This is a genomic window from Mesorhizobium sp. GbtcB19, from assembly GCF_019091085.1.
Classification (GTDB): Bacteria; Pseudomonadota; Alphaproteobacteria; order Rhizobiales; family Rhizobiaceae; genus Mesorhizobium.
The window spans coordinates 115,344-344,645 of record NZ_JAGXJY010000003.1 but is presented as its reverse complement, the minus strand read 5'-3'; the positions used below and the strand labels follow the sequence as shown (position 1 = coordinate 344,645).

The following is a 229,302-nucleotide window of genomic DNA, read 5'->3' as shown; positions in this document are numbered from 1 at the left end:
ATCGGCGAAGGCGCCCATCCAGTTGGTCAGCTTGTCGCTACCCCAGAGGCTGAAGAATATCTTCTGAGAATGCGTCGGCAGCTCGTCGGGGTTGGTGACCTCGTGGACGAGCTTGCCGTTGACGTACCAGCGCAACCGGTCCTTCTCCCAGACGAAGCCGTAATCGTTGAAGCCCTTGTCGGCGCCGCCTTCGACGTCGACCAGCTTGCCGTTTTTCGGCTTGCCCTGGATGTAGCTGTTGACCTGCACTTTCGAAGGATCCTTGGTGAGGACCTCGAAGTCGATCTCGTCCCAGGGCTGTTTGTCCTGCGGGCCGATATAGGAGAAGAAGGCGGCGTTGAGTCCGGAGCCGGTACCGGTCTTCATCCGCGCCTCGTAGACGCCGTAACCGTAGCGCTGCTTGGTCTGGATCTCGGCGCAGGCGAAGTCGCGGTCTTTCAGCTTGCGCTTTTCAAAGCCCAGCGACAGCACGCCGTCGGAAAGCCGCACGAGATCCTTCGACCAGGTGCAGTTCTGATGGGCGCCATTGGTCCAGCCGTCCGAAACGAACCAGCGGGACCGGTCGAAATTCGAGAAATTGTCGACGAAGGACGGCGCGCTTTGCACGTCCTGTTGCGCCCCTTCCGCGCGCGCGGGATGCAAGCTCGCCGTCAGTGTTGCCGCGATCGCAAACAGGACGCCGAACACACCGAGCCGCAGGCTATTCAATCCATTGCGTGGCGTATGCGACAACGCGCAAGCCGCCACGTTGGAGGTGTTGCTGGGATCTGCGTTCATAACAAACTCACCTTTGTGTTGTCCGCCCAACCCAAAGTCATCCTTGGCCCGCGTCAGCGAGCCGATTCTGATCCTGCGCCCTCTTGAACTCCTCTAGTGTCTCGTACCTGTGACCGCACCTGAAGGTGCCGTCAGCCTCTTGCCGCGGACTGCGCGGCAGACCGATCGGAACCGTCCTCGACAATCGCGTCGAGCGAATGACGCAGTTCCTTCATCAGACCTTTCTGGCGAGCCAGCTCCGCAATGCGCCGCTCGCAGTTCAGAATCGAGTTGGTCATGACGCTGACATCCGATCCCTTGCTGGTCGACGCCGAACCATTCTCCATCGCCTCGACCAGAAAGGCCGCGTTGGCGGCCGTCGACTTGTAACGGTTCTCCAGTCCGGTTTTCTCCGCCTCGATCTCGGCCGCGACCTGATCGAACAGCTTCGCCAACCGGTCGAAACGCTGAAGATCGGTGGTCCGGTCGCGAGCCGGATCCCGGGATCTGAAGCCAAAAATCGAAGCCATCCTATCGGCCTTTCGAAATTGCTGCATTGCAACATAGACTGCCACTACCGCGGCGACTAGGCAACATCATAGTTTTGCGAATGCGGATTTTTTGAGGGCCGGCGGCTTCGGGACGATGCGGCATCACTCGTTTGCGGCACTGGTTGCCGCCATCAGAAAGCGCATCGGCGGTATCTGCTGCTTTGCAGCAATCCCGGTGCGGCGGAACAGCGCGTCGAGTTTGTCGGTGGCGACGCCGCGAACGATCGGGATCAGATTCGACTGGCTGGCGAAGGCGTAAGCCGCCGCCGACGCCAGGCCGCGCTCGGCCTTGACGTCGAGGAAGTTGCGCAGCCGGTATTTGTCGCGGACATGACGCTCGTGGCGCCGCAACGCGGCCTTCGAGCGCTCGGGAAGGCTGTCGATCTGAAGCAGCGCCAGATCGGCATCGGCAAGACGCTCCAGATCCTGCGTCCTGTGGCGGCCGCTCAGCGAATCGGCACGCACGATCGCGCCATAGCCGCAGGATTTGATGATCTTGAACCGCGCCCCGCAGGCGACGGCACGTGCATAGAGCTCGTAATCTTCGCCAAGGCGCAGGTTTTCATCGTAAGTCAGCCCATGCCGATCGAGAAAGGCCCGGCTGATCACCGGCTTGAGGAAACCGAGCTCGCCGCGCAGGACGCGGCGGCGCGAGATGTTGCCGTCGATGAAGCGCTCGAAATCGAGAAATTCCGGATCGGCGGCGAAAGGGGGCGCGGCGACCTTGGCGAGGTCGGTCGCGGCATCGTCGCGGATCAGCATGATGTTGTCGGCGGCAAAATCCCAGTCGGTGCCGGCGAAAAGCCTGCGAAAGCGGCCCTCGAGGAAGAAATCGTCGGCGTCGAGAATGCTGATGAAGGATGACCTGGAAGCCTGGATGGCGATGTTGCGGGCGGAAGACGGACCGCGATTGACATCGAGGCGGATGACGGAAAGCCGGCCGCTGCCGTCGTCGGCGGCCAAAGCCACGTCGCGGGTGTCGTCGGTGGAAGCGTCGTCGACCACGACGACTTCGGCGACTTCCGGCTCGCGCAGCGCCGAAGCGATGGCGACAGGGATCGTGCGCGCCGCATTGCGCGCGGCGATGATGACGCAGACCTCCCGGCTCGTCATGGGCGTCGTCACGGGCATGGGTTCACCTTTCGCTTGCATGAGTGGCTGCCCCGCGCGTGATCTTGATAATGTCGCCTCGCGCCGGCTCGACAGCGGCAGAGCGCTCGAAGATGCGCCGGCTGAGGTCGGCGGAGGCCGCCCACCCGGCTTCGGCCAGATACCGGACGGGCTCGCGGCCGCACAGTTCCCACAGCACATGGCGGCGCTGCGGCCAGCGCAACGAGGAAAGCCAGGGCGCGAGCACCATATGAAAGAGATCGGCATTGTCGATACGCGCCAGAATGCGGGCGGCGCGCTCTGAAAGCAGCGTGCCGCCGGCGCCGAGCAGCACGTCGGCGGCGCGCAATCCCAAGAGCAGCGTGTCGGTCAGACCCTGCCCGGCGGCGTGGTCGAGCACCATCTGCTGCTCGGCTTCGCTCAGGCGGCTGGCGCTGGCCCTGACATCGCAGACATAGCCGGCACAAGGTTCGCGATTGAAAAAGGCCTTGGCGACACTGATCGAGGACAAAAGCAAGGTGTCGGCCGCCGAGGTGATCGGCAGGGCGGCGCCGGCGACCTCGACCACGCGCTTGCGGCGCAGGAAGCCGTCGGTGTCGCGCGGGCTCGGCGAACCCGGCTGCTGCAGACGGTGGTGGAGGTCGACCGTCGAGGCCCTCGTGCCATCGTCGCGAACTATGTGCTGCTCGCCGAGAAAGCGCACCCACCAGACCGAGCGCGACTTGCCGGCAATTTCGTAGCCGATCGTGCGCAGCGCCTCGCGGGCCGCGGCGAAGCTCGCCGGCGAAACCAGTATGTCGACATCGCCGGAAGGCTTCATGAAGTGGTCGCCATAGAGCAAATGCTGCTGAAGCGGCCCCTTGAGGAAGACGAAATCGAGCTGCCTGTCGCGCAGCACTCGGTCAATCGCTATCGAATCGCCAAGGCAGGCGACATTCATCGCCATGGTGCGCCGACGGTAGCCGTCGAGCCAGCCAGGCAAACCGGGAGGCGCCGCGCCGGCGGACGTCCGCTGGAGCGCCTTGAGCAGGAAGACGCCGACTTTGTTCAATCTGGCGATGTCGGCGACATTCTCTGCCGAGATTGCCGGCACAGGTGTATCGGTCCGACCGGCGACGGCGTCGGCGCTGGCACCGGGCGCGAAAAACAGCCTCAGGCAGGCCTGCACATAGGCGACTTCATCGGCACAGCCGGCGGCACGCAGCCTTTCATACGAGCCATCCTGCATCGCCATGCCCGATGTCGTTCTCCGCAAAATGCCGCCCGAGGGCGTTTATATCGCAACTGCGAAGAAAAGCACCGGAAAAATTGACACGATCGCCCAGGACCCGGCCGGGATCGCTGAATATCTGCAACTCCTGCGTTTAAAATCGCCTGACGCTCAATCACTTTTGAAGACACCTCCGAAGATGCGTCGGTGAGCTGTAAGGAAGCAATTTTTTGCAACAATTTCCTCGCAGGTGCGGAACGGGCTTCCCGCTTGCAAAATTATCATAAATAAATCAGATGCTTATTTAAACGGCGAGGACCTGCGGTTGAATTCCAGGATGGTTGAGGTCTACGATGGCGCTCCTCATGGCTTGATCGCCAACGAAAACGAGCGCAACCAAGAATTGATTAATGCTTGGTAAATCAAACTTGACTCATGAATGTTGCCGTGCAGCAATCGCATTGCAGCATAGCGATATGCTGGCGGCATTCTGCAGCCGCTTCCAGTCCTTAAGTGGAGAGTAAAATGGAACAGAATGTTGAAAAGCATGAGTACGAGACCCCCAGCCTGACGGTTCACGGTTCGATCGAAACGATCACGCAGGGCGGTGCCGGCTCGACGGCACTCGACGCGAGCTTTCCCGCGCACACGCCGGTCGGCGAGCTGACTTTCTCTTAAGCTTACAGGCGCATCCGGGTGTCGAAGTCGGGGCTCCGGATGTCCTCCAAAAGGTGAGCCGGGGGGCGGCGCCCCCCGGTTTCCTGCCCCCCGGGATCGCGGCAACCGATCCAGGGTGAAAGCATAAGGGCGCGGCGGACCCAGCAACGAGGTTTTAGGATGCACTGGAACCCTTCGGACCATGAACGCGTGGTCGCGACCAGCGAGGCGGTGGCTTGCGAATTCGGCGCCGGACTGGCGCTGCTCCACCTCAAATCCAACGTTTATTATAGCCTGAACAGCGTCGGCGCCTTCATCTGGGAGCAGATCCAGGAGCCGCGATCGGTCCTCGATGTCCGGAGCGCCGTGCTTGCGCGCTACAATGTCGATGCCGAGCGCTGCAAGGCCGATGTCGAGGGCTTGCTGAGGGGGCTGACCGAAGCAGGGCTTGCGAGGCTCCACAGTGAGGAACTGGTCTAGGTTCCGCTCGCTGAGCGGCCGGGAAATGCTGTTTCTGGCGCGCTGCCTGACGGTGGTGAGCGTCGTGCGGCTTGCGCTGACGCTTTCCTCCTACAACCGTGTCCGCAGCCTGGTGACAAGGCTGGACGCCAGGCGCGACGCCGGCGTCGCCGACCTGCGGCGTGTCGCCTGGGGCGTTGCCGCCGCGGCGCGGCTCGTGCCGGGCGCCACTTGCCTGACCCAGGCGCTGGCCGGGCAATATCTGCTCGCCCGCCAGGGCAGCGCCTCGAAGATCAGCATCGGCATCGAAAAGGGAACGGGCAGCGAGCTCAAGGCGCACGCCTGGCTGATGAGCGGCAACCACATCGTGCTGGGCGGCTCGATCAACGGATTTGCCCATCTGGTCGACCATGGGTCGTGACCGATGAGCGGCGTCGCCGGAATTGTGCATAACGACAACGGGCGGCCCGCCGCGGCCGGCGATATCCAAGAGATGCTTTCGCGCATGCGCCACCGCGCCCGCGACGGCAGCTCATGGTGGACGGACGGCAGCGTGGCGCTCGGCCACGCCTGGCTCGACACGACCGGCGAGGATGGCCCCGGCCCGCTGACCATGGCCGGCGGCAAGCTCGCCATCACCGCCGATTGCCGGCTGGACAATCGCGACGAGCTTCTGGCGCGGCTCGGCCAGCGCGACCGGTCGATCGTCGACGCGGTGCTCATCATGCGCGCCTACCTCAAATGGGGCGAGGCCTGCCCGACCTATCTGCAGGGCGATTTCGCCTTCGCGATATGGGATGGCGAGCGCCAGGCGCTGTTTTGCGCGCGCGACCATTTCGGCGTCAAACCCTTCTACTATCATTCGACCGGCAAGCGCTTCGCGTTTGCCTCGGAGATCGGGCCGATCCTGGCGCTGGTCGGCGTCGGCAGGCGCCTCAGCGAGCACCAGATCTCAGGCTTCCTCGCCGGCTTGCCGGATGATCCGCAGGCGACGCCCTACGCCGAAATCTTCCGGCTGCCGGCGCGGCACGGCATGATGGTGGCGGACCGCCAGGTGGTGCTGCGGCGCTACTGGCAGATCGAGCCGTCGCAACGGCCGCTGCGCAGGGACGCGGCGGAAGAATTCAGGCATCTGTTCGCGCAATCGGTGGAGAACCGGATGCGCGGCACGCCGGCCGTCGGCGCCATGCTGAGCGGCGGGCTCGATTCATCCTCGATCGCCTGCGTTGCGGGTCTTCGCGCGGCGGCCAAGCGCAATCCGAAGCTCAAGACCTTTTCGCTGGTCTTCGACAAGGGCTCATCGATGGACGAGAAGCCGTTCATCGACGCGGTGCTCCACGACAATCCGCTCGACGCCACGCTGATTGCCGTCGGCAATTATGCGCCCTTCGCCGAGTTCGAACGCATCCTGGAGGAGCAGGAAGGCACGTTCCTGGCGCCCGGCCTGTCGTTGACGCGCGACCTTTACCGCATAGCGGGCGCCAAGGGCGTCAAAGTGCTTCTCGACGGGCATGGCGGCGACGAGGTCGTCTCGCAGGGCCATGGGCATCTGCACGAGCTCGCCAATGCCGGCAGATGGCTGGAACTGTGGCGCGAGTTGCACAGCGCCGCCAACACCTATGGCGAGGGCATGCTTTCCCTCTATTTCAAGTTCCTGACCATCTATGGGCCGGCCTGGCGGATCGCCAGGATGAGGGCAATTGCCAAACGTCTTGTCGGGAGGATGAGGCGCGGATCGGAGCCAGTGCGGCGCACTGCCTGGGCGGGCCTGGTCAATCCGGACCTTGCCAGGCGAACCGATCTTGCCGAGCGCTTTGATCGCAGTGGTTCCATGCCGACCGCCGTCAGCGCCAGCGAGGCGCTGACGCATCGCTGGCTGCTCTCCAGCGGGCTGGTGCCGCACGCCTTCGAAGTGCTCGACAAGGCCGCCGCCAATTTTGGGGTCGAGCCCCGCTATCCGTTCTGGGACAAGCCGCTCATCGAATTCTGCCTGTCGCTGCCGGGCGAGGAAAAACTCAAGGACGGCTTCGGCCGCCACGTCCTGCGCCGGGCCATGCAAGGCATTCTGCCGCCGGCGGTGCAATGGCGGCGCGACAAGATCGATTTCACCGCCAACCTGGTCAACGGCATGCTCGGCAATCACCGCGAACTCCTGGACAGGCTGCTGATATCGGACAGCGAGCGGATCGCGCCCTATGTCAACCTGCGTGAAGTGAACGCGGTCTATGAGCGCCTGCTCAGCCAGCCCGAGCAGGCGACGTTGCCGGACGTCCAGCATGTCTGGCGTTCTGTGTCGCTGTCGCTGTGGCTGCGGCAAGTCCAGGGAAGCCCGGCATGAATCTTCCGACCGCTTCCCTTGCGCGGCCAAAACCCGCCACCGAGACGATGGCGCCGAGTGGACGCGTCCGCCATTTCTACAAGGCCTACGGGCTGATCGTTAGCTCGCAAGTGGCCTTGCCGGAACTGGAACCGACGCCGCCGGCGACGCCAGACCTTGAGATCGCGGTCGGGCCTATCTACTTTCCCGACGCCGCGTCGCAGGGCGCCACGGCGTTCCGCTTCGAGCCGGCGCGCCAGTATCTTTCATGGCAGGCGGTCGGCACCTTCATGATCAGTGGCTCCAGGCGCCGGATCGACGTCGATCCGGCGCCTGGTATCGACGATCCGCTGCTCGCCTTCCCGCTGCTCGGACCGGTGATGGCGCTTGCCCTGCATCAGCGCGGGCTGCTCGTGCTGCATGCCAGCGCCATTGCCGTCGATGGCAAGAGCGTGATCTTCATGGGCGACAAGGGGGCCGGCAAGTCGACGACGGCGGGTGCGATGATCCGCGCCGGCCATCGGCTCTTGACCGACGATGTCGTGGCGCTGGATTTGTCCGATCCGGACCGGCCGATGATCCTGCCCGGATTTCCACAGCTCAAGCTCGCCGCCGATGCCGCCGGCGCCATCCACCTCGAGCAGGCGGAGGTGCGGCCGCAAGTGCACCCGCAAATCGACAAGGCGCAGCACAGGCTGCGCGACGGGTTTGCCGCCGAGGCGGTGCCGGTCTCGCGCCTCTATGTGCTGGAGCGCGGCGGACAGGCGGCAATCTCACCGCTGACAGGCGCCGCCGCGCTGCCGGCGGTCCTCAAATTCTCCTATGTCACGCGGTTCGGCCGGGAGGCGCTGGCGGACGATTTCGCCGCCGCGCATCTCAGCCAATGCGCGCTGATCGCCGGTCGGATCGGCGTCAGCCGCCTGGAAGTCCCGGCCGGGCTTGACCGGATCGATGAGGCGGTCGTCGCGATCGAAGCCGATCTGGCGTCCGGGGCAAGGTGAGCCACGGTATGGGCTGGTCCTCCAAGCTTCGCCTGTCGCTGTTTCGGGACATCGCCGGCTTCGGCGCAATGATGGCGCATGTCGGCGGGCGGCGCACGGCAACAGCGCTGGCCTTCCTGGTCCTGGGGAGTCTCACCGAAGGCATCTCGATCCTGCTGCTCGTTCCGTTGCTGCGCCTGATCGGCAAGCCCGACCAGGATTACGCGGTGCGGGTGCCGGAGGCCCTGCACTGGCTGGTGCCTGGCGGAACGCTGTCGCTGGCGGCCGTGCTCTCGCTGCTCGTCGCGCTGGTGGCGCTGCAAGCGACGTTCAACCGCTTCAAGTCGGTCTACATGGCGCGGCTGCTCTATGATTTCGTCAACCGCGTGCGCATGAACCTGTTCGAGAGCGTCGGCAGGGCGCGCTGGGGCGTCTTCACCCGCATCCGCAGCTCCGATCTCGACCATGCGCTGAACGGCGACGTCGACCGTGTGCAGGTGGCGGCCTTCTCGCTGCTGATGCTGACCCAGGCGACGCTGCTCCTGACCGGCTATCTCGTGGTCTCGCTGTTCATCTCGCCGGTGATGACGTCCTTCGCCATGCTCATCGGTCTCGTGCTTCTGGTTGCGCTGCAACCGTTCCGGGCACGCGCCAGCGCCTATGGCCGCACGCTGACCGGCAATCGCCAGGACCAGTACCGCACGGTCTCCGAGTTTCTCGGCGGCATCAAGGTGGCGAAAAGCCTGAATGTCGAGGCAAGCTATTTCGCCGAGCTCGGCACGACGTTGGACAGGATGAAGGCCGACAATATCGCCTTTGTGCGCAACTCCTCGCTCGGCACCGCACTGTTCCAGGTGGCGAGCGTGATCGGGCTCAGCCTGTTCATCTATATCGCGCTGGTCCGCTTCCATCTGTCGCTGGCCGAGATCGTCGTGCTGCTCCTGGTGTTCATGCGGGTCGCGCCGCGCTTCATGGACATGCAACTTCAGACCCAGCAGGTGCTGATCAACCTGCCGGCCTACGCGTCGATGCAAAGCCTCCAGGCCCGCTTCGATGCCGAGCGCGAGCCGGAGCAAAGCATGGCCGAACAAGGCGCAAGACTGTCGCTCGAAACCGGCCTCAACATCCGCGATGTGTCTTTCGCCTATGGCGAAGGCGACGGAAAACCGGTGGTCGGCGATATCACCTTCGGCCTGCCGGCCGGGAAGGTGACGGCGCTGATCGGCCCTTCCGGCTCCGGCAAGAGCACGATCGCCGACATGTTGCTCGGCCTGCTCGAGCCTACCAACGGCAGGATCCTGGCCGACGGCGTCGAGATCACGGCGCAAAATCGCAGAGCCTGGCGGGATCAGGTCGCCTATGTGCCGCAGGATGTGTTCCTGCTGCACGACACGATCGCCGCCAATCTGCGCCTTGCCGCGCCTCAGGCCGGCGACGATGCGCTTTGGGCGGCGCTGCGCAACGCCCAAGCGGCCGATTTCGTCGAGCGGCTGGCACTGCGGCTGGAAACGGTGGTCGGCGACCGCGGCGTGCGGCTTTCCGGCGGCGAGCGGCAGCGAATCGCCCTGGCGCGGGCGCTGCTGCGCAAACCGTCGCTGCTTATCCTCGACGAGGCGACGAGCGCGCTCGACTGGCAGAATCAATCGCTGATCGCCCAATCGATCGAGGCGCTGCGCGGCCAGATGACGATTTTGACCATCGCTCACCGGCCCTCGATGATCGCCTTTGCCGACTGGGTCGTGGCCATCGAGAACGGACGCATCGTCGAGGTCGGACAATATCGGCGGCTCAAGGCAAAAGCCGGCAGCCGCCTTGCGAGGATGCTGTCCGGCGAGCAGGCCGAACGCGAAGCCGCGCCATCGGCGGAGCCGGAACTGATCCCGGCCCAAATCGAGCGATCAGTGGAGGCTGCGTCTGGCGCTTAGTTTCTCGCCCTCGGCGACCTTGTTCAGGATCGTGCCGCGGTCGGCTTCGCGGGCCTTGTCGGCCGATGTCGGCGTGGCCCTGCCGATCATGGCGAAGACCAGAAGGAAATAGCCCGCCTGGATGATGACGGCGCAGATGATGGCGCGCAGGAGGATGGTGCCCGGCGACGCGCCGTCGAAATACGACCAGCCGATGACGATCGCGAGAGCGAACATCATCCCGACGATGAATTTTGGCAGAGACATGTTCGCCGGCCCCTCAACCGAGACGAGCATGCAGAAGCTGCGACTTACCCACCCGCGTAACTCCCCGTTGCGCCAAGAGCCTTTTTGGCTGCCCAATCCGGCCGGTTGCTTCCGGCCTTCCTTACCCATGCAGACTATGACAGGAACAATTTGCGACTCTATTAAGGCGGAGGGTCTGCGGCAAGGCCCGACAGGTATGGTTTCCAAGGTTTTTACGAGATCGACTCTGGCATGGTGCGCCGCACACTGCGACGCCACCAGCTATTCAGCAAGGCGACTGCCGCCTCAGTAAAACCCGCGCCTTTGATTAGTATTTTACCCGAATAACTTACCAATGCGAGTGCTTCCAGCGGCATGCAACCGCGTTTCTTCTGCAGCAAAGAATGCACTGTCCAAAAATGGCCCAAAAGGTAGACTACATTTTCCTGGTTTTCTCTCACCTTGTCACAAACGCGCCACAAAGGTGAAAATTTGGGCAAGCCAGGTTTAATATTTAGTCAATTCATGACGTGAACATTTCAGCGAGATGGGAAATTGTGTGTTGCGCTGCAGCATTTTTTTGATATCTTGCCGTAAACCATCCGTTCAACGTATGGAGCTTCTGCATGAGGGACGTCGCCAAGTCGGCTAATGCGGGTTTTGCGCAGGTCGGCGTTGATTTTCCACCCCCAATCGGCGGTCTGCTCAAACGCAGCTTCGATATCGTCGGTTCCGTCGCGGGCCTGGTTCTGCTCAGCCCGCTCTTCCTGATGGTCGCGCTGCTGGTCAAGCTTTCGGACAACGGTCCGATCTTCTATGGCCACAAGCGTATCGGCCGCGGCGGCAGGATTTTCTCCTGCCTCAAATTCCGCACCATGGTGACGGATGGCGAGCGCGTGCTCAACGCCTATCTGGCCGCCAATCCGGAAGCCAATGCCGAATGGATTGCGACGCGCAAGCTGAAGAACGATCCGCGCGTCACCCGCGTCGGCCAGGTGTTACGCAAGCTCAGCCTCGACGAGCTGCCGCAGATCCTCAACATCCTGCAGGGCGATATGAGCCTTGTCGGCCCACGTCCGGTCGTGCGCGACGAGCTGGAGATCTATGGCAGCGCCGCGGTCTATTACCTGAAGTCGCGCCCGGGTCTCACCGGGCTGTGGCAGGTGAGCGGGCGCAACGACGTGTCTTATGACACGCGCGTCGCCTTCGACCGCCACTATGTCGAGAACTGGTCGATGTTCCAGGACATTCGCATCATCTTCAAGACCGTTCCTGCCGTGTGGATGTCGCGCGGCAGCTATTGACCGACGGGCCTGCCCCGCGAAGGCGGGGCGGGCATCCGGCAGTGATCTCATCGGGCGGATGGGGCCAAAGCGGATCGGAAACGTTCATTTGACAAAACACCTCTTCGGACTGCCACTCGCCTGCGGTCTCATATCCAGAACCCCTGCCCGCTTCGCGGGCATCTTGCTTGCAGCGTCGCTGGCCATGCCGCATCTGGCGGCCGCCGGCGATTACCAGCTTGGCCCGCAGGACAAGCTCAATATCCGTGTCGCCGAATGGCAGACGGTCGACGGCACCTTCCGCGACTGGTCGGCCATCAATGGCGAATATTCGGTCGGCCCGGGCGGAACGGTCTCGGTGCCGTTCGTCGGCAGCCTGCAGGCCGCCGGCAAGACGACGGCCGAGGTCGCTTCGGCGATCGGACTTGCCCTGCAGCGTAAGCTGGCGCTGCCCGACAAGCCGGAAGCCTCCGTCGAGATGGCGCAGTTCCGGCCGTTCTACATTTCAGGCGAAGTCCAGAACCCCGGCCAGTTTCCCTTCGTGCCCGACCTGACCGTGCTCAAGGCAGTCAGCATTGCCGGCGGCATCCGGCGCAACGCCGACTATGGTCCGCAGCTCGGCAAGGATCTGATTACCGCCAAGGGCAGCTTCGATATCTATGACGACCAGCGCATCCGCCTGCTCGTCAAGCGCGCCAGGATCGATGCCGACCTCGCCGGGAAAACGACCTTCGAGGTGCCCAAGGAAATCGAGGGCGATTCGAGGCTGGCGACCATCGTAGCCGATGAAACCGCGATCCTGGTCTCCGACCAGACGTCGCTGAAGCTGAAGCTCGATAAGCTCGACGATCTGAAGGGTGTCCTGCAGTCCGAAATCGAATCGCTGCAGAAAAAGATCACGAATCAGCAGAAGCAGGTCGATCTGGCCGAGAAGCAGGCCGAAAGTATCGGTCCGCTGGCGCAGAAAGGCCTGGTCGCCAACGCACGGTTGCTGTCCTCGCAGCAGTCGGTCACTGACCTGCAGGGCAAGATCCTGGACTACGAGACGGCCATCCTCACCGCCAAGCAGTCGATCAGCAAGGCCGAGCAGGACGCCATCGACGCGAGGAACTCGCTGAGTTCCACGCTGACAGCCAATCGTCAGCAGGCCGAGGCCGACCTGAACGAGGCGACGTTGAAGGCCGGCATGCAGAAGGGCCTGATCGCGCAGGCATCGGACCCGGCGACGGCGGCCTCTCTCACCAGCGACCAGGAACCGACCCTGCTCTATTCACTGGTGCGGGTTGCCGACGGCAAGACCAGCGAGGTCGAAGCCAAGGAAGACACGCCCGTCCTGCCGGGCGACGTGATCAAGGTGAAGCTGGCGCCGACGGCCAGCCAGTAGCGTCGCCGGACCGGATTACGCGAAGCGAATCGAGGAACGGAGGCGGGAGGAACACATCGGGCTCGCTCGCGCCGCGGCGCGGGCGGGCGATCTGTTTTGGACCGCTTGAAGGCATAACATGCAGCCCGCAGCCCCGCGTCATGTGTATCTGAACCTCGACGCCATTCGCGGCGTGGCGGCGATCAGCGTCATGCTCTACCACTTCTCGCCGTTCCTGGCGGACGGCAAGGTGTTGCCGTCGAGCTATCTCGCGGTCGACCTGTTCTTCCTGCTGAGCGGCTTCGTCATCGCGCATGCCTATGACCGCAAGATCGAGAACGGCATGGGCTTCGGCACCTTCGTGGCCATCCGCCTGATCCGGCTTTATCCGCTCTATCTCGCCGGCACGCTGCTCGGCTTCTTCTACCTGCTGGTTAAGAACAGGCTGATGCCGGCCGAATACATGCCGCTGTCCGAAATCGGCATGCAACTGACGACGGGCATGCTCTTCATCCCGCTGGTCAGCGAGGCCTATCACACGATCTTTCCGCTCAATCCGGCCTCCTGGTCGCTGTTCTTCGAGCTCATCGTCAACATCGCCTATGTCGCGGCCTTCTTCCTGCTGTCGCGGCGCGTGCTGACGGGGATCGTTGCCGTCAGCCTGGCGCTGCTCGTCGTCGCCTCGATCTTCGCCGGCACGCTCGACTTCGGCATGACCGGCAACACGATCCTCAGCGGGCTGCCGCGCGTGACCTTCTCGTTCTTCCTCGGCGTGCTGCTCTGCCGCTCGATGGCGCGCTGGCAGGGCAGCCTCGGCTTCCTGCGGCGCGGCCTCTGGGTCGAAGGCGCGATCCTGCTCACGCTTATCGTCTTCGCCATCGCTCCGGCCGGCGGCGCGCGCGTTCTCTACGACCTTGCCGCGATCGTCATCATCTTCCCGATCATGGTGGTGACCGGCGCGGTGGCGCCGACCGCGCCGCTTCTGTCGGGCTTCTATGGCTGGCTGGGGCGGATCTCCTACCCGATCTACATCATCCACACGCCAATGCTGATGATCATCGCCGGGGCCGGCAAGGCCTTCTCGATCGATCCGTTCGCGCATCATCCCTGGTTCGGAATCGTGATGGCGGCTCTGGTCATCGTCATCGCCGACATCGCCACGCGCATCTATGACGAGCCGGTACGGCGCTTCCTGCAGCGGCAGATGCAGCGCGCCCGAGCCATGGCTTAGAGAAGGGTTCAACGGACAAACATCCGGTATGAAGATTCCGAAATCCATCCTGATCGATCCCGATCGCAACGAGACCTACGGCACCTTCGCCGTCGCGGTTTCGATGATCGCGTTCGCCTACTCGCCCAATTTCGGCCAGATCCTGATCCTGGCCTATTACGCCGTCTGGCTGCCGCTGCTCTTCGTCGATTACCGGCGCTTCACCTGGAAGCTCTCCAGCGCCTGGCTGCCAATATTGCTCGCAACCTATGTCTGCTTCTCGGTCTTCTGGTCGCAGGCGGCGGGGATCAGCGCGCGCGCGGCGGTGCAATATTCCTCACACATCGTCTGCGCCTATGTCGCGGCGCGCACCATCAATGTGCGCACGCTGGTTGTCGGCTCGCTGATCGGCATCTTCTTCGTTCTGCTCTATTCACTGGGAGTCGGCGGTTACGCGCTCGACACGCTCGACGGCACAGTCAATTTCGTCGGCGCCTTCGGCTCCAAGAACCAGATCGGCTTCTTCTCCTCGCTCGGCATCTTCTTCTGCTTTGCCTTCCTGATCTTCTACCGGCGCAACTGGCTGGGCTTCGTCTGGACCGCGCCGATCATGCTCTTGTCGGCCTACATGTTGGCAATCGCCCATTCGGCGACGTCGGTGGCCTCGCTGCCGGCGGTGATCGGCATCGTGGCGCTGCTCAGCATGACCAAGGTGCTGTCGCTGCGTTATCGCCGCGTGCTGTTCATCGTCGGCGCCGGGGCGCTGGTGACGGGCGTGGCGGCGGCGCTCAATCTCGGCCTGCTGGATGTCGTGCTTGGCATCTTCGGCAAGGATTCGACGCTCACCGGCCGCACCTATCTCTGGGAGCAGGGCTGGGAAGCGGCGCAGCAGCGCCCGCTGCTCGGCTATGGCTATGCCGCCTATTGGGTGCAGGGCTTTGCCGATCCGGAGCGGCTGTGGGCGGAATTCTACATCTCGACCCGCTCCGGCTTCCACTTCCACAACACCTATGTCGAGACGCTGGTCGAGATCGGCTTCATCGGCGTCACCCTTTTGGCGCTGGTCATCCTGCGAGCTTTCTACGGCCATGTGTCGAAGGTGGTGTTCGGCGACTGGAGCGCCGATTCGGTGGTGCTTGCCGGCGCGATCGGGCTGATGCTGATCCGCTCCTTCTTCGAGGTCGAGATGCTCGGCCCTTACTTCATGGCGTCCTTCATCGTCTATTACGGCCTGTTCACGCTGAGCCCGTTGCCGGCGTTCCGGCGCCGCAGGGTGGCTATTCCCGCCGAGGACGAGAGGCATGCCAATGGCCGCATGCCGGCGCCGGTCTGATTAGTTCGAGGCAGCAGCCGAACGCGCGACGGCGGCCTGGATGAGCCTGTCAGCCAGGATCGCCAGGAAGGCAATCGACAGGCCGGCGATGAGGCCCATGCCGGCATCGGCCTTGCCGAGCGCGACATAGACCGCCTGGCCAAGATCGCGCGTGCCGACAAGGGCGGCGATCGCCAGCATCGACAGCGCCGCCATGATCGTCTGGTTGAGGCCGAGCATGACGACCGGCAGAGCGAGCGGCAGCTTGGCCTGCAGCAGCGTCTGCAACGGCGTTGCGCCCATCTGCTCGACCGCCTCGACGACGTCAGCGCGCACATGCCGCAACCCATGCTCGACATAACGGATCGGCGGCACGATGGCGTAGAGCATGATGGCGATCAGTGCAGTGAACTCGCCGACCTTGAAGAACATCAGCGCCGGGATGAGGAAGACGAATTGCGGCATGGTCTGCAAGGCGTCGCAGATCGGCTTCAGAATGTGCGAGACGCGGTCGCTGTGCGCCGCCCAGACGCCGAGCATGCCGCCGATCAACAGGCAGAGCAGCACTGCCAGCGTGCAGAGATAAAGCGACTGCACCAGTTGCGGCCACAACCCGTTGACGAGAATGAGCGCGAAACCGGCAAGGGCGAACAGCCCAAGGCGATAGTCCGCCACCTGCCCGGCAAGCAGCGCGACGGCGAGGATGAAGACAGGCCAGGGCAGGCCGAGAAAGCCGGTGTAGAGAATGACGCCGGCGGCCAGCATCGCCGAGGCGCCTCGCCATCCAAAACGGCGCATCGCCAGCCAGGCCAAGGCCAGGACCAAGACGACATAGACCGCCGTCGCCGTTGGCGACAGCGCAAAGCCCCAGATGGCGGGCGTCGCCGCGCCGGAAATGCCGACCCGCATTGGCAACAGCAGGCAATAGAGGACGGCGTTGCGGACACCATCGAAGAACCAGGCATAGTCGCGGACAATCCCGAGCAGCCATTGATTGACGCCGCCCATTTCAGTGCGCAGCGCGGTTTGCGGCAGGAATGTCGCGTCCAGCGCGGCAAAGCGGATGGCGATGGCGAAGGCAAGCGCAACCGCCAGCGACAATACCAGCCGGCGCGGCGTCATCCAGCGCATGGCGCGCGTCGGCCCGGTCTCCGGCGGCTTGGCGAAACCGATGGTGAGGCGGTCGATGAGGATGGCGAGCAATGCGATCACCAGGCCGGAGAGGATGCTCTGGCCGAATTCGGCCTTGCGCATGGAGGACAGAACCTCCCAGCCGATATCCTCGAAGCCGCCGATGATGGCGGCGACGATGACCATCGACAGCGCGGCCATCGTCGTCTGGTTGAAGCCGACGAGAAGCTGCGGAAGCGCCGTCGGCACCTCGACCTGCCAGAATTGCTGGCGGCGCGTGCAGCCGCTCATCAGACCCGCCTCGCTGATTGCCGCCGGTACCCGGTCGAGCCCGAGCATGGTGTTGCGCACCATCGGCGGCGTCGCGTAGATCGCCGAGGCGATCAGTCCGACCACCGGCCCGAAGCCGAACAGCAAGAGCAGCGGGATGAGATAGGCAAAGGCCGGTACCGTCTGCATCAGGTCGAGCGCGCCGTTGAGAACGGGGCGCAGGCGCGGACGGGCGTAGCCAAGCACGCCGAGCAGGAAGCCGAGCACAGTAGAGATCGGCACCGCCAGCAGCACCAGCGCCAGCGTGTTCATGCTCTGCGGCCAGTAGCCGGCGAGCAGGATATAGGCGAGCGTGGCGAGCGCGAAGATCGCCAGCCTCTCGCCGCTCGACTTCAGCGCGAGAGCGGCGACGGCCAGCATCACCGCCGGCCAAGGCAGCCAGGCGAGCGCCAGCCGCGCGCCGCGCATCGGCGCCTCGAGCAAAGCGGACAGCGCCCGGAACCCGGGCTGGATGACGGCGACGACCACGTCGGTCATGGCGTCGATGTAAGAGGCAAGCGGCAGCGTCCATTCCTTGGGGAAATTGACCAGCCAGGGAAGCTCGGTTTTGAGAAGCAGGCAAAGCATCGTCAGCACGCCCAAGCCGCACCAGGGCAGAAGGGCCGGCCCGATGGCGGGCCTTCGCGGGGATCGTGCGATCGCGGCCGGCGCGGTCATTCGCTCGTGCGCCTTGCCCGCTCGCGCTCCAGCACAGCGAGCACCGCGCCGGCGCTGAGCACCGCCGGCGCACTGCCGCCGGCGCCGGGGACGGTGAAGGCGCCGACGCCGGAGGCGAGTTGCGGGATCAGCGCTTCGAGGCTGGTGTCTGCGGCGATACTGCGCTCCGGGAGGGCCGCTCCATTGGCGGGCGTGGCGATGTCGCCTGCCGTGATGACGCGCAGCAGCGGCATGTCCTCGGTGAACTGCGCGACATAGTCGTCGGCCGGATTGAGCACGATGTCGGCCGGACGGCCGATCTGGACGATCTTTCCCGCCCGCATGATCGCCAGCCGGTCGGCCAGGCGGAAGGCCTCGGCGATATCATGGGTGATGAAGATGATGGTCTTCTTCAGCATGCGCTGCAGGCGCAGGAATTCGTCCTGCATCTGCTTGCGGATCAGCGGATCGAGCGCCGAGAACGGCTCGTCGAGGAACCAGAGCTCTGGACCAACCGCGAGCGAGCGGGCGATGCCGACGCGCTGCTGCTGGCCGCCGGAGAGCTGGTGCGGGAAGGACGCCTCGCGGCCTTCGAGCCCCACCAGTGCAACCATCTCACGGGCGCGGGCTTCGCGCTCCTTCACCGGCTTGCCCTGGATCTTCAACGGGAAGGCGACATTGTCGAGGACGCTCAGATGCGGCAGCAGGCCGAAATTCTGAAACACCATGCCCATGGCATGGCGGCGCAGCTCGATCAGCTCCTTGCCGTTGGCAGCGAGCAGGTTCCTGCCGTCGAGCAGGATTTCTCCGGCGCTCGGCTCGACGAGGCGCGACAGGCAGCGCACCAAGGTCGACTTGCCGGAGCCGGACAGGCCCATGATGACGAAGATCTCGCCGGTCGCCACCTCGAAACTGGCATCGACCACGGCCGGCAGATGCGCTTCGGCGCGCAGACGCTCGGCCAGCGCATCGGGATCGATGACATAGCCGCGCGAGTCGAAATAATAGGCCGGCCGCCGGCCATAGACCTTCCAGACATTTCGGCAGGCAAGCTTTATCGGACGTGAGGCGGCGTTCATCGGATGCCATCCATGCGAATTGCTCGCCCGACTCCGAGCGCTGGGGCCGGGCATCGATTGCTTTCAGCCTCTTCCAGGCATGGCGGCCGATCAGCCCTTGGCGCCGTCGACCCAGGGCTTCCAGACCGCCTCGTTCTTCTCGACCCAGGCCTTGACCACCGCATCGAGGTCCTCGCCCTTCTTGTCGACGGCGAGCATCATCTTCTCCTGCTCGCCGGCGTCCATCTTGAGAGCCTTGAGCAAGGCATAGGCCGCCGGCCATTTGGCGCCGAAGCCCGACCAGACGATCTTGTCGACGTCCGGCGGGGTGATGCAGTGGTCGTTGGTCTGCTGCTTGCAGGGCGGCATGGTCACCCAGCCGACGTCGTTTTCGGCGAGCGCATAATGCGGTCCCCAGAACATCATCACGAGCGGCGTCTTGGCGGCTTCGGCGGCTTCGAGCTCGGCCACCAGCGCACCCTCGGAACCGGAGGGAACAGCGGTGTATTGCATGTTGTTGTCGGCCAGGATCGTGGCGGCGCGCGAGCCCCAATCGGCCGGATAATCGAGGAAGCGCGCATTGGGCGCGGTCTCCGGCGTCGACAGCGCCTTGATGCAGTCGGGCTTGTTGAGCGCCGTCCAGTCGGGCAGGCCGGGGCAGACCGTCTCCATATATTTCGGATAGATCCAGCCCTCACGCGTCTTCAGATCGAGCTTGCCGATGTCCTCGATCTGCTTGGCGGCAAGCGTCTTCGGATAGATGTCGCCGACATTGTTCATCCATACCTCGACCGAGGCGCTCAGTGAGCCGTCGGCGAGACCGGAAAACTGCGGGAAGTTGCCCGCGGTCACATATTCGACGTGATAGCCGAGCTTCTCCAGAAGCTGTCCGGCGATGTGGGTGGAGACATGCGCGCCGGTCCATTCCAGCATTGCGAGTTTGATCGGCTCGTCCTTGGCGCCGAGTTCGGCGCTCAGGCCGGGCGTCGTGGCGGCAAGCGCCAGCGCCAGGCCAATTCCTGCATTTCTCAGTCCGTTGGTTCCATTCGGCATGATCGTTCCCCTGTCTGGATGTTATGGTTCAGGTTTCATCCTTGATAGCGAGGCCGCCGCTAACCTCTCCCGCGTTCCGCGCGCCACTCCCCTGGCCGCCGAAACAGTGCGTTACCGCGCAAAGCTGATGACGTACCTCCCTTTCGACTGGCCCCGCTCGAGAGAGACAAGTGCTGCCGACACGTCTTCCAGCCCGATGACTTCGACCGTCGTTTCGAGCGGCTTATCCGCATGCATGGCGACCAGCTCGCGCATCACCTGCCGGGTGCCGACGCTTGTGCCGGTGATGACGACGCCGGTGGCGGTCAGCCATTCCTGGATGAGCGGCACCGGCTGGAAGACCATGGCGGCGGCAATGATCCTGCCGCGTGGGCGGATGCCGGCGACCATCGCGTCCCAGGTTGCGGTGGTCGGCGCGAAGTTGATGCAGGCGTGGTATTTCTCGCCCTTCGCCGCCAGCCGCGAGGGTAGACCGCCGTCGGCGATTTCGGTTTCCGCCGCGCCGTAGCGGCGGGCGATGTCGAGCTTTACCGGATCGCGGTCGACCGCGAGCACATCGACGCCGAGCCGGCTGGCGATCTGCACCGCGTAGAGGCCGAGGCCGCCGCAGCCGAAGACGATGCATTTTTCGCCGGCTTTCACCCCGGCCCGCTTCACCGCCCCATAGGCGGTGATGCCCGCGCACATCACCGGAGCGGTGGTTACCGGGTCGATGGTATCGGGAAGCGCCACCGCGAAGCTGGCGTCGCAGACGACATATTCGGCAAAGGCGCCAGGCACATTCAAGCCGTGCGCGCGATGGTGCTGGCAGAAGGACTCGTAGCCGTCCAGGCATTCGTCGCAGCGGCGGCAGGTATCGTGGATCCAGGGCACGCCGGCCAGGTCGCCGAGTGACCAGCCGCCGACGCCCTCGCCGATCGCCTCGACCCGGCCGATGCCCTCGTGGCCCATGACGAAGGGCGAAGGCGCATGTGGCGGAACGCTCTCGCCCCGCCAGATGTGCACGTCGGTGTGGCAAACGCCGCAGGCCTGCAGCCGCACCAGGATCTGGCCGGGGCCGGCAATTGGGCGCGGCACGCTGGTGACGTCGAGCGGCTCACCATAGCCGCCAAGGACCGCGGCCCGCATGGTTTGTGTGTGCGACGTCATCGAAAGTCCGTGAGGCATCTGCTTGCGTTCGGAGCCTATGCCTGCCAAAATTATATGACAATAGAAAAATTTGTTAGAGCGTACAAAATTTTCGTCGGATATACGAAACCCATGGCAGCCAAGGCAAGAAAGCAACGAACGCGCATCGAGGACATCAGGCGCGTCGAGTTGATCGAAGCGGCGCACCGCATCTTCCTGCGCGATGGGTTGAAGGGCCTGACGACCACCCGCATCTGCCACGAAGCCGGCATGTCGCAAGGCATCCTGACCTATTATTTCAAGGACAAGGACCAGGTGCTGTTCGAGATGGTGCGCTACGCCAACCGTGTCCTGATGGACGCGGTGGTGATCAATCTGCGCCAGGCCGAGACGAGATGGGATCGCCTTACGGCAATCGTCGACGGCAACTTCCCGGAAGAGAAATTCGAGCGCAACACAGCCAATGCCTGGGTGTCGTTCTACGCGGAAGCCGCGCACAATCCACGCTATGCCCGGCTGCAGGAGCTGTTCTACAAGCGCCTGCGCTCGAACATCGGCTCGGCACTGTCGCCGCTGTGGTCGAGAGAGGAAATCGACCATTTCGTGCGCGGCTTTGCCGCCATGCTGGACGGTTTTTGGCTGCGGCGCGGCCATTCGGACGAGGCGATTTCGCATCTGGAAGCGCGGGCGCTGCTGGTCGAATATTCGGAAAAGATGCTTGGCGCGGCCATGGTGTCGAAGCTGAAAAGGCTTCAGCTGCAGGCGGCGTGAACGCCTTTGGCGATCAACGGGGCGCGGGGACGACATCGCCGGATCTGCTAGGACGGCTCGTTCTTCAGCTCCCGCAGGTCATGTCCGCATGAACGCCAACGCCGCTCTCGTCACCGCAGGATCGCCGTCGCGCGACTTGCATCCCTGCCTCTGCACGGGCAGTATCCAGGAGGCCCGCGACGTCGTCACCCTGATGTTCAACAGGGTCGATGGCCGGCGGTTTGATTTCCTCGCTGGCCAGTTCGTCACCATCCGTTTCTCCTGGGCCGGCCAGACGTACTCCCGGGTATTCACCATCGCCTCGCCGCCAACCCGGCCGGATCGCATTGCCCTGACGATCAAAGCGGCGGCCGACGGCAATGCGACGCGCATCCTGCACGACCATTTCGGTGAAGGCAGTATTGTCGAAATCAGTGGCGCCACCGGCGACTTCACACTGGAGGGCCGCGCCGTCGAGAAGGCACTGTTCCTCTGCGCCGGCAGTGGCATCACGCCGCTTATGTCCATGATGCGCGCGCTGCATGATGCCGCTAGCGATCTGGACGTTGCGTTCATCCAATGCGCCCGCAGCCCGGATGACGTCCTGTTCGGCCCGGAACTTCAGATGTTTCGCGAGAACATGCATGGGTTGACCGTCGAGGCGGTATGTAGCCGGCCGTCCGATTCCGGCGATAGTGGCAACACCGCCCGGCTCGACATGGCACGACTGGCGCGGCTTGTTCCCGACGTGGGATCACGGACGGTTTTCCTCTGCGGGCCGGCAGGTTTCATGCAGGCCATGCGCGGCCACCTGATCGACCTTGGCGTTCCGGCCGAGCGAGTCTTCGAGGAAGCCTTTGGCCCGGCATCGCCGTCCGAAAGCAAGGCGCCTTCAGACATGAAGATCATCGTCGCCTTCGAGCGCTCTGGGATCCGCCGCGAGGCCGGTGAGAGTGCCACGATCCTGGAGCTGGCCGAGGCCGCCGGCATTTATCTCGATACGTCGTGCCGTATGGGTGTGTGCGGCACCTGCAAGGTCAGGCTGATCGAGGGTGAAGTCGACTTGAACGACATGGGCGGCCTGTCGGAGGTGGAGCGGCAGGGCGGCTTCATCCTCGCCTGCTGCAGCACGCCGAGAGGTGACGTCACCGTTGATCTTTAGCTCAGGGTCTTATCATGCGCATGTCGTTGTCCCAAAAACCGCCGCGCAGTTTTGTGCGACGGCATCAGGCTGACATCAGTTTGAGCGCCTTGAGCAGGCGAATATGGGTGTGGGAATGATGGTGCCTGACATGGACGGCCGAGTAGATGGGATGTGAGATTTTCGGCGCGTCGGCGACGAGCTGCGCCACGCCTTCCTGGCGCAATTTCGTTGCTACCGTCTCGGTGACGAAGGCGGTGCCGCCCCGGCTGCGCAGGAGATAGGTGACAGCGCCGCCATTTCCGATCGAGACCGGGCTGTTTTCCAGTTCCGGCAACATCTGCTTGTGGGCGCGGTTGAAGTAGGCCGAATAATTGGCCCGGATATAGTCCGCCGCCGTGACCTCGCCGAAGGCAAGGCCGCGCGTCGAAACCATGACGAAATTCTCCTCGGCGATTTGTTCGTAGTGCATGTCCGGCAGGTGCTGCGGCGAATAGAGCACCGCCAGATCGAGGCTGCCGGTGGTGAGGTCGAGGATCATCTGGTTCGAGTAATCGATCTCAACATAGAGCGCGAGCTTCGGCATCGTCGCCCGCACCCATTCCAACCACCCTTCCAGCACCCGCTCGTAAAGCTCGAACTGGATACCGATGCGGATCAGCCGGTCGAACTTGCCGACCGACTGGATTTCGCGGCGGGCGTCAAGCCAGCGCAGCCTGACCGCGCGCGCATGCTCCTCGAACCGCAGGCCGGCGACGGTCGGTTCGGTGCCGCTCTTGCCGCGGATGAAGAGTTGCTTGTCCAACAGCGTCTCGAGCGTGCGGACGCGGCTGGAAACGGTCGACTGGGTGATGCCGAGCCGCTCCGCCGTCCTGTTGAAGTTTCGGGTTTCGATCAGATCAAGGAACGTATCCAGGAGTTCGATCTGCATGTCGGCCATCCAGCGGAAAAATCCCGCAACGGCTATCGCTTTTTAACCGCGCCCCGCAACAGGTAATCGGATTCTTCGATTAACATCCTGCCCCGGCTGCGTTGCCGAGACGTGCCGACGAAGCGCACGGTTGCATCATCCATCCCACCCCATGGCAGGCAAGACATCCATGTTCATCGTCGACACCGACGTTCACAATTACTGGTCCAGCGCCGAGGTTCTGCTCCCCTATCTCGAGCCCTACTGGCGCGATTTTCTGGTGCGCGGTGAAAAGCCCGGCCCGACGGGAAGCTTCCCGCATGGCCACCGCCCCTGGCTGCATCCGGAAGGGTTTTCGCGGCACGACATCCGCCCGCAGACCGAGGAAGACAACTACCTGATCATGAAGGAGAAGCACCTCGATCTCTACGGCATCGACGTGGCGATCCTCACCGCCGACGAGCCCCTGGAGGCTTCGACGCTGGCCAACTATCACTACGCCAACGCGCTGGTGAAGGCCTATAACGACTACATGATCGACTGGTGGCTGCCGAAGGACAGGCGCTTCAAAGGATCGATCATCATTTCGCCGACCGATCCGCATGGCGCCGCGGCCGAGATCCGGCGCCTCGGGGGCCACAAGGACATTGTCCAGGTCCTGGCGAGCCACGGCTCGCAGCGCCCCTATGGCGACCCCTTCTATCATCCGATCTACGAGGCCTGCGCCGAGGTCGGGCTGCCCTTCGCCATCCATTTCGGCGGCCAGGGTGGCGTCAACCACAATGCCGTCGCGAGCGGCCCGACCGCCTACTATTGGGAAACGCACGCTCTGCTCAGCCAGCCGGCCATGACCCACGTGGTCAGCATGATCTCCAACGGCGTGTTCGAGAAATTTCCCGACCTCTATTTCGTCGTCATCGAATGCGGGGTGTCGTGGGTGCCGTCGCTGATGTGGCGGCTCGACGCCAACTTCAAGGCGCTGCGCAAGGAGACACCGTGGCTGAAGATGCTGCCGTCGGAATATTGCCGCCGCAACATCCGCTTCAGCACCCAGCCACTCGAGCAGCCGCAGAATGTCAGGCATCTGTGGGAGACGCTGGAGCACATGGACGGGCAGAACACGCTGCTCTTCGCCTCCGACTATCCGCACTGGGATTTCGACGCGCCGACCAATCTACACATCCCGCCCGCCTGGCGCGACAAGGTCATGGGGCTGAATGCTCTGGAGGTCTACAAGCGCATCGAGGCTCCGGCCGCCACCGCGAGGGTCGCCTGATGACCGCCGCTGCCACCGCCTCCGCGCTGACCTTCGCCTGCAAGACCGCGGACGTCGCGGTCGGCAAACCAAGGATCGTCACCATCGGCCGCATCAACGTTGGCATATTCCAGCTCGAGGATGGCTATGCCGCCCTGCTCAATATCTGCCCGCATCGCGCCGGCCAGCTTTGCGAGGGACCGATATCCGGCACCACCAGGCAGACAGACAAGGCGGAATTCGTCTACGAGCGCGCCGGCGAACTCATACGCTGCGCCTGGCATGGATGGGAGTTCGACATCCGGTCCGGCAAATGCCTGGTCGACGACAGGCTGAAGGCGCGCACCTTCCCCGTGCATGTCGAAGGCGACGACATCTATCTCGAAATGGGCCGCTGACCGCCACCGGCATTTGGAGTTTCGACAATGGAAACCGTGAAGTTCACCCAGATGAAGGATGGCGACCGCGAGGACTATGCCTTCCTGACCGAGCACGAAACCGAATATGCCGCCGGCACGGCCGACAGGCTCCTGGCGGCGATGGTCGAACTCGACAAATCGCTGTCAGGCTACAAGGTGACGCGGCTCGGCCATTCGCTGCAGGCCGCCACGCGCGCCTGGAACGCCGGCGCCGACATCGACTGGGTGGTATCGGCGCTGCTGCACGACATCGGCGACATCTATGCGCCCTACAACCACGACGAATACGCGGCCGCCATCCTGCGCCCCTTCGTGCGCGAGCAATGCGCCTGGGTGGTTGAGAAGCATGGCGATTTCCAGCTGCTTTACTATGGCGAGCATGTCGGCGCGAATCCGCACAAAAGGGATGCGTTCAAGGGTAACGCCTATTTCGACGACTGCGCCGAGTTCTGCGAGAGGTGGGACCAGTCGAGCTTCGATCCGGACTACCCGACCCGGCCGCTGGATTTCTTCGCGCCGCTGGTGCGCGAGGTCTTCGCCCGCAAGACCTATGACCCCGTCGTGGTCCGCGCCGGCCAGCGCGAAGCCCTGTCCAATGCCGCACGTGCAGCAGCACGTTCGGCGACCTAGAGAGCGCTCTCCGGCCCAGTCGGTTTCCGGTGGCGCGCCGGCATTACCACAAAGCTCCGCCGGTGATCTGGATGTTTTCCATGGTGATCCCCTTGGCGAGATCCGAGCAGAGGAAAACTGCAAGCGCCGCAATCTCCTCCGGCTGCATCATGCGGCCTTGCGGATTGCCTTTCCGGAATTCGTCCATCAGTTCCTCGGCGCTGCGGCCCCTGCCTTCACGCTCGACGACCTGCGCCACGTTGCGGCGCATCAGTTCGGTCTCGACCCAGGTCGGGCTGATCATGACGCAGGTGACGCCGTGTGCCGCGCCTTCGAGCGCGACGCAGCGGGTGAGCCCGAGCAGTCCTGCCTTGGAGGCGCAGTAAGCAGGATTGTCCTTCCAGCCGACGGATGCGGCGGTCGAGCCGATGTTGACGATGCGGCCCCAGCCGCGCTCGATCATGCCCGGCAGCACCGCGCGCGTGGTGCGGAAAGCGCCGGTGAGATTGGTGTCGACGATCTTCTCCCAAAGCTCGTCCGAATGGCCGCAGACCGGCTGCTCGGCGGTCGTGCCGGCGGCGTTGACGAGGATGTCGATCGGCCCGAGCACCTCTTCTGCTTCGGCGACGAAGTGGTTGGTGAGAAAACTGTCACGCACATCGAGATGCGCGGCGTGCACCTTGGTGCCGTGCGCCGCAAGCGCCGACCTCACGCGCTCGATCTCGTCGGCGCCGGGATAGTAGGCGGCGTCCACCCTGCCCGCCTGCGGCGGCGCCACATAAGAGCCGACGGCGACATTGGCGCCGGCCTTGGCAAGCGCTGTTGCAATGGCAAAGCCCATGCCGGAAAAGCCGCCGGTGACGATGGCGCTGCGGCCGGTGAGGTTGGTCATCGCGAGCGGTCTCCGTATTCACACTGCAAGATAGCCTCCGTCGACGACCATTTCGGACCCTGTGACGAATTTCGACTCATCTGAGGCGAGATAGAGGACCATGTAGGCGATGTCGTTGGGCTCGCCGAGGAAGCCGATCGGATGGCGCGACAGCGCCTTGGCCTTCTCCTGCTCGAGTTTGCCGAGGTCGCGCAGATAGTTCTCGGTCTGCGGCGTCCAGATATAGCCGGGGTGGATGGAATTGCAGCGGATGCCGTAGCGCTGCCCGGCGCAATGCACGGCGACTGCCTTGGTCAAGGTGCGCACGCCGCCCTTGGAGGCGCAGTAGGCAGCAAGCTCGGCCTCGCCGATGATGCCGTCAATGGAGGAAAGATTGATGATCGATCCGCCGCCGGATTGCTTCATCAGCGCGATGCCATGTTGGCAGCCGAGGAAGACGCCGTCGAGATTGACCGCCATGGTGCGCCGCCACTCTTCAAGCGTCGTGTCTTCGATGTTTTTGGCGATAGCGATGCCGGCATTGTTGACCAGCACGTCGAGCCGGCCGAAGCGCTGCTCGATCGCCGCCATGACGGCGGACCAATCCTCCGGCTTCGCGACATCGTGACGAAGCGCCAGTGCCTCGCCGCCGGCCTTGACGATCTCCGCCGCTGTATTGCCTGCAAGGCTATCATCGATGTCGCTGACAACCAGCCTGGCGCCTTCCGCCGCCAGCAGAAGCGAGGACGCCCGTCCGAGGCCAAGTCCGGCCCCGGTAACGAGCGCTACCTTGCCTGCGACGCGGCCCATTCCGGCATCAGCCTCCCTTGTTCAGTGGCTCCAGCGGCTTACCCAGCCAGTCGCGATAAAAGCCTTCGAGGTCCGGTTCGAAATCATGCACGATCGGATAGCCGGGAGCCGCAGCTTCCACCTCATGCAGCGTGCCGCATTTCGGGCAGATGAGTTCGCGAATCTCCATCCAGTCCGGGTCCGGCAGGTCGCTGTTCGGATAGATCTCGCGCAGCGATTCCTCTGTGTCGCGCACGATGATCGAGGCCTTCAGCTTCCAGTTCTTGCGATAGTCGCCGAAGGAATGGCCGCATTCGCATTTGGTCACCCGCTCGTCGCCGCTCTGGCAGATGAAAAGATGGTCGCCGACCGGCAGCAGGATCGGATCGCTCCAGCCGACGCGGTCCTGCAGCACCGCGACATATTTGAAGAAGCGATCGTCGTCCTTGTAGGCGCTCATGATGCGGCGCGTCTGCGGCCAGGGCAGCGTGCCGCCAACCAGATCGGCAATGACTTCCTTGCTGTATGAGGTCATGGTCCCTTACTCCACGCCGAAAGTCGATTTGGCATCGACATCCCAGAAGGCCGAAAAATCCTTGGTGAAACGTGCCGAAAGCCTGATCGCGCTGGCATACATCTTCCTCACCTCGGGCACGAAACCGGCCGCCTTGACCCGCTCGCGCTCCTTGGCCACCCATTCCGAGACCGGCTTTGCCCGCGCCAGCCGTTGCGCCCGCATCTCGGCGCGGTGGCGCTTGGTGGCTTCGAGATTGGCGACCGGGAAACCCTCCTCATCCTCGTCGAGGACGATACCGAAGATGCCTTGCGCCGCTTCCCTGGTGAGGAAGCCGTTCTCGACGTCCCAGGCGGTCTTGACCGGGTCGCGCTCCAGCACGTCGCCGTAACCGCCGCCGCCATTGTAGGAATGGGTGAAGACGTCGCCGGTCTTGTGCGGCGCGGTGATGTAGGGCCCTTCCATCGTCACGTGCTGGCCTTCGAGCCGCACCTCCAGTTCCGAGCGGTACGGGTTGGTGCCGGTGTGGTGGGCGAGCGGAGCGCCCTTTTCGGCGAGCTCGAAGATGTTCGAGTCACGCACGGCGCGGTGCTTCTGGCAGGTCGGCGCCGGATAACCGCCGCACAGCCCGCCATTGTCGAAGACACGCGAGGAATGCTCGGAGGTCACAAGCCTGAGATGGTCGGTTTTGCTGACCAGCCAGGTCGACAGGAAGGAACAGCCGCCGCGATATTTGCCGGCCCCGCCGGAATTGGGAACGATGGACCGGCCGATATAGAGCATCGGCATGTTCTGTTCCCATATCTCGATGTTGCCCATATCGGATTCCGGGTTCCAGCCGACATAGGCGGTGTCGAGCCCGTCCTTGATGGCCAGCGCGCCGGAGCCGGCAGCGGCGCATTCGAAATGCGCCATGCCGAAGGGCGTGCCGTACTGGCTGGTGCCGCCCATCTCGATCATCGGGCTGTTGACCTGGCCGACGAAGGCTTCCTCAACGAAACCGCGGGCGATAAAGGAACGCGAGAGCAGCCGCTGGAAGACACCGTAAGCGGGGAGCAGCAGCGCCCAGGAGGTGGCGGTCGCCACCATCTCGTTGTCGGGGTTGGTCCAGGTGCCGGGGGGCAGTTTCAGCTCGGTCGCCATCCAGGCGCCGTCATTGACCAGGCCCTCGAAATTCATGTGCTGGGTCAGCGTGACGAACATGCCGCCATCCATGCCGGCCGGCGTGCAGTTCATCGAATGGTAGCCCCAGGGCTGCGTGCCCTCGAAGTCCATGATGATCTTGCCGTCGCTGGTGATCTCCATCTCGATCGGCATGTTGTAGAGCCAGTCGGGATCGCCGAGCGGCTGGTAGCCGGGCTTGCCCTTGGTGACGTGGCCGTAAAAAGTGTGGCCACGATAGATGCCGGGAACGGTGAGCTGGCGGGTGCGGGCGAGCTGGGCGCGGCGGCCCTCCTCGATGAACTCCTTCGACACCTGCATCCAATAGTCGAGGCCGATCTCGTCGATCAGCGCCTTGACGCTTTCGCGCATGTCGATGCAGGAGGCGACCTTGGCCTTTTCGTCGAGCACCCAGTAGATCGGCATGCGCAGATTGCGCTCGCAGCGGATGACGTAGTCGCGCCGCAGTTCGTCATTCTCGCCGACCTTCTCGGCGCAGACGAACAGGCCCTCGGTGAAGCGCTCCTGGGCAAGCGCCACGTCGCCGCCGGGCGTGATGCCGCCGGCTTCGAGCTCGTGGCAGACGGCGCCGGCCCAGCCGACCAGCTTGCCGGAATGGAAGATCGGCACCACGTCCATCACGTCCGGCACCTGCACGGTGCCGATGAAGGCGTCGTTGTTGGCGAAGATGTCGCCGTCGCGGATCCGCGGGTTTTCCTCGTAGCCGTTGCGGATCATCCATTTGATGAAGCGGCTCATCGTGTGCACATGCACCATGATGCCGTTGGAAAGCGCGATCGCGTCGCCCTCCGGCGTGTAGATGGCGACGACCATCTCGCCGACCTCGCGCACGCCGGGCGAGGCTGAGATGCGGCGCGCCATCTCACGCGCCGACACGCAGTAAGCGCGCAGCTTGGTATGCAGCGTCTCGAACTTCAGCGGGTCCTCGTTGCGCAAATGGAGTTCGGTGATGCCGTCATAGCAGCCGGTCTCTTCCATCAGCCGTTCGGATTCGATCAGCCGCTCACGGATGCGCAGGGCGGAGGCGGGTTTGTCCAGCATGGCGTTCGCCCTTCTCAAGCGTGGGTGTAGTGCAGCAGCGTCCATTCATCGACATGGACGCGGTCTTGCGGGTGGACGACGAGCGTGGTCGCCGGGTGTTCGATGATGGCCGGGCCGATAACCTCATGCCCGGGCTGCAGAAGGTCCATCTCGTAGAGATCGGCCTTGTGCCAGCGGCCGCCGATATAGGCCTCGCGCACGCCTTTGTGGGCGGAAGCCGGATCGGATTTGCCGAGCGGGCGCTTGACCAGCATCGGCTTCACCTTGTCGGCGGTGGCGATCAGCCCGAGCTCGGTGATGGAGAAGCCGGCCTCGCCATAGCGCGAGACGCGGTGGTTGACCTTGGCGTAGACCGCCTCGAATTCGGCGATGACCTTGCGCATGTCGTCGGCCGAGTGAAGTGCCGACAGCGGCGCCATCACCTCGACGTCCTCCAACTGGCCGGTGTAGCGCATCATCAGGAACGGCACGGTCTTGATCTTGTCCAGCGCATGACCGTCAGCGATCATCTCGTCGACCGCCGCCTTGGTCAGATCGTCCCAGACCGCGGTGACCTTGGCGCCGAAGGCCTGCAGCTCGCCGTCGCTCGCCCGCGCGCCGATGTCGATCTGCGTCGAGACCGAATGCCGGCGCATGAAGTCAGCGGTGGTGCAGCCGAAGGCCGAGAAGGCGGCGGCGAACTGGAAGGTGATGATGTCCTTGAAGCCGATGTCCCTGGAACAGCCGGCGAGGTGCAGCGGCCCGGAGCCGCCATAGGACAGCAGCGTGAATTCCGACGGGTGGATGCCTTGCCCGGAGATGACGCGGCGCAGCGCGTTGTTGGCGTCGGCCTCGAGCATGTCGATCATGCCTTCGGCCGCCTCCTCGACGCCGACGCCGAGCAGGCGCGAGCATTTCTCCTCGAAGGCTTTGCGCGCTTTCTCGACCTGCAGCACGACCTTGCCGCCGAGGAAGTAATGCGGGTTGAGGCGGCCGAGAATGGCGTCGCAATCGGCGATGGTCGGCTCGGTGCCGCCCTTGGCGAAGCAGATCGGGCCGGGATCGGACCCAGCGCTTTCCGGTCCGAGCGAAACCTTGCGGGTCAGCGGGTCGACCTTCAGGATCATGCCAGCACCGGCGCCGATCGTGTCGAGATGCAGCGTCGGGACATTCAGCTTGAAGCGGTCCATCAGCGGCTCGTTCTCGATACGCGTCTGGCCGCGGGTGATGACACCCATGTCGAAGGAGGTGCCACCCATATCCGAGCAGATCAGCGAGTCGTTGCCGATCAGTTTGCCGACATAGGCGGCGCCCAGGATGCCGCCGATGGGGCCGGAGATCATCGTCTCGTGTAGGCGCGGATGGTTGATCGAGGTGAGGCCGCCGAAGGAGAGCAGCGTCTGCACACCATATTTGAAGCCGTACTTCTTCGAGACGTCCTCGATGCCCTTCAACTGCTTGCGGCCGCGCGAAGTGGCGTAGGCCTCGATCAGCACCGAGTTCAGGCGCGACTGCTCGCGGATGACCGGGCGCACTTCATGGCTGGTGTAGACCAGGATGTCGGCGCCGGCAGCGGCGATCTCCTCGCGGCAGATCTCGGCGATGCGCTTCTCATGCGCCGGATTGACATGCGAGAAGACGGTCATGATGCAGATCGCCTCGACCTTGTCAGCGATCAGCTTCTTTGCCGCCGCATGCACCTCGTGCTCGTAGAGCGGCAGGATGACGTCGCCGAACTGGTCGATGCGCTCGGTGACGCCGTGGGTGCGGCGGCGCGGCACCAGCGGGTCCGGATGATGGTGGGTGACCGCATGCAGGCGGTCGGCATAGGAATAGTCCGCCCAGGCCTGCAGGCCGCGGCCCATCAGGATCATGTCCTCGAGGCCCTTGGTGGTGATCAGCCCGAGCTTGCGGCCGGTGCGCGACAAAAGCGTGTTGAGCATGCCGGTGCCGGAATAGAGCACGACGTTGACGCCGGAAAACAGGTCCTGCAACGAGATGCCCCAGGCATCCGCCGCATCCTCCGCCGAGGCGAGAAAGCCTTCGGCCTCGTTCCTCGGCGTGGTTGCCGACTTGCCGATCTTGAAGTGACCGTCCTGATCGACAAGGATCGTGTCGGTCATGGTGCCGCCGGCGTCGATGCCGATGACGATTGGGTTGGTGGTGATCTGGTCCACTGGTCGCTTTCCCTTGCCGAGAATGACCGCAGGCTAGATTCGACTGGCCGGATCGCGCCATATGCCTAAAGACACAATGACGCTTGGGCCGGGTTCGCCGAGAAAAGGGCATGCGCATGGGCACTATCTGGGCGCCGCTGGCCAAGGCGATCGCCGCCACCGGCACCGACCGGCATGTCGACTGCCTGATCGACCTGATCGGGGCCGACATCGCGCATGATTTGGTGACGGTGACGCGCTATTCGGCGACCAGGACGCCGGAGTTCGTCAAGCACCGGCGCTTCTCCGACGAGATGGTGCGGCGCTATCTCGACAATTACTATGTCTTCGATCCCTTCTATGCCTCCTGGCGGCGCGAGCGCCGGCTCGGCATCATGCCGCTAAAGGGGCTTGCCGACGAGGAAGCCAAGCGCGGCCAGTACATAGCCGGCTTCCTGGCCCAGTCGGAAATCTGCGACGAGGTCGGCATCATGCTGGCCGACGGCGGCGACTGGTGCCTTGGCATCTTCCTCGACCGCTCGAAAGTCTCGTTCAAAGACAGCGAGATCGCGCTGCTGACCGAACGGCTGCCGGTGTTCGAGGCGCTGCATGCGCTGGACATCAAGGCGCGCGGCTCAGACTTCTCCCGCACCTCCGCGCCCAGCGGTCCCGGTGCCTCGCCACAGCAGAAGCCGAGCATTCCGGAGAGCCTGTGGCCGGAGCTGTCGCTGCGCGAGCGCGAGCTGGTGCAGCTGATCCTCGCCGGCCACCCGACCGCCAACATCGCCGACCGGCTCGGCATTACCGTCGGCACGGTCAAGAACCACCGCCGACGCATCTATGAGAAGCTCGACATCACCACCGAGCGCGAATTGTTCCTGCAGTTCTTCCAGCACCGATCCGGAGAATAGCCCTGGCCAGCGTCGCGGCCTCACGCTACCGGAATGGCGAGCGGCACGCTCTGCGCATGGTGGAACAGATCGGTCGGATCATATTGCTGCTTCACCGCGACCAGGCGGGCGAGATTGTTGCCCCAATAGGCCCTCGCATAATCAGGCAGGTCGAGATCGCAGTAATTGACGTAGGACGCATCCGGCATGAACGGCCGCATCGCGTTATAAACCTTGGCGATCTGCGCCAGACGCGCCGGGGTATCGGCCGCGCGGCTCCAGCTTGAAAAATACTGGATGCAATATTGCGTGCCGGCGCGGCGCGGAAACGCGGTGGCGTCGGCGGCCACATCGGCGATCTTGCCGCCATAGGAGTCGCACAACAGCACGATGCCGTCGGGCGCGATCGGCGCGACCGCCGCCATCATGGTGGCAATGCCCCTGGCGGAAAGCGGCGACAGCACATAGTCCGACTTCGCCTTCATCAGCTCCGATTGATAGGTCAGAGTCCCGGCGAAGTGATTGACCGCATCGAGGAATGCCAGCGAGTGTACCGTCAGCGCCGATGACGGGGCTTGCGATGTCGTCAACCGTTTCAACTCGGCGCGCAGCTCCGCCTCGCTGCCGACCGACTGGCCGATGCAGCGCATCTTGATCTGGCCGCCACCGGCGGGGCCGATCTTCATGATGGAGGTGATGTTGGACGGCGCCTTCGGCGCCCAGTCCTGCCATACCGCGAACAGTTTCGCGGCTTTGGCCTGCGACAATTTCCACGAGACCCCGAACACCAGCGCGCTCTTCAGCGGGAAAACGCCGATCTGGAATTGCGTGGCGATGCCGAAGCTGCCGCCACCGCCGCCGCGGCAGGCCCAGAACAGATCGGGTTGCGACGTCGCATTCGCCTGCAGCACGCGCGCCTGCGCGTCGACGAGAGTGGCCTGCCGCAGGCCATCGCAGGTCAAACCATGCGATCGCGCCAGAAAGCCGTGGCCGCCGCCGGTGAGATGACCGGCAATGCCCACGGTCGGACAACTGCCGGCCTGCAGCGCAAGGCCTTGTGCAGCCAGCGCCGAATAGAGCTGAAACAGCGACACGCCGGAGCCGACGGTGACGAGGTTCGACACCTTGTCGACGGTGATTTGCGTCAGCCCGCGGACATCGATCGCAACCCCGGTCGTTTGCGAAAGGCCTTCATAGGAATGGCCGCCGCTGCGCATGGCAAAATTCAGCCTGTTGCCGCGAACCCAGTCGACCATCACGGCGACGGCATGCTCGGTCTTGCAGATCGCGCGCAATGCGGGCGCCAGTTGCTTGCGCTTGCTCGAAGCGGGCAGGAAATCCGCGTAATGCGGATCCGACGGGCGCAGGAACTGCACCTCGCTCGCCGGAAGGTTCGGCAGCGGCGGCAATGGCGCCGGGGCCGCTTCGGCCGCCGGAGCGGCAAGCGGCTTGTCCTCGACGGGCGCCGCGTCGCTCGAGGGCACGAACTCGTCGACGCGAAACGGATGTTCCATGAGATAGCCTTCCAGTGATTTCGATGATCGTCACGGCAACTCGGCCGGCAATCCGTGCGGCTCGATCTGTGCGACGATGACGGCGGGTCCGTCGAACCCCTTGACCGCCGCCAGCGCCGCGTCAAAGGCAGCGGCTGTGTTCACCGTCTGGGCGAACTGCACGCCGAGCGCGGCGGCGAACTTGGCAAAGTCCCACTGGTTGAGCACGACATAGGAGCGCGGCTGCCTGGCCGGGTTCTGGAAGTAGCTCGCGTCGACCAGGAATTGCTCGTAGCCATAGATGCCGTTGGCGAGGATGACGACGACCGGTTTGCTGCCATACTGGACCATCGTCGACAGCGTCTGCGCAGTCATATGGAAACCACCATCGCCGCAGATGACGAGCGGTCGCCGGGCCGAGCCGAACGAGGCGCCGACGGCGGCGGCGACCGAATGACCGATCGAAGCCCAAACGCCGCTGCACAGGAATGCGTTGCGGTCTTTGACCGGCGCGTTGGCGGCCGAGTATATCCCCAGGAAGGTGTCGGGGATGACGAGCCAGCTGGAATCGAGTGCTGCGCCGACGCGCTCGAAGACCTGCTTGTAGGTGAGCGGCCCGGAAGCCGGGCCGGGAACCGCCGGCACAGCGCCGGCCGGTGCTGCCATCGGCGGCTTCTTCGCTGCCTCGGCAACGAGTGCCGAGACCAGCACGCCGAGCTCGGCATTCTGCTTGGCCGCCGTCTTGATGCGCACCTTGCCGTCATAGACCTGGACCATGCGCCCGAAGGAATTCTGCACCAGGCCACCATAGCCGTTGGGGAAGACGCATCCGAGCGTGACGAGAAGATCCGCCTGCTCGACGGCCTGTTTCACCGCGGCAAGAGAGTGTGGGGGATTGTAGACGCCAACCCATCCGCTGCCCTGTTCGGCGAGCACCGATTTGGCAAGCAGCGCGGTGGCCCAGCGCACGCCCAGCTTGGCGATGAGATCGGCAACCTTATCGGCGAAGCCATAGCGCTGGATTTCGGTGCCGACCAGGATCAGCGGCGCCTGCGCGGCGCGGATCAGGCCGACGATCGACGTCGCCAATAGGGTTTCGGTGCCGGCGGCTGGATTGGCCACCGGCAGCGGCCCGCCCGGCATCGGGCAGGTGGCACCCCAGATCGCCATGTTGATCTCGATATAGACCGGGCGCTGCGTCCTGATCGCCGCCGAGATCGCCTGGTCGACGACCTTGGGCACGTCGGCGACGGTCGCCGCGCGCGCCGCCTGGGTGGTCACGAGCTTGTAGGCGCTGAGATCGGTCGCCTCCTGACCGGTGGAGTGAGAGAACACGATATCGAATTTCTTCAGATTGGCGATCGCGGCCGGGGTCGGCCCGCCATTGATGACGACCACCGGGCTGCGTTCGACATAGGCGCCGGCGATCGCGTTGATCATGCTCAATGTGCCGACCCCATAGGCGACCGATACGGCGCCCAGCCCCTTGGTGCGGGCATAGCCGTCGGCGGCATAGCCGGCCTCCAGGTCGCTCGCCGCCACCACCGACTTGATGCCATGCGCCGGCGCGGCGTCGAACAGCGGCGCGCAATAGGCGGCGGGCACGCCGAACAGCCGGTCGACATGCTGCTCGGCGAGGCGCTTCAGAATGTAGTCGGCGACGGTGAAGGCCACGTTTCTGCTCCGGAAAGGCCTGCCCGAATCCCCTGCCTAAACCGAAGGAATGGCTGGATTGACGATCGGCGCGTGATCGGGGTGGTGGATGTGGATGTCGGACAGCGGCTTCGCGGCGGCCTTGCCGAACAGCGACGCGATGTGATCGACGAGGTCCTGGCAAACGGCCTGGTCCGCGGTTTCGTTGTTGACGTGCTCGAAGGTGCCGCCGATCACGACATGATCGCTGCGCGGGAACATGTAGCCGTTCTGGCCATAGAGATATTGCAGCCCCGGTTGCGGCGGCAGCATCGCCAGCTGGCCCTTGATCGGCATCATGTTGTTGTCGCTCCACAACGTCTTCGAGCCGAGCCCGGTGCAATTGACGATGATCGGCTGCGGCACGCTGGCCAGGATATCCGAGCGGCTGACGAACGACTTCGACACGAAGGTGACACCGCGCTGGTCGAGATCGGCCTTGAGCTTTGCGAGCAGAACGTGTGGCTCGATGAGCAGGGTCTGGTAGACGAAGCCCGGCTTGGTGTGGTGCTCGAACGGCAGTCGCTTCAGTGACTTTCGCGGCGGGATCAGTCCGGGCGCAAGCTGGATCACGATATCGAGGTTATGCGACGGCGTTGCAGTATAGTTCGGGCGCTCATACACGCCGAATCCCTGCCCGATCCTGCTCTTGAACTCACGGTATGCCGTCTTCACGATTTCGGCGAGCTCGCGTTCCTTGCCGGCGAATTCCACCACCGAGACGGCCCACTGGCCGCCGGCCTTGGCGGAGGTGGTCTGCAACGGCGCGCGATCGGCGTAGACCGTGACCTTCAGCCCGAGATCGAGCAGCAGCGTCGCGGCCGTCAGCCCCATGACGCCGGCGCCGAGCACGGCGACTTCCGTCGCGCCGGAACTTGCCGCCAGATGGCCCCCGACGATGTCGCGGACCTTGGCCGCGCAGCCGAAGCTGAGCGTAATGCCGGCGCCGCCATGGCCGTAATTGTGCACGATGAATTTTTGCGAGATGGTCTCGGCATCGAGCCGGTAGGATCCTTTGCGGTACGGCCGCACGCCGGCGATGCAGGCCCCGGGCTGGCTGGGGTCGAAGGTGAAATCAGGTGTCGGTAGATTGGACGTGGCCAAGGCTAACCCCCCAGTGCGTTTCACCGTTTCACGGAAACGGTGAAACGGCCCTATCTCCTTGTTTTTTACGAAATTCCGGACGGAAAACCGCTCACACTTTCCTGGAATTGCTCTAGTCTTTCGCCGCATTCGCGGTCGTCGATTTTGTGAAATCATCCTATCGCGGCCTATCCGCCTGACTGTGTTCGACTTCACAGAGGCGGGAATAGGCCGGTAGGCAAATTGCGCGGGCTGGGGGATCCGGAGCCAGGCGCGGGTTCGCGCCAATTGACGGGAACCGACTTAGCAAGTCGGCAATCGCTTGACGAACAGGCCGTTGGCTAACGAAGATCGTGCCGTGGGTTCGATGCGGGGGGCTGGCGCATGCAGCCTGAGATGCTGACCGACTATGCCGTCAAGCTGCTGGAGCGCGGCTACATATGCCTGCCGCTGCGTGCCGGCGGCAAGCATCTCGATCTCGCGGCCATGGAGTATGATCCGCTGCATCTGCGGACGTTGCGCAAAGACCTGAAGGAACTGGCCTTCACCTCGATCACCTTCCAGCTGGCGCAGAAGCCGCCGGGCAGCGGCGACATCGCACGTTGGTTTCGCGGCTTTGACGGCAATGTCGGCATAGTGGGAGGGTTTTCCAACCTGATGATCCTTGATTTCGACGACGCCGCCGGCTACCGCGCCTGGCTGGCCGATCACAGGGCGATCGCCAGCGCCACGCCGACAGCGAAATCGCCGAGCGGGTTTCATGTCTATCTGAGAACGAGGGAGCCTATGGTCTCTTCCAGCCTGCATTTCGGCTCGCGCCGGGTCGGTCACGTCAAGGCGCTCGGCGGCTATATTGTCGGCTCACCCTCGGTGCTCAGGGACGGCTCCCGCTACAGCTGGGTCGAAAACCGGTCGCCATTCGAGACCGAGCCGCAGTTGGTCGACGATCTTGCCAGTCTTTCGCTGCGCCCGGTGTCGATGCTCAAGCATCATTACGACCGCCTGCTCAAGCGCGGCTTCTTCGAACCGCGATGAACGGCTCGGCATATGACTGCTGACATCAGTGTGGTTATCCCGGCACGAAACGCGGCTGCGACGATCGAGGCGGCGCTGAGCGGCCTCCTATCCGACAAGCCTGTCATCCGCGAGATTTTCCTGATCGACGACGGATCGGATGACGGCACCGCGAACATCGCTCTGGAGACCGCCCGACGCCTCGGCCTGCCGGTGGATGTCGTAAGCGTGCGGTTGGGCAGCGCGGGCGCGGCGCGCAACGCCGGGATTGCCCGGGCCGGAGGCGATTTCATCTTCTTTCTCGATGCCGACGATGAGGCGATGCCCGGCAGTCTCTCGGCGCTCAGGTCCGCCCTTGTCCGGAGTGGCGCCGGGCTGGCGGTCGGCGCGAGCATTAGGCGGACGCAAGGCCGCCCGGACAAGGTCAAGGCGCCGCACGGCTACGGCCGGGACAGGCGCCGGAACACAAGCCGGTATCTGCGCAACGAGCTGTGGCCGATCGCCATGGGCAGCGCGCTGGTCGCCCGTGGCGCGATGGCCGGCATCCGCTTTCCGGAGGCGATCGGCCTCGATGAGGACACCTGCTACTGGGCGGCAGTGCTCGCACGTGCCGAAATCGCCACGATCGATACGCCGGTGCTTCTCTACCACCATGACGAGGAGAGGATGGCGCGGCGCTTCATCACGGCGCCGCGCAACACGTTCCTCGCGATAACGCGCGAACTCAACGGCCTCGCAGCCTCCGGTGTCGAGCGGGACGCCCTGCAATGGCGAAAGGCCTGGATAGCGCAGCGCATTGCCCGCCAGCTCATCAGGCACCGGATGTTCGCCGACGCCGCCAGCATGATGCGCGCCGTCCTGGCGCACAGGGAACTCGGCCAAAGCTGGAAGGCGCTGCAATATCGAGCCAGAATCCTTATCGGGCGGTTGGCGAGGAACAAGCCCTCCTTGCCCGATCCGGCGGCGCCTCGGCGCACCCTGATCATCAGCGTTGATCCCGCCTACCCGCCCGTCTCCGGCGCCGATCTCAGGATCTTCGGCAATGCCGCGGCAGCGGCGGAATTCGGACCCGTCCGCCTGGCCTCGCTGAAGCCTTCCGCCAGTCAGGAGCAGCCACACGGCATCCGGACGATCTCACTGACCGCGCGTTCCGACAAGCGTTCGCGGTCGCTGGGCTGGGGCAGGATCAGGGGCGAGGTCCGGATCCCGCGACTTGCGCTGGCCCGCCTCAAGGCCCTGGTGCGCGCGTTCCGCCCGGACACGATCGTGGTCGATGGCATTCCATTGTTCAAATTGCTGCGGCCGCTGCGGTCGCTTACCGGACAGCTCATTCTCGACATGCAAAATGTCGAGTCCGACCTTGCGGCCCAGACGCTGCACGGCAAGGATCCGCTTGCCGTCTCACCGGACATCAGACGGCTGGAACGAGAGGCGGCTCAAATCGTCGACCGTATCTGGGTCTGTTCAGGCATGGATCGGGATCGGCTCGAGCCTATCGTTGCGAAGACGATGCCGGTCGATATCGTGCCGAACGGCATTCCACGGGCCGAAACCCTGCCCCGGACACTACCGCCGCCGCCTGTCATGTCCGACGGCTTCCCGGCGATCCTGCTTGTCGGGCATCTCGGCTATGGACCGAATGTCGATGCAGCCGAGCGGCTGGCCCGCATCATCCTGCCGCGCATCCGGATGGCCTTGCCGGGCGCGAGACTGATCCTGGCCGGTCGCTCGCCCAATGCGGCGACACAGGCGCTGTCGGCGCTCGACGGCGTCACATTGGTTGCCGATCCCCCCGATGTGCGCCCCCTTCTGTCGGCCGCGCATCTTTGCATCATCCCGCTGCGGATGGGGGGCGGCACGCGCATCAAGATCCTCGAGGCGATGGCTCTGGGCGTTCCGGTCATCGCAACACCGCTGGCGGCCGAGGGGCTAGACCTTAGCGACGGCGAGGACTTGCTGTTGTCCGATACCGACGAGGGTCTCGCCGACCTTGCGATCGAACTTTGCTCCAATCCCGAGCGCATGGCCGGGTTGCGCGTCCGCGCCTACGAGACGGCCTGGTCCCGGTTCGGGCCGCAGGCGATCCGTGACGCGGTGCGGCGTGGCCTGGGGCTGGACACAGCCAGCCGGTGACGTCCTTGTGGCAATCAGCGCGCACGGAACTTTCCCCGCCAGCGGCGCAACCGCGTCGACAGGAATCTCTCGAAGCCGAATGGCAGGTAAGACCGACCGGTCGGCGGGTTTGTGCGGAGAGACAGGCGCTGGCTCACCAACTCGGCGAGACGGCATTTTGGCGGCGCGGCGTTCCGTTCCAGCTGTCTTGTCAGGCGCTCCGGCAGCGGCTTCGAGCGCCAGTCGAAGTAGGTTTCATAGTCGCGCCGCGTGTCGGTCAGATAGCGCAGATAAGCAGCGAGGTCGGCCGGCGTACCGAAGGACGCGGCGTCGATATAGCAGCCGTCCGGAACGAACGCCGCGGCGTTGGGCGCGCCGAGATAGACGGGCACGGTTCCGGCGGCGAGCGGATCGAACATCTTCTCGGTGACGTAATCCGGCGCGATCGAATTCTCCAGCGCCAGGCAGAAGGGGTACCGGCCTATGGTTTCGAGCTTCGTCTGCCGACCGAGATCGGGGCCTATGATTTGACGGTTGGGCCGATAACGGCCGTAGCAATCGACCGCGATGTGCCGGGACAGCTCGGCGATGAAGGTGTCGCGACCGCTCTTGTTGAAGCTCGAGGACTGGAAATGCACCGCAGGCGCGCTCTCGACCTTGGGCGGCACGGGCTTATGGCGCGCAGTCTCCCACCAGTCCGCATCCGGCAGATAAGGCGTCCAGACGTCCGACCCGGTTTCATAGGTCATGACGATGTCGAAGTGCCGCATGAAGGACGCATCGGCCATGATGGGATAGTTGACGAGGCTCTCCATCGACCAGGCGACCCAGAGCTGGCCGGGATATTTGCGGGCGTCACCGATCTCGGGAAAATTCGGCAGATGGAAGACCACCGCGTCGGCCTCGGCAAGCCGTCGCCGGTCATTGGTCCATTCGACGGGAACCGCGCATTGCGGTATGGCCGCGAGGTCGACAGGCTTGTCGAAGTAGCGCGTCCAGAAAAGGATCAGCGGAGCGTTTGACGGCATCTGGCCCTTCGGTCAGGCGATCCGTCGTCTTACGCCTTTCCCGGCAATTGCGGAAGAACGGCCGGCTTTACCGGCTCAGTCGTGCAGGTCCCGCGAAATCGGCGGCCCGATCGTAAAGCCCGAAAATGTCGCCTCGAACCCCTCGCGCTGCGGCGAGCAGCACATCATGCCGACATCGACCGATTTCGAGACCGGGAAATAGGCCAGCCGCACCGGCTTCCAGTGGCCGTCCGAAGCGTCCAGATATTGGATGCGGATCGCCTCGGCGTGACGGGTCAGGCGGATCCTGACGCCGTGCTTGCCGGCGGCAATGGCGACAAGCGACCAGTCGGAGGTGTCGTTGGTGACGACGACTGAGAAGTAGGCCAGCCCGTCGGTGTACTCGATGCCGGCCTTGATCCAGTGCGTTTCGCTGAGGCGCAGCATCAGCCCCGCCTGATCGTAGAGCACCTTGTAGTCGCCCTTGACGGTGACCTCGGCGCTGAAATCACCCTCGACGGGCCGGTAGAAAAAATGGCCGTTGTCGCGCCAGAAGCCGTAAAAAGTCTCGCGCCAGAAATCCGTGTCCTTGCCGGTGCGAACGGTGAGCGTCCCGTCGCCGAACACGTGGTGCGGCGGCGGGTTGAGCCATGTCATGTCGGCCACGCTCATCGATCGCCTCCCGGATTGAGTCAGCCGGCGAATGTATAGGCGGTCTTGACCGTGGTGTAGAACTCCATCGCGTAGCGGCCCTGCTCGCGCGGACCGTAGCTCGAGCCCTTGCGGCCGCCGAACGGCACGTGGAAGTCGACGCCCGCCGTCGGCAGGTTGACCATCACCATGCCGGCTTCGGAATTGCGCTTGAAATGCGTCGCGTGCTTCAGGCTGGTGGTGCAGATGCCAGAGGTCAGGCCGAACGGCGTGTCGTTGGCGACTGCCAGCGCCTCGTCATAATCCTTGACGCGGATGACATTGGCGACAGGGCCGAAGATCTCCTCGCGTGAGATGCGCATGGCATTGGTGGAGCCGACAAACAGCGCCGGCTGCAGATAGAAGCCCGGCGTGCCGCGCTCCAGCCGGTCGCCGCCGAAGGCGAGTTCGGCGCCTTCCTGGCGGCCGATAGCGATGTAATCTTCGTCCTGCTTGAGCTGGGTCTGGTCGACGACCGGTCCGATCTGCGTCTTGGCATCGAGCGCGTCGCCGATGACGAGCTTGTCCAGCCGCTCCTTGATGGCGTCGACGAAGCGGTCGTGGATGCCGTCGGTGACGATCAGGCGCGAGGACGCCGTGCAGCGCTGGCCGGTCGAGAAATAGGCGCCGTTGACCGCGCAATCGACGGCGACGGCCAGGTCGGCGTCGTCGAGTACGACGAGCGGGTTCTTGCCGCCCATTTCGAGCTGGAACTTGCGCATATGCTCGACACTTGCCGCGGCAACGCGCTTGCCCGTGCCGACCGAGCCGGTGAAGGAGATGGCGTTGACGTCGGGGCTGTCGAGCATCGCCTGGCCGACCACCGAGCCCTTGCCCATGACGAGGTTGAGCACGCCCTTGGGCAGGCCGGCGCGATGCAGGATATCGACGATGGTCCAGGCGCTTTCGGGCACCAGTTCTGCCGGCTTGAAGACGATCGTGTTGCCGTAGGCCAAGGCCGGCGCGATCTTCCAGGCGGGGATGGCGATCGGGAAATTCCACGGCGTGATGATGCCGACGACGCCGACGCCTTCGCGTGTCATCTCGACGCCGACGCCCGGCCGCACGCTCGGCACCATCTCGCCCGACAGGCGCAGCGTCTCGCCGGCGAAGAAATCGAAGATCTGCGCGGCGCGGATCGTCTCGCCGACGCCCTCGGCCAGCGTCTTGCCTTCCTCACGGGCGAGCGAGCGGCCGATCTCGTCCTTGCGCGCCATGATCTCGTCCGAGGTCTTCTTGAGCACCGCATGGCGGGCCAGCGGGCCTGAACGCGACCAGGCCGGGAAGGCCGCCTTGGCGGCGGCTATGGCCTGCTCTGCCTGCTCCGGCCCGGCCGAGGCGTATTCGCCGACGACATCGTTGGTGTTCGACGGGTTGATGTTGCGCGAGCCGGCCTCGCCAAGCCACTCGCCGTCGATCAGGTTCTTACGCAGCACGGTCATCTTTTTTCCTTGAGTTTGGTCGCGGCAGCCATCGGCCCGGGTCAATTGTCAGACAAATGATATAGTCACTGTCCGGCGATAGGTCTACCCGCGATCTTCGGCAATCATAGGGCCGTCAGGTCGAGAACGACCAGAACAGGCAGGCGAGCGTGACCGCGCCGAAGATGACGAAGAACAGGCTTCTGATCAGGATGTTGCGGCGAAGCTCGTTCATGGTGAGATGCGCCGCAACGATCGCCGCGACGAACAGGAAGCGCCAGTTGAAAAGCGCCCAGAGCACCTCATGCTGGCCGAAGGCCCATCTGGCGAGCAACGAGCCGACGATCGTCGCGAAGAGCATGACCGTCGTCCAGAAGAGCGCGTCGGCGGCATGGGTCAGCACGACGCCGGCGGCGCGGATGGGCAGGATCATCATCAGCATGGCGCCGAAGAAGTAGACAGCGGCGATGGCCAGGAAGGAGCCGGCGTCGGCAATGCCGTCGAGACGCTTCACGCCGTATGCGCCATAGGGATAGCCGTGCCTCGCCACGGCCAATGACAGCGCCATCAGCAAGGCGCTCAGAACCGTGATCAGTGCGAATGTGCCGAGGGCCTTGCTCATGCGATTTCCTGTCGAGACGAATCAACAGGAGTGTATTTTGTTTTGACGCAATTCCGGACGGAAAACCGCTTCGCACTTTTCCTGGAATTGCTTTAGCAGAGCCCGAGCCTCACAAGCCGCAATTCACCGCTCTACATTCTCGAAGGCGCCGACCCCTTGAGCGATCAGATTGGTGGCCATGACCAGCGAGACGATTGCGCCCGAGTTGAAGACCACCACCCACCATTTGCCGCCGGTGAGGAAGCCATAGCCCTCCGCCACCGCCAGACCCCAGTCCGCGGAAGGCGGCTGGATGCCGAGGCCGAGAAAGCTCAGCGTCGCGATTGAGAAGAAGGCGTAACCCAGTCTGGTGACCAGCTCAATCAGGATCGTCTCCCTGATGTTGGGCAGGATCTCCAGCACCATGATGGCGAAGGCGTTCTCGCCGCCGAGGCGGGCCGCGCTGACGTATTCGCGTTCCTTCTGCTCGCGGACCGCGGCGCGCACGGTTCTCGCCACCAGCGGCGCATAGGCGATGGCGATCACCAGGATAACGGTGAGGTTCGAGGGCCCGAGCGCCACCAGCGTCATGGTGACCAGGACGATGAAAGGAAAGGCCATGAGCGTGTCGAGCAGCCGCGCGCCGATCGCATCGACCAGGCCGTCGAAATAGCCGAGCACCAGGCCGATGACGGTGCCGGCGGCGACACCGCCGAGCGTGGCCAGCGGCGCCACCAGAAGAATGTCGCGCGATCCGACGATGATGCGGGACAGCACGTCACGGCCGAGATGATCGGTGCCGAACCAATGGGCGGCGTCCGGCGGCGTCAGCGTGGCGAGGAAATCCTCGGCATAGGGATCGTAAGGGACAAGGCGGTCGCCGAACAAAGCGCAGGCGATCCAGAAGACGAGGATGAGCGATCCGATGACGACCGCCGGAGACAGTGCGAGCAGAGCGCGGCCGAACCTGCCAGCGACCGTTAAGACCGAGAAGACGCGTTGCGGCGCCGGAAACTCCATCAGCTCCATCATGACGGGGCTCGCCGCCTTTGCCGCGGATCTAGCAGCGCCTGCGCGAGATCGCCCAGCGCCGCGGACAGCACGAAAATCGTCGCCATGACAAGCACGCCTGCCTCCAGCATCGGGAAATCGCGCGACTTGGCGGCATTCAGCACCAGGTTGCCGAGGCCCTGGATGCCGAACAACGCCTCGATCACCACCAGCCCGCCGAGCATGTAGCCGCTCTGCGTGGCAAGCACCGCGATCGTCGGCGTCAGCGCGTTGGGCAGCACGTGCCGAACGATGACCTGCCGGCGGTCAAGCCCTTTCAGCGTGGCGGTGCGCGTATAGTCGGCGGCCAGCGCCTCGATGACACCGGCCCGCGTCATGCGCGCCAGATAGCCGGCAAGGTTGAGCACGAGCGGCAGCGCCGGGAGGATGAGATAATAGCCGCTCGTCCAGAAGCCCGCGCCCTGCGGCGCCGCGCCGGTGATCGGCAGCCAGTTCAGCCACAGGCCGAAGACCAGGAGCAGGAGCAGCCCCGAGACGAAGTCCGGCACGATGCCGAAGGAGACACCGGCGAGCACGATCAGCCGGTCGGCGAGCCGGCCCCGGTTGAGGCCGGCGACGATGCCCGCGCCGACACCCAACGGCACAAGGAACAGCAGGATGATCCCGGCAAGCGCGGCCGAGCGACCGAGGCTCTCCAGCACGAAGGGCGCGACCGGCGCCCGCATCGCCAGCGACGTGCCGAAATCGCCCGTGAGCGCCGCGCTGAACCAGCGCCAGTATTGGACAAGCACGGGCTGGTCGGCGCCGAGTTGTTTGTTCAACGCGGCGACCGCTTGCGCATCGGCGAAGGGACCCAGCATGACGCGCGCGACATCGCCGGGCAGGACCTGCCCGGCAAGGAAGACCAGCGCGCTGACCAGCCACAAAGTGAGGAGCAGCGAAGCCAGGCGCGCCGACAAGGTGCGGCCGGTCAGCATCCGGTGTCCCAACTGGTTTGACGTTTCCGCATCATGCCTGGACGAAGGAAATGCGATCGAGCAGCAGATGCGAGATCGCGGTGAAGCGCACGCCCTCGACTTTCGCGCTGGCGATGCGGCTGTATTGCGAGAAGTAGCTGATGATCTCCGGCGTCTCGTCGAGCAGAAGGTTTTGGATTTTGCCGGCGGCGACGCGTTGCGCCTGCAGGTCGCGCGCCTTGCCGTAGTCGACCAGCAATGCGTCATAGTCCGCATTCTTGAAATGCGCGGCGTTCCAGGCTCCGGTGCTTTTCAGCGTCGCGTTGAGGAAGATGTCGGGCGTGCCGCGATGGCCGAAATCGGTGATGCCGAGATTGGAATCCAGCCAGGGCGAGCTGCCAAATGTCGCGGAACCGTAATAGGCATCCTGCGGCAGGACGTTGAGCTTGATGTCGATGCCGGCCTTCCTGGCGAAGTTCTGGATGATCACGGCGTAGTCGGGAATGTCGTAGGCGCGTTCGGTGGTCAGCGTCACCTCGAAGCCGTTGGGCACGCCGGCCTCGGCCAGCAGCCGCTTGGCCTCGGCGATGTCCTGCTTGCGCTGCGGCACCGACGGATCGGCCGAGGGGAAGATCGGCGCGAACGGCGTGTCGTTGCCGGCGATGGCGCGACCCTTGAGCAGGCCCTTCACGATGGCCTCGCGATCGAGGGTGAGCGCCAGGGCGCGGCGGACGCGCTTGTCGGTGAACGGCGCCTGGTCAGTCCTGAGATGCACGGCATCATGCGAGCTCGCCTGCACGCTGAGCAGCTTGAAGTTGGCATTGCCCTCGATCGCCAGTTCCAGGCGCGTGGTGCTCGGGATGACGTCGAGCTGACCGGCCTGCAGCGCCACGACCTGCGCCTGCTCGTCGTCGAAGAATTTTATCTCGACCCGGTCGGGCAGCGCCTTGTCGCCCCAATAATCGGGATTGCGCACGAAGCTGGCGCCCTGCTTGGGGCGGAAGGATTCGAGCTTGAACGGCCCGGTGCCGTTGAAATTCTTTTCGAAGTCGCCGGCATAGTCGGCCGGCAGGATCACCGCATTGTAGACGTCGGAAGAGACATAGAAGGGGAAATTCGAGTTCGACTGGTCGAGATCGAAAGCGACCGTCTCGTCGTCGACGATCTTGGCGCCGCCCTTGGACAGGATGCCCTTATAGGCGGAGAGCGCCGACGACCCGCTGTTCGGATCGACGAGACGCTCGAAGCTTGCCACCACGTCCTTGGCGGTGACGGTGCGGCCATCATGGAACTTCACGCCGGGCCGCAATTTGAACGTCCAGCGCTTGGCCGTCTCATCGGCTTCCCAGGACACGGCAAGCTTCGGCTGCAGCCCGTCCTTGGGATCGTCGAGGATCAAATATTCGCCGACCTGGCTGAGAACGCCGATGCTAGCAGGATCGGTAACCGTCACCGGATCGATCGCCTTGGTCGGCTGGCCGAGCCCGACGCGAACGGTGCCGCCGGCGGCCGCAGCGCGCGCTGTGCCGGAAAAGCCCAAGCCTTGCGAAGCGGCAAAGCCGGTCAGGCCAATCAAGGCTGCATATTTCAACAGGTCGCGGCGCTTGAGGTAGCCCTGGGCGTATTCGTCGACGGCGACGTTCCAGATGTCGCCGGACAGGTTGCGAAGTGCGTCGATGTCGTTGCGTTTGGTCATTTTTGCCTCTGTGAAAATCGTGGTTTTGAAATGAAGTGGAAAACGACAGACCGGGTCAGACCGGCTGGCCGTCGAGATGGATGCGATCCACCGCTTGCGGATAGAAGGCGATCAGCCCCTTGATCTTCGGCATCTCGGCGATCGGATCGCGGTAGCTCCAGGCGATGTCTTCGCGCAGCGATCCGTCCTTGAGCACGCCCGACCAGTAGGAGGCGATGCCCTTGTAGGGACATCGGGTCCTCGTCAAAGAGGCCCTCAGCCGGTCGAGGCGGACATCCTCAGGCGGAAGATAGAAACGCGTCGGCAGATGCGTCTCGAACAGCAGCACCGGGCGGCGGCTATCGGCGACCAACTCGCCGTCGAACCAGATCTCGACATGGCTGGAGCTCTGCAGCACGTCGATGCGGGCATAGGGATCGCGGGCATGGACGAAGACCTCTTCGTCCTCCTCGAACCACTGGTCGACGAGGTTCCAGGAGAAGGCGATGCGGCCGGCGAGCGGCGCGAGGTTCTCGTCCGGCGGCGCCGTGAACGACCAGGCGGCATCGGCGGCGCGCCGGTCGCCGGCCTCGATATCCCAGTATTTCGTTTCGCCACCGACGGCATGCTGCTGGCCGTGCTTGGACGGCTTCAGCAGCGACTGGTCGACCGCCGCCAGCGGGAAGAAATAGATCGGCAAAAAGTGATTGGAGCGCAGCACCAGCACGCTGCGGCTGTCGGCGATGACGCGGCCGCCGAATTTGACGCGGATGCGCTTGGGGCTGTGCAGGACATTGATCAGCTGCGGCGCGGTCGCTTCGCGCGGCTGCAATCTCGGCGCGACGGTCATGGCGGCTCTCCTCAGGATACGGCGCGCGCGTTATCGCGCTGCTCGGCGAAGCGGTTGGCGGGGCGGGCAAGCCCGAAGCGGTCGCGCAGCGTTCCGGGCGCGTATTCGGTCGGGAAGACGCCGCGGCGCTGCAATTCGGGCACGACCTGTTCGGCGAAGTTCACCCAGTCCTCGGGCAGCAGCGGGAACATCAGGTTGAAGCCGTCGGCGGCACCCGCCTCGAACCAGTCCTGCAACTGGTCGGCGATCTGCTTCGGCGTGCCGGCGACCGTCGGCACCGAGCCGCTGTTGGCGAGTTTGCGCGCGATCTCGCGCAGAGTCAGGTTCTGCGAGGCCCAGTGCTTGACGCGGTTAAGCGAGGTGCGCCCGCCATTGAAGGTGCTTTCGTCGGGAAGCTGCGGCAGCGGACCGTCCGGCGGATAGGCCGAGAGATCGATGCCGCTCCAGCTCGACAGGAGATCGATGCCGACGCGATCGGGGAGCAGCGTCTGCAGGTAGTCCTGCCTGTCGCGCGCCTCGGCCTCGGAAGCCGCCACGATCGGCAAAATGCCCGGCAGGATCTTGAAGCTCTCGGGCCGCCTGCCGTGACGGGCAAGCCGATCGTTGATGTCCTGGCGGTATCTGATGCCGTCTTCCCGGGTGCTGTAGATGGCGAAATGGGCGTCGGCGTGGGCGGTGGCAAAATTCTTGCCGTCCTCGGACGAGCCGGCCTGGACGATCAGCGGATGGCCCTGCGGCGGCCGCGAGACGTTGAGCGGACCGCGCACCTTGAAATGCGCGCCGCGATGGTCGAGCACGTGGACCTTGTCCGGATCGGCGAAATAGCCGCTGTCCTTGTCGAACAGCAGGGCTTCGTCTTCCCAGCTGTCCCACAGCCCCTTGACGATATCGAGGAACTCAGCCGCGCGCTGGTAGCGGAAGGCATGCTCGATGTTGCCGTCGCGGCCGAAATTGCGCGCCTCCTCGTCCATGGCCGAGGTAACGACATTCCACGACGCCCTGCCGCCGCTGATATGGTCGAGAGAGGCGAACAGGCGCGCCACATTGTAAGGCTCGCTGTAGGAGCTCGAGGCGGTGGTGATCAGGCCGATATGCTTCGTCACGCCGGCGAGCGCCGACAACAGCGTCAGCGGCTCGAGGCGGGCATTGGCGTAATGCGCGACGCCGCTTTTCACCGAATCCCAGATCGACACGTGGTCGGCGACGAAGATGGTGTCGATCCTGGCGCGCTCGGCCGCCTGGACCAGCTCACGATAGTAGTCGAAGCCGAGCACCTCCCGGCCGGGCGCGCGCGGGTGCCGCCACGACATGCGATGGTCGCCCTGCGGGTTGAAGAAGAATGCGCTCAGGATCAAGTGGTCTCGCGCCATGCCGGCCTCCTTGCAAATCCGCTTGGAGAGGCGGGGGCGCCGCATCGACCGGTGCGACCCGCAATCTCCAATTTGCAAAAGGCTAGATTGCGCTCGGCTTTAATTCGAGTAATTTTATAGAGATAATATACTAAATAAGCGGAAGCGATTGCCCTTGATCAGGGCACCGACAGAAAGCAATTTCGAGGTCCCGTATGTCCCCTTCAGTGCTGAATGTGGAAAAACTTTCCATCGCCTATGGCGGGAAAAGAGGATGGCAATCCGCAGTCAACGGCATTTCGCTGCGCGTGGGCCAGGGCGAAGCGTTGGGGCTGGTCGGCGAGTCAGGCTCGGGCAAGAGCTCCGTGGCTTTGGCCATATTGCGCTATTTGCCGGGCAATGCCCGCGTGGCGGCCTCGGCTTTGGAATTCCAGGGCCGCGAATTGCGCGAGCTTGCCGGCGAAGAGCTGCGCGGCCTGAGAGGCGATCGCATCGCCGCCGTCTACCAGCATCCGGGAGCCGCGCTCAGTCCGGCAATGACCATCGGCCGGCAGATCGGGGAAACGATCATGCGCCATCGCCCGGTGCGTCACGAGGAAGCGCGCTGGCGCTCGGCCGAGTTGCTGAAGCGTGTGCGGGTCGCCAATCCGGAGCGGGTGCTCGAACTCTACCCGCATGAGCTGTCAGGCGGCATGCAGCAGCGCGCCAACATTGCGATCGCCATCGCGCTCGACCCGGCGCTGCTGGTGATGGACGAGCCGACCACGGCGCTCGACGCCAGCGTGCAGTCGGAGGTGATCGCCATCCTCGACGACCTGCGCCGCGAGCACAAAACCAGCATCCTTTTGATCAGCCACGACATCAACCTGATCCGCCGTTCCTGCGACCGCGTCGCGGTCATGCAGTCGGGAGCGGTAGTCGAGAGCGGCGGCGCCGAGGATGTCTTCGAGAACCCCTCCCATGCCTATACCAAGGCGCTGATCGCCTCGATCCCGGCGCTCAATTTCACCAAGCGCGACGGCCGGCTGGCCGAGACCAGCGCGACCGTTGGCGATCGCCCCGGGGCGATAACCGCTCCTGCCGCTCAAGGAGGTTCCGATCAAAGCGACCGACAGGTCGCCATAGCCTGCAAGGGGATCAGCCATTCCTTCGGCGACCAGGCGGTGCTGCATCATGTCGACCTCAGCATCGGCCAGGGCGAGACCTTCGGCCTGATCGGCGAATCCGGCTCCGGCAAATCGACGCTGGCGCGGATCGTCACCGGCCTGCAGACACCGAGCCAAGGGTCGGTCGAGTTGTTCGGCAGGACGGTCGCGCCGCGCGCCGAACGGCGCGCCCAGAGCGAGCGCCGCGACGTGCAGATGGTTTTCCAGTCGCCGGACCGTACGCTCAATCCGCGCCACCGGATCGGGCGGATCATCAGCCGGCCATTGCGGCGGCTTGCCGGCCTTGGCCGGAGCGACGCGAGGAACCGTGTCGCCGACCTTCTTCGCTCCGTCCGGCTGGCCGACACGACCGCCGAGCAGAAGCCGCGCTCATTGTCCGGTGGCCAGCGGCAGAGGGCGGCGATCGCGCGGGCCTTCGCCGGCGCGCCGAAAGTCGTGGTGCTGGACGAGCCGACCTCGGCGCTCGACGTGTCGGTGCAGGCGACGGTGCTCAACCTGCTCAACGACCTGCAGCGCGACAAGGACACGACCTATCTGTTCATCAGCCACGACCTCAGGGTGGTGCGCTACATGGCCGACAGGATCGGCGTGCTCTATCGCGGCCGGCTGGTCGAGACCGGCACATCCGAACAGGTCTTTCGCGGACCCAACCACCCCTACACCAAGCTCCTGCTGGCGGCGTCTTCAGACGAAACCGCGCCGGAGATTGCAGCTCAGGCAGGCACTGTGGCGGACGCGCTTCCAAACCAGGGATGCGCCTTCGCCGATCGCTGCCCGATGGCTCTCGCCGACTGCCGTAATGCGGAGCCGGCCTTCAGGCCGTACGGCGACGGCCACCTCATAGCCTGCTGGCGTACCAGCGAATTCTAGAAACTACGAAAGCGAAACCATTCGGACTGGTCTCGTAGCCTGTGCCCGGGCCGGCAAGAACTCGTCCGGCGATGTTTGCCGGATTTTTCGGGCAGAAGCAGAACAAACCATATACAAATCGCTTCCTAAGAAAAGGAAAAGGCCCTATCCTTTCGTTAGATAAAAGCTAACGAAAGGATCCCTGCCCAATGCCCGACCAGGACACCCGCCTTGGCCTTTGGGTTGAGACGTCGGTCGCGGGCGAGAAAGTGCGTGCATTCATACCGCCACCGCTGCCGCCGATACCTCCCGTCGATCTTGGCACGTTTTCCGAACTTATAGAGCGCGCGAACCTCGCTCTGGGCCGTTTGGATGGCGTTACGTCCATTCTTCCGGCTCCCCCTTTGTTCATCTTCATGTACGTGCGCAAAGAGGCTCTACTATCGTCCCAGATCGAGGGAACCCAATCCTCGCTCTCCGACCTGTTGCTGTTTGAGGCGGACGAATTGCCAATGGTGCCTCTGGACGATGTCGAGGAGGTCTCCAACTACATCGCCGCTCTTGAATATGGCCTTGACCGTATGCGGAAAGGATTTCCGCTGTCGCTCAGACTCATCCGCGAAATCCACGGCATCCTTCTCAAAGCGGGGCGTGGGGCCTCATCCCAGGCTGGCGAATTTAGGCACTCGCAGAACTGGATCGGCGGCACACGGCCAGGCAATGCCGTGTTCGTCCCTCCACCTCCTGACCAACTGATGCAATGTCTCGATGGCTTCGAGAAATTCTTGCACAACGACGACCGCATGCCGAATATTGTCAAGGCGGCCCTGGCACATGTCCAATTCGAAACGATTCTCCCGTTTCTCGATGGCAATGGTCGCCTGGGACGGCTTCTAATCACGCTGTTCCTCTGCGCCAACAACGTGCTCAGGGAGCCCACGCTCTATCTCAGCCTGTATTTCAAGACCCACCGCAGCGCCTACTACGACCTGCTGCAGCGTGTGCGAATGACCGGCGACTGGGAAGGCTGGCTGTCGTTCTTCCTTGAAGGGGTTACAGAGACCGCCGACCAGGCAGCCAGAACTGCCCAGGATTTGCTACGCCTGTTCGAGACAGACGCCCGTAGGATTCAGGACTTGGGCAGGGCTGCCGCGTCCGCCGGCATGGTGCACGGCCTTCTCCAACGCCGCGCCCTCGTAACTATCCAAAAGGCCGCGCAGGACCTATCCTTGTCCGAGCCAACGATCAATTCAGCACTCCGCCATCTGATCTCGATCGGTATTGTTCGCGAAGTGACAGGCAAACAACGGCATCGCGTGTTTGCGTATCAAGCCTACTTGGACCGCTTGGCAGAGGGAACGGAGCCAAGGCGACTGTAGGGAGCCAGGCTTTTCAAGCGAATCGGCATCAAGTTCGGCGACTCTCAGGGCCTCTGCGAAGCCGAGACGAGCTCGGCCTTGCGCCGCGCCGTTTCCAGGCCAACGGCGATGAAGCGGCGCGCGTGGCGGGCGAGCTCCATATTGTCGGTCCACAGGTTGCGCCAGATCGCCGTCTTCCTCGACAGGTTCTCGTCGACGATCTCCGAGGAGAACGATTCGAAGCTGAGATCGTCGCCGTAGCCGATCGCCGTCAGCGCATCGAAGATCGCGGCGAAGTCGATGCTGCCGGTGCCGAGGAAGCCGCGATGGCTCTCGCCGATATGGACATAGCCGATCTTCTTCGCGGCATGGCGGATGGCCAGACCGACATCGGCCTCCTCGATGTTCATGTGGAAGGTGTCGAGGTGCAGGAAGATGTTGTCGGAGCCGGTGTCCTCGATGAAAGCCAACCCTTGAGCGGCGGTATTGAGCAGGTTGCTCTCGAAGCGGTTGACGATTTCGAGATTGAGCGTGACACCGGCCGCCTTGGCGGTCTCCGCGACCCTGGCAAGGGTCGCCGCGCTGCGGTTCCACTGGTCGCGCGTCGGCGGCTCGGTCTGCAGGCCGTGGCCGGTCGAGAGGATGCCGCCAACCTTGCTGCCGCCGAGGTCGCGGGTAAGTGCCACCGTCCTGTTGAGGATTTCGACCCCGTGCGCGGCGACCGCCTTGTCGGGGCTGGAGATGTCGCCGTCGGCCGGCAGGCCGATGCTGATCGCAACGCCCAGACCTAGATCGGCGATGCTTTTGGCCAGCCTGCCGATATCGACATCGCCCGGATCGAGATAGGAGAACTCGATCAGGTCGAAACCGGCTTCCTTCGTGTTGGCCAGTGTGCGTTCGAGATCTGGCTGCGCCGAGCTCGCAGACCAGACGAAAGAATGGATACCAATGCGCGACATGATCGTCTCCGTCTGATGGACCGGTCTGGGGGTCCGACGTCCTGGAAGGGAGCGCGGCCAGCCATGCGGCCGCGCTCCCCGTGGTCGGATCAGCGGGCCGCCGTCCAGCCCTTGTAGTCCTTGAGGTTCTCGGCGGTGATCAGCTTCGGGTCGAGCAGGACGACCGGCTCGGCCGGTTTCTTGCCGGCAAGCACCTCTGCCGCCATGGTCAGCGACTGGCCGGCCATGACATAGGGATCCTGCGAGGCGGAAGCCTTGATCATCGAGGTGCCGGAGGCGAACTCCTTCTCGATGTCGGGGGCGCCGTCGACCGCGGTGAAGATGAATTCCGAGCGGTTGAGCTGCTTGGCCGCGAGCTGCGCGCCGATCGCCGTCGGGTCGTTGATGGCGAACACCGCGTCGATCTTGTCGAAGCGGGTGAGCAGCGACTGGAACACTTTCAGGCCGCCGTCGCGCGAGCCCTCGGCGTTCTGGTCGTCGGACAGGACCTTGATGTCGGCATGTTGCGCAAGGACGTTCTTGCAGCCCTTGACGCGCTCCAGGATCGACGACGAGGCCGGGCCGTTGAGGATGACGTAATTGCCTTTGCCGCCGGTGTGGTCGACCAGATACTGGCAGGCTTCCTCGCCGGCCTTGACGTTGTTGGTCATCACGGTGACGTCGGCGCCCGGCGCCGAAACGTCGAAGGCGGCGACGACGATGCCGGCCGCCTGCGCCTTCTTGACCGCGGGCGCGATCGCCTTGGCATCGACGGCGTTGAGCATGATCACATCGACGCCGGCGGCGATGAAGGAGTCTACCTGCGAGACCTGCTTGTTGAGGTCGTAGTCGGCCGAGACCGACGTCACCTCGACCTTGGGATTGATCTTCTTGGCCGCGTCCTCGATGCCCTTGATGGTGGCGACGAAGAAGGGATTGCCGAGCAGGCCGACCGAGATGCCGACCTTGTTGAGGTCCTTTGCCGATGCCGGCGCGATGGCGAGGCCCGCGAGGGCGGCGCCGCAGAGCAGTTTGGCGATGGTCTTCATTTTACTTGCTTCCTCCGATTGCCCCGCGCCTCTCACGGTGCGTTACACACAATCCGGCCTGTCGGGCCGGCGACCGAGGTCAATCACGTTCTTGCTCCGGCCTGGAGCCGGTAACGGTCGAGGGCGACCGCCACGATGATGACCAATCCCTTGATGATGTACTGCCAGATGTCCGAGACACCGGCCAAAATGAGCCCGTTGGAGAGCACCGCGATGATCAGGCCGCCGATCAGCGTGCCCCAGATCGAGCCGACGCCGCCGACGAAGCTGGTGCCGCCGAGAATAACGGCGGCGATGGCATCGAGCTCATAGGACTGGCCGAGCTGCAGGCCGTTGGCGGCGTAGAGTCTGGCCGCCGACATGACGCCGCCGAGGCCCGCGAGCAGGCCCGACACGCCGTAGACGAAGAGCAGAACCAGCGGCACCTTGATGCCGGTGAGGCGCGCCGCCTCGGCATTGCCGCCCACGGCATAGATCCAGGTGCCGAGCACGGTGCGCTTGAGCACCAGCCAGGACAGCACCACCACCGTCAGCGCGATGATGACAAGCCACGGAATGCCTAACAGCGAGCCGTTGCCGATGAAGTCGAAGGGCAGGTCGGAATTGAACACCGTCGTGTCCTCGCCGAGCAGGCGGGCGACGCCGCGCACGGCGGTGAGCGAGCCCAGCGTGACGATGAATGGCGGCAGCCTGATATAGGCGACAAGCAGCCCGTTGATGACGCCGAAGCCGAGGCCCATCAGGATGCCGGCGGGAATGCCGAGCATTCCTAAATCCGGCACCAGCGACACCAGCACCGCGACCATTGCCGAAGCCGCCAGGATCGAGCCGACGGAGAGGTCGATGCCGCCGGTGAGGATGACGAAGGTCATGCCGGCGGCAAGCACGATGTTGATCGACGATTGCTGAGTGACGATGAGCAGGTTGGTGCCGGTGAGGAAGCGCGGATTGATGAACTGGAAGCCAACGGCAAGCAGGATCAGAACCGGCAGCATGCCGAGCGCGGCGAAGGCCGTGCGCAGCCGCCGGCTCCTGACCGCCGCCTGATCCGCTGCTTTTGTCACCATTGAGCCGTCGGTCATCGCTGATCCGCTCCCGTCGCAAGTTCCATGATCTCTTCCTGACGCAGCGGCTTGCCCTCCGACGCCGTCACCTCGCCGGCGATGGCGCCGTCGCGCATCACCATCACGCGGTCGGCTACGCCGATCACTTCGGGCAGTTCGCTGGAGATCATCAGGATGGCGATGCCCTTGCCGGCGAGGCTGTCGATCAGCCGGTAGATTTCCGACTTGGCGCCGACGTCGACACCGCGCGTCGGCTCGTCGAGAATGACGACCTTGGGCTCGGTCTCCAGCAGGCGGGCAAGCAGCACCTTCTGCTGGTTGCCGCCCGACAGCGAGCCGGCATTGGCCTGCGCCGAGCGGGCGCGGATGGACAGGTCCGCAATGGCTTTTGCCGCGCGCCTGTCGGCAACGGTGAAGTCGCGAAAACCGCCGGCGCGCGCATCCTTCGCCAGCACGCCCATATTGATGTTGTCCGCGATCGACATGTCGAGGAACAGGCCGAGCTCCTTGCGGTCCTCGGTGAGATAAGCGATGCCGGCGTCGAGCGCCTCGCGCGGCGAGGCGATGGCGAGCGGCTTGCCATCGAGCTTCAGCTCGCCTGCGGTACGGCGGTCGGCGCCGAAGATCAGCCTGGCAAGCTCGGTGCGGCCGGAACCGACCAGCCCGGCCAACGCCAGCACCTCGCCGTGATAAAGATCGAACGAGCAGTTCTTCAGCAGGGCGCCATCCGACATGCCGCGCACCGACAGCGCCACCCGGCGCTGGCTGTCCGGCGGCCTGTGATCCTTCTTGTAGAAGGCCGAAAGGTCGCGGCCGACCATCATCGAGACCAGGCGCGAGGCGTTGAGGTCGGCGCGCTCAAGTGTGCCGACATAGCCGCTGTCGCGCAGCACGCTGACGCGGTCGGCGAGCTGATAGACCTCTTCCATGCGGTGGCTGATGTAGATGATGGCGATGCCCTGCGCCTTCAGCGTCGCGATCACCTCGAACAGGCGGTCGGTCTCGCGCGAGGTCAGCGACGTGGTCGGCTCGTCCATGACGATGATGCGGGCGCTGGTCGACAGCGCCCGGGCGATCTCGACCAGTTGGCGCTCGCCGAGCGACAGGCTGGAGACCAAGGCGCGGGCCGAGAAGGAGACGCCGAGCCGCTCGATGATTTCGCCCGCGCGCCTGTTGCACTGGTCACGGTCGACGATGCCGAACCTGCGCGGCTCATTGCCGAGGAAGATGTTCTGCGCGACCGTGAGGTTCGGCGCCAGCGACAGCTCCTGGTAGATGACGGCGATACCCTGGGCGCGCGCCTTGATCGGATCGCCGGTGGCGACCGGTATGCCGTCGATCAGGATCTCGCCGCCGGCGTCCGGCCGATAGGCGCCGGACAGCACCTTCATCAGCGTCGACTTGCCGGCGCCGTTCTCGCCCATCAGCGCGTGCAGCTCGCCGGCATTGACGGTGAGCGACACGTCCTGCAGGGCACGGGCGGGACCGAAGGTCTTGGAGATGTGACGCATCTCCAAGACCGGCCTTTGCGCCGCCTCGATACGGGCGGCGGCGCTCATTGCGCCCCTCCCGCCGCGGCGCCGGCGATCTTGCTACCGGCAATGAGGCCGCGCCAGCGGTCGCGGTAGCCGGCCAGGCCTTTGAGGCTCGCGGCGCGGACCGGTTCGGGCGTGTCGGCGGCGAACTCGCGGCCAACACTCTCGAAGGCGAGCGCGGCCGCGCCCGTGGCGCTGCCTTCCAGCGTGGCGCCCTGCATGAAGGACTGGCCGGGGCGCAGCGCGGCCAGAAGGCCGGCAAGCAGGCCGCCGGCGTTCAGTCCGCCATCAACGATGACGGTGTTGCTTGAATGGATCAGGTCGAGCGACAAGTCGATCATCAACGCCACATAAAGCAATGCCACCGCCGCGCGTTGCTCGGCACCGGAAACAGGTCCAAGGATTTCGCCCGTCCGGCCCGGCAGCGGTCCACCCGGGGCAAAGCTCGGCAGGGCCATGATGCCGGCATCGATCGCACGCTGTATCGAGGCCGGCGCGATCGCGCCTTGCCAGTTGCCGCTGATCGCGGCGAATTCGCGTCCACCCATGAAGCGAATGGTCGGCACCGGGCCGCCATCGACATCGACATTGACCAGCATGTCGCGGTCGCGGTCGAGCGCGTCGAGCGGGCAGTCCGGATTGAGCACGATCACCCAGGTGCCCGTCGACACCACGGTGAGCGGCCCGAGGCCCTGCCGCTGATAGGCGTGGAGCGCGGCGTTGCTGTCATGGACGCCGTTGTGGATGGCGACCGGCTTGCCGGTTTCGCCAAAGCGCCGCTCGCCGGTAACGGCGCCGGCGCGCGCGAAGGCGGGCATGCGGCTCCGCCAGCCTTCGGCGTCGACCAGCGAGGAGAAATCGCGCCTGCGCGGCGCCCACAGATGCGAGTGGCAGCCGAGATAGGACACTTCCGAAACTGCACTGCCGCCGAAGCGCCAGCTCCAGTATTGCGGATAGCCGAGGATCGCCTTGGCCGCCGAGAAGGCGCCCGGCTCCACTTCCTTCAGCCACAGCATGTGGCGGCCATAGTTGAAGCCGAGCGGCAGGCGCGGCGAGAAGGTCTCGGCGAAATCGGGAATGCGGCGATCGATCCGCGCGGCGATTTCGGCCGGCGGCTCCTGCTCATAGTCGAGGATCGGATGCGTCAGCGCCGCATGGTCAACCAGCGCGAAGGTGCAGCCATGGCCGGATACCATCAGGCCTTCGATGCCGTGGGCATCCGCCGCCTCGTTGACGGCTTGCAGCGCCCAGTCATACAGCGCGGCTTCGTCAAGCACGCTGAAACCGCCCTTGCGTATCCAGTCGGGTTTCGTGCGCCGTTCGTCGAGGATGCGCCCGTCCTGACCGAAGACGAACAGCTTCGAATTGGTCTTGCCGAAATCGAGCACCGCCACCTTCACTGGACGGCTCCCGCAGACGAGGCGATGCGCACAGCGACGCCGGCGTCCTCCAGCATGCGCGCGTCGGCGTCGGACAGGCCGTCGTCGGTCACCAACGTGCCGATGCGCGACAGCGGCAGCGCGACATTGCGCGCATGGATCGAAAGCTTGCGGCTGTCGGCCAGCACCACGATCTGGTCGGCGCAGAGGCTGAGATCGACGATCGAGCGCACCAGCAGCGGATGCGATTCCAGCACGCCCTCATGGCCAAGGCCCTGCGCGCCGAGAAAGAATTTCGAGGCATAAAAGGGCACGGCCTGGGTAGGCGAATGGATGATGCCGGGCTCGCGGTGCAGATCGCCGCCGGCGACGGTGAGGCTGCAATGGCCATGGTCGCTGAGATAGGCCGCGAGCGGCATTGAGTTCGTAAACAGGCGGATGTTGCGGTCGGCAAGCCTGACGCCGAGATGGAAGCAGGTCGAGCCGCCATGGACGATGACGGCGTCGCCGTCGCGCACCATGGTGGCGGCGACAGCGGCGATCTGCCGTTTGGCATCGACCGCCAGATCCCGGTTCTCGTCATAGGGCCTGGCATAGGCGATGCCGGCCTGCGAGGCGCCGTCGAGCGCCGAGATGCCGCCATAGACCTTTCTCGCCTCGCCGGCCTCGTCGATCTTGTCGATGTCGCGCCTGACGGTTGCCGCCGAAACGCCAAGCCGCTCCTGCAGCTCGCGCACCGAGGCGAACGGGCGGTCCCGCAAGAGCTCGACGATCTGACGCTGGCGGCTGAAGTCGCTCAACCTTTCCTCCCAAAATGCCAGTTTTCATGGCAATTGGTGCAACTTACTCAACATTAAGCGAATTGCAAGCCGGTTTTGACGATACTAGATCACTATTGACGTAGATCGCTCGCATCTGCGATATCAGCACCAATCATTCTCCCGCGATCGTGCGGGACCGACCGAGCCGTTGGAGGAAGATCGCCATGGCGACCAAAGCTGATGCGCAGGAACTGGCTGCCTTGCGGGCGCTTTCGGCCGCCATCGGCGCCAATCCGCATCTGACCCAGGCCGCCGGCGGCAACACATCGCTGAAGGCCGGCGACACGCTGTGGATCAAGGCCTCCGGCACATGGCTGAAGGATGCGCTGACCGACGACATCATGGTGCCGGTGGCGATGGTCCCGCTCATCGAGGCGGTCGAACGACGCGATCCGACCGCCGACAAGCCGCAAGCCTTCGCCATCGATGCGCTCAATCCGCGCGGCTTGCGGCCGTCGATCGAGACCACCGTGCACGCGCTGATGTCGCAGCGCGTGGTGCTGCATGTCCACTGCGTCGACACGATCTCGCTTGCTGTCCAGACTGATTGCGAGGCCGAGGCCGGGCGGCGTCTCCAGGGCATCGAATGGGCCTATGTCCCCTATCGTCGGCCGGGCTTGCCACTTGCCCAGGGCATTGCCGAGCGCCTCCGGCCCGGGGTCGACGTGCTGATCCTCGGCAATCACGGGCTGGTCGTCGCGGCGGAGACCGTTGCCGAAGCGGAGCTCCTGCTGCACCGGGTCAGATCGCTGCTGGCGCGCCCGGCGCGGAAGACGGCGACCCCTGACATCGCGGCGCTGACGGCGCTTGCCGGCGACAGCGGCTACCGGTTGCCGGCGGATCTTGAGGCGCATGCGGTGGCGCTCGACGCGGACAGTTGCCGAATGGCCGAGGCCGGCAGCCTCTATCCGGACCACGTCATTTTCCTCGGCCGAGGCTCCGTGGTGGCAAGGCCGGGCGAGCAGGTTGCAGACGTCGCCTCCCGGCTGGGCGCAAACCCTGTCGCGATCCTCTTTCCCGGCGCCGGCGTGCTGATGCGCGGCGACGCCGGCTCCGGCGCGGACGCCATGCAGCGCTGCCTTGCCGACGTGACCGCGCGGATCGACAGTACGGCTCCATTGAACTATCTCACCGCCGCCGAGAATGACGAGCTGGTCAACTGGGATGCCGAGCAGTATCGCCAGAAACTCAATGCCGCGGGTTAGGTGAATGGTGCCACTTGCAGTAGGCATCGACATCGGCACTTCCGGCTCGCGCGCTGTCGCGATGCGTCCGGACTTCTCCATCGCCGCGAGCGCCGCCGTGCCGCTCGAGCGCTTCGGCGTGAACGGCCGCGATCCCGCTGTCTGGTGGGCCGCGGTCGAGGCGGCGCTGAGGCAACTCCTCTCGCAAATCGACCGCAACGCGGTGCGGGCGATCGCCGTCGACGGCACGTCTGGCACCGTGCTGCCAGTCGATAGCGCCGGACGGCCGCTGGCCGAGCCGCTGATGTACAACGACAAGGTTCCAGAAGAAGCGGTCCTCAGCGCGATCGCCGGCACCGCGCCGGAAACCAGCGCCGCGCATGGGGCGACCTCCGGCCTTGCCAAGGCGCTCTGGTTCCAGCGCCTGCCAGGCATCCATGTCGTACTGCACCAGGCCGACTGGATCGCCGGACAATTGTCGGGCCGCTTCGACGTCAGCGACGAGAACAACAGCCTGAAGACCGGCTACGATGCCGAGGCGCGGCGCTGGCCGGAATGGATCGCGGCGACCGGCATGCATATGGAGCTTCTGCCTTCCGTCGTCCGCCCGGGCAGCGTGACCGGCGGGCTTACGGCTGCCGGCGCCGACTTGTTCGGGCTTGCACGCGATGTCGCGGTGGTCGCCGGCACGACGGATGGCTGCGCCTCTTTCCTGGCGACGGGCGCGGCGGCGGCCGGCGACGGCGTCACCGCGCTCGGATCGTCGCTGACCATCAAGATCCTGTCCGACCGGCCGATCTCGGCGCCGCGCTACGGCATCTACAGTCATCGGCTCGGCGATGCCTGGCTGGCGGGCGGCGCGTCGAACACCGGCGGCAAGGTGCTCGCCCAGCATTTTTCGCTCGCGCGCATCATCGAGCTGAGCGCGGCGATCGACCCGGCGACCGAAACGGGCCTCGACTATTATCCGCTCGGCTCGCCCGGCGAACGCTTTCCCATTGCCGATCCTGCGCTGCCGCCGCGGCTTCTGCCCCGACCGCAATCCGACGCCGACTATCTGAAGGCGATGCTGGAAGGCGTCGCGGCCATCGAGGCGCTCGGCTACCGCAGGCTTGCCGAGCTCGGCGCACCCCGGCTGACATCGGTGCGCAGCGTCGGCGGCGGTGCCGCCAATGCCGCGTGGACCGCGATCCGGCGGCGCAAGCTCGGCGTCGGCTTCTCAGCCGCGCTCTCCGACGAGGCAGCGGCAGGCACGGCAAGGCTGGCGCTGATGGGCGCAAAAGAGGCGAGACTGCTGTGAGCGCGAAGCACGCCATGCATCTCGACGGGGTCGCAGCGCTCGCCGAACGCTACGGCGTGTTCCTGCTCGACCAGTTCGGCGTGCTGCATGACGGGCAGCAGCCTTATCCGGGTGCGGTCGAAGCGCTGTCGGCGCTGAAACGGGCCGGCAAGACGGTGGCGCTGATCTCGAACTCCGGCAAGCGGGCGGAGCCCAACGAACGACGGCTGCTGAAGCTTGGTTTCGAAGCGGGAAGCTGGGACCATTTCGTCTCATCCGGCGAGGTGGCGTGGCGCGACTTCGACAGGCTGGTGGCATCTCGAAACTTCCGCCTGGGCACGAAGTGCTTGCTGATCAGCCGCGACGATGACCGATCGGCGATAGAGGGCCTGCCGTTCAGACTGGCCAAAGACGGCAACGACGTCGATCTGGTGTTGATTTCCGCGAGCGAGGGCGACCGCTACGACCTCGACCACTATCGTGAGCTGCTCGCACCGGCGGCGGCGCGGCGGGTTCCGTGCTTCTGCACCAACCCGGATCGGATCATGCTGACCGCGGCCGGGCCGCGCTTCGGCGCTGGCGAGATTGCCGACCTTTATCAACAGCTCGGCGGCAGCGTCACGCGCATCGGCAAGCCTTATCCGGCGATCTACGAAGCGGCGCTGGCGCTTGCAGGAAACCCGGAGCGTGGCGACGTAGTCTGCGTGGGCGACAGTGTCGAGCATGACATAGCCGGCGGTACCGGCGCAGGCGTCGCGACCGCGCTGGTGCTGTCGGGGATATTGGCCGATGCCGGCGACCTGACCGGGCTGTTCGAAGAGTTCGGCGCGTGGCCGGACTACACGCTGGACGTCTTCCGCTGGCGCTGACCTAATTTATGCGATTACCACTCTTCGGATCGAAGAGATGCAGCGCCGCGGGATCGGCGGCGAGGCGGATGGTGTCGCCCGGCCTCACGTCGCTGCGGCCCATGACGAAGACGCAGATCTGCTGGTTGGCCAGCCTGACATAGAACTGCGTCGACAGGCCGAGCGGCTCGACCACCTCGACCTCGGCCTTCAGCGTGCCATCGTCGACCAGCTTTATGTGCTCCGGCCGCAGACCGATGGTGAGATCGTCACCATCCTTTAGCGGGAGGCCATCCGGCAACCGCAACTTCTGGCCATCGGCTAATAGGGCATCCGCCTTGCCGCCCTTGGCAAATTTCGCCGGCAAAAAGTTCATGCCGGGCGAGCCGATGAAGCCGGCGACAAAAGTGTTGGCCGGCCGGTCGTAGAGCTCGAGCGGATGGCCGACCTGCTGCACATAGCCGTCATGCATGACGACGATGCGGTCGGCCATGGTCATCGCCTCGACCTGGTCGTGCGTGACATAGACCGACGTGGTCTTGAGCTGCTGGTGCAGCGCCTTGATCTCGGCGCGCATATGGACGCGCAATTTGGCGTCGAGATTGGAGAGCGGCTCATCGAAGAGGAACACTTTCGGGTCGCGCACGATGGCGCGGCCCATGGCGACGCGCTGGCGCTGGCCGCCGGAAAGCTGGCGCGGCAGACGGCCGAGATAGGCGTCGAGGCCAAGCCGCTTGGCGGCGGCGCCGACGCGGCCGTCGATCGTCGTCTTCTCGGCCTTCTTCAGCATCAGGCTGAAGCCCATGTTCGAGGAGACGTCCATATGCGGGTAGAGCGCATAGGACTGGAACACCATGGCGATGTCGCGGTCCTTGGGCGCGACATCGTTGACCAGGCGCTCGCCGATATGGATCTGACCGCCGGTGACCTCCTCGAGGCCGGCGATCATGCGCAGCAGCGTGGACTTGCCGCAACCGGACGGGCCGACCAGCACAACGAACTCGCCATCGGCGATTTCCAGATCGACTCCGTGCAGGATGCGCAGCGCGCCATAGTCCTTTTCGACGTTTTGCAGCGTGACGGAAGCCATCTTTTATCCTTTGACCGCGCCGGCGGTAAGGCCGGTGACGAGATAGCGTTGCAGGAAGGCGAAGAAGACGCAGACCGGGATCAGCGCCAGGATGGAGGCCGCCATCATCTGCCCCCAGTCGACGGCGAATTTGCCGATGAAGGTAAGCAGGCCGACGGCGAAGGTCTTCTGCTCGTCGCTGGAGATCAGCATCAGCGCGAACAGCAATTCGCTCCAGGCGGCGGTGAAGACGAAGCCGAGCGTCGCCCCCATGCCGGGCAAGGTCAGCGGCACGATCACGCGGCGCATCGCCTGGGTGCGCGTGCAGCCGTCGATCATCGCCGCCTCCTCCAGGTCTTTCGGGATGCCGTCGAAGAAGGACTGCATCAGGAAGGTGGCGAAGGCGGTGTTGAAGGCGGTGTAGATGATGATCAGCCCGATCAGGCTGTTGGTCAGGCCGAGATCGCCCATGATGCGGTAGATCGGCGGGATGACCATGACCAGCGGAAAGGTCTGGGTGAGCAGCAACAGGATCGCCAAGGTCGCCTTGCCGCGGAAAGTGAAGCGCGACATGGCGTAGCCGGCGAGCGTGGCGATGACCGTGACAAACGCGGCCGTCGACACGGAGACGATGACGCTGTTCAGGAAATAGCGCGGGAAGTCGGAGGCTTCGAGCACGGTGGCGAAGTTCTGAAACGTCGTCTCAGAAGGCCAGAAGGTGATGCCTTCGGAATAGAGCAGGCGTTCCGGCGTCACCGAGATCTTCAGCGTCCAGAAGATCGGGAACAGCGCGAAGATCATGTAGGCGGCGATTGCCGCGTAGAGGCCGAAGCCGCCAATGAGGCGCGAGGAAGTGGAGCGACCGGCGATCATCAGACGTGCCTCACCAGCGTGCGGCGGATGGCGATGAGCCCGATGGCGTAGGCGATGAGCAGCACCAGAAGCAGCACCGCCACCGCCGAGGCATAGCCTTTGTCGAGCGACTTGAAGGCGCTGACATAGATGTAGACCGGCACCGTGCTGGTCGAGCCGGCCGGCCCGCCCTCGGTCATGACGAAGATCAGGTCGGCGAAGGTGGCGATCCAGATGGTGCGCAGCATGACGGTGATGACGATGGTCGGCGCCAGGAAGGGCAGCGTCACCTTGGTGAAGCGCTGCCAGGGCGAGGCGCCGTCGATAGCCGCGGCTTCATGCAATTCGGATGGGATCGACTTCAGCGCGGCGAGCAGCGTGATGGCGAAGAAAGGGATGCCGAACCAGATGTTGGCGACGATCGGCCCCCACATGGCGGTGGCGGGGTCGGAAAGCACATTGGTCGGCTCGGCCTTCAAGCCCAGCGCGAACAACCAGTGCGGCAGCGGCCCGATGATCGGGTTGAACAGCCAGGCCCAGGTGAGGCCCGAGAGGAAGGACGGCACCGCCCAAGGCAGGAACACCACCGCCTGTACGACCTTGCGCCCGTAGAACGGCTTGTCGAGCAGCAGCGCGAGGCCCAGCCCAAGGAAGAACTGGAAGAACAGGCTGGCGACAGTCCACCACAGCGTGTTGACCAGCGCCTGGCCGAGCACCTGGTCAGAGAGCATCGCCTGGTATTGGGCAAGGCCGACATATTGCGACTTGAAGGCCGAGAATTTGCGGAAGGAATAGCTGATGCCGATGATCAGCGGGACTAAGAGCACCACGACCAAGAGAACGATAGCCGGCGAAAGATAGAGCCATGGTTCGATCGCGGCCTTCGTCAGCCGTTGCTTTCGCGGCCGGGCGGCGGATCGGATTTCGGACACTGCGTAGGTCATGAATCTTTGGCTCTACGGTGGTGGATTGGGAGCTGGCGTAAGCGACAGCGTCCTTCTCCCCGTTTACGGGGAGAAGATGCCGGCAGGCAGATGAGGGGCGGCGCGAACTTACGAAGGTATGGCGCTGCCCCTCATCCGGCCCTATCGGGCCACCTTCTCCCCGTGAAACGGGGAGAAGGGAAAGGAGATGTCACTTCTTGTTCTTGGCCAGCCAGTCCTGCTGTTCCTTGGTCAGGAACGTGGCCCATCCGTCAGCCGCCTCCTTGGCGGTCTTCTGGCCGAGCAGCACTTCCTGAAAATTCTTGATCGCCACCTGGTCGACGAAGTTGCCGAGGTTTTCGAGATGGGTCGGCGGGGTCACCATTTCATATTTGGAGCTGTCGCTGAGCTCGGTGAACCAGCCCTTGAACTGCTCGGTCTTGAAATGGGCATCCTGGTCGGCGCCGTTGTGGATCGGCACGACGCCGACTTCCTTGGCCCATTCCAGATTGTCCTTCGGTGACAAAAGCGTCGCCATCAGCTTCCAGGCCTCATCCTTGTGCTGGGAATTGGCGAACATCGCCCAGCCGGCATAGCCCAGCGTCGGATAGGATTTGCCGCTCGGGCCGACGGGCAACGGCGCCACGGCGAAGTCGTCGGCGCTCATCTTGTCGGCGATGCCGAGCAGCGCGTCGGGATCCTGGTTGAGCATGGCGCAGGTGCCGGAATAGAAGCCGGTGACCGTTTCGTTGAAGCCCCAGCTCACGGCGTCCTTCGGCGCCAGGCCGTTCTTGTACATGTCGGCCAGCATCTGCAGGCCCTTGACCGAGCCCTCGTCATTGATGGTCGAGGTGCCGTCTTCGTTGAAGTAACCACCCTTGCCCGCGGCGATGTTCATGAACATGTGCATGCCGTTGAAGGCGCCGGGGCCGCCGCGCAGGCAATAGCCGTATTTGCCGGGGATGGCCGAGATCTTCTTGGAGTCGGCGACGAATTCGTCGAGCGTAGCGGGCGGGCCGTCGAGGCCGGCTTGCTTGAACAACTTCTTGTTCCAGAACAGCGCGTTCACATAGTAGCCGTAGGGGATCATGAACTGCGTGTTGTTGACGGTCGAGCCGAACTGCTTGGCGCGGTCGCCCAGCGTCTTGGCGTCGTCCCACTTGGCCATATAGGGGCCGAGATCCTCGAGCTGGGCGTTGTTGGCATAAAGCCCCATCCAGCGTTCCGGCATCTCGACGACGTCGGGCGTGTCGCCGGCCTGCACCATGGTGAGGAATTTTTCGAAGGCCTGGCCCCAGGGCAGCGAAACCACCTCGACCTTGATGCCGGGATTGGCGCTTTCGAATTCGGCGATCTGCTTCTTCAGGAATTCGGTGCGCGGCGGGCTGGTGATGACCTCGACCAGCTTGATGGTGGTATCGGCCAGCGCGCCGCTGGCGGAAATCGCCAGGCCGGCGACGGCGGCAAGCATGAAGGTCAGTCTTTTCATCTTCAGGACTCCCATTTTGATCCGTTTATTTTTTTGACTTGTCGAAGGCCTGGACGATGTCGGTCCAGAGATCCTCGACATTTTCCAATCCGACATTGAAGCGGATGGTTCGGGGGCTGACGCCGAAGCGCGCCATCGAATTGATGCCCGGGGTCTGCTCGAGCGAGGCCTTTGCCGGCACGACCAGGCTTTCATGGCCGCCCCAACTGACGCCTATCCGGAACAGCTTCAGCGCATCGACGAAGGCCGGGATGTCGACATCCTCGGCGACCTCGAAGGAGAACAGCCCGGCATAGCCGGCAAGCGTCTTCTTGCCGGGATGGTTGGAATAGGCGGGATGGTTGACCCGCTCGACCTTGCCATGCGCCTTCAGCCGCTCGGCAAGAATCAACCCGCTTTTCATGTGATGCGGCAGCCTGAGCGGCAAGGTGCGTAGGCCGCGCAGCAGCAGCCAGCCCTCGAAGGGCGACAGCTTGGCGCCAAGCTGGGAATAGGTCTGCTCGTTGATGTGCTTGATGTGGGCGGCCGAACCCGCCACCACGCCGGCGACGGTGTCGCTGTGACCGCCCAGATATTTCGAAGCCGAATGCAGCACCAGATCGACGCCATGCGTGATCGGCTTCTGGAAGACGGGGCTGGCCCAGGAATTGTCGATGGTGGTGACGATGCCCTGCTCCTTCGCCAGCCGGGCAAGATGCGCGATATCCTGCAGCTCGAACATCATCGAGGTCGGGCTTTCGAGGTAGAGCAGCTTGGCGCCCGGAAGGGCGGCGGCAACGGCGTCGGGATCGGAGCCGTCGACATAGTCGACCTTGATATTGAGGCGCGGGAAGAGGCGTTCGAACAAGCGGTAGGCGTCGCCATAGCAGTTGCGCACGGCAAGGATGCGCTCGCCGGCGCCGACGAAAGCGAGCAGCGTGGCGCTGATCGCCGCCATACCACTGGAAAAGCCGCGCGCCGCTTCGGCGCCTTCCAAAGCCGCGACGCGCGCCTCGAATTCCATCACCGTCGGATTGTCGCCGCGCGAATAGATCGGCTGCTTTCTCCTGCCGGCGAAGGTGTCGGCCATGTCGGCGTAATTGGCGAAGGTGAAGAGCGAGGTCTGGTAGATCGGCGGCACCACGGCACCGCCCGGAAACGGATCGTCATGCGCCAGAAGCGTCGCCGCCTCGCCGAGATAGTCGCTAGCCAGCGAAGCCGGATCGAGGGTGTTGGGCTGCTCGTTCATCTGCGGTCCGAAAGTTTGAGGTTGGCGGCGCCGCGCTTCAGATCGTCCTCGACGGTGGCGATGAGCTTCAGCGCCTCGGCGCGGGCGCCGTCGGGGTCACGCGCGGCGATGCAATTGAAGATGGTGCGGTGATAGGGAAAGCTGGCGTGGCCGAAATCGCGCACGCCGAGCGGATGCTCCCAGAAGCGGTGGAACATCTCGTACATGGCGGCGATGATCTGCTCGAACAGCGGATTTCCCGAGGCGCGGAAGACCGCCTGGTGGAATTCCCAATCCTCGTCCGAGGACATGCCGGCGCGGGTCTGGAAGGCCTCTTCCATGAGGTCGAGCTTGCGCTCGATCTCGGCGATCTCGGCCTTGCCGGCGCGAATGGCGCAAAGTGCTGCCGCCTCGGCCTCCAGCGCGCGGCGGATCTCCAGCGTGGACATCAGGCCGGCGAAATCATTGCCGCCGGCCAGCGTCAGCGGCATGTGCAGCATATCGGGTGAAACGGCGGCCTTGAGATAGGTGCCGGAGCCCTGCCGCCGCTCGACGAGGCCGAGCCCCTCCCAGCGGGTGAGGGCCTCGCGCACCGTATTGCGGCTGACCTTGAGACGCTCGGCGAGGATGCGCTCGGTCGGCAGCTTTTCGCCGGGACCCAGAGCTTCCTGCCGAACGAAACCCGCCAACGCCTTCAGCACCGCGTCATCGCGGGCCGTCGTCTGGATCGGAGGCAAAAGATCGGTCAAGCCAGAGCCTAAAGTGGTTCAATGGTCCAACCAATTTCTGCACAGGCGGAAAGATGTGTCAACAGTCGAAATGGGGCAAGAGCCGAATGGCGAGATATCCGCCATCCGGCCGGTCGGTTCAGGCGCGGATGCGCTTTGGCTCGGCAGCCCTGCGCTCTTGCCGCCAGCGCGCGAACATCTCCTCGCGAGCCCGCCTCGAACCCGAAAGCCGCTCCTTGGCTTCCGCCAGGACGGCCGGCGAGGCCTCAGCGGGCGTACCCGACCTGAAGGGAGGCGCCGGCGCATATTCGAGCGAGAGTTGCACGACCTCGGCTTCCGCCTGTCCGAGCAGCCTTGCGACCAGCGCCAGGCCGAAATCGATGCCCGAAGTGACGCCGCCGGCGGTGATCAGCTTGCCGTCCTCGACGATACGCGCATCGACCGGGATCGCGCCGAATTCTTCTAGGAAATCATGCGCATACCAGTGAGTGGTGGCGCGCTTGCCCTTGAGCAATCCGGCAGCGCCAAGCACCAGGGCGCCGCTGCACACCGAAGTGATGTAGCGCGCCTGCGCCGCGCGCTCCCAGACGAAATCGAGAACCGCCTTGTCCTCCAGCAGCGCGTTGACGCCGCCTCCGCCCGGAATGCACAGCACGTCGAGAGGCGGGCAATCGTCGAAGGTCGCTGTCGGCGTCAGCGAAAGCCGCGTCGACGACATCACCGGATCGCGATCCTTCCAGATCAGTTCCACCTCGGCGCCCTTGGCAGTCGCCAGAACTTCATAGGGCCCGGTGAGGTCGAGCTGCTGAACGTTGGGGAAAACGAGAATGCCGAAACGAAGGGACATGGAAATCTCCGTGGGTTGACTGGGTAAGTTGACTTGGGGGCAATCTACGGCATCATGCTTTGGCACGATCGCCAATCATCCCTCGTTTCAGGCCAAAGCCATGCGCCGCATCGAAATCCTCGCCTATCCCGACATCCAGCTCCTCGATGTCAGCGGGCCGCTCCAGGTTTTTGCCAGCGCCAACGACTTCAGGACGCAGGCCGGCGAAGCGGCCGCCTATGACGTCGTCGTCGTCGCCGCTTCGCCGCGGATCAGGACATCGTCCGGCCTGGTATTGGAGGCCGCGGCGCTGCCGGCGCACGGGACCGCGATCGACACGGTGATCGTGCCCGGCGGCTGGGGCGTCAACGCGGCCTGCGAGGATACTGAGCTGGTGCAGTGGATCATCGGCCGCTCGCGCGATGCCACGCGAACAGCCTCCGTCTGCAGCGGCGCCATGCTGCTGGCTGAGGCCGGCCTGCTCGACGGCCGCCGCGCGGTGACGCATTGGGGACGTTGTGCGGAGTTCGCCCGGCGCTTTCCGGCGGTTCGGCTGGAGCCCGACCCGATCTACATTCGCGACGGCAATGTGTGGACCTCCGCGGGTGTGACGGCGGGCATCGATCTGGCGCTTTCCTTCGTGGAGGCCGATCTCGGCCGGCGCATGGCGCTGGCGGTGGCGCGCGAGCTGGTCGTCTTCCTGAAACGCCCCGGCGGCCAGGCGCAGTTCAGCCAGACCCTGAAATTGCAGGAAGGCGATGGGCGCTTCGACCGGCTGCATGGCTGGATCCTGGATAATCTCAGCGCCGACCTTTCGCTGGAGCAGCTGGCCGACCACGCCAATATGAGCCGGCGCAGTTTCTCGCGGCACTACCAGGAGGCAACCGGGCGAACACCTGCCCGCGCCATCGAGGAGATCCGCATCGAAGCGGCCCGGCGGATGCTGGAGCGGGGGCAGACGGTCAGTCAAACGGCCCGTCGCTGCGGCTTCGGCTCGGAGGAAACGATGCGGCGCGGCTTCCTACGCGTCCTCGGCACCAACCCGCGCGACTACCGCGAGCGTTTCTGAGCGCGATCGCTCGCGCCATGAAGCGGGGCTGAGCGACGTGACGCGCCGGAACTCGCGGTTGAAATTCGATTTGGTCTGGAAGCCTGACTCGAGCATCGCCGAGGTCACCGACATGTCGGTTTCGCTGAGCAGCCTGCAGGCTTCGGCGATGCGGAAATCATTGATGAATTGCGAGACGTTCTTGCCGGCCTGCCGGTTGACCGCGCCCGATATCTGACGCGCCGGAACGCCGGCACGGCGGGCCAGCCGCGACAAAGTGAGATTTTCGTCGCGCGCCAGTTTCTGCTCGGCCAGGAGGGTGCGGACCCTGTCGAGAACCTCGCGATCCTGCGCGACCGACGACGGCGCTTCGGGCTCCTCGGCGGCCGCGGATTGAGGCTGCGCGCGTGCCGCGGCGATGGCTGTCAGCCCGATGAGGAACAGGCCGAGAAAGTTCGCATTGCTGACGATGAAGGCCGCATTCTCGCCCCTGCTCCATTCGAAATCCATCAGTATGGCGAAGTCGAAAAAGGCCGAGACGCAAAGCGCCAGGGCGGCGATGACGAGCGCGCGGTGCGCCGCGACCGCGCCGTCGAGACGCGCCTCGTCCAGCGCATCGGGGCCGGCGCGGCTGAGATCGAGCACCGCCAACGCATAGCCGACAAAGATCACGATCATGGCGGCGTCGATCAGGGCCGGCGCGAACAGCACCAGGGCGAGCATCAGGCCAGGCGCGGCCGCATGCAGCCAGCGAGTGCTGTCCGCCTTGGCGGCACTGCGGTGGATCAGGCTGCGAAACCCGGCCAGGACGATGGGCGGCAGGCAGCTCGCAACCACCGGCAGCACATAGCGCAGCGCCGTCATGTCGTAGCCCCAGCGCAGACCGAGAAGCACCGACTGCAGGATGCACAGGCCGACCAGGGCAAGGAATGGCCGGCTCGGCTGCTCGGCGCGCAGCATGCGAACAAGCAGGACCAGCAAAAGCAGGGCGACGACAAAGGGAAGCGGAACGAAAATCACGGGCAATCTCAAGGGCAAATCGGATGCATGGATAATGGCCCGGATCGCGATTGAGAACGACCTCGATCACGATCGAGGACGCGATTTGGGGATGTTGTCGGCAAATCATCGCCGGTCTTTTCAACCGAGCGAGGCTCTTATGACATTCTCCCGTATCCTTTCCGCAGCAATGCTCACAGTCGTTTTCACCGCCACCGCCCAGGCCGCCGAGGTCGGCATGCGCGAAATCTCCGTCGCGGCGCCGGAACGCGGCCGCGATCTCCAGGTGTTTGTCTGGTATCCGGCCGAGGCCGGCGGCGAGGCCATCGTGCTTGGCGACAACAAGGCCTTCAAGGGTGTGCCGGCCTTCAAGAATGCGCCGTTGCTCAAGGGGCGCTTTCCCCTGGTCGTGCTATCGCACGGATCGGGCGGCCGCGTGCAGGGCATGGCCTGGCTGGCGACGGAACTGGCCAAGGCGGGCTTCATCGTGGCCGGCCCCAATCATCCCGGCACGACCAGCGGCGACTCGACGCCGGCCGACACGCCGAAACTGTGGGAACGCACCAAGGACCTCTCGGCCGTGATCGACGCGATGACCGCCGACCAGACATGGGGCAATGTCGTCGACGGCGACAGGATCGGCGTGCTCGGCTTCTCGCTCGGCGGCGCCGCGGCGATGGAGATCGCCGGCGCCCGCGCCAGCCTCGACGCCTATGCCCATTATTGCGACGAATACAGGAAATGGGACTGCGTTTGGTATGCGGGCGGCATCGGCTACCGCGACGACGCGGTCGTGCATGTCGACAAGCTCGACCTCAGGAAGGTCGACAAGGCGCGCTTCGAGCAGTCGAATCTCGACCGCCGTATCAAAGCGGCCGTGCTGGTCGATCCTGGCCTTGCGTTGGCCTTCGACGCCGCTAGCCTGAAGGCGATCGCGATCCCGATGGACTTCATCAATCTCGGCAGCGCCGACACGATCCCGCTAGGAGTCGTCGCCGACAAACTGGCCGCGATCGCGCCGCGAGGTACATATGCCAATGTCGAAGGTGCCATCCATTTCAGCTTCCTGCAGGAATGCAAGCCGGGCGGCGCCGAGCTGCTGAAGGAAACGGGCGAGGTCGACCCGATCTGCGCCGACGGCGGCAGTCGCTCGCGCGCCGACCTTCACACCGAGTTGGTCGGCCTGATACGCGACGACCTGCAGCGGAGCTTGCAGGGTCCTATGTGATCCCGGCCTCTCGATATCAGACTTCCGCGACCTCCATCATGGCGGACCCCTCATCGCGCTGCACGACAGCGTCATCGAGACCGCCATGCCCTGTCCCGGCGCCAGCACCGTAAGGCCGCCAAGCGCTGAAAGATTCTGGCCGTTGGGGGAGTGGCTCATCGGCTCGAAGCAGAAGAAATCCTCGCGGTAGTGCGGATCGAACTTGGTGTCGGAGACGAACAGGAAATAGCGCGACAGCGCCGGGGCGGTTTCGATGTCGAGCCGTATGCGCCGCTCCGCCCAGACGATGGAGGCCGCGCCGTGCCAGCCTTCAAAGCCGTTGTTGACCCAGCGGCGCGGCAGCGTCTTCGGCCGGCTGAAACCCAGCGTCTCGGGGATGGCCATGCGGGCATCGGGAAGCCAGCCCGCCTTCTCTGTCCAATAATCGGTCGCCGTCGCTTCAAGCGTGGTTGCCGGCGTCAGCGGGAAGAATGGATGCCAGCCGAGGCCGAAGGGCATCGGTTGTGTCCCGAGATTTGTCACGCCGAGCGTCGCTCGAAGCGTCGTGCCGTCGCATTCGAAACGCTGCGTTGCCCGGTAGCGGTAAGGCTCGCCCTGAAAGTCGAACGACAGCGATGCAAGCGCTTGCCGGCGTTGATCGACGGTCCAGTCGGCGAGCCAGCCATCACCGTGGAGGTAGTGCGAGTCCCAGGGTATGTTCGGCGCCAGACTATGCTCGACGCCGTCGAAGACAAAACGGTTGCCTTCGACCCGGTTACCGAACGGCACCAGCGGAAAACAGCCGGCCTTCAGCGGGTCGCGGTCCGAACCTTCGGGCGGGGGGCGCAGCAGCGGTTGCAAACCAGCGCCAAGATCGGCTTCCAACCGCCAGATGCTCCCGCCTTGCGTCGAGATCACGCAGCGCAGGCGATCGCTGGCGATATCGATATCGGCCATCGTCATCCCTTGATGCCGGTTGCGGCGATGCCGCGCACGAAGTGGCGTTGCAGGGCGAGGAAGAAGATCGCCGTCGGCAGCGTGGCCACGACCGCCGATGCCATCAGCACGCTCTGCTTCATCGACATGCCGGCGCCGCCGACCAGCGTCGCCAGTCCGACTGGAAGCGTGCGCGTCTCGTCGGAATTGGTGGCGATCAGCGGCCAGAAGAAATTGTTCCAGCTGGCGACGAAGGTGAAGATCGCCACCGTGGCAAGGCCCGGCTTGGTGAGTGGCAAGAGGATGCGCCAGAAGAAGCCGAAGCGACTGCAGCCGTCCATCACTGCGGCGTCCTCCAATTCCCTCGGCACGGCCTGGAAGAACTGGGTGAGCAGGAAGACGCCGAAAGCGTTCGCCGAGGCCGGCACGGTGAGGCTGAAAATGCTGTCGACCAGGCCGTAGCTGTTCAGGCCGAGGAACAGCGGCACGAAAAGCAGCTCGTACGGCAGCAGGAAGGTCGCGAAAATCACGCCCATGATGACGCGGCGGCCGGGGAATTGCATGCGCGCAAGCGGATAGGCGGCCAGCGCATCGACGGCCAAGGTCAGCACGGTGGTGAGAATGCCGACGACGGCCGAGTTGCGGAACCAGGTCAGCATCGGAAAGCGCTGGAACAGCGCACCATAGGCCTCGAGCGTCGGCTGATCCGGGATCCAGGCCGGCGGATAGGCGTAGATCTCGCTTTCCGGCTTTATCGAGGTGACCAGCATCCACAGGATCGGCGCGCCCCACAGCGCCGTGACCACCACCATCAGCACATAGGCGAGCGCGCGGCCGCCGAGCGATTTACCGGCACGGTTGGGGCGCTGGTCCTGCATCAGATCGCCTTCATCAGCTTCATCTGCGCCAGCGAGAACACCAGCGTGATCAGGAGCAGCACGACGCCGGCGGCGGCCGCGGGACCCATCTCGAAATTCTGGAAAGCGGCGAGGTAGATGTACTGCACGATGACGAAGGTGCTGGCCTCCGGGCCGCCCTGCGTCATCACATAGGCCTGACCGAAGACGCGCCAGCCATTGATGATGGTGAGCGCGGTGACCAGCGCCATGGCCGGCCTCAGCAGCGGCAGCGTGATGTAGACGAAGCGCTGCCACGGGCCGGCGCCGTCGAGCGTCGCGGCATCGTGCAATTCTTCCGGAATGTCCTGCAGAGCCGCGAGGAAGATGATCATGTTGGTGTTGACGGTCCACCAGATGGTGGTGATGGCCAGCGCCGGCATCGACCAGTGCGGGTCCTTGAGCCAGGCGACCGGCTCGATGCCGATCGTAGTCAGGTAGTAGTTGACGAGGCCGGTGCCCTTGTCGAAGAGCCAGCCCCACAGGATGCCGACCGTTGAGACCATGACCACGTAAGGAAGGAACACCACTGTCCTCACAAAGGCTGTTCCCTTGAGCTTCTGGTCGAGCAGCATGGCCAAAGCCAGACCGAGCACGACCATCGGGATCGCCGTCAGGAAGACGAAATAGAAGGTGTTTTTGATCGCGGTCAGGAACAGCGGATCGGCGAAGATCTGCCGGTAATTGTCGAGGCCGATGAATTCGGGCGTGCCGAGGATATCCCAGCGCATGAAGCTGATGCCGATGGCGGCGAGCGTCGGCAACAGCATGAAGGCGATGAACAGCGCCAGATAGGGCGACAGGAAGAGATAAGCGGCAAGCGTCATGCCGCTGCGCACCGCTCCGCCTTCCTGCGCCGATGCCCGGCGGGCCCTGGAGCGGCCCGCCGGCTGTGTTGCAAGCGATGTCATCAGCCCTTCTTCAGCTGCGCGTCGAGACCTTCCTTCATCGCCTTCAAGGCATCCGGTACCGGCTTGGAACCGCTGAGCGCTGCCTGGAGGTTGGTGACCAGCGGCGTCGGCTTGTCGAAGGAGAAGACCGACAGATATTTCGGGATCAGCGGCTCGTAGACGATGTTGGGCAGATCGTCGACGAAGGACTTGAAGTATTTGTACTGCTCGGTGCCGGTGAAGGCAGCACTCTCGCGCACTGCCTTGCTCTGCGGGATGATGCCGACGGTGGTGGCGGGCGCGGCGAAATTGTCGAAGAACCATTTCATGAACGTGCCGTCGGCGGCGAGCTTGTCGTCGCTCTTCTGCTTCGACACCGCCATGCAATGCGAGTTCGCCCAGACGGCTGCCTTCTGGCCGAACACCGGCAGCTGCGCGGTCATGAAATTCATCTTCTGCGCCATGCGCAGATTGACCTCCCACGGGCCGATGAACTTCATGGCGACCTGCTTCGAGGCGAAGGCGTCCTCGCCCTTGTTGCCGCCGACTTCCGGGTTGGTGACGCCATGCACATTGATCAGATCGACGAGGTACTGCAGCGCCTTTTGCGAGGCTTCGCTGTCGACTGCCGCCAGGCCCTTGTCGTCAAGGAAGGTGCCGCCATTCTGGTACATCAGGCTGAACCAGATCCAGCGCGCCGTCGCCCAGGTGTTCGGCAGTTCGAAGCCGTAGCGGGTGACCTTGCCGCTGCCGTCCTTGACAGTGAGCTTCTTTGCCCATTCGAGGAATTCCTCGCCGGTCTTCGGCGGCTTCGAGGGATCGAGGCCTGCCTCCTGCACCATATCGACATTGTAGTAGAAGCCCAGCGGGTGCACGTCGAGCGGCGCGGCATAGACCTTGCCGTCGAAGGTCACGCCGGTGCGGCCGGCATCGGGAACCTGCGACAGGTCAAGGCCGGACGAGGCGACGACATCATCGATCGGGCGGATGACCTTGCGCGTGGCGAATTCCGGCAGTTCGGTGATGTGGAAGAGCACCAGGTCCGGCGCGCGCCCGCCGGCCGAGGAGACCACCCATTTGGAGAACAAGGTATCCCAGTCATAGCCGGTCGGCTCGACCGCGACGCCCTTGCCGCCTTTGTTGAAGGTATCGATGACGCCGTTGAGCGCCGTGGTGTTGTCGGCGCCGGTCCAGCCATGCCAGAGCGTGACCTTCTCGTCCGCGGCGAAGGCGCCGCGCGGCAGCGCGCCGGCCAGCGCGGCACTTGCGCCAAGCGCAAGCGCCTGCCGGCGTGTCAGCAGGGATTTCGCGAAGACATCATTTGCCATTTTATCCTCCCGGTTCATGGCTTGTTTCAGGGGTGGTGAAGCACGCTCAAGCCGCCATCCGCGACGAGGCAGGCGGCGTTGATGAAGGGGCACTCGTCGGAGACGAGAAAGACCGCGGCCATGGCGATCTCCTGCGGCGTCGCGATCCGCCCGCCCGGATGCAGCGCCAGCGTCTTGGCGCGCGCAGCCTCGGGATCCTCGAAACTGTTCCAGTAGTCGATGACCTTCTGCGTCGCGACATAGCCGGGCGCGAGCGCGTTCACGCGCACATTGTTGCCGGCATATTCGATCGCCAACGACCTGGTCAGGCCGAGCAGCGCGTGCTTGGCGACGGGATAAGGAAAAGTGTGCGGGATGATGGTGAAGGCGTGCGTCGAGGCGATGTTGAGAATGACGCCGCCGCCCTGCCCGATCATGCCGGGCAGCGCCGCCCTGGCGCAGTGCCAGGCGCCCTTCACATTGACATCGAGATTGCGCGTCCAATCATCCTCGCTGGCTTCGAGCGGTGTCGAAAAGACGTTCATGCCGGCATTGTTGATGACGGTGTTGATCGGCCCGATGGCCTTCGCCGCCGCTGCCATCGCGGCTTCGATCGCCTTGGCATCGGCGATGTCGGCCGCCGCATGCGTAACCTTGCCCAAACGGCCAGCGCTTTCGGCGAGAAGGCCAGCGTCGCGGTCGACCAGGAACAGCTCGGCCTTCTCGCGCAGGCAGGCCTCGGCGATGGCATAGCCGATGCCTTGCGCCGCGCCGGTGAGGAAGATGCGTTTTCCCTTGAGCCTTGCCATCAGCGCCGCCCCAATGCCGAGGAACGAAGATTGTCGAGCAGCACGGCCAGAAGCAGGATCACGCCGCGCACGATGTACTGGTAGAAGGCGGGGATGTTGAGCAGGTTCATGGCGTTCTCGGCGATGCCCATGATCAGCACGCCGACGATGACGCCCGACATCGTCGCGCGGCCGCCGGCGAGCGAGACGCCGCCCAGCACGCAAGCCGAGATCACCGAAAGCTCAAGCCCGACCGCGGCATTGGGCTGGCCGGAGGTGATGCGCGAGGCGAGCAGGATGCCGGCGATGCCGCAGACCACGCCCTGCAGCGTGAAGATCCAGATGCGTGTCCTGTCGACATTGACGCCGGCAAGACGCGAGGCCTCCGGATTGCCGCCGATGGCCAGCGTGTTCTTGCCGAAGACGGTGCTGTTCAGCACGAAGCCGAAAATGGCGAAGAGCACCGCCAGCACCCAGATCGGCGTCGGGATGCCGAGCAGCTTCGACAGAGCCAGCTGGTAGAAATCCGGGCTATTGATGCCGACGGCGCGGCCGTCCGACGAGATCAGCGCGAAGCCGCGCACGATCTGCATGGTGGCCAGAGTGGTGATCAGGGCATTGATGCGGAATTTGGCGATGACCACGCCGTTGACCCAGCCGACGACCGCGCCGCAGGCGATGGCCGCGATGAGGCCAAGCAGGATCGAGCCGGTGGTGTTCGAGGCCATCACCGCGACCATGCCGGCAAAGGCGACGATGGAGCCGACCGACAGGTCGAAGTCGCGCGCCGCGAGGCAGAACATCATGGTGCAGGCGACGATGCCCACGGTGACCACGGACTGCAGGAGACCCAGCATGTTGCGGTCGGTGAGGAAGTTCGGCACCAGCAGCGACACCAGCGCGAAGGCGACGACGAAGATGACGACGAGGCCTTGTTCGCCGAGCAGGATTTTTTTCAAGCGATCGGTCATTACAAATCCTCAGGATGCGATCGCGTCGGGGGTTTTCTTGTCCGGCAAAGCAGCGGCCAGGATCGCCTTTTCGGCGAACTGGTCGCGCGCGAGCTCGGCGCTGATCCTGCCGCCGCACATCACCAGGATACGGTCGCAGATGCCCATCACTTCCGGCAACTCGGAGGAGACGACGACGATCGCCATGCCGTCCTCGGCAAGCTGGTAGAGCAGCTCGTAGATCTCCGACTTGGCGCCGACATCGATGCCGCGCGTCGGCTCGTCGACGATGAGCACGCGCACGCCCTGTTCGGACAGCCAGCGGCCAAGAATGACCTTCTGCTGGTTGCCGCCGGAGAGGTTGATGATGTCCTGTCTGCGCGACGGTGTGCGCACCTTGAGCTTCTTGATGAAGGTTTCCGCGGTCGCGATCTCGCTGGCGCGGTTCAGCACGCCGAAGCGCGTGTGATGGCGCCTGGACGAGATGTTGATGTTCTCCTCGATCGAACGGCCCTGGATGATGCCGTCATGCTTGCGGTCCTCCGAGCAGAGCACGATGCCGGCCCGGATCGCGTCATGCGGGCTGGCGGCGGCAACGATCTCGCCATCGACGACGATCGTGCCGCCGGAGCAGGGATCCGCGCCGAAGACCAGCCGCATCAGCTCCGAGCGACCGGCGCCGATGAGGCCGAAGAGGCCGACTATCTCGCCGGCGCGGGCTTCGAAGCTTGCCGGTATGCGCAGCCTGGCGCCGCTCAGATTGTCCACCTTGAGGCGGACCTCTCCGGTCTTGCGCGGGCGAAAACCCCAGATGTCGGAAATCTCGCGGCCGACCATTTCGGCAACGACCTGATCGCGGGTCACATCTTCGAGCGATGCGTGATGCGCGGCGAGCTTGCCGTCGCGCAGCACCGTCAGGCTGTCGCAGAGACGGAACACCTCGTCGAGGCGGTGCGAGACATAGAGGATGACCTTGCCCTCGCCGCGCAGCCTGTCGATCAGCGCGAACAGGATCTCGCTTTCGCGCGACGACAGCGATGAGGTCGGTTCGTCGAGCGCAATGACGCGAGCGTCGAGCATCACGGCCTTTGCGATCTCGACCATCTGGCGCTCGCCGATCGACAGCGTCTTCACCTTGCGGCGCATGTCGATGTCGATGCCGGCCGATTTGAGCTTGGCGCCGACATCGTCGAGCATGCGGCGCCGCGCGATGACGCCTACGCTCGCCGGAAAGCGGCCAAGGCTGAGATTCTCGGCGACGGTCAGCTCGGGCACCAGCTGCAATTCCTGGTGGATGACGATGACGCCATTGTCGAAGGCGTTCCTGGTCGAGCCATAGGCTTGAACCCTGCCGTCGATGCTGATTGCGCCGGCGTCGGCATGCTGGTCGCCGGAGAGGATCTTGATCAGCGTCGATTTGCCAGCGCCGTTCTCGCCCATCAGCCCGTGCACGGCGCCCCTTTCGACGCCGAACGACACATCCGACAAGGCTCTGACGCCCGGATAGGTCTTGGTGATGTTGGAGAATTCGAGAAAGGACACGGGGCCTCGATCCTTCTTGAGCATGCCAAACGAGCGGCGGTCCGCGCCGCCGCCCGTTTGTACAGGGAGGACTATTCGATGCCGAGGTCCTTGCGCACCTTCTGGTAGTCGTCGCGCTTGGCCAGCGCGCCGGCGGTCAGCGTCAGCTTAGCCGGCTCCTTGTTGTTGGCGATCCAGTCATACATGTTGAGCGCCGTCTCGTAGCCGTGGCGCTTGGGCGAGATGATGACCGTGCCGACGAAGCCTGTGGCCGCCGGCTTCTTGAACTCGTTGATCGCCGATTCCGCGCCGCCGATGCCGACGCCGATCATGCCGTCGGCCGGAATGCCGACGCTTTCGGAAGCGCGCACGGCGCCCAGCACCGCCTCGTCATTGAGGCCGAAGGCGATCCACTTCTTGACGTCGGCATGGGCATTGAGCACCACGGTCGCGGCGTTCAGAGCTGCTTCGGTATCGGTCTTGGCCTGCGGGGCGTCAAAAATGTTTTCGGCCTTGAAGCCGGCCGCCTTCAGCACCGAGATCGCACCTTCGACACGGTCGACGGCGGTCGGCAGTTGGTCGTAGGAGACGCGGATGGCGCCGACCTCGTCCAGCTTCCAGCCGCGCGCTTTCATCTCGTCGAGGATGGCCTGGCCGACCGCTTCGCCGATCTTGGTGGCGGAGATGCCCATATGCGGCACGTCTTCCAGCGGCTTGCCGTCGGCGCCGACAAGGCGGTCGTCCACCGTCATCAGCTTGAGATTGTTGGCGGCGGCCTTGGCGACAATGCCCGGTCCAAGCTTCACGTCCGGCGTGCAGACGACAAAGCCCTGCGCTCCTTGAGCGCCGAGATTGTCGATCGCCGACATCAGCTTCTCGCCGTCCTCGGCGCCGATCTTGACGAGCGTGAAACCCTTTTCCTTGGCAGCCTGGTCGGCAAACTTCCATTCGTCCTGGAACCACGGCTCTTCCGGCTGTTTGACGATGAAGCCGATCTTGGTGTCCTGCGCATAGGCGGACGCGATGGTCGTGACAGACAAGACGGCGAGAGCACCCGCGACGAGCGCGGTTTTCAAAAGTCGCATGATTACCTCCCAGTGAACGGCCGAGTGCGGGCTCGGGTCCACAAGGTGTAATCAGTTTTATCATACCCGTCAATTGATCTGGTATGATAAATGATATACATGGTATGATCACTAGTCGCTGGCGCAAATCACTCGCATCCGCTAAGGCCGGACCAAGTGCGCGCAAACCGAAGGGTTCGCTGCCTTGGAGGAGGGGCTGAGGTGAACGAAACACCGAAGAAGGCTGACGAGGACAAGGAAGCGCGCGAGACCACGCGCCGCCCGCGTGTCATGCCGGATGTGACCAAGGCGATCGCCTCCGATATTTTTTCCGGACGCTATCCGGCGGGATCGTCGTTGCCGACCGAGAACGATCTCGGCATCGAATATGGCGTCAGCCGCACCGTCATCCGCGAAGCGCTGAAAGTGCTAGCGGCCAAGGGCCTGGTGCTGTCCCGGCCACGCGTCGGCACGGTGGTGTGCGACCAGGACAACTGGAACATCATCGACCCGCAGGTGCTTGCCTGGCACGCGCCGCACGCGCTGGACGACAAGCTGTTCGACGCGATCCTCGAAACCCGCCGCGCCATCGAGCCGCTGGTGGCGGAACTCGCGGCAACGCGGGCGACTTTGCAGGAGATCGCCGATCTCGAAGTGGCCTGGCAAGGCATGGCCGGCGCCGGCGAGGATCTGGCGCAGTTTTCGCGCTCCGACATCGTCTTCCACCAGATCGTTTACGGCGCGAGCCACAACCCGATCTTCCGTCAGATCGGCAAGCTGATCGATACGGCGCTGCTGTTTTCGCTGGAAGCCACAGCGACGATCTCGCCGGTCAGGCGCAAGGAAGCGGCGGCGGCGCATGGCGAGGTGGTCGAGGCGCTGCGCATGCGCGACGCCGTTGCCGCGCGCAACGCGACGAACAAGATACTCGACCTTGCCGCGCGCGACCTGACCAGCGCCAAGAAACTGAAAAACAACTGAGACCGGCCGCCAGCATGAAAATCACCGCTTTGACCACCTACATCGTTCCGCCGCGCTGGCTCTTCCTCAAGATCGAGACCGATGCCGGCGTCAGCGGCTGGGGCGAGCCGGTGGTCGAGGGCAAGGCGCTGACGGTCGAAGCGGCGGTCAAGGAACTGGCCGACTATCTGATCGGCAAGGATCCGCGCCTGATCGAGGATCACTGGACGGTCATGCATCGCGGCGGCTTCTATCGCGGCGGGCCGATCCTGATGAGCGCGATTGCCGGCATCGACCAGGCGCTGTGGGACATCAAGGGCAAGGCGCTCGGCGTGCCGGTGCATGAGCTGCTCGGCGGCAGGCTGCGCGAGACGATCAAGGTCTATTCCTGGATCGGCGGCGACCGGCCTGCGGAAGTGGCGGCGGGCGCCAAGGATGTCGTGGCGCGCGGCTTCCTGGCGCTGAAGATGAACGGCACCGAGGAATTGCAGATCGTCGACAGCCACGACAGGATCGACGCCGCGGTCGAGCGGGTCGCCATGGTGCGCGAGGCGGTCGGCCCCAATATCGGCATCGCGGTGGATTTCCATGGCCGCGTCCACCGGCCGATGGCGCGCATCCTGGTCAAGGAACTGGAGCCCTACCGGCTGATGTTCATCGAGGAGCCGGTGCTGAGCGAAAACCGCGAGGCGCTGAAGGAGATCGCGGCGCTCGGCTCGACGCCGATCGCGCTGGGCGAACGGCTCTACAGCCGCTGGGACTTCAAGTCGGTGTTCGAGCAAGCGGTCGTCGACATCATCCAGCCGGACCTGTCGCATGCCGGCGGCATCACCGAATGCCGCAAGATCGCGGCGATGGCGGAGGCCTATGACGTGGCGGTGGCGCCGCACTGCCCGCTCGGGCCCATCGCGCTTGCCGCCTGCCTGCAGCTCGACGCCGTCAGCTACAACTGCTTCATCCAGGAGCAGAGCCTCGGCATCCACTACAATGCCGGCAACGACCTGCTCGACTACGCCGCCAACAAGGACGTCTTCCGCTACGAGGATGGCTATGTCGCCATTCCCGACGGGCCGGGCCTGGGCGTCGAGATCGACGAGGATTATGTCAAGGAGCGCGCCAAGGAAGGGCATCGCTGGCGCAACCCGGTCTGGCGCCACAAGGACGGCTCGTTTGCCGAGTGGTAGACCAGCGCCGGGTGATGAGCCGGCAAATATTCCGTGGCGCGGAAGCTTATAACGCCACCGGCAAAGGTCCAATCGCCGCAAGACCGGCTTCGGTCAGCGCGTAGATGCCGCGCTCGGCGCGGGCGAACCAGCCATAGTAATTATGCTGCAGGATGCTCGCGGCGCGTGGCGAAAGCGCTTTGAGGTCGCGCGGCCGTTTCGGGCCCTCGGCCATGGCGGCAGCGCAGGCCAGCGCCTCCTGCCGGTAGGCGGTCATGATCGGCTTCCTGCGCGTGCTGCCGCCGATCGACGGATCGCCCTTGCGGCGGTGGTGCTCCTCGACCAGGCGCGAGCGTCGCCTGGGATCCCGGCGCGGCGGCAAGGCGGCGGGACTGAGCAGCAACTCCACCTCTCCCTTCCTGCCGACGCCCAACAGACCGAAGCCGAGGCGGCGGCAGAGCGCGCGGAAGCGGCGGTCATGCTCGCGGCCCTTGCCGCGCGCCGACATATAGGCGGCCAGCCAGACTTCATCACAGGCCGCCGCACGGTCGACGGCCTGGAGGACGAGCTCGAGATTGAATTGCAGCTTCAGCTCGCAGATGACGACAACCGGTGGTTCGCCGGCGCGAACGCCGACCACGTCGCAGCCACCGATCTCGCCCTTGACGGCGAAATCCATGCTCTCGAGGAACCGCTTCACCGGCTCGTAGAGGGACGTTTCCTGCATAGGGAAGCCATAACCGATTCGGAGTCGGCCGGCCCATCCCAACAATCCAGGTGGGAGCCTCTGAAGCTATGTCCGCTTGCGCAGCGCCGCCTGATAGACCAGCGACGACCAGCTGTTGCTGGAAGCCAGCTGGCAGTAGATCATCGCCAGCGCGCCGGATTTCCTGAGGTCGAGGAAGGCTTCGTTGCTCAGTTTGTTCAGCGCCTGCTCGTCGATCACCTGGAAATCGGTAAGGTTGAGCACCTCGCCGCCTTCCAGCGTCACCTTGCTCTGGCGCGGCGCGAACAGGCCGTGCGCGTCGACTTTCTCGACGATGGCGCGGGTGGCGTTGAAATCGTTCTGGAACTGGCTGCAGAAGGCGAGTGCCTGCTTGGTCGCCTCTGTCGGCTCGGTGCCGTTGAAGAACAAAGCGAGCTTGCCGCCATCGTCGCGGAACGGTGCTGCGAGCTGGTCGACGACACGCTCGCTGGCGCGGTCGACGCAGAGCGTCAGCCGGCCCGAAGTGGCCGACTCATCGGCAAGGATGAACGGATAACGCCGCACATAGGCGGGGATGTAATGCGGCTCGGTCCAGCGGCCGTCGGCATCGACGAACAGGTTCTCGTTCTGGCGCACGCCGGTGATGATCACCGGCGCCTTGGCCGAGCCGATGAAGACGATCGGATAGGAGCGCATCGCGCCTGGCATTTCCGACGCCGCTATGGGAATCGCATGTGCCGTGCGCGCAAAGCCGAAATCGGCGCGGGCGGTCAGCCCGAGCGAGCCATGACGTATCGGGTTGAGCGCCTCGGGCTTCAAGTAGAACAATGGCAGCGCATTGCTGGCGGCGCTTGCTGCCGGCGCCATGTCGGTCCTGGCTTCAGCCATGTGTTGCATCCTCCCGCGGTGCCTCAAAAGCCATAAATAGCATGACTTATAACGGGTTTAGGCCAGCGCGGGGGCTGGCGCAACGGCCGGACGGCCGGCACCCGATAGAATCTTCGAACCGCTGCGACTCCCGCCGTAAGAGCGGGTTCGAATAGAACCCCCCAGACACTTTTCCTGCTCCGGTCTGCACGCTATGGACAAGCCGGCGCGGGCCGACGACATTGGCGGCCGAGACAAGCGATCGAGGGCGGACGAGAATGGTTTCGGTTACGGATTTCGATCAGGCTGTCGGTCAGACCTTCATCGTCGAGACGAATGGCAAGATGGTCGCGCTGGAATTGAGCGCGGTGAAGCACATCGCCAACAGCCCGCGCGACGGCGGCGGCTTCTCGCTGCTGTTCAAGGGACCGCGCGAAATGCTCTTGCCGCAGGCCACCTATCGCTTTGTCGGCAGCGAGCTTGCGCATGACATCTTCATCGTGCCGGTGTCGCAGGATGCGACGAGCTATAGCTACGAGGCCGTCTTCAACTGAGGGCCTTGGCCGCTCGTATCCGATGACGCAGCAACCCGTGCCATCAGGTCGTAGACGCCCTTGTCCTCGGCGACCTCGAAGCCGAGCCGCAGATAGAGCCGTCGCGCCGGATTGTGCTTCTCGACATGGATCGACACGGCCTTGCCGACGGCAGCGGCTTCGTCGATCAGGTCGTTGAGGAGCGCAGTTCCGAACCCGTTGCCGCAATGCTCGGGCCGAAAGGCGATGTCGATGATGCGGTGCTGGCTCGGCCAGCGCTCGAGATAGAGGCGGCCGATGCGCTCGCCAGCACGCTCCACCACCAGCCAATCGGCCTCGGGATAGTGGCGCCGGTAATGCGCGCGCTGCGCCTGGAACTGCATGTCGAGGAACGCATGCTTCTGCGCCTCGCTCCAGGAGGTCACGGCGAGTTCCTCCATACGGGTCGAGGCATAGAGGGCGCCGAGGAACGGGACGTCGGCATCCGTCTCGGGCCGCGCTACCAGCCCGAGCGCGGCGGCTCGCCTATAAATTTTGCCGGCTTTCATTCTCTGGCCGACGCGCCTCAGGCCGGCGGCGTCAGGTCGCGCACCACGACAACCTGCTTTAAGTTATTGGCAGCCAGCATCGTCCAGCTCCACTCCCACTCGGAACTATCCATGGCCATCTGATTGATCGTCCATAGGGCATTCGTGCCGTCGTTCTGGATCATCATGCTGAACAAGGCGAGGCGGCCATCGGCATTGTAGTCCAGCGACAACCTTGTATTGGCCGCGGAGAAATTGAAATCACGCCAGCCCGACCAGTTCTGGGTGGCCGCGTCATATTGGGCGTTGAACGAGTGGACATGCTGCTGATCGGATGCCGCCAGCATGATATCGCCGTCACCCTGGATACCGGCGCAGAGCGTGTATTTGGGGACCCGGCTGTAGCCTGGCGTTGCCCAGGCCGTCCAGGTGTCGGAGCCCGCCGGCCGTTGCTTGGTGTGCAGGACCTGGCCCGGCTGCGTCATGACGAAGAGATTGGTGGCGCCTAGCGGACCGACGATGGGCGCCATCTCGGTGATCTTGTTGCCGTTGTCGATCTGCACCCATTGCGTCCAGTCGGAGGGCTTAAGCGCCTGCGCGATAGCCTGCTGGCAGCGGTAGAGGGCGAGGTTGGAATTGATGCCGAACAGCGCGATGCGGCCGTCTGCCTGGCGCAGCGCGGTGATCGCCACCAGCCCGCCGGGTATCTGCTGCCAGGCGCTCCAGGGCTGCGCCGGCGGCGCGAGCTCGTCGACGGTGACGACGATCGGCGTCGACGTGCCGGGCGGCGTGATGGTGACCTGCTTCTGCACGATGACGTCGGGGTTCTGGTAGATCCACCAGATGCGGCCCTGATTGTCGGTGAGGAAGACTTCGATGCGGCCGTCGACGTCGCGCGCCATCGACAATTTCTGATAGCTGGTTGCGCCGGGCGGCGCACCGATGCCGACAGGCGGGTTCCATTTCTCGACGGGGCCGACCTGATTGGCGTCCTCGGTGATGAAGGACAGGTTGGTGGTGCCCGCCGGCTGCGCGACCACGGCGACACGGCCGTCCCTGGTCAGGCCTGCGGTCATGATCACCCAAGCGCCGGGGGCAATGGGCGACCAGGCGTCGGGCCACTGCCCGTTGGGCGCGTCCTGAGCCTTCTGAATCAGGCGTCCGGCGGCGGAATCGATGCCGACGACCATCAGTCGCGACAGTTCGAAGAAGGATGCGCCCGGCACGTGTCCGGTCGGCGCGGCCTGGGAGGGTAAGTGAGCGTCTTGGTCAGCCATGGTGCGGCCCCGCTTCATTGGCACGAAATCAGGTTCTCGGTGGGAAGACGCCCTGCAGGGCGATGCAGAAATAACAGGTGAGATAAGGCTGCAAATTGTTGTGCGGCTGGTCACCGCCGGCGGGGGCGAGCATCTGACCGTTCATCTGCACAAGCGCCGGCAGCGGGCTGCCGCCGACGTATGCGAATGCATTGACGGAGCGCGCCATCCCGCGTGTTGGTAGCGGCGCACCCTGGTCGGCCGGCAGGTTCACCGCCATCATGGCGTGCGAATGCATGGGGATTTCCGACTCGAGCAAGGTCACCGTGTCCGAACCGCCGGTTTCGCCAAGATCATGCAGCGAGAGGCCCGGCCCCTGGCCCGGATGCATCGGCGCACTGCCCTGCAGGTCAGGCAAGGCGAAGTTGGACTTACCGTCGCCGCCATAGGTCGTGCCAAGCAGCGAGAACAGCGCCGTGTTTTGCGACAGCGGCAGCAGCTGGCCGTCGCACCATGCCCACCCCTTGGGCGCGAAGTTGAACGGGAAGATGCGAATTTCGGCGACGAACGGATCGGCCATGACGGTCCTCTCAGGTCTGCGACGGGAAGATGCCGAACAGCGAGATGATGAAATTGACGCAGAGATACGGCTGGAAATTCGTGTGCGGCTGGCTGCCGCCTGTGGAGCTCACCGCTTGCGCATTCATCGCGACACTCGGAGCCTGCTCCTTATACAGCAGAATCGCGCCGCTCATCTGGTCGAGCACATTGCCTTGTGGATTGGACACAGTGCCCGTATTGCCCGAGGCGAGCATAGGGTGACTGTGCGCCGGAATCTGATTGATGGTCAGCGTGATCTCCTCGGCGCCGCCGGTTTCGGCAAGGACGAAGCCATTGCCCTGATGCAGCGGCAGCCGACCGCGCAGGTCGGGCAGCGCGAAAGTGCTCTCGCCATCGCCGCCGTAAGTGGTGCCGATCAGATTGAACAAGGTTTCGTTCTCGGAGATCGGGATGAGCTGTCCTTCGCAGAACATCCAGCCGGCCGGGGCGAAATTGCCGGCAAACATGCGGACTTCGCCAACATAGGGTTGTGCCATGATCGCGTTCCTCAGGTCTGCGACGGGAAAATGCCCTGCAGGGCGATGCAGAAGTTCAGCGTCAGGAACGGCTGCATGTTGAGATGCGCCTGGCTGCCCCCCAAATTTGCAATGGTTCCGGCCGCAAGCGACGTGAGCTGCGCGGGCTGGGTATAGGCATTGTTGACAGCACCCAGGAACGCATCACCAGGAACACCAACGGCGCCATTCGTGTTGGTCGCATTGCCGGTATGCGTGTGTGTAGGGATTTCCCCGATCGACAGCGTATGCGCCTGCTCGCCGCCTCGCTCGCCGAGCGTATGGCCGCTGCCTACATGGACAGGGACGCGACCACGAAAATCGGGTAGCCCGAAGTTGACCCGGCCGTCGCCCCCGAAAGTCGTGCCGAGCAACGAGAACAGCGCCTGGTTCTGGTTGATGGGAAGCAATTGGCCATTGCACTGAGCCCAGCCCTTGGGCGGAAAGCCGAAGGACATGATCCTGATTTCCGAAAGAAACGGTTCAGACATCTTCGCCCCTCTATTTTAGCTATGACTGCATTACGTCACATTTCTAAATAAGAGTCGAGATGAATCTGCAATATCAATTGTATTTTACCAGTATTTTACCCAATGATAGCTTTTTCTCTTGCGTCGGTTGCGCAGAAGATACAATCACAACTCTTTATGGCAATGGCCCGACAAAGTATCCGCCGCCCGCCGGCTGACTCGGGTCGCCGAAAGCAAATACGGCAGAGGCGTTCGAGCCCGAGAAATTGTTCATTGAGGCAATGTAGTTCTGGACCGTGCTGAACGCATAAGGCCCACCCGCATAGGCGGGGCTGCCGATGAGCCCGACCTTCGAATTGCCTTCCTGCTCAAGGACGATGCCGGCCACGATCGCCGAGCTGGCATTGGCCCCGACATTGACAGTGTTGGCAAGAGCGCCAGCGCCGCCCAATGTCACGTTCGTTCTGTTGCTGTCCGGGCTGCCGCCGCCGACGGTGTTCGAGCCGGTCTGGACATAAACGCCGGCAAACGAATTCGCCTGATCGAGCGTATCGACCGTGTTGCCCTGGATCACAGCAGTCATCGTCCCGGAGCCGTTGTGCAGCAAGGTGTAGATGCCGCCGACCGTGCCGTGGATCTGGTTGTTGGTGATGGTCGTGCTCGAATTGCCCGCGCCGTCCTGGAACACTGCGATGCCGTAGCCCTGCGTCGAGCCGCTGCCGGCAACGTTCTGCGTGCCGATAATGTTGCCGCTGATGGTGCCGACAAACGACGCGTTCGTGCCCGTGCCCTTCGTAACGGCGATCACCGCGCCATGCGCGCCTGAAATCGTGTTGTTCGAGATGTTGTAAGTCAGCGTCACGTTGTTCGCCGGGCCGCCGCCGCCGATGGTCAGGCCGCCGCCGCCGGAGACGATGTTCTGGTTGGCGTTGTTCATCGTGTTGCCGGTCAGCACCAAATCGGACGTCACCGTGCCCAGCAGATTGAGCTGGACCAAGTCGCTCCTCGCCGAATTGATGGTCGAGTTCTGAATCGTGACATTGAATGTGCCGCCGGTCGCCTGGAGGCCGATCGCATCGTTGCTGTCGTTGCCGGCAGCAGCGTTTGTCGCGAAGGTCGATCCCGTAATGGTAAGCCGGTTAAGCGTCTCGCCATTGTTGAAGACGTGGAAGGCATCGGCGCGCGCGCCGGTAAAGGTCGAGTTGGTGACCGTGGCGCTGCCAGAGAGCCCAGTGAAGTAGGCATCGCCCTCGCCGACTCCGCTCACCGAATTGCCGTTGGTGCCGTTGATGACGACGTTGGTGAGCGCCATGCCGGCGACATTATTGCCGAGGATGCCATAGTTCTGGAAGTCGTTCATCTGCATCCAGGCGAGCTGCACGTCAGACGTGCCGTTCAGATAGATGCCGCTGCCTTGCGAGGTGCTGCCGTCGGCGCCTGTCTTGTTGGCGATCGTGCCGCCAGATCCGGCCGAGCCGGTGCCGGTCACATGCAGGCCGCCGCTGGAGCCGGTGGTGTCGAGGATGATGCCGTTGGCCGACCCGCCATTGGAAGTGATGCTCCGGAAGGTGACATCGTTGGCGCCGATCGTCGTATTGGCGATGTTGAGCGCGGTACCTGTCGTCGACGTGATCGTATTGCCGGCGCCCTGCACCGTCACCGTCCCGCCGCCGGTGGCGTTGAAACCAGTGCCGCTTGTGGTGTTGATGACCAAACCGCCATTGGTGAAGTCGATCGTGGCGCCGGTGTTGCCGGTCAAATTGACGGCGGTGTTGGCGCCAGTGGTCAGCGCCTTGCTGGCGCCTGAGAAGGTGACCGCGCCACCGCTGTTGGCGTTGACCAGAATGCCATTCGTTGTGCTGCCGGTGGCCGTGAGGCTGCCGGACAGGGTCGTGGTTCCGCCGGTGCGGCCTTGTATGGAGACGATGTTGTTCGCGTTGTTCTTGCTGATGGTGCCGGCATAAGTGATGGTGCCGGCGCCGCCGTTGACGTTGAAGCCGACGCCGCTCGGGTTGGTGATCGAGGTGTTGGTGCTGAAGCTGAAAGTGCCGTTCGAGCCATTGACGATGTCGATGCCGGCGTCGCCGCCGTTCAGCGTCGTCGTGCCATTGAAATTATAGGCGCCATCGGCATTGTCGAACTGCAGGCCGGTGCCGTTGGTCGCCGACAGCGTGCCGGTCTGGAAGGTGATCGTTCCCGTGGCGTGGCCACCGGAGACGCTGACCATGGCCGCGTTGTTGGCCTGGGTCATGTTGCCGCTGTAGGTGACGCTGGCCGTGCCGCCGACGACGTTGAACGCCGTGCCGGTCGGGCTGGTGATCGAGGTGCCGGAACCGAAGGTGAACGTGCCACCCGAGCCGTTGAGGATGTCGACGCCCGCGTCGCCGCCGTTCAGCGTCGTCGTGCCATTGAAATTGTAAGTGCCATCGGCATTGTCGAACTGCAGGCCGGTGCCGTTGGTCGCCGACAGCGTGCCGGTGTTGAACGTGACGGTGCCGGTGTGGCCGCCCGCGACCGACACCAGCGCCTGGCCGGCGGTCGCCTGGCTGACATCGCCCGAATAGATCAGGTTGGCGCTGCCGCCGCTGATGGCGACAGCGGCGGCGCTACCGCCAACCAGGGAGCCCGCGCCGAGATTGACCGTTCCCGACCCGGTGACGTTGGTGAGAACGACACCGCTGGTGCCGCCGGAGCCATTGCTGGTCGACGAGAAGTTGACACCGCCGGCGCCAATGGTGACGCCGCTCATGTTGACGGCGACGCCGGTGCCGGTCGAGATCGTGTTACCGGAGCCGGTCACGTTGAGCGTGCCGGCACCAGTTGCGCTGAATCCGGTGCCCGCGGCCGTGGTGATCGCCAGGCCGCCGCCGAAATTCATCGCCACCGGGGCGCTGTTGCCTGAGATGCTCACACCAGTGCCGCTGCCGGTCATGCCGATCGTGTAGCTTGCGCCGTTGATGTTGTAAGTGCCGCCACTGTTGCCAGTGATCGCGATACCAAATCCCGCACCCGTAAAATTGTTGGATGCGCCCGAGACGGTGACGGTGCCGCCGGAATTGGCGCTTAGCACGATGCCGCTTGTATTGGAGGTCAAGTTGCCGCTCAGCGCGACGAGACCGGCGCCGGCAAACCGACCCTGGACAATAACAGCCGCGCCAGATCCGGAGGATTTGGTGATGTCGCCGGAATAGCTGACTGCCGCCGTGCCTCCGTTCACGTTAAACGAGGTACTCGTTGCGCCCGTCAACGTGCCGGAGCCGAGATTCAGCGTGCCGTCGACTAGTACCACACTGACATTGTCGCCGCCGCCGCCCGACGAGGTCGAATCCAGCGCGATGTTGGCTTGCATATTGCCGAGGTCGATCGCCTGGCCGAGGGTCGAGTTCACGGTCTCGGCGCCGGCGGTGGCGGTGATGCCTATGGTGCCACCATTGCCGAAGATGCCGGTGCCGGTGGTGGTGTCGATGGTCAGGCCGCCGGTGAAGCTGGTCGTGCCGCCGCTCTGCGAGAGACCGATGCCGCTCGTCGTGTCGATGTTGGCGAGGCCGCTGATGTTGAGCGTGCCGCTGGCCCAGCCGATGCCGCCGCCGGTCGTGGCGGCATTGTTCACCGTCACCGTGTTGAAGTTGAAGGTGCCGGTGTTGGTGTTGATCGAGCTGATGCCGATGCCCGACATGTTGCTGATGGACGTCGCGCCGGTAACGGTGAAGGTGCCGGCAACGCCGTCGAAGATGATGCCGCTGGTGCCTCCGGCGGCGCTGACGCTGGAGAACGTCAAGTTGACGGTCAGCGGATCGAGATCGAAGGCCGCGCCATTGACGGTGGTGACCACGCCGGCGCTGCTGTTCAGCGTGAAGGTGGTGTTCGCACCCTTGGTGTCGACCAGGACACCGGTGCCGCCAGTGTTGGCGAGGCTGAGCGTGCCGAGATCAAGGGTGCCGCTGGTGTTGGTGAAGCTGAGGCCATTGCCCTGGACCCGCGCACCGGGATTGCCGACACCGAGCGTACCGGCGCTGACGGTGCCGCCGGCGCCATCGGAATCGAAGCGGACATTGTTGAAGGCGATGCCGCCGCTGCCGGCACCGCCGGTCACTTTGTTGCCGGCAAACGACCTGATCGCGATCGAGTTGTCCGTCGCGCTGATGTTCTGGCCGGAGAAGGACGCCGCCAGCCCGGACGCGGTCGACCTGAGCGTGTTGCCGTCGATGGAAAGCAGCAGCGTATTGGCCGGCGCGCCGGCGGTGGAGAGGTCGAGTGCATTGCCGCCGGCGGCGATGTCGTTGTTCCAGATGAAGAAACTGGAGGCGGCCGTCGCGTTGACGGCAACGCCGTCGCCGCTGCCGGTGTTGCGGATGATCAGGTTCTCGATACCGCCGGTAAAAGTGCCGGTGCCGCTGGTCGCCAGGTTGATCACCGAGGTGGCGTTGTTGCTCTGCAGGATAGGCCGCAGCGTGTCGATGCCGGCCGGCGCGTCGACGATCGTCGAGTTCTGCACCGTGGTAAAGTGGAATACACCCGACGCGCCGCCGCCGGCGGAGACGCCAAGCTGGGAAACATCGATGGCCGCATCGCCGCTCTTGAAGGCGAGCAACACCTGCCCGTCGTCGAGATTGAACGTGCCGCCGCTCAGGTCGAGGGTTTCCTGACTGCCGTTGACGTTCTTGTCGATCAGAACGACGACGTTGGCGGTCGAGGCCTGCGCCTGCGCAAGGCTGCCCGGATTGGCGAGGCTGCCGTCGCCGGTTCCCGAAACGTTGCCGTCCAGGTCGACGTAATAGACGTGGATCGAGGCCAGGTTCGAGGTGTCGCCGGTGAAATTGACGTCGTTGAAATTGTAGTCGCCGTTGGTCGGCAGGCTGTCGGTGGCATGGATGACCTGGCCGCCCGTGGTCGCGATCGACGATTCGGCCGGACCCTGGCCGTCGCCGAAGACGAGCTTGGCGTTGGTGGCGCTGGAGAACTGGACGCCGTAGCCGACATTGGCGATGGTCGAGGTCTGGCCGGCCGGATTGTTGTTGACGGTGTCGCCGAGCTGGATCGTGCCGGTGCCCGTGGTGCCGGCCATATCGATGCCGATCGTGCCGGCGAAGCTGCCGCCGTCGACGTCGAAATCGTTCGCCGTGATGTTGCTCGAGCCGAGCGCCGCGCCGTTGAGATCGAGGCCGATGGCGTTCGCGACATTGAGCCCGATGTTCAGGCTGGTGAAATTCAGCGTCGAGCCGAGCGTGCCGGAGACGTCGACACCACGCGAGGTGATGTTCTGCAGGTCGACCGCGCCGAGATTGAGCGTGCCGCCGCTGACATTGTCGAGCGAAACACCGGTCGCCGCGCCATTGCTCGAAATCGTATCGAAGTTGATGCCGCCGGCGCCGACCGTCGCGTTGGCGAGGTCGAGCGCGGTGCCCGTGCCGGTCGTGATGGTGTTGCCGGCGCCGCTGACGCTGACCGTACCGGGGCCGGTGGTGCTGGCGGTGAAGCCGGCGCCGCTCGAGGTGGTGATGACGAGGCCGCCATTGGTGAAGGCGAGCGTGCCTGCCGTCTGCGGGTCAGGCCCGCCTATGTTAGGTGCCTTGACGACGGCGTCGTTGGTGCCGCTGCTGGTGTTGAAGATCTTCGACGTGCCGGAGAAGGTGGCGGTTCCGTTCGACGACCCGTCAAACAGGACACCGATGCCATCGCCGGTGTGATTGATCGTGCTCGAAATATTGTAGACACCGTTAGCCTTGCCGCCGAAGGTGAAGACCGCTGTCCCTATACCCGTTGCCGCGCTGGTCGAAACGACCTCGCCGCTCATGTTGAGCGCGGTCCAGTCGCCGCCACCGGCTTGCAGGACGCTGCCGGTGTCGACCTTGATCGAGCCATTGTAATTCAGCGTGGCATGGACGAGGTCATTGCCGCCGGAGAGAGCGATAGCCGAACCACTGGTGCTTGTTGTCGCGCCAATGCTGGCGGTGCCGCCATTGTTGCCGACATTGACGATCCCTGTCTGCAAAACGTCAAAGTCGATGCCGACCGAGCCGCCGTCGATGGTCAGGGTCGATCCAGCGACATTGGCGATGTTTATCGTCCCGACCTGGCCGCTGATGTCGAACCCGATATTGCTGACATCGAGGTCGGTCGTACCGGTGAAATTGACCACACCGGAGCCGGTCAGGCCGGCCAGCGAGGCGCCGATGTAGCCGGTATCCTTGAGCCCGCCAATGTTGACGTCGCCGGCAAGGTCGGCGCCCTGCAGCAACACGCCGGCGCCGAGGGTCGTGGATTGTGCCGTGATGCTGTCAAAGGTAACGCCGGCGCCGCCGACATTGGTGCCGACCACCAGCAGGCCGTCGCCGCCGGAGTTGATCTTGTTGCCGGTTCCGGTGACGGTAATGGTAGAGGGCGTACCAGGGGGGAAATTGACAGTGTCCCCAATCGCTTCGAAGCCCGCGCCTGATGTCGTCGTTATGTCGAGACCGCCACCGGTGAAGTTGATCGTGGAGTTCGTGTTGGCGCTTGGCGTGCCGACTGGGAAGCCGCCGGGGAAGCCGATATTGACGCCGTCGGTCGCGCCCGAGTTGATCTGCTTGGTCGAGCCCGAGAAGGTGATCGCAGCCGAGTCGTTGCCGGCAATGACGATGTTGCCGCCCGCGCCGGCAAGGCCGTCGGTCAAATTACCCGACAGCGCCACCGAGCCCCCGGTCATGCCCTGGATCGATACGGCGGCGCCCGTGCCGTTGCTGGCGATCGTGCCGCCATAGGAGATGGCCGCGTTGCCGCCGCTGGCGGCGGTTGCCGAGCCGACATTGAAGGCCGTGCCCGAACCGGTGTTGGTCAGCGTGCCGGTGCCGAATGCAGCCGTGCCGCTCAGGTGCTGCAGATCGATGCCGCTGCCGGAGGCGAATGTCGCGCTGGTCGAGGCGAAGTTGATACCGGCCGTGATGCCGTCGAGCGCCACCGCTTGCGCATTCGTGGCGTTGATCGTCCCGGTGGTGACATTGACCGTGCCGCCGCCGGTGGCCGTGAAAGCCGTCACGCCGTTGGTGGAAATGTCGACGTCCGCGAAGGTGACGGTGGCGCCGGTGTTGTTGGTGAGCGAGACACCATTGCCGTTGACGGTCACCTTGTCGGTGAAATTGACCAGGCCGCCGGTGCGGTTGGCGATCGAGATGCCGCCGCCGGTGAGTGTGCCCGGGGTCGCACTGTTCGGCAGCGTGCCGCGCGTGAGCGTGATGTTACCGTTGCCGCCATCGGCGTTAAGCAACGTGCCGGCAACGTTGATGTTGTTGTTGCTGATCGACAGGTTGGTGGTGAGGCCGTCGACCTTGAACGCCGTCTGGCCCGCCGCGACGTTGCTGACCGTGACGCCATCGATGAAGATGCCGCCGGCATTGCTGAACCCGGCAGCATTCTGGTCGATGAGGAAGACCGAGCCGCTGGCGCCGCTGAAGTCGAAGGCGGTGTTCTTCACCTGGTTGCTGCCGAGCAGGTGCATGAAGTCGCCGGTTCCGGTGACCACGCCCTCGTCGCCGGTGACGTTGCCGCCGGTGGCGCCGAGATTGCCCTGAACATTGATCGGCTGGACCGTGCCGGAGGTGAGAATGGAATTGCCGTTGCCGAAGCCGTCGATCGACTGGCCCGAATCGAGCGTGAATGCCGTCGAACTGAGATCGACGGCGCCGACAAAGGCGAAGGTCTGCGTGCCCACCATGGCATCGGCAGCCGCGACCGAAATGGTGGTTACATCGGCGCTGAGCCCGTTCGTGCCGGCGGCAATCACGCCGCCGTTCTGCGAAACCATGATGACGCCGCCGACGGCGCTCGCCAGATGCGCCGAGCCGGTGAAGGCGACGTCGTCGAAATCGTAGTTGCCGAGCGTCGGATCGAGGCCGATCGTGTTGACCGTGTAGCCGCCGGCCGCTGCGCTGATGGTGGATTGCCGCCCGTCGGCCGAGGTGCCGTCGCCGAAGGTGAAGTTGGCGTTGGCCGAGGTTGCCGTGGTGCCGCCCAACGACAGTTCGACGCCGACGCCGGCATTGCTGATGCTGGAGCCGCGCAGGAAGGTGATGGTCTTGTTGCCGGTGGTCGACGACAGATCGATGCCGCGCGAGGTTAGGTCGCCGTTGCCGGTGATTGACGTGACGCCGAAATCGGCCGTCGTCGACGAGCCGCTGAAATCGATGCCGGTCTGGTTGGCGCCGGCACCCAGCGACACAGTGGTTGTTCCGAAGCTGACATCGGCATTGGTGCCGATGAAATCGATGCCGGCGGTCCCGGCAGCCGAACCCATGGTCACGCTGGTCGTGCCGAAAGTCACCGGGCCGGCATTATTGTTGATGTTGATGCCGTTGCTGGCGGCATTCGTCACTGTGACGGTCCCAAAGGTCGCCGACGCGGTGTTGGCTACATTGGCGACGGACAGTCCGGTGGCCGAGGCATTGGCGATCGACAGCGGGGCAGTAACGTTCAGCGTCGCGGTGCCGGAGAGGCCGGTGACGACAGCCCCACCGCCGCCTGTCGCCGACAGCGTTGGGCCGGTGAAGCTGATCGCGCCGCCGGTCGGAACCGTGGTCGAGCCTATCCCGAAAAGCCTACCGGTGCCGGTCGAACTGATCGCGCCGCTGAAGGTGACCGAACCGCCGCTGATGCCGTCGACCTTGACCGCCGTGCCCAGCGTGCTGGTCGAACTGGAGATATCGGCCGAGACCGTGATCGCAGCGGTGCCGCCGGAGACGACGACGCCGTCGTTGCCGACGAAGCCGCTATTGGTGATGGTGCCGCCAATGGCGATGGTGCCGGTGTTGTTGGTCAGGCTGACATCGGCGCCCGCAACCTCCGTCGTCACCAGGTTGGCGACATTTACGGTGGCGGCACTACCCTGCACCACGAAGCCGTCACCCAAGAGGCCGACGGCCGCGATGGTCGTCGTGCCGTTGAAGCTGTAGATGCCGCTGGCGACATTGGTGAGACGGATGGCATCGCCCATGACGCGACTGATGTTGACGCCGCCGAAGGTGACATTGCCGCCGCTGGTGTTCTCGATGACGATGCCGGTCGACACGTTGCCGCCGGTGCCATCGACGGTGACGCTGGCGAACGTCACACCGGCAGCACCGATCGTCAGACCGCCGGCGCCGCCGAGCTGGATGCCCTTTTCCGCCAAGCCGGCGCCGGTGTTGACCGTGTTGCCCGATCCGGTCACCGTCAGCGTGCCGCCAAAGATGGCGCTGAAGGCGAAGCCGCCGTCCGTGGTCAGATCGAGACCACCGGTGAAGTTGATCGCGCCGCCCGCATTGTTAGTGAGGTCGATTGCATTGGCCGCACCGGTGCTGGCGGTGATCTTGCCGGCGAAGGTGGCGGTGCCGCCGGTCATGCTGGAGATATTCACCGCATTTGCAGCAGTGGCCTGGTTGATGGTGCCGTTATAGGTGACGTTGGGCGTCGAACCGTTGATGTTGAAGGCGAAATCGCCTGTGTTGGTGATGGAACTCGCGGCCCCGAAAGTCAGGGTTCCACTCGAGTCGTTGACGATACCGACGCCTATGCCGCCGCCGGTAATATCGAGGTCGTCGAAAGTGGCGGTGCCGTCGAAATTCTTGGCGAACAGCCCGGCATTGGTAGCATTGCCGATCGTCGTGTTGCCGGTGAAATTGACGGTCGCGCTCGAGGCGACAAGCTCGATGCCGGTTTGGCTCGCATTCTGGACATTGAGATCGTCGACCGAAACCGTGCCGGTCACGCCATTGAGGAAAAGACCTGTGTCGACATTGCTGACGGTCACGCCCTGGATCGTCAGGCCGTTGATCGAGGTCGCGTTGATACCCTCGTCGGTGCCGCCCGAAATGTTGAAGTCGAGCAGCGAATTGCCGTTGGCCGCCGTGACGACAGCGCCGGAGCCGGAATTGGTCAGCGTCGCCGCGCCGGCAGGGTTCGAGATGGCCACGTCATGCTGGACATTGTCCCCGGTGACGTTGATCGGCAAGCCGCCGAGCGAGAAGGAGCGGCCGTTGCCGAACGACGCCAGCGTCTGGCCGTCGCTGAGCGAGAAGCCGTTGGAAGCATCGATGGACGTGCCATCGTTGACCAGCACGAAGATCGCGTCGCTGTCGGTGATGGCATCGGCGGTCGCGACCGTGGCCAGGTTCGTCAGCGAAGAGCCGTCGCCACTGCCTGTGGCCGACGAGCCGATGAAGATCACATTCTGCACGTCGAACAGTTGCGGGCCGCTGAAGGTGGTCGAGCCGAAGGCATAGAGGCCGAGCGTCTGGTTGAGGCCGCGGGCGTCGAGCGAAGCGGTGTTGCCCGCGATGGATCCGCCGCCGAAGCTGAACTCGGCATTGGCCGAATGGGCCAGCGAGCCGGAAATACCCAGGCGCACGCCGGTGTCGACACCGGAGATGCTGCCGCCATTGGTGATGGTGATCGAGGCGTCGCCCGTCGTCTGCGCGAGATCGATGCCGATCGAGCCGGCCGCACCCGTGCCGGTGAGGTTGAGCGACTGCGCGGTGAAATTGGTCTGGCTGCCGGAGAAGTCGAGGCCGGTGCCGGCGCCGAGCCCGGAGATGACGATGTTGCCGGCGACCACGGCGGCATTGACGCCGGTGAACGACATGCCGTCGGCGCCGGGATTGGTGATGGTGATGTCGCCGAAGCGGATCGACGCCGGCGAGCTGGTGATCGCGATCGCCGGTCCGGTCGTGTTCGAGATGTTGGTCGCGCCGTTGACGGTGAAGCTGCCCGACACCTGGTCGAGGATGACGCCCGACACGCCACCGCTCTGGGTGATGGAATCGAGCACCACATGGGCGGTGATCGGATCGATGAAGACGGCAGTGCCGCCATTGCCGGAAATTGTGCCCCCGGTGGTGGTGAAGCTGCCACCGCTCGACGTGCCTTGCACCGTGATGCCGCGGTCGGTGTTGTTCTGGGCATTGACGGTGGCGAAGGTATAGGTGCCCTGCCCGGTGATATCGAGGCCGTCATCGGCATTGCCGTTGAGCGTCGTCGTGCCGGTGAAATTATAGGTGCCGTTGTCCTCGATATGCAGGCCGTCGAGGCCGTTGCCTGTCGCAGAGAAATTGGAGGCGCTGACATTCGTCGAATTGCCGGTGAAATCAGCGCCATTGCCGCCGGTGCCGGTGACGGTGACGTCGGTGAGCTTGGTGCCGGCAGCGTTGTTGCCGAAGATGCCGTCGCCACCGCCGGTGATGGTGATGTTGCTCAGCGTGTTGTTGCTGGCCAGAGTGATGACGGGGCTGGCGGCATTGGTGCCCTGGATGGTGCCGTTGCTGCCGCCGAAATTGTAGGTGCCGATGCTGCCGTCGGCGAGCTTGGCCTGGACACTGCCGCCGCCACCGATGACGGTCTGCCCTGCAGTGAGATTGACGCCGCTGGTGGTGATGTTGCCGCTGCCGCCGAGCGCGACGATGAAGCCGTTGCCGCCGGCCTTGGTGACGGCATCGTCCAGCGTCGTCGGATCGCCGATGGTGCCGAGCCCCAGCGTATTGCCGCCGTCGGCGAAGAAGAACTTGCCGAAGGCCGCATTGGTGGCGGCGTTGATGGCTACCCGCGTCGTCGTGCCGGTGACCCTGTCCTGCTCCTCAAGCCTGACGCCGATATCGCCGCGCACGCGCTCGTTGAGCCGCTTGCGTAGGCCCGGGCTGACCGTGGAGACAGGATCGGAGGCATCGTCGGCGGACGCGCTGCTGCCGGGCACGCTGAACGGTACTGTCAGCCGGACGCTGCCGGCGAACTGGGTATTATCGCGATTGTCGTTGCGCACCTCGCCGGTGAAGGTCAGCGACGTGCCTTTGCCGATGACGTCGCCGAAGGTGTACTCGATGCCCGCCTTGACGCCGGTGGTCGCGTGGTCGTCGCCGTCCGGGTCGGCGAAGTGATAGGCGCCGACATCGAAGCGCAGTGACTGGTTCTCCGGCAGGTCGATCGGCGCCTGGACGCCGACTTCGCCCTCGATGCCCCAAGCGGCATAGGTGCGGTGGTCGATCGTCGAAATCTCTTCGAGCAGCTGGTTGCCGACGAGCGACAGCGTCGAATCGATGCCGTTCGAGCCGCGGTCCTTGCTGATCGGCAGGTAGACATTGACATGCGCGTCGTATTTCGAGGTGATCGCCTCGAGGCCGAGCGTGGTGGCGACGAACTGGTGGCTGTCGTCGTTCTGGATGTTGAGATAGGCGTAGCCGCCGATCATAAGATCCGGATTGACGATGCGGCGCACGCCCAGACCGACATCCTGGCCGAAGCCGTTGTCGAAATCATATTTGGAGCGAACGTCGAGGAAGAGGACCGATTCGAGGTTCTGCTTGATCGGCAGGAAGCCTTCGAGCGCCGTAAAGCCGCTGTTGGAGTTGGCGCCGATGATGGCGCGAACCTGCGGCTGCCACAGGCCGGCATCCTCGGCATGCGCGGCCAGACCCGACAGGGCGAGAGCGACAGTGGTCAGCGCGGAGGTGCGCAGCAACATGCCGGAGCGGCGGGATGCAATCAATGCTTCGCCGCGCCGCACCTGGCGCCCGGCGATCTTCCCCCGATCTTCAGTCAGCCCTGTGCGCGAGCGCATCTACCCGTCCCGGCTGCCGCCATGCTCTTCCACTGGGATAGCGGATACTCGTTGTATTACATGGTATTGCACGGCAATTAATGGTTGAGATACGGTATTAACACAGAAATTAGAGTCATGTTGCAGTAGAGCAACACCGACTTTGCCTCCAACGACTCGGACTCCACTAAGCCGGCTACAATAGCAAAAATTGAAATGCGACAATGGGAGTATATTAGTGAAGTGTAATGTAACTGAGTGGTGGAGACGCCTGGTTGTTGGCCTCGGCGCGGTTTTGTTTCTGACCGGCCTTGCCATGGCGGAGGACGCCAAACCTGCCGAAACAAAGCCCGCGGATGCCAACCCCTGGGTGGTCAACTGCTCGTCGGGATCGTCAGGCACCGAGTTGCAATGCCAGGTTTCGCAGAACCTTACCGAAGCCAAGACCGGCCAGCGCGTGCTGACCGTCACGGTGCGCCGCCAGCAGGGCGCCCAAGGCTTTGCTATGCTGCTTGCCCTGCCGCACGGGCTGTTCCTGCCATCGGGAACCTCCTACCAGATCGACGGCGGCAAGAAGACCACAATCGCCATCCAGACCAGCGATCAGAACGGCGCCTATGCCGCGACGCCGCTGGCGCCGGATCTGCTCAAGGCGATGCGGTCCGGAACCACGCTGAACATCGGCATGGAATCGGTAACGCGCAAACCGGTGACCATTCCTGTTTCGCTGAAAGGCTTCGGCGCCACGATCGACAAGCTCGAAGCGACCAAATGAAGGCGGCCGGTCGGCTCCGGGACGCTCTGTCATGCGGTCGTGCCCAGTCGAATCCGATTGAGATATTGTCGGCTGGTCCGTAAGGTTTCGCTGATATAGGCCTTCGCGTAATCAGGCATATAGGCCCAAGATTGAAACGAAGCCGCGAAACGCCGGAGCGGGAACGACCAACTTCGCGGTCTGTCCCAAGCGGCTGATGGATTTGCCGGGGGGCAAAACGTCCGATGACAGCGAAGGCCGGCATTGCTGTACGCCAACGCGCGATCCTGGCGCTTGCCCGGGTTTTCCTGACGGCCCGCCACCCGCTGCTCGTCAAGCGCTTTTTCAGGCGGCTGGGCTATCTGCCTAACCCGGCGGCGCCGACGCGCTATCATGAGCGGATGCTGTGGCGAAAAATCGTCGACCACAACCCGCTGTTCGTGACGCTTTCGGACAAGCTTGCGGCAAAGGACTATATCCGCGATGTCTGCCCGGAGGTGAGCACGGCGCAAACACTCTGGTCCGGCGGCGATCCCGACGACATCCCCCCGGATTTGCTCAGCGGCAGCGTGGTGGTGAAGACCAACCATGGCTGCGACATGAACATCTTCGTCGCCGACGGCCGGCCCGGCCGTGACGAGATCGTGCGTAAGACGAAACGATGGCTGAAGCGGCGCTTCGGCACGCGCTACGGCGAATGGGCCTATTGGCTGATCGAACGAAAAGTCTTCGTCGAGGAGATGCTGCCGCTCAGCGGCGGCAGGATCGCCACGGAGATCAAGGTCCAGGTCTGCAGCGGCGTGGTCTGCCATGTGCGGGCCGAAGACAAGATGGCGTTGCGCTCGCGCCTGTTCGACCCGCAAGGCAACCCGCTGCCGGGACGCGACCTCGATTATCCGCGCGAGGACCAGGCATTGGACGTCACGCCGCGTCTGACGGACTACATCCGCAAGGCAGCGGAGATCGCGCCCCGTATCGCGGGAGATCTCGACTATGCCCGTATCGATTTTCTGGTGACCGACGACCAACTCTATGCCGGCGAAATCACGGTCTATACGGCGGCCGGCTATGCGGTGTGGAGCAATCCGGCGATCATGGCCGACCTCGAGCAGCGCTGGCGACTCGATCAGGCGCATTATCTCAAGCGCCAGCATCGGGGCATTGCGCGTCTCTATGCGGATGCGCTACGCGCCAAATGCCGGAGCGACACCCAAATCGTCACTGTGCCGGGCGACGCGTCCGACGTGCCACAACCTGCAGCGCTGGACGCTTATCCCTGAAGCGCTTCGGGGTTTCTCCGCGCCGGCGTTTCGGCAATCAGGGGCGATGCAAATAGTCTTCGATCGATTGCGGCTTCATCTCGATCGAGAAGCCGGGCGCGGCCGGCGGCATGTAGGCCGCGTCGCTTATTACGCAGGGCTCCAAGAAATGCTCGTGCAGGTGGTCGACATATTCGATGACGCGTCCGTCCTTCGTGCCCGACACGGCGACATAGTCGATCATCGACAGGTGCTGGACATATTCGCAAAGGCCGACGCCGCCGGCATGCGGCCAGACCGGCAGGCCGAACTTGGCGGCGATCAGAAGCACCGCCAACACCTCGTTCAGCCCGCCCATGCGGCAGGAATCGATCTGCACGACATCGATCGCGCCGCCTGCGATGAACTGCTTGAACATGATGCGGTTCTGGCACATCTCGCCGGTCGCGACCTTGATCGGCGCCACCGCCTTGCGGATTTTCGCGTGGCCGGCGACGTCGTCGGGACTTGTCGGCTCTTCGATGAAGAAGGGCTTGGCGAAGGCGAGGTCCTTGAGCCAGTCGATCGCCTGGTCGACCTCCCAGACCTGGTTGGCGTCGATCATCAGGTACCGGTCCGGCCCGATCACCTCGCGGGCGATCCGCAAGCGGCGGATGTCGTCGGCTCGGTCGCGGCCCACCTTCAGCTTGATGTGGTTGAAACCCTCGTCGACCGCTTCCTGGCAGAGGCGCCGCAGCTTGCCGTCGGGATAGCCGAGCCAGCCGGCGGAGGTGGTGTAGCAGGCATAGCCGTCGCGCTCGAGCGTGGCGATGCGTTCGGCCTTGCCGGCCTCGGCCTTCTTCAGGATCGCCAGCGCCTCGGCTGGCGCGATGGCATCGGTGAGATAACGGAAGTCGACGATGCGCACGATTTCTTCCGGGCTCATCTCGGCAACCAGCCGCCAGACCGGCTTGCCGGCATCCTTGGCCCACAGGTCCCACACCGCATTGACCACCGCGCCGACCGCGAGATGCATGGCGCCCTTGTCCGGACCGATCCAGCGCAACTGGCTGTCGCCGGTGACATGACGCCAGAAGCGGCCGGGATCCTCTTTCACCCAATCGAGGTCCAACCCGACGATGAGATGGCGCAGCGCCTCGATCGCCGCGCAGCAGATCTCGTTGCCGCGGCCGATGGTGAAGGTGAGGCCGTGGCCTTTCAGCGACGGAACATCGGTGTCGAGGATGACATAGGCGGCGGAATAGTCTGGATCGGGGTTCATCGCGTCCGAGCCGTCGAGGCTTTGCGACGTCGGGAAGCGCAGGTCGAAGGTTCTGAGGTCCGTGATCTTGGTCATTTCTTGCCTCTTGACTGGGCTGCCTCGTAACTGGATTGCCGCCTGCGCTCAACCTGGTTGCCGAACCACCTCAGATCGACCAGCCGCCGTCGATGTTGTAGGCCTGCCCGGTCGTGTAGGTGGCGCCGGCCAGATAGACGGCGAGATCGGCGATCTCCTCCGGCGTGCCGATCCTGCCCATCGGCTGGCGGGCGATGAAGGCGGCGCGGGCGGCCTCATAGTCGCCCTGCGCCTGCATGCGGCCCTGCAGCGAAGGGCTCTCGACGGTGCCGGGGCAGATGGCGTTGCAGCGGATGCCCTTGGCGACATAGTCGGCGGCAATCGACTTGGTCAGGCCGATGACGGCTGCCTTGGTGACGCCATAGGCAAATCGGTTCGGCACGCCCTTCGGGGCGCCGGCGACCGAAGACATGTTGATGATCGAGCCATCGCCGCGCTCGAGCATGCCCGGCAGCACGGCGCGGATGGTGCGGATCATGGCGCGCACATTGAGATTGAAGGCGAAATCGAGATCCTCGTCCTTCATCTCCAGGATCGAGCCGGCATGGACGAAGCCGGCGCAGTTGAACAGAACGTCGACGCGGCCGATCTCCGCGAAGGCGGCCTTCACCGCGTCATCGTTCAGCACATCGAGCTTGCGCGTCCTGATGCCGGACGTCTTGGCGAGCTCGGCCAGGGCCGCCTCGTTGATGTCGGTGGCATGCACGATGGCGCCGGCGTTGGCGAAAGCCAGCGCGCTGGCCCGTCCGATGCCTTGCGCCGCCGCCGTGACGACCACGACCTTGCCTGTGATATCCGCCATATTTTGTCTCCGTCTTTCAGCCGGGCCTTCGCTCGACGATGTAGATGTGATCCGCCGCCAGCACGACCTCGTCGCGCTGGTTCAAAACCTCGATGCGTTCGATGACGCGCCCTGAAGCAGGCCGTTTCGGGTCATCCTCCTTGGCCGCGATGGTGGTCCGCGTGCGGATCGTGTCGCCGATGAAGACCGGCTTGATGAAGCGCAGCCGGTCATAGCCATAGGAGAAAGCGACGGGATTGATGACGCTCGCCGTCAGCCCGACGCCGACCGAGAAGACCAGCGTGCCATGCGCGATGCGCTGGCCGAACGGCGTCGTCTTCATGAACTCTGCGTCCATGTGATGCGGGAAGAAATCGCCGGTGTGGCCGGCGTGGACGATGAAGTCGGTCTCGGTGATGGTGCGGCCGCTGGTGAGGCGCGACGAGCCGATCTCATAGTCTTCGAAATAGGTGGTCTGTTCCATGTCCTGCCTTACGGCTTTTGAGCCAGCGGCGTTGCCGGCGCGGCGCTCGATTTGTAGGCGGCCTCGACCAGCGCCATGGTGTTCCAGGCGTCCTCGACGGAGCTGACCAGCTCGGCGTCCTCGCCGGCGGCGAAGCGCTGGACATTGGCCATGCGGCCGACAAAGGCGTCAGGGAACCATTCGCCCGCAAGCGGCACGGCGACCCAGTCCGATCCGCCCTTCGGATGGATTTCCAAGATGTCCGGTTCACCGCGCGGATAGTCGAGATTGAGGCCGAGCTTGACATAGGCCGCGCCCTCGGTGCCGCAGATGCGGAACTCGCAGGCCTGGTAGCGGCGGCCGAATTTGTGATCGTGGTTGATCGAGAGCGCGCAGCGCACCGTATCGCCATAATCGAGGATGGCGCTGGTGCGGGTCTGCGCGACCTTGTGGTTGGGATGGCCAAGCGTCCTGGCGTGCACGCCCAGCGGATTGCCGAGAAGCTGGCGGATCAGGTCGAGATAGTGGATCGAATGCATGGCGATCTCGACGCGCGGCGCCTTGAGCAGGAATTCCCAGAGCTGCCATGGCGTGTCGAGAGCGAGAAGAGCATCGAAATCGACGACCTCGCCCAGCCATCCACGGGCGATGGCGTCCTTCAGCGCCAGCATCATCGGCGCGAAGCGGAGCTGGAAGTTGACCGCAGCCCTCAGTTGCTTGGCACGACAGATTTCGAGGATCTCGGTTGCCTCGCCGAGATAGTTGCCCATCGGCTTCTGGATCAGCGCCACCGCGCCATCCGGCAGCGCCTTCAGCACCTCGGCGTGCCGGCCCGGCGGCGTGGCGAGATCGAAGATCGCATCCTTCACGGCCGCTGCCTCCTCGACCGAACGAAACGCCGTCACGCCCCATGTCTCGGCGAGTTTTTGCGCCTTCGCCTGATCCGGATCGTAGAGACCGGAAATCGGAAAGCCGCCTTTGCGGTAAGCAGGAAAATGCGCGTCGCCGACGATCGAGCCGGCGCCGAAGGTGACGATCGGGCGCGGCTTCGAGGGTTTCGGCCATGACTGGGCCAGCGATGCCGGATCGAAGGCATCAGTCATGATGGAAGACCTCGTCCATCGTCGCCCACCACTCGCCTTCCTTGCGCGTTTCCAGCGGCTCCTGGCAAGGCATGCAGACCGACCACCATTCCTGCGTTTTCGGATCGGCGGCCATCTTGGCCATGTCGGCGGCGTAATCGGTGCCGTGATATTCGAAATAGGAGAACAGGAGATTCTCCGGCCGCTTCAGATAGATCGAGTAATTCTTGATGTTGCAGGCCGAGATCATGGCGAGCACGTCTGGCCAGACGGCAGCGTGAAGGCGGACATATTCCTCGACCTTCTCGGGCTTCAGCCCGAGCACCATGCCCATGCGCTGCATCATCCGCCTCCTATTTCACGATCGCCGTGGTGAACTCGGCGATGCTTCCTGCCTTGACCGCGTCCCAGTCCCAGTCGATGCCGATGCCGGGCTCGCTCGGCGCCAGCGCATGGCCATTCTCGATGCGCATCTTCCTGCCCGTCAACTCGTCGAGCTGCGGGATGTATTCAACATATTTGCCGTTCTGGATAGCGCAGGTGAGGCTGACATGCAGTTCCATCAGGAAATGCGGGCAGACCGGCATGTCGAAGGCCTCCGCGGCATGGGCGACTTTCAGCCAGGGGGTGATGCCGCCGATGCGGCCGACATCGACCTGGATGATGCTGCAGCCGCCTTTTTGCATGTACTCGCGAAAGTGCCTGATCGAATAGAGCGACTCGCCGACCGCGATCGGCGTCACGGTCGAGTTCGACAGCCGCACATGACCGTCGATGTCGTCGGCCGGCAGCGGCTCCTCGATCCAGGCGAGATCGAGCTCGCGCAGCCGCTCGGCGCGGCGGATCGCCTCGTCGACGGAAAAGCCCTGGTTGCAGTCGGTCATGATCTCGTAGCCGTCGCCAACGGCCTTGCGCACAGCTGAAAGTCGCGCGACGTCCTCGGAGCCGTGCGGCTTGCCGATTTTCACCTTCGAGCCCGTGAAACCCTTGGCCTTCGCCGCCAAAGCGTCATCGACCAGCGCCTGTGTCTCGATGTGCAGCCAGCCGCCCTCGGTGGTGTAGAGCGGGCAGCGGTCCTTGGCGCCGCCGGCGAGCTTCCAGAGCGGCAGGTTCTGCTTTTTGGCGCGCAGGTCCCACAAAGCGATGTCGATCGCGGCCAGCGCAATCGCGGTGATGGCGCCGATGGTGGTTGCATGAGTGGCGAATTCCAGGTCGTGCCAGATCGCCTCGATCTGGTCGCCGTCGCGGCCAATCAGGCGCGGCGCGAGATGATCGGCAAGAAGCCGCATCACCGACGAGCCGCCGGTTCCGATCGTGTAGCTGTAGCCGGTGCCCGTCGCGCCGTCGGAATCGGTGATGGTGACGATCGGCGTCTCCTGGCTGACGAAGCTCTGGATGGCGTCGGTGCGCCTGACCTTAGGCACGAGGTCGACCATGCGCAGTTCGATTTTCTCGATTTTCGCCATGTCAGTTCCTCAGCGACTTGCCGGTTTCGGCGGAGAACAGATGTGCGCGGCTGAGGTCGAAGCTCATGCCAATCCTGTCGCCAGCCTTCAGCGGCTTGGGATTGAGCATGCGCGACACCCAGTCGGTGCCGTTGAACTCGGCGAAGACCAAAGTTTCATTGCCGAGCGGCTCGGTGATGCTGACCGGCAGCTCGACGCGGTGGACTTCGGTTTCGCCGCCTGAGCTCAGGCCGTGGCCGGTGGGATAGAAATCGTCGGGGCGGATGCCGAACACGACTTTGTCGCCGGCCGATGTCTTCGATTTGAACTGTCCGGGCAGAGGCAGGCTGTCGCCGCCGCTGAAGACCAGCCTGCCGTCGCTCACAGTCGCTTCGTGCAAATTCATCGGTGGCGAGCCGATGAAGCCGGCGACGAAGCGGGTCGCCGGACGGCTGAACACCTCGTCCGGCGTGCCGACCTGTTCGATATGGCCTGAGCGCATGATGACGATGCGGTCGGCAAGCGTCATCGCCTCGACCTGGTCGTGGGTGACATAGATGACCGTCGACTTTACCTTGGCGTGCAGCTTCTTGATCTCGGTGCGCATCTGCGTGCGCAGCTTGGCGTCGAGGTTCGACAGCGGCTCGTCGAACAGGAAGACATCGGGATCGCGCACGATGGCGCGGCCCATCGCGACGCGCTGGCGCTGGCCGCCGGAAAGCTGCGAGGGGCGGCGTTCGAGCAGTTCGTCGAGGCCGAGGATGGCGGAGGCCTCGGCGACGCGCCGGTCCATGTCGTCCTTGGCGGCGCCGGCGATCTTGAGCGAGAAGCCGAGATTCTCACGCACCGTCATATGCGGGTAGAGCGCGTAGGACTGGAACACCATCGAGATGTTGCGCGAGCGTGGCGGCAGATCGTTGACCACGCGGCCGCCGATATCAATGTCGCCGCCGCTGATATCCTCGAGGCCGGCGATCATGCGCAAAGTCGTCGACTTGCCGCAGCCGGACGGGCCGACCAGCGCGATGAACTCGCGGTCGGCGATCTCGAGATCGATGCCGTGTACGATCCCGATGTTGCCGTAGCGCTTGGTGAGGTTTTTCAGCGAAACCGTTGCCATGAAGTCAACCTTTCACCGCGCCGGAGGTGAGGCCGCCGACGAGGTGTTTCTGGACGATGTAGGTGAGGGTCAGCGCCGGGATGATCATCACCACGGCCAGCGCGCACATGCCGCGCCAGTCGATGGTGAACTCGGCCGTGTAGTCGAGCAGCCCGACCGGCAGCGTCTTGGAGTTGACGGAACGGGTGAGTTGCGAGGCCAGCGCGAACTCGTTCCAGCAAGTGAGGAAGGCGAAGATCGCGGCCGAGGCGATGCCCGGACGCGCCAGCGGGAACTCGACCTGCCAGAAGGCCTGCCAGCGGGTGCAGCCGTCGATCTGCGCGGCTTCGGCAAGGTCCTTCGGCACCTGGCGGAAGAAGCCGTCGATCAGCCAGATGGTGAAGGGGATGTTCAGCGCCACATAAGCGAGGATCATGCCGAAATGCGTGTCGATGATGCCGAGCCGCGCATAGACGAAGAAGAGCGGCAGCGACATCGCGATGCCGGGCACGGTGCGGGTCAACATCAGGCCGAGGAACATGCCCGACTTGCCGCGAAACCGATAGCGCGCGAAGGCGTAGCCGCCGGCCATGCCGATGGCGACCGCGATCGCCGTCGAGGAGACCGAGATGATCAGCGAGTTGCGGAAATAGTCGAGCACTGGAATGCCGCCCTTGCCGATGCCGCTGAACATGGCGACATAGGCGTCGAAGGAGAGCTGCTGCGGGATCCACACCGGCGGCTTGGCCATGATCTCGACCGTCGGCCTAAGCGACGACAGCACGATCCAGATGCCCGGCAGGCAGATCAACAGCATGGCGAGGAACAGGCCGACGCGGTGCGCGACGGTCAACGCGCGGCGGGTGAGGCGGGCGGAGGCGTTCTCGTCCATTCTCACCACTCCGCGCCGATCTGCGCGCGCGCCGCGGCAAGCTTGTTGTAGAAATAGACTGTGAAGGCGATCGACAGCAGGATCGAGAAATAGGCCATCGCGTTGGCCAGGCCCATGCGGGCGTCGCTATAGGCGGTGCGCCCGACCAGCGTCCACAACAGCTCGGTGCGGCCAGCCGGACCGCCATCGGTCATGATCTTGACGATGTCATAGGCGCGCGCGACGTCGAGCGAGCGGATCGTCATGGCGATATAGGCGAAGGGCATGACGAAGGGCCAGGTCACATAGCGGAAGGTCTGCCACGGCGTGCAGCCGTCGACGCGCGCCGCCTCGATCGGCTCCTTGGGCATGGCGAGCAGCCCGGCCAGGATGAGGATCGCGAAGATCGAGGTCGACGACCAGACCTCGGCAATGGTGATGGCGGTGAAGGCGAGGTGGCTTTCGATCAGCCACGGGATGGCGTCTTGGGTGATGCCCAGCGACTGCAGCGCGTTGTTCACCAGGCCGATATTGTCATTGAACATGAACTTGAACTGGAAGCCGACGAGGATCGGCGAGAACATCATCGGGAACATCATCAGCGTGCGCAGGATGCGCTGGCCGCGCGTCGCCTTCTCGACCAGCAAGGCCAGGCCGAGGCCGAGCAGCATTTCGAGATTGAGCGCGACGGTGAGCAGAAGCACCGTCCTGCCGAAGGCATACCAGAAGTCCGGATTGCCCAGGATCGAGACGTAGTTCCGGAAGCCGATCAGCACGAAGAAGGTCTCGGGCCGGGTCAGCCGAAACGGCGTGAAGCTTGAATAGAGCGACAAAAGCAGCGGCACGAGCACCACCGCCGCCAGCACGACGAAAGCCGGCAGCAGAAGAAGAATCGGCGCGGATGGCTTGAAGCCCTTCATCGGGATCCTGTGAACGAAGCGAATGGGCCAACCCAGCCGAAACCCGGGATGGCATATTGTACAGATCTACGCGGCCGCCTCCCCGGTTTGCGGGGAGGCGGTTGCGGGGCGCGGATGCCTAGAGCTTGCCCGCGTCCTGGAGGATCTGCGTTGCCTTGGCGGCAGCGTCGTCGAGCGCCTGCTTCGACGTCTTGTCGCCGAGGATGGCGGCCTGCAGTTCCGGATAGACCGCGTTGGAGATCTCGATCCATTCCGGCGTCTGCGGCACCGGGAAGGCGTTCTTGGCGGCTTCCTGGAAGGCCTGCAGCACTTCGGTCTTGTAGGGATCGGACTTCGCCTGCTCGAGGTCCCATTCCCACACCTTGGTGCGGGTGGGCAGCGGGCCGGCCGCGGCTTCGAGCTTCTGGCTGTCCTCATTGGTCAGCCACCAGACCAGCGAGGCGGCGGCTTCCTTGTTGGCGCAGTTCTCGGTCACCGAGAAGCCATGCGCGCCGGACCAGCCCGAGCGCTTGCCGGACGAACCCTTCGGCTGGACCTTGACGCCGACATTGCCGGCGACCTTGGACGACTTCGGATCGTTGAAGAAGCCGGCCCAGCCCGGCCAGTCAAGGTTGATCGCCACGGTGCCCGAAGCAAAGCCCTGGCCGAGATCGTCCCACAGATAGTTGGTGGTGCCGGCCGGCACGGCCTTGGCCTTGTAGAGTTTGACGAACCAGTCGAGCGCCTTGACGCCGGCCTCGGAATTGAAGGCCGGCTTGCCGTCCTTGTCGAGATACTCGCCACCGTCGGCGATCACCATCTCGTAGAAGCGGCCGTTGATCGCCTCCTCCTTGCCGGCATATTGCGTGCCGTAGAAATCCGGCGGGCTGGCGAAGAATTCGGCCTGCTGCGCCATCTCGTCGAAGGTGTCCGGCGGCGCCAGCTCCTCACCGTATTTGTCCTTGTAGGCCTTCTTCTTGGCTTCGTCCTGGTAGAGGCTCTTCTGGTAGTAGAGCGCCGAGACGTCGAACTGCGCGCGCGGAAGCATGACCAGCTTGCCGTCCAGCGTGCCGGCGGCAACATTGGCCGGGACGAAGGCGTCGATCTCTTCCTTCGGCAGCAGCTTGGCGAGGTCGGTGTAGATGCCCGGATATTGCGGCGCGAACGAGGTGTGGTTGGAGCCGACGCACCAGGTGATCGAGTTGGAGGCGATGTCCGATTTGATCTCCTTGTCGAGGTCGAAATGGTTCTTCTTCGACAGGATGTTGACCTTGGCGCCCGTCAGCTTCTCCCACTCGGGGATGCGCTCGTAGAGCTTCTCATATTGCTGGCCGCCGATCAGCTTGGCGTCGATCGTCACGCCCGGAAACTTGCCGGGCAGATCGGCCGAAAACGCCGTGCCGCTCAGCAGCAAGCCGGCCATGCCTGCGGAAAGGCCTAGAAGCAGTCTCGTCATGTTTCTCCTCCCATGAGCCTGCGGCGATGGCCCGCAAAATACGGAACCGCGCCGGTCAGGCTTCATTCATATGCAAATAGCATTTTCATTCCCGGGTCAAGCCGATTGTGCTTCCTGTCGAATGAAGTTCATGCATATATGCAGATCGAAATTCACTGGAGGGGTTCGTGGCAGAGGAAGAAGACGGGGACCGCTACCGCGCGCCGGCGCTCGACAAGGGCCTGGACATCCTCGAGCTGCTGTCGAGTGTGGACGGCGGACTGACGCAGGCGGAGATCGCCAAGCGGCTCGACCGCAGCCCGAACGAGTTCTACCGCATGCTCGACCGGCTGGTGCGGCGCGGCTATGTCACCAAGATCGACGGCGACCGCTATTCGCTGACGCTCAAGCTGTTCGGCCTCGCGCAACTGCATGCGCCGGTGCGCCGGCTGGTGTCCTACGCGACGCCGATCATGCGCGAATTGGCCGAAACATCATGGCAGGCCAATCAATTGGTGGTGTTCGACCGCGGCGCCGCCGTGGTTATCGCCCAGCAGGAAGCCCCGCGCTACTGGGGTATTTCGATCCGCGTCGGCTCGCATATCAGCCTGTTCGACACCGGCTCCGGCCATGTGCTGCTCGCCTTCCGCTCGCCGGAAGAGCGCAAGATGATGATCGCCGAGCACCTGCAGAGCACCGAACAGCTCAACCTGACGCCGGAATTCTTCGCCCGCCTCGACCAGGTGCGCGACCGCGGCTACGAGATGATGGCGTCGCTGCAAACCGCGGGCGTCTACAATCTGTCGACACCGGTGCTCGGACCCGACGGCAGGGCCATCGCGGCGCTGACCATTCCCTATATTACCCTCGTCAATGCGCCCTCGGCGCCGGATATCACGTTGACGATTCGGCATCTGCAGGACGCCGCGGCGAGGCTCTCGCAGCTCGCCGGGTCAGATGTGCCGCAATCGTCGTAATTTCTTATTTGAATAATGGATTTTTAGGCGGGATAGTGCGGAGCAATGGAGGAGACGCCGCCATGATCATCGACACGCATCTGCATCTCATCGACCAGAGCGCGCTCCGCTATCCGTGGCTGGCCGGCGTGCCGGCGCTGAACCGCGATTTCTCCTATGACGAATATGCCGCCGACGCGCGGCGCTCAGGCATCGAAGGCGTGCTGCATATGGAGGTCGATGTCGGCCCCGCCGACATCGCCGCCGAGACCGCTTATGTGAAGTCGCTTGCCGGCAGTGCGGATAGCCTGCTTCGCGGCGCGATCGCGTCCTGCCGTCCCGAAGAGGACGGGTTCGAGGCCTATCTGGAAACGGTCAAAACCGACCCGTTCGTCAAGGGTTTTAGACGCGTGCTGCATGTCGTTCCCGACGATGTTTCGGAAGGAGCGCTGTTTCGCCAGAACGTCAAGCGGCTGGCCGGCACCGGCCTGACCTTCGACCTGGTCGTGCTGCCGCATCAGATCCCGAAGGCCATCGCGCTCGCCGATCTCGCGCCCGACGTCCAGTTCGTCCTCGACCATTGCGGCGTGCCCGACATCAAGGGCAATGCCGAGCATCCGTGGCGTGAACATATGGAAGCGATCGCCAAGCGGCCGAACGTCGTCGGCAAGATCTCCGGCGTCGTCGCCTATGCCGATCCGGCGACCTGGACAGTCGATACGCTCAAGCCCTATGTCGAGCATACGACCCGCTGCTTCGGCTGGGACCGGGTGATCTGGGGCAGCGACTGGCCTGTCTGCACGCTGGGCGGCGGGCTGACGACCTGGATTGCCGCCACGCATGCGCTGCTGGCGGGCGCGAGTGACTCGGAGCGGAGCCGCCTGCTGTCCGGCAATGCGCGTCGGTTGTGGCGGTTGGATTAGCTTTTTGGTGCGCTGGATCTAGCCGGCAGCCGACGCGAAACTCTCTTTGAACAGGCGATTGATGTCGGCGACGACGCGGCGGCCGGACTGCCTGCCGGCGAGGCCTTCATTGATCCGGTCGGAAGCCCGCTGCTGGAACGTCATGTAGCCGTCATGGCGTGGACGCACCCAGGCGCCTTCGAGCGTCGCGCGCGTGGCGCGATAGAAGTCGCCGGTGGCGGCGTTGACGGCGGCGTCCTCCCAGGCCGCGGCATGACTGGGCTGGCCGCCGGCGGCGGCGTAGGGCCCGCGCTGCACGTCGCCGCTGGCGATCCAATAGGCGAAATCGATCGCCGCCTCGCGCGCGGCGGAAAAGGCCGAGACAGCGATACCGGTGCCGCCCAGCGCCGAGCCGATCGGGCCGTCACCGCCGGCGACAGGCATGTCGGCAAAGGCGAGACGGTGCGGCCGGAAACCCGCCACGGCGTAGGGAACATAGCCATAGACCAGCGGCGTGCAGGCAGTGCGCGAGCCGGGTTCCGCCATCCTTTCGAAGACCGCGATCGGGTCCATCGCCAGGCATGCGGGATCGATCAACGCCGCAAGCTCGCGCAGCATCTCGAAAGCGGTTTCGCCGGTCTCGGCATCGACAAGGTCGGCCGAACCATCGACCGCACATGGCCGGCCGAGCTCGGCCGCAAGGGTGTAGAAGCACATCAGCGAATGCGGCGGCCTGAGCGGCAAGAGCACGCGGCCCTGCTCGGCAAGCGACAGCACTTCGGTCCAGATCGTCGGCGCGGCCTCGATCAGATCGGGCCGCCAGGCCTGCACCTGGGTGGCCGCATCGATCGGGAAACCCCACTGCCGGCCCTGCCAGGTGTAGCTCGGATAGGATTGGCCGACGCTGCCGGCAGCGAGCGCCTCGCGTTCCACCTCACGCCCCGGCACATCGAGCGGCGCCAGGCATTTCTCGGCGGTGATCTGGCCTACATGCGGATGGTCGATGACGATCAGATCATAGGCGCGGGCGAGCTCTTCTACCGGGAAGGACTCGAAATCCTGCAGCGAGCGCTTTTCCCATTCGACCGAGACGCCGGTCTTTTCCTTCCACAGCGCCGAGCACGCCACCATCGGATCGTAGCCGCGCGGGTGGCTCCAGGTCATGCCTTTCAGCCGGATCACAGGCCGAACTCCGCGCGGATCTTTTCGCTGTGCTCGCCGATGAGCGGCGCCGCGCGATCGACTTTGGTGCGCGCGCCATCAACGCGCAGCGGCGAACGCGTGGTGAGGATCGAGACATCGTCCTCGCGGGTCACGGTCTGCAGCATGTCGAGCGTCTTGAAGCCGTCGCTTGCCATCAGCTCCGGCCAGGTCAGCACCTTGGCGCACCAGACGTCGGCGGGCTCCAGAACGGCAAGCCATTCGTCGATGGTCTTTTCCGCGATACGTCTGGCAATGATAGCCTTGATCTCGTCGCGGGCGGTGAACCAGGTCGCCGGCTTGTCGCGGAAGGGATCGAGCGCGGGCAATTCGAGCAAGTCGGCAATTGTCGGGATAGGCGTCATGGCAATCGCCAGATAGCCGTCCTTGGCCGGATAGACCCCGTACGGCGCCGACAGATAGGCATGGGCGCTGCGGAACGACGAGCGCTTCGGCAGGCGGCGGCCATCATTTAGATGCGTGGTCAGCACCTCGAACTGGAAATCGATCAGCGCCTCGAGCAGGCTGGTTTCGACATGGCCGCCCTGGCCGGTGATGCCGCGCCGCACGAGTTTGGCGAGTATGCCTTGCGCACTGGCCGCGCCCGCCAGCATGTCGGCGATGGCGAGGCCGAACGGCACCGGACCCTGCTCCTCGTCGCCGTTCAGCCACATGACGCCGGAGCGCGCCTGCGCCAGCAGATCCTGCCCGGGGCGCTTTACCCAGGGGCCGTCCTCGCCATAGCCGCTGATCGAGGCATAGACGAGCCGTGGGTTGATGGTTCTGACATGCTCATAGTCGAGGCCGAGCCGCTCGATGACGCCCGGCCGGAAATTCTGGATCAGCACGTCAGCCCTGGCGATCAGCCCGCGCAGCATGGCGAGGTCGGCCTCGTTCTTGAGGTCGACGGCGAGGCTTTCCTTGCCGCGGTTGATGGCGTGGAAAATGGTGGAATCGCCGCCGATCTCGGTGTCGCTGAGATAGAGCCGGCGCGACAGGTCGCCGCCGTCCGGCCGCTCGACCTTGATGACGCGTGCGCCGAGGTCGAGCAGGCGCAACGAACAGTAGGGTCCCGAAAGGAACTGGCTCATGTCGATAACGACGAGGCCGGTCAGCGGAAGTTCTTGATCAGCGGCCACGGGTTCACTTCTCGGTCTTGCCGACGAAATCGGCCGGGTTCTTGTACTTCACCGTCTGCAGATGCTCGCAGTAGAGCACCAGCTCTCCTTCACCCTTGAAGACTTCATAGCTGGCGCGGATCAGGCCCATGTCCTGGTAGCGCGGCTTTTTGTCGAGGTTGGAGCGGATGGAATAGATGGTGTCGCCGATGAACACCGGCTTGATGAAGCGGAGCTTGTCGTAGCCATAGGAAAAAGCGTTGACGCAGTTGGTGGCGACAAGGCCGAGGCCGGCCGAAAAGACGAAGGCGCCGGCCACCAGCCGTTTGCCGAAAATGCCTTCCTTCTCGGCAAACATCTGGTCCTGCACGTAAGGATGGATATCCAGCACCAGCGCGTTGAAAGCGTGGCTTTCGCCCTCGGCGATGGTTCGGCGGAGCGAGCGGATTTTGTGGCCGACCTGCCAGTCCTCGTAGAACCAGTTTTCCGAATTCCAGACGGGGATTTCGGCATGCGCCTCAGGCATGTCCGCCGGGTGCGTCGACGCGACGCCGACGGTCGGCGAGAACGCGCTCATGCCGCGCTCCGGCAGGTTCCGGCGCGGCCTGCACGGCGGATCCGCGCACGATGCCGGATGGCGAGATGCATGATAGCCTTCCTCCCGTCAGTTTTCTTTTGTGAATAATATTTTCACATATGGGATTTCCTTGCAAGCGACGATCGGCGAAAATTTGGCGGCTGCGTCGCAAAGGAGCCCCCGGGCACGGAATGGATGCAGAACGCCCGTCTTGCAATTTTCGATAGCCTCAAAGGCGCACCTGTTTTCGCCCAGTCAGACCTTCGGCCGCCTCTCGATTCTCGTGTGCGATGAGACGCGCGGCCGGTTGACGGTAGCGCGATCGACATCGCGACGCCGATGTGCGTGCGATCGCGTCGACGCCAAATCAATCCTGGTGCTTATTGACCGGCTCGGGTGAACGAACCGCTATAGGTCTGACCCGCCAGCGTGTAGGTCACATCGAGCGTGCCTTGCGACACCATCGTGGCGGTGATGTCGGCGCCGTTCGGCAGGCGTCCGAGCTTCATGGTGCTCCCGGCAATACGGCCGGAGCCGTCGGCGACGCCCGGCTTGTTGTCGGCCAGATCGCCCCATGCATAGCTCACCGTCACCTGCCCGCCCGGCGATACGGTCAGCACCGCCAGCTTGCCGTCATACATGCCGTTGAGCTGCCCCGCCCATATGCCGGAGAACGCGGCATATCTCGCCGGAACGCCCTTGGCCGGAGGGACCACGGCAACGGTCTGGTCAAGGGCCGCCGAATTCGACGGAGCCGGCGCGGGAGCCGCAATGGCAGCCGGAGCGGGTTGTGGGTCGGTTACGGGCTGGGTGTCCGGAGTGGATTGACAGGCAGCAAGCGCGAGTGCCGCAAAACCAAGCATCGCCAGGAGACTGTTTGGTGGAGCCAATCGGAATCGAACCGACGACCTCTTGAATGCCATTCAAGCGCTCTCCCAACTGAGCTATGGCCCCACTCCCGGCAGTCAGCCGGCGCCGTTTCCGGCGAAGAGATCCGGCGCAGTCGGGAACCGCGCCGTCGTTTAGTGCTGGCGGCTTCTAGCGCCGCCTTCGGACAAGATCAAGCCTTCAAAAGCCGCTTTTTCGTCACAGGCGAAAATCGCCGGCAAACGATCCGATCAGACCTCGTCCTCGTCGTCGCCGACGCCGATCATGTCGGAGACGTCGTCGTCCTCTTCCTCTTCGTCGGCAAGGAAGGTGTCGTCCTCGTCGTCGCCGAGATCGACGTCGTCATCCTCGTCGTCGCCGAGATCGGGAAGATCGTCGCCGCCGCCGCCCTTGGTCTCGTCGTCGGCTTCCTCGAGCGAAACGACTTCGGCGCCCTCTTCCTCGTCGCCATCCACTTCCTTGTCGGCGACTTCCTCATCTTCCTCGATGGCGGAAATCTTGCCTTCGTCGAAATAGGAGCGCGGATAGCTCTTGCCCGTATAGGGCGAGACGATCGGGTCTTTGTTCAGGTCGTAGAATTTCCGACCCGTTTCGGGGTCGACACGCTTTGTGCCAAGTTCAGCTTTCGCCACAGCAAGCCTCGTCAATAAAAGAATGGTCCCCTTAACCGCAGTTTACGGCGCTGTCAAAGCCAAAAGACATGTGCGCAAAACCCGCTTTTCAAAGGCTTGCGCCAAGGGGATGACCATTGCCGCGCGCCGTGATACGAGACCGCCGCATCATGACGAACCGGGCCGGCAAGCCGGCATTTCATTTGGAAGACAAAATGTCTCATTCCGCCGCCGCCAGACCAGCCACGGCCCGCAAATCCCCTGCCCTTGCCGGCACCGCGCGCGTGCCTGGCGACAAATCGATCTCGCACCGCTCCTTCATGTTCGGCGGCCTCGCTTCCGGCGAAACCCGCATCACCGGCCTGCTCGAAGGCGAGGATGTGATGCGCACGGGTGCCGCCATGAAGGCGATGGGCGCGCATGTCGAAAAGAACGGCGCCGAATGGGTGATCCGCGGCACCGGCAACGGCGCATTGCTGCAGCCGGAAGGCCCGCTCGATTTCGGCAATGCCGGCACCGGTTCGCGGCTGACCATGGGATTGGTCGGCACCTATGATATGGAGACCACCTTCATCGGCGACGCCTCGCTGTCCGGCCGGCCGATGGGCCGCGTGCTCGACCCGCTGCGCCAGATGGGCGTGCAGGTGCTGAAGGCAGCGCCCGGCGACCGCATGCCGATCACCTTGCGCGGCCCCAAACATGCCGCACCCATCACCTATCGCGTGCCGATGGCATCCGCTCAGGTGAAGTCGGCGGTGCTGCTTGCCGGCCTCAATACGCCGGGCATCACCACGGTGATCGAGCCGGTGATGACGCGCGACCACACCGAAAAGATGCTGAAGGGTTTCGGCGCCAACCTGACCGTCGAGACCGATGAGCGCGGCGTGCGCCATATCTTCATCGAAGGCCAGGGCAAGCTTACCGGACAGACGATCGCCGTGCCCGGCGACCCATCCTCGGCCGGTTTCCCGCTGGTGGCCGCGCTGATCGTGCCGGGTTCGGACATCACAATCGAGAACGTGCTGATGAACCCGACCCGCACCGGGCTGCTGCTGACGCTGCAGGAGATGGGCGGCAGGATCGACATCCTCAATCCGCGCAATGCCGGCGGCGAAGACGTCGCGGATCTGCGCGTGCGGTATTCCGAGTTGAAAGGCGTCGTGGTGCCGCCGGAGCGGGCGCCGTCGATGATCGACGAATATCCGGTGCTGGCGGTGGCGGCTGTTTTCGCCGAGGGCGAGACGCTGATGCAGGGCCTGGAGGAATTGCGCGTCAAGGAATCGGACCGCCTGGCGGCGGTAGCCAACGGGCTTAAGCTCAACGGCGTCGATTGCACCGAGGGCGAGGCTTCGCTCGCCGTGCGCGGCAAGCCGGGTGGCAAGGGTCTGGGCGCTCACCCCAATGGCCCGGATACGGCGGTGAAGACGCATCTCGACCACCGCATCGCCATGAGCTTCCTGGTCATGGGACTGGCGACGGAAAAGCCGGTGACTATCGACGACGCCAACATGATCGCCACGAGTTTTCCGGAGTTCATGGGACTGATGAAGGGGCTGGGCGCGGAGATCGAGTGAAGGCTGATGGGTTGGAGCCGAACTGAGATGTTGGCGGGACAGCACCCCCCTCTGTCCTGCCGGACATCTCCCCCGCAAGGGGGGAGATCAGCTGTCGCACCGGCTTTCGCCAATCGCCAACATTGCGGAATTGAGCGGGGCGCTCGAACCGCCAATCTCCCCCCTTGCGGGGGAGATGTCCGGCAGGACAGAGGGGGGTGTGAAGGATCGCGACGCTTGTCTTATTCAGCACGCTTTTCGATCGCGACGGCTCGCTTATGACCCAAACCTTCACCATCGCCATCGACGGTCCCGCAGGCGCGGGCAAGGGCACGCTGGCCCGCCGGCTCGCCGACCATTACCGGCTGAACCTGCTCGACACCGGCCTCACCTACCGCGCCGTTGCCCATAAACTGCTAGAACTCGGCCTGCCGCTGGACAATGTCTCGGCAGCCGAAACCGCGGCGCGGCAGGTCGATCTGTCGAACCTCGACCGCACGGTGCTGTCGGCGCATGCGGTGGGCGAGGCGGCCTCCAAGGTCGCCGTCATCCCGACAGTCCGGCGCATCCTGGTCGAAAAGCAGCGGGCCTTCGCCAAGGCACCGCCCGGTGCGGTGCTCGACGGCCGCGACATCGGCACCGTGGTGTGCCCCGACGCCGACATCAAGCTCTATGTCACGGCAAGCGCGGCGGTGCGGGCGCGGCGCCGGCTGGCCGAGATCGAGAGCATGGGCGGCAGCGCCGATTTCGCCACCATCCTCGCCGATATCGAGCGCCGCGACGAGCGCGACATGGGCCGTGCCGACTCGCCCTTGAAGCCGGCGGCAGACGCGCACTTGCTTGATACCAGCGAAATGGCTATAGAGGCCGCGTTTCTGGCGGCGATGGCGATCGTTGACGAGGCCCTCGCCAAAAGAAACAAGGCCTGATCAGGTTTTTCGATTGCCGTCGGCGGCGAAAATACCCATATCGGGCAGGAACCAGCCTGCCAGCATTCTTATGCGCCAGACTTGCCGCTTGAAAGCGGCCAAGGGCTCTTCAGCCCGGAACGCCGGCAGGCTCAACGCAACGCTAACCCACGGCGCCCGCCCCGCTCGAAATGCGAGGCATTCCAGGAGAAACAATGTCAGTAGCTAATCCGTCTCGCGACGATTTCGCGAGCATGCTCGAAGAATCATTCACCGCCGGCCATTCCGGCGAGGGCCAGGTTGTCCGGGGCACGATCACCGCGATCGAAAAGGACATGGCCATCATCGACGTCGGCCTCAAGGTCGAAGGCCGCGTGCCGCTGAAGGAATTCGGCGCCAAGGGCAAGGAATCCTCCCTCAAGGTCGGCGACACCGTCGAAGTCTATGTCGAGCGCATCGAGAACGCGCTTGGCGAAGCCATGCTGTCGCGCGAGAAGGCTCGCCGCGAGGAGAGCTGGGTGCGTCTCGAAGAGAAGTTCACCAAGGGTGAGCGCGTCGAAGGCGTCATCTTCAACCAGGTCAAGGGCGGCTTCACCGTCGACCTCGACGGCGCCGTGGCGTTCCTGCCGCGCAGCCAGGTCGATATCCGCCCGATCCGCGACGTCACCCCGCTGATGCACAACCCGCAGCCCTTCGAGATCCTCAAGATGGATCGCCGCCGCGGCAACATCGTGGTGTCGCGCCGCACCGTGCTCGAGGAGAGCCGCGCCGAACAGCGTTCGGAAATCGTGCAGAACCTCGAGGAAGGCCAGGTGGTCGAAGGCGTGGTCAAGAACATCACCGATTACGGTGCGTTCGTCGACCTCGGCGGCATCGACGGCCTGCTGCATGTCACCGACATGGCATGGCGCCGCGTCAACCATCCGACCGAGATCCTCAACATCGGCCAGACGGTCAAGGTGCAGATCATCCGCATCAACCAGGAAACCCACCGCATCTCGCTCGGCATGAAGCAGCTCGAGTCGGATCCGTGGTCGGATATCGGCACCAAGTTCCCGATCGGCAAGAAGATCAAGGGCACCGTCACCAACATCACCGACTACGGCGCGTTCGTCGAGCTGGAGCCGGGCATCGAGGGCCTCATCCACGTTTCGGAAATGTCGTGGACGAAGAAGAACGTGCACCCCGGCAAGATCCTGTCGACGACCCAGGAAGTCGACGTGGTCGTGCTCGAGGTCGACCCGGCCAAGCGCCGCATCTCGCTCGGTCTCAAGCAGACGCTGGAGAATCCGTGGGAAGCCTTCGCGCGCAACCATCCGGTCGGCAGCCAGGTCGAGGGCGAGGTCAAGAACAAGACCGAGTTCGGCCTGTTCATCGGCCTCGAAGGCGACGTGGACGGCATGGTGCACCTGTCCGACCTCGACTGGACCCGTCCGGGCGAGCAGGTCATCGAAGAGTACAATCGCGGCGACATGGTCAAGGCGCAGGTGCTCGACGTCGACATCGAGAAGGAGCGCATCTCGCTCGGCATCAAGCAGCTGGCCCGTGACACGGTCGGCGAAGCGGCCAACAGCGGCGAGCTGCGCAAGAACGCCGTCGTCACCTGCGAGGTCATCGGCGTGAAGGATGGCGGTCTGGACGTGCGGCTGGTCGACAGCGGCATCGAGACCTTCATCAAGCGCTCCGACCTTTCGCGCGACCGCGACGAGCAGCGCCCCGAGCGCTTCACCGTCGGCCAGAAGGTCGACGCCCGCGTCATCGCCTTCGACAAGAAGACCCGCAAGCTGCAGGTCTCGATCAAGGCGCTGGAAATCGCCGAGGAAAAGGAAGCGGTCGCCCAGTACGGCTCGACCGACTCCGGCGCCTCGCTGGGCGATATCCTGGGCGCGGCGCTGAAGAAGCAGGGCAACTAAGCCAAGCCTCTTCAACCGACGAACAACAAAAACCCCGCCGGAGCGATCCGGCGGGGTTTTTCTTTGTCGGGATATCAGAGCAATTCCAGGAAAAGTGTCAGCGGTTTTCCGTCCGGAATTGCGTAAAACAAAGAGATAGTGTTCAGGCGCGGCCGTAGAGCGGGACCAGCGTGCCGCTCATGGCCTGGTTAGCCGGCGAGGCGAGATAGGCGATGGCCTCGGCGGCCGCTTCCAGGCTGACCCATTTGGCGAAATCAGCGTCGGGCATGTCGGCGCGGTTGGCGGGCGTGTCGAGCGTCGAGGGAGCAACCGCATTGACAAGGATGCCCTTGTGCTTCAACTCCTCGGCCATCGCCACCGTCATGGCCGCGACCGCCGCCTTGCTCGCCGTATAAGCGACCATGCCTGAACCTTTGCGCGGTTCCAGGGCCGCCCGCGCGGTGACGTTGACGATGCGGCCAGCCGTATTGGACGACAGCATCGAGCGCACCGCGGCGCGGCTGCACAGAAAGGCGGTGCGGGCATTGGTGTCCATCATCTCGGCGAAGGAAGCAGACTCGATCTTTTCGACCGGCGCCATGGTGAAGCCGCCGGCAAGGTGGATCGAGGCCCAGAGTTCGGGCACCTGATGGTAGAAGGCTTCGACCTTGGCCGAATCCGACAGGTCGACATTATGCGCCAGATGCACGCTGGCGTGGGCTGCATAGGGAAAATGCGGCGGGGCTGCCGCGTGGGCGTTTGGCACGTGGCAGATCGCGCCTTGTTCGAGCAACCTGCCGACAACCGCACCGCCGAGCGCCCCAGTGCCGCCCGTCACCACGATATGCCTGCCATTCAGCGTTTCCGTCATACTCCGACCGCTCCTGTCATATTTTTATGATTATATCTCGGGTTATGCCGCCCCAGCCTCGAACGTGGCGCCTTTCGTGTTGTCACTCAATTGAAATATCGACATGGCTGGCGCAGCGTCTTTGCATGCGTCGGACCATCTCCGGCGATGCCGTTTGCCGGTGCGCCGGCATAGATCAAGCAACGGTCGCTCCAGTCTTTCAGTCGACGGTGATTTCGATGACGCGCGGCTTGCCGGCCGCCCGCGCGCGCTTCAGCGCCTCGGCCAGGCCGCCGACCCCGGCCAGCCGCTCGGCCTCGATGCCATAGGCCTCGGCGAGCTTGCAGAAATCCGGCGGCGCCGGCGACACGCCGACCGGCTCGACGCCGACATCGAGCATCGAGGTCTCGATCTCGCGATAGCCGCGATTGTTCCAGACGACGAAGATGACCGGCGTTTCGGCATCGAGCGCGGCGCCGATCTCCGGCAGAGTGAACTGGAAGCCGCCATCGCCGCTGAGGCACACCACTGGCGCCTCGGGCACGGCAAGTGCCGCACCGATCGCCGCCGGCGGGCCGTAGCCCAGCGCGCCGAAGCCGGTCGCGGCGTTGAACCAGCCGCCGGGACGATCGTGGTCGTAATAGAGGTTGGCGGCGTAGATCGGCTGGGTCGAATCGCCGACGATGATGGCGCCGGGCAGCGTATCGCGGATCATTTCCACCGCGCGCAGCTGCGCCAGATATTCCGGCCTCAACTCGGCCAACGCAGCTTCTCGCCCCGCCGCCGCGCGGGCTTCGCCGTCTTCTGTGCCAACATGGTCCTGCCCAAGCGCGGCAAGCAAGGCCTGGATCCCCTCGGCGCAATCGGCCTGGATGCCGACCGTCACCGGCCGGCGCGCGATCTGATCGGCGCCGATATCGATGCGGATCAGGTTCTTCGGCAGCACGAAGCCGCCGTCGCCATAGCCGTCATAGTCGGTCGGGCCGAATTCGGTGCCGGCGGCGATCACAAGATCGCCCTCCGCCATCAGCGCGCGCACTGCCTTCAGGCTGGGGCTCGCCGGCACGCAAAGCGGATGGCCATGCAACAGGCCGCGCGCATTGGCGGTTTCGACCACGGGAGCGCCAAGCGTCTCGGCCAGACGCCGCAACGCCGCGTCGGCCTTTTTGGCGCCGCCGCCTGAAAGGATCAGCGGGCGGCTGGCGGCCTTGATCAACTTCGCCGCCTCGGCAATCGCCGCAGCGTCCGGCGCCGGCGGCGCCGCATTGCTCAGCGCGGCCGCAATGCCGTCGGCGGGCTTGACCATGACGTCGGTCGGGATCTCGATATGGACCGGTCCCGGCCGCGCCGACGAAAACAGCGCGAAGGCGCGGGCAAGCGCGCCCGGCAATTGATGAGCCTCGGTGATGCGCTCGGAAAACAGCGCAACCTTTTCCATCATGCCGCGCTGGTCGGGCAGCTCATGCAGGAAGCCCAGACCCTTGCCGAGCGTGTCGGTGGCGTTGACGCCGGAGATGACCAGCATCGGCACCGAATCGGCGCGCGCCTGGCCCATGGCGGTGATGGTGTTGGTGAGCCCCGGCCCGGTGATGACGAAGGCGACGCCCGGCCGGCCGCCGGCGCGCGCATAACCGTCGGCCATGAAGCCGGCGCCCTGCTCGTGGCGCGGCGTGACGTGGCGGATCTTCGAGCGCGCCAGGCCGCGATAGAGCTCGACCGTGTGCACGCCCGGAATGCCGAAGACGGTGTCGACGCCATGCGCTTCGAGCAAGGTGATCAGCGCTTCGCCGATGGTGGTCATAGATTTCCTCCCGTTACAGCTTGGTCACTGTTCCACGGAAACAGCGACCCGCTCTATCTCTTGTTTCTTACGCAATTCCGGACGGAAAACCGCTTCTCACTTTTCCTGGAATTGCTTTTCCGGCGCGAGGCCGAGCTCGGCCTCTATGGCTTTGATGCCAATCGCCGCCAATTCGCCAGGCGAGAACATCTCGCCGGCCAGACAGCCTTCGATCCAGAGCCCGTCGATGATCGCGTTGATCGCGATGGCATGGCGGCGCAGCTCAGCTGCGTCCGGCTTGCGCCGTTCGGCGGCGAGCACTTCGGCCACGACCGCTTCGACCTCGTTGCGAAAGCCGAGATAGCCTTCGCGATGGGCGCGGGCGAGCGTCGGATCCGCGCCGGCGCGGCCGAGGAAAGTTGCCCAGAGCGAAAACACCCGCTGGTCGATGATCGGCGCGTTGAGGTTGGCGGTGACGAAGGCCGCAAGGCGTTGACGCGGCGAGGCGTCTTCCATGACCAAGGCCGCTTTCGCCTGCTCGGTCATGCGGCCCATGAGTGCCGCATAGGCTTCCTGCAGCAGGTCTTCCTTGCCTGGGAAATAATGCCGGATCAGCCCGGCGGTGACGCCGGCGCGCAAGGCGATGGTGCGCACGGTCGCGCCCTGCAGACCATGTTCGGCCACGCTGTCCAGGGTCGCATCGATCAGGTCCTGCCGCCGCCGCTCCTCGCCCTCGCGACGGAACTTGCGGCGCGCGTTCATTGGCGCAGGATCGGCCGCGTCAGGCATGTCGGCCCGCCTTCGCAGGCAATGCAGAGCGCATCCGCTTCGAATATCTCAACCGTGCAGCCGGCGGCTTCCATCGCGGCTCTGGTCTTGGGAAAGCCGGCAACGGCAATCACCTTGTGCGGACTGGTCGGCAGCACGTTCAGGCTGAGGCCGTTGGAAGCGGCGAACTCTCCGGCGTCGCCTTCGACCAGCCGGATGCCGCGCGCCTTCAGCAGCTGATAGAACGGCGCCGGGAGAAGCGGCGAATAGACCAACGCGAGGTCGTCGGCCAGCGGGCTGATCACCGACATCAGATGCAGGCACGCCTCTTCGCCCTGCCACAGCGGCAGATCAAAACCGTAGACGGAAATGCCGAGCGGCGTCAGCAGGTTGGCAACCTGCTGGATGCCTTCCTGATTGGAGCGGACACCGCGCCCGATCGCCAGCGTGCGGCTATCCACCCACACGCAATCGCCGCCTTCGACCTGGCCGGGAGCCTCGACGCGGCCGAGGATCGGAATGCCCAGCCTTCGGTAGGTTTCCTCGTGCAACGAGGGCTCCTTGGCACGCAGCGGCTTGCCCATCGACAGGATCAGCGCGCCGCGGTCGGTCATCAGCGACGGGTCATGCGTGAACACCGAGTCCGAAAGCCCGTCGGCCTTGTCCTCGATCCATTCGATCTCGGCGCCGGAAGCCGCCACCAGCGCGGCAAGAGCCGCATGCTGCGAAGCCGCTTTCGCCGGGTTGAACCCGGGGCCGTAGTGCCACGCAGCCCTGTCGGCGCCGCGCATCGCGTTGGCCGCCGACCGCATCAGCACGCGCCGCAGCGGCGCCGCCATGGACTGTGATCCGAAAGCGCTCATCGATGCCCTTCTAAGGTGAAAAAAAGCGAAAAAATTTCATGAAAGGCTATTTATACACTTGCACAACAACGCCGCAAGTGCCGTAATGTGCGGGATTGACGGGCTCGCGCTGTCGGGTCCATGCTGAAGTCTGGAGCGGGCAGTACAGCGTAATGTTGATTAGCCGGATAGACGTTCGACGACCTGCCGTCGACCATATAGAGGTCACCCGGTGAGCGCGGTGGACGCTGCCGCAGTCCGATCCGGCGAGGCGCAAAACAGCGCCGCAGAAGCCATCCACGTCGAAAACCTGCACAAGAAATTCGGCCAGCTGCACGTGCTGAAAGGCGTTTCGCTGTCGGCGCGCGACGGCGAGGTTGTCGCGATCATCGGCGGCTCCGGCTCCGGCAAATCGACGCTGCTGCGTTGCATCAACTGCCTTGAGAATCCGACCAGCGGCATCATCCGGGTCAATGGCGAGGAGATCAAGCTCAAGGCCGACAGCCACGGCCACACGGTTCCGGCCGACCGCCGGCAGATCGAGCGCATCCGCTCCCGGCTCGGCATGGTGTTCCAGAATTTCAATCTCTGGAGCCACATGACCTTGATCGAGAACGTCATCGAGGTTCCGGTGCATGTGCTCGGCGTCAAGCGCGACGAGGCGATCGCCCAGGCCGAGAAGCTGCTTGCCCGCGTCGGCCTGGCGGAGAAACGCGACGTCTATCCGGCTTTCCTGTCCGGCGGGCAGCAGCAGCGCGCCGCGATCGCGCGCGCGCTGGCGATCAATCCGCGCGTCATGCTGTTCGACGAGCCGACGTCGGCGCTCGATCCCGAGCTCGTCGGCGAGGTGCTGAAAGTGATCGGCGACCTGGCGCGCGAGGGGCGCACCATGGTGCTGGTGACGCATGAAATGAAGTTCGCCCGCGAGGTCGCGACGCACGTCGTCTATCTCTACAACGGGCTGGTCGAGGAGGAAGGTCCGCCGGAACAGCTGTTCGGCGCGCCCAAATCCGAAAGGCTCAAACAATTCCTCCGCAATGTCGGCTAGGAACCGGCATCAAGCGGGGCGAAAACCGGGAACAACAACAAACTGGGAGTCCTGACATGAAGACTGTTCTCAAGACATTCGCGGCGGCGCTGCTCCTCGGCGTTGCAGCGATGGGCGGCGTGGCAAAGGCCGAGCAGGTCAAGATCGGCGTCGCCGCCGAGCCATACCCGCCCTTCACCTCGCCCGACGCCAGCGGCAAATGGGTGGGCTGGGAGATCGACTTCGTCGACGCCGTCTGCGCTGAAGAAAAGCTCGACTGCGTCATCACCCCTGTCGCCTGGGACGGCATCATTCCGGCGCTGACCACCAAGAAGATCGACGCCATCGTCTCCTCGATGTCGATCACCGCCGAGCGCGAGAAGACGATCGACTTCTCGGACAAGTACTATAACACCCCGACCGCCATCATCGGACCGAAGGACCAGAAATTCGGTGCCACGCCCGACGATCTCAAGGGCAAGGTGATCGGTGTCCAGGTCTCGACCGTGCATGCGGTGTACGCCAAGAAGCATTTCACCGGCGCGCAGGAGATCAAGGAATACCAGACGCAGGACGAAGCCAACAACGATCTGGCCGCCGGCCGTCTCGACGCTGTTCAGGCCGATTCCATCGCGCTCGGCGAATTCCTGAAGTCGGACCAGGGCAAGGCCTGCTGCGATCTCAAGGGCATGGTGGCCCCGGACGACGAGGTGCTTGGACCGGGCGTCGGCGCCGGCATCCGCAAGGAAGACACCGCGCTGAAGGAAAAGTTCAACGCCGGCATCAAAGCGATCCGCGCCAACGGCAAATATGACGAGATTTCGAAGAAGTATTTCGACTTCGACATCTATGGCGGCGCCCCGCAGTCGAACTGAACCCTCTCGCAAATGAGTGAGGGCATGGCGTCCGCGCCATGCCCGATCCTTGCAACGCACGCCTGCCGCTGACCTGGCCGTCAGTGGCTTGCCAGCAATTCGGGGGCAAAACTGATCGACGCGCTTCTTCCGGCCACGGCTGCCGGCATCATCGAACTCCTGTCGCCCGTCTCACCCGGCTGGGGCGGCACGTTGCTGGTTGGATTGCTGCATTCGCTCGAGATCGCCATCGGCGCCACCTGCCTCGGCCTGATGATCGGCACCGCCGGCGCCTTCGGCAAGCTCTACGGCGGCCCGGTGACCCGCGATCTGCTCGCAGTCTACACCACCGTCGTACGCGCCGTGCCGGAACTGGTGCTAATCCTGCTGCTCTATTACGCCGGCACCGACCTCATCAATCAGGTGCTGACGGCGATGGGCTACAGCCGTGTCGACATCAGCGGACTGGCGGCCGGCATTTTCGTGCTCGGTTTCGTCCAGGGCGCCTATTCGACCGAGGTCATCCGCGGCGCGATCCTCGCGATCCCGCAGGGTCAGATCGAAGCCGCCCGCGCCTATGGCATGTCGCCAGGCCTGATGCTGCGGCGCATCACGATTCCCGCCATGCTGCCTTTCGCCATTCCTGGTCTCGCCAATCTCTGGCTGATCGCTACCAAGGATACGGCGCTGCTTGCCGTCGTGGGTTTCAATGAACTGACGCTGGCGACGCGGCAGGCGGCAGGCGTCACCAAGGCCTATCTGCTGTTTTTTCTGGCAGCCGGCACGCTTTACCTTGCCGTGTCGCTCCTTTCCAACTTGAACATCGGCCGCATCGAAGCCTGGTCGCGACGCGGCATGCCTTCGGTCAATGAGGCCCGCTGATGACCGGAGAGGCCGCCGCAATCAACGTCGCGGCGCGCGCGTCGCTGTGGCTTCAGCCGCACCGCATCGTGCTGATCCTCATGGCTCTTGCGCTGGTCTTCTGCGCCGCCTTCTTCATGCGCTGGGACTGGCTGCCGCAATATTGGGAAATGGGCCTGATGGGCATATGGCGGGCGCTGTGGATCCTCGCCGTCACTTGCGCGCTTGGCTTTGCGCTGGCCGTCCCGCTCGGCCTGGCGCAGGCGGGCGGACCGTTCTGGTTTTCCGTGCCTGCGAAAATTTTCTGCACCATCATCCGCGGAACGCCGCTGCTCCTGCAGCTCTGGCTGCTCTATTACGGGCTCGGATCACTCTTTCCGCAATATCCGTGGATCCGAGAATCGTGGATGTGGCCGTATCTCAGGCAAGCCTGGCCCTATGCGGTGGTGGCGCTGACCTTGTCCTTCGCCGGTTATGAAGGCGAGGTGATGCGCGGCGCCTTCGCCGGCGTGCCGAAAGGTCAGTTGGAAGCAGCCCGGGCCTTCGGCATGAGCCGCTGGAAAATCTTCCGCCGCATCTGGCTGCCGCAAGCCTTCTACCGCGCGCTGCCGACCCTGACCGGCGAGACGGTGCTGCAGTTGAAGTCGACGCCGCTGGTGGCGACGATCAGCGTCATCGACATCTTCGCCGTCTCGTCCAAAGTGCGCCAGGACACCTATCTGACCTACGAGCCTTTGCTGCTTCTGGCGCTGATCTATATGACGATCACCGGCATCCTGGTCTTCGTCTTCAGCCGGATCGAGGCGCGGATTCCGGTGAAGATCGGATAAGTGAGTAGTGAATAGTGAGTGGTGGGTAGTGGGCCGCTTGCTGGTTTTACCCTACTGACTACTCCCTATTTCCTACTCACTCAGGAGCAGCCCTGATGCAACTCACTCTCGATCAGGCAACAGGCTTATGCCGGATGGCGGCGCTCGGCGCCGGCGCCAATGAAGAAGCGGCGCAGTCGCTGACCGCCTCGATCATCGCGGCCGAAGCCGAGGGCCTGTCGACGGTGGGGCTGTCGCATTTCATCGATTATCTCGAAGCGCTCGAGGCGGGCCGCATCGACGGCAATGCCGATCCGGTGATCACCAGGCCGGCGCTCGCGGTCTATCTTTCCGATGCGCGCGGCGGGCTTGCCCATACCGGTTTCGACCGCACCATCGATGACCTGGTCAAGGCTGCAAAACTGTTCGGCGTCTCGATCTTTTCGCAGAAGAATGCCTATACATGCGGCGCGCTCGGCTATTTCACCGGACGGCTGGCCGAGCAGGGGCTGGTGTCCTTCGCAGCCACCAACGGGCCGGCGGTGCTGGCCGGCTCGGGCTCGATCAAGCCGGTCTATTGCACCAACCCGATGTCCTTTGCCTCGCCCGCAGCCGATGGGCCGCCGCTGGTCATCGACCAGTCGTCGAGCGCCACAGCCTTCGTCAACATCCGCAAGGCGGCCGAGGACGGCAGGAAAATCCCCGAGGGCTGGGCGCTGGATGTCAGCGGCAACCCGACCACCGATCCAGCGGCGGCGATGAAGGGCGCGATGCTTGCCTTCGGCGGCCAGCGCGGCGCCAACATCGCGCTGATGGTCGAGGTGCTGGCCGCGGGCATTTCCGGCGCCAACTGGTCGCTCGACGCGCCCTGGTTCACCGGCGGGCCGGACAGCCCCGGCACCGGGCTCTTCGTTCTTGCCATCGAACCCAAGCTGCTCGATCCGGACTTCGAGCAGCGCATGAAGGACCAGCTCGACCGGCTGCGGCGGCGCTTTGGCGTGCACATCCCCGGCCGCTCCCGCGCCGAGGCCGCGGAGAAGGCGAAGGCGCGCGGCATCGCCACGTCCAAGGCGGTGGTGCAGCGCATTTCGGAATTCGCCGAGCGGTATTCGGCTTGATTTTTTCGGCGCGGTTGAACCTTTTCCCGACCTGAAACGACCAATATCCGGCACCCCACGTCGCGAGCCGTTTGGTTGGCTTCGTCCGGCTCGCGGTTGGCGGCGCCGCGCCGGGCGTTCAGGGCGGGGGCGGGCGTGCTTGCTTCACGCCACCTTGATACCGTCTCAGGTCAGGCCGCCTCGTTGGACCCTGCTTCGGCGTGGACACTGCCCGGAAAACCCCGCTTCGGCGGGGTTTTCTGTTTTCCTCGAACGCGGCGGAGCGGCATTCCGGGCAAGTTCAAAAACAAGGCAGCGGCGACCTCCGGTCGCTCTTTGCCTTTGGCGAGAAACGGATTAAGAAACGGCTTCAGCCAGCCATTCGCGCGCGGAGCCAGTCATGACCGAAATCCTGCAGACCCCCAAGCTCGTTGTCGTCTTCGGCGGCTCGGGCTTCGTCGGTCGCCATGTCGTGCGGGCGCTGGCCAAGCGCGGCTACCGCATCCGGGTCGCCTGCCGGCGGCCCGACCTGGCCGGCCATGTGCAGCCGCTCGGCAATGTCGGCCAGATCCAGCCGGTACAGGCCAATGTGCGCGTGCGCTGGTCGATCGACCGCGCCGTGCAGGGCGCCGACCATGTCGTCAACCTCGTCGCCATCCTGCACGAGAGCGGCCGCCAGAAATTCGGCGCCGTGCATGATTTCGGCGCGCGCGCCGTCGCCGAGGCCGCGCGCTCGGTCGGCGCCGGCCTTACCCACATCTCGGCGCTCGGCGCCGACCTCAATTCGCCGTCCGGCTACGCCCGCACCAAGGCGCTGGGCGAGAAAGCCGTGTTCGATACGATCGCCGACGCCGTCATCTTGCGGCCGTCGATCAATTTCGGACCGGAAGACGCCTTCTTCAACCGCTTCGCCAACATGGCGCGCTATTCGCCGGTGCTGCCGCTGATCGGCGGCGGGCAGAACAAGTTCCAGCCGGTCTATGTCGGCGACGTCGCCGAAGCGGTGGCGCGGTCGGTCGACGGCAAGGTCAAGGGCGGCCAGATCTATGAGCTCGGCGGGCCGCAGGTGCTGACCTTCAAGCAATGCATGGAAGAGCTGCTGATGGTGGTCGAGCGCCGTCGCCTGCTGGTGCCGGTGCCGTTCTGGGTGGCGAACATCCAGGCCTCGATCCTCCAGCTCTTGCCCAATCCGCTGTTGACCAAGGACCAGGTGCTGCAGCTGCGCGAGCACAACATCGTCTCGGACGAAGCCGCCAAGGCCGCCAGGACGCTTGCCGGCCTCGGCATCCAGCCGCAGGCGATCGCCACGATCCTGCCGAGCTATCTGTGGCGCTTCCGCGCCGCCGGCCAGTTCCAGCAGCGCCGGCCGATCGCCAACCGGTAACCCTGTCTCTTTGTTTCACGCAATTCCGGACGGAAAACCGCTTCACACTTTTCCTGGAATTGCTCTGATTTGTTTTACGCAATTCCGGACGGAAAACCGCTTCACACTTTTCCTGGAATTGCTCTGATTTGTTTTACGCAATTCCGGACGGAAAACCGCTTCGCACTTTTCCTGGAATTGCTCTGATCAGCCGCGACGCGAAACCTGCATCGGCAGGCCGCCCTGCGGCTGCGTGGTGAGCTTCTGCACCGGCCATGGCCGGGTCTCAGCCGTCACATCGAAGCGGAAGCGCGACAACAGGATCGCGAGCGCGATGATCGCCTCCTGCATGGCGAAGCTGGCGCCGATGCACACGCGCGGGCCGGCGCCGAACGGCAGATACTGGAAGCGGTCGATCTTGTCGCGGTTTTCCGGATGGAATCGCTCCGGCATGAAGGCGTCAGGCCTGTCCCACAGCTTGCGGTGGCGATGCACGACCCAGGGCATCACCAGCACGGCGGCATATTTCGGGATGTAAAGGCCGTTCCAGGTCTCCGGCTCGATCGGCTCGCGGTTGATCGACGGCGCCGGCGGATAGAGCCGCAGCGCTTCTTCGAAAGCGGCGCGGGTGAACGGCATGGCGTCCAGCCACTTCGTCGGATCGGGCTCGCGGGCCAGCACCGCGTCGATCTCCTGCTCGACCTTGTCGCGTTCCCACGGCGCCTCGGCCAGGCAATAGATCGTCCAGCCCAGCGCCCGCGCGGTCGTCTCATGGCCGGCGCCGATGAAGGTGATGATGTTGTCCTCGACTTCCGCGCGGGTCAGCCCGTCCGGTCCCTCGGCGTGCAGCAGAAGCGTCAGAAAATCCTGCGGCACGCCGTCGGGATCGCGCTTCATCCGCTCTTCACGCATCTTCACGGTGTTGGCGACGATGTTGCGGAAATATGCCATGGTCTTGCGACCGCGGATGCGGGTCAGCCGCGGCAGCCACTCCGGCGCGCGCAAGAGGTCGAGCGGGTCGACGCGGCCCATGGTCTCGAACAGGCGGTCGATCTCCTTGGCGAAGCTGCCTGGCTCGCCGGCGATCTCGCCCGAAAACAGCGTCTCGGCCAGGATGTCATAAGTGAGCAGCGTCATGTCGTGGGCGATGTCGGACGTGCCACCCGCCTCGTAGCGGGTGACGAACTCCAGCGTGCGCTTCAGCATCGGCGCGGCGAAGCCGAAGATGTGGCGCGGCGTGAACACCGGCGCCATCGCCTTGCGCGAGCGCTTCCAGACCTCGCCCTCGGCGGTGAGCAGGCCATCGCGCAGGATCGGGCGCAGGATCAGCTGGCGCACCGTCGCCATCTTGTAGTTTTTGGCGTTGTCGATCAGCACATGGCGGATGAGGCCGGGATCGTTGGCGACGATCAGATGCCCACCGATGCCATTCGCCGAAATCCAGGGCTCGTTGTAGGTATGCTCGCCCCAGAGCTCGAGCGGGTTGCGGTAGACGATGCGCATCATCTCCAGCGTCGACGGCGGCTCGGTGCGCGGCTTCGGCGCCGGCGGCACGAAGGGGGCGGGCTTGGTGTCCATGGGGCATGCTCCGCTGACAGCGGCAAATGTAGTGCCGGGCGAAGCCGGCGTCCATGTGACCGAGCGGCATATCCAGTCTCTGCTTTTGCGCATTCCGGATGGAAAACCGCTACGCACTTTTCCTGGAATGCCCCAGGCCACCCCGCCTCGCCGGAATGTGACCTGCACCTGCAAAAGCATGCTTGTTGCCGGCGGCGGCTTACGTTAGTCACCAACGGATACCGTCAAGCAGGGAGCCCGCACGTGAAACATCGCCTGGACATCATCATCGGCAGCACGCGGCCGGGACGCGCCGGGCCGATCTTCGGCGAATGGCTCGCGGGCTTCGCGCGCGAGCATGGCAAGTTCGAGCCGGTGCTGACCGACATCGCCGCGTTCGACCTGCCGATGCTCGACGAGCCGCATCATCCGCGCCTGCGCAAATACGAGAACGACCATACCAAGGCGTGGTCGCAGGCGATCGATGCCGCCGACGCCTTCGTGTTCGTGGCGCCGGAATACAATTACTTCGTGGCGCCGGCGATCGTGAACGCCATCGACTATCTGCTGCATGAATGGCGCTACAAGCCGGCCGCGATCTTCAGCTATGGCGGCGTTTCCGGCGGCCTGCGCGCCGCGCAGGCGCTGAAGCCGCTGCTGACCTCGGTCGGCGTCATGCCGATCCCGGAAGGCGTGGCGCTGCCCGCCTATAGGACGCTGCTCGACAAGGATGGTGCGTACCATCCGAGCGAGTATGTGCTGCAGGGCGCCAGGACGATGCTCGACGAGCTATTCCGCTGGAGCGAGGCGCTGAAGACGCTGCGTGTCGCCGAATAGGCACCAGGAAGGCAATTGTCAGGCCGCGCTTAGGCGCGGCTTATGCGTCTCATCGACCCTTCTCGGCGGAACGCCGGGGACCGTATCCGCGCCAGGCGTTGAAAGGCCTTGCCGCCAAGCCGGCAAAATGCCCGCAAACCTTGGAAAAGCAGCCGTTTGCGCCTATATCTAGGACATCAAAACGGCGCGATTCGGGGGCATTTTTCCGCGCTGTATCTGCAGCATCAATCAAACAGGTTTTCATGAGCGATCAGACCGAAAGCGCCAATGGCGCGGAAGCCGAGTACGGCGCCGATTCCATCAAGGTTTTGAAGGGGTTGGATGCCGTGCGCAAGCGGCCGGGCATGTATATCGGCGACACCGATGACGGCTCGGGCCTGCATCACATGGTCTATGAGGTGGTGGACAACGCCATCGACGAGGCGCTGGCCGGCCACGCCGACCTCGTCTCGGTGACGCTCAACCCCGACGGTTCGGTGACCGTCATCGACAATGGCCGCGGGATTCCCACCGATATCCACCCCTCGGAGGGCGTTTCGGCGGCCGAAGTGATCATGACGCAGCTGCATGCCGGCGGCAAATTCGACCAGAACTCCTACAAGGTGTCGGGCGGCCTGCATGGCGTCGGCGTCTCGGTGGTCAACGCGCTTTCCGCCTGGCTGAAGCTCAAGATCCGCCGCAATGGCGAAATCTTCGAGATGAGCTTCACGCATGGCAATGCCGACGCGCCGTTGAAGGTGACGGGCACCTACGAGCAGAACAAGCAGCCCGGCACCTATGAAGGCCGCAGCGGCAGCGCGATCACCTTCTTCCCGTCGGCCGAGACCTTCACCATGGTCGAGTTCGACTACAACACGCTGGAGCACCGGCTGCGCGAGCTCGCCTTCCTCAATTCCGGCGTGCGCATCGTGCTGACCGATGCCCGCCATGCCGACCTGGTGCGCCACGAGTTGCACTATGACGGCGGGCTGGAGGAGTTCGTCAAATATCTCGACCGGGTGAAGAAGCCGCTGATCGAGGCGCCGATCGCCATCCGCGCCGAGCGCGACGGCATCACCGTCGAAGTCGCAATGTGGTGGAACGACAGTTACCACGAGAATGTCCTGGCCTTCACCAACAACATCCCGCAGCGCGACGGCGGCACGCATCTGGCCGGCTTCCGCGCGGCGCTGACGAGGCAGATCACCGGCTATGGCGAATCCTCCGGCCAGACCAAGAAGGAAAAGGTCTCGCTGACCGGCGACGACTGCCGCGAGGGCCTGACCGCGGTTCTCTCGGTCAAGGTGCCGGATCCGAAATTCTCCTCGCAGACCAAGGACAAGCTGGTCTCGTCCGAAGTTCGCCCGGTGGTGGAAAGCCTGGTCAACGAGGCGCTCGGCACCTGGCTGGAAGAGCATCCCAGCGAAGGCAGGGTCGTGGTCGAGAAGGTGATCCAGGCGGCCGCCGCCCGCGAGGCCGCGCGCAAGGCGCGCGACATCACGCGCAAGAGCACGCTGGGCGTCACCTCGCTGCCCGGCAAGCTCGCCGACTGCCAGGAGCGCGATCCGGCCAAGTCGGAAATCTTCATCGTCGAGGGTGACTCGGCCGGCGGCTCGGCCAAGGGCGGCCGTTCGCGCCAGAACCAGGCGATCCTGCCGCTGCGCGGCAAGATCCTGAACGTCGAACGGGCGCGCTTCGACCGCATGCTCTCCTCCGACATGATCGGCACGCTGATCACCGCGCTCGGCACCTCGATCGGCAAGGACGAGTTCAACGCCGACAAGCTGCGCTACCACAAGATCATCCTGATGACGGACGCCGACGTCGACGGCGCCCACATCCGCACGCTGCTGCTCACCTTCTTCTTCCGGCAGATGCCGGAGCTGATCGAGCGCGGCCACCTCTACATCGCGCAGCCGCCGCTCTACAAAGTGACGCGGGGCAAAAGCTCGCAATACCTCAAGGACGAAAGCGCCTATGAGGAATATCTGATCGAGTCGGGCCTCGACGAAGCTTCGCTGGCGCTCGCCTCCGGCGAGGTGCGGACTGGGCAGGATCTCCTCAGCTCAGTCAGCGATGCGCTGGCCGTGCGCCAGCTGATCAACGGGCTGCACACGCGCTACAATCGCAGCGTCGTCGAGCAGGCGGCGATCGCCGGCGCGCTCAATGCCGAAGGGCTTGCCGATCTCGGCCGCGCCAACGCGATGGCCGAGCGCGTCGCGCAGCGGCTGGACATGATCGCCGAGGAGACCGAGCGGGGCTGGACCGGCCGGCTGTCGACCTCCAATGACGGCTCCGGCGGCTATGTGTTCGAGCGCACCGTGCGCGGCGTCAAGGATGTGGTCCAGCTCGACGCCGGGTTGATCGCTTCGGCCGATGCCCGCCAGCTCGACCGCTACGCGCCGCGCCTTTCGGAAGTCTACGGCGAGCAGCCTACGCTGCGCCGCAAGGAGACTTCGGAGCTGCTTTCCGGGCCGCTGGCGCTGCTCAACGCGGTGTTCGCTTCCGGCCGTAAGGGCCTCACCATGCAGCGCTACAAGGGCCTTGGCGAGATGAATGCCGAGCAGCTCTGGGAAACCACGCTCGACCCGAATGTGCGCTCGCTGCTGCAGGTCAAGGTCAATGACGCGACCGACGCGGACTCGCTGTTCTCTCGGCTGATGGGCGACGAGGTGGAGCCGCGGCGCGAGTTCATCCAGGACAACGCGCTCTCGGTCGCCAATCTGGATATCTGAGCCTCGTTGTCCAAGACTCAGACGTTCGCCTGGCGTAAAGAAGTTCACGATCTGACGGCTGCGAAACCTCAGAGCGCGCGACCGCTCCGCGGAACAACGCCAAGCGCTGGCGCGGATAGTACCGTGCCAGGTGTGGCGGGGAAGTTATTCGGCCCCAGATTTTCGCGAGCGAACGTCGGCGCCTGCGTGACTTTGTGTCCGGCGCTCCTGGCGCAGCCTTTTCAACGGAGCGAGCCTTTCGCGCAGAGCTTCCATTCTCGCGACTTTTTGCCCGAAAGTAAGTCCAGCCAATTCGCGACGTCCCGCAGCCTTTCGAGTGAGGATATCGGAAATATCTGGATATGCTTTTTTGGTCTCTGCCATGGCCAGAATTTACCACCACCCCCATTGGTTGCCAACGTCGATCCACTTTTCCTTGAGTCCATGGCGCGTCAGGACGTCGTCCAGAGCATCGCTGTCATAGGCTTGGCTTTCGACAAAAGCAGCCATTCGCATGTGGCGACCGCACCGCCTATCGCATAGCGTTCGATCACGCCGGCAGCGACCATCTCATTCAATATTTCAAGCGTCTTCGCATGGCCATCGTGTCGATTCCTATTGCGAGAGGCTAAATCTAGTGGCGTGCGGCGCGAGCTCCAACCGCAAAAAACCCGGCACGAGGCCGGGCTTGTGCGGATGCGTGCTGGCGGCCGATCAGTGGTCCATCGCCTTGACGATTTCCTCGGTCATCTTCTTGGCGTCGCCCAACAGCATCATGGTGCCGTCCTTGTAGAACAGCGTGTTGTCGATGCCGGCATAGCCGGAGCCGAGCGAGCGCTTGACGAACAGGCAGGTGCGGGCCTTGTCGACGTCCAGGATCGGCATGCCGTAGATCGGCGAGGACTTGTCGTCGCGCGCGGACGGGTTGGTGACGTCGTTGGCGCCGATGACATAGGCGACGTCGGCCTGCGCGAATTCGGAGTTGATGTCCTCGAGCTCGAACACCTCGTCATAGGGCACGTTGGCTTCGGCCAGAAGCACGTTCATATGGCCGGGCATGCGGCCTGCCACCGGATGGATGGCGTATTTGACCTCGACGCCGTTGGCCTTGAGCTTGTCGGCCATTTCGCGCAGCGCGTGCTGCGCCTGGGCGACCGCCATGCCGTAGCCCGGCACGATGATGACCTTCTGCGCGTTCATCATCAGATAGGCGGCGTCGTCGGCCGAGCCCTGCTTGACGGTGCGCTCGATGCCGTCATCGACCGCGGCCGCGGTCTCGCCGCCGAAGCCGCCGAGGATGACCGAGATGAAGCTCCGGTTCATGCCCTTGCACATGATGTAGGACAGGATCGCGCCGGACGAGCCGACCAGCGCGCCGGTGATGATCAGCGCCAGGTTGCCGAGGGTGAAGCCAAGTGCCGCGGCAGCCCAGCCCGAGTAAGAATTCAGCATCGACACCACGACCGGCATGTCGGCGCCGCCGATCGGGATGATCAGGAGTACGCCGAGCACCAGCGAGGCCAGCACGATCAGCCAGAAGACGAGCTTGGCTTCGGTGGTGACCAGAAGCACGATCAGGACCACCAGTGCTATGCCGAGCGCGATGTTGATCAGGTGCCGGCCGCCGATCATGATCGGCTTGCCCGACATGCGGCCGTCGAGCTTCAGGAAGGCGATTACGGAGCCGGTGAAGGTGATGGCGCCTATGGCGACGCCAAGGCTCATTTCGATCAGCGCTTCGGCGTGAATGTTGCCGGCCGTGCCGATCTTGAAGCTTTCCGGCGCGTACATGGCGGCGGCCGCCACCATGACGGCGGCAAAGCCGACCAGAGAGTGGAAGGCAGCGACGAGCTGCGGCATCGAGGTCATGGCGATGCGGCGCGCGGTGACGGCGCCGATGCCGCCACCGATGGCGAGACCAAGCACGATCAGGCCGAAGCTCCCGACCGACGGGGTCGCGTAGGCGAGCGTTGTGGCAATGGCGATCGCCATGCCGATCATGCCGAAGAGATTGCCCCTGCGGCTGGTGGTCGGATGCGAGAGGCCGCGCAGCGCCAGGATGAACAGGATGCCGGAGACCAGATAGAGGAAGGAAGCGAGATTGACGGTCACGTCACTTGTCCTTCTTCTTGTACATGGCAAGCATGCGCTGGGTGACCAGGAAGCCGCCGAAGATATTGACCGAGACCAGCACCAGCGCGACGAAGCCGAAGCCGGCGGCGAGACCCGAGGCAGAGAGACCGACGGCAAGCAGCGCGCCGACGACGATGACCGAGGAGATGGCGTTGGTGACGGCCATCAGCGGCGTATGCAGCGCCGGCGTCACCGACCACACGACATAATAGCCGACGAAGATCGCCAGCACGAAGATGGCAAACTGGAAGACGAAGGGATCGACGGCACCGCCCGAAAGCGCGTGCGCGGCATTGCCGGCCGCTTCCCCAGCGGGCGCGTTGGCAAGATCCTGCACGGCGAGGCGAACGGCGGCGGTCGCCTGGTCGAGCTGATCAAGGGCTTTCTGCAAGGCGTCCATCACGCGGTCCCTTCTGATTTGGACGAGGGCGACTTGGCCGCGGCCGGCTTCTTTGTCGCGGCTTTCTTGGCGGCAGGCTTGGCCGAGGCATCGGCAACCATGGTCGTCGCCGGAATGGCCGCCGGCTCGACGCGCGGCTCTTGCGCTGCCTTGACGAAGTTCGGATGCACGACCTTGCCGCCGTCGGTCAGCATCGTCGCCTTGACCAGTTCGTCGTCGCGCTTGATGGCAAGCTGTTTCGTCGCCTTGTCGACCATGGTCTCGAGGAAGGCGTAGAGGTTCTTGGCATAAAGCAGCGAGGCCGAGGCGGCGACGCGGCCCGGTACGTTGAGATGGCCGACGATCTTGACGCCGTTTTCCGTCGTCACGACCTTGCCGGGCACCGCGCCCTCGACATTGCCGCCGCGCTCGACGGCAAGGTCGATGATCACCGAACCGGGCTTCATTGAGGCGACCATGGCGGCCGAGACCAGCTTCGGCGCCGGACGGCCCGGGATCAGCGCCGTGGTGATGACGATGTCCTGCTTGGCGATGTGCTCGGCGGTGAGCGCCGCCTGCTTGGCCTGGTATTCCTTCGACATTTCCTTGGCGTAGCCGCCGGCCGTCTCGGCCGCCTTGAACTCCTCGTCCTCGACCGCCAGGAACTTGGCGCCGAGCGACTGCACCTGCTCCTTCACGGCCGGGCGCACATCGGTGGCGGTGACGACGGCGCCAAGGCGGCGGGCCGTGGCGATCGCCTGCAGGCCGGCGACGCCGACGCCCATGATGAAGGTCTTGGCCGCCGGCACCGTGCCTGCCGCCGTCATCATCATCGGCAGCGCGCGGTCATATTCGGCAGCGGCGTCGATCACCGCCTGATAGCCGGCAAGGTTGGCCTGCGAGGACAATACGTCCATCACCTGCGCGCGGGTGATGCGCGGCATGAATTCCATGGAGAAGGCGGTGATGCCGGCCTTGGCCATGGCGGCCACCGCGGCATCGTTGCCGTAGGGATCCATGATGGCGATGACGGCGGCGCCGGACTTGTAGCCCTTCAGCTCGGCATCCGTTGGCCGGCGCACTTTCAGCACCACATCGGCCTTCTTGGCGTCGGCCGCCGTGCCGGTCGTGCCGCCGGCGGCAGTGAAATCCTGGTCGGGGATGCGGGAGCCGAGGCCGGCGCCCTTCTCGACGATCACGTCGAAGCCGAGACCGGCCAGACGTTTGACCGTTTCCGGCGAGACCGCGACGCGCGGCTCGTTCGGGTCAAGCTCGCGAGGGATGAACACTATCTGTCCCACCGGATGATCCTTTCGGCTGGAACCTTGATTACGCAAGGCGTCGGCCGGGACGTCCGGCGACGTCGAGGGCAATGGGCTTGGGAAGTCTACCGCAGAATGAGAGTGCCGAGGGCCGTGATCAGGATGAACACGATGAGGCCTGAGAAGAAGCCGCCGACGAAGAAGCCGAAGGCCATCGCGATGAGGATCGCGGCGCAGACCAGCGAGCCGTATTTGGCAAGACCGAGGAAGGCCTTGTAGGTGCGGTCGTGCTCGGCATAGTCCATCTGCGCGCCAAGCTCGACCGGACCGGCGGGCGTGTGATCAGCCATGGAAGTACCCCTTCGAAAAAGCCTTTGAGGCACATAGCGAAAAGCCGAACCAAGAGCAATGGCGCTATTGCCGCACAGCCCGCGACAACAGCCTCAAATGAAAGTTGAAGACCGATCGGAGCCGCGAACCAGGGCGGTCGCCTGACAATCCCTGTCAGCCCTTCTCAACACGCTTTGACAATTTCGCGTTTTCGCACAGGGCGGCAGGGGACTATCGTTGCCGTCTGATAGCACCAGGCGAGGAGTAGCCATGATTTTGCCGGCACAGAGATTTGACTGGAACGGCACCATGATCGCCTGGGGCTCGTTCGGTTCCGGCCCGGCCATCGTGCTCGTCCATGGAACGCCCTTTTCCTCGCATGTCTGGCACCGCGTCGCCCCTGAACTGGCGCGCGACCACACGCTCTATTTCTACGATCTGCCGGGATATGGCCGGTCCGGGAAATGGGAAGGCCAGGACGTCTCGCTGGGCACCCAGAACAAAGCCCTGGCGGCGATGCTGGAGTTCTGGAAGCTCGACCGGCCGAACGTCATCGCCCATGATTTCGGCGGCGCCACCGCCTTGCGCGCGCATCTGATCGACGGCTGCAATTATGAAAGGCTGCTGTTGATTGATCCAGTGGCGGTTCGGCCCTGGGGCTCATCCTTCGTCCAGCATGTCTTGCGCCACGAACCCGCTTTCGCCGGGTTGCCGGATTACATCCATGCGGCGATCCTGAAGGCATACATTGCCGGCGCGGCCGCCAAGCCTTTGTCGGACGCCGACCTGCAGCCCTACATTGCACCATGGACCGGGCCGGTTGGCCAGCCTGCCTTCTACCGGCAGATCGCGCAGATGGACCAGCAGTTCACCGACGAAGTCGAACCGCGCTATCGTGAGTTCCGCTGCCCGGTGACCTTGCTGTGGGGGGAGGAAGACCGCTGGATCCCGCCGCAGAGCGGCGCGAAGCTCGCGGCCATGCTGCCAGACTGCAGCTTGACGCTCATTCCGGGCTCCGGGCATCTCATGCAGGAAGACGCGCCAGAAGCGATCGTCGCCGCAGCCCTGCGCTGTTTCGCCGGCTGAGCGGGTTCATTCAGCTGGCGAGATGCGGGAACAGGCCGAGCAGGCCGACAACGATCAGGTAGAGCGCGACGATGTAGTTGAGGAGCCGCGGCATCACCAGGATCAGCACGCCGGCGACCAGCGAGATCAGCGGCGTCAGCGCGAACGAATGGATGGTCATGGATAGGTCCTTTCCTGCGAAAGAGGCTATTCGCCATCTTGCAGAGCTGCGAACCTGATAACGGCGCAGCCGGCGAAAGGTTCATGGCCCCCGCTTCAGGCAGCGGCGCGATAATATTTCGCCGTCGGCACGATGGACAGCGGCGTCAGCCGGTTGATCGCGGGATTGCCGAACATCAGCCGCTGCTCGGTCAGTGTCGAATGGTAGAAGGGGAACCGTTCGAGCGTGCGGCGCATATTCTCGCCGGCAGGGATCTCGAACAGCGCGATCGGCGCGAGAACGCCCGGGAACTGCTTGGCCTCGCTCCTCTGCACGGCATTGAAGAACCGGGCGTAGAAATGCGAATGCTCGACCTTGACCGGCGTCAGCACCGAGTCCTGGCCAAAATAATTGGAGGCCACCATGGCGATCCGGAGCGTCAGGAAAGGCAGCACGCCGGGCGCCGGCGCGGCGTCTGGATCGGTCGCGAAGCGGGTTCCGTCGATGAAGGTTTCGCCGCGGGAAAGCCGCGGCAGCAAGACCTCGGGATAGGCGTCGATCGAAGGCGAGTATGGCTGCTCGCTGGAGATATAATGAAAGCGCAATGTGCTGACCAATTCACCGTAGCAATAGACGCCGAACCGGTAGGAATTGGGCAGATTGTCCCAGCGATCCTCGAACATCCCGCTGGCGATCGGGCCGCACATGCCGGATTTGACATAGGATTGATAGCGCAGCCGGTAGATCGCTTCGAGATCCTCGCCCCCGGTGATGAGGCGATATTCGACGTGCTCCAAAAGCTGCATCATCGTCCGGTTGAGCAGGGAGTCAGCCTTTGCGCTGGCGCCAGCCGACGCACCCTTCGCCGCAGCTTCCATTATTGTCCGTCCTCGAATTCCGCCTATGAATAGGCTATTCGAGTTGAAATGAGACACAAGCTGAAAATTCGCGATCGCTGATTTACCGCTTGTTAACCTTAATGACCGCGCCCGGTTGGCGGATTTTGTACGAGAGAAAAGCAAACTTCGCCTTGGGCGATTATCTGATCCAACCAGACCGCGACCGGTAAGATCAACCCGAATTCAGAGCTTGAAAACGCCCAGCTGCAATGGGTTTAGACTGGACCTCGGCAAAGCGTTTCTTGAGAACATCCACTCGCTATCGCCGTGCGACGGCGCGCATTCAGGCACCCCGGAAATTGCTCTTTCTCCGGTGCACTTTCCGGACGGAAACCCGCTTGGAATTGTTATTAGCTGGCTGTCCGTTTGCCGGCTATGCGCAGGTCCGCAGCGAACGGCCATGTGACGCTCGACATCGTCTCGATGCCCGACGCACTGAGCGCTGCGCCGAAGAGGAAGCCCTGCACGAAGTCCGGCTTGACGGAATGGACCAGCGTCTTCAGCTGCTCGAAGGTCTCGACGCCTTCGATGGTCACGGAAAGGCCCAGCGTCCGGGACAGGCTGACGATGCCCTTCAGAAGATCGAGCGACTGCCGGTTCTGGTTGACGTCGACCAGGAAGGAGCGGTCGATCTTGATCTTGTCGAGCGGCAGCTTGTGGAGATAGCTCAGGCTGGAGTAGCCGGTGCCGAAATCGTCGAGCGCGATGCGCACGCCAAGCGCCTTCAATTCCTCGATCGACTCGCGCGTCAGCGATTTGTCGTCGAGCAAGGCGGTCTCGGTGACCTCGATTTCGAGCCGGTGCGCCGCCAGGCTCGACTTGGCCAAGGCGTCCCTGACCTTCTGGACGATATCGCGGCTGCGGAAGTCCTTCGCCGACAGGTTGACCGACACGCTGGTCTGGGCCGGCCATTTGGCGCATTCGGCGCAGGCTGCCTCCAGCACGAACGTGCTGATGTCGGAAACGATGCCCATCTCCTCCGCGAGCGGGATGAAGACGCTCGGCGAGACCGGGCCGAGATCGGGGTGGTCCCAACGGCAGAGCGCCTCGCAGCTGGCGATGCGCATGGTGTTGACGGCCACGATCGGCTGATAGACGACACGCAGTTCCCTGGCCTGCACGGCATTGCGCAGGTCGGCCTTCATCAGCTGACGATTGCGGAAGGCGGCATCCATGGCCGCCTCGAACAGCCGCCAGCTGTTCTTGCCGAGCTCCTTGGCCTTGTAGAGGGCAAGGTCGGCCTTGACGATCATGGCGTCCGCGTCGGTGTCCTTGACCTTGGAAAGCACCGCGCCGCCGCTGGTCTGGATGCGCAGCCCGTGGCCGGCGACGTCCACCTCGCCCTGCAGGTCGGCGAAAATCTCGTCGAGCAGGGTGCTGAGATGGCTTTCGTCCTCGACCCGGTCGAAGAAGACCATGAACTCGTCGCCGCCGAAGCGGCTGACGGTGATGCCCGGGCCGGCGATCGCGGCGAGGCGTTCGGCCACGGCATAGATCAACCCGTCGCCGACCGGGTGGCCGAGCGTGTCGTTGACGCTCTTGAAATCGTCGAGATCGAGCACCGCGAGGCCGCAGAGCCGCTCCTGGTCGCCCGAGGCCATCGCCTCGCCGACCAGTTCGTGGAAATAGGCGCGGTTCGGCAGGCCGGTCAGATTGTCGTAGCGCGCCATGAAGCGGATCTTCTCCTCCGCCTCGACGCGCGCCGTCACGTCCTCGAAGGTGATGACGCCGAGTTCCTGGCTACCCTCGCGGGCGGAGAATTCGTAGTGCTGGCCGTTGGCGAGCGAGACCAGCACCTTGCGGTCGCGACCTTCGCGGAGAGCGCGCGTCAGCTGCGCTTCGATGTAGCGGCAGTCTTTCGGCGCCAACATGCCGCCGGCGACGCCGCGCATCAGAAGGCCGTGGATCGAGCGCCCAAGCAAGGCATCGCCCGATTTCAGCGACATCAGGCGGGCGGCTTCGGCATTGGCCACCGCGACGCGGCCGTCGGGCCCCAGCATGACCAGGCCATGCGACATGGTGTTGAGCGCGCGGTCGAACCGGCGCGTCAGGTTCCTGGCCTGCTTGTGGCCGATGACGGCGGAGAACAGCACGTTGCGGACATGGTCGGCGCTGTTGATGGTGATGAAGGTGAGCGGGATGATCATCAGGCCGAGCAGGACCGAGGGGAAATCCATGCGCAGCAGGAGGCCGAGCGCCGCCGGACCGATGAAGGTCACGGAGAAGATCCGCACCATCTGCGGCGAGCCGTAGTTGCGGCCGACGACGGTGACCAGGGTGGCGATGGTCAGCGAGGTCGCTGCCAGTTCGGCGAAGGGATCGGGATAGACATAGATCGATATGAAGCACAGCGAGCCGAGCCCGAGGCCCTGCAAGCTGCCCTTGAGGATGTAGTTGCGCTCCCACCGCCTCGCCTCGTCGACATTGGCAATGGAACCGCCTGCCTTCAGGAAGCCGCGTATGCCCAAGTAACGGAACAGGCTGATGGAGAGCAGCCCGAAAGAAAAGGCCAGAAACAGCGGGTTATGCGTCCGCCAATAGATCATGAAGCCGAGGATCCAGTAGCAAACGCCACCGATCACCAGCATGTGGGCGTTGTCGAACAACGACCGCACAAACTGGATGTAAACATCCGCGGGGATGTTCTCGGTCTTTGTTCTACCCATGCCGTTGGCCCAACACTGCGCCTTGTCATGCCATACCGGCCTTAAGAAAGGCTTAGAACAGCACTTGACTCTGGTTGCAGAGGGTTGAGAGAGGCGGCGCAGGCCAGGAAATTCAGGGGTTTGATGCGGAATCGGGTCGGCGCGGTCACTCCGCCGCGCGAAGCGCCGGCTGCGCCGGAGCCTGGGCCAAACGCTCGATTAACCGCGCACGCTCGCCCGCCGCTTTTTCGGCGCTGGCTTGCCGGACATGGCCGTAGCCGCGGATCAGCGCCGGCACGGAAGCCAGAGCCGTCGCGGCTTCCACTTTGCCCGGCGCCAGCGCGCCGGCGATGCGGTCCAGATCGGCCTCGTATTGTTTCAGCAGCTGCCGCTCCATGCGCCGCTCGGCCGTGTAGCCGAAGAGGTCGAACGCAGTGCCGCGCAGGCCCTTCAGCGCCGCCAGCAGCCGAAACCCCTTCATCATCCACGGGCCGAAGCTCGACTTCCTTGGGCTGCCGTCATTGCCGCGCCGGCCAAGGATCGGCGGCGCGAGATGGAATTCGAGCTTTTCGTAGCTCTGGAACTGCTTGGCGAGGTCGGCGGCGAAAGAACCGTCGGTGTAAAGCCGCGCCACCTCATACTCGTCCTTGATCGCCATCAGCTTGAAGAGGTTTTTCGCGGCCGCTTCGGTCACCGTCGTCGAGCCGGGCACCGCCCTGGCTTCGGCGGCGCGCAAGGTCGCTACACGGTCGGCGTAGCGCCGGGCATAGGCTGCATTCTGATAGGCGGTGAGGAAAGCGACGCGGCGCGCGATGATGTCGTCCAGCGTCTCGGCCGGTTTCGACGCCGGCTTGCCGGTCTGGGCGACCAGGCCACGCACGAAATCGGGCCGGTGCGCGGCGCGGCGGCCCCAGCGGAAGGCGGCTACGTTCATCGCCACCGCTTCGCCGTTCAATTCTATCGCCTTTTCAACGGCTTGCGCCGACAGCGGCAGGCCGCCATGCTGGAAGGCGAAGCCGAGCATGAACATGTTGGCGCCGAGCGAATTGCCGAACAGGGCGGTCGCCGTGCGGGTGGCATCGAAGAAATGCGCCTTGTCCTCGCCGGCGGCCGCGCGGATCGCCTTCTTCAGCCGCTCGACTGGCAGCGAGAAATCGGCGGAGCGGGTGAATTCGCCGGGCATGATCTCGGCGGTGTTGGCGAGGAAGATCGTGTGGCCCTCGCGCACCGCGCCCAGCACCTTCTTTGCGCCGGAGACGACGAGATCGCAGCCGAGCACGAGGTCGGCCTTGCCGGCCGAAACGCGGATGGCGTGGATGTCCTCAGGCGTCGGGGCGATGCGGACATGGGTGAAGACCGAGCCGCCCTTCTGGGCAAGGCCGGCCATGTCGATCATGCCGCAGCCCTTGCCTTCCAGATGCGCGGCCATGCCGAGCACCGCGCCGACGGTGACGACACCGGTGCCGCCGACACCATCGATGATCGCCGCCCAGCCCTGGCCGCCCAGGCGGAACTCGGCCGGCGCGGGCACGCCGTCCAGCGGATCAGCCTTGCCGGCGATGCCTTCGGCCTTCCTGATCTTGCCGCCATGCACCGTGACGAAGGATGGGCAAAAGCCGTTGATGCAGGAGAAATCCTTGTTGCAGCTCGACTGGTCGATGCGCCGCTTACGGCCGAATTCGGTCTCGACCGGCTGGATCGAGACGCAGTTCGACTGCACGCCGCAATCGCCGCAGCCTTCGCAGACCAGCTCGTTGATGAAGACGCGCCTGTCTGGATCGGGGAAGGTGCCGCGCTTGCGGCGGCGGCGCTTTTCGGCGGCGCAGGTCTGGTCGTAGATGAGGACGGAAACGCCCTTCACGTCACGCAATTCGCGCTGGACGAGGTCGAGATCGTCGCGGTGATGGATGGTGACGCCGGCCGGAAACTCGACCTTGCCGGCATATTTGTCGGGCTCGTCGGTGACGACGGCGATGCGGTCGACGCCCTCGGCGCGCACCTGCCTGGCGATCATGTCGACGGTCAGACCGCCCTCATGCGGCTGGCCGCCGGTCATCGCCACCGCATCGTTGTAGAGGATCTTGTAGGTGATGTTGGCGTCGCTCGACAGCGCGAAGCGGATCGCCAGCACGCCGGAGTGGTTGTAGGTGCCGTCGCCGAGATTCTGGAAGATATGGTCGCGCTTGGAGAACGGCGCCTGCCCGACCCATTGCGCGCCCTCGCCGCCCATCGCCGTGAAGCCGACGGTGTTCCTGTCCATCCACAGCGCCATGAAATGGCAGCCGATGCCGGCGGCGGCCAGCGAGCCGTCCGGCACCTTGGTCGAGGAATTGTGCGGACAGCCGGAGCAGAAGAAGGGCGTGCGCGAACCGATGTCGAGCGTGTCGGCGAGCATCGCCTGGAACTGGCGCAGCTTGGCCACGCGCGCGGCGATCTCTTCCGACGGGCCGATGGTGCGCAGGATCCGTTCGCCGAGCGCAATCGCGATCTCGTTCGGATCGAGCGCGCCCTTGGCCGGGAACAGCCAGTCGCCGCGCTCGTCCTTCTTGCCGACGATGACCGGCTGCGTGGCGGTGCCGTAGAGGCTCTCGCGCAGTTGCACCTCGATCAGCGAGCGCTTTTCCTCGACGACGACGATGGTATCGAGGCCGCGCGCGAATTCGGCGATGTGCTGGAAATCGAGCGGCCACGGGCAGCCGACCTTGAACAGGCGGATGCCGATGCGATTGGCCGCGGCTTCGTCGATGCCGATATCCTCCAGCGCCTGGCGGACGTCGAGATAGCTCTTGCCGATGGTGATGACGCCGAGCTTGGGATTGCGGCCGCCGGAATAGACGATGCGGTTCAGCCCGTTGGCGTGGATGAAGGCAGAGGCGGCGGCGCGCTTATATTCATGCAGCCGCTCTTCCTGGCCGAGCATGTCGATCTCGTGGCGGATGTTCAGGCCACCCGCCGGCATGTCGAATTCGGGAATGACTATGTTCAGGCGCTCGATCGAGGCGTCGACTGAAGCCGTCGATTCGATGTTGTCCTTGACGCATTTGATCGCCGCCCAGGTGCCGGCGAAACGCGACATGGCAAAGCCATGGAGGCCGTAGTCGATGATCTCCTGGACGCCGGCCGGATTGAGGATCGGCACCATCGTGTCGACGAAAAGGAATTCGGTGGCGTGCGCGTTGGTCGAGGATTCGGCCATATGGTCGTCGCCCATCAGGGCCAGCACGCCGCCATGTTTCGACGAGCCGGCCAGATTGGCGTGGCGGAAGACGTCGCCGGAACGGTCGACGCCCGGCCCCTTGCCGTACCAGACCGAAAAGACACCGTCATGCGTGCCCTCGCCCAGCAGTTCGGTCTGCTGTGAGCCCCAGCATGCGGTGGCCGCAAGCTCCTCGTTGAGGCCGGGCTGGAAGACGATGTCGGCGGCGGCGAGCTGCTTCTTGGCCCGCCAGAGCTGCATGTCGAGGCCGCCCAGCGGCGAGCCGCGATAGCCGGAGACAAAGCCCGCCGTGTTGAGGCCGGCACGGCGGTCACGCTCGCGCTGCATCAAAAGCATGCGCACCACAGCTTGCGCACCAGACAGGAACACGCGCTCCTTGCCAAGGTCGAACTTGTCGTCGAGCGCGACGTCGTGCAGCGTCATCAGGCATTTCCTCTGCGGAGGCGCTTTTCCAAAAAGCGGCCAACATCGGAGTGGGACGCCGCAGTCTTTCTTCCCTTGCGGGAGAGGTCAAACAAAATCGCAGAGGCCAAGTAACACGCAACAAACCGTCTGGCGAGGTGCCATCGGCGCATTCAAGATCACGCTAACTCGTTCGTGAAGAACAAAAATTTCGCGCAGGCGCGCGTTTCACGTGGCCTTGGAGCAATCCGGCTTCGCCGCGCCGGGCAGCTTTCCGTCGGGATGGCCGGCAAGCTCCGGATTGAGCTCATAGATCGGCCCGGTCACCAGCGGCCGGTCCGGTAGCATCGTCTGATCCTCCGAGGACGTCATCGTGGTGTCGATACTCTGGAGCAGCGTGCCGCTCGCGTCCTGGATACGGATCGAGACGGAATAAGGCTTGTCCTTGACCACGCAGGTGAGCGGCGGGCTGGTCAGCGTGATGTGCGGCAATTTCGGCCAGATCTTCTGGTTGACGATCAGCGGGTCGCCGCCGGCGGGGTTCTGGAAGCTGACGACCGCGACCTGGCCGTCGACCATCGGCCGCAGCGGCTTCAGCGTGATGACATAGGTGGCGATGGCCAGCCGGTAGTTGAACTCGAACAGCTTGCCGGAAATGGCGAAAAGCTGGTCCTTGCCGGTGTCGCGGCAGGCGCCGAGCGCGATTGCGGCGATCAAGGCGGCGCCGACGAGCGCCGAGCGCGATAATGTCCTAAGCATTGCTGACCTCCCTCGCCGCCGTACGGCGGCGGTAATAGCGGTTTGCCTTCTGGCGGTTGCCGCAAACGGCCATGTCGCACCAGAGGCGGCTTGAGTTGCGGCTGCGGTCGACGAACAGCCAACTGCAATTGGGGCAGATCCTCAACCTCGCCACCGTTTCGTCACGCAACAGCGACAGCGCCGAGACGGCCAAGGCCACCTCGAAAGCGATCGGCGTTTGCGGATCGCCGAAAGGCTGGCCCGGCGTCCCGATCTCGGTCGCGCTGCCGGACAGCCCGCCGGCGCAGGCCGTGAGGAAATCCGGCAGATGACCGGTCGCGACCGCGCCGTTCGACACGGCATGACGAAAAAGGCGGTCGGTCGCCTCGCGGATCGAGATGACGGCCGGCTTTATGCCGTCCGGCTCTGGCGCCCTCAGCCGCCGGCCGCCGAGCTCATCGGCACGAAAACCGCTTGCCGCCTCGGCGAAACGGGCGATCTCGGCCGGATCGTCGAAACGGTCGAAAGTCTTTTCCGGATCGTTGCGCAATACGACGGTGTTCGCCGTATCGAGCGCAAGGATGCCGCCGGTGAAGCGGTGCGGGGTCCAGGAGACTGTCATGAGTGGAAATCTAACCGATAAAACGCATTTGACAAGTTAGATTCCGAATGTAACGGTCCATGCGGGGTCGAGTGATACGACCTGTGGGAAGCCGCATGCTCTATTTCTTCCAGCAGGTGCTGAACGGGCTGCATTCGGGCGCGCTCTATGCGTTGCTCGCCTTCGGCTATGTGCTGACCAACGGCATCCTGCATCGCACCAACCTGGCCTATGGCGCGCTGTTCGCCTTTTGCGGCCAGACGATGATCCTGACCGCCGCCTTCGGCTACCAGGCGCTGTGGCTGACGCTGGCTGCCGCGGTGGCGCTCGGCGTGGCCGCCGCCCTGCTTTACGCCGCGCTGATCAGCCATGTCCTGTCGCGCAGCGTGTTCGAACGGCTTGCCGACCGTTCGCCCAACGCGATCGTGGTGACGACGCTCGGCATCCTGATCTTCCTGTCCGAGGCCAGCCGCATCGCCGCCGACACGCACGACCTGTGGCTGCCGCCGATGCTCGCCACCCCGGTCATTTTCGCCGAGGGCGACGGCTTCAAGGTCACGCTCACCGTCATCCAGCTGCTCGACTGCGCGGGGGTCATCGCGGTGGTGGCGCTGGCGGCCTGGCTCTTCTCGCATTCGCATTACGGCCGCGCCTGGCGCGCCGTTTCGGACGACCCCAAGGCGGCGGCCATGTGCGGCGTCGACGTCACCGCCGTGTTCCGCCGCGCCGTGCTGTTTGGCGGCTGCTGCGCGGCCCTGGCCGGGGTGCTTGCCGGTCTCTATTACGGCAATGTCAGCTTCGGCACCGGGCTGGTCTACGGTCTCAAGATCCTGTTCGTGACGGCGGTCGGCGGCTATCTGTCGCCGCTCAGGGCAGCCCTTGGCGCCGCGGCCTTCGGCATGGCGGAATCGCTCTGGGCCGGCTACTTCCCGCTCGAATGGCGCGACGCCTGGATCTACCTCTTCCTCGTCGCCATGCTGGTGCTGATCGGCGCCGGGCGCGACCAGGCCAAGATCGCCTGAACCCTATAGACTTTGGTTGCATGACGCGCGGTGAACCAGCGGCTTTTCGCCGGCGCCATCGTTTGTGGCGGCTTGTCGTGTTGACCTGCCAGACCACGCACTGCATATCGTTGGTCCAAACGACGCGACACCGGAGGGGGAATCGGGCGCGCCGCATGGCACTTTTGAGTCTGCGCATCGTGCTTTCCGAAAATCGAACATGATTTTCGGGCCGATGCGCGAGGGAGGATATGCATGGCAGGGCTGCTCGCTCTATCCAGGACGATCGACCGCATCAATGAATTCATCGGCCGCTGGGTCTCTTGGCTGATCCTGCTGGCGATCCTGGTGAGCGCCGGCAATGCCGTCATCCGCAAGGTGTTCGACATCTCCTCCAACGCCTGGCTGGAGCTGCAATGGTACCTGTTCGGCGCCGCCTTCATGCTGGCCGCCGCCTACACGCTGAAGCAGAACGACCACATCCGCATCGACATCGTCTACGGCATGTTCTCGCGGCGCGTGCAGCACTGGATCGACCTGCTCGGCCACCTCTTCTTCCTGATGCCCTTCGTGGTGCTGATGGTGGTCTATTTCGTGCCCTATGTGTCGCTGTCCTTCCACAGCGGCGAGATGTCGACCAATGCCGGCGGCCTGATCGTATGGCCGGCCAAGGCGATCCTGCTGGTCGGCTTCTTCCTTTTGGCGCTGCAAGGCGTTTCCGAGATCATCAAGAAAATAGCCATCATGCGCGGCGACATGGACGACCCCAATCCCTTCATATCGGCGCATGACCAGGCCAGGCTCGAGGCCGAGGCGCTGGCCGAAGAAGCCAAGGCGATCGCGGGCGAGGCCCGCCAATGATCGAATTCATCGCCCAGAACATGGCGCCGATCATGTTCGCCTCGCTGATCATCTTCCTGCTGATCGGCTACCCCGTCGCCTTCTCGCTCGCCGCCAACGGTCTGCTGTTCTTCTTCATCGGCGTGGTGCTGTCGCCCTATTCCGGCGGCTCGATCAACCTCGCCTGGCCGCTGCTGCATGCGCTGCCCGACAATTTCTACGGCACCAGGGTGATGTCCAATGACACGCTGCTGGCAATACCCTTCTTCACCTTCATGGGCATCGTGCTGGAACGCTCCGGCATGGCCGAGGACCTGCTCGACACGATCGGCCAATTGTTCGGGCCGATCCGTGGCGGACTTGCCTATGCGGTGATCTTCGTCGGCGCGCTGCTCGCCGCCACAACCGGCGTGGTGGCAGCCTCCGTCATCGCCATGGGCCTGATCTCGCTGCCGATCATGCTGCGCTACGGCTATGACCGCAGGCTGGCCTCGGGCGTCATCGCGGCCTCCGGCACGCTCGCCCAGATCATCCCGCCCTCGCTCGTGCTGATCGTGCTTGCCGACCAGCTCGGACGTTCGGTCGGCGACATGTATGCCGGCGCCCTGATCCCGGGCCTCGTGCTCACCGGCCTCTACATGCTCTACATCCTGATCATGTCGATCGTCCGGCCGAATTCGATGCCGGCGCTGCCGCCCGAGGCCCGCACGCTCGGCCATGGCGTGATCTCGCTGATCGTGGCGTTGCTAATCACGAGCGCTATCTCCTACGGCGCCTACCGCTATCTCGCGCCAACGCAGGGCGACAATGCCGACATCCTCGGCTTCGCCGTCGGTGTCATCGTCATCTATGTCGTCGCCATCGTCGACCAGCGGCTGAGGTTCAACCTCATGTCGAAGCTGGCGCAGCAGGTGGTGATCGTGCTGATCCCGCCGCTGGCGCTGATCTTCCTGGTGCTGGGCACGATCTTCCTCGGCATCGCCACACCGACCGAGGGCGGCGCCATGGGCTCCGTCGGCGCGCTCATCATGGCGTCGCTGAAGGGCAGGTTGACGATGGATGTCGTCAAGCAGGCGCTGACCTCGACGACCAGGCTTTCCTCCTTCGTGCTGTTCATCCTGATCGGCGCGCGCGTGTTCTCACTCACCTTCTACGGCGTCAACGGCCACATCTGGGTCGAGCATCTGCTGACCTCGCTGCCCGGCGGCGAGACCGGCTTCCTGATCGGCGTCAACATCCTGGTCTTCGTGCTCGCCTTCTTCCTCGATTTCTTCGAGCTCGCGTTCATCATCGTGCCGCTGCTGGCGCCCGCCGCCGACAAGCTCGGCATCGACCTGATCTGGTTCGGCGTGCTGCTCGGCGTCAACATGCAGACCAGCTTCATGCATCCGCCCTTCGGCTTCGCGCTGTTCTACCTGCGCTCGGTCGCGGCCCGCGTGCCTTATCTCGACAGGATCACCGGCAAGCAGATCGCGCCGGTCACCACCGGCCAGATCTATTGGGGCGCGGTGCCGTTCGTTGGCATCCAGGTGATCATGATCGGGCTCACCATCGCCTTCCCGCAAATGGTCATGCGCTACAAGGGGCCGGCGGTTGAGCCCGGCACGATCGACTATCAGGTGCCGCAGGCTCCTGGATTGTCGCCGCCTCCGGCGAACAACGGCGCGGCTCCCGCCAATGGCGGCGCGCCGGCGGCACCCGGCACGCCGGACCTGTCACAACCGCCGAATTTCGGCGACGCGCCGGCCCAGCCGGCAGCGCCGGCGCCGGACCTCTCGCAACCGCCCAAATTCAACTGAGGTGAACCATGAAGGCCGTGCGGCTGGAAGCGGTAGGCAAGATCGCGCTGCGCGAGGTCGCGAAACCCGTTCCCGGGCCTGAGGACGTTCTCGTGCGCATCGAGGCCTGCGGCGTCTGCGGCACCGACCGGCATCTTTTCCACGGCGAGTTCCCCTGCACGCCGCCGGTTACGCTCGGCCATGAGTTCTCCGGCATCGTCGAAGCCGTCGGCGAGGCGGTGCCCGCCATCGCCGTCGGCGACCGCGTCACCGGCGATCCCAACATCGCCTGCGGGCGCTGCGCCCACTGCCATGCCGGCCGCGTCAATCTCTGCAGCAACCTCAGGGCCATCGGCATCCACCGCGACGGCGGGTTTGCCGACTATGTGCTGATGCCGCACAAACAGGCGTTCCGGTTGCCCAAGGATCTCAAGCCGACGCATGGCGCGTTCTGCGAGCCGCTGGCCTGCTGCCTGCACGGCGTCGATTTGGCCGCGATCCGGCCGGGCGCGTCGGTGGCGGTGCTCGGCGGCGGCGTGATCGGCCTGCTCGTCGTGCAACTGGCGAAGCTTGCCGGTGCTGCGACCATCATCCTGTCAACCAGGCAAGCCTCGCGCCGCGCGCTTGCCGAGGAGCTCGGCGCGACCGCGACGATCGACCCCAGCGCCGGCGACCCGATCGCGGCAGTCGCCGGGCCGAACGGCCTGGCGCCGGGCGGGGTCGACGTGGTGTTGGAATGCGCCGGCGTGCGCGACACGGTGGAGCAGTCGATGCGCATCGCAAGGGCCGGCGGCACGGTCGTCATCGTCGGTGTGGTGCCGCAAGGCATGAAGGTGGAAATCGAGCCGTTCGATCTTTTGTTTCGCGAATTGAAGGTGCTTGGATCCTTCCTCAATCCGTTCACGCATGGCCGGGCGGCGCAGCTGATCGCCTCGGGCGCGATCGAGGTCGACCGGCTGATTTCGAAGCAGGTCAGCCTGGAAGAGGCGCCGGACGTGATTGCCAACCCACCCGCGCCGGGCGAGGTCAAGGTGCTGGTTGTGCCGGGCCGAGGGTGACAGCAGGCTACGTTGACGGTTGGCGAAACCACCGGCGACAGCTCCCCTCTCCCCGTCACTATACGGGGAGAGGATGCCGGCAGGCAGGTGAGGGGCAGCGCCAATGCTGGATGGACAAGACACGAACTCGGGGCTTCAGCTTCCACTCAAGCCTACAGCCGCCGAAGTCGGCGCTGCCCCTCATCCGCCCTTCGGGCACCTTCTCCCCGTATAGTGACGGGGAGAAGGAGGAGCCTGGCCTAAAGCTTGCCGTTGCGCTGCTGCACCATCATGAAGGTGTCGTAATTGTATTCGGCGACCTGGGCCCAGAGATAGTGCTCCTTGCGGAAGGCCTTGATCGATTCCCAGATCTTCTTGAACGGCGCGTTGTTGGCCTCCATCTCGGCATAGACCTCGTTGGCCTTGTCGAAACAGGCCGCCATGATCTCCTGGCTGAACGGCCGGAGCTTGGCGCCACCGGCCACCAGCCGCCGCACCGCCGGCGGATTCACATAGTCGTATTTCTGCAGCATGTTGGCGTCGGCGGCCTGCGCAGCGGTGCGCAAGAGCGATTTATAAGCCGGCGAAAGTTCTTCGTATTTCGCCTTGTTGAACAGAAGATGGACGGTCGGGCCGCCTTCCCACCAGCCGGGATAATAGTAGTAGGGCGCGACCTTGTAGAAGCCGAGCTTCTCGTCGTCATAGGGGCCGACCCATTCGGCAGCGTCGATGGTGCCCTTCTCCAGCGCCGGGTAGATGTCGCCGCCGGCGATCTGCTGCGGCACCACGCCAAGCCTCTCGATGACCTTGCCGGCAAAGCCGCCGATGCGCATCTTGAGGCCCTTCAGATCCCCGACGCTGTTGATTTCCTTGCGGAACCAGCCGCCCATCTGAACGCCGGTATTGCCACCCGGCAAGCCGAACAGACCCTGCGCTCCGAGGAACTCGTTGAACAGGTCGATGCCGCCGCCATGGTAGTGCCAGGCGTTCATGCCGCGCGCGTTGAGCGAGAAAGGCACGGCGGCGCCCAGCGCCCAGGTGGGGTCCTTGCCCCAGTAATAATAGGCCACGGTGTGGGCCGCTTCGACGGTGCCGGCAGCGGTGGCGTCGGCCGCCTGCAGGCCGGGCACCAGCTCGCCCGAAGCGAAGACCTGGATCTGGAAATTGCCATCGGTCGCTTCCGACAGCATCTTGGAGAACACTTCGGCGCCGCCATAGATCGTGTCGAGCGATTTCGGGAAGGACGATGCCAGCCGCCAGGTCACTTTCGGATTGGACTGGGCTATCGCCGGCGTGGCAAGTGCGGCGGCCGCTGCCGCAGCACCGACACCGGACGCACCGGCCTTACGGATGAATGAACGACGATCCATGCGGTTTCCTCCCTTGCGGATCAGCTGACCGACCTATGGGCCTCGCTGCCTTGGCCGGTTGCGCGAAACAATACACGGGCAAGATGTCGAGTCCAGCATCGCGGGCAACGTGCAACTATAGTCTAACGCCATCCGCCCTGGCCTATGCGAGGCCGCGAAACTTGCCATGGCAAACTGCCTTCAGATCGCCTATTTTGTAGGCAGATTAACGCCTTGGCTCTCGAAGGAATCCAAACCCAAAATGCAGCAACCGCTCGTCGCAGTCTCGTCCGACGTCCGCCAGTTCGACAACTACACCTGGCACGCCGCGCCCCAGCAATATCTGGAAGCGGCGATCGCCGGCGCCGGCGTGTTCCCGCTGCTGGTGCCGTCCTTCGGCGACCGTCTAGACCTCGACGAATTGCTGTCGTCGGTCGACGGCGTCATGCTGACGGGTTCGAAATCCAACGTGCATCCCTCGCTTTATGACGGCGACCCGAGCGAGGCCAACGGTCCTTACGATCCGGCGCGCGATGCCACGACGCTGCCGCTGATCCGCAGGGCGCTCGAGCGCGGCGTACCGTTGCTCGCCATCTGCCGCGGCATCCAGGAGCTGAACGTGGCGCTGGGCGGCACGCTGGGCACCGAGATCCAGGAACGCGAAGGCTCGCTCGATCACCGCGCGCCGGTGAGCGACAATCAGGACGAGCGTTTCGCCATCCACCAGACGATCTCGATCAAGCCGGGCACCTGCCTTGCAGGCGTGTTCGGCGCCGGCGAGATCAAGGTCAACTCGCTGCATCGGCAGGGGATCGACCGGCTCGGCCCGAAACTGCAGGTCGAGGCTTTGGCCACTGACGGCACGATCGAGGCGGTCTCGGTCAAGGACGCCCGCGCCTTCGCGGTCGGCGTGCAGTGGCACCCCGAATATTGGGTGAAGTCGGACAGCAATTCCGCCAAGATTTTTCGCGCATTCGGCGACGCCGTGCGGCTGCATGCGGCGGCAAAGGCCGGCGCCCGCGCGGCGGCGGAATAGACCTGCTGCTTAAAATCAGTTGTTGCTGTCGTTGTTCAGCGCCAGAAGCGGCGCGGTCGGCGCATAGGATTCGTAGCCATCGCCATCGGCGACGCTGAAGGTGACGATCGGGTCGATCCCATTCGTGCTGAAGGCGACCGTCCCGTCGGCCTGCTCGCGCCAGAATTTGGCGCGTTCGATGCCGGGCATCAGCTTGCGGCAGTTCGGCGCGACCGAAAGCAGCGATAGACCGTCCGAGACCTCGGCGCCACGGTGAATGGCGCAGGCCGCTTCGTCGCCGTTGGCGGTCAATCGATACGTGCTCGAGGAAGCGGTCTCGACGGCCAGGCTTCGGCTCTCGCCGCCATACAGGAAATGCGCGCCTCCGAACAACGCAACCGACGCAACCAACCCGGCAACCAGCTTCACGCCGCTTCTCCATACTCACCAAGTATGGAAAATGATTTCAAAGCGTTAAGCGGCGGTTAATGCACTACCGAAGCATTAACACATGTGGCGGGGACACTTAGGTTTCTTCCTGGGGTGCTCTAGCCGCGCGCCTTGACATTGACCGTTTCCGGAACCGGGGTGAGCGGCCGGCGCTCGGTGAACCAAGACACGAGATTGTCGACGCACAGATCCGCCATCGCGCGGCGCGTATGCTCGGAGGCGGAGCCGACATGCGGCAATAGCGAGGTGTTGGGCGCACCGAGCAGCGCTTGCGGCACGTTCGGTTCGTCGGCAAAGACGTCGAGCCCGGCGGCGGCGATGGTTCCGCTTTCGAGAGCCGCGGCGAGGGCTGCCTCGTCCACGGTCGAGCCGCGGCCGATGTTGACGAAGACGCCGTTCGAACCCAGCGCCGACAAGATTTCGGCATTGATCGCCTTCTCCGTGGCGGCGCCGCCCGGCGCAATGCAGACCAGCGTGTCGACGGCTTCGGCGAGGCTTTTCAACGTGGAATGGTATTCGTAGGCGAGGCCATCGACCTTGCGGCGGTTGTGATAGGCGACAGGCAGACCAAACACTTCAAGGCGGCGCGCCACGGCAAGGCCGATGCGGCCCATGCCGAAAATGCCGACGCGGCGGCCGCGCAAGGTAAGCCGGCTCAGGCGATAGTTGCCATTCTTCACCCAGTCGCCGTCGCGCAGATATTTCTCGGCGGCATAGAGTTCGCGCACGGTGTTGATCAAAAGGCCGATCGTGGTGTCGGCGACCTCCTCGGTCAAAACATCCGGCGTGTTGGTGACCATGATGTTTTTCCTGGCCGCGTGGCCGGCATCGACCGAATCATAACCCACACCGAAGGACGCGATGAGCTCGAGGTTGGGCAGAGCGTCCATCATCGCCGCATCGATGCCGGCGAAGGACGCTATGGCGCGCACGTCGCGGCGCATCTCGTCGGTGACCAGTGCCGGATCGGCGCGCTCGATCCTGACCCGTTTGAAGGTCCGGTCGATACGCTCGACCGCATGGTCGTTGAAATGACCCGGCACCAGGACGGCGACGGTCTGCAACTCGTCAGCCTTGGTCATGCACGCTCCACCGGCTTGCCGGTCGACTGCCGCACATGCAGCTCCGGCTTGATCAATTCCTGCGAGGGTCGCACCGCCTGCCCGTTCAATTTGTCGAGCAGGGCGCTGGCGGCGCGGCGGCCGACTTCGCGCTGGCCGTTCCAGACGGTGGTCAGCGCCGGCGTCGCGATCGCCGCCTCCTCGAGATCGTCATAGCCGGTGACCGAGATATCGACGCCCGGCACGAGGCCGGCGCGCGCGATGCCGTTCATCAGCCCGATCGCGACCAGATCATTCCAGCAGCAGGCGGCGGTCGGTTTGTCCTTCAGCGCCAGAAACTGTCCCGCGGCCTCAAAACCGGCCTGCTTGGTGCGCGGACCGGGAATGCGCCAGGACGGCCTGACCTCAAGCCCGGCCGCCTCCATGGCGTTGACATAGCCCTGGTAGCGGTCGCGGCCGGTCGAGGTCTGGTCGGTGCCGCCGATCATGGCGATGCGCTTGTGGCCGAGCGAGATCAGATGATTGGTGGCAAGCGCGGTGCCATAGGCGTCGTCGCCGCGGAACACCGGCACGTCGGCGCCGGCGACGGTGCGCGCGATCAGCACCGCCGGCAGGCCGTTTTCCTCGGCCATGATGATATCCTCAGCCGGCGTGCCGATGGCCGGCGACATGATGACGCCGTCGGCGCCGAGCTGCAGCAGCGTGTCGATGAAGGTACGCTGCTTTTCGAGCTGGTCGTAATGATTGGACAGGATGAAAGTCTGGCGGCTGCGGTCGAGCTCGCTTTCGATCGAGCGCAGGATCTCGGCGAAGAACGGGTTCATGATGTCGTGCACGACGACGCCGACGATGCCGGAGCGCGAGGTGCGCAACGAGGCGGCGCGGCGGTTGTAGATATAGCCGATGGCGCGGGCGTGTTCCTTGATACGCTCGCGCGTGGCGCCGGCCACCAGCGGGCTGTCGCGCAGCGCCAGCGAAACCGTTGCCGTGGAGACGCCGAGCGCATCCGCGATCGTCGAAAGCTTGATCTTCTGTGCCAGTGCCCTTCGCTCCCCAGGGTCTCGGAACCACGTCTTTAAATTTTTTAAATGCGGCCTTATGCCATCGATCAGGAGCGATTCAAAGTTTTTTCGCCAGGGTTTCAGCTTCTGTATCCACCGTTGCGAGATTACGCAGACGAAGCCGGTGCTCGCGGTGGATGATGTAGAGACCGCTGGCGACGATGATGGCCGCACCCAGCAGCGTCCAGCGGTCCGGGAACTGGTGGAAGATCACCCAGCCGGAAATGATCATCCACACCATCTGCGAATAGGGGTAAGGCGCAAGTGCGGTGGTGGTGGCGAGGCGATAGGCCTGCACCAGCAGATAGTGGCCGCCGGCGCCGAAGACGCCCAGCATCAGCAGAACGACCCAGTGCCAGCCGTCCTGCGGCAGCGCATGCGAGAAGGGCAGCGTGGGCAAGAGCAGCACCGCCGGCGCCAAGGCCGAGAACAGGATCAGGCTCTCGGACGTCTCGGTCGACGACATGCGTCGGGTCATGATGACGTAGAAGGAGTTCGACAACATCGAGCCGAGCGCGAAGAGATGGCCGATGCCGAACACACCGACACCGGGCCGGGTGATGACGAGCACGCCGACAAAGCCGGTAAGGATCGCCAGCCAGCGCCGCCAGCCGGCCCATTCGCCGAGCAGTGGGCCGGCAAGCGCCGTGATGACCATCGGGCCGAAGAAATAGATCGATGTGGTCTCGGCCAGCTGCAGCGTCTTCAGCGCAAGGATGTTGAACATGGTCGAGCCGAAAAGCAGGCAGCCACGCAAGAGATGCGCCGGCAGGTTGTTGGCGCGGAAGCGCACCGGCTCGCGCCAGCCGCGCAGGAAGACGCCGACGAGCAGGACGTGGACCGTGAAACGGGCCCAGGCGACGATCAGCGCCGAAACGCCGGCCAGCACCAGATATTTGCTGGAGGTGTCGAGAAAGGTGAAGCAGACATAGACGCAAAGCATCAAAAGCATCGCCGCGGGCGGCGTTGCGCTGTCGTCGCTGGTTTTGGAAATGGTCAAGGTCGGGCCGAAGGAAGATAGACGTAACCCTTCTGCGGCAATCGCCGCTGGCCGGCAAGCCAAAAGCGACTGGCCCAACAAGCGTCCTGTGCAGGCTTAGTCGGGGGCCGACGGGCTCGACCTGGTTCAGGCATGCATGCGGGCGCCCTTGGTGATCTTGTCGACCAGCTTCTTCTCAGCCCGCAGCGCGATGCCGACGATCTTGGCGTCGTCCGGGGCGAATTCGGCGAACACGGCGCGGTTCGCGACGTCGTGGCCGGTCGAAAACATTTCCTCGATATAAGCGGATGTCGTGATGCCGCGTTCCAGCGCCCGGCGATGGATCGTGCTCAGCGTTGCCCCATCCGCCGACAAGACGATGACCGGCTGGATGGACATTGGGTTGTAGAGATTGCCGGCGCGGTCGCGATAGGCCTCGCCGATGATCTCGGGGAACTGCGCCACGATGCCGCTGGTCAGGAACGCCGTGACGTTGAGCTTCTGCCACACCGGCAGATCGTCCCACAGCACGATTGCAATTTTCGAATCGAATACCAAGATGGAGACTCCGAGAGATGGCCCATGACGGGCATGGATGAGGCGATGACGCTTGGTCTAGGCGGCGAGACGCTGGGAGGTCTTGAACGTTCGTGCGCCGATGCAAGCGGAGACCGCATCGTTGCGGCGCCGGGCGGACTCGGCCTCGAACGCATCGAGGCGCGCTTTCATGGCAACGCCTTCGACCTGCACCGGCACGACACCTATGCCATCGGCGTGACGCTCGACGGCGTGCAGCGCTTCCACTATCGCGGCGCGCTGCAGCACAGCCTGCCCGGCCAGGTGATCGTGCTGCATCCGGACGAATTGCATGATGGCGGCGCCGGCACGGAAGACGGGCTGCGCTACAGGATCCTCTACCTGGAACCGTCCCTGCTGCTCGACTGCCTCGGTGGCGCGCCGCTGCCTTTCGTCCGCGACGCCGTGGTAAGCGACTCGCGTTTGCGCGACACGCTGCTCTCAGCGCTGATGCCGCTCGACGAAGAGCTCGGCGACCTGTTCGTGGCCGATTTCGTTGCGCAGCTGGCGCAACACCTTCAACGCCATGCCGGAAAGCCGGCAAAGGCTGCTGGAAAGACCGCGTGGCGCGCCGCGGCACTTGCCCGCGACTATCTGGAAGAGAATGCCGAGCGGCCGGTACGCTCGGATGAGCTGGAAGCTGTTACCGGCCTCGACCGCTATGCGCTGTCGCGGCATTTCCGCGCGACCTATTCGACCAGCCCGCATCGCTTCCTGTTGATGCGCCGGCTGCAAAGGGCGCGGCGCATGATCGCCGAGGAAGAGTCGCTGGCGGAAATCGCCGCTGCGGCCGGCTTCAGCGATCAGAGCCATTTCAACCGGCATTTCAAGAAGGCGTTCGGGGTGACGCCAGGGCGCTGGGCGGCGCTGGTAAGCGCGACGCGTTAGCGTCGTCGCTCAACCGCGAGACGTCCGGTGATAGCGCTCAGGCGCGACGCGCAGCGTCGTCGCCCTTTCCGCTAAGCCGCCGATGCTTGAGTGGTGCGTCGCCCGAGACGACGCTTGCGCGTCGCTCGTTATGTCGGAACGTATCGCGGTTGAGCGATGACGCTGCGCGTCACGCTTCATCCAACTCCGCGTCGTCGTCGATCAGGACCAGATCTTCGTTCGACAGATTGGCCTCGATGCGGGCGAGCAGCTTGAACAGAGCCTTCTGGTCCTTCTTGTCGAGACCCTTCAGAGCCTGCTTCTCGGTCTTCTTGACCGACTTCTCGATGGCTCGGATGGTTTCGCGGCCGCTCTCGGTGAGGAAGATATGCGCCTGGCGGGCATCGGCCGAGGAGGCGCGCTTTTCCAGGAAACCCTGAGCCTGCAGCCGGTTGATGGTCTTGGTGATGGTCGGCGGCCGCACGCCCAGCCGGCCCGCGAGATTGCCTGGCGTCTGGCCGTCCTCGCGGTCGAGCGCCAGCATGATCTGGTCCTGGCCGGCGTAGAAGCCGTGCGCCAGAAGCCGCGCCGCGAGCGCCGTGCGCGCCAGCCGCGCCGCCGAATGCAGCCGGCTCATTGTCGCTGTCTTGTCCGCCTTGGCCATGGTCATTCCCTCTTCGGCCGAACCGGTCCGGACAGCATAGGAGCTGCGCGACGGCTGGCAAATGACGATTTAAAGAGTCCGGCTCGGAGAACGCTTTGCCGGCAAGCATTGCGGTGCCCGCGCAGGTGATGCCAGATGTTTATTTCAGTTAGATGACAAACGACTTTTGAACCGGCGAGATTCACAGCGGCGCGGCATCGAGCACACCGGAACCCGACAAGCAGTTCCGCCGGTGCAGCGCTTTGGCGACAATTTCCCCGCCCGGTGAGCACCGGAAAGGGCTGTCGGCTGGCCCAGCGGTTTGCGACGTGCAAAAGCCGCCGCGCCATCCTATATGAGGCCGACAAATCCAAGATTTTCGAGGCAAGCCATGAGCGATGCACAGACGCAAATCCCCGTAACCGTTCTCACCGGCTATCTCGGCGCGGGCAAGACGACGCTGCTCAACCGCATCCTGTCGGAGAACCACGGCAAGCGTTACGCCGTCATCGTCAACGAGTTCGGCGAGATCGGCATCGACAACGACCTGATCGTCGAATCCGACGAGGAAATCTACGAGATGAACAATGGCTGCGTGTGCTGCACGGTGCGCGGCGACCTGATCCGCGTCGTCGAGGGCCTGATGAAGCGGCCCGGTCGCTTCGACGCCATCGTCGTCGAGACCACGGGCCTCGCCGACCCGGTACCGGTGGCGCAGACCTTCTTCATGGATGACGACGTGCGCACCAAGACCAAGCTGGACGCGGTAGTGGCGCTGGTCGACGCCAAGCACCTGCCGCTGCGGCTCAAGGACTCCAAGGAGGCCGAGGACCAGATCGCCTTCGCCGACGTGGTGGTGCTGAACAAGACCGATCTTGTCACGCCGGAAGAGCTCGAAAAGGTCGAGGCTACGGTCCGCGCCATTAACCCGGCGGCAAAAATCCATCGCACGCAGCGTTCCGGGGTGGCGCTCGACGAAGTGCTCGACCGCGGCGCCTTCGACCTATCGCGCGCGCTGGAGAACGATCCGCATTTCCTCGAGGCGCATGACCACGACCATGATCATCACGATCATGATCACGACCATCACGATCATGACGGGCACGATCATCATCACGACCATGCTTCCGACATCCATGACGTGACGGTGAAGTCGGTGTCGCTGCGCGGCGGCGAGATGGACCCGAAGAAGTTCTTCCCCTGGATCGAGAAGGTGACCCAGATGGAAGGGCCGAACATATTGCGACTGAAGGGCATCATCGCGCTGAAGGGCGACGAGGATCGCTATGTGCTGCAGGGCGTGCACATGATCCTCGAGGGCGACCATCAGCGCGCCTGGAAGGACGGCGAAAAGCATGAGAGCCGGCTGGTCTTCATCGGCCGCGATCTCGACGGCGACAAGCTCAGGAAGAGTTTCGAGGCCTGCCAGGCGGCCTAACCATTGGCTAAGGACAGAGATGTCGAAACTCACCGACAAAAAGACAGGGCATAGGCCGCAGATTTCGATCAATGCGACCGAAGTCGTGAGAATATCTGCTCCCGATTTCGCACTTATCCTGGATTTGCTGGAGCACCCCCCAAAGCCGAATGCGAAGATGCTTAGGGCGATCGAAGCGTTGCCAAATACTCTGTAGCCACAATTCGACGCCAATGCATAGTAGCCTCCAATGGCCGGCGCCGCCCCTCATCCGCCTGCCGGCACCTTCTCCCCGTATAGTGACGGGGAGAAGGCGACTGGCCGCAGCGCCGACGCTATTCTGCAGCGCTGGCGATTGGCGAAACCATCCGCGACAGCTGTCTTTCTCCCTGTCACTATACGGGGAGAAATGTCCGGCAGGACAATGAGGGGCAGCGCTGACCTTGGCCATTGATATCAACAATTGCCTAGCTTTGGTGCCTCTCATGGTTGCCGGACGTGCGAACGTCGAGTAAGCCGCCCTCTGCACTTTCATTGACTAAAGATAATCATGCCCACAGTTGCCCCCCTTGATCTCGAAGGCCATTGCGTCGCCGCCGTGTTCCTGAACGACGTGCCGCATTTCGCTTTGGCCGACGGCGCGATCCATCGCCTGGATAATGGGCAAAAAACGGTGCAGGCCAATGACGGCCTGCTTGCTGCTTTCCACGATGCGGCCAACGACCGGTTGGTCACCGGCGGCGAGGACGGCAAGGTGTTTGCCATCAAGGCCGGCGGCGAGGTGAACGAACTGGCCAGCGCCGGCAAAAAGTGGGTCACCAGCGTCGCTGCCGGCCCGCAGGGGGCGATCGCCTATGCCTCCGGCAAGACCGCATTCGTGCGTTTTGCCGACGGCAGGGTGAAAGAGTTCGCCCATCCGCGCTCGGTGGAGGGGCTCGCCTTCTCTCCCAAGGGCATGCGTTTCGGCGTTGCCCGCTACAATGGGGCGACGCTGCATTTCCCGGCGGCCGAGGGCAAGCCCGTCGAGCTCGAATGGGCCGGCGCCCATACCGGCGTCACTTTCTCCCCGGACGGGGCTTTCCTCGTCACCACCATGCAGGAGAACGCGCTGCATGGCTGGAAGCTTGCCGACGGCAAGCACATGCGCATGTCAGGCTATCCCGGCAAGGTGAAAAGCCTGTCCTGGAGCGTGAAGGGCAAATGGCTGGCAAGCTCCGGCGCGCCGGCGGCGATCGTCTGGCCCTTCTCAGCCAAGGACGGCCCGATGGGCAAGGCGCCGCTGGAGCTCGGTACGCGCGGCAACATGATGGTGACATGCGTTGCCTGCCACCCCAGCCAGGACGTCGTGGCCATCGGCTATGAGGACGGTATGGTGATCGCAGCGCGCTTTGCCGACGCCAAGGAAGTGCTGCTGCGCCGCCCCGGCAAGGGCGCCATCACCGCCATGATGTGGGACAAGGAAGAGCGCCGCGTCGCCTTCGGCAGTGCCGCCGGCGATTGCGGCGTCATCGACATCACGGCGTAGGCAATAGGGAATAGGCAGTAGGCAATAGAAAGAGAGCGCCTACTGCCTACTGCCTACTGCCTACTGCCTACTGCCTACTGCCTACTGCCCTACTCCCTGATCCAACGCCCGCCCCGCCCGCGGCCAATTGCAGTTTTGCAAAGCCGTAGGCAGAGTGCCGCGCGAAACACAGGGGTTTTCATGCAGGCATCGGAATCACGGACTTCCATCGGCGGCATCGATATCGCCCGCATCGCCGAATTGCGCGATGCGGAGGCCACCGCTTTCCGAAAGGCGCGGCCGCAATCCGAGGCGAAGCTCGGCAACGGCATTGCCGGCTTCCTCGGCGGCGTGCCGATGCATTGGATGACCGACTGGCCGACGCCATTCCCGATCCTCGTCGACGGCGCCAAGGGCGCCACCATCACCGATATCGACGGCAACAAGCTCGACGATTTCTGCCTTGGCGACACCGGCTCGATGCTTGGCCATTCGCCGCCGGCGGTGGCGCGCGCCATCCGCCGCCAGGCGGCGCGCGGCCTGACCTACATGCTGCCCAGCGAGGATGCGCTGGCGATCGGCACGCTGCTGCAGCAGCGCTTCGGCCTGCCCTACTGGCAGATCGCCACCACCGCCACCGATGCCAACCGCTTCGCGCTGCGCGTCGCCCGCGCGGTGACGGGCCGTGAAAAAATCCTGGTCTTCAACGGCTGCTATCACGGCTCGGTCGACGAGACGATGGTGCGGCTGATCGACGGCAAGCCGGCGAACCGGCCGGGCCTGGCTGGCGAGTTTCGCGATCTCACGCGAGCGACCAGGATCGTCGAGTTCAACGACATTGGCGCGCTGGAGGCAACACTGGCCGACCGCGACGTCGCCTGCGTCATCACCGAACCGGTGCTGACCAATTCCTGCATGGTGCTGCCGGAGCCTGGCTTCCACGACGCGCTGCGGCGGCTGACCCGCACGGCCGGCACACTGCTTCTGATCGACGAGACGCACACCATTTCGACCGGTCCTGGCGGCTACACGCGCAAGCACGGGCTGGAGCCGGACCTGTTCGTGCTCGGCAAGCCGGTGGCGGGTGGCGTGCCGGCGAGCATCTGGGGGATGAGCGAGGAGGTCGCCACCCGCTACGGCGCCTACAACCGGACCAAGGAGCCCGGTTACTCCGGCATGGGCACGACGCTGTCGGCCAACCCGCTGCAATTCGCGGCGATGCGCGCCACGCTGGAAGAGGTCATGACGGAGGAGGCTTACGCGCATATGGACCGGCTGGCACGCCGGCTCGATGCCGGGTTGGCCGCTGTGATCAATCGAAACAAGCTGCCCTGGCATGTCGCGCGGGTCGGCGCGCGCGTCGAGTTCATCTGCGCGCCCGGGCCGCTGACGAATGGCGGCGAGGCCGAGAAGGCGCATGCGCCGGAGCTGGAAGCCGCCATCCATGTCGCGCTGGTCAATCGCGGCGTGCTGATCGCGCCGTTCCACAACATGATGCTGATCTCGCCGGCAACGACTTCCGCGCAGGTGAGCCGGCTGGTCGCCGCCTTCGCCGCGGTTGCGGCCAGGCTTACGGCATGAGAAAAGCGGCGATGGACAATCCGAACGCCGTAACAACTTCGCCTTCCGGCTCGACGCCCGCCGAGGCGAAGGCCTTTCTCGATGCGCATCCCGAGATCGAGGCGTTCGACATCGTGCTGACCGACGCCAACGGCATCGGCCGCGGCAAGATCGTTCGCCGGCACGAGCTGATGGGCATTTTCGAGAACGGCCGGCATCTGCCGATCTCGATCCTCGGCCTCGACATCACCGGCGAGGACGTGCACGAGACCGGGCTGGTGTGGGACACCGGCGACGGCGATTTGCGGGCTTGGCCGATCCCCGGCACGCTGGTGCCGCTCTTCGGCACCAACCCGCCGCGCGGCCAGGTGCTGATGTCCATGCATCATCTCGACGGCCAGCCGATGACCTCTGACCCGCGGCTGGTGCTGGCAAGGCAGGTGGAGCTGCTGGCGGCGCGCGGCCTGCATCCGGCCGGAGCTTTCGAACTGGAATTTTTCCTGCTCGCCAATGAGCGCGATGCGGACGGCAAGGTACAGCCTGCCCGCGCGGTGCTCGACGGCCGCCGCTCGGCCAAGACCGAGGTCTATTCCGTCGACCACCTGCACGGCATGGAGCCGCTGTTTTCCGACGTCTATGCCGCGGCAAAGGCGCAGGGCATCCCGGCCGAAACCGTCATTTCGGAATACGCGCCCGGTCAGTACGAACTGACACTGAACTACCGCAAGGACGTGATGCGGGCGGCCGACGATCTCATCATGCTGAAGCGGCTGGTCAGGGCGCAGGCGCGGCGGCATGGCGTCACCGCCTGCTTCATGGCCAAGCCGATCGAGGCCTATGCCGGCTCGGGCATGCATTTCCACGTCTCGCTGCTGGACGATGCCGGCCGCAACGTCTTCACCGAGGCCACCGGCGAAAAATGGTCGCCGAGCCTGCTCGACGCGCTTGGCGGCCTGATCCACACCATGGCGGAATCGATGCTGGTGTTTGCGCCGCATGCCAACTCCTGGCGCCGTTTCGTCGCGCAATCCTACGCGCCGGTGGCGCCGACATGGGGCGTCAACAACCGTTCGGTGGCGCTGCGCGTGCCGGCGGGCGACGCCAGGAACCGCCGCATCGAGCATCGGCCGTCGGGCGTCGACGCCAACCCCTATCTGGTGGCGGCGACGGTGCTGGCCGGCATCGTCAAAGGCCTCGACGAAAAGCTGGACCCGGGGCCCGAGACAACGGGCAACGGCTACGAGCAGGCGACAGGAAAATCCAGCATGCCGGCCGACTGGCGCGCCGCGATCGAAGCCGCCAGGACCTCGGATTTCCTGAAATCGGCGCTCGGCGCCGACCTGCACCGCACCTTCGTGGCAATCAAGCAGGCGGAATATCTGCGGGTCGCGCGCACGGTGAGCGAGCTAGATTATCACCTCTATCTGCACGAGGTGTGAGGATCGGCGTTGCAAGGCGCCGCGATCTTGATCGATAGCGTGGCCTTGGAGATTAGCCGAAACGCCCATCAGGTCGTCATCCACGGGCGGAGCAAGGAGCGAAGCGACGCGCGCAGACCCGAGGATCCATGCCGGTACTTCGAGGTGTCGCAACGGTGCAGAATTCTGCTCCACTGCATTCCATGCCCGAGGTCACGGCATGGATTCCAGGGTCTCCGCGACGGAGCTTCGCTCCTGCTTCGCCCTGGAATGACGACGTCAGCGCTTATTGCGCTACCGAACCAGAATCGCCCTCAGATCATTCACATTCGTGCCGGTCGGACCCGGCACGAACAAATCCCCAACCGCATTGAAGGCCGTCCAGGCATTGTTGCCGGCGAGCATCGCCTTGGCGTCGACGCCCACCGCGCGCATGCGCGAGACCGTCGAGCCGTCGGCAAAAGCGCCGGCATTGTTCTCGGAACCGTCTATGCCGTCCGTGTCGGCGGCCAGAGCATGAATGCTGTCGACGCCATCGATGCCGAGCGCGAAGGCGAGCAGGAATTCGGAATTGCGGCCGCCCTTGCCTTTCGCCCGCAGCGTCACCGTCGTCTCGCCGCCGGAGAGGATCAGCACCGGCTTGGCGAAAGGCCGGCTGCGCGTCGCCACCTCGCGGGCGATCGCGGCGTGGACGCCGCCGACCTCGCGGGCCTCGCCCTCGATCGCGTCCGACAGGATCACCGCTTCGATGCCTTGCCGCCTGGCTTCGGCGGCCGCGGCCTCCAGCGAGACGCCGGCCGAGGCGGTCAGATGCACTTCATTGCCGGCGAAGCGCGGGTCGTCGGGGCGCGGCGCGTCGGCGGCCGGCGACTGGATATGCGCCATGACCGAGGCCGGCAGCTTCATGCCATAGACGGCGATCGAGGCCAGCGCGTCCGCGCGGCTGCCGATGTCGGGTACGGTCGGCCCGGAGGCGACCAGCGCCGGATTGTCGCCGGGGATGTCGGACACTACCAGCGACACCACGCGCGCCGGATGCGCCGCGGCGGCAAGGCGCCCGCCCTTGATGGTCGAGACATGTTTGCGGATGGTGTTCATCGCCGCGATCGGCGCGCCGGAGGCGAGCAGCGCCTCGTTGACGGCGATCTCGTCGGCTAAAGTCAGGCCAGCAGCCGGCGACGGCAACAGCGCCGAGCCGCCGCCGGAAATCAGCGCCACCACCAGATCGTCCGAGGTCAGACCCCGCACCTTCTCCAGCAGCCGGCGCGAGGCTTCGAGGCCGGCTGCATCCGGCACCGGATGCGCCGCCTCGATGATCTCGATGCGCTCGCATTTGGCGCCATAGCCGTAGCGGGTGACGACCAGGCCGTCGATCGGACCGTCCCAGACCTTTTCGAAGGCCGCCGCCATCTGCGCCGAGCCCTTGCCGGCGCCGATGACGATGGTGCGGCCCTTCGGCTTTGCCGGCAAATGATTTCGGATCGTCTTTTCCGGGTCGGCGGCCGCGACGGCAGCGTTGAAGATCGAGATGAGGAAGGTTTTCGGGTCGGTCATTTTTCTTCCGGCGGCAGCGCGAGCTCTTTTGCATCGATGCCGAGATGGGCGCAGAGGGCATCGACGACGACACCATGGTCCTCGCGCTCGGGCAGGCCCGAAACGGCGATGACGCCGATGACGCCGGCGCCCTTGACGGTAACCGGGAAGCCGCCACCGGCGAGCACATAGTCGGCGATGTCCAGGCCTTCACCGATTTTGAAGGTACGGTCGGGCCGCTGCTGCTCCAGCACCAGGCGATAGGTGCTTCTCAAATAGCGCCTTACGACATTGATCTTACGCCGCGCCCAGTCGGGATTGGAGGCGTTGGAGCCAGGCATCGCGGCATAGAAGAGCGGCCGGTCCCACAGCCTGATGTCGACGATAACGGGCAGGTTTTCCTTCAGCGCCCTGCTTCTGATCGCCGAGCCGATCTCGAAGGCCACGGCCTCGTCGAAGGTCAGGAAGATCAGCGTGGCTTCCTGTTTCTTGATCAGAGCGATGTCGTCGGCGGTGGCCATGGCGTTCCCCTGTCAAATGTCGACGCACGCTTTGGCCGATGGCTGACGCGGGGTCAAGCGAAGAGCGCGCTTAATCTATGCGACAATCGCGCTCTTCGCCGGCCGCCCCGCCACATAGACCTCGCGCACGGCGCGGTCGTCGCCCAGCGTCTGCAGCAGGAAGAGTTCTTCGGCAAGCGTCTCCACCGTCTCCATCCTCAGCCGCATTCCCGGTGTCGAACGGGCATCGAGCACGACGATGTCGGCGTCGGTGCCCTCGTCCAGCGTGCCGACCTTGTCGGCCACCGACAGCGCCTCGGCATTGCCGCGCGTCAATTGCCAGAAGGACTGGAACGGGTTGAGCTTCTCGCCGTTCAGCGCGATCACCTTGTAGCCCTCGTCCATGGTGCGCAACATCGAATAGTTGGTGCCGCCGCCGACATCGGTGGCGGCACCGATGCGCAGCGGCTTTTCGCGCCGGCGATAGCGCTGGTAGTCGAACAGGCCGGAGCCGAGGAAAAGGTTGGAGGTCGGGCAGAACACCGCCACCGAACCCGACTGCGACAGCGCGTCGGCCTCGCGCTCCGACAGATGGATGCAGTGGCCGAACAGGCTCTTTTTGCCGAGCAGGCCGTAATGCTCATAGACGTCGGTGTAGTCGCGCGACCAGGGATAGAGCTCCCGGGTGAAGGCGATTTCGGCGTGGTTCTCCGACAGATGCGTCTGCATGTGGAGATCGGGATGTTCGCGGCAGAGCGCGCCGGCCATCTCCATCTGCTCGGGCGTCGACGTGATCGCGAAGCGCGGCGTGACGGCATAGAGTTGGCGGCCCTTGCCGTGCCATTCGGCGATCAGCGCCTTGGTATCGTCATAGCCGGTCTGGGGCGTGTCGAGCACGCCGTCCGGCGCGTTGCGGTCCATCATCACCTTGCCGGCGATGTTGAGCATGTTGCGCTCATGCGACTCGGCGAAAAAGGCTTCGGCCGACGATCTGTGCACCGAACAATAGGCCGCGACCGTCGTCGTGCCGTGCCGCAGCATCTCATCGAGGAAAAGTCGCGCGATGCGGCGGCCGTGCTGCGCGTTCTGGAATTTCGACTCTTCCGGAAAGGTATATTTGTTCAGCCAGTCGAGCAGCTCGGCGCCGTAAGAGGCGATGATCTGCATCTGCGGCACATGGACATGCGCGTCGAGGAAGCCCGGCAGGATGAGATGCGGGCGATGGTCGATCGTCTCGACGCCCGCACGGGCCTTCTTTGCGACCTCGGCATAAGGGCCTGCAGCAATGATCTTGCCGTTGTCGATCAACAGCCCGCCATCCTCCTCGTAACGCCAGGCGGAATGTTCATCGACCGTTTCGGGCCAACGCAGGAAGGTGAGCGTGCGGCCGCGCAGTAGTTTCAATGTCATGCTTATTTTCCGGCGCCTTCAAACCAGGCGACCAGAAGGGCGCGTTCCTGGTCGGTGATCTGGGTGACGTTGGCGGGCGGCATGGCATGCGCCCGGCCGGCCTGGATGTAAATCTCGCGGGCATGTTCGGCAATGCGCTCGTCGGTATCGAGCAGCACGCCCTTCGGCGCATGGTAGATGCCTTCATAGGCCGGCTCTTCCGTATGGCACATGGAGCAGCGGCCAAGCACGGTGTCGCGCACCGCCGGGAAGTGCGCCGAAGCGATGTAGACCTGGGCGGCGGCGGAGGCGGCGGAAGTCTGCGGCTCGCCGGTCAGCACTTTCGGCACGGTCGACAGCCAGATGATGATCATGAACAGCACGGCAGCACCCAGCCAGGTCCAGGTCGGGTTGCCTTTCCTGGCATGCACGGTGTTGAAATAGTGCCGGATCAGCACGCCGATGATGAAGACCAGCGAAGCGATGACCCAGTTGAACTGCGTGCCGAACGCCAGCGGGTAGTGGTTCGACAACATCAGGAACAGGACCGGCAAGGTCAGGTAGTTGTTGTGCAGCGAGCGCTGCTTGGCGATCTTGCCGTATTTCGGGTCCGGCTTGCGGCCGGCGATCAGGTCGGCGACGACAATCTTCTGGTTGGGGATGATGACCATGAAGACATTGGCCGACATGATCGTGGCGGTGATGGCGCCGAGATGCAGGAAAGCTGCGCGGCCGGTGAACAGATGCGTCAGCCCCCAGGCGATGAAGACCAGCACGCCGTAGAGCACCAGCATCAGGCCGGTGTCGCTGTTGCCGAGCGGCGAGCGGCAGAGCAGGTCATAGACGATCCAGCCGACGCCGATCGTTGCCAGCGACATCAGGATGCCGACCGGCACCGAGACGTTGAGCACATTGGGATCGATGAGGAACAGGTTGGCGCCGCCATAATAGACGAGGCAGAGCATGGCGAAGCCCGACATCCAGGTGGCGTAGGATTCCCATTTGAACCAGGTCAAGTGCTCCGGCATTTCGGCCGGCGCCACCAGGTATTTCTGGATGTGGTAGAAGCCGCCGCCATGCACCTGCCATTCCTCGCCGAAGGCGCCGGCGGGCAGGCCGGGGCGCTGGCGCAGGCCGAGGTCGAGCGCGACGAAATAGAATGACGAGCCGATCCAGGCGATGCCGGTGATGACATGCAGCCAGCGGACGGCGAAGCTCAGCCAGTCCCAGAAAATCGCGAAATCCATCATTGTGTCGCCCCTGGGAGATCGTCCCTGCCGATGAGAGGACTTTACGGTCTGCCGCGCAAACGAAAAGAGGCGAGGTGCGCGATGACTTTCAAAAAAAAATGGAAAATAGTAGAGTTCCCCCACGCAGCTGCATGAGAGCCACGCATGGCCTATCTCGACAACATTGCCGTCTTCGTCCGCGTCGTGGAGCTCGGCAATCTGTCGGCGGCGGGCAGAGACATGCGCCTTTCGCCGGCGGTCGCCTCGAACCGCATCAAGGAACTTGAGAAACATCTCGGCGTACGGCTCTTCAACCGCACGACAAGGCAGCTGATGCCGACCGAGCATGGAACGGTGTTCTATACCGGCGCCAAGCAGGTTCTGGATGCGATCACCGAAGCGGAAGCCGCGGTAGCAGCACTTTCCGGCCAGCCGCGCGGCACCATCCGGGTGATGGCGCCGCTCGGCCTCGGCCGGCGGCTGATCGCCTCCGGCATCCCCGACTTCCACGACAAATATCCCGATATCGAGGTGCGGCTCAGGCTCTCCGACCACAATGTCGACATCATGAAGGAAGGCATCGACGTCGCCTTCCGGCTCGGCATCATCGAGGATTCCAGCCTGCGCATGCGCGGCGTCTTGGAATGCGAGCGCGTGCTGGTGGCGGCGCCGAAATATCTGGAGACGCGCGGCGAGCCCGCCGAACCGCAGGAACTGGTCGGCAAGAAACACGATTGCCTGATGCTGCGCTATGCCGGCACACGCGAGTTCGTGTGGACGCTGCAGACGCCGAGTGGCGTGCAGAAGTTCGAAGTGCACGGTCCCTATGACACCGATGACGGCGATGTGCTGACCGGCTGGGCGCTGTCGGGGCGCGGCATCATCAACAAGCCGCGTTTCGAGGTCGAGCCTTTCATCCGCGACCAGCGGCTGAAGGTGATCCTGGCCAAGACGCCGCCGACGCCGGTGCAGCTTGCCGCCGTCTATCCGCACAAGAAGCTGCAGGATCCCAAGGTGCGGCTGCTGCTCGACTTCATGGCCGAGCGCTGCCAGCGGCTGATCAAGGATGTTCTTGCGGGGAAGTAGCGCTGGCCGGCACGTGGCGGGCTCGTGGCCCATCCGGCCCGGTTGCCTTGCGCGAAAGCCAGCCTAGGTTGGTAGCGACATCGCCGGCAGCCGATTGGGCACTAAATGCATCTCGCCGTTTCGCTCGACATTGCTTCCGCCGCAGGGAAGACCAGCCTGACATTGGCCGAGATCGCCGGCTTCGTGCGAAAGTTGGAAACGGCCGGTGTCGACATGGTCGCCATTTCCGACTCATGGCCAAACGGCGCGCCGTCGACCAGCCCGTTCGAAGCGACCACGCTCGTCGCCGCGCTGGCGACATTCACCGAGAAGATCGGCCTCGTCGCCAGCGCCTCTACGCTCATGCATCAGCCCTACAATCTGGCGCGCCGTTTTGCCTCGCTCGACATCATTAGCCATGGCCGAATCGGCTGGAACGCGACGCTGAGGCAGAACCCGCGCGAGGCGGCTAATTTCAGCCGTCCGGAAGGTTTTTCCGACGATGATTTTCGTCGTCGCGCCAGAGAGTTCATCAACATCGTACGGCTCTTGTGGGTCGGCTGGGGGCGTGGCGCGCTGCTGTTCGACAAGGCAGCGGGCCGCTTCCACGATCCGGACAAGATGCACCCGCTGAACCACATCGGCGAATTCTTCTCGGTACGCGGGCCGCTCAATGTCGCACGGTCACCGCAGGACAGGCCGGTGCTAATCATGTCCGGCCCGGCGGAGGCTGATTTTGATCTCGCAAGCGGCGCCGCCGACGTTGTCCTGATCGAGGGACAGCCGTCTGAGGCCTTGAAAGTTGCCGTTGGCGAACTGAAGCGCCGAGCTGCCGCTATCGGCCGCAAGCCGGAAACAGTGAAGGTACTGGCAACGATGGTCCTGACATCCGAACCGGATGCCGACAGTCTCCAAGCTTTGTTAGAATCGAGTGGCTGTGACGGCTTCAATTTTGTTTTGCCGGCTGATGCCCCGGGACTTCAGAGTTTTACCGACCGCGTTCTGCCGGAGCTCCGACGCCGTGGTATCGCCGGCCAGGGCCAGCAGGGCGCGACGCTGCGCGACCATCTCGGACTCGGCACGGGAGGCGAACAATGAGCGCGCGCCAGATGAAGCTCGGCCTGTTCCTGTGGGCGACCGGCCACCACATCGCTGCCTGGCGCCACCCTGACGCGCATGTGACGGCCGGCATCGACATCGATCACTACATCGCGCTGGCCCGCACGGCGGAAGCCGCGAAGTTGGATATGATCTTCTGCGAGGACGCAGCCGGCCTGCGCGAGGCCAATGTCAACATCGCCAGCCAGACCTCGCGCTCGATCGGCTTCGAGCCGATCAGCCTGCTGTCGGCGCTTGCCGCGCAGACCGAACGGATCGGCCTCGTGTCGACGGCATCGACCAGCTACAACGAGCCCTATGGGCTGGCGCGGACCTTCGCCTCGCTCGACAATCTGAGCGGCGGGCGGGCCGGCTGGAATCTGGTGACATCGGCGAGCCCCATCGAAGCGGCGAATTTCGGCGCGACGGGCCTGCGGCCGCATGCCGATCGCTATGCGCGGGCGCGCGAGTTCGCCACGGTGATCACCGGCCTATGGAACCGGCGCGTCGCCGGCCATGACGGCGAGAGCTTTTCGGTGCGCGATCCGCTCGACATACCGCCCTCGCCGCAGGGCGCGCCGGTGATGGTGCAGGCGGGCGCCTCCGACGACGGCAAGGATCTTGCCGCCCGAACCGCCGACGTGGTGTTCTCGGCCGCGCAGACTTTCGAGGAAGCCAAGGCCTTTTATGACGACCTCAAGGGGCGGCTCGCCGCCTACGGACGCCAGCCGGACGATGTGAAGATCATGCCCGGCGTGGCGCCGATCGTGGCGGCGACGAAAGCCGAGGCGCAGGCCAAATACGATGCGCTGCAGGAATTGATCCCCGACGATGTCGGCGTGGCGCTGCTTTCCAGCTATCTCAGCATCTCGGATCTCGGGCGCTACCCGATCGACGGGCCGCTGCCCGAACTGCCGGAAAGTGAAGGCATGAAAAGCCGGCAGGCGCTGGTCATCGAGCAGGCGCGCCGCGACGGCCTCTCGATCCGCGAGCTGGCCCGCTATTTTGCCGGGGCGCGCGGCCATTGGCGGATCGTCGGCACGGCCGAGCAGATCGCCGATGAATTGCAGGCGCGTTTCGAAGGCGGCGCGGCCGACGGTTTCAACGTCATGCCGTCCTGGTTCCCAGGCGAGCTCGACGCCTTCGCGACGCTGGTGGTGCCGGAACTGCAGCGGCGCGGCCTGTTCCGAAAGGACTACGAGGGTCGGACGCTGCGCGAGCATCTCGGCCTGAAGCGGCCGGTTTAAGCCGCTTCGGCCCGCGCATCCATCAGCCGGGCTGTTCCGGACACCCGGATCGAGCTGCCCGGCGTCGGCGGAATATCGGCATGCAGGCGCGAGCGCATCCCCATGTCCTCGCCCTGGACGATGTCGATCGCGCCACCATGCGGCCAGCCGAGATCACGCAGATAGCCGGCAAAGGCAGCGGTCGCCGCTCCCGTCGCCGGATCCTCGTAGACGCCTCCGGAAGCGAATGGATTGCGGGTGTGGAAGCGGCGCGGTGTCTCGGCATAGGCGAGCAGGATCGTGACCAGGCCTTCGCGCCGCATGAAAGCCTGACCCTGCTTCAGGTCATAAGCCATGGCGGCCAACGCTTCGCGTGACTTCAGCGCCAATACGAGGTGATCGGCGCCGCCATGGATCAGCGCCGGCGGAATTGCCGGATCGAGATCGCCCGGTTGGTAGCCGAACAGCGCCAATGCCTCGCCGGCCAGTTCCGACGAAGCCGGCTCGCTGCGCGTCGGCGGCGACTGCAGGGCAGCAGAGACGTTGGCGCCGTCGCAGAAACCTTCGACGGTAATGTTCGCCTGGTTGAGGGTCAGCGCGAAGACCCCGTTGCCGAACTTCCTGACCAGCGCCGCGCCCAGCGCGATGGTGGCGTGGCCGCAGAACGGCACTTCCGATTCCGGCGAAAAGTAGCGGACGCGCCAGCCGTCGCCGGCGGGCGCCGCGAAGGCTGTTTCCGAAAAGCCGACCTCGGCCGCGACGCGCTGCATGTCAGCCGCATCGGGCAAGGCCTCGCCGATCACCACGCCGGCGGGATTGCCGCCTCTGCTCCCGTCTGAAAATGCCGCTATGCGCAATACGTCCATGTCGTTCACCCGTGTTCACCGCTTATGTTCGTCAGGCGCGCAGAAAACACGGTTCGAGCGCGTTTGAGAAACGAAGAAAGCGACGAGCAGCTGTGAGCGGCGGTCATATCTCGAGGCAGCTTTGTTGATGTCCCAGGAACCGCGGCGGCCGGCCTTCAGCCGACCATCACCTTTTTGGATGTGCTCGAAATCGGCGCCTGGGCGGCGTGAGACACCAGCGCCGTCATGATCTCGGCGGCGGCGAGCGCGGCGATCACCTGCGGGCGCTTGTCCTTCACGGCGCTGCCGCCGATCGGCGAGACGAGCCGAGCGAACTGTGCTTCGCTGCCCTCGGCCGACCTCAGGAACCAGCTCCTGAAGGTGGCTTTCTTGGTTTTGGAGCCGATCATGCCGACATAAGCGGTATCGTCTCGCTTCAGCGCCTCGGCGACGATCAGGAAATCCAGCGCATGGTCGTGAGTGAGGATGGCGAAGGCCGATCCGGCCGGCGCTTCGCGCACCACGGCCTCGGGCATTGGTGTCAGCCGCGTCTCGACCGTGTCCGGCATGCCTTCCAGCGCATCGGCGCGCGTTTCGACCACGACGGCGTGGATCGGCAGGAGCGCCAGCGACGCGGCCAGCGCCTGGCCGACATGGCCGCCGCCGAAGACATAGACATGCGGCAGATGCGCCTCTTCCGATTGAGCGTTGGCGATCAGCTGCTGTTCCAGCGAACCATCGACGAGGCGGATCAGCACCTCGACGCGGCCGCCGCAGCATTGGCCGATCTCCGGCCCGAGCGGAACGTCGAGCGTGGCGCAGACCTCGTCGACCTCGATGCGCGCTTCTCTCCCCTTGGAGGGAGATGAGGGGCGCAGCATCTGCCGCGCCTTGTCGATCGCCATGTATTCGAGCTGGCCGCCGCCGATGGTCCCGAAAATCGCCGATGCCGAGACAAGCATGAAGGCGCCGGCCTCGCGCGGCGTCGAGCCCTTCGTGGCCGCGACCTCGACGAGCGCGACGCGGTCGGCTTGACCGAGGAACGCCTTCAGGCTTTGCACTTTCGAGTTCATCGTCTGCATTTCCATCCTGGAAATATAGCGTTTTGCGCCTCGATTTGCACGTTTAGGCAGATTCAGGCCGGCTTTACCGCTTCCCGCTTCAACCGCTCGATCGCCATCAGCACCCGCTCCGGCGTCGCCGGCGCGTCGAGGCGCGGGCAGATCTTGTGATCCGCGACGCTCGCGACCGCATCGGAGAGCGCATGCAGAACCGACATGCCGAGCGGGAAAGGCGGTTCGCCGACGGCCTTGGAGCGATGCACGGTCGGCTCGTTGGCTTCGGACCAGTCGGCCAGCGTGACGTTGAAGACTTTTGGACGGTCGGAGGCGAGCGGGATCTTGTAGGTCGACGGCGCATGGGTGCGCAGCCGGCCCTTGTCGTCCCACCACAATTCCTCGGTGGTCAGCCAGCCCATGCCCTGGATGAAGCCGCCCTCGACCTGGCCGAGGTCGATGGCGCGGTTCAGCGAGCGGCCGGTTTCATGCACGATGTCGGTGCGCTCGACAACATATTCGCCGGTCAGCGTGTCGACCGAGACCTCCGAGCAGGAGGCGCCGTAGGCGAAATAGTAGAAGGGACGACCCTCGCCCTTGTCACGGTTCCAGTGGATTTTCGGCGTCTTGTAGAAGCCGGCCGCCGAGAGCTGGATGCGGGCCATATAGGCCTGCTTGACCAGGTCGCCGAAGGGTATCTCCTGGTTGCCGATGCGCACCCGGTTGGGCAGGAACAGCACCTGGTCGCGCGGAACCTGGTATTTTTCCGAGGCGAAATTGGTCAGCCGGTCCTTGATCTGGCGCGCCGCGTTCTGCGCCGCCATGCCGTTGAGGTCCGAGCCCGAGGATGCCGCGGTGGCCGAGGTGTTCGGCACCTTGCCGGTGGTCGTCGCGGTGATCTTCACCTGGTCGAGGTCGATCTGGAATTCTTCCGCCACCACCTGCGCCACCTTGAGATAGAGCCCCTGCCCCATCTCGGTGCCGCCATGGTTCAGGTGCACCGAACCGTCGGTATAGACATGCACCAGCGCGCCGGCCTGGTTGTAGTGCGTGGCGGTGAAGGAGATGCCGAACTTGACCGGCGTCAGCGCCAGTCCGCGCTTTATGAAGCGGCTGTTGTTGTTGAAGGCGCTGATCTCGCGGCGGCGCCGCGCATAGTTCGAACTCACCTCCAGCTCGGCGATGATGCGCTGGATGACATTGTCCTCGACCGTCTGGTGGTAGGGCGTGATGTTGCGGTCGGTGGTTCCATAAAAGTTCTTCTTGCGGATTTCGAGCGGGTCCTTGCCGAGGGCAAAGGCCACCTCGTCGATGACGCGCTCGGCGCCGACCATGCCTTGCGGACCGCCGAAGCCGCGGAAGGCGGTGTTGGAGACCGTGTTGGTGTAGAGCGGCGCCGACTGGGCGTGCACCGCCGGCCAGAAATAGGTGTTGTCGCAGTGGAACAGCGCGCGGTCGGTGACCGGGCCGGAGAGGTCCGACGAAAAGCCGCAGCGCGCGGCGAACATGAAGTCGACGCCGAGGATGTTGCCGTCGTCGTCGAAGCCGACCTCGTAGTCGATCAGGAAATCGTGCCGCTTGCCGGTCGCGGTCATGTCGTCGTCGCGGTCGGGCCGGATCTTGACCGCGCGATGATGCCGCTTGGCGGCGATGGCGGCAAGCGCCGCGAACTGGTTGCCCTGCGTTTCCTTGCCGCCGAAGCCGCCGCCCATGCGGCGGATTTCCACCGTGATGGCGTTGCTCGGGATGCCCAGCGCATGGCTCACCATATGCTGGACTTCGCTCGGATGCTGGGTCGAGGAATAGATGGTGACGTCCTGGTCCTCGCCGGGCACGGCCATGGCGATGTGGCCTTCGAGATAGAAGTGCTCCTGGCCGCCGAGGCGCATCTTGCCCTTGAGCTTGCGGGGGGCCGTCTTGATCGCAGTCGCTGCGTCGCCTCGCCTCAACGTCAGCGGCGGCGTAACAAGCTTGTCCTTGCGCGGGTCGAGCGCGCCGATGTCGGTGACGAAGGGCAACTGCTTGTATTCGACCTTGGCCAGCCTGGTGGCGCGGCGGGCCTGTTCGCGTGTCTCGGCGATAACGCAGAAGATCGGCTGGCCGTAGAACTCGACCTTGCCGTCTGCGAGCACCGGCTCGTCATGGCGGCCGGTGGGCGAAATATCGTTCTCACCCGGCACGTCCTTTGCCGTCAGCACGTCGACGACGCCGGGAGCGGCACGCACCGCCGCGAGGTCCATCTTCGTGATCGTCGCATGCGTCGCGGCGGACAGGCCAAGGCAGCCATGCAGCGTGCCGGCCGGCTCCGGCATGTCGTCGATATAGACCGCCGTGCCGCTGACATGCTTGTGCGCGGAATCGTGGCGCTGGTCGCTGGCGACGCCGCCGGAGATCTTCTGCGCCTTGAGGTTGGGGACATGCTTGGTCATCAGGCAGCCTCGTAGCGGGAGACCTGGAACGGCGCTTTGGTGCCGGTGGTCTCGACAAAGAAGCGCAGCAAGAGGTTCCTCGCCGCCAACGCCCGGTATTCGGCGCTTGCCCGCATATCGGTGAGCGGCGTGAAATCGCTGGCGTATTCGGCCATCGCGACCTCCACCGTCGCTTCGTTCCAGGCCTTGCCGATCAGCGCCTTCTCGACCGCCGCAGCGCGCTTCGGCGTTGCCGCCATGCCGCCATAGGCGATGCGGATGTCGGCCACGGTGCCGTCCTTGGCCAGGATCAGATAGAAGGCGCCGAGGGCGGCGGTGATGTCCTCGTCGCGGCGCTTGGTGACCTTGTAGACGGCAAACTTTTCGCCCTTTGCCGGCACCGGAACATGCACCGCCTCGACGAACTCGCCGGGCTGACGGTCCTGCTTGCCATAAGCGACGAAGAAGGTTTCGAGCGGGATCGTGCGGCGCTTCTTGCCTTTGCGAAGGGTGAGTTGCGCGCCGAGCGCGATCAGCGGCGGCGGTGTGTCGCCGATCGGCGAGCCGTTGGCGATGTTGCCGCCGATCGTGCCCATGTTGCGTACCTGCTCGCCGCCGATGCGGTCGACCAGCGGGCCCAGGGCCGGGATGCGTTTCGACAGGGTCTCGAACGCTTCGGTGTAGGTGATGCCGGCACCGATGGTGATGACGCCGTCCTTCTCCGACATCGTGCGCAGGCCGTCGAGGCCGCCGATGAAGATCGCCGGCGAGATGTCGCGCATGTGCTTGGTGACCCAAAGGCCGACATCGGTCGAGCCGGCAACGATGGTGGCGCCCGGCTCTTTCTCGAGCACGGCCGCGAAATCGTCGACGCTGGCCGGCACGATCAGCCGCGCCTTGCCGGAGCCGATCTCGACCCTGGCGCCGTCGCGCAATGCCCTTAGCCGCGCGGTGATGTCCTTGCGCTCCACCGCCAAGGGATCCTTGGCCGCCTTGCCATAGCTCGAAATGGCGTGCGCGGCGCGCATGATCGCCTCATAGCCGGTGCAGCGGCAGAGATTGCCCTGCAGCGCCTTTTCGATCGCCGCGTTCGACGGATCGGGCGTCCTCATCCACAGCCCGTAAAGCGACATGATGAAGCCCGGCGTACAGAAGCCGCATTGCGAGCCATGGAAATCGACCATCGCCTGCTGCACCGGATGCAGCTTTTCGCCATTGCCGCGCAGATGTTCCACAGTCACAACATGGGTGCCGTCGAGCGAACCCATGAAACGGATGCAGGCGTTGACGCTTTCGTAGACCAGGCCTTCGGCGGAGAGCTTGCCGACCAGCACCGTGCAGGCGCCGCAGTCGCCCTCGGCGCAGCCTTCCTTGGTGCCGCGCAGCGAACGGTTGAGCCGCAGCCAGTCGAGCAGCGTCGCGTCGGGTGCAACGTCACGGAGCGCGACGTCGGCGCCGTTCAGGATGAAACGGATCTCGTTGCGGATCTTGGTGTCGGCCATGTCTCAGCTCCCCCGATAGGTCGAGTAGCCATAAGGCGAAATCAAGAGCGGCACATGGTAATGCCGCTGCTCCGCCATGCCGAAGCGGATCGGCACGATATCGAGGAAGGCAGGCTCTGGCAGCCTGGTGCCTTGACCGCGCAGATAGTCGCCGGCAGCGAAGACCAGCTCATACTCGCCGGTGCGAAAATCGGCGCCGGCCAAGAGCGGCGCATCGCAGCGACCGTCATCATTTGTGGTCACCGTCTTGATATGTGTCCGGGCCTCGCGCTCGATGCGGAACAGCTCGATCGACAGGCCCTTTGCCGGCCGACCGGTCGCGGTGTCGAGCACATGGGTCGTCAGGCGCCCGCCATCGGCTTTCGACGTTTCTGCCACTGGCCGCCTCCCGTGTCGGTACAGTTCAACGTTTTCAAGTCAATTGTGCGCCAATTAAAGGCGATGCATAAGCCCGGGTCGAGCGGAGTGCGGCAAAAAGCACTTTCAAAAATTTTCGGGGGAATGCAGCAGCACTCCTTTCGATATCTTCAACGCAACAATCGGGCAGGAGCGGCAATGCGTTACGAACGGGACATGCGCGGTTACGGGGCCAATCCGCCGGACCCGAAATGGCCGGGCGGCGCGCATGTCGCCGTGCAATTCGTCGTCAATTACGAGGAAGGTGGCGAGAACTGCGTGCTGCATGGCGACAAGGCTTCGGAAGCTTTCCTGTCCGAGATCGTCGGCGCCGCGCCGTGGGTGGGCCAGCGCCACTGGAACATGGAATCGATCTATGAATACGGCGCCCGCGCCGGTTTCTGGCGGCTCCACCGGCTGTTCACGGAAGCTGAGGTGCCGGTGACCTGCTACGGCGTCGCCACCGCGCTGGCCCGCTCGCCCGACCAGGTGACGGCGATGCAGGAGGCCGGCTGGGAGATCGCCTCGCACGGGCTGAAATGGATCGACTATCGCGACCATGCGGCCGAGGACGAGCGGCGCGACCTCGAAGAGACGATCAAGCTGCATTACGAGGTAACCGGCGCGCGCCCGACCGGTTGGTACACTGGCCGCACCTCGGTCAACACGGTGCGGCTGGTCGCCGAGGAAGGCGGCTTCGACTATGTCTCCGACACCTATGACGACGAGCTGCCCTACTGGTTCGACCGCGACGGGCTGGAGAAGCCGCAGCTCGTCATCCCTTATACGCTCGATGCCAACGACATGCGCTTCGCGACGCCACAAGGGTTCAATTCGGGCGACCAGTTCTTCGCCTATCTGAAGGACAGTTTCGACACGCTCTATGCCGAGGGCAAGGCGGGCCGGCCACGCATGATGAATATCGGCCTGCATTGCCGGCTGGTCGGCCGTCCGGGCCGGGTGGCGGCGCTGAAGCGCTTCGTCGACTATGTGAAGTCACACGACAAGGTGTGGCTGACGCGGCGCATCGACATCGCAAAACACTGGCGCGAGACGCATCCCTACGAGGCGCCGGCGCTGCGTCCGTCGCGCATGGAGTTCGAGGAGTTCGTGCATGCCTTCGGCGGTGTGTTCGAGCATTCGCCGTGGATCGCCGAGCGCGCCTACGAACTGGAGCTCGGCCCGGCGCATGACAGCGCCGGCGGCCTGCACAACGCGCTCTGCCGCATCTTCCGCGCGGCGAGCGAAGCCGAGCGGCTTTCCGTGCTCAACGCCCATCCCGATCTTGCCGGCAAGCTGGCCAAAGCGAAGCGCCTGACGCCGGAATCGACCAAGGAGCAGGCCTCCGCCGGGCTCGACGCGCTGACCGACAAGGAGCGCGAGCTGTTCTCGAAACTCAACGCCGCCTATGTCACCACCTTCGGCTTCCCCTTCATCATTGCCGTCAAGGGCAAGACCAAGGACGCAATCCTGGCGGAGTTCGAGGCGCGCATCGGCAACAGCCGCGGCGTCGAGTTGGAAACCGCCTGCAAACAGGTCGAGCGCATCGCGCTGCTCCGCCTGAAAGACATGCTCCCACCCTGATGTTTGTTTTACGCAATTCCGGACGGAAAACCGCTTCACACTTTTCCTGGAATTGCTCTGAGGCCAGGACCCCATGGATATGATCAAGACCGCCGAGCGAACCTATTATGCGCCGCAGGGCGGCCATCCCGGACAGAACGAGCTCTTGACCGGGCGCGCCGTCTTCACTGAGGCCTATGCGGTCATCCCCAAGGGGGTGATGCAGGACATCGTCACCAGCCCGCTGCCGTTCTGGGACAAGACCAGGGCCTGGATCATCGCGCGGCCGCTGTCCGGCTTCGCCGAGACCTTTTCGCAGTACATTGTCGAGGTTCTGCCCGGCGGCGGCAGCGACCGGCCGGAGCTTGACGCCGGCGCCGAGGGCGTTCTGTTCGTCGTCGAGGGCGAGCTCACCGTATCGCTTGCCGGCAAAAAACACCTGCTTGCCGCCGGTGGCTTCGCCTTCCTGCCGCCTTCCAGCGGCTGGACGGTGCGCAACGAAAGCGGCGCCGCCGTCCGTTTCCACTGGATCCGCAAGGCCTATGAGGCCGTCGACGGTCTCGACGTGCCGGAAGCCTTCTTCTCGAGCGACCAGGAGGTGGCGCCGAGCCCGATGCCGGGCACTGAAGGGCGCTGGGCGACGACCCGCTTCGTCGACCCTGCCGACATGCGCCACGACATGCATGTCACCATCGTCACGCTGAAGCCGGGCGCGGTCATCCCCTTCGCCGAGACCCACGTCATGGAGCACGGGCTCTATGTGCTGGAAGGCAAGGCGGTCTACCGCCTCAACCAGGATTGGGTCGAGGTCGAGGCCGGCGACTTCATGTGGCTGCGCGCCTTCTGCCCGCAGGCCTGCTATGCCGGCGGCCCCGGCAATTTCCGCTACCTGCTCTACAAGGACGTCAACCGTCACGCCAGGCTTGGCGGCGCATTTGGGGGTCTGGCGCGGTGAGCCGCATCGTCGCCCGGCCGCTGACGCGTGAAGGTTTCGCGCCGTTCGGCGACGTCATCGACATGGGCGGCGACAATCGCTACCCGATCAATGGCGGCCGAGCGATGCGCTATCACGACCTCGCCACCGCCGAAGCCACCGGACCCAACGCGCGGGTATTGATCTCAATGGTGCGCGGCACGCCCTACGACATGCCGCTGAAGCTCACCATGGTCGAGCGTCATCCACTTGGCAGCCAGGCCTTTATCCCGCTGTCGCCGCGACCTTTTCTGGTCGTCGTTTGCCATGACGCCAAGGACGGGCCGGGCGAGCCGCACGCCTTCATTGCGGGGCCCGGACAAGGCATCAACTACCGCCGCAACCTCTGGCACGGCGTGCTGACGCCGATCGGCGAGGAACAGGATTTCCTGATCGTCGATCGCGGCGGCGACGGCTCCAATCTCGAAGAGTTTTATTTCTCGCATCCCTACGAGATCCACCTTCCCTGAAAGCCTTTCCCATGACCGACGTCTCGCTGATCGACCGCCTGCTCGATGTGATCGAGCACGACATCGTGCCCAAGACGGCGCAAGGCGTTGCCCACGGCAACAAGCTGTTCGGCGCAGCGATCCTGCGGAAAGACGACCGCTCGCTGGTGCTGGCCGAGACCAACAACGAGATGGAAAATCCGCTGTGGCACGGCGAGGTGCACTGCCTGAAGCGTTTTTACGAGATGCCCAAGGCCGAGCGCGTCGACACCAAGGACGCGCTGTTCATCGCCACGCACGAGCCCTGCTCGCTCTGCCTGTCGGCGATCACCTGGACCGGTTTCGACAATTTCTACTACCTCTTCAGCCACGAGGATTCGCGCGACAGTTTTGCCATTCCGCACGACCTGAAGATCCTGAAGGAGGTCTTCACCCTAGACCCTGGCGGCTACAATGCCGAGAACGCCTATTGGAAGAGTTTTTCGATTCGCCGGCTGGTGCGGGCGTTGCCGGAAGCCGAGCGCAAGCGGCTGGAGGCGCGCATAGGGGAAATCTCCGCGCGCTATGACCAGCTCTCAGGCGATTACCAGGCGAGCAAGGCCGACAACGACATTCCGCTGAACTGACGCTTATTGACCAGCCGATTTCGCCGGCTGGCTCATGACGCATCGTTGGCGGTTCCATCATGTGCCCTGCCATGAAAACCGTCACCCAATTCCCTCGAAAAGTCGTCGAAATTCCCGATATGGGCATCGTCATGCCGGATGGCTGCCGGCTGTCGGCGCGTATCTGGATGCCGGAGGACGCAGCCGACAATCCTGTGCCCGCGATCCTCGAACACCTGCCCTACCGCAAGCGCGACGGCACCATCTTCCGCGACCAGCTCACCCATCCCTATTTCGCCGGGCACGGCTACGCCTCGATCCGCGTCGACATGCGCGGAAACGGCGATTCCGAAGGGCTGATGGACGACGAATATTCCGAGCAGGAACTGCAGGACGCCTGCGACGTCATCGCCTGGGCTGCGGCGCAGCCGTGGTGCAACGGCAATGCCGGCATGATGGGCATTTCCTGGGGCGGCTTCAACTGCCTGCAGGTGGCGGCAAAACAGCCGCCGGCGCTGAAGGCGGTGATCAGCCTGTGCTCGACCGTCGACCGCTATGCCGACGACATCCATTACAAGGGCGGCTGCCTGCTGCTCGAAAATTTCGGCTGGGCCTCGACAATGCTGTCCTATTCGTCGCGGCCGCCGGACCCGTTGATCGCCGGCGGCAATCGCTGGCGCGACCTGTGGCTGACCCGTTTGGAGAACCAGCCGTTCCTGGCGCCGCTGTGGCTCAGCCACCAGCATCGCGACGCCTATTGGAAGCGCGGCTCGATCTGCGAGGATTTTTCCGCGGTGAAGGCTGCGGTGCTGTCGATCGGCGGCTGGCATGACGGTTACCGCAACACGATCTCGCACCTCGTCACCAACATCCAGTCGCCGGTCAAAGGCATTGTCGGCCCCTGGATCCACAAATACCCGCATTACGCCGGGCCTCAGCCGGCCATCGGCTTCCTGCAGGAAGCGCTGCGCTGGTGGGACCGCTGGCTGAAGGGCGCTGACACCGGCATCGAGGCCGATCCGGACTACCGCGCCTATGTCATGGACAGCGTGCGGCCGGCGCGCTGGCACCCGGAGCGGCCGGGCCGCTGGGTGGCAGAGCAGGAATGGCCGTCGCCCAATATCAAGGTCGAGGTGATCGAGCTTATTGCCGACGGCGCCAAGCCCTCGATCGTCGCTTCGCCGCAGACCTGCGGCCTTGCCGGCGGCGAGTATTTTCCCTTCACCTTCGGCCCGGAATTGCCGGGCGACCAGCGCCCGGACGATGCGCTGTCGGTGTGCTTCGACCAGCCGGAGCTTACCGAGGCGATCGACATCGTCGGCGCGCCGGAGCTCGAGGTCCGAATTGCCTCCGATCGGCCCCAGGCCAACATCGCGGTGCGTCTCTGCGACGTCCATCCCGACGGCGCCTCGGAGCTGATCTCCTACGGCGTGCTCAATCTGACCCACCGCAACTCGCATGAATTCCCGCAAGCGCTGGTGCCGGGCGAGATGGTTTCGGCACGCGTCGTGCTCGACCAATGCGCCTACCGGGTGCCGGCCGGCCACAAATTGCGCATCGCCGTTTCGACCGCCTACTGGCCGATGATCTGGCCGTCGCCGGAGCCGGTGACGCTCGATGTGTCGACGGCGACGCTGAAGCTGCCGCTGCGGCCGCTGGCAAAGCGTGATGAGGTCTCGTTTCCCGAACCGGAAGGCGCGACGCCCTGGGCGACCGAGACGGTCCGGCCCACCAGTTCGGAACGGCATATCGACCGCGACGAGAAGACCGGCACCGTCACGCTCTCCATAACCGATGATTTCGGCGAGGTCCGCGACCTCGACCATGGGCTCGTCCATGGCAGCATCGTCAGGGAGATATGGGCAATTCGCCCGGACGATCCGCTGTCGGCCAAGGGCAGCACGCACTGGACGCAGACTTTCTTGCGAAATGAGTGGTCGGTGCGGACCGAAACCTTCGCCGAAATGCGCTGCGACGCGCAGAATTTCATTCTCAGCGCCAGAATCGAAGCCTATGAGGCCGAGAATCTCGTTTTTGCACGCGATTTCGAGCGGATAATCCCCCGCGCCCTCGTCTGAGGCGCTGGCAGGATTGGTCCAAATGCGACGCGCCATTTACGCCACGGCATGTCGCATTCGGTCTTGCTTACAGCTTTCCGTTGCGGTCATTATCTCCTCAAGAAGCAAGAAACGACCATAAGGTCGAACAATCCAGAGTGAGGAACCACAATGACCAACGAACTCGACTATCTCAGCCGTCGTGTCGCCGCCGGCAAGCTCAGCCGTCGCGATTTTCTCGGCCGCGCCGCCGCGCTCGGCATCTCCGCTCCGTTCGCCAATTCGCTGCTTTCGAGCGCGGCCCGCGCTGCCGGCCCCGTCAAGGGCGGCACGCTCAAGGCCGGCCTGGTCGGCGGTGAATCCACCAACAGCCTCGACCCGGCGCTGATGATGACGCAGGTGCCGTTCGCCTTCGGCAAATGCTGGGGCGAAATGATCGTCGAGCTGTCGCCCGAGGGCAAGCTCGAGAACCGCATCGCCGAGGAGATCGGCTCCTCGGACGACGCCAAGGTCTGGACGCTGAAGATCCGCGACGGCGTCGAATTCCACAACGGCAAGACGGTGACCGCCGAGGACGTCGCCGCGACGCTTGAGCGTCATTCCGACGAGAAGTCGAAGTCCGGCGCGCTGGGCTACATGAAGGGCATCGACACCATCAAGGCCAACGGCAAGGAAGTGGTGCTGACGCTGAAGGAAGCCAATGCCGACCTTCCTTACCTGCTCAGCGACTACCACCTGATCGTCCAGCCGAATGGCGGCAAGGACAAGCCCGACGCCGGCATCAGCGCCGGCCCCTACAAGGTCAAGGTCAACGAGCCTGGAGTGCGCCATGTCGGCGAACGCTTCGCCAATTACTGGCAGGGCGACAAGATGGGCCATGCCGACCAGATCGAAGTCGTCGTCATCAACGACGCGACGGCGCGCACGGCGGCCCTGCAGGGCGGCCAGGTCAACATGATCAACCGCGTCGAGCCGAAGATCGTCGACCTGATCAAGCGCGTGAAGGGCGTCACCATCCGCAACCATTCCGGTCCCGGCCACTACGTGTTCATCATGCATTGCAACACGGCGCCGTTCGACAACAACGACCTCAGGATGGCGTTGAAGCTGGCGATCGACCGCGAGGAGATGCTGAACAAGGTGCTGCGCGGCTACGGCTCGCTCGGCAACGACTTCCCGATCAACGCCTCCTACCCGCTGTTCACCGAGATCGAGCAGCGCAAGTACGATCCGGACAAGGCCAAGTTCCACTACAAGAAGTCGGGCCATGACGGCTCGATCCTGCTCAGGACCTCGGACGTCGCCTTCCCCGGCGCCGTGGACGCGGCCCAGCTCTACCAGCAGAGCGCTGCCAAGGCCGGCATCAAGCTCGAGATCAAGCGCGAGCCTGGCGACGGCTACTGGAACGAGGTGTGGAACAAGCAGCCCTTCTGCGCTTCCTATTGGGGCGGCCGCTCGACCCAGGACCAGATGTACTCGACCGCTTACCTGTCGTCGGCCGACTGGAACGACACGCGCTTCAAGCGTCCGGACTTCGACAAGATGGTGCTGGCGGCGCGCGCCGAGCTCGACGAAGCCAAGCGCAAGGCGATGTACCACGACATGGCCGTCATGGTGCGCGACGAAGGCGGCCTGATCCTGCCGATGTTCAACCAGTTCATCGACGCGACAGGTCCCAAGGTCGGTGGCTGGGTTGACGATCCGCATCAGGAGCTTTGCAACGGCTACGCCCTGGCGAAGTGCTGGCTGGAAGCCTAAGGTCCGGCCTTGCGGAGATGTCCTCACCCATCGTGAAACTGGTGGCCCAGCGCATTGCGCTGGGCATCCTCCTTCTGTTGGCCGTTTCGGTCCTGATCTTCGCCGGTACGCAGATCCTGCCCGGCGACGTCGCGCAAGCCATTCTCGGACAATCGGCGACGCCTGAGTCGCTCGCCAATCTGCGCGAGCAGCTCGGGCTCAACCAGCCTGCCTATATCCGTTATTTCCACTGGCTGGGCGGCGTGCTGACCGGTGATCTCGGCACCGCCATGTCGAGCGGGCAGGACATCGCGACATCGATCAAGGAACGGCTGTGGAACACGCTGTTCCTGGCTTTCTGGGCTGCCATCGTGGCGATCCCGCTGGCGATCACGCTTGGGTTGATCGCGGTGCGCTACCGCAATGGCTGGGTCGACAAGCTGATCTCCGGCGTCGCGCTCGCCTCGACCTCCTTCCCGGAGTTCTTCATCGGCTATCTGCTGGTCTTCTACTTCGCGGTCGAGCACCAGTGGTTCCCCGCCATCTCCACCGTCTATGAAGGAATGTCCCTTGGTGAGCGCCTGCAGGCGATCGCGCTGCCGGCGGCGGCGCTGACGCTGGTGGTGCTCGCCCACATGATGCGCATGACACGCGCGGCGATCCTCAACGTCATGCAGTCGGCCTATGTCGAGACGGCGGAGCTCAAGGGCCTTTCGGCCTTCGCCGTCATTCGCAAGCATGCGTTCCCGAACGCGATCGCGCCGATCATCAACGTCGTCATGCTCAACCTTGCCTATCTCGTGGTCGGCGTCGTCGTGGTCGAGGTGATCTTCGTCTATCCGGGCATGGGGCAGTATCTCGTCGACCATGTCACCAAGCGCGACGTGCCGGTGGTGCAGGCCGTCGGCCTGATCTTCGCCGCCGTCTATATCAGCCTCAACATCATCGCGGACATTGCGGCGATCGTCGCCAATCCGCGGCTCAGGCATCCGAAATAGGGGGCGGCGGATATGCTCGATATCAGACGCATCCCCATCGCAGCGCTGATCGGCCTGGTGCTGACGACGCTGTTCGTGCTGATGGCCGTCTTCGCGCCCTTGATCGCGCCGCACGGCAATGCCGAGATCGTCGGCGACGTCTGGGAGCCGATGTCGGCGGCCCATTGGCTGGGCACCGACAATCTCGGCCGCGACCTGCTGTCGCGTATGATCTACGGCGCCCGCATCACGCTGTTCATCGCGGTGCTGGCGACGGCGCTGTCCTTCTCGCTGGGCGCCATTCTCGGCTTCTCGGCGGCGGTGTTCGGCGGCTGGTATGACACGCTGCTCTCGCGCCTTGTCGACCTTCTGATGTCGATCCCTACTCTGATCATGGGTCTGGTCGTGCTTTCGGTGCTGCCGTCCAACCTGATCACGCTGATCCTGGTGATGGGCATCCTCGATTCGACCCGCGTCTATCGCCTGTCGCGCGCGGTCGCCGTCGACATCAACGTCATGGATTATGTCGAGGCGGCAAAGCTGCGCGGCGAAGGCAGCGGCTGGATCATCTTCCGCGAGATCCTGCCCAACGCGCTGTCGCCGCTGGTCTCGGAACTCGGCCTGCGCTTCATCTATGCGGTGCTGTTCCTGTCGACGCTGTCCTTCCTCGGCCTCGGCGTGCAGCCGCCAGACGCCGACTGGGGCGGCATGGTGAAGGAGAACAAGGACGGCATCGTGTTCGGCATTCCGGCGGCGCTCATCCCGGCCGCGGCGATCGCAGCACTTGCGATCTCGGTCAATCTCGTCGCCGACTGGGTGCTCAACCGCACGACCAGCCTGAAGGGAGGGCGCGGCTGATGGCTGACGGCAAAGCAAAGTCGGGCCTGCTCCTCGACATCCGCAACCTGCGCATCGAGGCGACGGTCTACCCGCCGGGCGAAGCGCCGAAGACGATCACGCTCGTGCATGACGTCTCGCTGACGCTGGAAAAGGGCAAGGTGCTCGGCCTGATCGGCGAGTCCGGCGCCGGCAAGTCGACCATCGGCCTGTCGTCGATGGGCTATGGCCGCGGCGGTGTGCGCATCACCGGCGGCGAGGTCATCCTCAACGGCCGCGACATATTGAAGGGCGGCAAGGAAGGTTTTCGCAAATTGCGCGGCCGCGAGGTCTGCTATGTCGCGCAGTCGGCGGCCGCCGCCTTCAATCCGGCGCACCGGCTGATGGACCAGGTGGTGGAGGCCTCGCTGCTGCACGGCACGGCGACCAGGGCAGAAGCGGAGAAACGCGCCGTCGCGCTGTTCAGGAAGCTCAGCCTGCCCAACCCCGAAACCATCGGCGAGCGGTTCCCGCACCAGGTCTCCGGCGGCCAGCTGCAGCGCGTGATGACGGCGATGGCGCTGTGCTCGGAGCCCGACCTGATCGTCTTCGACGAGCCGACCACGGCGCTCGACGTGACGACGCAGATTGACGTGCTGGCGGCGATCAAGGACGCCATCCGCGACACGCATGTGGCGGCTTTGTACATCACCCACGACCTCGCCGTCGTCGCCCAGGTGTCGGACGAGATCATGGTGCTGCGCCACGGCCGGCTGGTCGAATGGGGCGGCACCAGGCAGATCATCAAGGAACCGCGCCAGGAATACACCAATGCGCTGGTTTCGGTGCATGAGATCGAGCACAAGGAGCAGCAGCCAGGTACGACGCCGATGCTGTCGGTGAAGAATGTGACGGCCGCCTATGGCGGCGGCCACGTCAAGGTGCTGAAGAACGTCTCGGTCGACATCTTTCCCGGACAGACGCTGGCCGTGGTTGGCGAGAGCGGCTCCGGCAAGTCGACGCTGGCGCGCGCCATCACCGGCCTGTTGCCGCCCGAGCAGGGCAGTGTCGTGTTCGACGGCCGCACGCTCGGCAACAAGCTTTCCGACCGGCCCAAGGAAGATTTGCAGCAATTGCAGATGATCTACCAGATGGCCGACGTGGCGATGAATCCGCGCCAGACGGTCGGCACCATCATCGGCCGGCCGCTGGAATTCTATTTCGGCATGAAGGGCCGCGAGCGCGACAAACGCGTCAACGAGCTGCTCGACGAGATCGAGATGGGCAAGGGTTTTATCGACCGCTACCCGGCCGAGCTTTCCGGCGGCCAGAAACAGCGCGTCTGCATCGCCCGCTCGCTTGCCGCCAAGCCGAAGCTGATCATCTGCGACGAGGTGACCTCGGCGCTCGATCCGCTGGTCGCCAACGGCATTCTCAAGCTGCTCTTGAACCTGCAGCAGGTCGAGAAGGTCGCCTACCTCTTCATCACCCACGACCTGGCCACGGTGAAGTCGATCGCCGATTCCATCGCGGTGATGTATCGCGGCGAGGTGGTGCGCTACGGCTCGAAGAGCAAAGTGCTGACGCCGCCTTTCGACGCCTATACGGACCTGCTGTTGTCCTCGGTCCCCGAAATGGAGATCGGCTGGCTGGAGAAGGCCATCGCCGGCCGGCGCATGGAGAGCGCCGGCAACTAGCGGCCAGAGCAATTGCGGACGGCTCCGCCCGCGCTCGGCGAGTGCTGGCTGAACGCCCGATATCAGGCTAGTGCTTACAAGCGCCGCGTGTCCGTGCAACACGCGGCGCTTCTGTTTCGGACAACCTCAGGGAACCGCCGTGGCGCTCAAATCCAAACTGCTGCTCATTGTCCTCGACGGCGTGCCCTACCGCAACTGGCGCCGGCTGATGGGCAATCTCGAAGGCTGGGCGCAGTCCGGCGAGGCGCAGGTGTGGAAGATGCGTTCCGTGCTGCCGTCGACATCGGCCTGCTGCTATGCCTCGATCCACACCGGTGTTTCGCCGCAGGTGCATGGCATTCTTTCCAACGAGAACCGCTTTCGCGTCACCCAGCCGGACATTTTTTCCGAAGTCAGCAACGCCGGCGGCAAGACGGGCGCGGTGACCCATTCCTACTGGTCTGAATTCTTCCGCAGCTTTCCGTTCGACCTTGTCGAGGATCTGGAGTTCGACGAGCCAAGCGGGCCGATCACACATGGCCGCTTCCACAGCATGACCGGCTACAATCTCAAGAACCAGATGACGCCGAGCGACGTCGACCTGTTCGCGACGCTGACCATGCTGACCAAACGCCATGGCATCGATTACGGCATCCTGCACACCTGCACGCTGGATTCGATTGGCCATCGCTTCGGCCATGACTGCATCGAGATGGACCATGCCTGCTATGCGATGGATGGCATGCTGGCCGCCTTCCTGCCGAAATGGCGTGAAGCCGGCTACGAGGTGATCGTCACCGCCGACCACGGCCAGACGGATCGCGGCCACCATGGCGGCCATGACGACGAGATGCAGGATTTCGCGCTCTATTATTTCGGGCCTGCTAAGGGACCTGAGGGTGATACGCTGCTCGACCAATTGCAGCTCGCGCCGACGGTGCTGAGCCGGCTCGGGGTTGAGATACCGGCGACGATGACGGCGAAGGTGTTTTTGAAGTGAGGCGCCCCCTTCTCCCCTTGTGGGAGAAGGTGTCGCCGAAGGCGACGGATGAGGGGTGTTCCAGGGAAAGCCGACGTCTCACTCCGCTGGAACACCCCTCATCCGTCTCGGCGCTGCGCGCCGATCCACCTTCCCCCACAAGGGGGGAAGGAACAGCGCCCCTACTGGCAACCTCCCCGCTCTTCGGTTAGCCTCCAAAGAATCCTTGGCGGAGGGTGAACCTTTTTGGACCGATCAGCGACAGAGCTTCGAGGAGCCAGGCGGCTCGACCGGCCATGAACGCGGCGACGGAAACCGATCGCGCGCTTGTAGACCGGGTCGCGAAGGGCGACCGGGCCGCCGTTCGGCTCCTGTTCATGCGTCACCACGCGCGGATCTACCGCTTCGTGGCGCGCCAGACGGGATCGGAAATGATGGCCGACGATATCGCAAACGAGGTCTTCCTGGAGCTGTGGAAACAGGCGCCCAGCTTCGAGGGGCGCTCCGAAGTTTCCACGTGGCTGCTCGGCATCGCCCGCTTCAAGGCGCTGTCCATGCTGCGCAAGAAGAAGGAAGACTGGATCGACGACGACGACGCGGCGCAAGTTCCTGACAGCGCCGACACGCCGGAAGTCGTCACCATGAAGGAGGACAAGGCCGCCGCCTTGCGCCGCTTTGTCGACGCCTTGCCGGAAGAACACCGCACGGTGATCGACCTGGCCTACTATCATGGACAGTCGGTGACCGAGATCGGCGAGGTGCTCGACATTCCGGTCGCGACCGTCAAGACCAGGATGTTCTACGCCCGCAAGAAACTCGGCGAGGCGCTCAAAGCCGCCGGCTACGACAGGGGGTGGCCATGAGCGCCGCTGAAAAGATGTCGCGCCGCGACGAGATGGAAACGCTGCTGCCGTTCTATTTGAACGGCTCGCTGGAAGGCGCCGAGCTGGAGGCCGTCGAGGAATGGCTGGCCACCGATCCCGCGGCGCTGGCAGCGCTTGGCGAAGCGGAAGCCGAATTCTCCGGCACCGCCGCCGCCAACGAGGCGATCCGGCCGCCGGCCGATGCGCTGTCGCGCTTCGCCAGGGCGCTCGACGCCCAGGCGGGTCCGGCGCGCGCGCCAACCGGCCAATCCTGGCTTGCCAGCCTGTTCGGCCGGGTGACGGCCATGCCGGCCGGCGTGGCCTGGGCGGCTGCCGCTGCACTGCTTGCCCTGGTGCTGGTACAGTCCTTCGAACGGCCGAGCGGCAAGGGCAACGACTTTGAGGTGGCCGGGGCCCAGGACGATCTGGCGAAGCTGCCTTTCGCCTTGGTCAAGTTCAAGCAGGACGCCAGGATGGCCGACATCGCCGCCTTCCTCGGTCAGAACGGGTTGAAGATCGCCGGCGGACCGACCGCCGATGGCGTCTTCCACCTGACGATCCCGGCTGAAACCTCGGCCGACTACGACAGGATCGTCGGCCTTATTGCCGCCCAGCCTTTCGCCGATGCTGTGATCCAGGGAAGGAAACCGGTCGATGGCGGCTAAGGCGGTCATTTTACACGCGGCAATCCTCGCGGCGGCGGCCTTTGCCGCCGTGCCTGCGTTTGCACAGACCAACGATCCGGGCCTGAGCCAAACGCAGGTCGACTGCCTGAACCGCACGACGGTGGCGGGCGCCGGCTGCGACAAGGACGGCGGCGCAAAGAACAACAATGGCGCGCCGGGCAACGGCACGGCCGCGGCCGGCGCGGTGTTCCTGCCGGCGCTGATCGTCGATCTGTTCCCGAACCCGCCGGCGGGCGCTGCCCCGCAAACGCCCGCGCCGTCTGGCGGAACATCCTCATCGAACGGCCCGACCAACACGCCAGCACCCCCGCCAACACCGAGCGGTCCGGTCACGGTGCCACAAGGCCTCAACCTGGCCGAGCCACCGCGCGCGATCACCGGCGAATTCGTGCCCGACGAGGTGCTGGTGACGGTCGAGGGCGATGCCGGCGTCGTGCAGCAGATCGCGACCTCCTTCGGCCTGCAGGTGCGCTCGCAGCGCCAGTCGCGGCTGCTCGGCACCACGCTGGTGCGCTTCGGCATCACCGACGGGCGTCCGGTCGGCGTCGTGCTGGCGCAGCTTGCCGCCGACGGCCGCACGCAGCGGCGCGAACCCAACCATATCTACACGCTGCAGCAGGCCGCCGGCATCGTGAATTACGCCTTCGACCGCATCGCGCTCGATTCGAAGCAGGCGAGCGGCGAGAATGTGCGCGTCGCCGTCATCGACACCGGCATCGACGACACCAACCCGGCGCTGAAAGGCGTCATCGCCGCGCAATATGACGCCATGCCCAACGTGCCGATCGAGAAGCGCGACCACGGCACCTCGGTCGACGGGCTGATCGCCGGCGTCGGCCAGTTGGAAGGCATGGCGCCGGGCGCGAAAATCTATCACGCGCGCGCCTTCGAAGGCGGCAAGTCGACCATGGACGTCATCCTGTCGGCGCTCGACTGGGCGGCGGAACAGGACGTGCGCATCATCAATATGAGCTTCGTCGGGCCGAAGAACGACCTGCTCGGCACCGCCTGCCGCAATGCGCGGGCGATGGGCATGGTGCTGGTCGCGGCCGCCGGCAACAACGGACCGAAGGCGCCCTATGGCTACCCGGCCGCTTTCGACGGCGTCATTGCCGTCACCGCCACCGACGCCAAGGACGGCTTGATGCCGCAGGCCAATCGCGGCGCCTATGTCTTCATCTCGGCGCCGGGCGTCGAAATGCTGGCGCCGAGCGGCGCCGGCTCGGACGTGGTGACCGGAACGTCCTTTGCCGCCGCGATCGTCAGCGGCGCCATCGCCAACCTGATCCACGCCGCGCCCGACCGCTCGGCCGACGACATCGAGAAAGCGCTGGCCGCAACGGCCAAGGATCTTGGGCCGAAAGGGCGGGACAATGATTTCGGCTATGGGCTGATCGACACGAAGGCGGCGGAAGCGGCGAAGTAGTCGCCGCTCATATCTGTTATGTTGGCGGGACAGCACCCCCCTCTGGCCTGCCGGCCATCTCCCCCGCAAGGGGGGAGATCAGCAGCTTCAGCGCCGGCCCCACTCTTCGACGCCGATGATTGGCGAAAGCGGTGGCGGCGCCCAATCTCCCCCCTTGCGGGGGAGATGTCCGGCAGGACAGAGGGGGTGTGACAGAACTCGACCTATCTCATCTGTCGGAACATGATCCCTACCACCCCCGGCACCCCCAACAGATCCGCGCAATGAAGTAAGGGCCAGGCTAGCCAAATAGAACTCCAAGTTGGATTTGGCACGACCAATTCAAAGGGCCGGACCCAACCGTACCGGGCTTCCATCATAGAAGCGCGATAGCCGGAAGCGGCTGAGATCGTGCCCGGGATCGTTTCCCTGGATCATGTCGGAGACGACGCGGCCTATGCCAGGCCCGATGCCGAACCCGTGGCCGCTCATTCCCGTCGCGACGAAAAGACCGCCGACCGCCTGCACCCGATCCACGACGGGGACGACGTCGGGCATGGCATCGATCATGCCGCCCCAGCCGACCTTCAGGCGAGCTTGCTCGAACTGTGGAAACAGCTGCTTGAAATTGCGCTCGATCGAACGCAGCCGCGCCGGTTGAGGGGCCGGGTCGAGCACCCGCATTCTTTCGAAAGGACTTTGGGAATCCGGCGCCCAATCGCGCGGCGTCGACCAGCCATCCGGGTAGCCTGACGGAGCGAACGGGAAATAGCGTGCTCCGAACGGATCGTTCCTGAGGGCGGGAATATATTTGGTGGCGTGCCGGAATGCGTCGGGCCCCAGGTAAAGCAAGTGGCTGCCGCCTCCTGCGAGCGTGTAGCCGCCATCCTGTCTGCGCCTGAAGGCGATGTGATCGTCGGCGGCCGCGCCTGCATGGATTTCAGGCAGGGGCTCCGTTGCGGCCACGGTTACGCGGACGCTGAGCTGGGGGATGGATACGCCGTGTCTTTTCAAGGAACAGGGACGACCAGGCGCCGCCCGCGACCAGTACGGTGGAGGTCTGGATATATCCCGCCTCGGTCCACACGCCCTTGATCCTGCCGGCCGCGATGTCGAGGGTTCGCGCCGCGCAGTTCTCCACGATCCTGGCGCCTTTTCGCACGGCAAGCCGGGCAAGCGCTGGCACCGCCAACCAAGGTTCCGCACGCATATCGGAGGGCGTCGTCATCGCGCCTTTGAACCTGCGCGACATGCCGCTGATGAGTTTCGCGGTCTCGTCCGCGTCAAGCAAGCGCGTGTCGAGGTCATGTGCCGCGGCGATCTTCATGAAGGTTTCGAAGCCGGCCATGTCCTTGTCGGCGTTGGCCAGATAGGTCACACCTGTCTGGGTGAGCCCGATGTCTTCGCCGCATTCCTCGGCCAGTTGCCGCCACAGGCGGATGGCCTCGATGACGATCGGCAGTTCATCCGCGTCCCGTCCCTGCTTTCTGATCCAGCCCCAGTTTCGCGAGGACTGCTCGGCCGCGACACGGCCTTTTTCCAGCAGCGTCACCGGAATGTTGCGCATCGCAAGGAAAAGCGCCGTCGTCACGCCGATGACACCGCCACCGACAATCACCACCCCCGAAGTCTTCGGCGGCTGGCCTGGATGTTGGATCGGATCCGTTTCGGAGAACGGGAATGTGGGCAAAAGGCGCACCCTGAAGGACTGGTTGACGACTCTGACTTACCCGTTGCCACCTTCCAAAATCAGGAGCAGGTGCAGGCCGACCGTTGTCCCACGAGAGTTGATGCAGCCCATGAAGGAGGCGGTCGGTGAAGCCGTTGGATCCTGCCCCCTATATCGGCGCCTCTGCCACCGTTGGAAGCCCAGCTTCACCAACGGCCGTAGTTGGCTCTATGCACCCTTCACGATTCTCGGCTTGGTCGGCCGGCGGGATTGAACCGCGCCCTCGAGAACCAAGGCCAACCGCTTCTCGTCTTCGATGGCGCGATCGACCGCCTCAATTTGCTCTTGAAGCGCCTTCAGTTGCGCGCCGTAGCTGGAGCCATCGCTCTCCCCGATCTGAAAGCCACTTGCCCGCATCGCGTCGCGAGTGTGGTGCACATTGCGGACGCCTTCGCGTCGAGTCGCGACCAGGATTTCCCTGAACTCTCCAAGACGTTCAACGTGAGTGCGGGTCATTGCGTCCTCCTATTTCGTCATCGTCGCCGGCGGCGTGAACGGCCAACTTCTGGCGCAGAAGGGTTGAAGACTAAGGAGATACTCTCGATAAAGCATGAGTGCGGAAGCTCAAATTTGAACGTCTTACAATAAGGTGGGGCGCGGCAGGCGGAAATTGGCTTAGGTTGGGACCGATCCATCGCGCACTTATCTTTTAAGCCGAGCGCGCCTGCGGCTCGGCTGGTGAGTCTGATCCCTATGCCGGCGCGCCGGCGACCGACCCGCGCACCACCAGATCGACCGGCCAGACCTCGCCGCGCGCGCCCTCTTCCAATCCCGAAATCCGCGCCGCCAAGCGCTCGGCCACGCGCGCGCCGGCAAGGCGGATCGAGGAGCGCGTCGTCGACAGCGGCACCGGGAAATTCTCCGGGCGCAGCCAGGGAAAGACGTCGTCATGCGCGACCAGCGACAGGTCGCCGGGGATGGTCAGGCCGAGGTCGCGCACCGCGCGCACGACGCCCAGCGCCATGATCAGACTGGAGCAGGCGATCGCCGTCGGCGGCTCGCTGTCCTCCAGCAGGCGGCGGGCGGCGCGGTAGCCGTTCTCCTCGGTCATGGTGAGCGAGCAGACATGGCGCTCGCCAAGCATCAGCCCGCTCGTAGCGAGCGCGCGGCGCATGCCACGCTCGCGGTGGATGGCGAAGGTTTCGCGATCGTTGCCGTTGATCAGCGCCAGGCGCTTGTGGCCGAGCTGGACGAGCAGCCGTCCCGCTTCATGGAAGGCGCCCTCATTGTCGATGTCGAGATAGGGATAGTCGAAATCGAAGCCTTCGCTGCGGCCGTGGACGATGAAAGGGATGCCCAATTTGTTGACCAGCGCCAGCCGCTTGTCCGCCGGCCGCGGCGCGGAGAGGTAAACGGCATCCACCTGCCGGTTGGCGACGATACGCCGGTAGGTCGTCTCCTCGTCACCGGCATCGGCGGGCGACAGCACCAGGTCGAGTTCGTGCGAACGGGCGTAATCGCCGAGGCCGGAGAGGAATTCGACGAAATGCGGATCGATGTCGACGGATGCACCGGTCGGCAGCACATAGCCGATCATGCCGGACTTGCCGGTGGCGAGGCGCCTCGCGCTCGGGTTCGGCCGGTAGCCATGGCGCTTGGCGGCGTCCACCACCCGCCGCCGGGTTTCCTCGCTGACCTCGGGGTAGCCGTTCAACGCGCGGCTGACCGTGGTCTGCGAAAGCGACAGCATGTGCGACAGTTGCTTGAGGTTCATCGGAGGCCTCCAGCCTCAAAGCGCTTTCAATTTTAATCGATCCGATGATGGCTGGCGCAATCGCCAGACGAGATGACCTTAGAGGCGCATCGACCGTGTTTGAAGCCAAAATTGCTGCTGCAGTGCCAAAAAAACTTGCTGCATTGCACGTTCTTGCAGGTATTCCGGCGCTTTTAAATCGATTAGCTACATGAGCCTCTTGACTTCACGACAATTCAATGGCGAGATCAAGTCAGCCAAAGCGCTTTGGAACGCTCATCGAAAGGTTGCGGTTGCCTTCTTGCTGAGTCACAGTTCCGTGGGCGTCGGCGGACGAGATGGAGGTTTCGTCCGGATTTTCACCACTGGGAGGAATGCGATGAAGAAGATGCTTCTCTTGGGTGCCGCGCTCGCCGCGCTCACCCTTGGCCTGCCGGCACATGCCGAACTGAAATTCAAGCCGGGCGAAGATTCGAAGTTTCACTGGGCGAATTACGACGACCTCAAGAAGGTCGACCTCAAGGGCGAAACGCTGACCATCTTCGGTCCGTGGCGCGGCGAGGATGAGACGCTCGTCCGTTCGGTGCTCGACTATTTCTCCGAGGCGACCGGGGCTGAGGTCAAATACTCCTCGTCCGAGAATTATGAGCAGCAGATCGTCATCGACACACAGGCCGGCAGCCCGCCCAACATCGCCGTCCTGCCGCAGCCGGGCCTGATCCAGGATCTCGCTTCCAAGGGTGTGCTGACCCCGCTGGGCGACGACGTCGCCGCCTGGATCAAGGAGAATTATGCCGCGGGCGACTCCTGGGCCAAGCTCGGCACCTATACTGGCAAGGACGGCAAGCCGGGCTTCTATGCCTTCCCCTACAAGATCGACGTGAAGGGTCTGGTCTGGTACTCGCCGGATAATTTCGAGGAGGCCGGCTACAAGGTTCCAAAGACCCAGGAGGAACTCGCCGACCTCGAGAAGAAGATCATCGCCGACGGCGGCAAGCCATGGTGCATCGGGTTGGGCTCGGGCGGCGCCACCGGCTGGCCGGCGACCGACTGGGTCGAGGACATCATGCTGCGCACGCAGCCGCCGGAAGTCTACGACAAGTGGACGAAGAACGAGATTCCGTTCACCGATCCGGCCGTGGTCAACGCCCTCGACATCTTCGGCAAGATCGCAACCGACGACAAGATGGTCGATGGCGGCGCCAAGGCCGTCGCGGCGACCGACTTCCGCGACAGCCCGAAGGGCCTCTTCACCGTTCCGCCCAAGTGCTACATGCACCATCAGGCATCGTTCATTCCTTCCTTCTTCCCGGAGAACGTGAAGCTCGGCCAGGATGCGGACTTCTTCCCCTATCCGCCCTACGCCTCCAAGCCGGAACTGGGCACGCCGCTGGAAGTGGCCGGAACGCTGGTGATGATCACCAAGGACTCCAAGGCTTCGCGTGAATTCATCAAGTTCCTGCAGATGCCGCTCGCGCATGAATTGTGGATGGCGCAGAAGAGCTTCGTCACCCCCTTCAAGGCCGCCAACAAGGATGCCTATGGCAGCGATGCGCTGAAGAAGCAGGGCGAGATCCTGGTCGGAGCCACCACGGTGCGCTTCGACGGCTCGGACCTGATGCCCGGCAAGGTCGGCGCGGGCTCCTTCTGGACCGGCATGATCGACCTGGTCGGCGGCAAGTCGGCCCAGGATGTCGCCGCCGACATCCAGAAGAGCTGGGATGCCATCAAGTAGGCAGCCGGCAAACAGGCCGCCGCGCGCGGCGGTCTGAAATCCTCCTCATCCTCCACCTGGATCCGGGCTACGGCCCGGGTCCGACCGGCAGCGCACGCCGGAAGCCTTCGCGTCTCGATTGTTCCGAATAACTCATGAAGTCGGTGCATGCGGCCGCCAGCATTGCCTGGCCGGTCATGCGCAGGGAGAGGGACCCATGGCGGCTCAGATTTTCTCGGCCATATTCGTCATCATCATCGGCGTCGGCGGCTGTGTCGCCTATTTCTGGGGCGCCAACAAACTGCTCGATCTCATCTTCCCGTCGCGCGGCGTCTCCGGCAGCGCCGCCGTCGACAATCTGCGCCGGCAAGGGCTGGTGCGGCCGTGGCTGTTCGTCGGCCCGGCGATGATCATCCTGACCATCTATCTGATCTATCCGGTGATCGAGACGCTGCGGCTCTCCTTCCTCGACCGCGGCGGCGAGCATTTCGTCGGCTTCGCCAACTACCAATGGGCGTTGGGCGACCATGATTTCCGCAACTCGATCTTCAACAACATCCTGTGGCTGGCCGTCGTGCCGGCGGCCTGCACCTTCCTCGGCCTGATCATCGCCGTGCTCACCGACAAGATCTGGTGGGGCACGATCGCCAAGAGCCTGATCTTCCTGCCGCTGGCGATCTCCTTCGTCGGCGCCAGCGTGATCTGGAAATTCATCTACGAGTATCGCGGCGAGGGCCAGGTGCAGATCGGCCTGCTCAACGCCATCATCCAGTATTTCGGCGGCCAGCCGCAGGTGTGGATCTCGCTGCCGCTCTGGAACAACTTTTTCCTGATGATCATCCTGATCTGGATCCAGACCGGCTTTGCCATGGTGATCCTGTCGTCGGCGCTGCGCGGCATTCCGGAAGAGACGCTGGAAGCGGCCGTGATCGACGGCGCCAACCCGTTCCAGATCTTCTGGAAGATCATGGTGCCGCAGATCTGGGGCACGATCGCGGTCGTCTGGACCACCATCACCATCCTGGTGCTGAAAGTGTTCGACATCGTGCTGACCATGACCAACGGCCAGTGGAACAGCCAGGTGCTGGCCAATCTGATGTTCGACTGGATGTTCCGCGGCGGCGGCGATTTCGGCCGCGGCGCCACGATCGCCATCATCATCATGATCGCGGTCATTCCGATCATGGTCTGGAACATCCGCCAGGCCAACAAAGAGACGGGAGGGCATTGAGATGGCCGCGTCCACCGGAAAGTCCTTCGTCAGCCGCTTCGGCGTTCATATCGCCGTGCTGATCTTCGTCGTCATCTGGACCATCCCGACACTCGGCATTCTCGTCTCGTCGCTGCGCGACAAGGACCAGATCATCGCCTCGGGCTGGTGGAATTCCTTCTCGAGCTCCAGCCAGACCGAGGCCGGCCGTCTGCCGGCTGCCTCCGCGCAGACACAGAAGGACGGCAAATACGTCATCGAGGGCAACGTCTTCGGCGACGGGGCCAAGCGCGCCATCAGCGCCTTCGGCACGAAGGCGGCCACGCCGACACAGTACAAGGCCGGCACGGCTGCCGATCTCGGCGATGGCGTCAGCCTGCAAGTCAACGCCGACGGCAGTTTCGTGCTGTCTTCGCCGAAAGCCTTCGAAGGCGACCGTGGCCAGCGCGTCTATTATGCGTCCTCGGCGCCGCCGAAATTCACCACGGAAAACTACGAGAACGTGCTGTTGTCGCAAGGCATCGGCCGCTCCTTCATGAACTCGCTGACCGTGACCATCCCGGCGACGGTGATCCCGATCCTGATCGCGGCCTTCGCGGCCTATGCGCTGGCCTGGATGCGCTTTCCCGGACGGGCGCTGCTGATCGCGGTCATCATCGGCCTTCTGGTGGTGCCGCTGCAGATGTCGCTGATCCCGCTGCTGAAGCTCTACAACGGCGTCGGCACCTTCTTCGGCGTGCCGTCGAAGACCTATCTCGGCATCTGGCTGGCGCATACCGGCTTCGGCCTGCCCTTCGCCATCTATCTGCTGAGAAGCTACATTGCCGGCCTGCCGCGCGAGATCATGGAATCGGCACGCATCGACGGCGCCAGCGATTTCGAGATCTTCGTCAAGATCGTGCTGCCGCTGTCGTTCCCGGTGCTTGCCTCGTTTGCCATCTTCCAGTTCCTGTGGGTATGGAACGATCTCCTGGTGGCGATGGTTTTCCTGGGGACCGCGCCCGACCAGATCGTGCTGACGGCGCAGCTCAACGCGCTGCTCGGCTCGCGCGGCGGCAATTGGGAGATCCTCACGACATCGGCATTCATCACCATCATCGTGCCGCTGACCGTGTTCTTCTCGCTGCAGCGCTATTTCGTCCGCGGGCTGCTTGCCGGCTCGGTGAAAGGAGGTTGAGACAATGCAATCGGCTTTGAAGGCGACTTCGAGACCCGACCCCGCCATCGATCGCGACTGGTGGCGGGGCGCGGTGATCTACCAGATCTATCCGCGCTCCTATCAGGACTCGAACGGCGACGGCATCGGCGACCTGAAAGGCATTGTTCGGCGCCTGCCCTACATCGCCGCGCTCGGCGTCGACGCCATCTGGATCTCGCCCTTCTTCAAATCGCCGATGAAGGATTTCGGCTACGACGTGTCGGATTATTGCGACGTCGATCCGATGTTCGGCACGCTGGCCGATTTCGACGCGCTGGTGACCGAGGCGCACCGGCTGGGGCTCAAGGTGATGATCGACGAGGTGCTGTCGCACACCGCCGACATCCACCCCTGGTTCAAGGAAAGTCGCTCCAGCCGCACGAATGCGAAAGCTGACTGGTATGTGTGGGCGGACGCCAGGCCCGACGGCACGCCGCCCAACAACTGGCTGTCGATCTTCGGCGGCTCCGCCTGGCAGTGGGACACCAGCCGCCAGCAATATTACATGCATAATTTCCTGGCCGAGCAGCCTGACCTCAACTTCCACAATGGGGAAGTCCAGGACGCGCTGCTCGACATCACCCGCTTCTGGCTGGAGCGCGGCGTCGACGGTTTTCGGCTCGACACCATCAATTTCTACTTCCACAGCCAGGGGCTGGAGAACAACCCGCCGCTGCCGCCGGAAGAGCGCAACGACCAGACGGCGCCGGCGGTCAACCCCTACAACTACCAGGACCATATCTACGACAAGAGCCGGCCGGAGAATCTCGGCTTCCTCGAACGCTTCCGCGCGCTGCTCGACGAATACCCGGCGCAGGCGGCGGTCGGTGAGGTCGGCGATTCCCAGCGTGGCCTTGAAGTGGTCGCCGCCTACACCACCGACGGCAAGCGCGTGCATATGTGCTACTCCTTCGACTTCCTGGCGCCGGAGAAGATCAGCGCGGCGAAGGTGCGCGCGGTGCTGGAGGCGTTCGGCACCGTCGCCAGCGACGGCTGGTCGTGCTGGGCCTTTTCCAACCATGACGTGATGCGGGTGGCCTCGCGCTGGGCCGCCAACGAGGCGGACCCGATCGCCTACCTCAAGGTGATCTCGGCGCTGCTGATGTCGCTGCGCGGCTCGGTCTGCATCTATCAGGGCGAAGAGCTCGGCCTAGGCGAGGCGGAGCTGAAATTCGAAGACCTGCAGGATCCCTACGGCATCCGCTTCTGGCCGGAATTCAAGGGCCGCGACGGCTGCCGCACGCCGATGGTGTGGGAGGCGGCGGCCGCGAATGGCGGCTTCTCGACAGCAAAACCGTGGCTGCCGGTGCCGGGCAAGCACCTGTCGCAAGCGGTGAACGTGCAGCAGGGCGACGCAAGCTCGCTGCTCGAACATTACCGCCGCTTCCTTGCCTTCCGGCGCCAGCATCCGGCGCTGGCCAAGGGCGATATCGACTTCATCGCAAGCGATGGCGATACCGTCGCCTTCACGCGCCGCGAGGGCAACGAGCGGATCGTCTGCGCCTTCAACCTCGGCAGCAAGCCAGCCGAGATCAATCTCGGCCAGGGCGCGCTGCAACCCTTGCCCGGGCATGGCTTTTCGGGACAGACTGGCAGCGGGCCGGTCCGCCTCGGCGGTTACGGCGCCTGGTTCGGGCGCATCGACTGAACTTCTAAAACAGATCAACGGGAGGAGAGAACCATGGCCGATGTCACGCTCAACCAGGTGAAGAAATCATACGGCAACCTCAACATTCTCCACGGCATCGACCTCGACATCAAATCGGGCGAGTTCATCGTCTTCGTCGGGCCGTCGGGCTGCGGCAAGTCGACCTTGCTGAGGTCGATCGCCGGTCTTGAGGAGATCACCGGGGGCGAATTGAAGATCGCCGGCGAGGTGGTGAACGACGTGCCGCCGTCGAAGCGCGGCATCGCCATGGTGTTCCAGTCCTATGCGCTCTATCCGCATATGACCGTCTACGACAACATGGCCTTCTCGATGAAGATCGGCAAGGAAAGCAAGGCGGAGATCGACAAGCGGGTGCGCCAGGCGGCGGAAATCCTGCAGCTGACCAAATATCTCGACCGCCTGCCCAAGGCGATGTCGGGCGGCCAGCGCCAGCGCGTCGCCATCGGCCGCGCCATCGTGCGCAACCCGAAGGTGTTCCTGTTCGACGAGCCGCTGTCGAACCTCGACGCGGCCCTTCGCGTCGCCACCCGCATCGAGATCGCCAAGCTCAAGGAATCGATGCCGAACACGACGATGATCTACGTCACCCACGACCAGGTCGAGGCAATGACGCTGGCCGACCGCATCGTCGTGCTCAAGGATGGCCGGATCGAGCAAGTCGGCACGCCGATGGAGCTCTACAAGCGTCCAGGCAATCTGTTCGTCGCCCAGTTCATCGGCTCGCCGGCGATGAACATCCTGCCGGCGAAGATCGAGAAGGCCGGCAACCCGACCGTGGTCAGCCATGTCGGCGGCCGCAAGGCGACGGTGCCGATCGCCACGCCGGCCTCGGCCAATGGCGCGGCGGTCAGCTTCGGCGTGCGGCCCGAGGATCTGGCGATCGCCACGGGCGCGGATTTCCTGTTCGAGGGCAAGGTCGACTATATCGAGCAGCTTGGCGAGGTTCAGCTCGTCTATATCGATATCGGCCGCGCCGACCTGCCGCTGGTGGCCAAGCTGCCGGGCAATGTCGAAGTCAAGCGCGGCGAGACGCTGCGGCTCAACGCCAACGGCGGCGACCTTCATATATTCGACGCGGACGGCCACTCCTTCACGCTGCATCGCGAGGAAGCCAAGGCGGCCTGAGCCCGCAAAAGCTGCTACGGCAAAGAATACGGCAAAGAAAAAGCGGCGGGCCAAGGCCCGCCGCTCTTATTTTAGATCACGGTCGGCTGTTAATGATTGCCGGCGTGGTCGCGGTCGCTGCCCTGCGGAGCCGACTTCTGCGCGTCGCCCGAGTTGAGCAGCTTGTAGACCGTCGAGCCGGCACCGATCGACGACGTGCGCGTGGTGTCGACGGCCGGAGCCGGCTGGTTCACGCCGCTGTTGTTGTAATTGTCGCTGCCGGCAAAAGCAGCCGTGGAAACAGCCATCAGCGCTGCGGTGGCAAGAATGATCTTCTTCATTTTAGGTACTCCTGAATTTCTGTCGGACCTAAGCAGCGGGCAAGCCCGCCGCCGTTCTGAAATCGGCAGTTAGTTGTTGCCGAAGAGGTTGTGATCGGCACCCGTCTTTACGGGGATCTGCGCGGCCGGCTCAGCCTTGCGGACCGAGGCCGTGTAGGACGAGTCGACCGTGGCAGCCGGCGGATTGGCAGCCTGCGAACCATAATTGTCGCTACCGGCGAAAGCGCTGCCGGAAACCGCGAGGAGGGCGACAGCGGCGAGGATGATCTTATTCATTTTAGTGCTCCTAATTTCTTGATCCGACCGAGGCGGCGGGCGAGCCCGCCGCAGGTTCAGGGCCGGTTGTCAGTTGTTGCCGAAAAGGTTGTGGTCGGCGCCCGTCTTGACCGGGATCTGCGTGGCCGGCTCTGCCTTGCGGACCGAAGCCGTGTAGGAAGAGTCGACCGTCGCGGCCGGCGGATTGGCAGCCTGCGAACCATAATTGTCGCTACCAGCGAAGGCGCTGCCGGAAATGGCCAGAAGGGCGGCGGCAGTGAGAACAATCTTTTTCATTTTTGCTACTCCAGTATCTTTATTCCGTCCGTCTAGCGGCGTGTCTTGGGAATGAAATCGCGTCGTTCGGACAGCCCCGATGTGGGTGAGCCGACTGCCGGATTCCAATCACGAAGTTTTTCCAGCTGGACCATGAATCCGCACCTTGAAATTTTGATAAGCATGCCTACTACTCTATTTTTATTGAGCTAAACCAATGGCTTATGCGATTGCATCGGTTGGCTCACCAAATGTGTCGGGGTGCCAATGTTCACACCGTCCTGCACGCACCGTCAACAGAAACGAACTGTTCGGTTCGATTTTAGAATCTCCTAATAGTCACTTTTCGATACTATTAACCATTCGACCCCCGTTCGGAGGATCGATTCGACACTTCAGGAACGGGTTCGGATCGACTTTGGCACGGGTCGCGGCAGCCCCATTGTCGGCGCTGAACTCGGAGCCTGAACCGCGAATGCCCCCAGACGGTCGACAGGGCGGCGGCCCGCCTTGCCTTGCCAAGCAGGAACCGAATGTTTACAGCCGGTGTCCAGGGGTCAGGCGATGCTGCGGCCGGGAGAGCCGTCGGCAGGAATTGCAGAGCGGGGTCAAGGGCATGCCTCTTTCCAACGTCTACGCCGTGGCGAGCAAGGATATCGTTTTTGAATCCTTCGACGGCGAAGCTGTCGTGCTCGATCTTTCCAACGGCAAGTATTTCGGCTTCTCCGATTCCGGCAGCAAGGTGTGGCAGGCGCTGTCCTCGGGCGTCGGCACCGAGGCGCTGATCCGATCGGCCGGGGGTGCTCCGACGATCGATCCCGCCGCCCTTGAGGCCTTCATCGCGCAGCTGGTCGAGTTCGGGCTTCTGGCGCCTTCCGACGCGACGCCGCTTCCGTCGTCCGACGATTTGCCGGCAGCGCTGGCGGCGGCGAGCGAACCGCTCAATGTCAGCGTCCATGACGACCTCGCCGACCTCATCATCGTCGACCCGATCCATGAGGTCGAGGAACCGCTCGGCTGGCCCGCCGTCAAGCAGGTTTCCTGAGCGGCCGGCGAGGGGCAGAGCCAGGCTGGAACAGGCCATGCCACGTGTGACGCTCGATACTTTGCCGGACTACGCCCGCTTTCTCATCGGCGCCGCCGAAAGCGCGGCCGGGCAGTTTCCGGTCCAGCGAACCGTCGGCCTGCCCGGGCTGGAATCGACCGCGCATCTCGATCGGGGCGTGCTCGCGGATGCCCTTGCTCACGCTTTCATCGAAGCCGTGGACGATCGGCGCGACATCCGCCAATGCCGTATCTTCATCGGTCATCCCGGCATCGGCGACTTGCCGGAGCCGGCAAGCTGGGGCGATGCGCATTTCACCGAACATGGCTTTGCCCGGAAGCTCGCCGAGGCAGGGCTGCGCGGTCATCATTTCCACGATCTGGATTTCTGGCAGGTCTACGATCCCGACCGGCAGATCGGCGTGCAACTGATGCGGTCGGCCGACGCGTTTCCGCCGTGGGAGCCCGGCGCGCCGTTGCGCGCTTTCCTGCATTGGGAATACGCCGCACGGGGCATGCGGCTTACCCATGCCGGCACGCTGGGCCTCGACGGCAAGGGCGTGCTGCTGGCCGGCGCCGGGGGTGCGGGCAAATCGGGCACAGTCGTTGCCGGCCTGTTGAACGGCCTGGACAGCGTCGGCGACGATTATGTGCTGATCGACCTCGACAGGGGCGTGAGGGCGCGACCGCTTTTTTCGACGCTGAAGCAGGATCCCAAGGGGTTCGCGCGGCTTGGCCTGGAGACGCGGTTGGGGACCGGACGGTCGCTCAACTGGCAAGGCAAGCACGTCTTTCACATTAGCGAGATCGCGCCTCGCCCGGCGCGTGCAAGCCTGGACATTCTTGCGTTGATGGTACCACATGTCGTTGGCGGCAAGACGAGTTCGATCGTGCCGATGTCGCGCAGGGACGCCATCATCGCGCTGGCGCCGTCCGGCATCGCGCAGATGCCTGGCGAGCGGGAAAGCGGCTTTCGGTTCTTCAGCGAACTCACGCGCTTCCTGCCCTGCTACAGGCTTTCCCTCGGGGCACGTCCCGACGAGATCGCCGGCACTATTGGGGATTTCCTCGCACGAGGCGCCTGATGAAACTGAGCGTGATCATGCCCGTCTTCAACCGCGAACGCTACGTCGTGCCGGCATTGCGCTCGTTGGTCAGGCAGCACGATGCCGCCGACCTCGACATCATCGTGGTCGATGACGGATCGAGCGACGGTTCCGCCGACGTAGTGCGTTCGATGATGCGCGAGCATCCTTGCATCCGCCTGTTCCAGCAGCGCCATCTGGGCGTCGCCAAGGCGCGCAATGCAGGACTGCGGCAATTGCCGGCGGATGCCGGCTTCGTGTCCTTCCTCGATTCCGACGACATTTCACTTGCCGGGCGCTTCAAGGCCGATCTTGCCCGCTTCGAGGCCGGCACCGATCTCGAGCTCACCTATTCGCTGATGACCATGGCGGATCGGATCGACGACGAGAGGCTGGAGCCGACACCCGACAGCCGTGTCATGACGCTTCGAGGAATCTCGTTGACCACCGCCCTGTTCAGTCGCGCGCTCGTCGAACGCATCGGTTATTTCGACGAGGAGTTCGAACAGGCCGAGGACACGGATTATATGCTGCGTGTGTTCGAAAGCGGCCCGACCTACGAGCTGCTGGACAGCGTCGCCATCTACTACCGGCGCCACGCCGACAACGTAACCAGAGAACATACCAGCAGGGTCCGCAATCATTTAAGGGCCATCCACAAATCGATGCGCCGCCGCCGGGCGGATCCATCGCTCAGCGCCGTGCAGGGCATTTTCGAGCTGAAAAGCCCGCCTGAGTGGCAAATGATGTGAATCCCGGGCACAATGGGATCAGCTCGGATGGGGATCGGTTTGGGTGGATTGGGGTCGCGCATGCGGCTGAGCGTCATCATGCCCGTGTACAATCGCGAGGCCTATGTCGGCGCGGCGCTGCGCTCGCTGCTTCGGCAGCGCAATGCGGCGGATCTCGATATCATCGTGATCGATGACGGCTCAACCGACGGTTCGGCCGAAGCCGTGCGCGCGATGATGGACGAAGCACCCTGCATCCGACTATTCCAGCAGGAAAACATGGGCGTGACCCGGACGCGCAACAGCGGGCTCAGGCAGCTCAAGCCGGAAACGGAACTGGTGTCCTTTCTCGATTCGGACGACATCTCGCCGGCCGGGCGCTTCGGTGCGGACCTGGACCTATTCCGGAAGGATCCGTCCCTCGAGCTCACCTATTCCAGGATGATGCTGGTCGACAGGATCGACGAGGAGACCCTGGAACCTGCCCCCGACAGCAACAGCATCACCGTTCGCGGCATTCATCTCTCGGCCGCGATTTTCGCGCGCGGTCTGGTCGACAGGATAGGCGGTTTCGACGAGGATTTCATCCAGGCCGAGGATACGGACTTTCTGCTGCGCAGCTTCGAGGTTGGGCCCCGCTATGTGCTGCCGGACACGCTGGCGCTTTATTACCGGCGGCATGCCGGCAACATGACAAGACAGGAAGACGTCCAGTCGCGCGAGTTCCTGCGCGCCGTCTACAAATCGATGAAACGCCGCAGGGCCGATCCGTCGCTGAAGCCGATCGAAGGCATCTTCGAGCTGAAAAAACTCGCGGACTGGCGGTTCAACTGATGGGCACATACGGCGTCGTCATTCCGGCTTACAACGCCAGCGCCACGATCGCCGAGACGCTGCGATCGGTGGCGGCGCAGACACTGCGGCCCGAACTGGTCGTGGTGGTCGACGACGGCTCGACCGACGATCTCGCCGCCGCGATCAGCGGCATAGACCTGCCGCTCAGGCTCTTGCGCCAGGACAATGCCGGGCCGGGCAGCGCGACCACCCGCGGCATCGCCGCGCTGTCGACACCCTTCATTGCCACGCTCGATGCCGATGACCTCTGGCTGCCGGGAAAGATCGCGGCGCAGTTGGCCCATCTCGAACGGCTTCCCGCAACAGCCGGGGTCTTCACCCATATCCGCAGTTTCCGCGACGGGGAGCCCGACGCGATGGCTCCGACCGCAATGCCCGGCTGGTCGCGCTCGACGATGCTGATCCGCCACGAGGTGGCCGAGAGCATCGGCCCGATGGTCGATCCGCCCGGCGGTCGTGGCGAGATGATCGACTGGATCGCCCGGGCCCGTGAAAGCGGCTTTGTCCTCGACATGCTCGACGAGGTCCTGGCGCTACGGCGCATCAGGCCCGGGAGCTTGTCCTATGGCCGCGATGCCGCACGCGACCGCGGTTATCTGGAAGTGGCGCGCCTGGCCATGCTGCGGCGGGCGCAAAGCAAGGCCGGCTCCAGCTGATGGCGAAGATCCGTCGCATCGGCAGGCGTTTTCCCGATTATGGCTGGTCCTGGCCGACCGGGTCGCTCGACCAGTTGCTCAAGGCAGCGCTTCTGCCCGACGAGGTGGCGGCGCGCCGTTGCGCCGCCGGCTGGCTGGACGAGAACGACATCGACCATGTCTCCTTCCGGGAACACCGCCTGCTGGCGGCCATTTCCGACAGGTTCGGACGCAAGCTTGCGGGCCACGCCGCCTATCCGCGCCTGGTCGGCCTGCAAAAGATGCTGTGGACCAAGTCGCGGATGGCGATGCGCGAGGCCGAGCCAGCCTTGAAGGCGATGGTCGACGCCGGCTGCTCGGTGATGCTGATCAAGGGCGCCAGCCGCATCGCGCTCGATGCCGCCGCGCAGCGCGGGCGCGTGGCGCATGACATCGATATACTGGTGCGACCGCAAGATATGCAGCCGGCTTTCGACGTACTGCGCGACCGCGACTGGCAGATCGCCACCGGTGTTTCCCCGCAATATCTGCGGACAAGGCTGGCGTCGCTGCGCTCGATGAATTTCTTCAAGGGCAATTACGGCGACATCGACCTGCATCAGCTCGCGTATGACGGCTCGCAGCAGAGCGCCGAGGACGACATCGCCATCTGGCAGCGGGCGACCGCCGCGGAGTTCGGCGGCGTCAAAGTGGTCGTCCCCTCGCCGGCCGACCGCATCGCGCTCGCCATCGCGCATGGCGGCCTCGACGCGCATACGCACAGCGACTGGCTGGTCGATTGCACCGTGGCCATCCAGGGCGGCAATGTCGACTGGACCATATTCCTCGATGTCGTCGCCAGGCGCGGCCTCGCCGTCGCCGCGGCGGTGGCGCTTTCCTACCTTGCGCTGGAGATCGGCATCGCGGTGCCGGAAGCCCTCTTGGCGCAGGTGGTGGAGATGGCCGACCGGCGCGGCGCGGCGCGCCTGTCGTCCGTCCTGCAAGCCAAGCCGCGCACCGATTTCGGGGCGCTGACCTGGCTGTCGCGCGGCTTGGCCAAGCAACTGCGCCTGCAGCGCAAGAAAGGCCGGCTGAAGCAGACCGAGCGGGATATTGTGTGGCGCGGCAAGCCGATGGCGGCAAAGGCCGCCGGCGGAGCTGACGTCTTCGTGCTCTCGCAGAGCCTGGACGAGCCGTCAGGCGATGCCGGCGAGATGATGCTCGATCTCATCGTGCGCGTCGCCGTTCCCCCGGTACGGCGACGCATCGAGATGGAGCTCAACGCGGGCGACCGGCATGTCGCCCGGCTGCGCTCGATGGCGCTCAGCCGCTCCGGCGGGGAGCGGATGCTGCGCTTTCGCGGCAAGGTGAAGCTCGACCCCGCGGGGCGGCCCCTGGTCCTGGAGGCGCGGCCGTCGCGGCAATTCCGCGTCTGGGACAACGAGCAGGCCGTCGCCACCTATGGCGCGCTGCCCTTCCAGCTCGTTTCGGCGAAGTTTTCTCCGACCGGCTGAAATAGCGCTCAATCTAGTCGACGAGCGTCACGCTTCGCCACGCGTCAGCGCCATGATCGCGTCGGTCGTGAGCCCCTCACCGGCATGGCCTCGTAACTCGGCAAAGCGACTAACCGGCTGCTTCCTGTCAACACGAGCCAGCACCACGCTTCCATCCGTGGCACGCCGGAAATCGACCTGGCTTCCTGGGACGATCCCTAGCAGGTCGCGGACCGGTTTGGGAATGGTCACTTGCCCTTTTGCTGTAACGGTGGCGGCCATCCTCGCTCCTCGGTGACACCAGATGTAAGTAAGTTATAGATCGAATTTCAACGCCTTAAACTCGGCGTTCAAACCCCATAACGCTCGGTGCGGATAATCCCCGCCGGGACATCGGCGTCGATCAGCGCTTGGGCAGCCGCCGAGACGAAGGCATTCGAGCCGCAGACATAGGCGAGCCTCGGCGCCTTGGGCAGGCGCTCGATCGCTTGCGCCATCATGTGGGCGTCGACGCGCCGGGAATAGTCGGCCGGCCGCCTGGCCGGTTCGCGGGTCAGCGTCAGCACAAGGTCGAACCCGTCGCGACGATCGTCGAGGCCGATCAGTTCGTCGCGGAAAATCACCTCGTCCCAGACCCGCGCCGAAAACACCAGCGCGACGGGCACCGCGGCGTTGCGCTGCGTGCGGTGGCGCACCATCGCCATCAGCGGCACGACGCCCGATCCGCCGCCGACCAGGAGGATCGGGCCGCCGTCACTGTCCTCCCAGATGAAATGGCCACCCAGCGGCCCGCGCAATTCGATCTCGTCGCCGACCGCAGCCACGTCATGAAAGAAGGGCGAGACCTCGCCGTCGTCCAACCGCTCGATCGCCAGCTCGACGGCGGCACCGGCTTGCGGTGCCGAGGCGATGGAATAGGAACGGCGCGCCTGATAGCCGTCCGGCGCCGTCAGCCTTATGTCGACATGCTGCCCAGCCAGATGAGTGAATGGCCGGGACGGCTTGAACCAGAAGCTGGTGACGCGCGGCGTGCGCTTTTCGATGCGGGCGATGGTGGCTGCCTGCCAGGGCGATTGCGGCGACGGCTCGGAGCTCATGGATTGACCCTCACGAGTCGCCCCTCATGGATCGCTCGAATAACGCTGCTCGCGCCAGGGATCGCCATACATGTGATAGCCGCGCAGTTCCCAGAAGCCCGGTTCGTCGCGCTCTGTGAACTGCAGCCCGTTCACCCATTTGGCCGATTTCCAGAAATAGAGATGCGGCACCAGAAGCCGCGCGGGTCCCCCGTGGTCGGCGGTGATCGGCTTGCCTTCATAGAGCAGCGCCACCATCGCCTTACCGGTAACGAGATCCTTGGTCGGCACATTGGTGGAATAGCCGTCGAAGGACAGCGCCAGCGTGTAGGCGGTCGGCGGCTCGATGCCGGCGTCGGCTAGAATATCGTCGATCATCACGCCTTGCCAGGGTGTGTTGAACTTGGTCCAGGCCGTCACGCAATGGATGTCGCGCGTCATCTTGCTTTGGGGCAGGGCGTTGAACTCGGCCCAGTTCCATTTCTTGAGCGGCTTCGGCCCCTGCTTGAGGGTGAAGGACCAATCCTCGGTGCGGACGCGCGGCGTCGGCCCGGCCGAGAGCACTGGGAAACCCTGTTCCAGATACTGGCCGGGCGGAATGCGCGCGTCGGTGTCGGAAGGAGGACGACGTCCGGAAAAGAAGCCACGCGTGACCATCGAGACATCCTTACGCCGGAGGTTTGACCGATGGCAGGAGTGTTCTCGAAGACGCTCCGGGGGGCAACAGAAATTTTGTTGGCAGAGCCCGCCGGAGACGCCGGCGGGCTCTGTCGAAGCTTTTCTCAGCCGGCGGCGAAGGGCACGGCGACGAAGATCTGCGAGTCGCCGCGATCGATCAGCAGGAGCACCGATTTCTTGCCGGACTTGCCGGCCTGGGCGATCGCCTGGTTGGCCTGCCTGGCAGTCTTTACCGGGGTCTGGTCGACACCGACGATGACATCGCCAGGCTGGATGCCGGCGGCCGAAGCCGCCTTGTCCGGATTGACCTGCTCGACCACGGCGCCGCGCTGGTTGTCGGCAAGGTTGAGCTGGTCGCGGATGTCAGGCGTGAGGTCGGTCAGGCCGAGACCGAGCGAGGGGACGCGCAGGCCTTGCCCGCCAGACTGACTGCCGCCCTCATTGCCGTTCGCGGCGGCCTTCTGATCGTCGCTGTTGCGGCCGACATCGGCGGAGATCTGCATCGCCTTGCCCTTGCGCCAGACTTCGAGCGTTTCCTTGACGCCCGGGGAAACATCGGCGACGGCGCGCGACAGATCCTTCGGATCCTTGACCTCCTGGCCTGCGAAACCGGTGATGACGTCGCCGGTCTCGATACCGGCCTTGGCGGCCGGTGAGCCATCCGTGACCGCCGAAACCAGCGCGCCGCCGGGATGATCGAGGCCGATGGCGCTGGCGACATCCTGCGTGACCGGCTGGATCTGGACGCCGAGATAGCCATATTCGATGTCGCCGCCCTTCATCAGCTTGGCGACGACCTTCTCAGCCTGGTCCGACGGGATGGCGAAACCGACGCCGACGCTGCCGCCATTGGGCGAATAGATGGCGGTGTTGATGCCGATGACATTGCCGTTGACGTCGACCAGCGGCCCGCCGGAGTTGCCGTGGTTGATCGGCGCGTCGATCTGGATGAAATCGTCGAACGGCCCGCTATGCAGGTCGCGCCCGCGTGCCGAGACGATGCCGGCGGTGACCGTGGTGCCGATGCCGAATGGATTGCCGATCGCCAGCACCTGGTCGCCGGTCATCAGCTTGTCGGAATCGCCCCACTTCACCGTCGGCAGCGGCTTGTCGGCCTTGATCTTGAGCACGGCCAGATCGTTCTTGGCGTCGTGGCCGACGAGTTTGGCGGGAAGCTCGGTGCCGTCGTCGAGCGTCACCTTGATCGAGCTCGCGCCGTCGACGACGTGGTTGTTGGTGACGATGGTGCCGTCCGCGCCGACAATGAAGCCGGAGCCCAGGGCTTCCTGTCGCTGCGCTTGCTGCTGCGGCGGCGCCTTCGGCATCGGAGCGCCCTGATCGCCGAAGAACTGCTGAAAGAACTGGTCGAAGGGCGGATTGCCGCCGAGCGGCGAACCCTCGTCCTCGCCTTGGGGTTGCCCTTTCATCACAGAGGTGATGGTGACGACGGCCGGCTTGGTGACGGCGATGATCGGCGCGAAGGAGCCGTTCGGGGCCGTGATGCCGGCGACGGGCGTCTGCGTCGTCGCGGCCACGGTGCTCAGGCCGGCATTGCTTTGGGCAAAGGAGACGACGACGGGCGAAATGATCAGCGCGGCGCCCAGCAGGGCGGCGACGCGATGTCTGCGAAGAATGCTTGAGGGTGACATGGTCGTTCTGTCCGGGCGAGCGTTGATCCGGCGTCGCGGGCTCTCCCACGGGATCGTCCGTCAACGTGCCGATGACCGGAATTGCCTGTCTCGCCGTGCATGGCAGCCGGCCGTCTCGACAGACAGTCATCTAGGACGCCGAATGGCCCGAATTAGGGTTTTGAGGTGACCTTACAAAGATTTAATTCAGAGCGCGCTTACGAAGCGCTCGCGCCGGCGCAGGTAGGACGAGGCCATTTCGCGCATGCGGACGGCATCGAAAGCCGGGCCATGGCCGCCCAGGCCGATGCGGATCGGCAGGTCGAGCAGGCGCTGCATGGTGCGGCAATAGGCGGTGCGGTCCGAATCCGGCAGATCGTCGATCAGCATGCCGTCATAGATGGCGTCGCCGGCGAAGAAGAGGCCGTCGGCCTCATCGAACAGCGCGATCGAGTCCGGCGAGTGGCCAGGCAGGTGCAGCACGCGGAATTTCCGGTCGCCGAGATCGACGACGTCGCCTTCGTCGAGCGCACGGGTCAGCGGGGCGGGAGAGATGCGGTAGTCAGCCGCCTTCCAGTCCGGCGCCGGCAGTTTCGAGACGGCGCCGTCGAGATTATGGAACATGTAGGCGTAGGTGACGGCATCATCCATGCGGCCGAACTGAGCCGCGCTCATTGTCGGCCCCATGCGCAGCGGAAATTCATGCAGCGAGCCGACATGGTCGAGATGGATGTGCGTGGCGACGACGATGAGCGGCTTGCCGGCCGGCGTGTCGATCTCCGGCGCCAGCGGGCGGATGCCCATGCCCGTATCGACCAGAAGGTCGGCGTCGCGGCCCTTCAGATGCCAGATGTTGGCGCGCACGAAATCATGCACGAAAGGCTCGGTCAGCATCGTCGTGCCGGCATCGACAACAGCCTTGCCGAACCAGTCGCCCACCACCAGTTCGCCCATCAGACGAACGGCTTCCCGACCTTGTATTTTTCCGGCACCAGCCGCTTCAGATAAGCCATGCCGGCTTCCGAAAGCTGGTTGACGTCCGGCAGCATGAAATCGTCGGGCATATGGCGGGTCTTGCCGGCCACCGCCTTCAGCGGCACCTTCTTCAGCACGGTCTTCGACCCGTCATACTGGATCGCGACCGAGCCGCCGCCTTCGCCGGCGACGGCAACAGCGAAGGCGCCGGCATCGAAGGCTTCCTTAGCGTCGACGGCGCTGATCGCGCCGACATAGCCGCGCGGCATGTAGCCCAGCGCATCGACCCGGGCGCGCTTGCCCGGCAAGCCCTCGGCCAATGCACGCTCAAGTGCCGCCGGCAGGTCGCTGCCTGACAGTTTGACGTTGCCGTGCTGGTCGCGCTCGAGCTTCTCCGGCGGCACCAGGCTTTCGACCAGCGCCTTGCCGTCGGCGGTGCTGACGCCTTCCGAGACGGCGACGATGCAGCGCTTGTGGCGGTCGAGTTTTTCGCGCACCTCGTCGATGAAGCGCTTCGCCGAGAAGGCGCGCTCCGGCACGTAGATCAGATGCGGGCCGCTGTCGGCGTCGAGCTGCCAGGCGGCCGCGGCGGCGGTGAGGAAGCCGGCGTGACGGCCCATGACGATGCCGACATAGATGCCGGGCAGCGCGCGGAAATCGAGATCGACGGAGAGGAAGGCGCCGGCGACGAATTCGGCCGCCGAGATGAAGCCCGGCGTGTGGTCGTTCTCCTCGAGATCGTTGTCGATGGTTTTTGGCGCATGCACGAAGGCGATCGAGCCGCCGGCGGCATCGGTCAGGATCTGCTGCGTGCCCGAGGTGTCGTTGCCGCCGATATAGATGAATGCGTCGGCGGCAGCCTTTTTCAGGCCATTGAGGATCACTTCGCAATAGGCGGCGTCCGGCTTGTCGCGGGTCGAGCCAAGGGCGGCGCTCGGCGTGCCGGCGATAAGCCTGAGCCGATCCTCGGGGATGGCGGAGAGGTCTACATAATTGCCGTCGCGAATGCCGCGCACGCCATGGATCGAGCCCAGCACCTTGGCGCCGGGATGACGCTTGCGGATTTCCAGCGTGGCGCCGACGACCGTCTGGTTGATGACGGCGGTCGGGCCGCCGCCCTGCGCGATGACGAAGGTTCCAGCCATGCTTTATCTCTCCCGAAGCGAAGGTTTTCAGAGCACCTTGGCCTGTCTTGCGGCATCGCGCAACGGAAGAAACGGGATCTCGAAAATGGCGGCCAGACAGGCCGCCCATCAAGGTCAGACCACGACGACCGGGTTCTTCTTGGAAACGCGGCTGTAGAGGTCGATGATGTCCTGGTTGATCAGGCGCACGCAGCCCGACGACATCGCCTGGCCGATGCTCCACCATTCGGGCGAGCCATGGATGCGGTAGCCGGTATCCTTGCCGTTCTGGTAGATGTAGAGGGCGCGGGCCCCGAGCGGGTTGGTGAGGCCGCCGGGCTGGCCGCCCTGCCACTTCACCAGCTCCGGCTTGCGCTGGATCATTTCCGGCGGCGGCGTCCAGACCGGCCATTCGCGGCCATACTGGATGTTGGCGCGGCCCGACCAGCGGAAACCGTCCTTACCGATGCCGACGCCGTAGCGGATGGCGTCACCGCCCGGCTGGACCAGATAGAGCATGCGTTCCTGCAGATGCACGACGATGGTGCCGGGCGCCTCGCCGGTCTTGTCGACGACGATCTGGCGGCGGAACTGCGGCTTGACCTTCTGCCACGGCACTTCCGGCACCTGGAAGCCGCCATCGGTGAGCGAGGCGTACATGACGTCCGGGCCGGTGATGTTCTTGTCGACGCTGATTGCCGGGCGCATGGGCGGCACGGAACCGGTGACGGTGTTGTCGAGCTGCATTTGCGGCAGGTCGAGCGTCTCGGTGGTGCTGCAGCCGGCAAGGCCGAGCAGCGCCATGGCGCCGGCGCCCGAAAGCACGGCGCGGCGGGAAAGCTGAATTTCAGTATCGATTGCGGCGCCGTTGGAAGGCGGCGTCAGACTTTGCGGCAACTCGCGCATACACCAAACCCTACGCTGCCGGCGGGAAGCACGGTCCGGCCGGATGACGGCATTTTCGCCACTCATGGTTGAAAAAGCGTGAAAGACCGCTGGTCCGGCTTAACCCTAACGGATCGTTGCGCCGGCTGACATGCATGCAGGCCGAGGCTTTGAAGATTTTTCCGACGGCCCCTTTACATTCTCGACGACCCCAGGATTTATCCTGTTCTTTGCGCTCAAGGAGTAAGGAAATGTCCTTCGAAAACTGGGCTGCCTTTGCCGCCGCCTCTTCCATCCTTCTCGTCATTCCGGGCCCGACGATCCTCCTGGTCGTCTCCTATGCGCTGGGACAAGGCTGGCGCACCGCGCTGCCGATGGCCGTGGGCGTCGCGCTGGGCGATTTCACCGCCATGACGTTGTCGATGCTCGGCATCGGCGCGCTGCTCGCCGCTTCGGCCACGGTGTTCACCGTGCTGAAGGTTATCGGCGCCGGCTATCTGATCTATCTCGGCATCAAGCTGTTCCGCGCCGGCGGCGCGCTGAAGGCCGAACCGCGCACCGACGTCGTTTCGGCGGCACGGATGATGGCGCATGCCTGGCTGGTGACGGCGCTCAACCCGAAGAGCATCACCTTCTTCGTCGCCTTCCTGCCGCAGTTCCTCGATCGGCATGCCGATTTCTGGACGCAGATGCTGATCTTCGAGACGACCTTCCTGACCTTGGCCTTCGCCAATGCCTTCGGCTACGCGCTGGTCGCATCGAGGGCGCGCGCCATCGTGCGCAACCCGAAGGCGATCCGCATCTTCAACCGCACCGGCGGCACGCTGCTGGTCGGCGCCGGCATCGCAACGGTGGCGATGCGGTCTGGGAGCTGATGTCTAGGAGCGGGTCGTTCCTGCCAACTGCTCTTACGCCTCATCCGCCATTCGAGCACCTCCTACCGCGAACGGCAGGACAATCGCATAGGTGGTTCCCCCACTCCGTCCCGGCTTCGCCGCGCCACCTCTCCCCCCTCCGGAGGGAGAGGAAATGTTAGCCGCGAAGGTTGCGACCTCGGAGATTGGCGTTTCCTCTCCCCCATGAACATGGGGGAGAGGTGGCCGCGCAGCGGCCGGAGTGGGGGGCTGGCGCCGCCATATGCGATTGCCCTGCCAAGAACGGGGAGAAGGACCCTTTCACCATTTCACGCTGACGCCCAGATTGCCTTCCAGCACGCGGCGTTTGTCGCCGCCGAGATTGGTGGTGTAGTCGCCGGTGGCGAAGACGCTGACCTTGTCCGTCACCTTGGCAACCACGCCGCCGCCGAATTCGAAGGAGGTGGACCGGCTCTCGGTCGAGATGTCGGTGCCCTCGAAATCGACCCGGTCGGTGCCGCCGAAATCGTGCCAGAGATTGGCCTTGAGGTAAGGCTGCAGCGGCATGCCGTTGAGAACCGTCTCGCCTTGCAGCCTCAATCCAATCCTGCCGGTGACGTCATCGTCGGAATCGAATGACACCGAGGAGAACCGGTCCCTGGCGTCGTCGAGCGACAGATGCTGCCAGACCAGTTGCGCCTGCGGCTCCAGCGTCCAGCCTTGTCCGAGTGCGACCGGGTAGCCGCCTTCGAGCGACGCGGTGACCCCGGTGCCGCCGACATCGATGCCGATGTCGCGGGACGAGGTGGCCGAGCCGCCGAAGAAGGTCGCCATCAACACACCGTCCAGGTACCAGCCGGTCTTGCCGATGCGTGTCCAGTAGCCGCCGACGCTGGTGCCGGTGACGTCGAGGCTGCCGACGGCGAGATCGTTCTGGCCAAGCGCCTGGCCGCGCAGGTCGCCGTTCATGCTGCCATAGGCGACGAATAGGCCGGCGCGGTCGACCGCCCCGGAGGCGGTCTCGCGGCCGAAAACATCGAAACCGGCCTGCAGGCCGAACAGAGTGCCGTCGAAGGAGGGCGAGACGGTTCCCGACCAGCCCATCTTGGCGTCCTGGCCGAAGATGCGGCCCCAGACGGGCGACAGCTCCGCATCCGACAGCAGGCTCTGCTCGCCGCGGCGTTCGTGGAAGGTGCCGAGCGTCGCCATCGTCAGATGCTCGGCCACCGGCGGCACGGCCGAATAGACCGGCACCTCGATGCGGTAGAGCAGGATTTGCTGGCCGGCCGCCGGCGTCGGCAGGTCCGGCACGGCGGTCGGCACCGGCGGCGGTGGCGGTGGCGGATCGGCCGGCGGCGCCTCGACCGGAGCCGGCGGCGCCTCGGGCGCGGGATCGCTCGCCTGCACCGGCGGCGTCGAATCGACCGGCGGATTGTTGATGTCGCCATCGGTCGGCACCGGCACCGGCGGCAGTTCGGACGGCGGCGGTGGCGGCTCGGTTACCGGAGGTTCCGGTTCCGGCTCGGGTGCAGGCTCACTTGTCGGCGGCGCCGCAGCGGGCGTCGCGGGCGTCGTCAGCGTCGAGCGCAGATACCAGTTGTCCTCGCTGCCGGCACTGACGCCGCCCTTGAACAGGTAATATTCGAAGGCGCCGGCCGCGACCGGCGCGTCGAGGGCAAAGGCGTTGGCGGTTGAGGTGGCGCCGTTGATCGCCTGCACCACCATGATGCCGTCGGCCGTGGTCTGGGCGCCGGCGCCGCCGACATTGACCACGGCGATGCCGGTCGAACCGGAGGCCGTGCCGTCGGAGATCACAAGCCGGTCGGAGGCCGAGGAATCATCCCCGAGTTCGGTCTGCAGCAGCAGCAAGCCACCCATCCCGACATAGTTGCCGGAAATCGTCAGCCGGTCGGTGGCGCCGGTGCTGCCGTTGGTCAGGTCGATACGGCCGGCATTGACGACCGACGCCAGTTGTCCCGCCGTGAAGGCCCGGATGGTCGAATTGAAGCCGCCGCCATAGAGCGTGCTGGCCTGGTCGACGTTAAGCGAGCCGGTGCCCGTGCCGGAGTCGCCCAGCGCGAGGTTGCCGTCGAGGATCAGCTGGGTGTCGTTGGTGGCGTTGATCGTCTCCCAGTTCTGCACCCTGGCGATGCCGTCGAGCTTGACGTTGTCGAAGGTGAGCGTGTCGGTGCCGAGGCCGCCATTCAGGGAATCGGCGCCGCCGAGATTGGCCTTGGTGAGGTTGCTGAGCTTGGCGGTGTCGTTGTCGGCGCCGAGATCGACGTTGCCGTAGATGATGCCGCCGCCGTCCCAGACGAAACTGTCGGAGCCGAAACTCATCAACACATCACCGCCGACGGTGCCGCCGGTGATGGTGACGCTGTCGTCGCCGCCGCTGACGCTGATGTTGCCGCCGATCGTGCCGCCGGAGAGGATGATGGTGTCCTTGTCGAAGCCGGTCACGAGGTTACGGTCGATGATGCCGCCCGACATGTTGAAATAGTTCTGGTCGAGCTTCATGTTGACGCGGCCGATGCGACCGCCGGTCATCACCGCATGGTCGCCATCGTCGAAGAAATCGACGATGCGGCCGCCGGTCATGGTGAAGGTGTCGAGCCCGTCGCCCTGGTTGAGCGAACCGATCTGGCCGCCGCCCATGTTGAAATCGTCGATGCCGGCGCCCTCTTGAACGTTGCCGGTAACCGTGCCGGACTGGATGTCGACGCGGTCCGCGCCGGGTCCGAACGTGACGTTGCCGCTGATCTGGCCGGTGCCTCCGGCCGGAAAGGTCAGGGTGTTGTCGCCACTGGTATCGCTAAGGCTGCCGCCCGAATCGCCACTGTCGCAAACGAAGGTGTCGTTGCCGGGGCTGGGGGCAAATACGCATGCCGCAAAGGCTTCGGAACCGGACAAGAGCGTAAGTGCCGTCGAGGCGAAAAGGCCGATCATCCAAGGATGATCCAAGCCTCTTATCTGTTGATCAGGAGTTGCTGATATAACTTTTCCGTCCGAGACCAGTCTCGGACGGTAATTTCCAAAGCGCTTCATCGCGTCCTCGCAAATCGCGATTTAAGCCCGTCCACCCCTGCCGTAATGAAGCCATAATTCGTCTGGTTTTTCAAAGCCTATTCTGCACCGTATGGTTGATAAACTGCGATACAGGCCGAATAGACCCGAGTATTGATTGATCCAGGCGGCCGTTGGCACGCTCCGCCCCGATGCTTTAGGATCAGGCCCCAAACATTCAAATGGCGATCATCGAAGGGCACCAATGGCGCTGAACGACGCATTCGGCCTCACCTATTCCGGTGCAACCGAAGCCGGGTTCTCGTCCTACGCCCGCGCCGTGCATGAGCTGCAGTGTTTCATCGGCGATCCGGTCGGATCGATCGACCGCGCCATCGCCGACGACCCGGCTTTCGTCATGGCGCACGTCTTCAAGGGCTACCTGTTCGGCCTCGCCACCGAGCGTGACGCGTCGGCGATTGCACGGTCCAGTTACGAGGCGGCGCTGCCGCTGGCGGCAAGCGCGCGCGAAGCGGCGCATGTCGCGGCGCTTGGCCATCTTGCCGAAGGGCGATGGCATGAGGCCGCCCGCATCCTCGAGGATATCGCGATCGGCAATCCGCGCGACGCGCTGGCGCTGCAGGTCGGACATCAGATCGATTTCTTCACCGGCAATGCGCGCATGCTGCGCGACCGCATCGGTCGGGCACTGCCGGCATGGCAAAAAGGCATGCCGGGCTATCACGCCATTCTCGGCATGCAGGCCTTCGGGCTGGAGGAAATGGGCGACTATGCCCGTGCCGAATCCTTTGGACGGCAGGCG

General features: G+C 64.3%; 199 protein-coding genes, 1 tRNA gene and 2 pseudogenes (2 of these 202 running past the window's edge). 84 read left to right on the top strand and 118 right to left on the bottom strand.

Annotated elements, in window-relative coordinates:
• The 4 genes from KVT37_RS08335 to KVT37_RS08320 form a co-directional block, all read right to left on the bottom strand.
• A protein-coding gene (locus KVT37_RS08335) for a glycoside hydrolase family 16 protein (protein WP_254633874.1) crosses the window boundary here: on the bottom strand, nt 1-777 show its 5' portion. The gene continues 108 nt to the left of window position 1, outside the view; only the first 777 of its 885 coding nucleotides appear in the window; the start codon lies at nt 775-777; the stop codon falls past the left edge of the window.
• A gap of 131 nt (nt 778-908) precedes the next feature.
• Nucleotides 909-1,286 (bottom strand): hypothetical protein, encoded by a 378-nt coding sequence (locus KVT37_RS08330; RefSeq protein ID WP_217571537.1) that lies wholly within the window; start codon nt 1,284-1,286, stop codon nt 909-911.
• A gap of 123 nt (nt 1,287-1,409) precedes the next feature.
• Complete coding sequence (locus KVT37_RS08325; protein WP_217571535.1) at nt 1,410-2,420, bottom strand: glycosyltransferase family 2 protein; 1,011 nt, start codon at nt 2,418-2,420, stop codon at nt 1,410-1,412.
• 22 nt (nt 2,421-2,442) lie between these two features.
• Complete coding sequence (locus tag KVT37_RS08320; RefSeq protein WP_217571533.1) at nt 2,443-3,651, bottom strand: nucleotidyltransferase family protein; 1,209 nt, start codon at nt 3,649-3,651, stop codon at nt 2,443-2,445.
• Here KVT37_RS08320 and KVT37_RS08315 point away from each other — a divergent pair.
• From KVT37_RS08315 to KVT37_RS08285, 7 genes are all read left to right on the top strand, one after another.
• Nucleotides 3,650-3,838: a hypothetical protein gene (locus tag KVT37_RS08315; RefSeq protein WP_217571531.1), complete on the top strand. Its 189-nt coding sequence runs from the start codon at nt 3,650-3,652 to the stop codon at nt 3,836-3,838. The two genes, KVT37_RS08320 and KVT37_RS08315, sit on opposite strands and share 2 nt — an antisense overlap.
• Nucleotides 3,839-4,152: 314 nt before the next feature.
• Complete coding sequence (locus KVT37_RS08310) at nt 4,153-4,305, top strand: lasso peptide (protein ID WP_112096897.1); 153 nt, start codon at nt 4,153-4,155, stop codon at nt 4,303-4,305.
• Nucleotides 4,306-4,464: 159 nt separating this feature from the next.
• Entirely contained in the window at nt 4,465-4,764 is a 300-nt protein-coding gene (locus tag KVT37_RS08305) for a PqqD family protein (RefSeq protein ID WP_217571529.1), read from the top strand.
• Nucleotides 4,748-5,164, top strand: coding sequence for a lasso peptide biosynthesis B2 protein (locus KVT37_RS08300; RefSeq protein ID WP_308642591.1), 417 nt, complete (start codon nt 4,748-4,750; stop codon nt 5,162-5,164). Before KVT37_RS08305 ends, KVT37_RS08300 begins: the two co-directional genes overlap by 17 nt.
• A gap of 3 nt (nt 5,165-5,167) precedes the next feature.
• Complete coding sequence (locus KVT37_RS08295) at nt 5,168-7,081, top strand: lasso peptide isopeptide bond-forming cyclase (RefSeq protein ID WP_217571527.1); 1,914 nt, start codon at nt 5,168-5,170, stop codon at nt 7,079-7,081.
• Complete coding sequence (locus KVT37_RS08290; RefSeq protein WP_306796751.1) at nt 7,078-8,061, top strand: serine kinase; 984 nt, start codon at nt 7,078-7,080, stop codon at nt 8,059-8,061. Before KVT37_RS08295 ends, KVT37_RS08290 begins: the two co-directional genes overlap by 4 nt.
• Before the next feature lie 8 nt (nt 8,062-8,069).
• Nucleotides 8,070-9,965, top strand: coding sequence for an ABC transporter ATP-binding protein (locus KVT37_RS08285; RefSeq protein WP_217571525.1), 1,896 nt, complete (start codon nt 8,070-8,072; stop codon nt 9,963-9,965).
• Here the strand turns inward: KVT37_RS08285 and KVT37_RS08280 are convergent.
• The gene (locus KVT37_RS08280; protein ID WP_217571523.1) at nt 9,939-10,211 is read right to left on the bottom strand and encodes an exopolysaccharide production repressor exox; all 273 of its coding nucleotides are present in this window, start codon (nt 10,209-10,211) and stop codon (nt 9,939-9,941) included. The genes KVT37_RS08285 and KVT37_RS08280 overlap by 27 nt on opposite strands.
• 605 nt (nt 10,212-10,816) lie before the next feature.
• Here KVT37_RS08280 and KVT37_RS08275 point away from each other — a divergent pair.
• From KVT37_RS08275 to KVT37_RS08260, 4 genes are all read left to right on the top strand, one after another.
• Nucleotides 10,817-11,494, top strand: coding sequence for a sugar transferase (locus tag KVT37_RS08275; protein ID WP_217571521.1), 678 nt, complete (start codon nt 10,817-10,819; stop codon nt 11,492-11,494).
• A 184-nt stretch (nt 11,495-11,678) separates the two neighbouring features.
• Nucleotides 11,679-12,857: a polysaccharide biosynthesis/export family protein gene (locus tag KVT37_RS08270; RefSeq protein WP_254633897.1), complete on the top strand. Its 1,179-nt coding sequence runs from the start codon at nt 11,679-11,681 to the stop codon at nt 12,855-12,857.
• A 118-nt stretch (nt 12,858-12,975) separates the two neighbouring features.
• Nucleotides 12,976-14,067 carry an acyltransferase gene (locus KVT37_RS08265; RefSeq protein ID WP_217571517.1) on the top strand — a complete coding sequence of 364 codons (1,092 nt, stop codon included), beginning with the start codon at nt 12,976-12,978 and terminating at the stop codon, nt 14,065-14,067.
• 28 nt (nt 14,068-14,095) lie between these two features.
• Nucleotides 14,096-15,379 (top strand): O-antigen ligase, encoded by a 1,284-nt coding sequence (locus tag KVT37_RS08260; RefSeq protein ID WP_217571515.1) that lies wholly within the window; start codon nt 14,096-14,098, stop codon nt 15,377-15,379.
• Here the strand turns inward: KVT37_RS08260 and KVT37_RS08255 are convergent, their stop codons facing one another.
• The 4 genes from KVT37_RS08255 to KVT37_RS08240 form a co-directional block, all read right to left on the bottom strand.
• Nucleotides 15,380-17,476, bottom strand: coding sequence for a proline/glycine betaine ABC transporter permease (locus tag KVT37_RS08255; protein ID WP_217571513.1), 2,097 nt, complete (start codon nt 17,474-17,476; stop codon nt 15,380-15,382).
• The gene (locus KVT37_RS08250; protein WP_217571511.1) at nt 17,473-18,534 is read right to left on the bottom strand and encodes a glycine betaine/L-proline ABC transporter ATP-binding protein; all 1,062 of its coding nucleotides are present in this window, start codon (nt 18,532-18,534) and stop codon (nt 17,473-17,475) included. Before KVT37_RS08250 ends, KVT37_RS08255 begins: the two co-directional genes overlap by 4 nt.
• A gap of 90 nt (nt 18,535-18,624) precedes the next feature.
• Nucleotides 18,625-19,566 carry an ABC transporter substrate-binding protein gene (locus KVT37_RS08245; protein WP_217571510.1) on the bottom strand — a complete coding sequence of 314 codons (942 nt, stop codon included), beginning with the start codon at nt 19,564-19,566 and terminating at the stop codon, nt 18,625-18,627.
• 111 nt (nt 19,567-19,677) lie between these two features.
• Nucleotides 19,678-20,715: an alcohol dehydrogenase catalytic domain-containing protein gene (locus KVT37_RS08240; protein ID WP_217571507.1), complete on the bottom strand. Its 1,038-nt coding sequence runs from the start codon at nt 20,713-20,715 to the stop codon at nt 19,678-19,680.
• A gap of 111 nt (nt 20,716-20,826) precedes the next feature.
• On the opposite strand from KVT37_RS08240, the gene betI reads away from it, so the two are divergent.
• A complete protein-coding gene (gene betI, locus KVT37_RS08235; protein ID WP_217571505.1) occupies nt 20,827-21,465 on the top strand; it encodes a transcriptional regulator BetI in 639 nt (212 codons plus the stop codon).
• 88 nt (nt 21,466-21,553) lie between these two features.
• A complete protein-coding gene (locus tag KVT37_RS08230; RefSeq protein WP_217571503.1) occupies nt 21,554-22,606 on the top strand; it encodes a flavin reductase family protein in 1,053 nt (350 codons plus the stop codon).
• A 64-nt stretch (nt 22,607-22,670) separates the two neighbouring features.
• Here KVT37_RS08230 and KVT37_RS08225 read toward each other — a convergent pair whose 3' ends face one another.
• Nucleotides 22,671-23,516, bottom strand: coding sequence for a LysR family transcriptional regulator (locus KVT37_RS08225; RefSeq protein ID WP_217571501.1), 846 nt, complete (start codon nt 23,514-23,516; stop codon nt 22,671-22,673).
• A 169-nt stretch (nt 23,517-23,685) separates the two neighbouring features.
• On the opposite strand from KVT37_RS08225, the gene KVT37_RS08220 reads away from it, so the two are divergent.
• From KVT37_RS08220 to KVT37_RS08210, 3 genes are read left to right on the top strand one after another with little or no spacing between them, the layout of a single operon-like run.
• On the top strand, nt 23,686-24,771 hold the full coding sequence (locus KVT37_RS08220) for an amidohydrolase family protein (protein ID WP_217571499.1): 1,086 nt from the start codon (nt 23,686-23,688) through the stop codon (nt 24,769-24,771).
• Nucleotides 24,771-25,148 carry a Rieske (2Fe-2S) protein gene (locus KVT37_RS08215; RefSeq protein WP_217571497.1) on the top strand — a complete coding sequence of 126 codons (378 nt, stop codon included), beginning with the start codon at nt 24,771-24,773 and terminating at the stop codon, nt 25,146-25,148. Before KVT37_RS08220 ends, KVT37_RS08215 begins: the two co-directional genes overlap by 1 nt.
• Before the next feature lie 27 nt (nt 25,149-25,175).
• Nucleotides 25,176-25,799: an HD domain-containing protein gene (locus KVT37_RS08210; protein WP_217571495.1), complete on the top strand. Its 624-nt coding sequence runs from the start codon at nt 25,176-25,178 to the stop codon at nt 25,797-25,799.
• A 43-nt stretch (nt 25,800-25,842) separates the two neighbouring features.
• On the opposite strand, the gene KVT37_RS08205 is transcribed toward KVT37_RS08210, so the two are convergent.
• The 5 genes from KVT37_RS08205 to KVT37_RS08185 are packed head-to-tail and all read right to left on the bottom strand — an operon-like array spanning nt 25,843 to nt 32,331.
• The gene (locus KVT37_RS08205; RefSeq protein WP_217571493.1) at nt 25,843-26,670 is read right to left on the bottom strand and encodes an SDR family NAD(P)-dependent oxidoreductase; all 828 of its coding nucleotides are present in this window, start codon (nt 26,668-26,670) and stop codon (nt 25,843-25,845) included.
• Between the two features lie 18 nt (nt 26,671-26,688).
• A complete protein-coding gene (locus KVT37_RS08200; protein WP_217571491.1) occupies nt 26,689-27,459 on the bottom strand; it encodes a glucose 1-dehydrogenase in 771 nt (256 codons plus the stop codon).
• A gap of 7 nt (nt 27,460-27,466) precedes the next feature.
• Nucleotides 27,467-27,973: an acetone carboxylase subunit gamma gene (locus KVT37_RS08195; RefSeq protein WP_217571489.1), complete on the bottom strand. Its 507-nt coding sequence runs from the start codon at nt 27,971-27,973 to the stop codon at nt 27,467-27,469.
• Nucleotides 27,974-27,979: 6 nt separating this feature from the next.
• Complete coding sequence (locus KVT37_RS08190) at nt 27,980-30,175, bottom strand: hydantoinase B/oxoprolinase family protein (protein WP_217571487.1); 2,196 nt, start codon at nt 30,173-30,175, stop codon at nt 27,980-27,982.
• Nucleotides 30,176-30,189: 14 nt separating this feature from the next.
• Nucleotides 30,190-32,331: a hydantoinase/oxoprolinase family protein gene (locus KVT37_RS08185; RefSeq protein WP_217571485.1), complete on the bottom strand. Its 2,142-nt coding sequence runs from the start codon at nt 32,329-32,331 to the stop codon at nt 30,190-30,192.
• A 110-nt stretch (nt 32,332-32,441) separates the two neighbouring features.
• Here KVT37_RS08185 and KVT37_RS08180 point away from each other — a divergent pair, with 110 nt between their 5' ends.
• A complete protein-coding gene (locus tag KVT37_RS08180; protein WP_217571483.1) occupies nt 32,442-33,221 on the top strand; it encodes a helix-turn-helix transcriptional regulator in 780 nt (259 codons plus the stop codon).
• A 20-nt stretch (nt 33,222-33,241) separates the two neighbouring features.
• Here the strand turns inward: KVT37_RS08180 and KVT37_RS08175 are convergent, their stop codons facing one another.
• From KVT37_RS08175 to KVT37_RS08165, 3 genes are read right to left on the bottom strand one after another with little or no spacing between them, the layout of a single operon-like run.
• Nucleotides 33,242-34,714 carry an FAD-binding oxidoreductase gene (locus KVT37_RS08175; protein ID WP_217571481.1) on the bottom strand — a complete coding sequence of 491 codons (1,473 nt, stop codon included), beginning with the start codon at nt 34,712-34,714 and terminating at the stop codon, nt 33,242-33,244.
• 30 nt (nt 34,715-34,744) lie between these two features.
• Nucleotides 34,745-36,367 carry a thiamine pyrophosphate-dependent enzyme gene (locus KVT37_RS33930; protein ID WP_217571479.1) on the bottom strand — a complete coding sequence of 541 codons (1,623 nt, stop codon included), beginning with the start codon at nt 36,365-36,367 and terminating at the stop codon, nt 34,745-34,747.
• A 36-nt stretch (nt 36,368-36,403) separates the two neighbouring features.
• Nucleotides 36,404-37,489 carry an FAD-dependent oxidoreductase gene (locus tag KVT37_RS08165; RefSeq protein ID WP_217571477.1) on the bottom strand — a complete coding sequence of 362 codons (1,086 nt, stop codon included), beginning with the start codon at nt 37,487-37,489 and terminating at the stop codon, nt 36,404-36,406.
• A 363-nt stretch (nt 37,490-37,852) separates the two neighbouring features.
• On the opposite strand from KVT37_RS08165, the gene KVT37_RS08160 reads away from it, so the two are divergent.
• A complete protein-coding gene (locus KVT37_RS08160; RefSeq protein ID WP_217571475.1) occupies nt 37,853-38,503 on the top strand; it encodes a bifunctional DNA primase/polymerase in 651 nt (216 codons plus the stop codon).
• A gap of 12 nt (nt 38,504-38,515) precedes the next feature.
• A complete protein-coding gene (locus KVT37_RS08155; RefSeq protein WP_217571473.1) occupies nt 38,516-40,615 on the top strand; it encodes a glycosyltransferase in 2,100 nt (699 codons plus the stop codon).
• A 14-nt stretch (nt 40,616-40,629) separates the two neighbouring features.
• Here the strand turns inward: KVT37_RS08155 and KVT37_RS08150 are convergent, their stop codons facing one another.
• From KVT37_RS08150 to KVT37_RS08110, 9 genes are all read right to left on the bottom strand, one after another.
• Nucleotides 40,630-41,622 carry a glycosyltransferase family 10 fucosyltransferase gene (locus KVT37_RS08150; protein ID WP_217571471.1) on the bottom strand — a complete coding sequence of 331 codons (993 nt, stop codon included), beginning with the start codon at nt 41,620-41,622 and terminating at the stop codon, nt 40,630-40,632.
• A 75-nt stretch (nt 41,623-41,697) separates the two neighbouring features.
• Nucleotides 41,698-42,273 carry a DUF1349 domain-containing protein gene (locus KVT37_RS08145; RefSeq protein WP_217571469.1) on the bottom strand — a complete coding sequence of 192 codons (576 nt, stop codon included), beginning with the start codon at nt 42,271-42,273 and terminating at the stop codon, nt 41,698-41,700.
• A gap of 20 nt (nt 42,274-42,293) precedes the next feature.
• Complete coding sequence (locus KVT37_RS08140) at nt 42,294-43,733, bottom strand: aldehyde dehydrogenase family protein (protein ID WP_217571466.1); 1,440 nt, start codon at nt 43,731-43,733, stop codon at nt 42,294-42,296.
• A gap of 115 nt (nt 43,734-43,848) precedes the next feature.
• Nucleotides 43,849-44,334, bottom strand: a complete 486-nt coding sequence (locus KVT37_RS08135) for a hypothetical protein (RefSeq protein ID WP_217571465.1) — start codon at nt 44,332-44,334, stop codon at nt 43,849-43,851.
• Nucleotides 44,335-44,457: 123 nt separating this feature from the next.
• Nucleotides 44,458-45,345 carry an ABC transporter permease gene (locus KVT37_RS08130; protein ID WP_217571464.1) on the bottom strand — a complete coding sequence of 296 codons (888 nt, stop codon included), beginning with the start codon at nt 45,343-45,345 and terminating at the stop codon, nt 44,458-44,460.
• The gene (locus tag KVT37_RS08125; RefSeq protein ID WP_217571462.1) at nt 45,342-46,301 is read right to left on the bottom strand and encodes an ABC transporter permease; all 960 of its coding nucleotides are present in this window, start codon (nt 46,299-46,301) and stop codon (nt 45,342-45,344) included. Before KVT37_RS08125 ends, KVT37_RS08130 begins: the two co-directional genes overlap by 4 nt.
• A 31-nt stretch (nt 46,302-46,332) precedes the next feature.
• The gene (locus KVT37_RS08120) at nt 46,333-47,976 is read right to left on the bottom strand and encodes an ABC transporter substrate-binding protein (RefSeq protein ID WP_217571460.1); all 1,644 of its coding nucleotides are present in this window, start codon (nt 47,974-47,976) and stop codon (nt 46,333-46,335) included.
• Nucleotides 47,977-48,031: 55 nt separating this feature from the next.
• Nucleotides 48,032-48,805: a DUF427 domain-containing protein gene (locus tag KVT37_RS08115; protein ID WP_217571458.1), complete on the bottom strand. Its 774-nt coding sequence runs from the start codon at nt 48,803-48,805 to the stop codon at nt 48,032-48,034.
• Between the two features lie 11 nt (nt 48,806-48,816).
• Nucleotides 48,817-50,175, bottom strand: a complete 1,359-nt coding sequence (locus KVT37_RS08110) for an LLM class flavin-dependent oxidoreductase (RefSeq protein ID WP_217571456.1) — start codon at nt 50,173-50,175, stop codon at nt 48,817-48,819.
• A gap of 194 nt (nt 50,176-50,369) precedes the next feature.
• Between KVT37_RS08110 and KVT37_RS08105 the strand changes: the two genes are divergently transcribed.
• Both KVT37_RS08105 and KVT37_RS08100 read left to right on the top strand, forming a co-directional pair.
• Nucleotides 50,370-52,190, top strand: coding sequence for an ABC transporter ATP-binding protein (locus KVT37_RS08105; protein WP_217571453.1), 1,821 nt, complete (start codon nt 50,370-50,372; stop codon nt 52,188-52,190).
• Between the two features lie 188 nt (nt 52,191-52,378).
• A complete protein-coding gene (locus KVT37_RS08100) occupies nt 52,379-53,548 on the top strand; it encodes a Fic family protein (protein WP_217571451.1) in 1,170 nt (389 codons plus the stop codon).
• Nucleotides 53,549-53,592: 44 nt separating this feature from the next.
• Here KVT37_RS08100 and KVT37_RS08095 read toward each other — a convergent pair whose 3' ends face one another.
• The 6 genes from KVT37_RS08095 to KVT37_RS08070 all read right to left on the bottom strand — a co-directional run bounded on the left by KVT37_RS08095 (nt 53,593) and on the right by KVT37_RS08070 (nt 60,292).
• Entirely contained in the window at nt 53,593-54,486 is an 894-nt protein-coding gene (locus KVT37_RS08095) for a sugar phosphate isomerase/epimerase (RefSeq protein WP_217571449.1), read from the bottom strand.
• 89 nt (nt 54,487-54,575) lie between these two features.
• A complete protein-coding gene (locus KVT37_RS08090; protein WP_217571448.1) occupies nt 54,576-55,514 on the bottom strand; it encodes an ABC transporter substrate-binding protein in 939 nt (312 codons plus the stop codon).
• An 83-nt stretch (nt 55,515-55,597) separates the two neighbouring features.
• Nucleotides 55,598-56,596: a ribose ABC transporter permease gene (locus KVT37_RS08085; protein WP_217571446.1), complete on the bottom strand. Its 999-nt coding sequence runs from the start codon at nt 56,594-56,596 to the stop codon at nt 55,598-55,600.
• A complete protein-coding gene (locus KVT37_RS08080; RefSeq protein WP_217571444.1) occupies nt 56,593-58,137 on the bottom strand; it encodes a sugar ABC transporter ATP-binding protein in 1,545 nt (514 codons plus the stop codon). The genes KVT37_RS08085 and KVT37_RS08080 overlap by 4 nt, the downstream gene beginning before the upstream one ends.
• Entirely contained in the window at nt 58,134-59,513 is a 1,380-nt protein-coding gene (locus KVT37_RS08075) for an FGGY-family carbohydrate kinase (protein ID WP_217571442.1), read from the bottom strand. Before KVT37_RS08075 ends, KVT37_RS08080 begins: the two co-directional genes overlap by 4 nt.
• Nucleotides 59,510-60,292 (bottom strand): DeoR/GlpR family DNA-binding transcription regulator, encoded by a 783-nt coding sequence (locus KVT37_RS08070; protein ID WP_217571440.1) that lies wholly within the window; start codon nt 60,290-60,292, stop codon nt 59,510-59,512. Before KVT37_RS08070 ends, KVT37_RS08075 begins: the two co-directional genes overlap by 4 nt.
• Nucleotides 60,293-60,477: 185 nt before the next feature.
• Here KVT37_RS08070 and KVT37_RS08065 point away from each other — a divergent pair, with 185 nt between their 5' ends.
• Genes KVT37_RS08065 through KVT37_RS08055 form a run of 3 tightly spaced genes read left to right on the top strand, consistent with a single transcriptional unit; the run spans nt 60,478 to nt 63,645 of the window.
• Nucleotides 60,478-61,518 (top strand): class II aldolase/adducin family protein, encoded by a 1,041-nt coding sequence (locus KVT37_RS08065; RefSeq protein ID WP_217571438.1) that lies wholly within the window; start codon nt 60,478-60,480, stop codon nt 61,516-61,518.
• Between the two features lie 4 nt (nt 61,519-61,522).
• On the top strand, nt 61,523-62,797 hold the full coding sequence (locus tag KVT37_RS08060) for an FGGY-family carbohydrate kinase (RefSeq protein WP_217571436.1): 1,275 nt from the start codon (nt 61,523-61,525) through the stop codon (nt 62,795-62,797).
• On the top strand, nt 62,794-63,645 hold the full coding sequence (locus KVT37_RS08055) for a TIGR01459 family HAD-type hydrolase (RefSeq protein WP_217571434.1): 852 nt from the start codon (nt 62,794-62,796) through the stop codon (nt 63,643-63,645). Before KVT37_RS08060 ends, KVT37_RS08055 begins: the two co-directional genes overlap by 4 nt.
• 1 nt (nt 63,646) lies before the next feature.
• Here KVT37_RS08055 and KVT37_RS08050 read toward each other — a convergent pair whose 3' ends face one another.
• The 7 genes from KVT37_RS08050 to KVT37_RS08020 form a co-directional block, all read right to left on the bottom strand.
• Nucleotides 63,647-64,714, bottom strand: coding sequence for an ABC transporter ATP-binding protein (locus tag KVT37_RS08050; protein ID WP_217571432.1), 1,068 nt, complete (start codon nt 64,712-64,714; stop codon nt 63,647-63,649).
• A gap of 3 nt (nt 64,715-64,717) precedes the next feature.
• Complete coding sequence (locus KVT37_RS08045; RefSeq protein ID WP_217571430.1) at nt 64,718-65,566, bottom strand: carbohydrate ABC transporter permease; 849 nt, start codon at nt 65,564-65,566, stop codon at nt 64,718-64,720.
• On the bottom strand, nt 65,566-66,489 hold the full coding sequence (locus KVT37_RS08040; protein WP_217571428.1) for a carbohydrate ABC transporter permease: 924 nt from the start codon (nt 66,487-66,489) through the stop codon (nt 65,566-65,568). Before KVT37_RS08040 ends, KVT37_RS08045 begins: the two co-directional genes overlap by 1 nt.
• 190 nt (nt 66,490-66,679) lie before the next feature.
• Nucleotides 66,680-67,957 (bottom strand): sugar ABC transporter substrate-binding protein, encoded by a 1,278-nt coding sequence (locus tag KVT37_RS08035; protein WP_217571426.1) that lies wholly within the window; start codon nt 67,955-67,957, stop codon nt 66,680-66,682.
• A gap of 25 nt (nt 67,958-67,982) precedes the next feature.
• Nucleotides 67,983-69,185 carry a PLP-dependent transferase gene (locus tag KVT37_RS08030; protein WP_217571424.1) on the bottom strand — a complete coding sequence of 401 codons (1,203 nt, stop codon included), beginning with the start codon at nt 69,183-69,185 and terminating at the stop codon, nt 67,983-67,985.
• Entirely contained in the window at nt 69,182-69,913 is a 732-nt protein-coding gene (locus KVT37_RS08025) for a FadR/GntR family transcriptional regulator (RefSeq protein ID WP_217571422.1), read from the bottom strand. The genes KVT37_RS08030 and KVT37_RS08025 overlap by 4 nt, the downstream gene beginning before the upstream one ends.
• A 118-nt stretch (nt 69,914-70,031) precedes the next feature.
• A complete protein-coding gene (locus tag KVT37_RS08020) occupies nt 70,032-70,739 on the bottom strand; it encodes a DJ-1/PfpI family protein (protein ID WP_217571420.1) in 708 nt (235 codons plus the stop codon).
• A gap of 100 nt (nt 70,740-70,839) precedes the next feature.
• Between KVT37_RS08020 and KVT37_RS08015 the strand changes: the two genes are divergently transcribed.
• Nucleotides 70,840-71,787: a GlxA family transcriptional regulator gene (locus KVT37_RS08015; protein ID WP_217571411.1), complete on the top strand. Its 948-nt coding sequence runs from the start codon at nt 70,840-70,842 to the stop codon at nt 71,785-71,787.
• Here KVT37_RS08015 and KVT37_RS08010 read toward each other — a convergent pair.
• Nucleotides 71,740-72,786, bottom strand: coding sequence for an AraC family transcriptional regulator (locus KVT37_RS08010; protein ID WP_217571409.1), 1,047 nt, complete (start codon nt 72,784-72,786; stop codon nt 71,740-71,742). The two genes, KVT37_RS08015 and KVT37_RS08010, sit on opposite strands and share 48 nt — an antisense overlap.
• A gap of 169 nt (nt 72,787-72,955) precedes the next feature.
• On the opposite strand from KVT37_RS08010, the gene KVT37_RS08005 reads away from it, so the two are divergent.
• Nucleotides 72,956-73,993 carry an alpha/beta hydrolase gene (locus tag KVT37_RS08005; RefSeq protein WP_254633873.1) on the top strand — a complete coding sequence of 346 codons (1,038 nt, stop codon included), beginning with the start codon at nt 72,956-72,958 and terminating at the stop codon, nt 73,991-73,993.
• 36 nt (nt 73,994-74,029) lie between these two features.
• Here the strand turns inward: KVT37_RS08005 and KVT37_RS08000 are convergent, their stop codons facing one another.
• From KVT37_RS08000 to KVT37_RS07965, 8 genes are read right to left on the bottom strand one after another with little or no spacing between them, the layout of a single operon-like run.
• Nucleotides 74,030-74,929: an aldose 1-epimerase gene (locus KVT37_RS08000; RefSeq protein WP_217571405.1), complete on the bottom strand. Its 900-nt coding sequence runs from the start codon at nt 74,927-74,929 to the stop codon at nt 74,030-74,032.
• Nucleotides 74,930-74,931: 2 nt separating this feature from the next.
• A complete protein-coding gene (locus KVT37_RS07995; RefSeq protein ID WP_217571403.1) occupies nt 74,932-75,786 on the bottom strand; it encodes a carbohydrate ABC transporter permease in 855 nt (284 codons plus the stop codon).
• Nucleotides 75,786-76,715 carry a carbohydrate ABC transporter permease gene (locus tag KVT37_RS07990; protein ID WP_217571401.1) on the bottom strand — a complete coding sequence of 310 codons (930 nt, stop codon included), beginning with the start codon at nt 76,713-76,715 and terminating at the stop codon, nt 75,786-75,788. Before KVT37_RS07990 ends, KVT37_RS07995 begins: the two co-directional genes overlap by 1 nt.
• On the bottom strand, nt 76,715-78,022 hold the full coding sequence (locus KVT37_RS07985; protein WP_217571399.1) for an ABC transporter substrate-binding protein: 1,308 nt from the start codon (nt 78,020-78,022) through the stop codon (nt 76,715-76,717). Before KVT37_RS07985 ends, KVT37_RS07990 begins: the two co-directional genes overlap by 1 nt.
• A gap of 26 nt (nt 78,023-78,048) precedes the next feature.
• Complete coding sequence (locus KVT37_RS07980) at nt 78,049-78,813, bottom strand: SDR family oxidoreductase (RefSeq protein ID WP_217571866.1); 765 nt, start codon at nt 78,811-78,813, stop codon at nt 78,049-78,051.
• The gene (gene araH, locus KVT37_RS07975) at nt 78,810-79,760 is read right to left on the bottom strand and encodes an L-arabinose ABC transporter permease AraH (protein WP_217571398.1); all 951 of its coding nucleotides are present in this window, start codon (nt 79,758-79,760) and stop codon (nt 78,810-78,812) included. Before araH ends, KVT37_RS07980 begins: the two co-directional genes overlap by 4 nt.
• A 9-nt stretch (nt 79,761-79,769) precedes the next feature.
• Complete coding sequence (gene araG, locus KVT37_RS07970) at nt 79,770-81,305, bottom strand: L-arabinose ABC transporter ATP-binding protein AraG (protein ID WP_217571397.1); 1,536 nt, start codon at nt 81,303-81,305, stop codon at nt 79,770-79,772.
• 47 nt (nt 81,306-81,352) lie between these two features.
• A complete protein-coding gene (locus KVT37_RS07965) occupies nt 81,353-82,345 on the bottom strand; it encodes an arabinose ABC transporter substrate-binding protein (RefSeq protein ID WP_217571396.1) in 993 nt (330 codons plus the stop codon).
• A gap of 270 nt (nt 82,346-82,615) precedes the next feature.
• On the opposite strand from KVT37_RS07965, the gene KVT37_RS07960 reads away from it, so the two are divergent.
• Entirely contained in the window at nt 82,616-83,305 is a 690-nt protein-coding gene (locus tag KVT37_RS07960) for a FadR/GntR family transcriptional regulator (protein ID WP_217571864.1), read from the top strand.
• Nucleotides 83,306-83,319: 14 nt separating this feature from the next.
• On the top strand, nt 83,320-84,468 hold the full coding sequence (gene dgoD / locus KVT37_RS07955; protein ID WP_217571395.1) for a galactonate dehydratase: 1,149 nt from the start codon (nt 83,320-83,322) through the stop codon (nt 84,466-84,468).
• A 46-nt stretch (nt 84,469-84,514) separates the two neighbouring features.
• On the opposite strand, the gene KVT37_RS07950 is transcribed toward dgoD, so the two are convergent.
• Both KVT37_RS07950 and KVT37_RS07945 read right to left on the bottom strand, forming a co-directional pair.
• Nucleotides 84,515-85,174: a DUF2161 domain-containing phosphodiesterase gene (locus KVT37_RS07950; RefSeq protein WP_217571394.1), complete on the bottom strand. Its 660-nt coding sequence runs from the start codon at nt 85,172-85,174 to the stop codon at nt 84,515-84,517.
• 66 nt (nt 85,175-85,240) lie between these two features.
• Nucleotides 85,241-86,041 carry a SapC family protein gene (locus KVT37_RS07945; protein WP_217571393.1) on the bottom strand — a complete coding sequence of 267 codons (801 nt, stop codon included), beginning with the start codon at nt 86,039-86,041 and terminating at the stop codon, nt 85,241-85,243.
• A 257-nt stretch (nt 86,042-86,298) separates the two neighbouring features.
• Between KVT37_RS07945 and KVT37_RS07940 the strand changes: the two genes are divergently transcribed.
• Nucleotides 86,299-86,574, top strand: a complete 276-nt coding sequence (locus KVT37_RS07940) for a hypothetical protein (protein WP_217571391.1) — start codon at nt 86,299-86,301, stop codon at nt 86,572-86,574.
• Here KVT37_RS07940 and KVT37_RS07935 read toward each other — a convergent pair.
• The 6 genes from KVT37_RS07935 to KVT37_RS07910 all read right to left on the bottom strand — a co-directional run bounded on the left by KVT37_RS07935 (nt 86,553) and on the right by KVT37_RS07910 (nt 102,477).
• On the bottom strand, nt 86,553-87,101 hold the full coding sequence (locus tag KVT37_RS07935; RefSeq protein ID WP_217571389.1) for a GNAT family N-acetyltransferase: 549 nt from the start codon (nt 87,099-87,101) through the stop codon (nt 86,553-86,555). The two genes, KVT37_RS07940 and KVT37_RS07935, sit on opposite strands and share 22 nt — an antisense overlap.
• A 17-nt stretch (nt 87,102-87,118) precedes the next feature.
• Nucleotides 87,119-88,357, bottom strand: coding sequence for a hypothetical protein (locus KVT37_RS07930; protein ID WP_217571387.1), 1,239 nt, complete (start codon nt 88,355-88,357; stop codon nt 87,119-87,121).
• 28 nt (nt 88,358-88,385) lie between these two features.
• The gene (locus tag KVT37_RS07925; protein ID WP_217571385.1) at nt 88,386-88,916 is read right to left on the bottom strand and encodes a phage tail protein; all 531 of its coding nucleotides are present in this window, start codon (nt 88,914-88,916) and stop codon (nt 88,386-88,388) included.
• Nucleotides 88,917-88,926: 10 nt separating this feature from the next.
• Nucleotides 88,927-89,403, bottom strand: a complete 477-nt coding sequence (locus KVT37_RS07920; RefSeq protein ID WP_306796750.1) for a tail fiber protein — start codon at nt 89,401-89,403, stop codon at nt 88,927-88,929.
• 41 nt (nt 89,404-89,444) lie between these two features.
• Nucleotides 89,445-89,942 carry a phage tail protein gene (locus KVT37_RS07915; protein WP_217571381.1) on the bottom strand — a complete coding sequence of 166 codons (498 nt, stop codon included), beginning with the start codon at nt 89,940-89,942 and terminating at the stop codon, nt 89,445-89,447.
• Between the two features lie 154 nt (nt 89,943-90,096).
• The gene (locus KVT37_RS07910) at nt 90,097-102,477 is read right to left on the bottom strand and encodes a hypothetical protein (protein WP_217571371.1); all 12,381 of its coding nucleotides are present in this window, start codon (nt 102,475-102,477) and stop codon (nt 90,097-90,099) included.
• Between the two features lie 274 nt (nt 102,478-102,751).
• Here KVT37_RS07910 and KVT37_RS07905 point away from each other — a divergent pair, with 274 nt between their 5' ends.
• A complete protein-coding gene (locus KVT37_RS07905; protein WP_254633872.1) occupies nt 102,752-103,231 on the top strand; it encodes an invasion associated locus B family protein in 480 nt (159 codons plus the stop codon).
• 224 nt (nt 103,232-103,455) lie between these two features.
• Nucleotides 103,456-104,490, top strand: coding sequence for an ATP-grasp fold amidoligase family protein (locus tag KVT37_RS07900; RefSeq protein ID WP_217571369.1), 1,035 nt, complete (start codon nt 103,456-103,458; stop codon nt 104,488-104,490).
• Nucleotides 104,491-104,527: 37 nt separating this feature from the next.
• Here KVT37_RS07900 and KVT37_RS07895 read toward each other — a convergent pair whose 3' ends face one another.
• The 10 genes from KVT37_RS07895 to KVT37_RS07850 form a co-directional block, all read right to left on the bottom strand.
• Nucleotides 104,528-105,805: an L-fuconate dehydratase gene (locus KVT37_RS07895; RefSeq protein ID WP_217571367.1), complete on the bottom strand. Its 1,278-nt coding sequence runs from the start codon at nt 105,803-105,805 to the stop codon at nt 104,528-104,530.
• Between the two features lie 70 nt (nt 105,806-105,875).
• Nucleotides 105,876-106,607 carry an SDR family oxidoreductase gene (locus KVT37_RS07890; RefSeq protein WP_217571365.1) on the bottom strand — a complete coding sequence of 244 codons (732 nt, stop codon included), beginning with the start codon at nt 106,605-106,607 and terminating at the stop codon, nt 105,876-105,878.
• Between the two features lie 16 nt (nt 106,608-106,623).
• On the bottom strand, nt 106,624-107,070 hold the full coding sequence (locus tag KVT37_RS07885) for a MaoC/PaaZ C-terminal domain-containing protein (RefSeq protein ID WP_217571363.1): 447 nt from the start codon (nt 107,068-107,070) through the stop codon (nt 106,624-106,626).
• 8 nt (nt 107,071-107,078) lie between these two features.
• Nucleotides 107,079-108,152, bottom strand: a complete 1,074-nt coding sequence (locus KVT37_RS07880) for a Gfo/Idh/MocA family protein (RefSeq protein WP_217571361.1) — start codon at nt 108,150-108,152, stop codon at nt 107,079-107,081.
• Nucleotides 108,145-108,474, bottom strand: coding sequence for an L-rhamnose mutarotase (locus tag KVT37_RS07875; protein ID WP_127233704.1), 330 nt, complete (start codon nt 108,472-108,474; stop codon nt 108,145-108,147). Before KVT37_RS07875 ends, KVT37_RS07880 begins: the two co-directional genes overlap by 8 nt.
• 10 nt (nt 108,475-108,484) lie before the next feature.
• On the bottom strand, nt 108,485-109,597 hold the full coding sequence (locus tag KVT37_RS07870; RefSeq protein ID WP_217571359.1) for a mandelate racemase/muconate lactonizing enzyme family protein: 1,113 nt from the start codon (nt 109,595-109,597) through the stop codon (nt 108,485-108,487).
• Between the two features lies 1 nt (nt 109,598).
• Nucleotides 109,599-110,696: an ABC transporter ATP-binding protein gene (locus KVT37_RS07865; protein ID WP_217571357.1), complete on the bottom strand. Its 1,098-nt coding sequence runs from the start codon at nt 110,694-110,696 to the stop codon at nt 109,599-109,601.
• Nucleotides 110,697-110,700: 4 nt separating this feature from the next.
• On the bottom strand, nt 110,701-111,567 hold the full coding sequence (locus KVT37_RS07860) for a carbohydrate ABC transporter permease (RefSeq protein WP_217571355.1): 867 nt from the start codon (nt 111,565-111,567) through the stop codon (nt 110,701-110,703).
• Nucleotides 111,568-111,569: 2 nt separating this feature from the next.
• Nucleotides 111,570-112,466, bottom strand: coding sequence for a carbohydrate ABC transporter permease (locus tag KVT37_RS07855; protein ID WP_217571353.1), 897 nt, complete (start codon nt 112,464-112,466; stop codon nt 111,570-111,572).
• A gap of 118 nt (nt 112,467-112,584) precedes the next feature.
• Nucleotides 112,585-113,901 carry a sugar ABC transporter substrate-binding protein gene (locus KVT37_RS07850; protein ID WP_217571351.1) on the bottom strand — a complete coding sequence of 439 codons (1,317 nt, stop codon included), beginning with the start codon at nt 113,899-113,901 and terminating at the stop codon, nt 112,585-112,587.
• 167 nt (nt 113,902-114,068) lie between these two features.
• Here KVT37_RS07850 and KVT37_RS07845 point away from each other — a divergent pair, with 167 nt between their 5' ends.
• Together KVT37_RS07845 and KVT37_RS07840 are read left to right on the top strand one after the other, a co-directional pair.
• Nucleotides 114,069-114,857, top strand: a complete 789-nt coding sequence (locus tag KVT37_RS07845; RefSeq protein ID WP_217571349.1) for an IclR family transcriptional regulator — start codon at nt 114,069-114,071, stop codon at nt 114,855-114,857.
• Nucleotides 114,858-114,919: 62 nt separating this feature from the next.
• Nucleotides 114,920-115,759, top strand: coding sequence for an amidohydrolase (locus KVT37_RS07840; protein ID WP_217571347.1), 840 nt, complete (start codon nt 114,920-114,922; stop codon nt 115,757-115,759).
• An 18-nt stretch (nt 115,760-115,777) separates the two neighbouring features.
• Here KVT37_RS07840 and KVT37_RS07835 read toward each other — a convergent pair whose 3' ends face one another.
• The 6 genes from KVT37_RS07835 to KVT37_RS07810 all read right to left on the bottom strand — a co-directional run bounded on the left by KVT37_RS07835 (nt 115,778) and on the right by KVT37_RS07810 (nt 120,153).
• Entirely contained in the window at nt 115,778-116,902 is a 1,125-nt protein-coding gene (locus KVT37_RS07835) for an extracellular solute-binding protein (RefSeq protein WP_217571861.1), read from the bottom strand.
• Between the two features lie 14 nt (nt 116,903-116,916).
• Nucleotides 116,917-118,077: a CaiB/BaiF CoA-transferase family protein gene (locus KVT37_RS07830; RefSeq protein WP_217571346.1), complete on the bottom strand. Its 1,161-nt coding sequence runs from the start codon at nt 118,075-118,077 to the stop codon at nt 116,917-116,919.
• Between the two features lie 4 nt (nt 118,078-118,081).
• On the bottom strand, nt 118,082-118,633 hold the full coding sequence (locus tag KVT37_RS07825) for a MaoC family dehydratase (protein WP_217571344.1): 552 nt from the start codon (nt 118,631-118,633) through the stop codon (nt 118,082-118,084).
• A gap of 380 nt (nt 118,634-119,013) precedes the next feature.
• Nucleotides 119,014-119,349 (bottom strand): hypothetical protein, encoded by a 336-nt coding sequence (locus KVT37_RS07820; RefSeq protein ID WP_254633871.1) that lies wholly within the window; start codon nt 119,347-119,349, stop codon nt 119,014-119,016.
• A 162-nt stretch (nt 119,350-119,511) separates the two neighbouring features.
• Nucleotides 119,512-119,587 (bottom strand) — tRNA-Ala (locus tag KVT37_RS07815).
• Nucleotides 119,588-119,751: 164 nt separating this feature from the next.
• On the bottom strand, nt 119,752-120,153 hold the full coding sequence (locus KVT37_RS07810) for a TIGR02300 family protein (protein ID WP_217571342.1): 402 nt from the start codon (nt 120,151-120,153) through the stop codon (nt 119,752-119,754).
• Nucleotides 120,154-120,347: 194 nt separating this feature from the next.
• On the opposite strand from KVT37_RS07810, the gene aroA reads away from it, so the two are divergent.
• From aroA to rpsA, 3 genes are all read left to right on the top strand, one after another.
• Nucleotides 120,348-121,706 (top strand): 3-phosphoshikimate 1-carboxyvinyltransferase, encoded by a 1,359-nt coding sequence (gene aroA, locus KVT37_RS07805; protein ID WP_217571339.1) that lies wholly within the window; start codon nt 120,348-120,350, stop codon nt 121,704-121,706.
• Between the two features lie 257 nt (nt 121,707-121,963).
• Nucleotides 121,964-122,614 carry a (d)CMP kinase gene (cmk, locus tag KVT37_RS07800; protein WP_217571338.1) on the top strand — a complete coding sequence of 217 codons (651 nt, stop codon included), beginning with the start codon at nt 121,964-121,966 and terminating at the stop codon, nt 122,612-122,614.
• A 194-nt stretch (nt 122,615-122,808) separates the two neighbouring features.
• Complete coding sequence (gene rpsA / locus KVT37_RS07795; RefSeq protein WP_217571336.1) at nt 122,809-124,506, top strand: 30S ribosomal protein S1; 1,698 nt, start codon at nt 122,809-122,811, stop codon at nt 124,504-124,506.
• A 142-nt stretch (nt 124,507-124,648) separates the two neighbouring features.
• Here rpsA and KVT37_RS07790 read toward each other — a convergent pair whose 3' ends face one another.
• From KVT37_RS07790 to KVT37_RS07775, 4 genes are all read right to left on the bottom strand, one after another.
• Nucleotides 124,649-125,356, bottom strand: coding sequence for an SDR family NAD(P)-dependent oxidoreductase (locus KVT37_RS07790; RefSeq protein ID WP_217571334.1), 708 nt, complete (start codon nt 125,354-125,356; stop codon nt 124,649-124,651).
• Nucleotides 125,357-125,555: 199 nt separating this feature from the next.
• A complete protein-coding gene (locus KVT37_RS07785; protein ID WP_217571331.1) occupies nt 125,556-127,136 on the bottom strand; it encodes a 5-guanidino-2-oxopentanoate decarboxylase in 1,581 nt (526 codons plus the stop codon).
• Between the two features lie 96 nt (nt 127,137-127,232).
• The gene (locus tag KVT37_RS07780; RefSeq protein ID WP_217571329.1) at nt 127,233-127,904 is read right to left on the bottom strand and encodes a TetR family transcriptional regulator C-terminal domain-containing protein; all 672 of its coding nucleotides are present in this window, start codon (nt 127,902-127,904) and stop codon (nt 127,233-127,235) included.
• Nucleotides 127,874-128,746: a dimethylarginine dimethylaminohydrolase family protein gene (locus KVT37_RS07775; RefSeq protein ID WP_217571327.1), complete on the bottom strand. Its 873-nt coding sequence runs from the start codon at nt 128,744-128,746 to the stop codon at nt 127,874-127,876. The genes KVT37_RS07780 and KVT37_RS07775 overlap by 31 nt, the downstream gene beginning before the upstream one ends.
• Nucleotides 128,747-128,957: 211 nt before the next feature.
• On the opposite strand from KVT37_RS07775, the gene KVT37_RS07770 reads away from it, so the two are divergent.
• The 6 genes from KVT37_RS07770 (at nt 128,958) to KVT37_RS07745 (ending at nt 134,757) form a co-directional block, all read left to right on the top strand.
• Nucleotides 128,958-129,773, top strand: a complete 816-nt coding sequence (locus KVT37_RS07770) for an ABC transporter ATP-binding protein (protein ID WP_112096965.1) — start codon at nt 128,958-128,960, stop codon at nt 129,771-129,773.
• Between the two features lie 56 nt (nt 129,774-129,829).
• The gene (locus KVT37_RS07765; protein WP_217571325.1) at nt 129,830-130,627 is read left to right on the top strand and encodes a transporter substrate-binding domain-containing protein; all 798 of its coding nucleotides are present in this window, start codon (nt 129,830-129,832) and stop codon (nt 130,625-130,627) included.
• A 195-nt stretch (nt 130,628-130,822) separates the two neighbouring features.
• Entirely contained in the window at nt 130,823-131,488 is a 666-nt protein-coding gene (locus KVT37_RS07760; RefSeq protein WP_217571856.1) for an ABC transporter permease, read from the top strand.
• Nucleotides 131,488-132,297: an ABC transporter permease gene (locus KVT37_RS07755; protein ID WP_217571323.1), complete on the top strand. Its 810-nt coding sequence runs from the start codon at nt 131,488-131,490 to the stop codon at nt 132,295-132,297. Before KVT37_RS07760 ends, KVT37_RS07755 begins: the two co-directional genes overlap by 1 nt.
• Nucleotides 132,298-132,392: 95 nt before the next feature.
• The gene (locus tag KVT37_RS07750; RefSeq protein ID WP_217571321.1) at nt 132,393-133,394 is read left to right on the top strand and encodes an Ldh family oxidoreductase; all 1,002 of its coding nucleotides are present in this window, start codon (nt 132,393-132,395) and stop codon (nt 133,392-133,394) included.
• A gap of 379 nt (nt 133,395-133,773) precedes the next feature.
• Nucleotides 133,774-134,757, top strand: a complete 984-nt coding sequence (locus KVT37_RS07745) for a complex I NDUFA9 subunit family protein (protein ID WP_217571319.1) — start codon at nt 133,774-133,776, stop codon at nt 134,755-134,757.
• 186 nt (nt 134,758-134,943) lie between these two features.
• Here KVT37_RS07745 and KVT37_RS07740 read toward each other — a convergent pair whose 3' ends face one another.
• A complete protein-coding gene (locus tag KVT37_RS07740; protein ID WP_217571317.1) occupies nt 134,944-136,314 on the bottom strand; it encodes a cytochrome P450 in 1,371 nt (456 codons plus the stop codon).
• Nucleotides 136,315-136,557: 243 nt separating this feature from the next.
• On the opposite strand from KVT37_RS07740, the gene KVT37_RS07735 reads away from it, so the two are divergent.
• A complete protein-coding gene (locus KVT37_RS07735) occupies nt 136,558-137,130 on the top strand; it encodes an NADPH-dependent FMN reductase (RefSeq protein ID WP_217571315.1) in 573 nt (190 codons plus the stop codon).
• 242 nt (nt 137,131-137,372) lie between these two features.
• Nucleotides 137,373-139,844 (top strand): DNA topoisomerase (ATP-hydrolyzing) subunit B, encoded by a 2,472-nt coding sequence (gene gyrB, locus KVT37_RS07730; RefSeq protein WP_217571312.1) that lies wholly within the window; start codon nt 137,373-137,375, stop codon nt 139,842-139,844.
• Nucleotides 139,845-140,537: 693 nt separating this feature from the next.
• Here gyrB and KVT37_RS07725 read toward each other — a convergent pair.
• The 4 genes from KVT37_RS07725 to KVT37_RS07710 all read right to left on the bottom strand — a co-directional run bounded on the left by KVT37_RS07725 (nt 140,538) and on the right by KVT37_RS07710 (nt 143,947).
• Nucleotides 140,538-141,935 (bottom strand): NAD(P)(+) transhydrogenase (Re/Si-specific) subunit beta, encoded by a 1,398-nt coding sequence (locus KVT37_RS07725; RefSeq protein ID WP_217571310.1) that lies wholly within the window; start codon nt 141,933-141,935, stop codon nt 140,538-140,540.
• 1 nt (nt 141,936) lies between these two features.
• On the bottom strand, nt 141,937-142,356 hold the full coding sequence (locus KVT37_RS07720; protein WP_217571308.1) for an NAD(P) transhydrogenase subunit alpha: 420 nt from the start codon (nt 142,354-142,356) through the stop codon (nt 141,937-141,939).
• Nucleotides 142,356-143,636: a Re/Si-specific NAD(P)(+) transhydrogenase subunit alpha gene (locus KVT37_RS07715; RefSeq protein WP_217571306.1), complete on the bottom strand. Its 1,281-nt coding sequence runs from the start codon at nt 143,634-143,636 to the stop codon at nt 142,356-142,358. The genes KVT37_RS07720 and KVT37_RS07715 overlap by 1 nt, the downstream gene beginning before the upstream one ends.
• 86 nt (nt 143,637-143,722) lie before the next feature.
• Complete coding sequence (locus tag KVT37_RS07710; protein WP_217571304.1) at nt 143,723-143,947, bottom strand: aa3-type cytochrome c oxidase subunit IV; 225 nt, start codon at nt 143,945-143,947, stop codon at nt 143,723-143,725.
• A gap of 250 nt (nt 143,948-144,197) precedes the next feature.
• Here KVT37_RS07710 and KVT37_RS07705 point away from each other — a divergent pair, with 250 nt between their 5' ends.
• The gene (locus tag KVT37_RS07705) at nt 144,198-145,013 is read left to right on the top strand and encodes an alpha/beta fold hydrolase (RefSeq protein ID WP_217571302.1); all 816 of its coding nucleotides are present in this window, start codon (nt 144,198-144,200) and stop codon (nt 145,011-145,013) included.
• Nucleotides 145,014-145,023: 10 nt separating this feature from the next.
• Here the strand turns inward: KVT37_RS07705 and KVT37_RS07700 are convergent, their stop codons facing one another.
• From KVT37_RS07700 to KVT37_RS07675, 6 genes and pseudogenes are all read right to left on the bottom strand, one after another.
• Nucleotides 145,024-145,173: a DUF3096 domain-containing protein gene (locus tag KVT37_RS07700; protein WP_217571300.1), complete on the bottom strand. Its 150-nt coding sequence runs from the start codon at nt 145,171-145,173 to the stop codon at nt 145,024-145,026.
• A gap of 95 nt (nt 145,174-145,268) precedes the next feature.
• The gene (locus KVT37_RS07695) at nt 145,269-146,030 is read right to left on the bottom strand and encodes a hypothetical protein (RefSeq protein WP_217571298.1); all 762 of its coding nucleotides are present in this window, start codon (nt 146,028-146,030) and stop codon (nt 145,269-145,271) included.
• A 371-nt stretch (nt 146,031-146,401) separates the two neighbouring features.
• Complete coding sequence (locus KVT37_RS07690) at nt 146,402-148,717, bottom strand: bifunctional diguanylate cyclase/phosphodiesterase (RefSeq protein WP_217571296.1); 2,316 nt, start codon at nt 148,715-148,717, stop codon at nt 146,402-146,404.
• A 145-nt stretch (nt 148,718-148,862) separates the two neighbouring features.
• Nucleotides 148,863-152,345, bottom strand: a pseudogene (locus tag KVT37_RS07685) (indolepyruvate ferredoxin oxidoreductase family protein); the annotation flags it as partial.
• 198 nt (nt 152,346-152,543) lie between these two features.
• Nucleotides 152,544-153,074 carry a hypothetical protein gene (locus tag KVT37_RS07680; protein WP_217571292.1) on the bottom strand — a complete coding sequence of 177 codons (531 nt, stop codon included), beginning with the start codon at nt 153,072-153,074 and terminating at the stop codon, nt 152,544-152,546.
• On the bottom strand, nt 153,067-153,675 hold the full coding sequence (locus KVT37_RS07675; RefSeq protein ID WP_217571289.1) for a CGNR zinc finger domain-containing protein: 609 nt from the start codon (nt 153,673-153,675) through the stop codon (nt 153,067-153,069). The genes KVT37_RS07680 and KVT37_RS07675 overlap by 8 nt, the downstream gene beginning before the upstream one ends.
• Nucleotides 153,676-153,770: 95 nt before the next feature.
• Between KVT37_RS07675 and KVT37_RS07670 the strand changes: the two genes are divergently transcribed.
• The 4 genes from KVT37_RS07670 (at nt 153,771) to KVT37_RS07655 (ending at nt 158,331) form a co-directional block, all read left to right on the top strand.
• Nucleotides 153,771-154,676, top strand: a complete 906-nt coding sequence (locus KVT37_RS07670; protein WP_217571288.1) for a branched-chain amino acid ABC transporter permease — start codon at nt 153,771-153,773, stop codon at nt 154,674-154,676.
• A gap of 234 nt (nt 154,677-154,910) precedes the next feature.
• Complete coding sequence (locus tag KVT37_RS07665; protein ID WP_217571286.1) at nt 154,911-155,516, top strand: TRAP transporter small permease subunit; 606 nt, start codon at nt 154,911-154,913, stop codon at nt 155,514-155,516.
• Nucleotides 155,513-157,294 carry a TRAP transporter large permease subunit gene (locus tag KVT37_RS07660; RefSeq protein ID WP_217571284.1) on the top strand — a complete coding sequence of 594 codons (1,782 nt, stop codon included), beginning with the start codon at nt 155,513-155,515 and terminating at the stop codon, nt 157,292-157,294. Before KVT37_RS07665 ends, KVT37_RS07660 begins: the two co-directional genes overlap by 4 nt.
• Nucleotides 157,295-157,302: 8 nt before the next feature.
• Nucleotides 157,303-158,331: a zinc-dependent alcohol dehydrogenase family protein gene (locus KVT37_RS07655; RefSeq protein WP_217571282.1), complete on the top strand. Its 1,029-nt coding sequence runs from the start codon at nt 157,303-157,305 to the stop codon at nt 158,329-158,331.
• 239 nt (nt 158,332-158,570) lie between these two features.
• Here KVT37_RS07655 and KVT37_RS07650 read toward each other — a convergent pair whose 3' ends face one another.
• Entirely contained in the window at nt 158,571-159,680 is a 1,110-nt protein-coding gene (locus KVT37_RS07650; protein ID WP_217571280.1) for a TRAP transporter substrate-binding protein, read from the bottom strand.
• A gap of 241 nt (nt 159,681-159,921) precedes the next feature.
• Here KVT37_RS07650 and KVT37_RS07645 point away from each other — a divergent pair, with 241 nt between their 5' ends.
• Complete coding sequence (locus tag KVT37_RS07645) at nt 159,922-160,695, top strand: gamma-glutamyl-gamma-aminobutyrate hydrolase family protein (protein WP_217571278.1); 774 nt, start codon at nt 159,922-159,924, stop codon at nt 160,693-160,695.
• 15 nt (nt 160,696-160,710) lie between these two features.
• Here KVT37_RS07645 and KVT37_RS07640 read toward each other — a convergent pair whose 3' ends face one another.
• From KVT37_RS07640 to KVT37_RS07620, 5 genes are all read right to left on the bottom strand, one after another.
• Nucleotides 160,711-161,103: a hypothetical protein gene (locus tag KVT37_RS07640; protein WP_217571275.1), complete on the bottom strand. Its 393-nt coding sequence runs from the start codon at nt 161,101-161,103 to the stop codon at nt 160,711-160,713.
• A 119-nt stretch (nt 161,104-161,222) separates the two neighbouring features.
• Nucleotides 161,223-162,206 (bottom strand): 2-hydroxyacid dehydrogenase, encoded by a 984-nt coding sequence (locus tag KVT37_RS07635; protein ID WP_217571273.1) that lies wholly within the window; start codon nt 162,204-162,206, stop codon nt 161,223-161,225.
• Complete coding sequence (locus KVT37_RS07630; protein WP_127229717.1) at nt 162,203-163,225, bottom strand: LacI family DNA-binding transcriptional regulator; 1,023 nt, start codon at nt 163,223-163,225, stop codon at nt 162,203-162,205. Before KVT37_RS07630 ends, KVT37_RS07635 begins: the two co-directional genes overlap by 4 nt.
• 79 nt (nt 163,226-163,304) lie before the next feature.
• The gene (locus tag KVT37_RS07625) at nt 163,305-164,189 is read right to left on the bottom strand and encodes a DMT family transporter (protein ID WP_217571854.1); all 885 of its coding nucleotides are present in this window, start codon (nt 164,187-164,189) and stop codon (nt 163,305-163,307) included.
• Between the two features lie 183 nt (nt 164,190-164,372).
• Complete coding sequence (locus KVT37_RS07620; protein ID WP_217571271.1) at nt 164,373-164,783, bottom strand: DUF2000 family protein; 411 nt, start codon at nt 164,781-164,783, stop codon at nt 164,373-164,375.
• A gap of 33 nt (nt 164,784-164,816) precedes the next feature.
• Here KVT37_RS07620 and KVT37_RS07615 point away from each other — a divergent pair, with 33 nt between their 5' ends.
• Nucleotides 164,817-165,689 carry an AraC family transcriptional regulator gene (locus KVT37_RS07615; protein ID WP_254633886.1) on the top strand — a complete coding sequence of 291 codons (873 nt, stop codon included), beginning with the start codon at nt 164,817-164,819 and terminating at the stop codon, nt 165,687-165,689.
• A gap of 169 nt (nt 165,690-165,858) precedes the next feature.
• Here KVT37_RS07615 and KVT37_RS07610 read toward each other — a convergent pair whose 3' ends face one another.
• Nucleotides 165,859-166,332 (bottom strand): MarR family winged helix-turn-helix transcriptional regulator, encoded by a 474-nt coding sequence (locus KVT37_RS07610; RefSeq protein WP_112097283.1) that lies wholly within the window; start codon nt 166,330-166,332, stop codon nt 165,859-165,861.
• A gap of 370 nt (nt 166,333-166,702) precedes the next feature.
• On the opposite strand from KVT37_RS07610, the gene KVT37_RS07605 reads away from it, so the two are divergent.
• From KVT37_RS07605 to KVT37_RS07590, 4 genes are all read left to right on the top strand, one after another.
• Nucleotides 166,703-167,749, top strand: a complete 1,047-nt coding sequence (locus KVT37_RS07605; protein ID WP_217571269.1) for a GTP-binding protein — start codon at nt 166,703-166,705, stop codon at nt 167,747-167,749.
• A gap of 529 nt (nt 167,750-168,278) precedes the next feature.
• On the top strand, nt 168,279-169,253 hold the full coding sequence (locus tag KVT37_RS07600) for a WD40 repeat domain-containing protein (protein WP_217571267.1): 975 nt from the start codon (nt 168,279-168,281) through the stop codon (nt 169,251-169,253).
• Nucleotides 169,254-169,433: 180 nt separating this feature from the next.
• On the top strand, nt 169,434-170,813 hold the full coding sequence (locus KVT37_RS07595) for an aspartate aminotransferase family protein (protein WP_217571265.1): 1,380 nt from the start codon (nt 169,434-169,436) through the stop codon (nt 170,811-170,813).
• 11 nt (nt 170,814-170,824) lie between these two features.
• Nucleotides 170,825-172,231, top strand: a complete 1,407-nt coding sequence (locus KVT37_RS07590) for a glutamine synthetase family protein (protein ID WP_217571850.1) — start codon at nt 170,825-170,827, stop codon at nt 172,229-172,231.
• 273 nt (nt 172,232-172,504) lie between these two features.
• On the opposite strand, the gene KVT37_RS07585 is transcribed toward KVT37_RS07590, so the two are convergent.
• The 4 genes from KVT37_RS07585 to KVT37_RS07570 all read right to left on the bottom strand — a co-directional run bounded on the left by KVT37_RS07585 (nt 172,505) and on the right by KVT37_RS07570 (nt 176,882).
• Nucleotides 172,505-173,764 carry a glycerate kinase gene (locus KVT37_RS07585; protein WP_217571263.1) on the bottom strand — a complete coding sequence of 420 codons (1,260 nt, stop codon included), beginning with the start codon at nt 173,762-173,764 and terminating at the stop codon, nt 172,505-172,507.
• Nucleotides 173,761-174,264 (bottom strand): heme-degrading domain-containing protein, encoded by a 504-nt coding sequence (locus tag KVT37_RS07580; protein WP_217571260.1) that lies wholly within the window; start codon nt 174,262-174,264, stop codon nt 173,761-173,763. Before KVT37_RS07580 ends, KVT37_RS07585 begins: the two co-directional genes overlap by 4 nt.
• Nucleotides 174,265-174,339: 75 nt before the next feature.
• Nucleotides 174,340-175,653: a guanine deaminase gene (guaD, locus tag KVT37_RS07575; protein WP_217571258.1), complete on the bottom strand. Its 1,314-nt coding sequence runs from the start codon at nt 175,651-175,653 to the stop codon at nt 174,340-174,342.
• Between the two features lie 2 nt (nt 175,654-175,655).
• Nucleotides 175,656-176,882: a urate hydroxylase PuuD gene (locus KVT37_RS07570; protein WP_217571256.1), complete on the bottom strand. Its 1,227-nt coding sequence runs from the start codon at nt 176,880-176,882 to the stop codon at nt 175,656-175,658.
• A 144-nt stretch (nt 176,883-177,026) separates the two neighbouring features.
• On the opposite strand from KVT37_RS07570, the gene KVT37_RS07565 reads away from it, so the two are divergent.
• The 3 genes from KVT37_RS07565 (at nt 177,027) to KVT37_RS07555 (ending at nt 180,271) form a co-directional block, all read left to right on the top strand.
• Nucleotides 177,027-177,947: a LysR family transcriptional regulator gene (locus KVT37_RS07565; RefSeq protein ID WP_217571254.1), complete on the top strand. Its 921-nt coding sequence runs from the start codon at nt 177,027-177,029 to the stop codon at nt 177,945-177,947.
• Nucleotides 177,948-178,052: 105 nt separating this feature from the next.
• Nucleotides 178,053-179,024: an LLM class flavin-dependent oxidoreductase gene (locus KVT37_RS07560; protein ID WP_217571252.1), complete on the top strand. Its 972-nt coding sequence runs from the start codon at nt 178,053-178,055 to the stop codon at nt 179,022-179,024.
• Entirely contained in the window at nt 179,021-180,271 is a 1,251-nt protein-coding gene (locus KVT37_RS07555) for an LLM class flavin-dependent oxidoreductase (protein ID WP_217571250.1), read from the top strand. The genes KVT37_RS07560 and KVT37_RS07555 overlap by 4 nt, the downstream gene beginning before the upstream one ends.
• Here KVT37_RS07555 and KVT37_RS07550 read toward each other — a convergent pair.
• The 5 genes from KVT37_RS07550 to uraH all read right to left on the bottom strand — a co-directional run bounded on the left by KVT37_RS07550 (nt 180,268) and on the right by uraH (nt 186,438).
• Entirely contained in the window at nt 180,268-181,116 is an 849-nt protein-coding gene (locus KVT37_RS07550) for a PhzF family phenazine biosynthesis protein (protein WP_217571248.1), read from the bottom strand. The genes KVT37_RS07555 and KVT37_RS07550 overlap by 4 nt on opposite strands.
• A 155-nt stretch (nt 181,117-181,271) precedes the next feature.
• A complete protein-coding gene (xdhC, locus tag KVT37_RS07545) occupies nt 181,272-182,168 on the bottom strand; it encodes a xanthine dehydrogenase accessory protein XdhC (RefSeq protein ID WP_217571246.1) in 897 nt (298 codons plus the stop codon).
• 62 nt (nt 182,169-182,230) lie between these two features.
• Nucleotides 182,231-184,579, bottom strand: a complete 2,349-nt coding sequence (gene xdhB, locus KVT37_RS07540; RefSeq protein WP_217571245.1) for a xanthine dehydrogenase molybdopterin binding subunit — start codon at nt 184,577-184,579, stop codon at nt 182,231-182,233.
• Nucleotides 184,579-186,060 carry a xanthine dehydrogenase small subunit gene (gene xdhA, locus KVT37_RS07535; RefSeq protein WP_217571243.1) on the bottom strand — a complete coding sequence of 494 codons (1,482 nt, stop codon included), beginning with the start codon at nt 186,058-186,060 and terminating at the stop codon, nt 184,579-184,581. Before xdhA ends, xdhB begins: the two co-directional genes overlap by 1 nt.
• A gap of 3 nt (nt 186,061-186,063) precedes the next feature.
• Complete coding sequence (uraH, locus tag KVT37_RS07530; protein ID WP_217571240.1) at nt 186,064-186,438, bottom strand: hydroxyisourate hydrolase; 375 nt, start codon at nt 186,436-186,438, stop codon at nt 186,064-186,066.
• Nucleotides 186,439-186,615: 177 nt separating this feature from the next.
• Between uraH and puuE the strand changes: the two genes are divergently transcribed.
• The 13 genes from puuE to KVT37_RS07465 all read left to right on the top strand — a co-directional run bounded on the left by puuE (nt 186,616) and on the right by KVT37_RS07465 (nt 201,263).
• Complete coding sequence (gene puuE / locus KVT37_RS07525) at nt 186,616-188,040, top strand: allantoinase PuuE (RefSeq protein ID WP_217571237.1); 1,425 nt, start codon at nt 186,616-186,618, stop codon at nt 188,038-188,040.
• 73 nt (nt 188,041-188,113) lie between these two features.
• Nucleotides 188,114-188,974 (top strand): bifunctional allantoicase/(S)-ureidoglycine aminohydrolase, encoded by an 861-nt coding sequence (locus tag KVT37_RS07520; RefSeq protein WP_217571227.1) that lies wholly within the window; start codon nt 188,114-188,116, stop codon nt 188,972-188,974.
• Nucleotides 188,971-189,462, top strand: a complete 492-nt coding sequence (locus tag KVT37_RS07515; RefSeq protein ID WP_217571225.1) for an ureidoglycolate lyase — start codon at nt 188,971-188,973, stop codon at nt 189,460-189,462. The genes KVT37_RS07520 and KVT37_RS07515 overlap by 4 nt, the downstream gene beginning before the upstream one ends.
• Nucleotides 189,463-189,473: 11 nt before the next feature.
• The gene (locus KVT37_RS07510) at nt 189,474-190,067 is read left to right on the top strand and encodes a nucleoside deaminase (protein WP_217571223.1); all 594 of its coding nucleotides are present in this window, start codon (nt 189,474-189,476) and stop codon (nt 190,065-190,067) included.
• 71 nt (nt 190,068-190,138) lie between these two features.
• The gene (locus KVT37_RS07505; RefSeq protein ID WP_217571221.1) at nt 190,139-192,124 is read left to right on the top strand and encodes a CocE/NonD family hydrolase; all 1,986 of its coding nucleotides are present in this window, start codon (nt 190,139-190,141) and stop codon (nt 192,122-192,124) included.
• A 150-nt stretch (nt 192,125-192,274) separates the two neighbouring features.
• Nucleotides 192,275-193,861, top strand: coding sequence for an ABC transporter substrate-binding protein (locus tag KVT37_RS07500; protein WP_217571219.1), 1,587 nt, complete (start codon nt 192,275-192,277; stop codon nt 193,859-193,861).
• A 17-nt stretch (nt 193,862-193,878) separates the two neighbouring features.
• On the top strand, nt 193,879-194,838 hold the full coding sequence (locus KVT37_RS07495) for an ABC transporter permease (RefSeq protein ID WP_217571217.1): 960 nt from the start codon (nt 193,879-193,881) through the stop codon (nt 194,836-194,838).
• A gap of 12 nt (nt 194,839-194,850) precedes the next feature.
• Nucleotides 194,851-195,675 carry an ABC transporter permease gene (locus KVT37_RS07490; protein ID WP_217571215.1) on the top strand — a complete coding sequence of 275 codons (825 nt, stop codon included), beginning with the start codon at nt 194,851-194,853 and terminating at the stop codon, nt 195,673-195,675.
• Entirely contained in the window at nt 195,675-197,330 is a 1,656-nt protein-coding gene (locus KVT37_RS07485) for an ABC transporter ATP-binding protein (protein ID WP_217571213.1), read from the top strand. Before KVT37_RS07490 ends, KVT37_RS07485 begins: the two co-directional genes overlap by 1 nt.
• Before the next feature lie 139 nt (nt 197,331-197,469).
• Nucleotides 197,470-198,309 (top strand): alkaline phosphatase family protein, encoded by an 840-nt coding sequence (locus tag KVT37_RS07480; protein WP_217571204.1) that lies wholly within the window; start codon nt 197,470-197,472, stop codon nt 198,307-198,309.
• A gap of 275 nt (nt 198,310-198,584) precedes the next feature.
• Nucleotides 198,585-199,151 carry a sigma-70 family RNA polymerase sigma factor gene (locus tag KVT37_RS07475; RefSeq protein ID WP_217571202.1) on the top strand — a complete coding sequence of 189 codons (567 nt, stop codon included), beginning with the start codon at nt 198,585-198,587 and terminating at the stop codon, nt 199,149-199,151.
• Nucleotides 199,148-199,816: an anti-sigma factor gene (locus tag KVT37_RS07470; RefSeq protein WP_217571200.1), complete on the top strand. Its 669-nt coding sequence runs from the start codon at nt 199,148-199,150 to the stop codon at nt 199,814-199,816. The genes KVT37_RS07475 and KVT37_RS07470 overlap by 4 nt, the downstream gene beginning before the upstream one ends.
• Complete coding sequence (locus KVT37_RS07465) at nt 199,806-201,263, top strand: S8 family serine peptidase (protein WP_217571198.1); 1,458 nt, start codon at nt 199,806-199,808, stop codon at nt 201,261-201,263. The genes KVT37_RS07470 and KVT37_RS07465 overlap by 11 nt, the downstream gene beginning before the upstream one ends.
• A gap of 321 nt (nt 201,264-201,584) precedes the next feature.
• Here the strand turns inward: KVT37_RS07465 and KVT37_RS07460 are convergent.
• The 3 genes and pseudogenes from KVT37_RS07460 to KVT37_RS07450 all read right to left on the bottom strand — a co-directional run bounded on the left by KVT37_RS07460 (nt 201,585) and on the right by KVT37_RS07450 (nt 204,685).
• Nucleotides 201,585-202,932, bottom strand: a pseudogene (locus KVT37_RS07460) (NAD(P)/FAD-dependent oxidoreductase).
• 207 nt (nt 202,933-203,139) lie between these two features.
• The gene (locus KVT37_RS07455; protein ID WP_217571196.1) at nt 203,140-203,427 is read right to left on the bottom strand and encodes a hypothetical protein; all 288 of its coding nucleotides are present in this window, start codon (nt 203,425-203,427) and stop codon (nt 203,140-203,142) included.
• A 235-nt stretch (nt 203,428-203,662) separates the two neighbouring features.
• On the bottom strand, nt 203,663-204,685 hold the full coding sequence (locus tag KVT37_RS07450) for a substrate-binding domain-containing protein (protein ID WP_217571194.1): 1,023 nt from the start codon (nt 204,683-204,685) through the stop codon (nt 203,663-203,665).
• A gap of 358 nt (nt 204,686-205,043) precedes the next feature.
• Here KVT37_RS07450 and KVT37_RS07445 point away from each other — a divergent pair, with 358 nt between their 5' ends.
• From KVT37_RS07445 to KVT37_RS07425, 5 genes are all read left to right on the top strand, one after another.
• Nucleotides 205,044-206,399: an ABC transporter substrate-binding protein gene (locus KVT37_RS07445; protein WP_217571192.1), complete on the top strand. Its 1,356-nt coding sequence runs from the start codon at nt 205,044-205,046 to the stop codon at nt 206,397-206,399.
• 196 nt (nt 206,400-206,595) lie between these two features.
• Nucleotides 206,596-207,609 carry a carbohydrate ABC transporter permease gene (locus KVT37_RS07440; protein ID WP_217571190.1) on the top strand — a complete coding sequence of 338 codons (1,014 nt, stop codon included), beginning with the start codon at nt 206,596-206,598 and terminating at the stop codon, nt 207,607-207,609.
• 1 nt (nt 207,610) lies between these two features.
• On the top strand, nt 207,611-208,765 hold the full coding sequence (locus KVT37_RS07435) for a carbohydrate ABC transporter permease (protein WP_217571188.1): 1,155 nt from the start codon (nt 207,611-207,613) through the stop codon (nt 208,763-208,765).
• 4 nt (nt 208,766-208,769) lie between these two features.
• A complete protein-coding gene (locus KVT37_RS07430; RefSeq protein ID WP_217571186.1) occupies nt 208,770-210,434 on the top strand; it encodes an alpha-glucosidase in 1,665 nt (554 codons plus the stop codon).
• 33 nt (nt 210,435-210,467) lie between these two features.
• A complete protein-coding gene (locus KVT37_RS07425; RefSeq protein WP_217571184.1) occupies nt 210,468-211,580 on the top strand; it encodes an ABC transporter ATP-binding protein in 1,113 nt (370 codons plus the stop codon).
• 89 nt (nt 211,581-211,669) lie between these two features.
• Here the strand turns inward: KVT37_RS07425 and KVT37_RS07420 are convergent, their stop codons facing one another.
• From KVT37_RS07420 to KVT37_RS07410, 3 genes are all read right to left on the bottom strand, one after another.
• Nucleotides 211,670-211,900, bottom strand: coding sequence for a DUF680 domain-containing protein (locus KVT37_RS07420; protein ID WP_217571182.1), 231 nt, complete (start codon nt 211,898-211,900; stop codon nt 211,670-211,672).
• 69 nt (nt 211,901-211,969) lie between these two features.
• The gene (locus tag KVT37_RS07415) at nt 211,970-212,176 is read right to left on the bottom strand and encodes a DUF680 domain-containing protein (RefSeq protein WP_217571180.1); all 207 of its coding nucleotides are present in this window, start codon (nt 212,174-212,176) and stop codon (nt 211,970-211,972) included.
• A gap of 69 nt (nt 212,177-212,245) precedes the next feature.
• On the bottom strand, nt 212,246-212,452 hold the full coding sequence (locus tag KVT37_RS07410; RefSeq protein ID WP_217571178.1) for a DUF680 domain-containing protein: 207 nt from the start codon (nt 212,450-212,452) through the stop codon (nt 212,246-212,248).
• A gap of 595 nt (nt 212,453-213,047) precedes the next feature.
• Here KVT37_RS07410 and KVT37_RS07405 point away from each other — a divergent pair.
• Genes KVT37_RS07405 through KVT37_RS07380 form a run of 6 tightly spaced genes read left to right on the top strand, consistent with a single transcriptional unit; the run spans nt 213,048 to nt 218,274 of the window.
• On the top strand, nt 213,048-213,476 hold the full coding sequence (locus KVT37_RS07405) for a PqqD family protein (RefSeq protein ID WP_217571176.1): 429 nt from the start codon (nt 213,048-213,050) through the stop codon (nt 213,474-213,476).
• A 37-nt stretch (nt 213,477-213,513) separates the two neighbouring features.
• The gene (locus KVT37_RS07400; protein ID WP_217571174.1) at nt 213,514-214,560 is read left to right on the top strand and encodes a serine kinase; all 1,047 of its coding nucleotides are present in this window, start codon (nt 213,514-213,516) and stop codon (nt 214,558-214,560) included.
• Nucleotides 214,560-215,312, top strand: coding sequence for a glycosyltransferase family A protein (locus KVT37_RS07395; RefSeq protein ID WP_217571172.1), 753 nt, complete (start codon nt 214,560-214,562; stop codon nt 215,310-215,312). The genes KVT37_RS07400 and KVT37_RS07395 overlap by 1 nt, the downstream gene beginning before the upstream one ends.
• Before the next feature lie 60 nt (nt 215,313-215,372).
• The gene (locus KVT37_RS07390; RefSeq protein ID WP_217571170.1) at nt 215,373-216,125 is read left to right on the top strand and encodes a glycosyltransferase family A protein; all 753 of its coding nucleotides are present in this window, start codon (nt 215,373-215,375) and stop codon (nt 216,123-216,125) included.
• A complete protein-coding gene (locus tag KVT37_RS07385; protein WP_217571168.1) occupies nt 216,125-216,802 on the top strand; it encodes a glycosyltransferase family A protein in 678 nt (225 codons plus the stop codon). Before KVT37_RS07390 ends, KVT37_RS07385 begins: the two co-directional genes overlap by 1 nt.
• Entirely contained in the window at nt 216,802-218,274 is a 1,473-nt protein-coding gene (locus KVT37_RS07380) for a nucleotidyltransferase family protein (protein WP_217571166.1), read from the top strand. Before KVT37_RS07385 ends, KVT37_RS07380 begins: the two co-directional genes overlap by 1 nt.
• 27 nt (nt 218,275-218,301) lie before the next feature.
• Here KVT37_RS07380 and KVT37_RS07375 read toward each other — a convergent pair whose 3' ends face one another.
• The 7 genes from KVT37_RS07375 to KVT37_RS07345 form a co-directional block, all read right to left on the bottom strand.
• Nucleotides 218,302-218,535, bottom strand: coding sequence for an AbrB/MazE/SpoVT family DNA-binding domain-containing protein (locus KVT37_RS07375; RefSeq protein ID WP_217571164.1), 234 nt, complete (start codon nt 218,533-218,535; stop codon nt 218,302-218,304).
• 68 nt (nt 218,536-218,603) lie between these two features.
• Nucleotides 218,604-219,350: a ferredoxin reductase gene (locus KVT37_RS07370; protein ID WP_217571162.1), complete on the bottom strand. Its 747-nt coding sequence runs from the start codon at nt 219,348-219,350 to the stop codon at nt 218,604-218,606.
• Nucleotides 219,351-219,374: 24 nt separating this feature from the next.
• On the bottom strand, nt 219,375-219,986 hold the full coding sequence (locus tag KVT37_RS07365) for a sulfite oxidase-like oxidoreductase (protein WP_217571160.1): 612 nt from the start codon (nt 219,984-219,986) through the stop codon (nt 219,375-219,377).
• A 125-nt stretch (nt 219,987-220,111) separates the two neighbouring features.
• The gene (locus tag KVT37_RS07360; RefSeq protein WP_217571158.1) at nt 220,112-221,656 is read right to left on the bottom strand and encodes a DegQ family serine endoprotease; all 1,545 of its coding nucleotides are present in this window, start codon (nt 221,654-221,656) and stop codon (nt 220,112-220,114) included.
• Between the two features lie 186 nt (nt 221,657-221,842).
• On the bottom strand, nt 221,843-222,589 hold the full coding sequence (locus tag KVT37_RS07355; protein ID WP_217571156.1) for an MBL fold metallo-hydrolase: 747 nt from the start codon (nt 222,587-222,589) through the stop codon (nt 221,843-221,845).
• On the bottom strand, nt 222,589-223,755 hold the full coding sequence (locus tag KVT37_RS07350; RefSeq protein ID WP_217571155.1) for a diphosphate--fructose-6-phosphate 1-phosphotransferase: 1,167 nt from the start codon (nt 223,753-223,755) through the stop codon (nt 222,589-222,591). Before KVT37_RS07350 ends, KVT37_RS07355 begins: the two co-directional genes overlap by 1 nt.
• Nucleotides 223,756-223,869: 114 nt before the next feature.
• Nucleotides 223,870-224,538, bottom strand: coding sequence for a L,D-transpeptidase (locus KVT37_RS07345; protein WP_254633882.1), 669 nt, complete (start codon nt 224,536-224,538; stop codon nt 223,870-223,872).
• A gap of 332 nt (nt 224,539-224,870) precedes the next feature.
• Between KVT37_RS07345 and KVT37_RS07340 the strand changes: the two genes are divergently transcribed.
• The gene (locus KVT37_RS07340; RefSeq protein WP_112097044.1) at nt 224,871-225,494 is read left to right on the top strand and encodes a LysE family translocator; all 624 of its coding nucleotides are present in this window, start codon (nt 224,871-224,873) and stop codon (nt 225,492-225,494) included.
• A 300-nt stretch (nt 225,495-225,794) separates the two neighbouring features.
• On the opposite strand, the gene KVT37_RS07335 is transcribed toward KVT37_RS07340, so the two are convergent.
• The gene (locus KVT37_RS07335) at nt 225,795-228,422 is read right to left on the bottom strand and encodes an autotransporter outer membrane beta-barrel domain-containing protein (RefSeq protein WP_217571151.1); all 2,628 of its coding nucleotides are present in this window, start codon (nt 228,420-228,422) and stop codon (nt 225,795-225,797) included.
• Nucleotides 228,423-228,744: 322 nt separating this feature from the next.
• Between KVT37_RS07335 and KVT37_RS07330 the strand changes: the two genes are divergently transcribed.
• Nucleotides 228,745-229,302 carry the beginning of a tetratricopeptide repeat protein gene (locus KVT37_RS07330; protein WP_217571149.1) on the top strand. It continues 768 nt past the right edge of the window, so 558 of the gene's 1,326 nt are visible here — the first part of the coding sequence; its start codon is at nt 228,745-228,747; its stop codon lies off the right edge, out of view.

Coding starts and splice junctions, on each gene's coding strand:
- guaD (WP_217571258.1), bottom strand. CDS start 175,653: ATGACATTGAAACTACTGCGCGGCCGCACGCTCACCTTCCTGCGTTGG.
- KVT37_RS07590 (WP_217571850.1), top strand. CDS start 170,825: ATGGACAATCCGAACGCCGTAACAACTTCGCCTTCCGGCTCGACGCCC.
- KVT37_RS07875 (WP_127233704.1), bottom strand. CDS start 108,474: ATGCAGCGCATGGGCATGGTGCTCGGGCTGAAGCCCGAGAAGGTCGAG.
- KVT37_RS08015 (WP_217571411.1), top strand. CDS start 70,840: ATGCGCCGCATCGAAATCCTCGCCTATCCCGACATCCAGCTCCTCGAT.
- KVT37_RS07995 (WP_217571403.1), bottom strand. CDS start 75,786: ATGCAGGACCAGCGCCCCAACCGTGCCGGTAAATCGCTCGGCGGCCGC.
- KVT37_RS07720 (WP_217571308.1), bottom strand. CDS start 142,356: ATGGACGCCTTGCAGAAAGCCCTTGATCAGCTCGACCAGGCGACCGCC.
- KVT37_RS07615 (WP_254633886.1), top strand. CDS start 164,817: ATGGATGAGGCGATGACGCTTGGTCTAGGCGGCGAGACGCTGGGAGGT.
- puuE (WP_217571237.1), top strand. CDS start 186,616: ATGCGTTACGAACGGGACATGCGCGGTTACGGGGCCAATCCGCCGGAC.
- KVT37_RS07370 (WP_217571162.1), bottom strand. CDS start 219,350: ATGAGCTCCGAGCCGTCGCCGCAATCGCCCTGGCAGGCAGCCACCATC.
- KVT37_RS08190 (WP_217571487.1), bottom strand. CDS start 30,175: ATGCTGGACAAACCCGCCTCCGCCCTGCGCATCCGTGAGCGGCTGATC.
- KVT37_RS08180 (WP_217571483.1), top strand. CDS start 32,442: ATGCGCATGGGCACTATCTGGGCGCCGCTGGCCAAGGCGATCGCCGCC.
- KVT37_RS08255 (WP_217571513.1), bottom strand. CDS start 17,476: ATGACCGCGCCGGCCGCGATCGCACGATCCCCGCGAAGGCCCGCCATC.
- KVT37_RS08310 (WP_112096897.1), top strand. CDS start 4,153: ATGGAACAGAATGTTGAAAAGCATGAGTACGAGACCCCCAGCCTGACG.
- KVT37_RS07585 (WP_217571263.1), bottom strand. CDS start 173,764: ATGACCGACCCGAAAACCTTCCTCATCTCGATCTTCAACGCTGCCGTC.
- KVT37_RS07930 (WP_217571387.1), bottom strand. CDS start 88,357: ATGGCTGACCAAGACGCTCACTTACCCTCCCAGGCCGCGCCGACCGGA.
- KVT37_RS08150 (WP_217571471.1), bottom strand. CDS start 41,622: ATGCCGTCAAACGCTCCGCTGATCCTTTTCTGGACGCGCTACTTCGAC.
- KVT37_RS07670 (WP_217571288.1), top strand. CDS start 153,771: ATGCTCTATTTCTTCCAGCAGGTGCTGAACGGGCTGCATTCGGGCGCG.
- KVT37_RS08060 (WP_217571436.1), top strand. CDS start 61,523: ATGGTGCCACTTGCAGTAGGCATCGACATCGGCACTTCCGGCTCGCGC.
- KVT37_RS07625 (WP_217571854.1), bottom strand. CDS start 164,189: ATGCTTTGCGTCTATGTCTGCTTCACCTTTCTCGACACCTCCAGCAAA.
- KVT37_RS08250 (WP_217571511.1), bottom strand. CDS start 18,534: ATGAACGCCGCCTCACGTCCGATAAAGCTTGCCTGCCGAAATGTCTGG.
- KVT37_RS07635 (WP_217571273.1), bottom strand. CDS start 162,206: ATGACCAAGGCTGACGAGTTGCAGACCGTCGCCGTCCTGGTGCCGGGT.
- KVT37_RS07595 (WP_217571265.1), top strand. CDS start 169,434: ATGCAGGCATCGGAATCACGGACTTCCATCGGCGGCATCGATATCGCC.
- KVT37_RS08315 (WP_217571531.1), top strand. CDS start 3,650: ATGCCCGATGTCGTTCTCCGCAAAATGCCGCCCGAGGGCGTTTATATC.
- KVT37_RS07900 (WP_217571369.1), top strand. CDS start 103,456: ATGACAGCGAAGGCCGGCATTGCTGTACGCCAACGCGCGATCCTGGCG.
- KVT37_RS07420 (WP_217571182.1), bottom strand. CDS start 211,900: ATGAAGAAGATCATTCTTGCCACCGCAGCGCTGATGGCTGTTTCCACG.
- KVT37_RS07450 (WP_217571194.1), bottom strand. CDS start 204,685: ATGAACCTCAAGCAACTGTCGCACATGCTGTCGCTTTCGCAGACCACG.
- KVT37_RS07675 (WP_217571289.1), bottom strand. CDS start 153,675: ATGACAGTCTCCTGGACCCCGCACCGCTTCACCGGCGGCATCCTTGCG.
- KVT37_RS08285 (WP_217571525.1), top strand. CDS start 8,070: ATGGGCTGGTCCTCCAAGCTTCGCCTGTCGCTGTTTCGGGACATCGCC.
- KVT37_RS07415 (WP_217571180.1), bottom strand. CDS start 212,176: ATGAATAAGATCATCCTCGCCGCTGTCGCCCTCCTCGCGGTTTCCGGC.
- KVT37_RS08265 (WP_217571517.1), top strand. CDS start 12,976: ATGCAGCCCGCAGCCCCGCGTCATGTGTATCTGAACCTCGACGCCATT.
- KVT37_RS07680 (WP_217571292.1), bottom strand. CDS start 153,074: ATGCTTAGGACATTATCGCGCTCGGCGCTCGTCGGCGCCGCCTTGATC.
- KVT37_RS08100 (WP_217571451.1), top strand. CDS start 52,379: ATGCCCGACCAGGACACCCGCCTTGGCCTTTGGGTTGAGACGTCGGTC.
- KVT37_RS07990 (WP_217571401.1), bottom strand. CDS start 76,715: ATGACATCGCTTGCAACACAGCCGGCGGGCCGCTCCAGGGCCCGCCGG.
- KVT37_RS08140 (WP_217571466.1), bottom strand. CDS start 43,733: ATGACCGTGCTGCGTAAGAACCTGATCGACGGCGAGTGGCTTGGCGAG.
- KVT37_RS07455 (WP_217571196.1), bottom strand. CDS start 203,427: ATGACCCGCACTCACGTTGAACGTCTTGGAGAGTTCAGGGAAATCCTG.
- KVT37_RS07965 (WP_217571396.1), bottom strand. CDS start 82,345: ATGCGACTTTTGAAAACCGCGCTCGTCGCGGGTGCTCTCGCCGTCTTG.
- KVT37_RS07605 (WP_217571269.1), top strand. CDS start 166,703: ATGAGCGATGCACAGACGCAAATCCCCGTAACCGTTCTCACCGGCTAT.
- KVT37_RS07430 (WP_217571186.1), top strand. CDS start 208,770: ATGCAATCGGCTTTGAAGGCGACTTCGAGACCCGACCCCGCCATCGAT.
- KVT37_RS07410 (WP_217571178.1), bottom strand. CDS start 212,452: ATGAAAAAGATTGTTCTCACTGCCGCCGCCCTTCTGGCCATTTCCGGC.
- KVT37_RS07570 (WP_217571256.1), bottom strand. CDS start 176,882: ATGATGGATTTCGCGATTTTCTGGGACTGGCTGAGCTTCGCCGTCCGC.
- KVT37_RS07710 (WP_217571304.1), bottom strand. CDS start 143,947: ATGGCTGATCACACGCCCGCCGGTCCGGTCGAGCTTGGCGCGCAGATG.
- KVT37_RS07510 (WP_217571223.1), top strand. CDS start 189,474: ATGACCGACGTCTCGCTGATCGACCGCCTGCTCGATGTGATCGAGCAC.
- KVT37_RS07940 (WP_217571391.1), top strand. CDS start 86,299: ATGGTTTCGGTTACGGATTTCGATCAGGCTGTCGGTCAGACCTTCATC.
- KVT37_RS08160 (WP_217571475.1), top strand. CDS start 37,853: ATGCAGCCTGAGATGCTGACCGACTATGCCGTCAAGCTGCTGGAGCGC.
- KVT37_RS07390 (WP_217571170.1), top strand. CDS start 215,373: ATGCGGCTGAGCGTCATCATGCCCGTGTACAATCGCGAGGCCTATGTC.
- KVT37_RS07645 (WP_217571278.1), top strand. CDS start 159,922: ATGCAGCAACCGCTCGTCGCAGTCTCGTCCGACGTCCGCCAGTTCGAC.
- KVT37_RS08200 (WP_217571491.1), bottom strand. CDS start 27,459: ATGGGCCGCGTCGCAGGCAAGGTAGCGCTCGTTACCGGGGCCGGACTT.
- KVT37_RS08155 (WP_217571473.1), top strand. CDS start 38,516: ATGACTGCTGACATCAGTGTGGTTATCCCGGCACGAAACGCGGCTGCG.
- KVT37_RS07920 (WP_306796750.1), bottom strand. CDS start 89,403: ATGTTTGCCGGCAATTTCGCCCCGGCCGGCTGGATGTTCTGCGAAGGA.
- dgoD (WP_217571395.1), top strand. CDS start 83,320: ATGAAAATCACCGCTTTGACCACCTACATCGTTCCGCCGCGCTGGCTC.
- xdhB (WP_217571245.1), bottom strand. CDS start 184,579: ATGACCAAGCATGTCCCCAACCTCAAGGCGCAGAAGATCTCCGGCGGC.
- KVT37_RS07775 (WP_217571327.1), bottom strand. CDS start 128,746: ATGAGCGCTTTCGGATCACAGTCCATGGCGGCGCCGCTGCGGCGCGTG.
- KVT37_RS08040 (WP_217571428.1), bottom strand. CDS start 66,489: ATGACCTACGCAGTGTCCGAAATCCGATCCGCCGCCCGGCCGCGAAAG.
- araG (WP_217571397.1), bottom strand. CDS start 81,305: ATGCTCAAGAAGGATCGAGGCCCCGTGTCCTTTCTCGAATTCTCCAAC.
- KVT37_RS07375 (WP_217571164.1), bottom strand. CDS start 218,535: ATGGCCGCCACCGTTACAGCAAAAGGGCAAGTGACCATTCCCAAACCG.
- KVT37_RS07385 (WP_217571168.1), top strand. CDS start 216,125: ATGGGCACATACGGCGTCGTCATTCCGGCTTACAACGCCAGCGCCACG.
- KVT37_RS07485 (WP_217571213.1), top strand. CDS start 195,675: ATGGCTGACGGCAAAGCAAAGTCGGGCCTGCTCCTCGACATCCGCAAC.
- KVT37_RS08120 (WP_217571460.1), bottom strand. CDS start 47,976: ATGACCAAACGCAACGACATCGACGCACTTCGCAACCTGTCCGGCGAC.
- KVT37_RS07750 (WP_217571321.1), top strand. CDS start 132,393: ATGCAACTCACTCTCGATCAGGCAACAGGCTTATGCCGGATGGCGGCG.
- KVT37_RS07335 (WP_217571151.1), bottom strand. CDS start 228,422: ATGATCGGCCTTTTCGCCTCGACGGCACTTACGCTCTTGTCCGGTTCC.
- KVT37_RS07520 (WP_217571227.1), top strand. CDS start 188,114: ATGGATATGATCAAGACCGCCGAGCGAACCTATTATGCGCCGCAGGGC.
- KVT37_RS08130 (WP_217571464.1), bottom strand. CDS start 45,345: ATGATGGAGCTGATGGAGTTTCCGGCGCCGCAACGCGTCTTCTCGGTC.
- KVT37_RS07665 (WP_217571286.1), top strand. CDS start 154,911: ATGGCAGGGCTGCTCGCTCTATCCAGGACGATCGACCGCATCAATGAA.
- KVT37_RS08050 (WP_217571432.1), bottom strand. CDS start 64,714: ATGGCTTCCGTCACGCTGCAAAACGTCGAAAAGGACTATGGCGCGCTG.
- KVT37_RS07465 (WP_217571198.1), top strand. CDS start 199,806: ATGGCGGCTAAGGCGGTCATTTTACACGCGGCAATCCTCGCGGCGGCG.
- KVT37_RS07650 (WP_217571280.1), bottom strand. CDS start 159,680: ATGGATCGTCGTTCATTCATCCGTAAGGCCGGTGCGTCCGGTGTCGGT.
- KVT37_RS07490 (WP_217571215.1), top strand. CDS start 194,851: ATGCTCGATATCAGACGCATCCCCATCGCAGCGCTGATCGGCCTGGTG.
- KVT37_RS08090 (WP_217571448.1), bottom strand. CDS start 55,514: ATGAAGACCATCGCCAAACTGCTCTGCGGCGCCGCCCTCGCGGGCCTC.
- KVT37_RS08195 (WP_217571489.1), bottom strand. CDS start 27,973: ATGACCTCATACAGCAAGGAAGTCATTGCCGATCTGGTTGGCGGCACG.
- KVT37_RS07895 (WP_217571367.1), bottom strand. CDS start 105,805: ATGACCAAGATCACGGACCTCAGAACCTTCGACCTGCGCTTCCCGACG.
- KVT37_RS07865 (WP_217571357.1), bottom strand. CDS start 110,696: ATGGCAACGGTTTCGCTGAAAAACCTCACCAAGCGCTACGGCAACATC.
- KVT37_RS07910 (WP_217571371.1), bottom strand. CDS start 102,477: ATGCGCTCGCGCACAGGGCTGACTGAAGATCGGGGGAAGATCGCCGGG.
- KVT37_RS08290 (WP_306796751.1), top strand. CDS start 7,078: ATGAATCTTCCGACCGCTTCCCTTGCGCGGCCAAAACCCGCCACCGAG.
- KVT37_RS08175 (WP_217571481.1), bottom strand. CDS start 34,714: ATGGAACATCCGTTTCGCGTCGACGAGTTCGTGCCCTCGAGCGACGCG.
- KVT37_RS07505 (WP_217571221.1), top strand. CDS start 190,139: ATGAAAACCGTCACCCAATTCCCTCGAAAAGTCGTCGAAATTCCCGAT.
- KVT37_RS07355 (WP_217571156.1), bottom strand. CDS start 222,589: ATGGGCGAACTGGTGGTGGGCGACTGGTTCGGCAAGGCTGTTGTCGAT.
- KVT37_RS08230 (WP_217571503.1), top strand. CDS start 21,554: ATGAACGCCAACGCCGCTCTCGTCACCGCAGGATCGCCGTCGCGCGAC.
- KVT37_RS08225 (WP_217571501.1), bottom strand. CDS start 23,516: ATGCAGATCGAACTCCTGGATACGTTCCTTGATCTGATCGAAACCCGA.
- KVT37_RS07850 (WP_217571351.1), bottom strand. CDS start 113,901: ATGACGAGACTGCTTCTAGGCCTTTCCGCAGGCATGGCCGGCTTGCTG.
- KVT37_RS07475 (WP_217571202.1), top strand. CDS start 198,585: ATGAACGCGGCGACGGAAACCGATCGCGCGCTTGTAGACCGGGTCGCG.
- KVT37_RS07790 (WP_217571334.1), bottom strand. CDS start 125,356: ATGACGGAAACGCTGAATGGCAGGCATATCGTGGTGACGGGCGGCACT.
- KVT37_RS08305 (WP_217571529.1), top strand. CDS start 4,465: ATGCACTGGAACCCTTCGGACCATGAACGCGTGGTCGCGACCAGCGAG.
- KVT37_RS07825 (WP_217571344.1), bottom strand. CDS start 118,633: ATGAGCGCGTTCTCGCCGACCGTCGGCGTCGCGTCGACGCACCCGGCG.
- KVT37_RS07705 (WP_217571302.1), top strand. CDS start 144,198: ATGATTTTGCCGGCACAGAGATTTGACTGGAACGGCACCATGATCGCC.
- KVT37_RS08205 (WP_217571493.1), bottom strand. CDS start 26,670: ATGACCAACCTCACCGGCCGCAGCGCCATCGTCACCGGCGGCTTTTCC.
- KVT37_RS08135 (WP_217571465.1), bottom strand. CDS start 44,334: ATGAGCAAGGCCCTCGGCACATTCGCACTGATCACGGTTCTGAGCGCC.
- KVT37_RS07470 (WP_217571200.1), top strand. CDS start 199,148: ATGAGCGCCGCTGAAAAGATGTCGCGCCGCGACGAGATGGAAACGCTG.
- KVT37_RS08030 (WP_217571424.1), bottom strand. CDS start 69,185: ATGAACGAGCAGCCCAACACCCTCGATCCGGCTTCGCTGGCTAGCGAC.
- KVT37_RS08045 (WP_217571430.1), bottom strand. CDS start 65,566: ATGATCGCCGGTCGCTCCACTTCCTCGCGCCTCATTGGCGGCTTCGGC.
- KVT37_RS07435 (WP_217571188.1), top strand. CDS start 207,611: ATGGCCGCGTCCACCGGAAAGTCCTTCGTCAGCCGCTTCGGCGTTCAT.
- KVT37_RS08260 (WP_217571515.1), top strand. CDS start 14,096: ATGAAGATTCCGAAATCCATCCTGATCGATCCCGATCGCAACGAGACC.
- KVT37_RS07565 (WP_217571254.1), top strand. CDS start 177,027: ATGGCCTATCTCGACAACATTGCCGTCTTCGTCCGCGTCGTGGAGCTC.
- KVT37_RS07610 (WP_112097283.1), bottom strand. CDS start 166,332: ATGGCCAAGGCGGACAAGACAGCGACAATGAGCCGGCTGCATTCGGCG.
- KVT37_RS07360 (WP_217571158.1), bottom strand. CDS start 221,656: ATGTCACCCTCAAGCATTCTTCGCAGACATCGCGTCGCCGCCCTGCTG.
- KVT37_RS07945 (WP_217571393.1), bottom strand. CDS start 86,041: ATGGCTGAAGCCAGGACCGACATGGCGCCGGCAGCAAGCGCCGCCAGC.
- KVT37_RS07885 (WP_217571363.1), bottom strand. CDS start 107,070: ATGGAACAGACCACCTATTTCGAAGACTATGAGATCGGCTCGTCGCGC.
- KVT37_RS08240 (WP_217571507.1), bottom strand. CDS start 20,715: ATGACGTCGCACACACAAACCATGCGGGCCGCGGTCCTTGGCGGCTAT.
- araH (WP_217571398.1), bottom strand. CDS start 79,760: ATGACCGATCGCTTGAAAAAAATCCTGCTCGGCGAACAAGGCCTCGTC.
- KVT37_RS07405 (WP_217571176.1), top strand. CDS start 213,048: ATGCCTCTTTCCAACGTCTACGCCGTGGCGAGCAAGGATATCGTTTTT.
- KVT37_RS07860 (WP_217571355.1), bottom strand. CDS start 111,567: ATGGACGAGAACGCCTCCGCCCGCCTCACCCGCCGCGCGTTGACCGTC.
- KVT37_RS08020 (WP_217571420.1), bottom strand. CDS start 70,739: ATGTCCCTTCGTTTCGGCATTCTCGTTTTCCCCAACGTTCAGCAGCTC.
- xdhA (WP_217571243.1), bottom strand. CDS start 186,060: ATGGCCGACACCAAGATCCGCAACGAGATCCGTTTCATCCTGAACGGC.
- KVT37_RS08330 (WP_217571537.1), bottom strand. CDS start 1,286: ATGGCTTCGATTTTTGGCTTCAGATCCCGGGATCCGGCTCGCGACCGG.
- KVT37_RS08275 (WP_217571521.1), top strand. CDS start 10,817: ATGAGGGACGTCGCCAAGTCGGCTAATGCGGGTTTTGCGCAGGTCGGC.
- KVT37_RS07840 (WP_217571347.1), top strand. CDS start 114,920: ATGATCATCGACACGCATCTGCATCTCATCGACCAGAGCGCGCTCCGC.
- cmk (WP_217571338.1), top strand. CDS start 121,964: ATGACCCAAACCTTCACCATCGCCATCGACGGTCCCGCAGGCGCGGGC.
- KVT37_RS08280 (WP_217571523.1), bottom strand. CDS start 10,211: ATGTCTCTGCCAAAATTCATCGTCGGGATGATGTTCGCTCTCGCGATC.
- KVT37_RS07745 (WP_217571319.1), top strand. CDS start 133,774: ATGACCGAAATCCTGCAGACCCCCAAGCTCGTTGTCGTCTTCGGCGGC.
- KVT37_RS07340 (WP_112097044.1), top strand. CDS start 224,871: ATGTCCTTCGAAAACTGGGCTGCCTTTGCCGCCGCCTCTTCCATCCTT.
- KVT37_RS07425 (WP_217571184.1), top strand. CDS start 210,468: ATGGCCGATGTCACGCTCAACCAGGTGAAGAAATCATACGGCAACCTC.
- KVT37_RS08295 (WP_217571527.1), top strand. CDS start 5,168: ATGAGCGGCGTCGCCGGAATTGTGCATAACGACAACGGGCGGCCCGCC.
- KVT37_RS08220 (WP_217571499.1), top strand. CDS start 23,686: ATGTTCATCGTCGACACCGACGTTCACAATTACTGGTCCAGCGCCGAG.
- KVT37_RS07380 (WP_217571166.1), top strand. CDS start 216,802: ATGGCGAAGATCCGTCGCATCGGCAGGCGTTTTCCCGATTATGGCTGG.
- KVT37_RS07660 (WP_217571284.1), top strand. CDS start 155,513: ATGATCGAATTCATCGCCCAGAACATGGCGCCGATCATGTTCGCCTCG.
- KVT37_RS07690 (WP_217571296.1), bottom strand. CDS start 148,717: ATGGGTAGAACAAAGACCGAGAACATCCCCGCGGATGTTTACATCCAG.
- KVT37_RS07695 (WP_217571298.1), bottom strand. CDS start 146,030: ATGGAAGCTGCGGCGAAGGGTGCGTCGGCTGGCGCCAGCGCAAAGGCT.
- KVT37_RS07495 (WP_217571217.1), top strand. CDS start 193,879: ATGTCCTCACCCATCGTGAAACTGGTGGCCCAGCGCATTGCGCTGGGC.
- KVT37_RS07555 (WP_217571250.1), top strand. CDS start 179,021: ATGAGCGCGCGCCAGATGAAGCTCGGCCTGTTCCTGTGGGCGACCGGC.
- KVT37_RS07445 (WP_217571192.1), top strand. CDS start 205,044: ATGAAGAAGATGCTTCTCTTGGGTGCCGCGCTCGCCGCGCTCACCCTT.
- KVT37_RS07550 (WP_217571248.1), bottom strand. CDS start 181,116: ATGGACGTATTGCGCATAGCGGCATTTTCAGACGGGAGCAGAGGCGGC.
- KVT37_RS08125 (WP_217571462.1), bottom strand. CDS start 46,301: ATGCTGACCGGCCGCACCTTGTCGGCGCGCCTGGCTTCGCTGCTCCTC.
- KVT37_RS08210 (WP_217571495.1), top strand. CDS start 25,176: ATGGAAACCGTGAAGTTCACCCAGATGAAGGATGGCGACCGCGAGGAC.
- KVT37_RS08005 (WP_254633873.1), top strand. CDS start 72,956: ATGCTCACAGTCGTTTTCACCGCCACCGCCCAGGCCGCCGAGGTCGGC.
- betI (WP_217571505.1), top strand. CDS start 20,827: ATGGCAGCCAAGGCAAGAAAGCAACGAACGCGCATCGAGGACATCAGG.
- KVT37_RS07655 (WP_217571282.1), top strand. CDS start 157,303: ATGAAGGCCGTGCGGCTGGAAGCGGTAGGCAAGATCGCGCTGCGCGAG.
- rpsA (WP_217571336.1), top strand. CDS start 122,809: ATGTCAGTAGCTAATCCGTCTCGCGACGATTTCGCGAGCATGCTCGAA.
- KVT37_RS07700 (WP_217571300.1), bottom strand. CDS start 145,173: ATGACCATCCATTCGTTCGCGCTGACGCCGCTGATCTCGCTGGTCGCC.
- KVT37_RS08105 (WP_217571453.1), top strand. CDS start 50,370: ATGTCCCCTTCAGTGCTGAATGTGGAAAAACTTTCCATCGCCTATGGC.
- KVT37_RS08035 (WP_217571426.1), bottom strand. CDS start 67,957: ATGAAAAGACTGACCTTCATGCTTGCCGCCGTCGCCGGCCTGGCGATT.
- KVT37_RS07765 (WP_217571325.1), top strand. CDS start 129,830: ATGAAGACTGTTCTCAAGACATTCGCGGCGGCGCTGCTCCTCGGCGTT.
- KVT37_RS07345 (WP_254633882.1), bottom strand. CDS start 224,538: ATGGCGCTGCTCGGCCTTGCCGGCTGCAGCACCACCGAGACGCTCGAC.
- KVT37_RS08145 (WP_217571469.1), bottom strand. CDS start 42,273: ATGAGCGTGGCCGACATGACATGGCTCAACCCGCCGCCGCACCACGTG.
- KVT37_RS07755 (WP_217571323.1), top strand. CDS start 131,488: ATGACCGGAGAGGCCGCCGCAATCAACGTCGCGGCGCGCGCGTCGCTG.
- gyrB (WP_217571312.1), top strand. CDS start 137,373: ATGAGCGATCAGACCGAAAGCGCCAATGGCGCGGAAGCCGAGTACGGC.
- KVT37_RS08115 (WP_217571458.1), bottom strand. CDS start 48,805: ATGACCGTCGCGCCGAGATTGCAGCCGCGCGAAGCGACCGCGCCGCAG.
- KVT37_RS08095 (WP_217571449.1), bottom strand. CDS start 54,486: ATGTCGCGCATTGGTATCCATTCTTTCGTCTGGTCTGCGAGCTCGGCG.
- KVT37_RS07560 (WP_217571252.1), top strand. CDS start 178,053: ATGCATCTCGCCGTTTCGCTCGACATTGCTTCCGCCGCAGGGAAGACC.
- KVT37_RS08085 (WP_217571446.1), bottom strand. CDS start 56,596: ATGACCGACGGCTCAATGGTGACAAAAGCAGCGGATCAGGCGGCGGTC.
- KVT37_RS07960 (WP_217571864.1), top strand. CDS start 82,616: ATGCCGGATGTGACCAAGGCGATCGCCTCCGATATTTTTTCCGGACGC.
- KVT37_RS07925 (WP_217571385.1), bottom strand. CDS start 88,916: ATGGCCGATCCGTTCGTCGCCGAAATTCGCATCTTCCCGTTCAACTTC.
- KVT37_RS07890 (WP_217571365.1), bottom strand. CDS start 106,607: ATGGCGGATATCACAGGCAAGGTCGTGGTCGTCACGGCGGCGGCGCAA.
- KVT37_RS07870 (WP_217571359.1), bottom strand. CDS start 109,597: ATGGCGAAAATCGAGAAAATCGAACTGCGCATGGTCGACCTCGTGCCT.
- KVT37_RS07580 (WP_217571260.1), bottom strand. CDS start 174,264: ATGGCCACCGCCGACGACATCGCTCTGATCAAGAAACAGGAAGCCACG.
- KVT37_RS07350 (WP_217571155.1), bottom strand. CDS start 223,755: ATGGCTGGAACCTTCGTCATCGCGCAGGGCGGCGGCCCGACCGCCGTC.
- KVT37_RS07365 (WP_217571160.1), bottom strand. CDS start 219,986: ATGGTCACGCGTGGCTTCTTTTCCGGACGTCGTCCTCCTTCCGACACC.
- aroA (WP_217571339.1), top strand. CDS start 120,348: ATGTCTCATTCCGCCGCCGCCAGACCAGCCACGGCCCGCAAATCCCCT.
- KVT37_RS07935 (WP_217571389.1), bottom strand. CDS start 87,101: ATGAAAGCCGGCAAAATTTATAGGCGAGCCGCCGCGCTCGGGCTGGTA.
- KVT37_RS07880 (WP_217571361.1), bottom strand. CDS start 108,152: ATGACTGATGCCTTCGATCCGGCATCGCTGGCCCAGTCATGGCCGAAA.
- KVT37_RS07740 (WP_217571317.1), bottom strand. CDS start 136,314: ATGGACACCAAGCCCGCCCCCTTCGTGCCGCCGGCGCCGAAGCCGCGC.
- xdhC (WP_217571246.1), bottom strand. CDS start 182,168: ATGAACTCGAAAGTGCAAAGCCTGAAGGCGTTCCTCGGTCAAGCCGAC.
- KVT37_RS07785 (WP_217571331.1), bottom strand. CDS start 127,136: ATGACCACCATCGGCGAAGCGCTGATCACCTTGCTCGAAGCGCATGGC.
- KVT37_RS08245 (WP_217571510.1), bottom strand. CDS start 19,566: ATGCCGAATGGAACCAACGGACTGAGAAATGCAGGAATTGGCCTGGCG.
- KVT37_RS07500 (WP_217571219.1), top strand. CDS start 192,275: ATGACCAACGAACTCGACTATCTCAGCCGTCGTGTCGCCGCCGGCAAG.
- KVT37_RS08065 (WP_217571438.1), top strand. CDS start 60,478: ATGGCGACCAAAGCTGATGCGCAGGAACTGGCTGCCTTGCGGGCGCTT.
- KVT37_RS08215 (WP_217571497.1), top strand. CDS start 24,771: ATGACCGCCGCTGCCACCGCCTCCGCGCTGACCTTCGCCTGCAAGACC.
- KVT37_RS08110 (WP_217571456.1), bottom strand. CDS start 50,175: ATGGCGCGAGACCACTTGATCCTGAGCGCATTCTTCTTCAACCCGCAG.
- KVT37_RS08080 (WP_217571444.1), bottom strand. CDS start 58,137: ATGAGCGCCGCCGCCCGTATCGAGGCGGCGCAAAGGCCGGTCTTGGAG.
- KVT37_RS07855 (WP_217571353.1), bottom strand. CDS start 112,466: ATGAAGGGCTTCAAGCCATCCGCGCCGATTCTTCTTCTGCTGCCGGCT.
- KVT37_RS07915 (WP_217571381.1), bottom strand. CDS start 89,942: ATGTCTGAACCGTTTCTTTCGGAAATCAGGATCATGTCCTTCGGCTTT.
- KVT37_RS07950 (WP_217571394.1), bottom strand. CDS start 85,174: ATGCAGGAAACGTCCCTCTACGAGCCGGTGAAGCGGTTCCTCGAGAGC.
- KVT37_RS08000 (WP_217571405.1), bottom strand. CDS start 74,929: ATGGCCGATATCGATATCGCCAGCGATCGCCTGCGCTGCGTGATCTCG.
- KVT37_RS08325 (WP_217571535.1), bottom strand. CDS start 2,420: ATGACGAGCCGGGAGGTCTGCGTCATCATCGCCGCGCGCAATGCGGCG.
- KVT37_RS08270 (WP_254633897.1), top strand. CDS start 11,679: ATGCCGCATCTGGCGGCCGCCGGCGATTACCAGCTTGGCCCGCAGGAC.
- KVT37_RS08320 (WP_217571533.1), bottom strand. CDS start 3,651: ATGGCGATGCAGGATGGCTCGTATGAAAGGCTGCGTGCCGCCGGCTGT.
- KVT37_RS07395 (WP_217571172.1), top strand. CDS start 214,560: ATGAAACTGAGCGTGATCATGCCCGTCTTCAACCGCGAACGCTACGTC.
- KVT37_RS07780 (WP_217571329.1), bottom strand. CDS start 127,904: ATGCCTGACGCGGCCGATCCTGCGCCAATGAACGCGCGCCGCAAGTTC.
- KVT37_RS07400 (WP_217571174.1), top strand. CDS start 213,514: ATGCCACGTGTGACGCTCGATACTTTGCCGGACTACGCCCGCTTTCTC.
- KVT37_RS07600 (WP_217571267.1), top strand. CDS start 168,279: ATGCCCACAGTTGCCCCCCTTGATCTCGAAGGCCATTGCGTCGCCGCC.
- KVT37_RS07835 (WP_217571861.1), bottom strand. CDS start 116,902: ATGACCTGGAGCCACCCGCGCGGCTACGATCCGATGGTGGCGTGCTCG.
- KVT37_RS07985 (WP_217571399.1), bottom strand. CDS start 78,022: ATGGCAAATGATGTCTTCGCGAAATCCCTGCTGACACGCCGGCAGGCG.
- KVT37_RS07440 (WP_217571190.1), top strand. CDS start 206,596: ATGGCGGCTCAGATTTTCTCGGCCATATTCGTCATCATCATCGGCGTC.